The organism is Klebsiella africana, assembly GCF_020526085.1.
GTDB classification, from domain to species: Bacteria; Pseudomonadota; Gammaproteobacteria; order Enterobacterales; family Enterobacteriaceae; genus Klebsiella; species Klebsiella africana.
Genome location: NZ_CP084874.1, coordinates 343,655 through 568,048 on the forward strand (window position 1 = coordinate 343,655; position 224,394 = coordinate 568,048).

General features: G+C 55.7%; 228 protein-coding genes, 3 tRNA genes, 4 rRNA genes and 2 pseudogenes (1 of these 237 running past the window's edge). 160 read left to right on the top strand and 77 right to left on the bottom strand.

All coding sequences use genetic code 11. From position 1 onward, the window contains the following. Positions 1 to 103: 103 nt before the first annotated feature. From LGL98_RS01580 to gntU, 5 genes are all read left to right on the top strand, one after another. The gene (locus LGL98_RS01580) at positions 104 to 1,141 is read left to right on the top strand and encodes an oxidoreductase (RefSeq protein ID WP_136033737.1); all 1,038 of its coding nucleotides are present in this window, start codon (positions 104 to 106) and stop codon (positions 1,139 to 1,141) included. Between the two features lie 121 nt (positions 1,142 to 1,262). Next, complete coding sequence (locus tag LGL98_RS01585) at positions 1,263 to 1,958, top strand: pirin family protein (protein WP_002920779.1); 696 nt, start codon at positions 1,263 to 1,265, stop codon at positions 1,956 to 1,958. A 114-nt stretch (positions 1,959 to 2,072) separates the two neighbouring features. Then, positions 2,073 to 3,068, top strand: a complete 996-nt coding sequence (gntR, locus tag LGL98_RS01590) for a gluconate operon transcriptional repressor GntR (RefSeq protein ID WP_002920777.1) — start codon at positions 2,073 to 2,075, stop codon at positions 3,066 to 3,068. A 180-nt stretch (positions 3,069 to 3,248) separates the two neighbouring features. After that, positions 3,249 to 3,779: a gluconokinase gene (gntK, locus tag LGL98_RS01595; RefSeq protein WP_012540395.1), complete on the top strand. Its 531-nt coding sequence runs from the start codon at positions 3,249 to 3,251 to the stop codon at positions 3,777 to 3,779. Further along, positions 3,779 to 5,119 carry a gluconate transporter gene (gene gntU / locus LGL98_RS01600; protein ID WP_136033735.1) on the top strand — a complete coding sequence of 447 codons (1,341 nt, stop codon included), beginning with the start codon at positions 3,779 to 3,781 and terminating at the stop codon, positions 5,117 to 5,119. Before gntK ends, gntU begins: the two co-directional genes overlap by 1 nt. Positions 5,120 to 5,127: 8 nt before the next feature. On the opposite strand, the pseudogene LGL98_RS01605 reads toward gntU, so the two are convergent. Further along, positions 5,128 to 5,478 (bottom strand): annotated as a pseudogene (locus tag LGL98_RS01605) (hypothetical protein). A 103-nt stretch (positions 5,479 to 5,581) separates the two neighbouring features. Between LGL98_RS01605 and asd the strand changes: the two are divergent. The 8 genes from asd to LGL98_RS01645 all read left to right on the top strand — a co-directional run bounded on the left by asd (position 5,582) and on the right by LGL98_RS01645 (position 17,221). Then, the gene (gene asd / locus LGL98_RS01610; RefSeq protein ID WP_012967126.1) at positions 5,582 to 6,688 is read left to right on the top strand and encodes an aspartate-semialdehyde dehydrogenase; all 1,107 of its coding nucleotides are present in this window, start codon (positions 5,582 to 5,584) and stop codon (positions 6,686 to 6,688) included. A gap of 238 nt (positions 6,689 to 6,926) precedes the next feature. Further along, complete coding sequence (glgB, locus tag LGL98_RS01615; RefSeq protein ID WP_136033733.1) at positions 6,927 to 9,113, top strand: 1,4-alpha-glucan branching enzyme; 2,187 nt, start codon at positions 6,927 to 6,929, stop codon at positions 9,111 to 9,113. Next, positions 9,110 to 11,086 carry a glycogen debranching protein GlgX gene (gene glgX, locus LGL98_RS01620; protein WP_136033732.1) on the top strand — a complete coding sequence of 659 codons (1,977 nt, stop codon included), beginning with the start codon at positions 9,110 to 9,112 and terminating at the stop codon, positions 11,084 to 11,086. The genes glgB and glgX overlap by 4 nt, the downstream gene beginning before the upstream one ends. 80 nt (positions 11,087 to 11,166) lie before the next feature. Further along, the gene (gene glgC, locus LGL98_RS01625) at positions 11,167 to 12,462 is read left to right on the top strand and encodes a glucose-1-phosphate adenylyltransferase (RefSeq protein ID WP_002920566.1); all 1,296 of its coding nucleotides are present in this window, start codon (positions 11,167 to 11,169) and stop codon (positions 12,460 to 12,462) included. Continuing rightward, positions 12,462 to 13,895, top strand: coding sequence for a glycogen synthase GlgA (gene glgA, locus LGL98_RS01630; protein ID WP_004202133.1), 1,434 nt, complete (start codon positions 12,462 to 12,464; stop codon positions 13,893 to 13,895). The genes glgC and glgA overlap by 1 nt, the downstream gene beginning before the upstream one ends. A 17-nt stretch (positions 13,896 to 13,912) precedes the next feature. Beyond that, positions 13,913 to 16,360 (top strand): glycogen phosphorylase, encoded by a 2,448-nt coding sequence (glgP, locus tag LGL98_RS01635; RefSeq protein WP_025710771.1) that lies wholly within the window; start codon positions 13,913 to 13,915, stop codon positions 16,358 to 16,360. Positions 16,361 to 16,574: 214 nt separating this feature from the next. Continuing rightward, positions 16,575 to 16,922, top strand: coding sequence for a type II toxin-antitoxin system RelE/ParE family toxin (locus LGL98_RS01640; protein WP_136033730.1), 348 nt, complete (start codon positions 16,575 to 16,577; stop codon positions 16,920 to 16,922). Next, complete coding sequence (locus tag LGL98_RS01645; protein WP_136033728.1) at positions 16,922 to 17,221, top strand: helix-turn-helix domain-containing protein; 300 nt, start codon at positions 16,922 to 16,924, stop codon at positions 17,219 to 17,221. Before LGL98_RS01640 ends, LGL98_RS01645 begins: the two co-directional genes overlap by 1 nt. A 62-nt stretch (positions 17,222 to 17,283) precedes the next feature. Here the strand turns inward: LGL98_RS01645 and glpD are convergent, their stop codons facing one another. Then, positions 17,284 to 18,792, bottom strand: a complete 1,509-nt coding sequence (glpD, locus tag LGL98_RS01650; RefSeq protein ID WP_008806993.1) for a glycerol-3-phosphate dehydrogenase — start codon at positions 18,790 to 18,792, stop codon at positions 17,284 to 17,286. Between the two features lie 204 nt (positions 18,793 to 18,996). Here glpD and glpE point away from each other — a divergent pair, with 204 nt between their 5' ends. The 3 genes from glpE to LGL98_RS01665 are packed head-to-tail and all read left to right on the top strand — an operon-like array spanning position 18,997 to position 21,015. Then, on the top strand, positions 18,997 to 19,326 hold the full coding sequence (glpE, locus tag LGL98_RS01655) for a thiosulfate sulfurtransferase GlpE (protein WP_136033726.1): 330 nt from the start codon (positions 18,997 to 18,999) through the stop codon (positions 19,324 to 19,326). Positions 19,327 to 19,376: 50 nt separating this feature from the next. Next, positions 19,377 to 20,207, top strand: coding sequence for a rhomboid family intramembrane serine protease GlpG (glpG, locus tag LGL98_RS01660; protein WP_004151408.1), 831 nt, complete (start codon positions 19,377 to 19,379; stop codon positions 20,205 to 20,207). Between the two features lie 49 nt (positions 20,208 to 20,256). Further along, positions 20,257 to 21,015, top strand: a complete 759-nt coding sequence (locus LGL98_RS01665) for a DeoR/GlpR family transcriptional regulator (RefSeq protein WP_136033724.1) — start codon at positions 20,257 to 20,259, stop codon at positions 21,013 to 21,015. 15 nt (positions 21,016 to 21,030) lie between these two features. On the opposite strand, the gene malT is transcribed toward LGL98_RS01665, so the two are convergent. Then, the gene (malT, locus tag LGL98_RS01670; RefSeq protein WP_136033722.1) at positions 21,031 to 23,736 is read right to left on the bottom strand and encodes an HTH-type transcriptional regulator MalT; all 2,706 of its coding nucleotides are present in this window, start codon (positions 23,734 to 23,736) and stop codon (positions 21,031 to 21,033) included. A gap of 624 nt (positions 23,737 to 24,360) precedes the next feature. On the opposite strand from malT, the gene malP reads away from it, so the two are divergent. Then, positions 24,361 to 26,751, top strand: coding sequence for a maltodextrin phosphorylase (gene malP, locus LGL98_RS01675; protein WP_136033720.1), 2,391 nt, complete (start codon positions 24,361 to 24,363; stop codon positions 26,749 to 26,751). Positions 26,752 to 26,761: 10 nt separating this feature from the next. Continuing rightward, complete coding sequence (malQ, locus tag LGL98_RS01680; protein ID WP_136033718.1) at positions 26,762 to 28,855, top strand: 4-alpha-glucanotransferase; 2,094 nt, start codon at positions 26,762 to 26,764, stop codon at positions 28,853 to 28,855. 102 nt (positions 28,856 to 28,957) lie between these two features. Here the strand turns inward: malQ and gntT are convergent, their stop codons facing one another. From gntT to gntX, 3 genes are all read right to left on the bottom strand, one after another. Continuing rightward, a complete protein-coding gene (gene gntT / locus LGL98_RS01685; RefSeq protein WP_117244333.1) occupies positions 28,958 to 30,274 on the bottom strand; it encodes a gluconate transporter in 1,317 nt (438 codons plus the stop codon). Positions 30,275 to 30,609: 335 nt separating this feature from the next. Continuing rightward, on the bottom strand, positions 30,610 to 31,185 hold the full coding sequence (nfuA, locus tag LGL98_RS01690; RefSeq protein ID WP_002920540.1) for a Fe-S biogenesis protein NfuA: 576 nt from the start codon (positions 31,183 to 31,185) through the stop codon (positions 30,610 to 30,612). A gap of 58 nt (positions 31,186 to 31,243) precedes the next feature. Further along, positions 31,244 to 31,918: a DNA utilization protein GntX gene (gene gntX, locus LGL98_RS01695; RefSeq protein ID WP_136033716.1), complete on the bottom strand. Its 675-nt coding sequence runs from the start codon at positions 31,916 to 31,918 to the stop codon at positions 31,244 to 31,246. A gap of 38 nt (positions 31,919 to 31,956) precedes the next feature. On the opposite strand from gntX, the gene bioH reads away from it, so the two are divergent. Next, positions 31,957 to 32,730: a pimeloyl-ACP methyl ester esterase BioH gene (gene bioH, locus LGL98_RS01700; RefSeq protein ID WP_136033715.1), complete on the top strand. Its 774-nt coding sequence runs from the start codon at positions 31,957 to 31,959 to the stop codon at positions 32,728 to 32,730. Positions 32,731 to 32,850: 120 nt separating this feature from the next. Then, entirely contained in the window at positions 32,851 to 33,120 is a 270-nt protein-coding gene (locus LGL98_RS01705; RefSeq protein ID WP_002920510.1) for a YdgH/BhsA/McbA-like domain containing protein, read from the top strand. An 88-nt stretch (positions 33,121 to 33,208) separates the two neighbouring features. Here the strand turns inward: LGL98_RS01705 and feoC are convergent, their stop codons facing one another. Genes feoC through feoA form a run of 3 tightly spaced genes read right to left on the bottom strand, consistent with a single transcriptional unit; the run spans position 33,209 to position 36,032 of the window. Further along, the gene (gene feoC / locus LGL98_RS01710) at positions 33,209 to 33,448 is read right to left on the bottom strand and encodes a [Fe-S]-dependent transcriptional repressor FeoC (RefSeq protein WP_136033713.1); all 240 of its coding nucleotides are present in this window, start codon (positions 33,446 to 33,448) and stop codon (positions 33,209 to 33,211) included. Positions 33,449 to 33,457: 9 nt separating this feature from the next. Beyond that, a complete protein-coding gene (gene feoB, locus LGL98_RS01715) occupies positions 33,458 to 35,776 on the bottom strand; it encodes a Fe(2+) transporter permease subunit FeoB (protein WP_136033711.1) in 2,319 nt (772 codons plus the stop codon). Between the two features lie 28 nt (positions 35,777 to 35,804). Beyond that, the gene (feoA, locus tag LGL98_RS01720; protein ID WP_025711878.1) at positions 35,805 to 36,032 is read right to left on the bottom strand and encodes a ferrous iron transporter A; all 228 of its coding nucleotides are present in this window, start codon (positions 36,030 to 36,032) and stop codon (positions 35,805 to 35,807) included. Here feoA and LGL98_RS01725 point away from each other — a divergent pair. After that, positions 35,998 to 36,243: a hypothetical protein gene (locus tag LGL98_RS01725; protein ID WP_226651877.1), complete on the top strand. Its 246-nt coding sequence runs from the start codon at positions 35,998 to 36,000 to the stop codon at positions 36,241 to 36,243. The two genes, feoA and LGL98_RS01725, sit on opposite strands and share 35 nt — an antisense overlap. 202 nt (positions 36,244 to 36,445) lie before the next feature. Here the strand turns inward: LGL98_RS01725 and LGL98_RS01730 are convergent, their stop codons facing one another. Together LGL98_RS01730 and greB are read right to left on the bottom strand one after the other, a co-directional pair. Next, a complete protein-coding gene (locus LGL98_RS01730) occupies positions 36,446 to 38,776 on the bottom strand; it encodes a Tex family protein (RefSeq protein WP_136033709.1) in 2,331 nt (776 codons plus the stop codon). Between the two features lie 100 nt (positions 38,777 to 38,876). Further along, complete coding sequence (greB, locus tag LGL98_RS01735; protein ID WP_002920503.1) at positions 38,877 to 39,350, bottom strand: transcription elongation factor GreB; 474 nt, start codon at positions 39,348 to 39,350, stop codon at positions 38,877 to 38,879. Between the two features lie 227 nt (positions 39,351 to 39,577). On the opposite strand from greB, the gene ompR reads away from it, so the two are divergent. Together ompR and envZ are read left to right on the top strand one after the other, a co-directional pair. After that, positions 39,578 to 40,297, top strand: coding sequence for an osmolarity response regulator transcription factor OmpR (gene ompR, locus LGL98_RS01740; RefSeq protein WP_001157751.1), 720 nt, complete (start codon positions 39,578 to 39,580; stop codon positions 40,295 to 40,297). Then, positions 40,294 to 41,649: a two-component system sensor histidine kinase EnvZ gene (gene envZ, locus LGL98_RS01745; protein ID WP_136033707.1), complete on the top strand. Its 1,356-nt coding sequence runs from the start codon at positions 40,294 to 40,296 to the stop codon at positions 41,647 to 41,649. Before ompR ends, envZ begins: the two co-directional genes overlap by 4 nt. Before the next feature lie 77 nt (positions 41,650 to 41,726). Here envZ and pckA read toward each other — a convergent pair whose 3' ends face one another. From pckA to LGL98_RS01770, 5 genes are all read right to left on the bottom strand, one after another. Next, a complete protein-coding gene (gene pckA, locus LGL98_RS01750; protein ID WP_136033705.1) occupies positions 41,727 to 43,349 on the bottom strand; it encodes a phosphoenolpyruvate carboxykinase (ATP) in 1,623 nt (540 codons plus the stop codon). Positions 43,350 to 43,711: 362 nt separating this feature from the next. After that, positions 43,712 to 44,596 carry an Hsp33 family molecular chaperone HslO gene (gene hslO, locus LGL98_RS01755; protein ID WP_168435384.1) on the bottom strand — a complete coding sequence of 295 codons (885 nt, stop codon included), beginning with the start codon at positions 44,594 to 44,596 and terminating at the stop codon, positions 43,712 to 43,714. Between the two features lie 18 nt (positions 44,597 to 44,614). After that, complete coding sequence (gene hslR, locus LGL98_RS01760) at positions 44,615 to 45,016, bottom strand: ribosome-associated heat shock protein Hsp15 (protein WP_136033702.1); 402 nt, start codon at positions 45,014 to 45,016, stop codon at positions 44,615 to 44,617. Then, entirely contained in the window at positions 45,013 to 45,696 is a 684-nt protein-coding gene (yrfG, locus tag LGL98_RS01765) for a GMP/IMP nucleotidase (RefSeq protein WP_136033700.1), read from the bottom strand. Before yrfG ends, hslR begins: the two co-directional genes overlap by 4 nt. Before the next feature lie 60 nt (positions 45,697 to 45,756). After that, positions 45,757 to 47,886: an intracellular growth attenuator family protein gene (locus tag LGL98_RS01770; RefSeq protein ID WP_136033698.1), complete on the bottom strand. Its 2,130-nt coding sequence runs from the start codon at positions 47,884 to 47,886 to the stop codon at positions 45,757 to 45,759. A 320-nt stretch (positions 47,887 to 48,206) separates the two neighbouring features. On the opposite strand from LGL98_RS01770, the gene nudE reads away from it, so the two are divergent. After that, a complete protein-coding gene (nudE, locus tag LGL98_RS01775) occupies positions 48,207 to 48,767 on the top strand; it encodes an ADP compounds hydrolase NudE (protein ID WP_025711887.1) in 561 nt (186 codons plus the stop codon). Positions 48,768 to 48,819: 52 nt separating this feature from the next. Here nudE and mrcA read toward each other — a convergent pair whose 3' ends face one another. Then, positions 48,820 to 51,378, bottom strand: a complete 2,559-nt coding sequence (mrcA, locus tag LGL98_RS01780; RefSeq protein WP_136033695.1) for a peptidoglycan glycosyltransferase/peptidoglycan DD-transpeptidase MrcA — start codon at positions 51,376 to 51,378, stop codon at positions 48,820 to 48,822. Between the two features lie 118 nt (positions 51,379 to 51,496). Between mrcA and LGL98_RS01785 the strand changes: the two genes are divergently transcribed. From LGL98_RS01785 to trpS, 12 genes are all read left to right on the top strand, one after another. Next, a complete protein-coding gene (locus tag LGL98_RS01785) occupies positions 51,497 to 52,297 on the top strand; it encodes a type IV pilus biogenesis protein PilM (RefSeq protein ID WP_136033693.1) in 801 nt (266 codons plus the stop codon). Next, positions 52,281 to 52,814 (top strand): PilN domain-containing protein, encoded by a 534-nt coding sequence (locus LGL98_RS01790; protein WP_136033691.1) that lies wholly within the window; start codon positions 52,281 to 52,283, stop codon positions 52,812 to 52,814. Before LGL98_RS01785 ends, LGL98_RS01790 begins: the two co-directional genes overlap by 17 nt. Next, positions 52,804 to 53,232 carry a HofO family protein gene (locus LGL98_RS01795; RefSeq protein ID WP_136033689.1) on the top strand — a complete coding sequence of 143 codons (429 nt, stop codon included), beginning with the start codon at positions 52,804 to 52,806 and terminating at the stop codon, positions 53,230 to 53,232. Before LGL98_RS01790 ends, LGL98_RS01795 begins: the two co-directional genes overlap by 11 nt. Then, positions 53,222 to 53,602, top strand: coding sequence for a HofP DNA utilization family protein (locus tag LGL98_RS01800; protein ID WP_136033686.1), 381 nt, complete (start codon positions 53,222 to 53,224; stop codon positions 53,600 to 53,602). Before LGL98_RS01795 ends, LGL98_RS01800 begins: the two co-directional genes overlap by 11 nt. Beyond that, positions 53,538 to 54,779, top strand: coding sequence for a DNA uptake porin HofQ (hofQ, locus tag LGL98_RS01805; protein ID WP_168435392.1), 1,242 nt, complete (start codon positions 53,538 to 53,540; stop codon positions 54,777 to 54,779). The genes LGL98_RS01800 and hofQ overlap by 65 nt, the downstream gene beginning before the upstream one ends. 270 nt (positions 54,780 to 55,049) lie before the next feature. Beyond that, entirely contained in the window at positions 55,050 to 55,571 is a 522-nt protein-coding gene (gene aroK, locus LGL98_RS01810; RefSeq protein ID WP_002920267.1) for a shikimate kinase AroK, read from the top strand. A 54-nt stretch (positions 55,572 to 55,625) separates the two neighbouring features. Continuing rightward, positions 55,626 to 56,720 carry a 3-dehydroquinate synthase gene (aroB, locus tag LGL98_RS01815; RefSeq protein ID WP_136033682.1) on the top strand — a complete coding sequence of 365 codons (1,095 nt, stop codon included), beginning with the start codon at positions 55,626 to 55,628 and terminating at the stop codon, positions 56,718 to 56,720. 84 nt (positions 56,721 to 56,804) lie between these two features. Beyond that, positions 56,805 to 58,091 (top strand): cell division protein DamX, encoded by a 1,287-nt coding sequence (gene damX, locus LGL98_RS01820; RefSeq protein WP_136033680.1) that lies wholly within the window; start codon positions 56,805 to 56,807, stop codon positions 58,089 to 58,091. A gap of 78 nt (positions 58,092 to 58,169) precedes the next feature. Further along, the gene (gene dam, locus LGL98_RS01825; protein ID WP_136033678.1) at positions 58,170 to 58,997 is read left to right on the top strand and encodes an adenine-specific DNA-methyltransferase; all 828 of its coding nucleotides are present in this window, start codon (positions 58,170 to 58,172) and stop codon (positions 58,995 to 58,997) included. A 17-nt stretch (positions 58,998 to 59,014) separates the two neighbouring features. Continuing rightward, positions 59,015 to 59,692: a ribulose-phosphate 3-epimerase gene (gene rpe, locus LGL98_RS01830; protein WP_004202179.1), complete on the top strand. Its 678-nt coding sequence runs from the start codon at positions 59,015 to 59,017 to the stop codon at positions 59,690 to 59,692. Beyond that, positions 59,685 to 60,446 carry a phosphoglycolate phosphatase gene (gene gph, locus LGL98_RS01835; protein WP_136033677.1) on the top strand — a complete coding sequence of 254 codons (762 nt, stop codon included), beginning with the start codon at positions 59,685 to 59,687 and terminating at the stop codon, positions 60,444 to 60,446. Before rpe ends, gph begins: the two co-directional genes overlap by 8 nt. Continuing rightward, the gene (trpS, locus tag LGL98_RS01840; protein ID WP_136033674.1) at positions 60,439 to 61,443 is read left to right on the top strand and encodes a tryptophan--tRNA ligase; all 1,005 of its coding nucleotides are present in this window, start codon (positions 60,439 to 60,441) and stop codon (positions 61,441 to 61,443) included. The genes gph and trpS overlap by 8 nt, the downstream gene beginning before the upstream one ends. Positions 61,444 to 61,517: 74 nt before the next feature. Here trpS and cysG read toward each other — a convergent pair whose 3' ends face one another. From cysG to nirB, 3 genes are all read right to left on the bottom strand, one after another. Beyond that, entirely contained in the window at positions 61,518 to 62,891 is a 1,374-nt protein-coding gene (gene cysG / locus LGL98_RS01845) for a siroheme synthase CysG (protein WP_136033672.1), read from the bottom strand. Between the two features lie 153 nt (positions 62,892 to 63,044). After that, positions 63,045 to 63,371 (bottom strand): nitrite reductase small subunit NirD, encoded by a 327-nt coding sequence (gene nirD, locus LGL98_RS01850; protein ID WP_002920249.1) that lies wholly within the window; start codon positions 63,369 to 63,371, stop codon positions 63,045 to 63,047. Next, positions 63,368 to 65,911: a nitrite reductase large subunit NirB gene (gene nirB / locus LGL98_RS01855; protein WP_136033670.1), complete on the bottom strand. Its 2,544-nt coding sequence runs from the start codon at positions 65,909 to 65,911 to the stop codon at positions 63,368 to 63,370. The genes nirD and nirB overlap by 4 nt, the downstream gene beginning before the upstream one ends. A gap of 238 nt (positions 65,912 to 66,149) precedes the next feature. Here nirB and LGL98_RS01860 point away from each other — a divergent pair, with 238 nt between their 5' ends. Next, entirely contained in the window at positions 66,150 to 67,472 is a 1,323-nt protein-coding gene (locus tag LGL98_RS01860; protein ID WP_136033668.1) for a cytosine deaminase, read from the top strand. Here the strand turns inward: LGL98_RS01860 and tsgA are convergent. Beyond that, positions 67,469 to 68,656, bottom strand: a complete 1,188-nt coding sequence (gene tsgA, locus LGL98_RS01865) for an MFS transporter TsgA (protein ID WP_136033666.1) — start codon at positions 68,654 to 68,656, stop codon at positions 67,469 to 67,471. The two genes, LGL98_RS01860 and tsgA, sit on opposite strands and share 4 nt — an antisense overlap. A gap of 276 nt (positions 68,657 to 68,932) precedes the next feature. Here tsgA and ppiA point away from each other — a divergent pair, with 276 nt between their 5' ends. The 5 genes from ppiA to argD all read left to right on the top strand — a co-directional run bounded on the left by ppiA (position 68,933) and on the right by argD (position 72,275). Next, positions 68,933 to 69,502 (top strand): peptidylprolyl isomerase A, encoded by a 570-nt coding sequence (gene ppiA / locus LGL98_RS01870; protein WP_002920238.1) that lies wholly within the window; start codon positions 68,933 to 68,935, stop codon positions 69,500 to 69,502. Between the two features lie 106 nt (positions 69,503 to 69,608). Then, positions 69,609 to 69,776, top strand: coding sequence for a FicA/YhfG family antitoxin (locus LGL98_RS01875; protein WP_136033664.1), 168 nt, complete (start codon positions 69,609 to 69,611; stop codon positions 69,774 to 69,776). Beyond that, the gene (locus LGL98_RS01880; protein ID WP_136033662.1) at positions 69,766 to 70,368 is read left to right on the top strand and encodes a putative adenosine monophosphate-protein transferase Fic; all 603 of its coding nucleotides are present in this window, start codon (positions 69,766 to 69,768) and stop codon (positions 70,366 to 70,368) included. The genes LGL98_RS01875 and LGL98_RS01880 overlap by 11 nt, the downstream gene beginning before the upstream one ends. A 32-nt stretch (positions 70,369 to 70,400) precedes the next feature. Beyond that, positions 70,401 to 70,964, top strand: coding sequence for an aminodeoxychorismate synthase component 2 (pabA, locus tag LGL98_RS01885; protein ID WP_136033660.1), 564 nt, complete (start codon positions 70,401 to 70,403; stop codon positions 70,962 to 70,964). A 90-nt stretch (positions 70,965 to 71,054) separates the two neighbouring features. Continuing rightward, positions 71,055 to 72,275, top strand: a complete 1,221-nt coding sequence (argD, locus tag LGL98_RS01890; RefSeq protein ID WP_136033657.1) for a bifunctional acetylornithine/succinyldiaminopimelate transaminase — start codon at positions 71,055 to 71,057, stop codon at positions 72,273 to 72,275. Here the strand turns inward: argD and LGL98_RS01895 are convergent. After that, on the bottom strand, positions 72,265 to 74,343 hold the full coding sequence (locus tag LGL98_RS01895; protein WP_136033655.1) for a YccS/YhfK family putative transporter: 2,079 nt from the start codon (positions 74,341 to 74,343) through the stop codon (positions 72,265 to 72,267). The two genes, argD and LGL98_RS01895, sit on opposite strands and share 11 nt — an antisense overlap. A gap of 51 nt (positions 74,344 to 74,394) precedes the next feature. Continuing rightward, a complete protein-coding gene (gene crp, locus LGL98_RS01900) occupies positions 74,395 to 75,027 on the bottom strand; it encodes a cAMP-activated global transcriptional regulator CRP (protein ID WP_000242758.1) in 633 nt (210 codons plus the stop codon). A 306-nt stretch (positions 75,028 to 75,333) separates the two neighbouring features. Here crp and LGL98_RS01905 point away from each other — a divergent pair, with 306 nt between their 5' ends. Then, positions 75,334 to 75,738: an OsmC family protein gene (locus tag LGL98_RS01905; RefSeq protein ID WP_023291180.1), complete on the top strand. Its 405-nt coding sequence runs from the start codon at positions 75,334 to 75,336 to the stop codon at positions 75,736 to 75,738. Between the two features lie 58 nt (positions 75,739 to 75,796). Here the strand turns inward: LGL98_RS01905 and LGL98_RS01910 are convergent, their stop codons facing one another. From LGL98_RS01910 to LGL98_RS01925, 4 genes are all read right to left on the bottom strand, one after another. Beyond that, on the bottom strand, positions 75,797 to 76,666 hold the full coding sequence (locus LGL98_RS01910) for a phosphoribulokinase (RefSeq protein WP_002920153.1): 870 nt from the start codon (positions 76,664 to 76,666) through the stop codon (positions 75,797 to 75,799). Between the two features lie 36 nt (positions 76,667 to 76,702). After that, complete coding sequence (locus tag LGL98_RS01915; RefSeq protein WP_002920151.1) at positions 76,703 to 76,921, bottom strand: YheU family protein; 219 nt, start codon at positions 76,919 to 76,921, stop codon at positions 76,703 to 76,705. Continuing rightward, on the bottom strand, positions 76,918 to 77,877 hold the full coding sequence (locus LGL98_RS01920; protein ID WP_244609887.1) for a hydrolase: 960 nt from the start codon (positions 77,875 to 77,877) through the stop codon (positions 76,918 to 76,920). The genes LGL98_RS01915 and LGL98_RS01920 overlap by 4 nt, the downstream gene beginning before the upstream one ends. A gap of 256 nt (positions 77,878 to 78,133) precedes the next feature. Next, a complete protein-coding gene (locus tag LGL98_RS01925; protein ID WP_136033651.1) occupies positions 78,134 to 80,038 on the bottom strand; it encodes an ABC transporter ATP-binding protein in 1,905 nt (634 codons plus the stop codon). 173 nt (positions 80,039 to 80,211) lie between these two features. On the opposite strand from LGL98_RS01925, the gene kefG reads away from it, so the two are divergent. From kefG to slyD, 4 genes are all read left to right on the top strand, one after another. Next, positions 80,212 to 80,775, top strand: a complete 564-nt coding sequence (gene kefG, locus LGL98_RS01930) for a glutathione-regulated potassium-efflux system ancillary protein KefG (protein ID WP_025711911.1) — start codon at positions 80,212 to 80,214, stop codon at positions 80,773 to 80,775. Then, positions 80,762 to 82,567, top strand: coding sequence for a glutathione-regulated potassium-efflux system protein KefB (gene kefB, locus LGL98_RS01935; RefSeq protein ID WP_136033648.1), 1,806 nt, complete (start codon positions 80,762 to 80,764; stop codon positions 82,565 to 82,567). Before kefG ends, kefB begins: the two co-directional genes overlap by 14 nt. Positions 82,568 to 82,578: 11 nt before the next feature. Beyond that, positions 82,579 to 82,779, top strand: a complete 201-nt coding sequence (locus LGL98_RS01940; protein ID WP_136033646.1) for a YheV family putative zinc ribbon protein — start codon at positions 82,579 to 82,581, stop codon at positions 82,777 to 82,779. A gap of 93 nt (positions 82,780 to 82,872) precedes the next feature. Beyond that, a complete protein-coding gene (gene slyD / locus LGL98_RS01945) occupies positions 82,873 to 83,460 on the top strand; it encodes a peptidylprolyl isomerase (RefSeq protein WP_002920140.1) in 588 nt (195 codons plus the stop codon). Between the two features lie 58 nt (positions 83,461 to 83,518). On the opposite strand, the gene LGL98_RS01950 is transcribed toward slyD, so the two are convergent. Next, complete coding sequence (locus tag LGL98_RS01950) at positions 83,519 to 83,737, bottom strand: protein SlyX (protein ID WP_002920136.1); 219 nt, start codon at positions 83,735 to 83,737, stop codon at positions 83,519 to 83,521. A gap of 222 nt (positions 83,738 to 83,959) precedes the next feature. On the opposite strand from LGL98_RS01950, the gene fkpA reads away from it, so the two are divergent. The 11 genes from fkpA (at position 83,960) to bfr (ending at position 92,177) form a co-directional block, all read left to right on the top strand. Further along, positions 83,960 to 84,790 carry an FKBP-type peptidyl-prolyl cis-trans isomerase gene (gene fkpA, locus LGL98_RS01955; protein ID WP_136033644.1) on the top strand — a complete coding sequence of 277 codons (831 nt, stop codon included), beginning with the start codon at positions 83,960 to 83,962 and terminating at the stop codon, positions 84,788 to 84,790. A gap of 168 nt (positions 84,791 to 84,958) precedes the next feature. Further along, positions 84,959 to 85,681 carry a helix-turn-helix transcriptional regulator gene (locus LGL98_RS01960; protein ID WP_002920130.1) on the top strand — a complete coding sequence of 241 codons (723 nt, stop codon included), beginning with the start codon at positions 84,959 to 84,961 and terminating at the stop codon, positions 85,679 to 85,681. Further along, the gene (gene tusD / locus LGL98_RS01965) at positions 85,681 to 86,067 is read left to right on the top strand and encodes a sulfurtransferase complex subunit TusD (protein WP_136033640.1); all 387 of its coding nucleotides are present in this window, start codon (positions 85,681 to 85,683) and stop codon (positions 86,065 to 86,067) included. Before LGL98_RS01960 ends, tusD begins: the two co-directional genes overlap by 1 nt. Beyond that, the gene (gene tusC / locus LGL98_RS01970; protein ID WP_136033638.1) at positions 86,067 to 86,426 is read left to right on the top strand and encodes a sulfurtransferase complex subunit TusC; all 360 of its coding nucleotides are present in this window, start codon (positions 86,067 to 86,069) and stop codon (positions 86,424 to 86,426) included. Before tusD ends, tusC begins: the two co-directional genes overlap by 1 nt. A gap of 7 nt (positions 86,427 to 86,433) precedes the next feature. Continuing rightward, complete coding sequence (tusB, locus tag LGL98_RS01975) at positions 86,434 to 86,721, top strand: sulfurtransferase complex subunit TusB (RefSeq protein WP_136033637.1); 288 nt, start codon at positions 86,434 to 86,436, stop codon at positions 86,719 to 86,721. 124 nt (positions 86,722 to 86,845) lie between these two features. Further along, entirely contained in the window at positions 86,846 to 87,220 is a 375-nt protein-coding gene (gene rpsL, locus LGL98_RS01980; protein ID WP_002920115.1) for a 30S ribosomal protein S12, read from the top strand. A 96-nt stretch (positions 87,221 to 87,316) separates the two neighbouring features. After that, positions 87,317 to 87,787, top strand: coding sequence for a 30S ribosomal protein S7 (gene rpsG, locus LGL98_RS01985; RefSeq protein ID WP_002920113.1), 471 nt, complete (start codon positions 87,317 to 87,319; stop codon positions 87,785 to 87,787). 96 nt (positions 87,788 to 87,883) lie between these two features. After that, on the top strand, positions 87,884 to 89,998 hold the full coding sequence (fusA, locus tag LGL98_RS01990; RefSeq protein WP_136033635.1) for an elongation factor G: 2,115 nt from the start codon (positions 87,884 to 87,886) through the stop codon (positions 89,996 to 89,998). 69 nt (positions 89,999 to 90,067) lie between these two features. Further along, complete coding sequence (tuf, locus tag LGL98_RS01995; protein ID WP_004174069.1) at positions 90,068 to 91,252, top strand: elongation factor Tu; 1,185 nt, start codon at positions 90,068 to 90,070, stop codon at positions 91,250 to 91,252. A 180-nt stretch (positions 91,253 to 91,432) separates the two neighbouring features. Beyond that, positions 91,433 to 91,627, top strand: a complete 195-nt coding sequence (gene bfd / locus LGL98_RS02000) for a bacterioferritin-associated ferredoxin (protein WP_025713648.1) — start codon at positions 91,433 to 91,435, stop codon at positions 91,625 to 91,627. A gap of 73 nt (positions 91,628 to 91,700) precedes the next feature. Further along, entirely contained in the window at positions 91,701 to 92,177 is a 477-nt protein-coding gene (gene bfr, locus LGL98_RS02005) for a bacterioferritin (protein ID WP_004206792.1), read from the top strand. Here bfr and LGL98_RS02010 read toward each other — a convergent pair. Further along, on the bottom strand, positions 92,161 to 92,646 hold the full coding sequence (locus LGL98_RS02010; protein WP_136033074.1) for a prepilin peptidase: 486 nt from the start codon (positions 92,644 to 92,646) through the stop codon (positions 92,161 to 92,163). The genes bfr and LGL98_RS02010 overlap by 17 nt on opposite strands. 383 nt (positions 92,647 to 93,029) lie before the next feature. Here LGL98_RS02010 and rpsJ point away from each other — a divergent pair, with 383 nt between their 5' ends. The 31 genes from rpsJ (at position 93,030) to LGL98_RS02165 (ending at position 107,928) form a co-directional block, all read left to right on the top strand. Next, complete coding sequence (gene rpsJ, locus LGL98_RS02015; protein WP_001181005.1) at positions 93,030 to 93,341, top strand: 30S ribosomal protein S10; 312 nt, start codon at positions 93,030 to 93,032, stop codon at positions 93,339 to 93,341. 32 nt (positions 93,342 to 93,373) lie between these two features. Further along, positions 93,374 to 94,003: a 50S ribosomal protein L3 gene (gene rplC / locus LGL98_RS02020; protein WP_002919796.1), complete on the top strand. Its 630-nt coding sequence runs from the start codon at positions 93,374 to 93,376 to the stop codon at positions 94,001 to 94,003. A gap of 10 nt (positions 94,004 to 94,013) precedes the next feature. Further along, the gene (rplD, locus tag LGL98_RS02025) at positions 94,014 to 94,619 is read left to right on the top strand and encodes a 50S ribosomal protein L4 (protein ID WP_002919794.1); all 606 of its coding nucleotides are present in this window, start codon (positions 94,014 to 94,016) and stop codon (positions 94,617 to 94,619) included. Continuing rightward, positions 94,616 to 94,918, top strand: coding sequence for a 50S ribosomal protein L23 (gene rplW, locus LGL98_RS02030; RefSeq protein WP_000617546.1), 303 nt, complete (start codon positions 94,616 to 94,618; stop codon positions 94,916 to 94,918). Before rplD ends, rplW begins: the two co-directional genes overlap by 4 nt. Positions 94,919 to 94,935: 17 nt before the next feature. Continuing rightward, positions 94,936 to 95,757: a 50S ribosomal protein L2 gene (rplB, locus tag LGL98_RS02035; RefSeq protein WP_002919786.1), complete on the top strand. Its 822-nt coding sequence runs from the start codon at positions 94,936 to 94,938 to the stop codon at positions 95,755 to 95,757. A gap of 16 nt (positions 95,758 to 95,773) precedes the next feature. Further along, entirely contained in the window at positions 95,774 to 96,052 is a 279-nt protein-coding gene (rpsS, locus tag LGL98_RS02040; protein ID WP_001138115.1) for a 30S ribosomal protein S19, read from the top strand. A 14-nt stretch (positions 96,053 to 96,066) separates the two neighbouring features. Continuing rightward, the gene (rplV, locus tag LGL98_RS02045; protein WP_002919773.1) at positions 96,067 to 96,399 is read left to right on the top strand and encodes a 50S ribosomal protein L22; all 333 of its coding nucleotides are present in this window, start codon (positions 96,067 to 96,069) and stop codon (positions 96,397 to 96,399) included. 17 nt (positions 96,400 to 96,416) lie between these two features. Further along, the gene (rpsC, locus tag LGL98_RS02050; protein WP_002919766.1) at positions 96,417 to 97,115 is read left to right on the top strand and encodes a 30S ribosomal protein S3; all 699 of its coding nucleotides are present in this window, start codon (positions 96,417 to 96,419) and stop codon (positions 97,113 to 97,115) included. A 12-nt stretch (positions 97,116 to 97,127) separates the two neighbouring features. Further along, on the top strand, positions 97,128 to 97,538 hold the full coding sequence (gene rplP / locus LGL98_RS02055; protein ID WP_002919759.1) for a 50S ribosomal protein L16: 411 nt from the start codon (positions 97,128 to 97,130) through the stop codon (positions 97,536 to 97,538). Further along, on the top strand, positions 97,538 to 97,729 hold the full coding sequence (gene rpmC, locus LGL98_RS02060; protein WP_002919754.1) for a 50S ribosomal protein L29: 192 nt from the start codon (positions 97,538 to 97,540) through the stop codon (positions 97,727 to 97,729). The genes rplP and rpmC overlap by 1 nt, the downstream gene beginning before the upstream one ends. Continuing rightward, positions 97,729 to 97,983, top strand: coding sequence for a 30S ribosomal protein S17 (rpsQ, locus tag LGL98_RS02065; RefSeq protein WP_002919751.1), 255 nt, complete (start codon positions 97,729 to 97,731; stop codon positions 97,981 to 97,983). The genes rpmC and rpsQ overlap by 1 nt, the downstream gene beginning before the upstream one ends. Before the next feature lie 165 nt (positions 97,984 to 98,148). After that, a complete protein-coding gene (rplN, locus tag LGL98_RS02070; RefSeq protein ID WP_002919748.1) occupies positions 98,149 to 98,520 on the top strand; it encodes a 50S ribosomal protein L14 in 372 nt (123 codons plus the stop codon). A gap of 10 nt (positions 98,521 to 98,530) precedes the next feature. Beyond that, positions 98,531 to 98,845 (top strand): 50S ribosomal protein L24, encoded by a 315-nt coding sequence (rplX, locus tag LGL98_RS02075; RefSeq protein WP_000729185.1) that lies wholly within the window; start codon positions 98,531 to 98,533, stop codon positions 98,843 to 98,845. A gap of 14 nt (positions 98,846 to 98,859) precedes the next feature. Further along, a complete protein-coding gene (rplE, locus tag LGL98_RS02080; RefSeq protein WP_001096200.1) occupies positions 98,860 to 99,399 on the top strand; it encodes a 50S ribosomal protein L5 in 540 nt (179 codons plus the stop codon). Positions 99,400 to 99,413: 14 nt separating this feature from the next. Continuing rightward, the gene (gene rpsN, locus LGL98_RS02085; protein ID WP_002919667.1) at positions 99,414 to 99,719 is read left to right on the top strand and encodes a 30S ribosomal protein S14; all 306 of its coding nucleotides are present in this window, start codon (positions 99,414 to 99,416) and stop codon (positions 99,717 to 99,719) included. A 33-nt stretch (positions 99,720 to 99,752) separates the two neighbouring features. After that, complete coding sequence (rpsH, locus tag LGL98_RS02090; protein ID WP_002919665.1) at positions 99,753 to 100,145, top strand: 30S ribosomal protein S8; 393 nt, start codon at positions 99,753 to 99,755, stop codon at positions 100,143 to 100,145. 12 nt (positions 100,146 to 100,157) lie between these two features. After that, positions 100,158 to 100,691, top strand: a complete 534-nt coding sequence (rplF, locus tag LGL98_RS02095; RefSeq protein ID WP_002919662.1) for a 50S ribosomal protein L6 — start codon at positions 100,158 to 100,160, stop codon at positions 100,689 to 100,691. A gap of 9 nt (positions 100,692 to 100,700) precedes the next feature. After that, complete coding sequence (rplR, locus tag LGL98_RS02100; protein WP_000358960.1) at positions 100,701 to 101,054, top strand: 50S ribosomal protein L18; 354 nt, start codon at positions 100,701 to 100,703, stop codon at positions 101,052 to 101,054. Between the two features lie 14 nt (positions 101,055 to 101,068). Next, positions 101,069 to 101,572 carry a 30S ribosomal protein S5 gene (rpsE, locus tag LGL98_RS02105; protein ID WP_002919545.1) on the top strand — a complete coding sequence of 168 codons (504 nt, stop codon included), beginning with the start codon at positions 101,069 to 101,071 and terminating at the stop codon, positions 101,570 to 101,572. Positions 101,573 to 101,575: 3 nt separating this feature from the next. Then, complete coding sequence (gene rpmD, locus LGL98_RS02110; RefSeq protein ID WP_001140434.1) at positions 101,576 to 101,755, top strand: 50S ribosomal protein L30; 180 nt, start codon at positions 101,576 to 101,578, stop codon at positions 101,753 to 101,755. 3 nt (positions 101,756 to 101,758) lie between these two features. Beyond that, entirely contained in the window at positions 101,759 to 102,193 is a 435-nt protein-coding gene (gene rplO, locus LGL98_RS02115) for a 50S ribosomal protein L15 (RefSeq protein ID WP_002919516.1), read from the top strand. 7 nt (positions 102,194 to 102,200) lie between these two features. After that, a complete protein-coding gene (gene secY, locus LGL98_RS02120; protein ID WP_002919515.1) occupies positions 102,201 to 103,532 on the top strand; it encodes a preprotein translocase subunit SecY in 1,332 nt (443 codons plus the stop codon). Between the two features lie 33 nt (positions 103,533 to 103,565). After that, the gene (gene rpmJ / locus LGL98_RS02125) at positions 103,566 to 103,682 is read left to right on the top strand and encodes a 50S ribosomal protein L36 (protein WP_000868187.1); all 117 of its coding nucleotides are present in this window, start codon (positions 103,566 to 103,568) and stop codon (positions 103,680 to 103,682) included. Positions 103,683 to 103,828: 146 nt separating this feature from the next. Beyond that, complete coding sequence (gene rpsM / locus LGL98_RS02130) at positions 103,829 to 104,185, top strand: 30S ribosomal protein S13 (RefSeq protein ID WP_002919259.1); 357 nt, start codon at positions 103,829 to 103,831, stop codon at positions 104,183 to 104,185. A 16-nt stretch (positions 104,186 to 104,201) separates the two neighbouring features. After that, positions 104,202 to 104,591, top strand: coding sequence for a 30S ribosomal protein S11 (rpsK, locus tag LGL98_RS02135; protein ID WP_002919257.1), 390 nt, complete (start codon positions 104,202 to 104,204; stop codon positions 104,589 to 104,591). Positions 104,592 to 104,624: 33 nt separating this feature from the next. Continuing rightward, the gene (rpsD, locus tag LGL98_RS02140) at positions 104,625 to 105,245 is read left to right on the top strand and encodes a 30S ribosomal protein S4 (RefSeq protein WP_002919224.1); all 621 of its coding nucleotides are present in this window, start codon (positions 104,625 to 104,627) and stop codon (positions 105,243 to 105,245) included. 25 nt (positions 105,246 to 105,270) lie between these two features. Further along, a complete protein-coding gene (locus LGL98_RS02145) occupies positions 105,271 to 106,260 on the top strand; it encodes a DNA-directed RNA polymerase subunit alpha (protein ID WP_002919219.1) in 990 nt (329 codons plus the stop codon). A 40-nt stretch (positions 106,261 to 106,300) separates the two neighbouring features. Next, a complete protein-coding gene (gene rplQ, locus LGL98_RS02150) occupies positions 106,301 to 106,687 on the top strand; it encodes a 50S ribosomal protein L17 (RefSeq protein ID WP_002919206.1) in 387 nt (128 codons plus the stop codon). A 108-nt stretch (positions 106,688 to 106,795) separates the two neighbouring features. Continuing rightward, positions 106,796 to 107,164: a DnaJ family domain-containing protein gene (locus LGL98_RS02155; protein ID WP_136033076.1), complete on the top strand. Its 369-nt coding sequence runs from the start codon at positions 106,796 to 106,798 to the stop codon at positions 107,162 to 107,164. Between the two features lie 2 nt (positions 107,165 to 107,166). Next, positions 107,167 to 107,592, top strand: a complete 426-nt coding sequence (zntR, locus tag LGL98_RS02160; RefSeq protein ID WP_008807053.1) for a Zn(2+)-responsive transcriptional regulator — start codon at positions 107,167 to 107,169, stop codon at positions 107,590 to 107,592. 57 nt (positions 107,593 to 107,649) lie between these two features. Next, a complete protein-coding gene (locus LGL98_RS02165) occupies positions 107,650 to 107,928 on the top strand; it encodes an alternative ribosome-rescue factor A (protein ID WP_071993293.1) in 279 nt (92 codons plus the stop codon). Here LGL98_RS02165 and mscL read toward each other — a convergent pair. The 5 genes from mscL to def form a co-directional block, all read right to left on the bottom strand. Continuing rightward, positions 107,864 to 108,277 (bottom strand): large-conductance mechanosensitive channel protein MscL, encoded by a 414-nt coding sequence (gene mscL / locus LGL98_RS02170; protein WP_004145325.1) that lies wholly within the window; start codon positions 108,275 to 108,277, stop codon positions 107,864 to 107,866. The genes LGL98_RS02165 and mscL overlap by 65 nt on opposite strands. 140 nt (positions 108,278 to 108,417) lie before the next feature. After that, positions 108,418 to 109,794: a Trk system potassium transporter TrkA gene (gene trkA / locus LGL98_RS02175; protein ID WP_002919153.1), complete on the bottom strand. Its 1,377-nt coding sequence runs from the start codon at positions 109,792 to 109,794 to the stop codon at positions 108,418 to 108,420. 13 nt (positions 109,795 to 109,807) lie between these two features. Beyond that, on the bottom strand, positions 109,808 to 111,103 hold the full coding sequence (rsmB, locus tag LGL98_RS02180; protein ID WP_136033079.1) for a 16S rRNA (cytosine(967)-C(5))-methyltransferase RsmB: 1,296 nt from the start codon (positions 111,101 to 111,103) through the stop codon (positions 109,808 to 109,810). 52 nt (positions 111,104 to 111,155) lie between these two features. Further along, positions 111,156 to 112,103, bottom strand: coding sequence for a methionyl-tRNA formyltransferase (fmt, locus tag LGL98_RS02185; protein ID WP_136033081.1), 948 nt, complete (start codon positions 112,101 to 112,103; stop codon positions 111,156 to 111,158). Between the two features lie 14 nt (positions 112,104 to 112,117). Continuing rightward, a complete protein-coding gene (gene def, locus LGL98_RS02190) occupies positions 112,118 to 112,627 on the bottom strand; it encodes a peptide deformylase (protein ID WP_136033083.1) in 510 nt (169 codons plus the stop codon). 128 nt (positions 112,628 to 112,755) lie between these two features. On the opposite strand from def, the gene dprA reads away from it, so the two are divergent. From dprA to LGL98_RS02220, 6 genes are read left to right on the top strand one after another with little or no spacing between them, the layout of a single operon-like run. Further along, positions 112,756 to 113,880, top strand: coding sequence for a DNA-protecting protein DprA (dprA, locus tag LGL98_RS02195; protein ID WP_136033085.1), 1,125 nt, complete (start codon positions 112,756 to 112,758; stop codon positions 113,878 to 113,880). After that, positions 113,852 to 114,325 carry a DUF494 family protein Smg gene (gene smg / locus LGL98_RS02200; RefSeq protein WP_002919137.1) on the top strand — a complete coding sequence of 158 codons (474 nt, stop codon included), beginning with the start codon at positions 113,852 to 113,854 and terminating at the stop codon, positions 114,323 to 114,325. Before dprA ends, smg begins: the two co-directional genes overlap by 29 nt. 26 nt (positions 114,326 to 114,351) lie before the next feature. Then, positions 114,352 to 114,894 (top strand): DNA topoisomerase family protein, encoded by a 543-nt coding sequence (locus LGL98_RS02205; RefSeq protein WP_136033087.1) that lies wholly within the window; start codon positions 114,352 to 114,354, stop codon positions 114,892 to 114,894. Positions 114,895 to 114,898: 4 nt separating this feature from the next. Then, entirely contained in the window at positions 114,899 to 115,471 is a 573-nt protein-coding gene (gene tsaC, locus LGL98_RS02210; protein ID WP_136033088.1) for an L-threonylcarbamoyladenylate synthase type 1 TsaC, read from the top strand. Between the two features lie 3 nt (positions 115,472 to 115,474). Further along, positions 115,475 to 116,293 carry a shikimate dehydrogenase gene (gene aroE, locus LGL98_RS02215; protein ID WP_136033090.1) on the top strand — a complete coding sequence of 273 codons (819 nt, stop codon included), beginning with the start codon at positions 115,475 to 115,477 and terminating at the stop codon, positions 116,291 to 116,293. Next, positions 116,290 to 116,547 carry a DUF1488 family protein gene (locus LGL98_RS02220; protein WP_136033093.1) on the top strand — a complete coding sequence of 86 codons (258 nt, stop codon included), beginning with the start codon at positions 116,290 to 116,292 and terminating at the stop codon, positions 116,545 to 116,547. Before aroE ends, LGL98_RS02220 begins: the two co-directional genes overlap by 4 nt. On the opposite strand, the gene LGL98_RS02225 is transcribed toward LGL98_RS02220, so the two are convergent. After that, positions 116,523 to 117,077: a gamma carbonic anhydrase family protein gene (locus LGL98_RS02225; RefSeq protein ID WP_025713637.1), complete on the bottom strand. Its 555-nt coding sequence runs from the start codon at positions 117,075 to 117,077 to the stop codon at positions 116,523 to 116,525. The two genes, LGL98_RS02220 and LGL98_RS02225, sit on opposite strands and share 25 nt — an antisense overlap. Before the next feature lie 471 nt (positions 117,078 to 117,548). On the opposite strand from LGL98_RS02225, the gene LGL98_RS02230 reads away from it, so the two are divergent. The 5 genes from LGL98_RS02230 to rrf (LGL98_RS02250) all read left to right on the top strand — a co-directional run bounded on the left by LGL98_RS02230 (position 117,549) and on the right by rrf (LGL98_RS02250) (position 122,652). Then, positions 117,549 to 119,088 (top strand): 16S ribosomal RNA (locus tag LGL98_RS02230). A gap of 206 nt (positions 119,089 to 119,294) precedes the next feature. Further along, positions 119,295 to 122,196 (top strand): 23S ribosomal RNA (locus LGL98_RS02235). A gap of 96 nt (positions 122,197 to 122,292) precedes the next feature. Next, a 5S ribosomal RNA gene (rrf, locus tag LGL98_RS02240) occupies positions 122,293 to 122,408 on the top strand. Between the two features lie 14 nt (positions 122,409 to 122,422). Further along, positions 122,423 to 122,498: transfer RNA gene (locus tag LGL98_RS02245), tRNA-Thr, on the top strand. Between the two features lie 38 nt (positions 122,499 to 122,536). Then, a 5S ribosomal RNA gene (gene rrf / locus LGL98_RS02250) occupies positions 122,537 to 122,652 on the top strand. The 16S, 23S and 5S rRNA genes sit together here with 1 tRNA gene alongside, the layout of an rRNA operon. A 413-nt stretch (positions 122,653 to 123,065) precedes the next feature. On the opposite strand, the gene LGL98_RS02255 is transcribed toward rrf (LGL98_RS02250), so the two are convergent. The 3 genes from LGL98_RS02255 to LGL98_RS02265 form a co-directional block, all read right to left on the bottom strand. Continuing rightward, the gene (locus tag LGL98_RS02255) at positions 123,066 to 123,287 is read right to left on the bottom strand and encodes a putative periplasmic lipoprotein (protein ID WP_002919103.1); all 222 of its coding nucleotides are present in this window, start codon (positions 123,285 to 123,287) and stop codon (positions 123,066 to 123,068) included. Positions 123,288 to 123,579: 292 nt separating this feature from the next. Beyond that, on the bottom strand, positions 123,580 to 126,690 hold the full coding sequence (locus LGL98_RS02260; protein ID WP_080897320.1) for an efflux RND transporter permease subunit: 3,111 nt from the start codon (positions 126,688 to 126,690) through the stop codon (positions 123,580 to 123,582). Positions 126,691 to 126,702: 12 nt separating this feature from the next. Then, the gene (locus LGL98_RS02265) at positions 126,703 to 127,842 is read right to left on the bottom strand and encodes an efflux RND transporter periplasmic adaptor subunit (RefSeq protein ID WP_002919101.1); all 1,140 of its coding nucleotides are present in this window, start codon (positions 127,840 to 127,842) and stop codon (positions 126,703 to 126,705) included. Positions 127,843 to 128,220: 378 nt separating this feature from the next. Here LGL98_RS02265 and envR point away from each other — a divergent pair, with 378 nt between their 5' ends. Then, on the top strand, positions 128,221 to 128,874 hold the full coding sequence (gene envR, locus LGL98_RS02270; RefSeq protein ID WP_136030998.1) for an acrEF/envCD operon transcriptional regulator: 654 nt from the start codon (positions 128,221 to 128,223) through the stop codon (positions 128,872 to 128,874). A gap of 84 nt (positions 128,875 to 128,958) precedes the next feature. Here the strand turns inward: envR and fis are convergent, their stop codons facing one another. The 10 genes from fis to msrP all read right to left on the bottom strand — a co-directional run bounded on the left by fis (position 128,959) and on the right by msrP (position 137,425). After that, on the bottom strand, positions 128,959 to 129,255 hold the full coding sequence (fis, locus tag LGL98_RS02275; protein WP_000462905.1) for a DNA-binding transcriptional regulator Fis: 297 nt from the start codon (positions 129,253 to 129,255) through the stop codon (positions 128,959 to 128,961). A gap of 24 nt (positions 129,256 to 129,279) precedes the next feature. Then, entirely contained in the window at positions 129,280 to 130,245 is a 966-nt protein-coding gene (gene dusB / locus LGL98_RS02280; protein ID WP_004144972.1) for a tRNA dihydrouridine synthase DusB, read from the bottom strand. Between the two features lie 357 nt (positions 130,246 to 130,602). Further along, entirely contained in the window at positions 130,603 to 131,484 is an 882-nt protein-coding gene (gene prmA / locus LGL98_RS02285) for a 50S ribosomal protein L11 methyltransferase (protein WP_136031002.1), read from the bottom strand. An 11-nt stretch (positions 131,485 to 131,495) separates the two neighbouring features. Further along, on the bottom strand, positions 131,496 to 132,947 hold the full coding sequence (gene panF / locus LGL98_RS02290) for a sodium/pantothenate symporter (protein WP_136031226.1): 1,452 nt from the start codon (positions 132,945 to 132,947) through the stop codon (positions 131,496 to 131,498). Then, complete coding sequence (locus LGL98_RS02295; RefSeq protein WP_136031004.1) at positions 132,937 to 133,179, bottom strand: DUF997 family protein; 243 nt, start codon at positions 133,177 to 133,179, stop codon at positions 132,937 to 132,939. Before LGL98_RS02295 ends, panF begins: the two co-directional genes overlap by 11 nt. 110 nt (positions 133,180 to 133,289) lie before the next feature. Beyond that, entirely contained in the window at positions 133,290 to 134,639 is a 1,350-nt protein-coding gene (gene accC / locus LGL98_RS02300; RefSeq protein ID WP_004174096.1) for an acetyl-CoA carboxylase biotin carboxylase subunit, read from the bottom strand. 10 nt (positions 134,640 to 134,649) lie between these two features. Then, positions 134,650 to 135,117, bottom strand: a complete 468-nt coding sequence (gene accB / locus LGL98_RS02305) for an acetyl-CoA carboxylase biotin carboxyl carrier protein (protein ID WP_136031007.1) — start codon at positions 135,115 to 135,117, stop codon at positions 134,650 to 134,652. A 22-nt stretch (positions 135,118 to 135,139) separates the two neighbouring features. Then, positions 135,140 to 135,592, bottom strand: coding sequence for a type II 3-dehydroquinate dehydratase (gene aroQ, locus LGL98_RS02310; protein ID WP_136031009.1), 453 nt, complete (start codon positions 135,590 to 135,592; stop codon positions 135,140 to 135,142). Between the two features lie 232 nt (positions 135,593 to 135,824). Further along, positions 135,825 to 136,424, bottom strand: a complete 600-nt coding sequence (gene msrQ, locus LGL98_RS02315; protein ID WP_136031011.1) for a protein-methionine-sulfoxide reductase heme-binding subunit MsrQ — start codon at positions 136,422 to 136,424, stop codon at positions 135,825 to 135,827. Further along, positions 136,424 to 137,425 carry a protein-methionine-sulfoxide reductase catalytic subunit MsrP gene (gene msrP / locus LGL98_RS02320; RefSeq protein ID WP_136031013.1) on the bottom strand — a complete coding sequence of 334 codons (1,002 nt, stop codon included), beginning with the start codon at positions 137,423 to 137,425 and terminating at the stop codon, positions 136,424 to 136,426. The genes msrQ and msrP overlap by 1 nt, the downstream gene beginning before the upstream one ends. A 216-nt stretch (positions 137,426 to 137,641) precedes the next feature. Here msrP and LGL98_RS02325 point away from each other — a divergent pair. From LGL98_RS02325 to tldD, 9 genes and pseudogenes are all read left to right on the top strand, one after another. Beyond that, positions 137,642 to 137,833 (top strand): annotated as a pseudogene (locus tag LGL98_RS02325) (hypothetical protein). A gap of 78 nt (positions 137,834 to 137,911) precedes the next feature. After that, a complete protein-coding gene (gene csrD, locus LGL98_RS02330) occupies positions 137,912 to 139,852 on the top strand; it encodes an RNase E specificity factor CsrD (protein ID WP_136031015.1) in 1,941 nt (646 codons plus the stop codon). A gap of 305 nt (positions 139,853 to 140,157) precedes the next feature. Further along, positions 140,158 to 141,201, top strand: coding sequence for a rod shape-determining protein MreB (mreB, locus tag LGL98_RS02335; protein ID WP_002918653.1), 1,044 nt, complete (start codon positions 140,158 to 140,160; stop codon positions 141,199 to 141,201). Between the two features lie 70 nt (positions 141,202 to 141,271). Further along, positions 141,272 to 142,264 carry a rod shape-determining protein MreC gene (mreC, locus tag LGL98_RS02340; protein ID WP_004206242.1) on the top strand — a complete coding sequence of 331 codons (993 nt, stop codon included), beginning with the start codon at positions 141,272 to 141,274 and terminating at the stop codon, positions 142,262 to 142,264. After that, positions 142,264 to 142,752, top strand: a complete 489-nt coding sequence (mreD, locus tag LGL98_RS02345; protein ID WP_025713010.1) for a rod shape-determining protein MreD — start codon at positions 142,264 to 142,266, stop codon at positions 142,750 to 142,752. The genes mreC and mreD overlap by 1 nt, the downstream gene beginning before the upstream one ends. A 7-nt stretch (positions 142,753 to 142,759) precedes the next feature. Next, positions 142,760 to 143,341 (top strand): Maf family protein, encoded by a 582-nt coding sequence (locus LGL98_RS02350; protein WP_136031017.1) that lies wholly within the window; start codon positions 142,760 to 142,762, stop codon positions 143,339 to 143,341. A 2-nt stretch (positions 143,342 to 143,343) separates the two neighbouring features. After that, positions 143,344 to 144,813 carry a ribonuclease G gene (gene rng / locus LGL98_RS02355; RefSeq protein ID WP_004206239.1) on the top strand — a complete coding sequence of 490 codons (1,470 nt, stop codon included), beginning with the start codon at positions 143,344 to 143,346 and terminating at the stop codon, positions 144,811 to 144,813. A 37-nt stretch (positions 144,814 to 144,850) separates the two neighbouring features. Further along, complete coding sequence (gene yhdP / locus LGL98_RS02360; RefSeq protein WP_136031018.1) at positions 144,851 to 148,648, top strand: AsmA2 domain-containing protein YhdP; 3,798 nt, start codon at positions 144,851 to 144,853, stop codon at positions 148,646 to 148,648. Positions 148,649 to 148,736: 88 nt separating this feature from the next. After that, on the top strand, positions 148,737 to 150,182 hold the full coding sequence (gene tldD, locus LGL98_RS02365) for a metalloprotease TldD (RefSeq protein ID WP_136031020.1): 1,446 nt from the start codon (positions 148,737 to 148,739) through the stop codon (positions 150,180 to 150,182). A 35-nt stretch (positions 150,183 to 150,217) separates the two neighbouring features. Here the strand turns inward: tldD and aaeR are convergent, their stop codons facing one another. Next, complete coding sequence (gene aaeR / locus LGL98_RS02370; RefSeq protein WP_136031022.1) at positions 150,218 to 151,147, bottom strand: HTH-type transcriptional activator AaeR; 930 nt, start codon at positions 151,145 to 151,147, stop codon at positions 150,218 to 150,220. Positions 151,148 to 151,279: 132 nt separating this feature from the next. Between aaeR and aaeX the strand changes: the two genes are divergently transcribed. From aaeX to LGL98_RS02395, 5 genes are all read left to right on the top strand, one after another. Further along, positions 151,280 to 151,483 (top strand): p-hydroxybenzoic acid efflux pump operon protein AaeX, encoded by a 204-nt coding sequence (gene aaeX / locus LGL98_RS02375; protein ID WP_002918640.1) that lies wholly within the window; start codon positions 151,280 to 151,282, stop codon positions 151,481 to 151,483. Between the two features lie 7 nt (positions 151,484 to 151,490). Continuing rightward, entirely contained in the window at positions 151,491 to 152,423 is a 933-nt protein-coding gene (gene aaeA, locus LGL98_RS02380) for a p-hydroxybenzoic acid efflux pump subunit AaeA (RefSeq protein WP_025713014.1), read from the top strand. A gap of 5 nt (positions 152,424 to 152,428) precedes the next feature. Beyond that, positions 152,429 to 154,396, top strand: a complete 1,968-nt coding sequence (gene aaeB, locus LGL98_RS02385; protein ID WP_136031024.1) for a p-hydroxybenzoic acid efflux pump subunit AaeB — start codon at positions 152,429 to 152,431, stop codon at positions 154,394 to 154,396. Positions 154,397 to 154,475: 79 nt separating this feature from the next. Continuing rightward, positions 154,476 to 154,751 (top strand): barstar family protein, encoded by a 276-nt coding sequence (locus tag LGL98_RS02390; RefSeq protein WP_136031026.1) that lies wholly within the window; start codon positions 154,476 to 154,478, stop codon positions 154,749 to 154,751. Positions 154,752 to 155,066: 315 nt separating this feature from the next. Beyond that, a complete protein-coding gene (locus LGL98_RS02395; protein ID WP_136031028.1) occupies positions 155,067 to 156,089 on the top strand; it encodes an alpha/beta hydrolase in 1,023 nt (340 codons plus the stop codon). Between the two features lie 110 nt (positions 156,090 to 156,199). Here LGL98_RS02395 and yhcN-B read toward each other — a convergent pair whose 3' ends face one another. The 3 genes from yhcN-B to argR form a co-directional block, all read right to left on the bottom strand. Beyond that, a complete protein-coding gene (gene yhcN-B / locus LGL98_RS02400; RefSeq protein ID WP_002918627.1) occupies positions 156,200 to 156,466 on the bottom strand; it encodes a DUF1471 family stress response protein YhcN-B in 267 nt (88 codons plus the stop codon). Positions 156,467 to 156,564: 98 nt separating this feature from the next. Next, positions 156,565 to 156,828, bottom strand: a complete 264-nt coding sequence (gene yhcN, locus LGL98_RS02405) for a peroxide/acid stress response protein YhcN (protein WP_136031030.1) — start codon at positions 156,826 to 156,828, stop codon at positions 156,565 to 156,567. Positions 156,829 to 157,206: 378 nt separating this feature from the next. Further along, positions 157,207 to 157,677 (bottom strand): transcriptional regulator ArgR, encoded by a 471-nt coding sequence (gene argR, locus LGL98_RS02410; protein ID WP_002918625.1) that lies wholly within the window; start codon positions 157,675 to 157,677, stop codon positions 157,207 to 157,209. Positions 157,678 to 158,091: 414 nt separating this feature from the next. Here argR and mdh point away from each other — a divergent pair, with 414 nt between their 5' ends. From mdh to LGL98_RS02460, 10 genes are all read left to right on the top strand, one after another. Beyond that, positions 158,092 to 159,030 (top strand): malate dehydrogenase, encoded by a 939-nt coding sequence (gene mdh / locus LGL98_RS02415; RefSeq protein WP_136031032.1) that lies wholly within the window; start codon positions 158,092 to 158,094, stop codon positions 159,028 to 159,030. Between the two features lie 131 nt (positions 159,031 to 159,161). After that, a complete protein-coding gene (locus tag LGL98_RS02420) occupies positions 159,162 to 159,791 on the top strand; it encodes a GntR family transcriptional regulator (protein WP_136031034.1) in 630 nt (209 codons plus the stop codon). Beyond that, entirely contained in the window at positions 159,778 to 160,443 is a 666-nt protein-coding gene (locus LGL98_RS02425) for a GntR family transcriptional regulator (RefSeq protein WP_136031036.1), read from the top strand. Before LGL98_RS02420 ends, LGL98_RS02425 begins: the two co-directional genes overlap by 14 nt. A gap of 211 nt (positions 160,444 to 160,654) precedes the next feature. Further along, positions 160,655 to 161,923: an SLC13 family permease gene (locus LGL98_RS02430; protein WP_136031038.1), complete on the top strand. Its 1,269-nt coding sequence runs from the start codon at positions 160,655 to 160,657 to the stop codon at positions 161,921 to 161,923. Between the two features lie 32 nt (positions 161,924 to 161,955). Beyond that, the gene (gene ttdA, locus LGL98_RS02435; protein ID WP_136031040.1) at positions 161,956 to 162,855 is read left to right on the top strand and encodes a L(+)-tartrate dehydratase subunit alpha; all 900 of its coding nucleotides are present in this window, start codon (positions 161,956 to 161,958) and stop codon (positions 162,853 to 162,855) included. Beyond that, positions 162,855 to 163,472 carry a L(+)-tartrate dehydratase subunit beta gene (gene ttdB, locus LGL98_RS02440; protein ID WP_004188410.1) on the top strand — a complete coding sequence of 206 codons (618 nt, stop codon included), beginning with the start codon at positions 162,855 to 162,857 and terminating at the stop codon, positions 163,470 to 163,472. Before ttdA ends, ttdB begins: the two co-directional genes overlap by 1 nt. A 141-nt stretch (positions 163,473 to 163,613) precedes the next feature. Then, positions 163,614 to 163,865 (top strand): oxaloacetate decarboxylase subunit gamma, encoded by a 252-nt coding sequence (locus tag LGL98_RS02445; protein ID WP_058331016.1) that lies wholly within the window; start codon positions 163,614 to 163,616, stop codon positions 163,863 to 163,865. A 15-nt stretch (positions 163,866 to 163,880) separates the two neighbouring features. Beyond that, entirely contained in the window at positions 163,881 to 165,647 is a 1,767-nt protein-coding gene (oadA, locus tag LGL98_RS02450; RefSeq protein WP_136031042.1) for a sodium-extruding oxaloacetate decarboxylase subunit alpha, read from the top strand. 15 nt (positions 165,648 to 165,662) lie between these two features. Further along, complete coding sequence (locus tag LGL98_RS02455; protein WP_101988644.1) at positions 165,663 to 166,964, top strand: oxalacetate decarboxylase subunit beta; 1,302 nt, start codon at positions 165,663 to 165,665, stop codon at positions 166,962 to 166,964. A 59-nt stretch (positions 166,965 to 167,023) separates the two neighbouring features. Then, the gene (locus LGL98_RS02460) at positions 167,024 to 167,734 is read left to right on the top strand and encodes a hypothetical protein (RefSeq protein ID WP_101988643.1); all 711 of its coding nucleotides are present in this window, start codon (positions 167,024 to 167,026) and stop codon (positions 167,732 to 167,734) included. 25 nt (positions 167,735 to 167,759) lie between these two features. On the opposite strand, the gene degS is transcribed toward LGL98_RS02460, so the two are convergent. From degS to zapG, 3 genes are all read right to left on the bottom strand, one after another. Next, a complete protein-coding gene (degS, locus tag LGL98_RS02465) occupies positions 167,760 to 168,818 on the bottom strand; it encodes an outer membrane-stress sensor serine endopeptidase DegS (RefSeq protein ID WP_136031044.1) in 1,059 nt (352 codons plus the stop codon). A gap of 86 nt (positions 168,819 to 168,904) precedes the next feature. Continuing rightward, positions 168,905 to 170,272: a serine endoprotease DegQ gene (gene degQ, locus LGL98_RS02470; protein WP_136031045.1), complete on the bottom strand. Its 1,368-nt coding sequence runs from the start codon at positions 170,270 to 170,272 to the stop codon at positions 168,905 to 168,907. A 173-nt stretch (positions 170,273 to 170,445) separates the two neighbouring features. Continuing rightward, on the bottom strand, positions 170,446 to 170,844 hold the full coding sequence (gene zapG, locus LGL98_RS02475; protein WP_002918565.1) for a Z-ring associated protein ZapG: 399 nt from the start codon (positions 170,842 to 170,844) through the stop codon (positions 170,446 to 170,448). Between the two features lie 190 nt (positions 170,845 to 171,034). Here zapG and zapE point away from each other — a divergent pair, with 190 nt between their 5' ends. From zapE to LGL98_RS02510, 7 genes are all read left to right on the top strand, one after another. Continuing rightward, positions 171,035 to 172,165, top strand: coding sequence for a cell division protein ZapE (gene zapE, locus LGL98_RS02480; RefSeq protein ID WP_136031047.1), 1,131 nt, complete (start codon positions 171,035 to 171,037; stop codon positions 172,163 to 172,165). Between the two features lie 266 nt (positions 172,166 to 172,431). Then, positions 172,432 to 172,860 carry a 50S ribosomal protein L13 gene (rplM, locus tag LGL98_RS02485; protein WP_002918559.1) on the top strand — a complete coding sequence of 143 codons (429 nt, stop codon included), beginning with the start codon at positions 172,432 to 172,434 and terminating at the stop codon, positions 172,858 to 172,860. 15 nt (positions 172,861 to 172,875) lie between these two features. Further along, entirely contained in the window at positions 172,876 to 173,268 is a 393-nt protein-coding gene (gene rpsI, locus LGL98_RS02490) for a 30S ribosomal protein S9 (protein ID WP_000829818.1), read from the top strand. A 57-nt stretch (positions 173,269 to 173,325) separates the two neighbouring features. Further along, the gene (locus LGL98_RS02495; RefSeq protein ID WP_136031049.1) at positions 173,326 to 173,610 is read left to right on the top strand and encodes a hypothetical protein; all 285 of its coding nucleotides are present in this window, start codon (positions 173,326 to 173,328) and stop codon (positions 173,608 to 173,610) included. Beyond that, positions 173,580 to 174,218, top strand: a complete 639-nt coding sequence (gene sspA / locus LGL98_RS02500) for a stringent starvation protein SspA (RefSeq protein WP_002918467.1) — start codon at positions 173,580 to 173,582, stop codon at positions 174,216 to 174,218. The genes LGL98_RS02495 and sspA overlap by 31 nt, the downstream gene beginning before the upstream one ends. Positions 174,219 to 174,221: 3 nt before the next feature. Then, the gene (gene sspB, locus LGL98_RS02505; RefSeq protein ID WP_025713344.1) at positions 174,222 to 174,716 is read left to right on the top strand and encodes a ClpXP protease specificity-enhancing factor; all 495 of its coding nucleotides are present in this window, start codon (positions 174,222 to 174,224) and stop codon (positions 174,714 to 174,716) included. Between the two features lie 123 nt (positions 174,717 to 174,839). Continuing rightward, entirely contained in the window at positions 174,840 to 175,544 is a 705-nt protein-coding gene (locus LGL98_RS02510; RefSeq protein ID WP_136031051.1) for an N-acetylmannosamine-6-phosphate 2-epimerase, read from the top strand. A 55-nt stretch (positions 175,545 to 175,599) separates the two neighbouring features. Here the strand turns inward: LGL98_RS02510 and gltD are convergent, their stop codons facing one another. Both gltD and gltB read right to left on the bottom strand, forming a co-directional pair. Continuing rightward, complete coding sequence (gltD, locus tag LGL98_RS02515; RefSeq protein ID WP_136031053.1) at positions 175,600 to 177,018, bottom strand: glutamate synthase subunit GltD; 1,419 nt, start codon at positions 177,016 to 177,018, stop codon at positions 175,600 to 175,602. A 9-nt stretch (positions 177,019 to 177,027) separates the two neighbouring features. Next, positions 177,028 to 181,488, bottom strand: coding sequence for a glutamate synthase large subunit (gene gltB, locus LGL98_RS02520; RefSeq protein WP_136031055.1), 4,461 nt, complete (start codon positions 181,486 to 181,488; stop codon positions 177,028 to 177,030). Positions 181,489 to 182,161: 673 nt separating this feature from the next. On the opposite strand from gltB, the gene mnmL reads away from it, so the two are divergent. Next, a complete protein-coding gene (gene mnmL, locus LGL98_RS02525; protein WP_136031056.1) occupies positions 182,162 to 183,097 on the top strand; it encodes a tRNA modification radical SAM protein MnmL/YtqA in 936 nt (311 codons plus the stop codon). Between the two features lie 46 nt (positions 183,098 to 183,143). On the opposite strand, the gene LGL98_RS02530 is transcribed toward mnmL, so the two are convergent. Both LGL98_RS02530 and LGL98_RS02535 read right to left on the bottom strand, forming a co-directional pair. Then, positions 183,144 to 184,427 (bottom strand): MFS transporter, encoded by a 1,284-nt coding sequence (locus LGL98_RS02530; RefSeq protein ID WP_136031058.1) that lies wholly within the window; start codon positions 184,425 to 184,427, stop codon positions 183,144 to 183,146. 86 nt (positions 184,428 to 184,513) lie between these two features. After that, positions 184,514 to 185,530, bottom strand: a complete 1,017-nt coding sequence (locus tag LGL98_RS02535) for a Zn-dependent oxidoreductase (RefSeq protein ID WP_136031060.1) — start codon at positions 185,528 to 185,530, stop codon at positions 184,514 to 184,516. 297 nt (positions 185,531 to 185,827) lie between these two features. Between LGL98_RS02535 and uxuA the strand changes: the two genes are divergently transcribed. From uxuA to mtgA, 4 genes are all read left to right on the top strand, one after another. Further along, a complete protein-coding gene (gene uxuA, locus LGL98_RS02540; RefSeq protein WP_136031063.1) occupies positions 185,828 to 186,892 on the top strand; it encodes a mannonate dehydratase in 1,065 nt (354 codons plus the stop codon). Between the two features lie 148 nt (positions 186,893 to 187,040). Continuing rightward, a complete protein-coding gene (gene arcB, locus LGL98_RS02545; RefSeq protein WP_136031065.1) occupies positions 187,041 to 189,380 on the top strand; it encodes an aerobic respiration two-component sensor histidine kinase ArcB in 2,340 nt (779 codons plus the stop codon). Positions 189,381 to 189,613: 233 nt separating this feature from the next. Continuing rightward, positions 189,614 to 190,267, top strand: coding sequence for an isoprenoid biosynthesis glyoxalase ElbB (elbB, locus tag LGL98_RS02550; RefSeq protein ID WP_136031067.1), 654 nt, complete (start codon positions 189,614 to 189,616; stop codon positions 190,265 to 190,267). Next, positions 190,264 to 190,989, top strand: coding sequence for a monofunctional biosynthetic peptidoglycan transglycosylase (gene mtgA, locus LGL98_RS02555; RefSeq protein ID WP_136031069.1), 726 nt, complete (start codon positions 190,264 to 190,266; stop codon positions 190,987 to 190,989). The genes elbB and mtgA overlap by 4 nt, the downstream gene beginning before the upstream one ends. A gap of 63 nt (positions 190,990 to 191,052) precedes the next feature. Here mtgA and npr read toward each other — a convergent pair whose 3' ends face one another. From npr to LGL98_RS02610, 11 genes are all read right to left on the bottom strand, one after another. Continuing rightward, positions 191,053 to 191,325: a PTS phosphocarrier protein NPr gene (npr, locus tag LGL98_RS02560; RefSeq protein WP_002918431.1), complete on the bottom strand. Its 273-nt coding sequence runs from the start codon at positions 191,323 to 191,325 to the stop codon at positions 191,053 to 191,055. Then, positions 191,322 to 192,176 carry an RNase adapter RapZ gene (gene rapZ / locus LGL98_RS02565; RefSeq protein ID WP_002918428.1) on the bottom strand — a complete coding sequence of 285 codons (855 nt, stop codon included), beginning with the start codon at positions 192,174 to 192,176 and terminating at the stop codon, positions 191,322 to 191,324. Before rapZ ends, npr begins: the two co-directional genes overlap by 4 nt. 45 nt (positions 192,177 to 192,221) lie before the next feature. Further along, on the bottom strand, positions 192,222 to 192,710 hold the full coding sequence (gene ptsN / locus LGL98_RS02570; RefSeq protein WP_004144926.1) for a PTS IIA-like nitrogen regulatory protein PtsN: 489 nt from the start codon (positions 192,708 to 192,710) through the stop codon (positions 192,222 to 192,224). Positions 192,711 to 192,780: 70 nt separating this feature from the next. Continuing rightward, positions 192,781 to 193,068 carry a ribosome hibernation promoting factor gene (hpf, locus tag LGL98_RS02575; RefSeq protein WP_004206206.1) on the bottom strand — a complete coding sequence of 96 codons (288 nt, stop codon included), beginning with the start codon at positions 193,066 to 193,068 and terminating at the stop codon, positions 192,781 to 192,783. A 22-nt stretch (positions 193,069 to 193,090) separates the two neighbouring features. Further along, positions 193,091 to 194,524, bottom strand: coding sequence for an RNA polymerase factor sigma-54 (rpoN, locus tag LGL98_RS02580; protein WP_136031072.1), 1,434 nt, complete (start codon positions 194,522 to 194,524; stop codon positions 193,091 to 193,093). Between the two features lie 47 nt (positions 194,525 to 194,571). Next, complete coding sequence (gene lptB / locus LGL98_RS02585) at positions 194,572 to 195,297, bottom strand: LPS export ABC transporter ATP-binding protein (protein WP_004206203.1); 726 nt, start codon at positions 195,295 to 195,297, stop codon at positions 194,572 to 194,574. A gap of 6 nt (positions 195,298 to 195,303) precedes the next feature. Next, on the bottom strand, positions 195,304 to 195,849 hold the full coding sequence (gene lptA, locus LGL98_RS02590) for a lipopolysaccharide ABC transporter substrate-binding protein LptA (protein ID WP_136031074.1): 546 nt from the start codon (positions 195,847 to 195,849) through the stop codon (positions 195,304 to 195,306). Further along, positions 195,818 to 196,393, bottom strand: coding sequence for an LPS export ABC transporter periplasmic protein LptC (gene lptC / locus LGL98_RS02595; protein WP_008806651.1), 576 nt, complete (start codon positions 196,391 to 196,393; stop codon positions 195,818 to 195,820). Before lptC ends, lptA begins: the two co-directional genes overlap by 32 nt. Next, the gene (gene kdsC / locus LGL98_RS02600; protein WP_136031076.1) at positions 196,390 to 196,956 is read right to left on the bottom strand and encodes a 3-deoxy-manno-octulosonate-8-phosphatase KdsC; all 567 of its coding nucleotides are present in this window, start codon (positions 196,954 to 196,956) and stop codon (positions 196,390 to 196,392) included. Before kdsC ends, lptC begins: the two co-directional genes overlap by 4 nt. Before the next feature lie 14 nt (positions 196,957 to 196,970). Next, positions 196,971 to 197,975: an arabinose-5-phosphate isomerase KdsD gene (gene kdsD, locus LGL98_RS02605; protein WP_369762456.1), complete on the bottom strand. Its 1,005-nt coding sequence runs from the start codon at positions 197,973 to 197,975 to the stop codon at positions 196,971 to 196,973. After that, on the bottom strand, positions 197,972 to 198,949 hold the full coding sequence (locus tag LGL98_RS02610) for a calcium/sodium antiporter (protein WP_136031080.1): 978 nt from the start codon (positions 198,947 to 198,949) through the stop codon (positions 197,972 to 197,974). The genes kdsD and LGL98_RS02610 overlap by 4 nt, the downstream gene beginning before the upstream one ends. Before the next feature lie 209 nt (positions 198,950 to 199,158). Between LGL98_RS02610 and mlaF the strand changes: the two genes are divergently transcribed. The 7 genes from mlaF (at position 199,159) to murA (ending at position 203,965) form a co-directional block, all read left to right on the top strand. Then, a complete protein-coding gene (gene mlaF / locus LGL98_RS02615) occupies positions 199,159 to 199,971 on the top strand; it encodes a phospholipid ABC transporter ATP-binding protein MlaF (RefSeq protein ID WP_004206196.1) in 813 nt (270 codons plus the stop codon). A 7-nt stretch (positions 199,972 to 199,978) separates the two neighbouring features. Further along, positions 199,979 to 200,761 (top strand): lipid asymmetry maintenance ABC transporter permease subunit MlaE, encoded by a 783-nt coding sequence (mlaE, locus tag LGL98_RS02620; RefSeq protein ID WP_004150949.1) that lies wholly within the window; start codon positions 199,979 to 199,981, stop codon positions 200,759 to 200,761. Between the two features lie 4 nt (positions 200,762 to 200,765). Further along, a complete protein-coding gene (mlaD, locus tag LGL98_RS02625) occupies positions 200,766 to 201,317 on the top strand; it encodes an outer membrane lipid asymmetry maintenance protein MlaD (RefSeq protein ID WP_136031081.1) in 552 nt (183 codons plus the stop codon). 18 nt (positions 201,318 to 201,335) lie between these two features. Then, positions 201,336 to 201,971 (top strand): phospholipid-binding protein MlaC, encoded by a 636-nt coding sequence (mlaC, locus tag LGL98_RS02630; protein ID WP_025712540.1) that lies wholly within the window; start codon positions 201,336 to 201,338, stop codon positions 201,969 to 201,971. Continuing rightward, positions 201,971 to 202,261 (top strand): lipid asymmetry maintenance protein MlaB, encoded by a 291-nt coding sequence (mlaB, locus tag LGL98_RS02635; RefSeq protein ID WP_136031083.1) that lies wholly within the window; start codon positions 201,971 to 201,973, stop codon positions 202,259 to 202,261. Before mlaC ends, mlaB begins: the two co-directional genes overlap by 1 nt. 136 nt (positions 202,262 to 202,397) lie before the next feature. Beyond that, positions 202,398 to 202,652, top strand: coding sequence for a BolA family iron metabolism protein IbaG (gene ibaG, locus LGL98_RS02640; protein WP_004144910.1), 255 nt, complete (start codon positions 202,398 to 202,400; stop codon positions 202,650 to 202,652). A gap of 53 nt (positions 202,653 to 202,705) precedes the next feature. Further along, positions 202,706 to 203,965 (top strand): UDP-N-acetylglucosamine 1-carboxyvinyltransferase, encoded by a 1,260-nt coding sequence (gene murA / locus LGL98_RS02645; RefSeq protein WP_136031086.1) that lies wholly within the window; start codon positions 202,706 to 202,708, stop codon positions 203,963 to 203,965. Positions 203,966 to 204,020: 55 nt separating this feature from the next. On the opposite strand, the gene sfsB is transcribed toward murA, so the two are convergent. Together sfsB and ispB are read right to left on the bottom strand one after the other, a co-directional pair. Next, a complete protein-coding gene (gene sfsB, locus LGL98_RS02650) occupies positions 204,021 to 204,293 on the bottom strand; it encodes a DNA-binding transcriptional regulator SfsB (RefSeq protein WP_025712537.1) in 273 nt (90 codons plus the stop codon). Between the two features lie 197 nt (positions 204,294 to 204,490). Continuing rightward, on the bottom strand, positions 204,491 to 205,462 hold the full coding sequence (ispB, locus tag LGL98_RS02655; RefSeq protein WP_004144907.1) for an octaprenyl diphosphate synthase: 972 nt from the start codon (positions 205,460 to 205,462) through the stop codon (positions 204,491 to 204,493). Between the two features lie 260 nt (positions 205,463 to 205,722). On the opposite strand from ispB, the gene rplU reads away from it, so the two are divergent. From rplU to cgtA, 4 genes are all read left to right on the top strand, one after another. Beyond that, positions 205,723 to 206,034 (top strand): 50S ribosomal protein L21, encoded by a 312-nt coding sequence (rplU, locus tag LGL98_RS02660; RefSeq protein ID WP_002918379.1) that lies wholly within the window; start codon positions 205,723 to 205,725, stop codon positions 206,032 to 206,034. Between the two features lie 20 nt (positions 206,035 to 206,054). Further along, a complete protein-coding gene (gene rpmA / locus LGL98_RS02665) occupies positions 206,055 to 206,312 on the top strand; it encodes a 50S ribosomal protein L27 (protein ID WP_002434222.1) in 258 nt (85 codons plus the stop codon). Between the two features lie 93 nt (positions 206,313 to 206,405). Further along, a complete protein-coding gene (locus LGL98_RS02670; protein ID WP_004206187.1) occupies positions 206,406 to 207,371 on the top strand; it encodes a DMT family transporter in 966 nt (321 codons plus the stop codon). Between the two features lie 15 nt (positions 207,372 to 207,386). After that, positions 207,387 to 208,565, top strand: coding sequence for an Obg family GTPase CgtA (cgtA, locus tag LGL98_RS02675; RefSeq protein ID WP_002918377.1), 1,179 nt, complete (start codon positions 207,387 to 207,389; stop codon positions 208,563 to 208,565). A gap of 51 nt (positions 208,566 to 208,616) precedes the next feature. On the opposite strand, the gene dacB is transcribed toward cgtA, so the two are convergent. Then, the gene (gene dacB, locus LGL98_RS02680; protein WP_136031088.1) at positions 208,617 to 210,050 is read right to left on the bottom strand and encodes a serine-type D-Ala-D-Ala carboxypeptidase; all 1,434 of its coding nucleotides are present in this window, start codon (positions 210,048 to 210,050) and stop codon (positions 208,617 to 208,619) included. Between the two features lie 235 nt (positions 210,051 to 210,285). On the opposite strand from dacB, the gene greA reads away from it, so the two are divergent. After that, positions 210,286 to 210,762: a transcription elongation factor GreA gene (greA, locus tag LGL98_RS02685; protein ID WP_025712533.1), complete on the top strand. Its 477-nt coding sequence runs from the start codon at positions 210,286 to 210,288 to the stop codon at positions 210,760 to 210,762. Positions 210,763 to 210,914: 152 nt separating this feature from the next. Here the strand turns inward: greA and yhbY are convergent, their stop codons facing one another. Beyond that, positions 210,915 to 211,208 carry a ribosome assembly RNA-binding protein YhbY gene (gene yhbY / locus LGL98_RS02690; RefSeq protein WP_025712532.1) on the bottom strand — a complete coding sequence of 98 codons (294 nt, stop codon included), beginning with the start codon at positions 211,206 to 211,208 and terminating at the stop codon, positions 210,915 to 210,917. 123 nt (positions 211,209 to 211,331) lie between these two features. Between yhbY and rlmE the strand changes: the two genes are divergently transcribed. The 7 genes from rlmE to LGL98_RS02725 all read left to right on the top strand — a co-directional run bounded on the left by rlmE (position 211,332) and on the right by LGL98_RS02725 (position 217,471). Continuing rightward, positions 211,332 to 211,961, top strand: a complete 630-nt coding sequence (rlmE, locus tag LGL98_RS02695; RefSeq protein ID WP_008806638.1) for a 23S rRNA (uridine(2552)-2'-O)-methyltransferase RlmE — start codon at positions 211,332 to 211,334, stop codon at positions 211,959 to 211,961. A 99-nt stretch (positions 211,962 to 212,060) separates the two neighbouring features. Then, complete coding sequence (gene ftsH / locus LGL98_RS02700; RefSeq protein ID WP_004206183.1) at positions 212,061 to 213,995, top strand: ATP-dependent zinc metalloprotease FtsH; 1,935 nt, start codon at positions 212,061 to 212,063, stop codon at positions 213,993 to 213,995. A 96-nt stretch (positions 213,996 to 214,091) separates the two neighbouring features. Then, positions 214,092 to 214,940, top strand: a complete 849-nt coding sequence (gene folP / locus LGL98_RS02705; RefSeq protein WP_136031090.1) for a dihydropteroate synthase — start codon at positions 214,092 to 214,094, stop codon at positions 214,938 to 214,940. Continuing rightward, positions 214,933 to 216,270, top strand: a complete 1,338-nt coding sequence (gene glmM / locus LGL98_RS02710) for a phosphoglucosamine mutase (protein ID WP_136031091.1) — start codon at positions 214,933 to 214,935, stop codon at positions 216,268 to 216,270. The genes folP and glmM overlap by 8 nt, the downstream gene beginning before the upstream one ends. A 229-nt stretch (positions 216,271 to 216,499) precedes the next feature. Further along, the gene (secG, locus tag LGL98_RS02715) at positions 216,500 to 216,829 is read left to right on the top strand and encodes a preprotein translocase subunit SecG (RefSeq protein WP_025712530.1); all 330 of its coding nucleotides are present in this window, start codon (positions 216,500 to 216,502) and stop codon (positions 216,827 to 216,829) included. A gap of 9 nt (positions 216,830 to 216,838) precedes the next feature. Further along, a tRNA-Leu gene (locus LGL98_RS02720) sits at positions 216,839 to 216,925 on the top strand. A 297-nt stretch (positions 216,926 to 217,222) separates the two neighbouring features. Next, positions 217,223 to 217,471 carry a KPN_03583 family lipoprotein gene (locus LGL98_RS02725; RefSeq protein WP_136031227.1) on the top strand — a complete coding sequence of 83 codons (249 nt, stop codon included), beginning with the start codon at positions 217,223 to 217,225 and terminating at the stop codon, positions 217,469 to 217,471. Between the two features lie 41 nt (positions 217,472 to 217,512). On the opposite strand, the gene LGL98_RS02730 is transcribed toward LGL98_RS02725, so the two are convergent. The 3 genes from LGL98_RS02730 to argG all read right to left on the bottom strand — a co-directional run bounded on the left by LGL98_RS02730 (position 217,513) and on the right by argG (position 220,560). After that, a complete protein-coding gene (locus LGL98_RS02730) occupies positions 217,513 to 218,064 on the bottom strand; it encodes a YfaZ family outer membrane protein (protein WP_136031093.1) in 552 nt (183 codons plus the stop codon). A 351-nt stretch (positions 218,065 to 218,415) separates the two neighbouring features. Beyond that, positions 218,416 to 219,045, bottom strand: a complete 630-nt coding sequence (locus LGL98_RS02735; RefSeq protein ID WP_136031095.1) for a winged helix-turn-helix transcriptional regulator — start codon at positions 219,043 to 219,045, stop codon at positions 218,416 to 218,418. A 171-nt stretch (positions 219,046 to 219,216) separates the two neighbouring features. Next, positions 219,217 to 220,560 carry an argininosuccinate synthase gene (gene argG, locus LGL98_RS02740; protein ID WP_136031097.1) on the bottom strand — a complete coding sequence of 448 codons (1,344 nt, stop codon included), beginning with the start codon at positions 220,558 to 220,560 and terminating at the stop codon, positions 219,217 to 219,219. Between the two features lie 307 nt (positions 220,561 to 220,867). Between argG and LGL98_RS02745 the strand changes: the two genes are divergently transcribed. The 4 genes from LGL98_RS02745 to infB all read left to right on the top strand — a co-directional run. Beyond that, positions 220,868 to 220,944 (top strand) — tRNA-Met (locus LGL98_RS02745). A 208-nt stretch (positions 220,945 to 221,152) separates the two neighbouring features. Continuing rightward, positions 221,153 to 221,605, top strand: coding sequence for a ribosome maturation factor RimP (gene rimP / locus LGL98_RS02750; protein WP_002918364.1), 453 nt, complete (start codon positions 221,153 to 221,155; stop codon positions 221,603 to 221,605). 27 nt (positions 221,606 to 221,632) lie between these two features. Then, on the top strand, positions 221,633 to 223,120 hold the full coding sequence (gene nusA / locus LGL98_RS02755; RefSeq protein ID WP_002918252.1) for a transcription termination factor NusA: 1,488 nt from the start codon (positions 221,633 to 221,635) through the stop codon (positions 223,118 to 223,120). Positions 223,121 to 223,144: 24 nt separating this feature from the next. Then, positions 223,145 to 224,394, top strand: the 5' end (the start) of a protein-coding gene (gene infB / locus LGL98_RS02760; protein WP_008806629.1) for a translation initiation factor IF-2. The gene runs 1,441 nt beyond the window's last position; only the first 1,250 of its 2,691 coding nucleotides appear in the window; its start codon is at positions 223,145 to 223,147; the stop codon falls past the right edge of the window.

The window sequence follows — 224,394 nt, forward strand, 5'->3', positions numbered from 1 at the left end:
ACTATTTTGCTAACGAATCTTCACTGCAAGCGAACAGAGAGGATGAAGTGATGGACCGGCTTGCGCTATGGTTGAAGGTAGCTCATCAACTAAGGACAGCGTTATGACTCTGCACTGTGCATTTATTGGCTTTGGTAAAAGCACCACCCGCTATCACCTTCCTTACGTTTTGCACCGCAAAGACCGCTGGCAGGTGGCGCACATTTACCGTCGCCGGGCGAAGCCCGAGGAGCAGGCGCCGCAATATTCCCATATTCATTTCACCAGCGACCTTGATGACGTGTTAAACGATCCACAGGTCAAGCTGGTGGTGGTCTGCACCCACGCCGACAGCCATTTTGAATATGCGAAAAAGGCGCTGGAGGCGGGGAAAAACGTGCTGGTGGAAAAGCCATTCACCCCGACGCTTGAGGAAGCAAAAACCCTGTTTGCCCTGGCAAACAGCAAAGGTCTGACGGTGACGCCCTACCAGAACCGCCGCTTCGACTCCTGCTTCCTGACTACCAAAAAGGTGATTGAGAGTGGGAAACTCGGCGAACTGGTGGAGATCGAAAGCCATTTCGATAATTATCGCCCGCTGGCGGAGACCAACCCCGGCGGTCCGCAAAACGGCGAGTTCTATGGCCTTGGCGTACATACCCTGGATCAGATCATTTCGCTGTTTGGCCGTCCGGACCATGTCTCTTACGATCTGCGCTCGCTGCGCAATAAAGCCAACCCGGATGACACCTTTGAGGCCCAGCTGTTCTACGGCGATCTGAAGGCCATCGTCAAAACCAGCCATCTGGTGCAGATCGACTACCCGAAATTTATCGTTCACGGCCATAAAGGTTCGTTTGTGAAATACGGCATTGACCAGCAGGAGACCAGCCTGAAGGCCAATATCATGCCGGGCGAGCCGGGTTTTGGCGCGGACGACAGCGTCGGCGAGCTGGTGTACGTCAATGAGGCGGGGGAGACGGTGCGTGAAGCGGTGCCGCTGGAGAGCGGCGACTACGGTCGGGTGTACGACGCGCTGTACGACACCCTCGTCAACGGCCAGCCGAATTACGTCAAGGAATCTGACGTTCTCACCAATATGGAGATCCTGCAGCGCGGCTTTGAGCAGCCTTCACCGGCCACCATTACCCTTACCCGATAAGTCAAATTGGCTCCTCTGCGCTTGTTCATATTTTTTGAACAGAGGAGTCAATTTTCACCCTCTATGATCGCCGGCGAAATGGGTCCACACTGATTCCATCGAAAACATACGGGGGTGCAACATGATTTACTTACGCAAAGCGAACGAACGTGGCCACGCTAACCATGGCTGGCTGGATTCCTGGCATACTTTCTCTTTCGCCAACTATTATGACCCGAACTTTATGGGCTTCTCCGCCCTGCGGGTGATTAACGACGACGTCATCGACGCCGGTCAGGGCTTCGGTACCCACCCGCACAAAGACATGGAGATCCTGACTTATGTGCTGGAAGGGGCGGTGGAGCACCAGGACAGCATGGGTAACAAAGAGCAGGTGCCGGCGGGCGAGTTCCAGATCATGAGCGCGGGTACCGGGGTGCGCCACTCTGAGTACAACCCGAGCAAAACCGATCGTCTGCGTCTGTATCAGATCTGGATTATTCCGGAAGAAACCGGTATTACCCCGCGCTACGAGCAGCGCCGCTTCGACGCCGCCCAGGGCAAACAGCTGGTGCTGTCGCCGGATGCCCGAGATGGCTCGCTGAAGGTCTACCAGGATATGGAACTCTATCGCTGGGCGCTGCTGAAAGATGAGCAGTCGGTTCACCAGATTGCCGCGGAACGCCGTGTGTGGATCCAGGTGGTCAAAGGCGAAGTGACCATCAACGGTACCAAAGCCACCACCAGCGACGGTTTGGCCATCTGGGACGAGCAGGCGATTTCGGTTCATGCCGACAGCGATAGCGAGATCCTGCTGTTCGATCTGCCGCCGGTTTGATAGTTATCTGAGTCAGGTTAAATAAATTGCGCAGCCTTCCCTCATGTTAGGGAAGGTTGCGCTTTGTCCGTGATAAACTGAGAAAATGTTTCCCCGTTGATCACAGTCAGGACGATGAAAAAGAAAAGACCCGTACTTCAGGATGTAGCCGATCTTGTCGGCGTGACCAAAATGACGGTCAGTCGCTATTTACGCAACCCGGAGCAGGTCTCCGAAGCGCTGCGTGGCAAGATTGCCGTTGCCCTCGATGAACTGGGTTATATTCCCAATCGCGCCCCTGACATTCTCTCCAACGCCACCAGCCGCGCCATCGGCGTGCTGCTGCCGTCGTTAACTAACCAGGTCTTCTCGGAAGTGCTGCGTGGTATCGAAAGCGTCACCGACGCCTTCGGCTATCAAACCATGCTGGCGCACTACGGCTATAAGCCGGAAATGGAAGAGAAACGCCTTGAATCGATGCTCTCGTGGAACATTGATGGCCTGATCCTCACCGAACGCACCCATACGCCGCGCACCCTGAAGATGATCGAAGTCGCCGGCATTCCGGTGGTGGAGCTGATGGACAGCCGGTCACCGTGCCTCGATATCGCCGTCGGGTTCGATAACTTTGAAGCCGCCCGGCAGATGACGGCGGCGATCATTGCCCGCGGCCACCGCCACGTTGCTTATCTCGGCGCGCGTCTTGATGAACGTACTATCATCAAACAGAAGGGGTACGAGCAGGCGATGCTTGACGCCGGGATGACGCCCTACAGCGTGATGGTGGAGCAATCCTCTTCCTATTCTTCGGGGATTGAGCTGATGCGCCAGGCGCGCCGCGAATATCCGCAGCTCGACGGTATCTTCTGCACCAACGATGACCTCGCGGTCGGCGCGGCGTTCGAATGCCAGCGTCTGGGGCTGAAGATCCCCGATGATATGGCGATTGCCGGGTTCCACGGCCACGATATCGGCCAGGTGATGGAGCCGCGGCTGGCCAGCGTTCTGACCCCGCGCGAGCGGATGGGACGCATCGGCGCCGAACGGCTGCTGGCGCGCATTCGTGGTGAAGCGATTACCCCTAAGATGTTAGATTTAGGTTTCACATTGTCACCGGGCGGATCAATTTAAACTGACAAGTTTGAAGTAGATCACACATATTCACATCTGGCACGAATGGATATTGCTTCTCCACAGGTCCGGCATGACAATGTTACCGATAACAGTTACCCGTAACAATCAATCGATACGCCGCCTTCGCGCTGGATGAGTCAGCCCCGGCGCGGCGTACCAGTCCAGTGGGAGGACGCTTTGAGCACGACTAACCATGATCACCACGTCTATGTCCTGATGGGCGTTTCCGGCAGCGGAAAATCTGCTGTCGCCAGCGAAGTGGCGCATCAACTGCATGCCGCGTTTCTTGACGGCGACTTTCTCCATCCGCGCAGCAACATCACCAAGATGGCCTCCGGCGAGCCGCTCAACGACGATGATCGCACCCCGTGGCTGCAGGCGCTGAATGACGCCGCGTTCGCCATGCAGCGTACCAACAAGGTGTCGCTGATCGTCTGCTCGGCTCTGAAGAAGAGCTATCGCGACATTCTGCGCAAGGGCAACCCGAACCTCTCCTTCATCTATCTGAAAGGCGACTTCGACGTGATCGAAAACCGTCTGAAGGCACGCAAAGGGCACTTCTTCAAAACCCAAATGTTGGTGACGCAGTTTGAAACGCTGCAGGAACCAGGCGCCGACGAGAGCGATGTGCTTATCGTCGATATCGACCAGCCGCTGGAAGGCGTGGTGGCCAGCACCATCGAGGTGATCAACAAAGGCAGTCACTAGTGAGTACTTTAACGCTTGTTTTAACAGCAGTCGGCTCGGTATTGCTGCTGCTGTTTTTAGTCATGAAGGCGCGGATGCATGCCTTCGTGGCTTTGATGGTGGTTTCTATTGGTGCAGGACTTTTCTCCGGCATGCCGCTGGATAAAATCGCGGCGACGATGGAGAAAGGGATGGGCGGTACGCTGGGTTTCCTGGCGATCGTCGTCGCGCTCGGCGCGATGTTCGGTAAGATCCTGCATGAAACGGGGGCGGTCGATCAGATTGCCGTCAAGATGCTCAAATCCTTCGGCCACAGCCGGGCGCACTATGCGATTGGCCTCGCCGGCCTTATCTGCGCGCTACCGCTGTTCTTCGAAGTCGCCATTGTCCTGCTGATCAGCGTTGCCTTCTCGATGGCGCGCCATACCGGCACAAACCTCGTGAAGCTGGTGATCCCGCTGTTTGCCGGGGTAGCCGCCGCCGCGGCCTTCCTGCTGCCGGGGCCGGCGCCGATGCTGCTGGCGTCGCAAATGCACGCCGACTTTGGCTGGATGATCCTGATTGGCCTGTGCGCCGCCATTCCGGGGATGATTATCGCCGGTCCGCTGTGGGGTAACTTTATCAGCCGCTACGTTGAACTGCATATTCCTGACGATATCAGCGAACCGCATCTCGGCGAAGGCAAAATGCCCTCCTTCGGCTTTAGCCTGGCGCTGATCCTGCTGCCGCTGGTGCTGGTGGGTCTGAAAACCATCGCCGCGCGCTTTGTGCCGGTGGGTTCCACTGCCTACGAATGGTTCGAGTTTATCGGCCACCCGTTCACCGCGATCCTGGTGGCTTGCCTGGTGGCAATCTACGGCCTGGCCATGCGCCAGGGGATGGCGAAAGACCGCGTGATGGAGATCTGTGGCCACGCGCTGCAGCCGGCGGGGATTATCCTGCTGGTGATCGGGGCAGGCGGCGTCTTCAAACAGGTGCTGGTAGACTCTGGTGTGGGCCCGGCGCTTGGTGAAGCGCTGACCGGTATGGGCCTGCCGATCGCCATTACCTGTTTCGTGCTGGCAGCGGCGGTGCGTATCATTCAGGGCTCTGCCACCGTAGCGTGCCTGACGGCGGTTGGCCTGGTGATGCCGGTGATTGAGCAGCTGAACTACAGCGGCGCACAGATGGCGGCTCTGTCTATCTGTATCGCCGGCGGCTCGATTGTCGTGAGCCATGTGAACGACGCCGGCTTCTGGCTGTTCGGTAAATTTACCGGCGCCAGCGAAGCCCAGACGCTGAAAACCTGGACCATGATGGAAACCATCCTGGGTACCACCGGGGCGATTGTCGGCATGATCGCCTTCCAGCTGCTGAGCTAAGCGAATTTTCACCCCACTCGCGGGAAATAAAAAGCCAGGGTAACGCTGCTTACCCTGGCTTCTTTGCAATAAGCCGCCCTTTTTCCCTCTTTTCCTTACCAGCTATTGGCCCTTATTAGCGCTACGACGATGCTCGTATCCCTCGTCAGCCCTTGCTGTGACTGGGTTTGGCGCTTTTTTTTGGCAAGCGGAAAAGCGCCTGATTTCGCGCTTAATCCATAATCAGGATCAATAAAATAGCGACGGAAAATATTCCATTCCCCCGGGGATTTCCCCGATAATCGTTGCGCTTTTGACGACGACCAGCGACGGTGGGCACTGTGCAGGATAAGTTGCATTTCTGATTGTTCAGCAATCATTGATTAATTTCACTTGCGACTTTAGCTGCATTTTGTAAGGTGAGGGATAATCCAGTTGGAAACTGGCCAGGCACAAACAGCACACACCTCGCAGGAATACGTTATGAAAAATGTTGGTTTTATCGGCTGGCGCGGAATGGTCGGCTCTGTTCTCATGCAACGCATGGTTGAAGAGCGCGATTTCGACGCCATTCGCCCGGTGTTCTTCTCTACCTCCCAGCTGGGACAGCCAGCGCCGTCATTCGGCGGTAGCACCGGTGGTACGCTTCAGGATGCGTTCGATCTGGACGCGCTGAAGGCGCTGGACATTATTGTCACGTGCCAGGGCGGCGATTACACCAACGAGATTTACCCGAAGCTGCGCGAAAGCGGCTGGCAGGGTTACTGGATTGACGCCGCCTCTTCGCTGCGCATGAAGGACGATGCGATCATTATCCTCGACCCGGTTAACCAGGACGTGATCACCGCCGGCCTGAATAACGGCGTGAAAACCTTTGTCGGCGGCAACTGCACCGTCAGCCTGATGCTGATGTCCCTTGGCGGCCTGTTTGCTCAGGATCTGGTGGAGTGGGTCAGCGTGGCGACGTACCAGGCGGCTTCCGGCGGTGGTGCGCGTCATATGCGCGAGCTACTGAGCCAGATGGGGCAGCTGCATAACCATGTGGCCGCGGAGCTGGCGGACCCAGCTTCCGCCATTCTGGATATTGAGCGCAAAGTCACCTCGCTGACCCGTAGCGGCGAGCTGCCGGTGGACAACTTCGGCGTACCGCTGGCAGGCAGCCTGATCCCGTGGATCGACAAACAGCTGGATAACGGCCAGAGCCGCGAAGAGTGGAAAGGCCAGGCGGAGACCAACAAGATCCTCGCCACCTCGTCCGTTATCCCGGTAGACGGCCTGTGCGTTCGCGTTGGTGCGCTGCGCTGCCACAGCCAGGCGTTTACCATCAAGCTCAAGAAAGATGTTTCTATCCCGACCGTTGAGGAACTTCTGGCCGCGCACAACCCGTGGGCCAAAGTGGTGCCAAACGATCGTGAGATTACCATGCGCGAGCTGACCCCAGCCGCGGTGACGGGCACCCTGACTACCCCGGTAGGGCGCCTGCGTAAACTGAATATGGGGCCGGAATACCTTTCGGCCTTTACCGTTGGCGACCAGCTGCTGTGGGGCGCCGCGGAGCCGCTGCGTCGGATGCTTCGCCAGCTGGCATAAGCCCAGGATGAACAGAAAGGGGGTCTTCGAGCCCCCTTTTTTTTTGCGTAATACAAGGAGTAAACGCGGATGTTAGATTTTTCCCCACGGAGGTAACTCAGCCTTGGCTATGCTTTAAGTAAGGAATTCCTTACCTGAAGGTGGGACGGAGCAGAAGGATGCAGAAATTGCTGCGCCGTTCAGGTCAAAAAAAGTCGCCAGTTACAGGAATGAGCGACACTTACAACAGGATGAAAGCATGTCTAATCATATTGATAGAGACGTGATTAATGCGCTAATCGCCGGTCATTTCGCGGATCCCTTTTCCGTGCTCGGCATGCACCGTACTGACGCCGGGCTGGAAGTGCGCGCATTATTACCCGATGCCACCGATGTGTGGGTTATTGAACCGAAGACCGGACGCAAAGTCGGCAAGCTCGAATGCCTCGATTCGCGCGGTTTCTTCAGCGGCGTCCTGCCGCGGCGTAAAAACGCTTTTCGCTATCAGCTGGCCGTCACCTGGCACGGACAGCAAAATCTGATCGATGACCCTTATCGCTTTGGTCCGCTGTTGCAGGACCTTGACGTCTGGCTGCTGTCGGAAGGGACCCACCTGCGTCCTTACGAAACGTTGGGCGCGCACGCTGCCACCATGGACGGCGTCACCGGTACCCGTTTCTCGGTGTGGGCGCCGAACGCCCGCCGCGTGTCGGTGGTGGGGCAGTTTAACTACTGGGATGGCCGTCGCCACCCGATGCGATTCCGCAAAGAGTCCGGGATCTGGGAACTGTTCGTTCCCGGCGCGCACAATGGTCAGCTGTATAAATTCGAGCTGATTGACGCTCACGGCAATCTGCGGGTCAAAGCTGACCCTTACGCCTTTGAGTCGCAAATGCGTCCGGAAAGCGCCTCGCTTATCTGCGACCTGCCGCCCAAAGTGGAACAGCCGGCGGACCGCAAAGCGGCGAACCAGTTTGATGCCCCGATCTCTATCTATGAAGTGCATCTTGGTTCCTGGCGCCGTCATACCGACAATAATTTCTGGCTGAGCTACCGCGAGCTGGCCGATCAGCTGGTGCCCTACGCCAAATGGATGGGATTCACTCATCTCGAACTGCTGCCGGTTAACGAGCACCCGTTCGACGGCAGCTGGGGCTATCAACCCACCGGGCTCTATGCGCCGACCCGCCGTTTCGGCACCCGCGATGATTTCCGTTACTTTATCAACGCCGCGCATGCCGCCGGGCTGAACGTCATCCTCGACTGGGTGCCGGGCCACTTCCCGGCGGATGATTTTGCCCTTGCCTCGTTTGACGGCACTTCGCTGTATGAGCACAGCGATCCGCGCGAGGGGTATCACCAGGACTGGAATACCCTGATCTACAACTACGGACGCCGGGAAGTCAGCAACTACCTGGTGGGTAATGCGCTGTACTGGATCGAACGTTTCGGCATCGATGCGCTGCGGGTCGACGCGGTGGCCTCGATGATCTATCGCGATTACAGCCGCAAGGCGGGAGAGTGGATCCCCAACGAATACGGCGGTCGGGAGAATCTGGAGGCTATTGAGTTTCTGCGCAACACTAACCGCATCCTCGGCGAACAGACGCCGGGCGCGGTGACCATGGCGGAAGAGTCCACCGATTTTGCCGGGGTCACCCGTCCGCCAGCCGGCGGCGGGCTGGGTTTCTGGTTCAAATGGAACCTTGGCTGGATGCACGACACCCTGGACTACATGAAGCTCGATCCGGTGCATCGCCGCTATCATCACGACAAAATGACCTTCGGCATGCTCTACAACTACACCGAGAACTTTGTGCTGCCGCTCTCCCATGATGAAGTGGTGCACGGCAAAAAATCGATTCTCGACCGCATGCCGGGCGATGCCTGGCAGAAGTTTGCCAACCTGCGCGCCTATTACGGCTGGCTGTTCGCCTTCCCGGGGAAAAAGCTGCTGTTTATGGGCAATGAGTTCGCTCAGGGCCGCGAGTGGAACCATGACGTTAGCCTCGACTGGCATCTGCTGGAGGGCGGCGACAACTGGCACCACGGCGTCCAGCGGCTGGTGCGCGACCTCAACCATACCTACCGCCACCATAAAGCGCTGCACGAGCTGGATTTCGACCCCTACGGCTTCGAATGGCTGGTGGTCGACGACCATGAGCGCTCGGTGTTTGTCTTCGTGCGCCGTGACCGGGCGGGCAACGAGATTATCGTTGCCAGCAACTTCACACCGGTGCCGCGCCACGACTACCGCTTCGGCATTAATCAGCCAGGCCGCTGGCGCGAGGCGCTAAATACCGACTCCATGCACTATCACGGCAGCAACCAGGGCAATGGCGGCGTGGTGGAAAGCGATGCCATCCCCAGCCATGGCCGCGAACATTCGCTGTCGCTGACCCTGCCTCCGTTGGCGACGATCTGGCTGGTCCGGGAGGCGCAATGACCTCACTCGCGGCAGGCAAACCTACGCCGTTGGGCGCCAGCTATGACGGCAAGGGCGTGAACTTCGCGCTCTTCTCCGCCCATGCGGAGCGGGTGGAGCTGTGCTTGTTCGACGCGCAGGGCAACGAGCAACGCGTCGATCTCCCGGCGCGCAGCGGCGATATCTGGCACGGCTGGCTACCCGCCGCCGGGCCTGGCCTGCGCTACGGCTATCGGGTACACGGTCCCTGGGATCCCGCGCAGGGACACCGCTTTAACCCGGCCAAACTGTTGATCGATCCCTGTGCCCTCCGGGTCGAGGGCGATCTGCCTGACGATGAGCGCCTGCACGGCGGCATGTGGCAGCCCGACCACCGCGACAGCGCCGCGGTTGCGCCAAAATCGCAGGTGGTGGATCTGCGCTATGACTGGCGTGGCGATAAACCGCCGCGTACCCCGTGGGGAGAAACGGTGATTTATGAAGCGCACGTGAAAGGGCTCACCTTGCTTAATCCGCAGCTACCGGAAGCCATTCGCGGAACCTATAAAGCGCTGGGCCACCCGGCGATGATCGCTTACTTCAAATCGCTGGGCATCAGCGCCCTTGAGCTGCTGCCGGTGGCGCAGTTCGCCAGCGAGCCGCGACTGCAGCGGATGGGGTTAAGCAACTACTGGGGCTACAACCCGCTGGCATGGTTCGCGCTGGATCCGCGCTACGCCAGCGATCCGGATCGCGCCCTGGATGAGTTTCGCGATGCGGTTAAAGCGCTGCATGCCGCTGGTATCGAGGTAATTCTGGATATCGTGCTCAACCACAGCGCGGAAATCGATCTTGAAGGGCCTACCGTCTCCCTGCGCGGAATCGACAACCGTAGCTATTATTGGATAAGGGACGATGGCGATTACCACAACTGGACCGGGTGCGGTAATACGCTCAATCTCAGCCACCTGGGCGTGGTGGAGCTGGCGCGCCAGTGTTTACGCTTCTGGGTAGATGAGTGCCATGTCGACGGTTTTCGCTTCGACCTCGCCTCCGTGATGGGCCGAACCCCGGAATTCCACCAGAATGCGCCGCTGTTCGAGGCTATCCGTGACGACAGCGTGCTGTCGCAGGTGAAACTGATCGCTGAACCCTGGGATATCGGCCCGGGCGGCTATCAGGTGGGTAATTTCCCGCCGCTGTTTGCCGAATGGAATGACCATTTTCGCGATAGCGCCCGACGGTTCTGGCTGCAGCAAAACGTCTCTCTGGGTGACTTTGCCCAACGCTTCGCGGCTTCCAGCGATCTCTTTGCCCGGGATGGTAAGCCGCCATCGGCGACGGTGAATCTGGTGACAGCTCACGATGGCTTCACGCTCCGCGACTGTGTCTGTTTCAATCAGAAACACAATCAGGCAAACGGGGAGGAGAATCGCGATGGGACTAACAACAACTACAGCAACAATCATGGTATAGAAGGATTAGAGGCTAATCTTGCGGTGATTGAACGGCGACGCGCCAGCGTGCATGCGCTGCTGACGACGCTGCTGTTGGCGCAGGGGACGCCGATGCTGCTGGCGGGAGATGAGCAGGGCCACAGTCAGCACGGCAACAATAATGCCTACTGTCAGGATAACGCGTTGACCTGGCTGGACTGGCGTCAGGCGAACCCGGGTTTAATCGCATTTACCGCGGCGCTAATCCATCTACGGCGGCGCATTCCGGCGCTTACCCGCAACCGCTGGTGGCAGGAGGGCGATGGCAACGTCCGCTGGTTGAATCAATACGCCCAGCCGCTGACTGCCGGGGAGTGGCAGCAGGGCGCAGCGTGTATGCAGATCCAGTTGTCGGATCGCTGGCTGCTCACGCTGAACGCCACCGCACAGGTGGTCGATATGGTTTTACCCGAGGGGGAATGGCGCGCCGTTCCTCCATTCGCCGGAGAGGATAATCCGGTCATCATGGCTGTCTGGCATGGGCCCGCGCACGGAGTGTGCGTATTTCAAAGGTCGTAAGCCCTGGAGCTTTCGGTTGGACCCGTGGCGGCGGCGCGGCGGGATGAGCTGGAAAGCGGGGGTGTAAAAAGGAGTTAATCATGGTTAGGCTTGAAAAAAACGATCCGCTGATGCTGGCGCGTCAATTACCCATCAAATCCGTGGCGTTGATCCTCGCGGGCGGGCGTGGCACCCGGCTGAAGGATCTCACCATTAAGCGTGCGAAACCTGCTGTTCACTTTGGCGGCAAGTTCCGTATTATCGATTTCGCATTATCTAACTGCATTAACTCAGGGATCCGCCGTATCGGCGTTATTACCCAGTATCAGTCGCACACGCTGGTGCAGCACATCCAGCGCGGCTGGTCGTTCTTCAGCGAAGAGATGAACGAGTTTGTCGATCTGCTGCCGGCTCAGCAGCGCGTGCACGGCGAAAACTGGTATCGCGGCACGGCAGATGCGGTGACGCAGAACCTGGATATCATCAGCCGCTACAAGGCCGAGTATGTGGTGATCCTCGCGGGCGACCATATTTATAAGCAGGATTACTCGCGCATGCTGATCGACCATGTCGAAAAAGGGGCGCGTTGCACCGTAGCCTGCATGCCGGTGCCCATTGAAGAGGCATCCGCCTTCGGCGTTATGGCGGTCGACGAAAACGAAAAAATCATTGAGTTTGTCGAGAAGCCTGCCAATCCGCCGGCGATGCCGACCGATCCGACCAAATCGCTGGCCAGCATGGGCATTTATGTCTTTGACGCCGCCTACCTTTATGAGCTGCTGGAAGAAGACGATCGCAACGAGAACTCCAGCCACGATTTCGGCAAAGATATCATTCCGAAGATCACCGAAGCTGGCATGGCTTATGCACATCCTTTCCCGCTCTCCTGCGTGCAGTCCGACCCGAACGCCGAACCTTACTGGCGCGATGTGGGGACGCTGGAGGCCTACTGGAAGGCTAACCTCGATCTGGCGTCAGTCACGCCGGAGCTGGATATGTACGACCAGAACTGGCCGATCCGCACCCATATGGAATCGCTGCCGCCGGCGAAGTTTGTGCAGGACCGCTCCGGTAGCCACGGCATGACCCTGAACTCGCTGGTTTCCGGGGGGTGCATTATCTCCGGGTCGGTGGTGGTACAGTCGGTGCTGTTCCCGCGCGTGCGGGTGAATTCGTTCTGTAATATTGATTCGGCAGTCTTGTTGCCAGATGTCTGGGTGGGGCGCTCATGCCGCCTGCGTCGCTGCGTGATTGACCGCGCCTGCGTCATCCCGGAAGGTATGGTAATTGGTGAGAACGCGGAAGAGGATGCACGCCGCTTCTATCGCTCAGAGGAAGGTATCGTGCTGGTGACCCGCGACATGCTGCGGAAATTAGGGCACAAACAGGAGCGCTAATGCAGGTCTTACATGTATGTTCTGAGATGTTCCCGCTGTTAAAGACGGGCGGTCTGGCGGACGTCATCGGCGCACTGCCGGCGGCGCAAATCGCGGAGGGTATCGATACGCGCGTGCTGTTGCCGGCGTTTCCCGATATCCGTCGCGGCGTGGTGGATGCCCAGGTGGTGACCCGCCGGGATACGTTCGCCGGGCGGATCACGCTACTGTACGGCCACTTTAACGGCGTGGGGATCTACCTGATAGACGCCCCACATCTCTATGACCGGCCGGGGAGCCCTTACCACGATACCAACCAGCACGCTTATACCGACAACGTCCTGCGCTTTGCGCTGCTGGGATGGGTGGGAAGTGAAATGGCCAGCGGGCTGGATCCGTTCTGGCGCCCGGATGTGGTTCATGCCCATGACTGGCATGCCGGCCTGACGCCGGCTTACCTGGCGGCGCGCGGACGCCCGGCTAAATCGGTCTTTACCGTGCACAACCTGGCGTACCAGGGGATGTTTTACTCCTGGCATATGAATGACATTGAGCTGCCGTGGTCGTTTTATAACATGCATGGCCTCGAGTTTAACGGCCAGATCTCGTTTCTGAAGGCCGGCCTTTACTACGCCGACCATATTACGGCAGTGAGCCCGACCTACGCGCGCGAGATCACCGAGCCGCAATACGCCTACGGCATGGAGGGGCTGCTGCGCCAGCGCCATCATGAAGGTCGACTGTCGGGAATTCTCAACGGCGTTGACGACGGTATCTGGAGCCCGCAAAACGATCTCCTGCTGCCGATGCGCTACGATCGCGACACGCTGGAGGAGAAGGCGGAGAACAAGCGTCAGCTGCAGATTGCCATGGGCCTGAAGGTCGATGATAAAGCGCCGCTGTTTGCTGTGGTCAGCCGTCTTACCAGCCAGAAAGGGCTGGACCTGGTGCTTGAAGCGCTACCGGGTCTGCTTGAGCAGGGCGGCCAGCTGGCGCTGCTGGGCGCCGGCGATCCGGTGCTGCAGGAAGGTTTCCTCGCCGCCGCCGCCGAACATCCGGGCAAAGTAGGGGTGCAGATTGGCTACCATGAGGCCTTCTCCCACCGCATTATGGGCGGCGCCGACGTCATTCTGGTCCCGAGCCGCTTTGAACCCTGCGGCCTGACCCAGCTGTATGGTCTGAAGTACGGCACGCTGCCGCTGGTGCGCCGCACCGGCGGTCTGGCGGACACCGTTTCTGACAGTTCGCTGGAGAACCTGGCCGATGGTCTGGCGACAGGGTTTGTCTTTGAGGACAGCAATGCGCTGTCGTTGCTGCGCGCTATCCGTCGCGCCTTTGTCCTCTGGTCGCGCCCGTCGCTCTGGCGCTATGTGCAGCGTCAGGCGATGAATATGGATTTTAGCTGGCAGGTTGCCGCGAACTCCTATCGCGAACTTTATCAACGCTTGATGTAACCACTGGAGTCATTGTTATGAATGTACCCTTTAGCTATGCATCACCGACGCTGAGCGTTGAGGCGTTAAAGCACTCTATTGCCTATAAGCTGATGTTTATCATCGGTAAAGATCCGGCCATCGCCAACAAGCATGAATGGCTTAACGCCACGTTGTTTGCCGTTCGCGATCGTATGGTGGAGCGCTGGCTGCGCTCCAACCGCGCGCAGCTCTCCCAGGAAGTGCGCCAGGTGTACTATCTGTCGATGGAGTTTCTGATCGGCCGCACCCTCTCGAATGCGCTGCTGTCGCTGGGTATTTATGACGATGTGAGCAGCGCGCTGGCGGAGATGGGGCTCGATCTCGAAGAGCTGATCGATGAAGAGAATGACCCCGGGCTTGGCAACGGCGGTCTGGGCCGCCTGGCAGCTTGCTTCCTGGATTCCCTGGCGGCGCTGGGCCTGCCGGGACGCGGTTACGGCATCCGCTATGACTACGGGATGTTTAAACAGAATATTGTTGATGGCCGACAAAAAGAGTCGCCTGACTACTGGCTGGAGTACGGTAACCCGTGGGAGTTTGAGCGCCACAACACCCGCTATAAAGTGCGCTTCGGCGGCCGTATTCAGCAGGAAGGAAAGAAAACCCGCTGGATTGAAACAGAAGAGATCATTGCAGAAGCTTACGACCAGATCATCCCCGGCTTCGACACCGACGCCACCAACACGCTGCGTCTGTGGAGCGCGCAGGCCAGTAGCGAAATTAACCTTGGTAAATTCAACCAGGGCGACTACTTCGCTGCGGTAGAGGATAAAAACCACTCCGAAAACGTCTCCCGCGTGCTCTATCCGGACGACTCGACCTACTCCGGCCGCGAGCTGCGCCTGCGCCAGGAGTATTTCCTCGTGTCGGCCACGGTGCAAGATATCCTAAGCCGCCATTACATGTTGCATAAGACCTATGACAACCTGGCGGACAAGATTGCCATTCACCTCAATGACACCCACCCGGTGCTGTCGATACCGGAGCTGATGCGTCTGCTTATCGACGAACATAAGTTCAGCTGGGACGAGGCGTTCGAGGTGACCTGCCAGGTCTTCTCCTATACCAACCACACTCTGATGAGCGAAGCGCTTGAGACCTGGCCGGTGGATATGCTGGGTAAAATTCTGCCGCGCCATTTGCAGATTATCTTTGAGATTAACGACTACTTCCTTAAAACCCTGCAGGAGCAGTATCCGAACGATACCGACCTGCTCAGTCGCACCTCGATTATCGATGAGTCTAATGGCCGTCTCGTGCGCATGGCCTGGCTGGCGGTGGTGGTCAGCCACAAGGTCAACGGGGTGTCCGAGCTGCATTCCCGGCTGATGGTGGAATCACTGTTTGCCGAATTCGCCAAAATTTTTCCGATGCGCTTTATCAACGTGACCAACGGTGTGACACCGCGCCGCTGGCTGGCGCTGGCCAACCCGCCGCTGTCGAAAGTGCTGGATGAGCATATCGGCCGCACCTGGCGGACCGATCTGAGCCAGCTTGATGAGCTGAAACAGCATATCGACTATCCGACGGTCAATCAGGCGGTGCGTCAGGCCAAGCTTGAGAACAAACAGCGGCTGGCCAGCTATATTGCTCAACAGCTCAATGTGGTGGTCAATCCGAAGGCGCTGTTTGATGTGCAGATCAAACGTATCCATGAATATAAACGCCAGCTAATGAATGTGCTGCACGTCATTACCCGCTACAACCGCATCAAGGCCGATCCGCAGGCGGAGTGGGTGCCGCGAGTGAATATTTTCGCCGGTAAAGCGGCCTCGGCCTACTATATGGCCAAGCATATTATTCACCTGATCAACGATGTAGCAGCGGTGATCAATAACGATCCGCAGATTGGCGACAAGCTGAAGGTCGTCTTTATCCCCAACTACAGCGTGAGCCTGGCGCAGTTGATCATTCCGGCGGCAGACCTGTCGGAACAGATCTCCCTTGCAGGTACTGAAGCTTCCGGCACCAGTAATATGAAGTTTGCCCTTAACGGCGCGCTGACCATCGGCACTCTCGACGGGGCAAACGTGGAGATGCAGGAGCACGTGGGCGAAGAGAATATCTTTATCTTCGGCAACACCGCGGAAGAGGTAGAAGAGCTGCGTCGCAGCGGCTATAAACCGCGCGAATACTACGAGCAGGATGAAGAGCTTCACCAGGCGCTGACGCAGATCGGTACTGGCGTGTTCAGCCCGGCGGAACCGGGGCGCTACCGCGACCTGCTGGATTCGCTGATTAACTTCGGCGACCACTACCAGGTGCTGGCGGACTATCGCAGCTATGTGGACTGCCAGGATCGCGTCGACGAGCTGTATCAACATCCGGAAGAGTGGGCCTATAAGGCGATGCTGAATATTGCCAATATGGGTTACTTCTCTTCTGACCGGACGATCCAGGAGTACGCGAAATATATCTGGCATATCGACCCGGTAAGGCTGTAATCCAGTCAACGCAACACAACGGGGCCATTTGGCCCCGTTTCTGTCTGTGTGGCGAACGTTTTATTCGGAAAAGTGCCGGGGAGGATTCAGGCTATTGCGGGAATATACTATTGACGTGAATTCGCCAGCAGTACGATAAACGCTCAATAAGTTTACGTTCATAGCCTAATGGCTATAATATGGATGATAGCCTTTAGGCTATGAGGGATCGCCAATGTGGGATGTAGAAACGACGGATACGTTTGATGCCTGGTTCGAATTACAAAGTAGAGCTTTAAAAGAGGATATGTTGGCCACGATGCTCATCCTGTCTGAATTTGGTCCGCAGCTTGGGCGCCCGTATGTTGATACGGTGAAAGATTCAACGTTTCAGAATATGAAAGAACTTCGGGTTCAGCATCATGGGCTCCCCATCCGCGCCTTTTTTGCATTTGATCCTCTGCGGAAAGCTATCGTTTTATGTGCGGGCAATAAGGATGGCATGAATGAGAAACGTTTTTACAAAGAGATGATTACTCTGGCTGATAGAGAATTCAGCAAGCACCTGACTAAGGAGCGATAATGGCCACGCTAAAAGAACTCATGGCGAAACAGAATCCTGAAAGCCAGCAGCGGATTGCAGCGAAAGCGGCAGAGATACGCCAGTCTGTCGCATTAAACTTGCTTCGAGAAGAGTTGCACATGTCACAAACGGAGATGGCTGCGGCTATGGGTGTAAAGCAGCCAACGATCGCTAAAATGGAACAGACTGATAACGACCCGCGGCTTTCGACCCTAAAACGCTACATTGCGGCATTGGGGGGAGAACTCAGTATAAATGTCACATTGCCGACTGGAAAAAAAGTCTCGTTTAATTTGTGAATATATATCCGGGCCAAGCGCAAGCCATAGCCCGGGTATTTCTCTCCTGGCGCCACGCGATGTCAGGACGCTAACGACAGTTCAGACTTTCCCGCATGCTGCGCCAGCCATTCGCTGATGCGCGCCTGCTGCTCGGCATTCAGCCACATACCCTGTTTGGTTCGACGCCAGATGGCGTCATCCAGGCTGCGCACCCACTCGTGCTCAACCAGATATTTCAGCTCGGCTTCATAAAACTCGTGGCCGAAATCTTCCCCGAGATCGCTCAGGGCACTGGCTTCCTTGAGGATCCACTCGCTGTTGCTCCCGTAAGTGCGGGCGTAATGGCGGGCCAGTGATTCGCTGATGAACGGGAAGCGACGGCGCAGTTTTGCCGCGTAATCGTCGCGATCGCCGCCGATATCGCCGCCGGGCAGCACCGCGGTTTTGGTCCATGCCGGGCCGATCCCTTTGTAATAGGGGGTCAGTTTTTCCAGCGCGTGCTCGGCCAGTTTGCGATAGGTGGTCAGCTTGCCGCCGAAGACGGAGAGCAGCGGCGCCTGACCGTTCTCATCGTGAATATCCAGGGTATAGTCGCGGGTAATGGCCTGCGGCGAATCCGACTCGTCGTCGCACAGCGGACGGACGCCGGAGTAGGTCCAGACGATATCGTCCCGGCTGAGGGTCTTTTTAAAATGCGCGTTATAGACGTTCAGCAAATAGTTGATCTCTTTATCATCAATGGCTACCGCTTTCGGATCGCCCTTATACTCGACGTCCGTCGTGCCGATGATGGAGAACTCGTCCATCCACGGGATAACAAATACAATACGTTTATCTTCGTTTTGCAGGATGTAGGCCTGCTTCTGGGTATGCACCCGCGGCACCACGATGTGGCTGCCCTTGATCAGACGGATGCCGTAAGGCGAGCGCAGATGCATCCCTTCGTCGAAGAACTGTTTTACCCACGGGCCGGTAGCATTGACCAGACCGCGCGCTTTCCAGGTAAACTTCTCGCCGCTATCAATATCTTCCGCTTCCACCACCCACAGACCATTCTCACGTTTCGCCGAGATAGCCCGGGTGCGAGTACGCACTTCGCCGCCTTTACGGACGACCATCTGCGCGTTGGCCAGCACCAGACGGGCATCGTCAACCCAGCAGTCGGAATATTCGAAACCGCGCACAATTTCCGGCTTAAGTACCGACTCTGCGCCAAAACGCAACCCGGTGGACCCCGGTAAGCTGGTGCGTTTGCCCAGATGATCGTACATAAACAAGCCGATACGGATCATCCATGCCGGACGCAGATGTGGGCGATGCGGTAGGCGAAAGCGCATCGGGAAGGCGATATGCGGAGCCATTTTCAACAGCACTTCACGCTCGGCCAGCGCTTCGCTAACCAGGCGGAACTCATAGTGTTCGAGGTAGCGAAGGCCGCCGTGGATCAGTTTGGAACTGGCGCTGGAGGTGGCGCAGGCGAGATCGCGCGCTTCCAGCATCAGTACGGATAAACCACGCCCGGCGGCATCTGCCGCGATACCGGCACCGTTAATGCCTCCGCCTATCACAATCAGATCTTTGGTTTCCACGTTCTTACCCTCTCACACTTTCGTTTAAGCTCATAAATGCTCGATATCGCTCACTATAGCAAACAAACGCGCTTTTGGTAACATCAAAAAAACATTTTGAAGTGATGGGTGTAACATATTGGCGTTTCTTTACCGCCTGACGGTACACTAGAGGGTAAAATTAGGCCGTCCAGTGCCCGTCATGACGAGAAAGAGAAGAGAACCATGGAACAGTTTGAATGTATCAATGTTGAAGAAGCGCACCAGAAACTGCATCAGCAGAAGGCAGTGCTGGTCGATATCCGCGATCCGCAAAGCTTTGCGATGGGCCATACGCCGGGCGCGTTTCATCTGACCAACGATACGCTGGGCGCGTTTATGCGTGATAACGACTTTGATACGGCGGTGATGGTGATGTGCTATCACGGCAACAGCAGCAAGGGCGCCGCGCAATATCTGCTGCAGCAGGGGTTTGATAAGGTCTACAGCGTTGACGGTGGGTTTGACGCCTGGCATCGCCATTTCCCGGCGGAAGTGGCGCACGGGACGTTTTAACCGCTGGCAGGTATACTATCCCCCTTTGTGTGGAATAAGCGATTCGCTGCATGTTAATGATTACCTCTTTTGCCAACCCGCGGGTGGCCCAGGCGTTTGTCGATTATATGGCGACGCAGGGGATTATCCTGACCATCCAGCAGCATACGCAGAGCGACGTCTGGCTGGCTGATGAGAGTCAGGCCGGACGCGTCAGGGCAGAGCTGGCGCGTTTTCTCGAAAACCCGGCGGACCCGCGCTATCTGGCGGCGAGCTGGCAGTCCGGACAGACCAATAGCGGGTTGCGCTATCAGCGCTTTCCTTTCTTTGCCACGCTGCGGCATAACGCCGGCCCGTTCACCTGGGCGATTCTGCTTATCTGTATTGCGGTGTTTATCCTGCAAAACCTGCTGGGCGATCAGCCGGTGATGATTTGGCTGGCCTGGCCCTACGATCCTTCGCTGCAGTTCGAAGCCTGGCGCTATTTCAGCCATGCTTTCATGCATTTCTCGCTGATGCATATTCTCTTCAACCTGCTATGGTGGTGGTATCTCGGCGGCGCGGTAGAAAAGCGCATCGGCAGCGGCAAGCTGGTGGTGATCACCGTCATTAGCGCCCTGTTGAGCGGCTTCGTGCAGCATCAGTTTAGCGGCCCGTGGTTTGGCGGCTTATCGGGCGTGGTCTATGCGCTGATGGGCTACGTTTGGCTACGGGGCGAGCGCGATCCGCAGAGCGGTATTTATCTGCAGCGTGGGTTGATACTCTTCTCTTTAGTATGGTTAATTGCTGGCTGGTTTGACGTTTTCGGCATGGCGATCGCCAACGGCGCGCACGTGGCGGGTCTGGCGACCGGCCTGGCAATGGCGTTTGTTGATACCTTACATGGGCGAAAACGCGCATAAAGACTTACCGACAGGGGTCGGGTAGGCGACATTTTTCCAGGGATATTTCATGAAACAAACACAACGTCATGACGCCATTATCGAGCTGGTAAAAAAACAGGGTTACGTCAGCACGGAAGAGCTGGTTGAGCAGTTCGCGGTCAGCCCGCAGACCATCCGCCGCGACTTGAACGATTTAGCCGAACAAAAAATGATCCTCCGCCATCACGGCGGCGCGGCGCTGCCCTCCAGCTCGGTGAACACCTCCTGGCACGATCGCAAAGCGACCCAGACGGCGGAAAAAGAGCGTATCGCCCGGCGGGTAGCCAGCGAGATCCCCGATGGAGCGACGCTGTTTATTGATATCGGTACCACGCCGGAAGCGGTGGCGCATGCTCTGCTCGATCACAACGATCTGCGCATTGTGACTAATAACCTGAACGTGGCCAACACGCTAATGGTGAAAGACGATTTTCGCATTATCCTCGCCGGCGGCGAACTGCGCAGCCGCGATGGCGGGATCATCGGGGAAGCCACTCTGGACTTTATCTCGCAGTTCCGCCTCGACTTCGGCATTCTTGGCATCAGCGGCGTCGACAGCGATGGCTCGCTGCTGGAGTTTGATTATCATGAAGTGCGCACCAAACGGGCGATCATTGAGAATTCACGCCACGTGATGCTGGTGGTGGATCATACCAAGTTTGGCCGTAATGCGATGGTCAACATGGGCAGCATCAGTATGGTCGATGCGGTCTATACCGACGTGCTGCCGCCGGCGGGCGTACTGAAGGTGATCACCGATAACAACCTCCAGCTGGAGCTGTGCTAAACGGCATCGGCGTCGTCAGACGCCGTATCCCATCATCTTGAGTAACTGCTGGGCATGCTGCACCGCGTCTTGCCGGTGGGCGACGCCCAGTTTCTGATACAGGTTGCGAATGTGCGTCTTGATGGTGGTGGCCGCCACGTCAAGCTCGCCGGCAATCTGCTCGTTGCTGTAACCGGAATAGATTAAGCCAAGCACCTGCCACTCGCGCTGGGTCAGCGGGCTGGTGCGGATAAGCTCCGGCACCTCCGGATGATTCAGCAACCGCTCGACGAACCCTTCGTCAAAGTGAGCGAATTTATGGCGATGATGCTGGTTAATGTCGCGCAGAATGCGCTGGGCGCGATGCTGCTCCAGCTCCGGCAACGTGTTCAACTGGATCAACTGGCGCAGCTGCTGGGCCATCGCCTCGCCTTCAATCACAAAGTGGTTGATAAAGCCGGTGCGGTTGGCGAGCGTCAGGGCTTCCAGCAGGGCTTTCTGCGCTTCGCTCTTGCGTCCCGCCTGCCAGTACAGCTGGTTGAGCAACAGCAGGTTGCGGTTGAGATCGCTCATCAAACGCAGCGAACGCGCATTTTCGTTCAGCTCTTCCAGCACCATTTCCGCCGGTTCGAAATCGCCCAGCAGGATCTGCGCACGGGCTATGTTGCGCCACTGGCTCTGCAGGAAGTGGTTGTTGGCGAATTCCGGCTTCGGCGTCTGGCGCAGCCAGTTGGCCGCCGCGGTTTTGTCGCCGGTCATTTGCCAGTAAATTACCCGTACCTTATCGGCGTTGGAGACCCAGTCGCTGTGATAGTGGCCGTTACCGAGTAGGTTTTCCAGCCGGTTCAGGTGGCTGCGGGCATTGTCCAGATCGCCGCGCGCCAGCGAGCACTGGACCATCAGCGCCAGGCACTGCAGCTGCTGCTGCGGCTGGTAAGTGGAGAGCACGTCCATCCCCTGACGGGCGCAAGCTTCAGCCTCGTCGAGGCGCGCCCATGCCCACAGCAGCTGAGCGCGGATGCGCAACAGAAACTCATGCATCGGCAGCTGCTCAAGATGCTGTTCGCGTACCAGCTGGAAGGCTTTCTCCTGACTCTCCCAGGCGGCTTGCAGGAAGCCCTGGGCGAAGAGAATTTCGCTTTGCTGAATGATGCTCCACAGCGCGTAATGCCATACGTCGTGACGGCGGGCCATCTGTTCGGTCTGCTGCATCACGGCGAGGGATTTGGTCAGTTTCCCCTTACAGTGGAGGACTTCGCCATGCACCGAGGTGGCGACGATGCGGCTGTAATAGTTGGCCAGCGGCAGCTCTTCGAGGGCCACCATTGACAGACGTTCCGCCTCGTCCTGGTCGCCGTCGTTAATCGCTACCTGTGCGCGTAGCGCGTTGAAATCGCCATGCATTGCGGTGTCCATTTCCACACTCATCTCTTGCTCGGCGCGCGCCAGCAGAGTGTTGACTTCGCTGTAACGATGCTGGCTCTGCATCAGCCAGGCCTGGAGCAGGATCAGGCGCGGATTTTCCAGCAGGTTTGACCACGGCAGCGCCGCCAGCGACTGCTCCAGCAGACCCAGCTCACTATGGTTAAACATACCCCAGGCATGATTGAGTAAGATATCGCGCAGCATTTTAGCATCGCCGGCCGCCAGTGCATGGTGGATGGCTTCGCTGGGGAACCCTTGCGCCATCCAGCTTTCTGCCGCAGCGTGGTGGATCTCCGGCAGTTCAACCGCCAGCTCCCACTGACAGCGCTGGCGCAGGAAGCTGCCAAATAGCGGGTGATAGCGGAACCATTCGCCGGAATCATCCATCCGCTGCAGGAACAGCCCCTGGCGTTCGATCTCTTCCAGCTGCATCTGGCCATTCTCTTCGCCGGTGACGCGCACGATTAACGCGTCGTTCATCGAGCGCAGCAGAGAACTCTTCAGCAAAAAGTTACGCGTGCGGGCGTCAACGTTATCCAACACTTCATCCACCAGATAATCCGACAGATGGCTGGCGTTAATCCCGGCGAGGCGGCGGGCTGAGTGTTGGGCGGAGGAGTTGTTTTGGCGGGCGGAGAGGGCGATGAGCTGCAGCGCGGTGGCCCACCCGGCGACATCGTCGCACAGCCGGCTGCTGTCGTCGGCTTCGATAGGCGACGTCAGTCGACAGTCGAAAAATTGTTTCGCCTCCTGGTGGGTAAACGCCAACTGCTGGCTGCCAATCTCCAGCAGCTGATCGCGAACGCGCAGGTTGGCAATGCCCAGCTGCGGCAGATTACGCGACAGGACCACCAGGGTCATATTCTCTGGCTGATGGCGCAGGAAAAAGCGCATCGCGTCATGGATCACCGGATTATTGATCAGATGGTAATCGTCAATGACGAGGTACAGCGGGCGCTGCCAGTCGGCGAGTTCAATAAACAGCTGCGCAAAAAGAGAGGAGAGGCTTGCGTACTGGCGCTTTTGCACCATCGCTTCACTGGCCGCGCAGTGGTTGCCGGTGGCCTGCTGAATGGCCGCGATCAAATAGCTGGCAAAACGCTCCTGCTGGTTGTCGCCTTCGTCCAGCGAGAACCACCCGAGATCGTTTTTACCTGCGGCCCACTGAGAAATGAGCGTTGTTTTACCGTACCCGGCAGGACTGGTGATCAGCACGAGACGATAATTGTTCGCGCCGGAAAGTTTCGCCAGTAAACGCTCACGAACCACAGTGTGTTCAAGGCGGACCGGACGACTTAATTTGGACGGAATCAACATAGTTCTACATTTCGCTGTGCAAGAGAGAGGTTGCGATTTTTTTTGCGCTTCGTAATTAATATCTAATAAGGTCGGCGATTATGAAATTTATTGCAAGTTATGTCCGAAGTTTATGCTCTTGAATTTGCTCTATGTCACAAATTTCGACATTGGTTGAGAATGGGAAAAAATCGCACGCAGGACGTGCCGGCAGAGGTTTTCAGACCCCTACCGCAGGTGTGGGGACAGAAGTGTTTTATACGAAGAGTAGTCGTTTGTTTTTATTAAATTATTGTCAGTGATTTCTGAGAAGTAATCTTTTTTACGTGACTGAGTGATGAAACGTACTTATTTCTCAAGAGAGCTATATTTATTTTTTTAATAACGTGGCGAGGAGCGAGAACCTTTTTATCACGAATTGGGCTGTAACAAATTTTTACCCCGCTGATATGGCATCGTGATTGTCATATTTTGCTTATTTTTACAGCATATTTTTGCCTTCTCACCCACACTATAGTGTCCAGGATCACACTTTTCGCTCATCCCCGCCACTCCTCCCTGTCTAATCCCCGTCAGGATGAGGACGATGAATCGGGAGGTCGGCACACTAGCGCCATCGTTTTAGTAAAGGACCCGGATCTCATTATGTCACAGACTTCATTTAACAAAGCTCAGTTTCAGGCTGCACTGACGCGTCAGTGGCAGCATTTTGGTTTACAGTCCGCTTCCGAGATGACACAGCGTCAATGGTGGCGCGCCGTCAGCGGAGCGCTGGCGGAACTTCTGGCGGCCCAGCCGGTGGCGAAACCGGCGCAAGGGCAGCGTCACGTTAACTACATCTCGATGGAGTTTCTGATTGGTCGCCTGACCGGCAACAACCTGCTCAATCTGGGCTGGTACGAGGGCGTCAGCGACGCGCTGAAAGGCTACGACGTCAACCTCACCGATCTGCTGGAAGAGGAGACCGATCCAGCGCTGGGTAACGGCGGCCTGGGACGTCTGGCAGCCTGCTTCCTCGACTCTATGGCGACCGTAGGCCAGTCGGCGACCGGCTATGGCCTCAACTACCAGTATGGTCTGTTCCGCCAGTCCTTTGACGACGGCCAGCAGATGGAAGCCCCGGACGACTGGGGTCGCAACAGCTACCCGTGGTTCCGTCATAACGACGCGCTGGATGTCCAGGTCGGTATCGGTGGGAAAGTCAGCAAAAACGGCGAATGGCAGCCGGCGTTTGTCATTACCGGCGAAGCCTGGGATCTGCCGGTGCTCGGTTATCGCAACAACGTCGCCCAGCCGCTGCGTCTGTGGCAGGCCAAACACGCTCATCCGTTTAACCTGACCAAATTCAACGATGGCGATTTCCTGCGCGCTGAGCAGCAGGGTATCGACGCGGAAAAACTGACCAAGGTGCTGTACCCGAACGACAACCATCAGGCGGGTAAAAAACTGCGCCTGATGCAGCAGTACTTCCAGTGCGCCTGCTCGGTGGCTGATATCCTGCGCCGCCACCATCTGGCCGGGCGCAAGCTGGCCGAGCTGGCGGATTACGAAGTGATCCAGCTGAACGATACGCACCCGACTATCGCTATCCCGGAACTGCTGCGCGTGCTGATCGACGAGCACCAGCTGAGCTGGGACGACGCTTGGGCGATCACCAGCAAAACCTTCGCTTACACCAACCATACCCTGATGCCAGAAGCGCTCGAGTGCTGGGATGAGAAGCTGGTGAAAGCGCTGCTGCCGCGCCATATGCAGATTATTAAAGAGATCAACGACCGCTTTAAACAGCTGGTGGACAAAACCTGGCCGGGCGATAAGCAGGTCTGGGCGAAGCTGGCGGTAGTGCATGACAAACAGGTTCGGATGGCCAACATGTGCGTGGTGGGCGGCTTTGCCGTCAACGGCGTGGCGGCGCTGCACTCGGACCTGGTAGTAAAAGATCTATTCCCGGAATATAACCAGCTGTGGCCGAACAAATTCCATAACGTGACCAACGGCATCACGCCGCGCCGCTGGATCAAGCAGTGCAACCCGGCGCTGGCCTCGCTTCTGGATGAGACGCTGAAAAAAGAGTGGGCCAATGATCTCGACCAGCTGATCAATCTGGAAAAATACGCTGACGATGCAGCGTTCCGTCAGACCTACCGCGACATCAAACAGGCTAACAAAGTGCGTCTGGCCGAGTTTGTTAAGCAGCGCACCGGGATCGAGATTAACCCGCAGGCGATTTTTGACATCCAGATCAAACGTCTGCACGAGTACAAGCGTCAGCACCTGAACCTGCTGCATATCCTCGCGCTGTACAAAGAGATCCGTGAAAATCCGCAGGCCGATCGCGTACCGCGCGTCTTCCTGTTCGGTGCGAAAGCGGCGCCGGGATACTATCTGGCGAAGAACATTATTTTTGCCATCAACAAGGTAGCGGAAACGATCAACAACGACCCGAAAGTCGGCGATAAGCTGAAAGTGGTCTTCCTGCCGGACTATTGTGTATCGGCGGCGGAAAAACTGATCCCGGCAGCGGACATCTCCGAGCAGATCTCCACCGCGGGCAAAGAAGCCTCTGGCACCGGCAACATGAAGCTGGCGCTGAACGGGGCGCTGACCGTCGGCACGCTGGATGGCGCTAACGTGGAAATCGCTGAGCAGGTGGGCGAGGAGAATATCTTTATCTTCGGCCACACGGTCGAAGAAGTGAAAGCCCTGAAAGCGAAAGGCTACGATCCGCTGAAATGGCGTAAGAAGGACAAACTGCTCGATGCGGTACTTAAGGAGCTGGAGAACGGCACCTATAGCAACGGCGACAAGCATGCCTTCGACCAGATGCTGCATAGCCTGCTGCAGGGCGGCGACCCGTACCTGGTGCTGGCCGATTTCGAAGCCTATGTGGCGGCGCAAAAACGGGTAGATGAGCTGTATCGCGACCAGGAAGCCTGGACCCGCGCGACAATTCTCAACACCGCGCGCTGCGGCATGTTCAGCTCCGACCGCTCGATCCGTGATTATCAGCAACGTATCTGGCAGGCGAAACGCTAAAGGAAGGCCTATGGAGAGTAAACGCCTCGATAATGCCGCGCTGGCGGCGGGCATCAGCCCCAGCTATATCAACGCGCACGGCAAGCCGCAGTCTATCGCGGCTGTCACCAAACAGCGCCTGTTGGATGCGATGCATCGCTCTACTGCCGCCACGAAAGTGGCGGTTAACCCGCTGCCGAACGTGAAAATTTTCACCCACGGCAAAAAAATGTCGCTGCCGGTGGCAGGACGCGGTGAGTATCAGTGGATCCTGACCACTGAGGACGGTAAGCAGTATCAAGGGAAAACTCGCGGCGGCGAGACGCTGCCGCTGCCGGCTAAACTGCCGGAGGGGTACCACTCCCTGACCCTTACCCAGGAGGGGGAGCGCTGGCACTGCCGGACGATCGTCGCGCCGGCGCGCTGCTACGAGCCACAGCCGCTGAAAGAGGGGAAAAAGCTGTGGGGCACTTGCGTGCAGCTGTATACCCTGCGTTCGGAGAAAAACTGGGGGATCGGCGATTTTGGCGATCTGCGGGCTATGCTGCCGGAAATCGCCCGCCGCGGTGGGTCGTTTATTGGCCTTAACCCGATTCATGCCCTCTATCCGGCGAACCCGGAGAGCGCCAGCCCGTATAGTCCGTCTTCACGTCGCTGGTTGAACGTCATCTACATCGACGTCAATGCGGTTGACGATTTCCAGCATAGCGAAGAGGCACAGGCGTGGTGGCAGTCTCCGGCAACGCAGCAGGCACTGCAGGCGGCGCGGGAAACGGACGATGTGGATTATACCGCCGTGACCACGCTGAAAATGACTGCGCTGCGTATGGCGTGGAAACGATTCTCTCGTCGTGAAGATGAGCAGATGACGGCGTTCCGCGAGTTTGTTCTACGCGAAGGGGAAAGCCTCTATTGGCAGGCCGCTTTCGATGCGCTGCACGCCTGGCAGGTTCAACAGGACCCGTTGCGCTGGGGCTGGCCGGCCTGGCCGAAGGCCTTTCAGGATATCGACAGCCCTGAGGTGAAAGCCTTCTGCATCGAGCATGAAGACGATGTCAGTTTCTATCTCTGGCTGCAGTGGCTGGCCTGGAGCCAGTTTGCCGCCTGCTGGGAAACCAGCCAGCGTGACGGCATGCCGATCGGCCTCTACCGCGACCTGGCAGTGGGCGTCGCCGAGGGCGGCTCGGAGACCTGGTGCGATCGTGAACTGTACTGCCTGAAAGCATCCGTAGGCGCGCCGCCGGATATTCTGGGCCCGCTGGGCCAGAACTGGGGCCTGCCGCCGATGGATCCGCATATCATTGCCGCCCGCGCCTATGAGCCGTTTATCGACCTGCTGCGCGCTAATATGCAGAACTGCGGCGCGTTGCGCATCGATCACGTGATGTCTGTGCTGCGTCTGTGGTGGATCCCGTATGGTGAAACCGCCGACCATGGCGCTTACGTTCAGTATCCGGTCGACGATCTGCTGTCGCTGCTGGCGCTGGAAAGCCAGCGTCATCGCTGCATGGTGATCGGCGAAGATCTGGGCACGGTACCGGTAGAGATCGTCAGCAAGCTCCGCAACAGCGGCGTCTATTCTTATAAGGTGCTCTATTTTGAGAGTGATGCAGAGAAAACGTTCCGCGCGCCGGCGCTGTACCCGGAGCAATCAATGGCTGTGGCGACGACGCACGACCTGCCCACCCTCCGCGGCTACTGGGAAAGCGGCGATCTGACGTTAGGTAAAGCGCTGGGCCTCTATCCTGATGAGGTGGTGCTGCGCGGACTGTACCAGGACCGCGAACTGGCGAAGCAAGGGCTGCTGGACGCGCTGCATAAGTACGGCTGTCTGCCCAAGCGCGCCGGACATAAGGCCTCGCTGATGAGCATGACGGGGATCCTCAACCGGGGGATGCAGCGTTACATTGCCGACAGTAACAGTGCGCTGCTGGGCCTGCAGCCGGAAGACTGGCTGGAGATGGCATCGCCGGTTAACATTCCGGGCACCAGCACGGAGTACCCGAACTGGCGCCGGAAGCTGTCCGTCACCCTTGAGCAGATGTTTGCCGATGAACGGGTCAATAAGCTAATTAAGGATCTGGATAAACGGCGCAAGGCGGCGAGCAAGAAAGCCGCCTCCTGATAACTTCCTGCCGCGCGCTCCTCTGCGCGGCGAAGGGTATGTCCAATAAAAAAGGCCGGCCCGCTTCACGCGGACCGGCCTTTTTCTGTGCTGAGAGTGACCTTACACTACCATCCCCAGCAGCAGACAGCCCACCAGGCCGCAGACTGAGATAATGGTTTCCAGCACCGACCAGGACTTGATGGTCTCGCCGATGGTCAGGTTAAAGTACTCTTTGAACAGCCAGAAGCCCGGATCGTTGACATGGGAGAAGATAACGCTGCCGGAGCCAACGGCGATAACCATCAGCTCCGGGCTGACGCCGGTGGTGGCGATCAGCGGCGCGGCAATCCCGCCCGCGGTGATGGCGGCCACGGTTGCTGAACCCAGCGCGATACGCAGCACTGCGGCGATAGACCACGCCATAAACAGCGGAGACATGTTTGATTCGTGCATGATAGAGGCGATGTATTTATCCATGCCGCTATCTACCAGCACCTGCTTGAAGGCGCCGCCGCCGCCGATGATCAACAGCATCATGGCGATGATTTTGATCGAAGAGGTCAGGGTATCGTTGATCTGCTCCATGGAGCGGCCGCGGTTCAAACCGAAGGTGAACAGGGCAATCAGTACCGCAATCAGGGTAGCCATCACCGGGTCGCCGAAGAACTCGGCAATTGGCAGGAAGGCGTGGCCTTTCGGCAGGATCATCTCGGCCACGGCGCGCATCGCCATCAGGATCACCGGAACCAGCGAGGTCCAGACGCTGACGCCAAAGCCTGGCATCTCTTCTTCAGTGAACACTTTCGGGTTATGCAGGCCTTCCGGGATCGGCTTATCAATGCCTTTCAGGAAGTGCGCAAACACCGGCCCTGCCAGGATAACCGTCGGGATAGCCAGAATGGTGCCGTAGAGCAGCGTTTTGCCCATATCGGCATGGAAGATGGTGGCAATCGCTGTCGGACCCGGATGCGGCGGCAGGAAGCCGTGGGTGACGGAGAGCGCGGCGGCCATCGGTACGCCGACGTACAGCAGCGGAATACGGGCCGAAGCGGCGATGGTGAACACCAGCGGCAGCATCAGCACGAAGCCCACCTCGTAGAACAAGGCGAAGCCAACGGTGAAGCCGGTCAGGACCACCGCCCACTGAATATGCTTTTTACCGAACTTATTGATAAGGGTAGTGGCGATACGCTGGGCGCCGCCGCAGTCTGCCAGCAGTTTACCGAGCATGGCGCCGAAGCCCATGATCAGCGCGAGGCTGCCAAGGGTACCGCCAACGCCGTTCTTGATGGAGACGATCACTTTATCCAGTGGCATACCCTGCATTAATCCGACGGCGAGCGCCACCAGAACCAGCGCAATGAAACCGTTCATTTTGAAACGGATCATTAACAGCAATAACAGGGCAACCCCGATAGCAACGATGACTAATGGCATGATTTACCTGGCCTTAATTTGTTATGGGTAACGTCAAAGTTAGAACCTGTAGAGCATCCGCTCCGTCAGGGAGCTAAATAGTCCGGCACCGTAAATGCTTGCATTATCCTTACCCAGAGAAAGGATAGCTGGCTATTTTTTTGCCGGTGGTGCCTGAAGTGGATGATACGGGTAACATGTGAGGGTTGAGAATCACCTGACGGGGGAAAATGTTAAATATGAGACTTAAGTCATACTCTTTCCCCGGTTTTTGCCGGTCGTTTAGCGAGAGATGTTGCGCGGTAACACAGAATGGATAATACGATCCGGCGGCAGGCTGCCGCCGGAGGAAGGACTTAGTAGTAGGAGTGCTCGCCGCGCTGGTGCTCGGTCAGATCGCGAACCCCTTTCAGCTCCGGAAACTCGTTCAGCAGCTGTTTTTCAATACCTTCTTTCAGGGTCACGTCGACCATCGAGCAGCCGTTGCATCCGCCGCCGAACTGCAGGATAGCCAGACCGTCGTCGGTTATCTCCATCAGCGACACGCGGCCGCCGTGGCCTGCCAGCTGCGGGTTAATTTGCGACTGCAGCAGGTACTCGACGCGCTCCATCAGCGGGGCATCGTCAGAGACTTTGCGCATTTTGGCGTTCGGCGCTTTCAGCGTTAGCTGCGAGCCGAGCTGGTCAGTGACGAAATCAATTTCAGCGTCTTCCAGATAGGGCGCGCTGAGCTCATCGACATAGGCGGTCAGCTGTTCAAATTTCAGCGCCGTGTCGGTGTCTTCCACCGCATCCGGTGGGCAGTAGGATACGCCGCACTCAGCGTTTGGGGTGCCGGGATTAATCACAAATACGCGAATTTGCGTCCCTTCTTCCTGATTTGCCAGCAGTTTGGCAAAGTGCGCTTGTGCAGCATCGGAAATACGGATCATAGCGTTGGCCTAATAGTTGACTATTTTACTGGGTTATAATACGCCCATCAGCGGGGGTCTACAAGGTACGGCACAAACACCATACCTGAACCGTCGCGGCGCCGTTTCGCAAAAGCAGGCGGGATATCTCGGCGACGGTGCTGCCGGTCGTGACGACATCATCCACCAGAGCGATATGGAGTCCTCGCACGGCAAATTCAAGCTGAAAGGCATTTTTCAGGTTTTGCCTGCGCTGGCGGGCATTGAGCGAATGCTGGACGGCGCCGGCTCGCAGGCGCGTCAGGCCTTCGCGATGCCAGAAACATCCTCGCCAGCGGGCTAACGGCCGGCATAGCTCGTCGCACTGATTATAACCCCGGCGCCATCGGCGGCGATGCCACAGCGGCACCCCGACCAGAGCGTCTACTGGCGGTAAATCGTCACGCTGCAGAAGGCGCAGCTGCAGCAGGCGTGCCAGGGCGGGCCCCAGCTCCGGACGATGATGAAACTTCAGCTGCTGCAGCAGACCGCTCAGCGGCGGGCGATAGTCATTGACCGCTACCAGCCAATGCCAGGGAGGGGGCTTTTGCAGGCAGCGACCGCAGGGGAGATGAGGTGTCGCCGCCGGCAGGCCACACTGCGGGCAGAGCGGGGGGCTGGCGAGCAGGGCGCGGCTGCAGCGGGAGCAGATCCCCCAGCGGGCGACCGCCAGCGGCATTTGGCATAGCCAGCATAAGCTGTGTGCTGTTAGCATAATTGGCCTTCTGTCCAGAAAAAAGAGAACGGTAACGGATGAACGACATCTGGTGGCAAACAATCGGCGAAGGGGATTGTCATCTTGTGCTGCTGCACGGCTGGGGGCTGAACGCTCAGGTATGGGATTGCATTACGCCGCAGCTGGCTTCGCATTTTACCCTCCACCTGGTGGATCTGCCGGGCTATGGCCGCAGCGGCGGGTTTGCGGCGATGTCGCTGGAGGCGATGGCGCAGCGGGTGCTGGAGCAGGCCCCTCCACGGGCGGTGTGGTTAGGCTGGAGCCTGGGCGGGCTGGTGGCCAGCCAGGTCGCGATTATGCACCCGGAACGCGTGCAGGCGCTGGTGACGGTTGCTTCTTCTCCCTGTTTCGCGGCCCGCGACGACTGGCCCGGCATTAAGCCTGAAGTGCTGGCCGGGTTTCAGCAGCAACTGAGCGACGATTTCCAGCGTACCGTCGAGCGGTTTCTCGCCTTGCAAACCATGGGAACGGAGAGCGCGCGTCAGGATGCGCGGGCGTTAAAGCAGGCGGTGCTCTCGCTGCCGATGCCTTCCGCTGAGGCGCTGAACAGCGGACTCGAAATCCTCAGAACTGTCGATCTGCGCCAGGCGCTGGTCGGGCTGCCGATGCCGTTTCTGCGGCTGTATGGCCGGCTGGATGGACTGGTGCCGCGTAAGATCGTCCCGTTGCTGGATGATCTGTGGCCGGAAAGCACGTCAATTATCTTTGATAAGGCCGCGCATGCGCCGTTCGTTTCCCATCCCGAGGCCTTCTGCGAGCCGCTGCTGGCGTTGAAAACGCGGCTGGGGTAATTTTTTTCGCCACGCCATGGTAAAAGGGCCATTCCTAGCAATACTTAGGTTGTTACGGTGGTTGATTATTTCAATCCGCCACCGTGACCTACAATAACAACCTTATGGAGAGTAGAGGCTATGAAACTTGTTACAGGAATGGTTGCATCTCTGGTGATAGGCACCCTGTCTTTTGGCGCATTCGCCGCGAAAGAGATCCAAAAAGAAGACGTGGCGAAGATGAATCTGACCAAGGTCGGCAGCATTACGACCTCCAGGACGACGTCGCCGATGGACGCTCGACGCGATCTGTCGAAAAAAGCCGATGAGCTGGGTGGGAAATACTTTGTGGTGATTGCCGGGCAGAAAAACGAAAAAACCGTACACGCTAACGCTGACGTTTATAAATAATCCAGTCATAAAAAAACGGGCCTGCTGGCCCGTTTTTCACGGATGTTTCACTCGTATGACCGCGTTGCGCGACCAGGACTTACACCTTTCATCGCAGCGTCCACCACTCCTGCTGGCACGCGACTTTTCCTTCAGGACAGCTCTTACAACTGCCGGATAGGCAACCTTCGCTCGTTTCGCTGATCCGTACCACCTTACCCATGGCTTCCATCCGTTCCAGCATCGCGTCAATCATTGGCTGAGGCGTCTGCAGGCGAGCACTGAGCTGTTTTGCCTCCATGCGGCCCTGTAGGGCCAGCATATCGCGGACTTCTATTAACGACGCCACAGGCCCTCCTTAGTGGCAATCGCCAGCCGGGCTGGCACAGCAGGAGGTCGGTGTTTTTCGCGTGGCCAGTAGTGAGACGTCCACCCGGCTGCGCGCCCGGCGCAGCAGGCCGAAGAGCACCACGTTGAACAACACCACCGCCAGGATACATACCAGGCTGTAGCGCGGGTGGTCGCTAAAGCTGACGGTCTGGTAATAGAGCGTCGAGAGCGAATAGGCGATATTCAGCCCCCACAGGACGGAGAAGGTCATCCAGCCGCGGCTCGATTCGCGGGCGATGGCGCCCATCACCGAGATGCAGGGAATATAGAGCAGGACGAAGATCAGGTAGCTGTATGCCGCCGCCGCGCTGCCAAATTTACTGCCCATCACCCCCATGGCGCCGGTGGCCATTTCGCCATCGCCTTTGCTGGCTTCGATGGGGTTGGCCAGGACGCTGAGGCTGAAGGTGTCCTTCAGTCCCTGCCAGGTTTCGTCGACGGCGGCCAGCAGTTCCTCGCCGAGGCTGAAGGTTTGCGGATTGAAGTCCTCGTTCTGGATATCTTCGGCGGTATAGAGGGTGTTCAGCGTACCCACTACCACCTCTTTCGCCATCGCGCCAGTAAACAGGCCGACGGTGGCCTGCCAGTTATCTTCATGCACGCCGATCGGCTTAAACACCGGCGTAATGACCCGGCTCACCGAGGCCAGCGCGGAGTCGTTGATGTTGTCGACGACCTTACCGCTCAGTGAGAAGCTGTTCAGCGCACTGAGGAAGATACTGACGATGACGATCACCTTCCCGGCGCGCAGCACAAAGCCTTTCAGGCGCTGCCAGGTCTGGATAATCAGGCTCTTGATATGCGGGACGTGGTACACCGGCAGCTCCATCACGAACGGCGAGGCTTCGCCGCGCATAATGGTGTGCTTCAACATCAGGCCGGTGAGAATCGCCATCACAATGCCCAGCACATAGAGCGAGAAAACCGCCAGCGCGCCGTTCTGCCCAAAGAAGGCGGCCGCGAAGACGGCGAAGATCGCCAGCCGCGCGCCGCAGGACATAAACGGCGCCATCATAATAGTCATCAGACGCTCACGCGGCGCGTCAAGGGTACGGGCACCCATCACCGACGGCACGTTGCAGCCGAAACCGACAATCAACGGAACGAAGGATTTCCCCGGCAGGCCGAGGGCTTGCATCAGGCGGTCCATGACAAAGGCGGCGCGCGCCATGTAGCCGGAGTCCTCAAGGAAGGAGAGGAACAGATACATCATGCCGATCTGCGGCACCAATGGCAGCACGGTGTTGATACCGCCGCCGATCCCCTGGGCGAGGAAGACGGTCAGCCAGTCCGGGAAGTGCAGGGTGTAACCCAGCCATTGAATGCCATGCACAAAGATCGCGACTGAGCCGGCATCGAAAATCGGCTGCAGCGCGCCGCCGATGTTGATCGCCAGCAGGAACATCAGATACATGACAAAGAGAAAAATCGGCAACCCAAGAAAGCGGTTGAGGATCACTTTGTCCATCGCAGCGGTGAAGCGGCTTGGCTCGGCGGTCAGAGTGTTGCTGACGGCGTCGCAAATGGCGGCGATGGTCTGATAGCGCGCATCTGCGATATACAGCGCCGGGTCGTCTATCTCGTCGCTGAGATTCGCCAGAGCGATATCCAGTTTATCGGCGGCGTCGCCGGCATAGGCCCGGCTGTAGATATCACCCTCCAGCATCTGCAGGCCCAGCCAGCGCCGCTGCCGGGTCGGGATCTGCGCCGACATCTGCTGCGCCAGCAGATCAGCTTCGCGCAGCAGCGGCTGCGGATAGTGGACCAGCTCAATATCGCTATTCGCCTGATGACGGTCGAGGGCAATCTTCAGCGCTTCGATCCCGCGCCCGCGGGTCGAGACCAGCGGAATGACCGGGCAGCCGAGGCGGGCGGCGAGGGCATCGATATCGATACGCACCTGCTGCTTTTCGGCAATATCCAGCATGTTCAGCGCAACGACGCAGGGGATCCCCAGCTCGAGCAGTTGCAGCGTCAGATAGAGGTTGCGCTCGAGATTAGAGGCGTCGACCACATTAATCAGCATGTCGGCATCGCCGCTCAGGATGTAGTGGCAGGCAATCTGCTCGTCCAGCGAGGTCTGCGAGGAGATGGTGGTCAGGGAGTAGGTTCCCGGAAGGTCGACCAGTGTGACCTGGTGGTCAGTAGTCGCGAAAATCCCCTCTTTACGCTCAACCGTCACCCCAGCCCAGTTGCCCACTCGCTGGCGGGCGCCGGTCAGCTGATTAAATAAGGTGGTCTTGCCGGAATTAGGATTACCAATTAAACCAACGGTTAATTTTTTCATATTTCAGACTCTTGTGCCGGGCCAGCCGTTATTGTGCAACCGCTTCCAGTTCGATTAAGGCGAGATCTTTTTTGCGTAATACCAGACTAACGCGTCGGGTTTCGATATGAATAGGGTCGCCGAGCGGCGCCACGCGAACTACATGAAAAGAGGATCCGGGCAGCATGCCGAGGGAGAGCAATTTCTGACGGTATGCTGGGCTAATATCGCGGGAGAATCCAATGATTTTCCACGCACTATCAGGTGTGAATTGCATAGGGCCTACTTGTCTATCGCTAACCGAAGATGAATTGACCGGGCGTCGGGATGTCACCGCGCCGGATACCATAGCCAACGAAAAAAGAAAAAACATTCTGAAAGTGATGATAATGAGAATGGTTTTTATCATCAATACATATGATGCTATCAACGCTATTTTTAAAGCGGAAATCACTTTTTTATTGATGTGCCGCAAAATCCGTCTGTGATCGAAAATGCGCGAAATATTATTTCGGCGATCTAATGTTTAATTAAGGTTTCTTAAGTTAACGAAATGAAAATATTAATTTCGCTGTCTTTCAGACGTGGAATAAAAGCAGGTTATCAGAAACAACTGAACCTGTTTTGCGCGTGATGGCGATGGCCTGGTCATGAAAAGAAAACTGCCCCTGGAACAGGGGCAGAGAGGGATTAGCGTTTTTTACCCATCGCCGCGGCGAGGGCATCCATCATTGCGCTGTTGCCGGCAAGCTGTGTCTCGCGGCCGCGAGGTTTGGCGGCTTTCGCGGCCGGGCGGTTGCCCTGCGGGCGATCCTGACCACCGCCGCGGCGGGCGTTGCTGTCACCCGGCTGCTCGTCGAGACGCATGGTCAGGGCGATGCGCTTACGTGGCAGATCGACTTCCATGACCTTGACCTTGACGATGTCGCCCGCTTTCACCACGGTGTGCGGATCCTCTACAAACCGGTCAGAAAGCGACGAAATGTGTACCAGTCCATCCTGATGAACGCCGATATCAACAAACGCGCCGAAGTTGGTGACGTTGGTGACGGCACCTTCCAGAATCATTCCCGGCAGCAGGTCATTCATGGTCTCCACACCATCGGCGAACTTCGCGGTCTTAAACTCCGGACGCGGATCGCGGCCCGGTTTTTCCAGCTCTTTGATAATGTCGGTGACCGTCGGGACGCCAAACTTCTCATCGGTGAAATCCACAGCCTTCAGGTGGCGCAGCGCACTGCTATTGCCCATCAGATCTTTCAGCGCCTGCTGGGTGGCGGCCAGAATACGTTCGACCACCGGGTAAGCTTCCGGGTGAACGGTGGAGGCATCCAGTGGGTTGTCGCCGTGGTTGATACGCAGGAAGCCCGCGCACTGTTCAAAGGCTTTCGGCCCCAGACGGCTGACTTTCAGCAACTGCTGGCGGTTCTGGAACTGACCATTCTCGTCGCGCCAGGCGACGATGTTCTGCGCCATCATGCGGGTCAGGCCGGCGACGCGGGTCAGCAGCGGAACGGAGGCGGTGTTCAGGTCAACGCCGACGGCGTTCACGCAGTCTTCCACCACCGCGTCCAGCTTACGCGCCAGCTGGGTCTGGCTGACATCGTGCTGATACTGGCCGACGCCAATGGATTTCGGGTCGATTTTCACCAGCTCGGCCAGGGGATCCTGCAGACGGCGGGCGATGGAGACCGCGCCGCGCAGCGACACGTCAAGATCCGGAAACTCCTGCGCCGCCAGCTCGGAGGCGGAGTAAACGGAAGCCCCGGCTTCGCTGACGATCACCTTCTGGGCGGTGACCTTCGGGAACTGCTTCTGCACGTCGAGGAAGAAACGCTCAGTTTCACGCGAGGCGGTACCGTTGCCGATGGCCACCAGCTCAACGTTGTACTTCTCACACAGCGCGGCGACGGCGACGGCCGCTTTGGCGGCCTGGCCGGTGTGTGGATAGATGGTATCGGTAGCGACCAGTTTGCCGGTACCGTCAACCACGGCGACTTTCACCCCGGTGCGCAGGCCCGGGTCGAGTCCCATGGTGGCCCGCAGTCCGGCGGGCGCGGCCATCAGCAGGTCGTGCAGGTTGCGGGCGAAGACGTTGATGGCTTCGTCCTCCGCGCGTTCGCGCACGGTGCCCATCAGCTCGGTTTCGAGATGCATCAGGACTTTGATCCGCCAGGTCCAGCTGACGACGCCTTTACGCCAGCTGTCCGCTGGGGCGTTATTCAGGCGCAGGCCCAGGTGGTCGATAATAATTTGTTCGCCGTGGCTCTCTTTCGGCGGCTCGTCAAACTGTGGGTCGGCGTTTAAAGAGAGCTGCAGGACGCCTTCGTTGCGACCGCGGAACATCGCCAGCGCGCGATGCGACGGCACGGTGGAGATGGGTTCATGGTGATCGAAGTAGTCGCGGAATTTGGCGCCTTCCTCTTCTTTGCCGCTGACGACAGTGGAGACCAGGTGGGCGTTTTTCCACAGATAGTCACGGACCTTCGCCAGCAGCGCGGCGTCTTCGGCAAACCGCTCCATCAGAATATAGCGCGCACCGTCCAGCGCCGCTTTGCTGTCGGCTACGCCCTTATCGGCATCAATATATTTTGCGGCCTCCGCTTCCGGATCGTGGGACGGTTCGTTCCACAGCAGGTCAGCCAGCGGTTCCAGTCCGGCTTCGATGGCGATCTGCCCGCGGGTACGGCGCTTCGGCTTGTACGGCAGGTAGAGATCTTCCAGTTCGGTTTTGCTGAGCGTGGTGTTAATGGCTTTTTCCAGCGCGTCGGTCAGTTTGCCCTGTTCAGCGATGGATTTGAGGATCGCCTGACGACGGTCTTCCAGTTCGCGCAGATAGCCGAGGCGAGTTTCCAGATTACGCAGCTGCGTGTCATCCAGACCGCCGGTGACTTCTTTACGATAACGTGCAATAAACGGCACGGTGTTCCCTTCATCAAGCAGGCGAACGGCAGCTTCTACCTGTTCGGCTCTGGCCTGAAGTTCACCCGCAATAATGCGGCAGAGCGAATCATTCATCATGGCTTTTAATTCATCTTTAGGGTCAAAAATCAGGGACTAGTTATACGGACTGACGGCTGAAAATGCCAGCCGCGCCGGGCGTCTCTCGGAAAGTTCTTGTCTATTTTACGTATTCGATCTCGTTGACATACCAGCTGGCTTCGCCCGCCGGGGTGTTCACAATGGCCAGATCGCCGACCTCTTTTTTTAGCAGCGCACGTGCCATCGGCGAGTCGATGGAGATATAGTCTTTGCGGCCAAAAATTTCATCGTAACCGACGATGCGAAAGCGTTTGATATCGCCTTCATCGTTCTCTATTTCCACCCAGGCGCCGAAGAAGACCTTGCCTTCCTGCTGCGGTGAATAATCAACGATCTTTAACTGTTCCAGACATTTGGTCAGATAGCGGACCCGGCGATCGATCTCCCGCAGGCGCTTTTTGTTGTACTGATAGTCCGCGTTCTCGCTGCGGTCCCCGAGGCTGGCGGCCCAGGTCACCTTTTTGGTCACTTCCGGGCGCTCCTGGCGCCACAGGTAGTCCATTTCCTGCTTCAGTTTTTCATATCCCTCGCGGGTGATCAGCGGCGTTTTCATCGTGAGTTCAACCTTCTGACAGTCTGTCGTTGCGCACAATTTGTAGCGCGTAATAATACCGACAGGATAAATACTGTGTCTTATGATTAAATGTATACTTAACCTGCTGTTAAATATGCTTTGTAACAATTTAGCCTGGAATATATACCAGATTTAGCTGGTGAGCGCGCCGGGCTTTTTTGAGAATACGCACTGACTATTGCAGTGAACCTTTGGGAGTACAAACAATGCAAGAGAATTATAAGATTCTGGTTGTGGATGACGACATGCGCCTGCGTGCGCTGCTCGAGCGTTATCTGACCGAGCAGGGCTTCCAGGTTCGTAGTGTGGCGAACGCCGAACAGATGGATCGCCTGTTAACCCGTGAATCCTTCCACCTGATGGTGCTGGACCTGATGCTGCCGGGCGAAGATGGTCTCTCTATCTGCCGCCGTTTGCGCAGCCAGAGTAACCCGATGCCGATCATTATGGTGACGGCGAAAGGCGAAGAGGTCGACCGGATCGTGGGCCTGGAGATCGGTGCTGACGACTACATTCCGAAGCCGTTTAACCCGCGCGAACTGTTGGCCCGTATCCGGGCGGTGCTGCGCCGCCAGGCGAATGAACTGCCGGGCGCGCCGTCGCAGGAAGAGGCGGTTATTGCCTTTGGTAAATTCAAACTGAATTTAGGCACCCGCGAGATGTTCCGTGAAGACGAGCCAATGCCGTTGACCAGCGGCGAATTTGCGGTCCTGAAGGCGCTGGTGAGCCATCCTCGAGAGCCGCTGTCCCGCGATAAGCTGATGAACCTTGCCCGCGGCCGAGAATACTCTGCGATGGAGCGCTCCATCGACGTACAGATCTCCCGCCTGCGCCGCATGGTGGAAGAGGATCCGGCGCACCCGCGCTATATCCAGACCGTCTGGGGTCTTGGCTACGTCTTCGTCCCGGACGGTTCTAAGGCATGAAACGCGTGCGCTTTTCGCCGCGCAGCTCCTTTGCTCGCACACTGCTCTTGATCGTCACCTTGCTGTTCGTCAGCCTGGTGACGACCTATCTGGTGGTACTGAATTTCGCGATCCTGCCGAGTCTCCAGCAGTTTAATAAAGTGTTAGCCTACGAAGTGCGTATGCTGATGACCGATAAACTGCAGCTGGAGGATGGCACCCAGCTGGTGGTGCCCCCGGCGTTCCGTCGAGAAATTTATCGTGAGCTGGGCATTTCGCTCTATTCCAATGAAGCGGCGGAAGACGCAGGGCTGCGCTGGGCGCAGCATTATGAATTCTTAAGTCAGCAGATGGCCCATCAGCTTGGTGGCCCCACTGAGGTGCGAGTAGAGGTCAATAAAAGCTCCCCTGTGGTGTGGCTGAAGACCTGGCTGTCGCCCAATATCTGGGTGCGAGTGCCGCTGACTGAGATCCATCAGGGCGACTTCTCGCCGCTGTTCCGCTATACCCTGGCGATTATGCTGCTGGCGATAGGCGGCGCCTGGCTGTTTATTCGTATTCAGAACCGCCCGCTGGTGGATCTGGAGCACGCGGCGCTGCAGGTCGGGCGCGGCATTATTCCGCCGCCGCTGCGCGAATACGGCGCCTCCGAAGTGCGTTCGGTGACGCGCGCCTTTAACCATATGGCGGCGGGCGTGAAGCAGTTGGCTGATGACCGTACGCTGCTGATGGCCGGGGTCAGTCATGATTTACGAACCCCGCTGACCCGCATTCGTCTGGCCACCGAGATGATGGGCGAGCAGGACGGCTATCTTGCGGAGTCGATCAACAAAGATATCGAAGAGTGCAACGCCATCATCGAGCAGTTTATCGACTATCTGCGCACCGGGCAGGAGATGCCGATGGAGCTGGCGGACCTCAATGCCGTGCTGGGCGAAGTGATCGCCGCAGAGAGCGGCTATGAGCGTGAGATCGCCACTGCTCTGCAGGCGGGCGAAATCCCGGTACGTATGCACCCGCTGTCTATCAAGCGCGCGCTGGCGAATATGGTGGTCAACGCGGCCCGCTATGGCAATGGCTGGATCAAGGTCAGCAGCGGCAGCGAAGCGAGTCGGGCCTGGTTCCAGGTGGAAGATGACGGACCGGGGATCAAACCAGAGCAGCGTGAACATCTGTTCCAGCCGTTTGTGCGCGGCGACAGCGCCCGCAGCACCAGCGGCACTGGGCTGGGGCTGGCGATTGTTCAGCGTATTATCGACAATCACAACGGCCGGCTGGAGATTGGCTCCAGCGAACGCGGCGGATTACTGATCCGTGCCTGGCTGCCAGTACACCGGGTGCTGGCGCCGATGAAACCCGTAAGAGAGAGCTGATCGCATCCGCGGTTGGCGGCTCAGGACGTTGCACAACAAAAAGCCGGGCAAGCCCGGCTTTTTCACCTTTGCGCCCGTTAGCGCTGCGGCCCTGCCGCCACCAGCGCGGCGCCTGCTGGCGTATCGGTATACTTCTCAAAGTTCTCAATAAACAGCTTCGCCAGCTGGTCTGCTTTCTCCTGCCACTGCTCCGGGGAACCATAGGTGCTGCGCGGATCGAGGATGTGGGTATCCACGCCCGGGAGCGCCGTCGGGATCTGCAGGTTAAACATCGGCAGGGTAAAGGTCTCCGCGTTGTCCAGCGAGCCATTGAGAATGGCGTCGATGATGGCGCGGGTATCTTTGATCGAGATGCGCTTGCCGGTGCCGTTCCAGCCGGTATTCACCAGGTAAGCCTGCGCGCCGGCTGCCTGCATGCGTTTGACCAGCACTTCGGCGTACTGCGTTGGGTGCAGCGACAGGAAGGCAGCGCCAAAGCAGGCGGAGAAGGTTGGCGTGGGTTCGGTCACGCCGCGCTCGGTGCCGGCCAGTTTGGCGGTAAACCCGGACAGGAAATGGTACTGCGTCTGGTCGGCGGTCAGGCGGGAGACCGGTGGCAGTACGCCGAACGCATCGGCCGTCAGGAAGATCACTTTGGTAGCGTGACCCGCTTTAGACACTGGCTTAACAATGTTGTCGATGTGGTCGATGGGGTAGGAGACGCGGGTATTTTCGGTCTTTGAACCGTCATCGAAATCGACCGTGCCGTCGGCGCGTACCACCACGTTTTCCAGCAAGGCGTTGCGGCGGATGGCGTGATAGATATCCGGCTCGGCCGCTTCAGAGAGCTTGATGGTCTTGGCGTAGCAACCCCCTTCGAAGTTAAACACGCCGTCGTCATCCCAGCCATGTTCATCATCGCCAATCAGGCGGCGTTTCGGATCGGTGGAGAGGGTGGTTTTGCCGGTGCCTGAGAGGCCGAAGAAAATGGCGACATCGCCTTTCTCGCCGACGTTGGCAGAGCAGTGCATGGAGGCGATGCCCTTCAGCGGCAGCAGGTAGTTCATGATCGAGAACATCCCTTTCTTCATTTCGCCGCCGTACCAGGTGCCGCCGATCAGCTGAATGCGCTCGGTGAGGTTGAAGGCGACAAAGTTTTCCGAGTTCAGGCCCTGCTCTTTCCACTGCGGGTTGGTGCACTTTGCGCCGTTCATCACGATGAAATCGGGCGCGAATTCCGCCAGCTCTTCGTCGCTCGGGCGGATGAACATGTTTTTAACGAAGTGTGCCTGCCAGGCCACTTCGGTAATGAAACGTACGCTGAGACGGGTATCGGCGTTGGCGCCGCAGAAGGCGTCGACGATAAACAGGCGTTTGCCGGACAGCTGCTGGGTTACCAGCCCTTTCAGATGCTGCCAGGTTTCCTGCGAAAGCGGCTTGTTGTCGTTTTTACCTTTGCCTTTATCGGACCACCAGACGGTGTCGCGGGTGGTGTCGTCGCGCACGAGATACTTATCTTTCGGAGAACGGCCGGTAAAAATGCCCGTGTCGACGGCGATAGCACCCAGACTGGTGAGTACGCCACGTTCATAGCCTTCCAGGTTCGGGTCAAGCTCTTCCTGAAATAACATGTCGTAGCTGGGGTTGTGGACGATATCCTGGACGTCATTGATACCATAAGCCTTGAGATCCTGCGGGGTTAAACCATGATTAACGCGCATGTCACTGCTCCTTAGCCAAGATGTACTGATGTAAATTGTAGGGTTAATTACCGGATATTGACCGCGACCAGGCTCATAGATTTACGTATCTCGACATTTCGCAGAATGACGAAAAAAACGGTGACTCCTGTCACGAAGTGAAGTGGATTATCTCAGGAAATAGCCGCATAGTGGGGTTAGATGTTTCTCAATGGTTAAAAAGTAATTAAAAAAACTGCTGAAATGTGAATGTAATCGCTTTCCTGAAATAAAATTACGTAACTCTTTCAGGGAAAATTGATTCAACTCGTGAATAAATAAAAGTCAGACACTGGGGCGCGAGGGTGAAAATCGCGGCCCGGTGTCTGAGGAAGGCGAGGGGATTAATGAACCTGCGGGTCAGCCGGAGAGGCGTTGTTACGGATCTCAGCGATATCCATGGCATTGAAGATATAGTGATTACCGCAATAGTCGCAATGCATATCAATTTCGCCTTCATCGGCGAGGATGCTATCTATCTCTTCATCCGGCAGGGTCTTCAGCGCGCCAGCGCAGCGCTCGCGAGAGCAGGTGCACTTGAACTCCACGCTCTGCGGGTCGTAGACCGTGACTTCTTCTTCATGGTACAGACGCCACAGCACATCATTTGCCGGCAGGGTGAACAGCTCCTCGGCCTTAATGGTCTCGGTAAGCGTCGCCAGGTGCTCGAAGTCGGCAGTCTGGGCATCCTGCGCCGGCATCACCTGCAGCAGCATCCCGCCCGCCATCGGCTGGCCTTCGTGCTCGCCGGTGCGGATGATAAGGCGCGTCGGCAGCTGCTCTGAACGCTGGAAATAATCTTCCAGGCAGGCAGCCAGCGTATCGCCTTCCAGCCCCACCACGCCCTGATAGCGCTCACCCTCTTCCGGAGAGATGGTAATGACCAAGTAGCCGTTGCCGACCATCGTTTTCAGATCCGCATCGTCCGCAATCTCGCCCTGCACGCGCGCGACGCCGCGCAGCTGCTGCTGGTTATTGCCGTTGATCACGGCCAGCTGTAAAGGGCCATCACCCTGCAGCTGCACGGTAATGTCGCCGGCAAATTTTAGCGTCGCGGTCAGCAGACTGGTGGCGACCAGCAGCTCCGCCAGTACCGTTTTCACCGGCTGGGGATAAGTGTGATTCGCCAGAATCTGTTCCAGGGTTTCCGACACCGTCACCAGCTCGCCGCGCACGGCATAGTTTTCAAACAGATAACGATGTAATTGATCGTGTTGAGTCATAATCATCTCTCTTTCTGGCGCGAGTTACTCACTCTCGCCGTGTTTAAATCTCATCAAGTCGCGGCGCTCTTTCTTGTCCAGACGTCTGTCAGGGTGCGGCATGGTCAGGGCGTTCATTTTGCGTGCCAGGGCCATTTTTTCACGCTTCTCGATACTTTCCGCCGTCTCTTCATACAGGGTGACGGCTTCGCTTGCCGGGCGGCGCTGTTCGGTAATGCCAATAATGCGTACCGTCCGTTCGTCGTTGCCCTGGCGCAGCGTCAGCATGGCGTCGAGTTCGACGATTTTTCCGGGTTTGCTACGTTGTCCGTTGTAATGCACCTTACCGCCTTCAATCATTTCCCGCGCCAGCGCGCGGGTTTTGTAAAAGCGGGCGGCCCAAAGCCATTTGTCCAGTCTGACGGTTTCGGTAGGCTTCTCTTTCATCGCCTCTCCTTCGGGGTAAGCGAAGGGATCAGTCGTCGGTAATCATTCAGCCCCGGATGGCGCAGATACTGCTTTTCCGCCAGCCCGGAGTCGGGATTGGTAATGCCCAGGCAGTAACGAATGCCAAACTCCCTTGCGGCATCCAGAATCGCCTCGCTGTCGTCGACAAACAGCGTTTTATGCGCCTCAAGGCCAGTTTCCTCCGCCACGGCGCGCCACAGACGCTGATCCTCTTTCGGATAACCAAATGTGTGGGTGGAAAGTAATAAATCAAGGTGCGCATCCAGGCCGGTGTGTTTGAGCTTCACCGCCAGATTATGGGGATGGGCATTAGTTAATAAAATGCGTCGCTTACCGCTAGCCTTGAGCGCATCAAGGAACGGCACTGTATCCTCGCGCAGCGTGGCGCGCGGACCTTGTTCGCTGGTCATCGCACAAATATCCAAACCCAGGCGCTCGCTCCAGTAATCCAGACAGTACCAGTTTAGCGTATGCTGCACGGCGTGATACTCCTGGCGCATGGCGTCTTTCGCCTGCTGCAAATTGAGGCCGCGGGCGGCCCCCCAGGTTTCAGGCACCAGCGTTTGCCAGAAGTAGTTGTCAAAGGCGAGGTCCAGGAGCGTGCCGTCCATATCCAGCAGAACGGTATCGACCTCCTGCCAGGCGATATCAAAGTGCATGATGACTCTCCAGCGTGCGGAAAATGGGCGACAGGGTATCATACCCCGTCGCCGGGAAAATTAATCTTGCGGGTCAGACGAGGGGAGCAGTATCGGATTCAGGCAGCTTTCGTAATATTTCTGAATCTCTTCCATCCGCTGACGATGGCGTTGATAACGACGCAGGGCCTGCACGCCGTGGTAAGCCATGCATCCCAGCATCGACAGCAGCAGCAAGGTGATGCCGAGATAGCGCCACAGGCCGCTGCGGTCAGGGATACGATGCAGGTTGATATGCTGCGTGCCATTGGCGTCAGTAAACAGGTTGGTGACAATCCCTTCAGCCTGGAAGGGGGTATGCATGAGCATACCGGCCAGCCGCCGCAGTTCGCCCCACTGCTCATGTGCCGGATAATCATACAGACTCACCGCCGGCCACGGCTGATTGACCAGCACGCTGCCCTCATCGCTGGCGATGAGGAAACCGCCGGGCGCTGGGCTGTTCAGCGCCTGCGCGGCCCGCGAGGTTTCGCGTATCACAAAGGGCGCAGTTGAGGTGGTCACCAGATTCTCCAGCGACTCGGCGCTGACCGGCCGCAGCAGCACGTTCACGCCATCCAGCTTTCCGGCGGTGGCGCGCTTGGTTAACGCCTCCCAGTTACGGGTATTACCAAGGTTGACCAGCGCGTTCTTCAACCGCAGGCAGTCATCCTTCGCCGAGCAAAGATCGTTGGTTTTCTGCACGATGTCGCCAAAATCATCCAGCAACACCATGCCCGATTTCTGGATGGCAGAGCGCAGCGCCGGGCTGACGCGGGAATCGTCGTCGGTTTCCGGGTGTAGCTGGCGCTGAACGGACTGGATCAGGGCGGTCGCTTTGCCGACAATATCAGACTCCGGCAGTGGCAGCGGCGGGGCATCGTTCCACACAATCTGCGAGCAATCGAAAGGCAGGAACGGTGAATCCTCTTTGGCCGACCAACTGCCCGGCGTGCGGATGTTACACATTCCGGTACCGCTCAGGCGCAGCGTATCGCCGATGCGCACATGGGCCTTTTCCAGCTGGTTGACGGTGGTCGCTTCAATTGTCTGCGCGCCCTTCAGCCACGACAGAGTGAACTTAAACGGCATATTCAACGGTACGCTGGCCCACAGCATAATCACCACCACCAGGGCGCCGGCGGCGATAATCGCGCTGCGCAGCCAGTACTGCAGCGGGAAGTTTTTCACTTCATCATGCAGCGAAAGATAGCGTCCCTGACGAGCCACGTGGCGGTTGAGATAGATATCAATATCGGTCTGCTGCCCGAGGTCCTGGGCAATCCAGGGCTGCCAGTGGCGCGGATAGATGAGATCGATAATGCCCAGCGAGATGTTATTGATTTGCTCCTGATCGTTTTCGCCAAACAGTCCCCAGCGCTTGGGAACGCCCCGCAGGCAGTGGATTTCGCGCAGCGCGGCGCGGCGCGGTGGGGCATAGATCCCCCACAAGCCGGCGGCGAGCAGCAGTAAACCAGCGGCGACCAGCCAGGGGGTAAAGACAGCAGGCCCAATCAGGCTGAAATAAAAGAACAGGAAAGAGGTGACGATCAGGATAGCTTCACGCAGACCGTCCGGGCGGTTGAGAGCATGTTCTTCCGGGCTTTCCCGACGGATCTGCCGCAGCTCTACCTGCTCGCTCTCTTCGCCGCGAATGGATGCCTGGGTGGCCGATGCGCGTTCCAGGGCGTAGCTTTGCGCCTCCTGGCGATAGTCGCTCAGGCTATGACCGTTAAGGGTGATGACCAGCGGCAGGCTATCGGTGGGGATCAGCTCAACGCTGTTTTCGTCATTAATATGCTGTTCCCAGAACGGCGGCAGGTGGACCTCCACCGAATCGAGAAAATAGCGCCATTTATTCGGCGCGTCGGTGGTGATCCCGTAGCGGGTAATGGCCCGCGTCACCGCGTAGACGGTGTCGCTTTGTTGATTCAGCGCCAGCGCGACGGGCGCGCTGGTTGCGCCTGACGCCGGGACCTGCTGGGCGTGGCTTAATTCCGCCAGATACTTTTCGATTGCCTGCCGCTCGTCTGCAGGCAGCGGCCGCGTGGTGGCGTCGCTAAAAGCGTGCAGTAGGGGGAGGCGGCGACGTCTGGCGTGCGAGCGATACCACCATCCGATGAGCAATACGCAGATTAGCAGAGCTGTAAGGAAAATCAGAAAGGTGCCCATGCCCATCCCATCATAGTTATTTTTATCTTACGAAAACGTTGGCGAACGTGAAGACTAACATCAAGCTGCAGTATTAGCGGCGCAACTGCTTACAGGGTAGTGAATATGTCATGCAGCAGCGCATAAGCTTACCAAAAACGTTAAAGCGCAGAAATCGGTAAATTCCCAAACAGAATTCAAGCTATTGACTTTTTTATCTTTATTGCTTTTCTCTTTGCTGGGGAAAGGTTACAAGCCTGTAAATAAGTAGCGATTTGGATTGCCGAAAGCGTGTTGCGTATCGCACAATGACTGCTTAATCACAGCATAGACCGATGACAATGAGCAAATCATTACAAAAACCCACCATTCTCAATGTTGAAACTGTCGCCCGTTCGCGCCTCTTTAATGTCGAAAGCGTCGATCTGGAATTCAGCAACGGTGTGCGTCGCGTTTATGAACGTATGCGGCCTTCCACCCGCGAAGCGGTGATGATTGTGCCGATTGTTGATGATCACATTATTTTGATTCGCGAGTATGCGGTCGGTACGGAATCCTACGAGCTGGGCTTCTCTAAGGGGCTGATTGATCCGGGTGAAACGGTAGAGGAAGCGGCCAATCGCGAGCTAAAAGAAGAGGTTGGCTTTGGCGCCAATAAGCTGACGTTTCTGAAGAAGCTCAGTATGGCCCCTTCCTATTTTTCCAGCAAAATGAATATCCTGGTGGCGGAAGATCTCTATCCGGAATCGCTGCCGGGCGATGAGCCTGAACCGCTGCCGCAGGTGCGCTGGCCGCTGGCGCAGCTGATGTCGCTGCTGGATGAAGAAGATTTTAACGAGGCCCGTAACGTCAGCGCGTTGTTTTTAGTGCGCGAGTGGCTGCAGGCCCAGGGCCGACTCTGAGCGAAAGCGCGTCGTCACAACAATAAAAAAGCGCCCGCAGGCGCTTTTTTTGTCAGAACAGTTCGTGGGTTTCGCCACCGCCGTCAGTCAGGGTGGTACCCACCTCATGGACCGCCTGCTGCGTGGGTTGGGTGCCTTCAATGAAGTACTCCGCACGACTGTTGCCCCCGTTCGCCAGTTGACCGGTGCTGCGGTCAATATTCACCGTGACGATACCCGGCGGCGGCGTTAACGGTTCTTCCGGAACGCCTTCCAGCACGCTCTTCATAAAGCTGTCCCAGGCCGGCTGGGCGCTTTTGGCACCACCTTCATAGCCAGAGATCTGATCTTTAATCGCTCCGGAGGCGGTGGTCCGGCCAAGATCGCGACGATGATCGTCAAAGCCGATCCAAACCGACGTCACCACGCCCGGTCCGTAGCCTGAGAACCAGGCGTCCTTCGAGCTGTTGGTGGTCCCGGTTTTCCCGCCGATGTCATGCCGCTGCAGATCGCGTCCGGCGCGCCAGCCGGTGCCCATCCAGCCCGGTTCGCCAAAGATGTTACTGTTCAGCGCGCTCTTGATCAGGAAGGCCAGCGGCGTATTAATCACATGCGGCGCGTATTCCTGGGCGCCGCTCTGCGCGACCAGCGACTGGTTGGCTTGCTCCAGCTGCGGCTGCGGCGGCACGTTGCCATTTTGTGGTTCCGTCGAGGTGGCGACATCTTCCACATCTTTGTTCTCCAGCACGTTGGATTTTGGCGTATCGCCGTAAATCACCGGTAAGTCACACTGCGGGCAGGCTATCTTCGGACGTTCTTCGAAGAGAACGCCGCCCTGATCGTTCTCAATCTTACTGATAAAGAAGGGATTGACCAGGAAGCCGCCGTTGGCCATCACCGAATATCCGCGAGCGACCTGCAGGGGAGTAAAGGAGGCTGAGCCCAGCGCCAACGATTCAGTATGGACAATGTTTTGTGCCGGGAAGCCAAAGCGCTGCAGATACTCAGCGGCATAGTCAACGCCCATGGCGCGCATAGCGCGCACCATCACCACGTTTTTCGACTGCCCCAGGCCCTGACGTAAACGAATCGGACCGGCATACTGCGGCGGCGAGTTCTTCGGCCGCCAGTCGGAGCCTGCACCCGCATCCCAGCGTGAGATCGGCACATCGTTGAGCATACTTGCCAGGGTTAAGCCTTTATCCATCGCGGCGGTATAGAGGAACGGCTTAATGTTGGAGCCGACCTGACGCAGCGCCTGGGTGGCGCGGTTGAATTTACTCTGGTTAAAGTCAAACCCGCCGACAAGGGCAATAATCGCGCCGTTTTGCGGGTTAATGGAGACCAGCGCCGAGTTGACGTCCGGGACCTGCGACAACCACCAGCTGTCACCCACCTTGCGAACCCAGATCTGCTGCCCGGCCTGCACGACGTCGTTGACTTTACGTGGGGTGGCCCCTTGCTGCGTATCAGAGATAAAGCGACGGGCCCAGCGCACGCCGTCCATCGTCAGCGAAACGGAGTCGCCGTTAGCCAACAGCGCGACAGCCTCCTGGGCATTCGCCGAGGTGACCACCGCCGGGAAAAGCGGGCCGTAGCCAGACTGACGCTTCAGTGAAGCGACGATCTTCTTCGTCTCCCACGGCGTTTCGCCGACTTTCCATAGCACGCTGGCCGGGCCGCGGTAGCCATGACGCATATCGTAATCCAGCACGTTATTGCGTACCGCCTGCTGGGCCGCCTGCTGGTTTTTGCGGGTAATGGTGGTGTAGACCCGGTAACCATCTTCGTAGGCCTGCTCGCCGTAGCGATTCACCATCTCCTGACGCACCATTTCACTCAGGTAAGGCGCAGAGAAGGCGATTTTCGGCGCGTGATAGCTGGCGTCGATCGCTTCGCTGCGCGCCTCATCGTATTGCGCCTGGGTGATGTACCCTTCACTCAGCATACGCGACAGCACCACGTTGCGACGGGCGGTGGCGCGATCCAGGGAATAGAGCGGGTTGAAGGTAGAAGGCGCTTTCGGCAGACCGGCAATCACCGCCATCTCACTCAGGGTCAACTGGTCGATAGGTTTGCCAAAATAGACCTGCGCTGCGGCACCAACGCCATAGGCGCGGTAGCCGAGGTAGATCTTGTTCAGATACAGCTCAAGGATTTCATCTTTGTTCAGCAACTGCTCGATGCGGATAGCCAGAAAGGCCTCTTTAATCTTACGCATCAACGTCTTCTCGGGACTGAGGAAGAAGTTACGTGCTAACTGCTGGGTGATGGTGCTGGCGCCCTGGGAGGCGTGGCCTGAAAACATCGCTACGCTGGCGGCGCGGAAAATACCTACCGGATCGACGCCGTGGTGTTCATAGAAGCGGCTGTCTTCGGTGGCGATAAACGCTTTCACCAGCTCGGGGGGAATTTGCTGCAACGTCACAGGGATACGGCGCTTTTCACCGTACTGCGCAATAAGCTCACCGTCGGCGCTATAGACCTGCATCGGGATCTGCAAACGCACATCCTTCAGGGTTGCGACGTCGGGGAGTTGCGGCTCTATATATTTGTAGAGGCCAAAAATCGAGCCTGCTCCCAGCAGTACGCAACAGACTGCAAGGATCAATAGATACTTTACGAACTTCACCGGTGTTTTCCCATTTAGTTTTATTTGGGCAGTTTATAAACAAACGCGCGGTAGTATAAAGGCAAGCCAGGTGCATTGATATAGCCGGACAGTTTTGCCGGATAAGGAGATCGTAAGCATGGCTTTCAGAAACTGGCGGATCGGAATGCATATCCAACAGGATAGCATTGCCATTGTCGCGCTACTGCATGAGCGCTCACGTTGGGCGCTGCGCCGCTGGTGGCGTATTCCTCTGCCGCCAGGCCTGGTACGCCAGGGAATGGTGGCGGACGTCAGCGCTCTCGGTACACGATTGGCCGCCTGGCGCCGGGAACTACCGGCGCAGCATCAGGTCAGTATCGCTTTTCCCGCGGTGCGCACATTGCAAAAGCGCCTGCCGTATCCCCAGTTCGCCCTGCGGGATCGAGAACAGGCGACGTGGATAGCCAGCGCCATGACCCAGCAGCTGGCGATGCCCGCCGCCTCCTTATGTATTGATTATGCGCCCACCCCGCGGGATGACGGCTGGCAGGTCACAGCGGCGCAGCGGCTGGACATCAATGTCCTGCGGGAGCTGGCAGGGCGGCTGCGACTGCGGGTGGCGGCCATCGTGCCGGATGCCAGCGCGCTGGGCGCCTTTTTCCCGTGGATGACGGCGACAGAGCAGGCCCTTGCCTGGCGGGATGAAAAGCACTGGCTATGGGCGACCCAGGAGGCCTGGGGCTGTGAGGCCTGCGATGAAGTGGGCTCCTTAAGCCAGCTGGCGAAGCAGCTGCAAATGCCGTTGCGTTTGTGCACGGATGCTGGTGATGAGGCCAACAGTTTTGATGCCTGGCAGGTGATTCACCGCCGGCAGCCTCCGTTGCCGGCCGATGGCGATCGCTATGCTATTGCCCTTGGGCTGGCGCTGGGGGGCGGGCGCCATGACGCATGTCGTTAATCTTCTTCCCTGGCGTGACCTTCGCCGCCGCCAGCGCTTGCGCTACGCCCTGTTGTTTGCCATCGGCATTGTGCTGCTGGGCGGGGGGAGCCTGCTGGTGAGCCGAATGGCGCGTATGCAGCACGACTTCCTGGCGACGCTTCACGCGACGGCAGATGCGCAGCTGCTCGCCTCGCTTAAGCAGCGCGAACAGGCGATGCGTGAGGCGTGGCAGCAGCATCAACGGCAGCGCCAGCAGTACCAGCGCAGATCGGCGATCGCCGCCTGGCAACCCAGGCTGCAGGCGCTCGCGGCAGATCTGCCCGCGCAGGCGTGGCTGACGCGACTGGATTATCAGGAGGCGGTCCTGACGCTCAACGGCCTCGCTTTGAACCTGCAGGCCCTGGCCAGCGTGGAGAACGTACTGGCGAGCGTCCCAGGATTCGCGCCGGCAAAAGCTGGCGGAACCCAGCGCGACGCCGAGGGACGCTGGCAGTTCAGCTTTACCCTGGCGGGAGAGCGTTCCAATGCAGATTAATATCCATCGCAGCCAGAAGCTGCTGCTGATCCTGTTTATGCTGGGGATGCTGGGAGGCGGTGCGGCACTCTGGCACGCTACCCGGCAGCCGCTGACCTCGGCGTCTCGCGACGTGGCTATGCAAACGCAGTGGCGCCGGGCGATGGCTCTGCGCATACCTGCGGATGAAACACCTGGGGCAAGTATCGACAAGCAGCCGTTTTCGCCCATCGCCATTCCGCTTGCCGGCACCAGGCTTATCGCCTGGCGCCCACAGGGGAGCGGCGGTGAGATGGAATTGTCCCTGCCCTGGCAGACGGTACCCGCGTTTTTTGCCTGGCTGGCGCGCTGCGGGATGAGTCCGCGCTCGTTCTCGTTGTATCGCGAGGCGCCGGCGCTCCGTCTGCGTTTGCAACTGGAGGCGGAAGATGATCGGTAAATGCTGGGCTTTACTGTGGCTACCGCTGTCGCTGCTGGCCGCCGGGCGAGATCCTTTCCTGCCGGTTGAGGATCCCTGCCGTACGGCGCAGTTAGCGCAATGGCGTTATGGCGGGGCGACCGGCGATGACGCAGGCTGGAGGGGATTTCTGCAGGACGGGAGCGGCAAGTGGCAGCGGGTACAAATAAATGAGCAATTATCTACAGGATGGCGAGTGAACCGGATGACAGCCGGTGAGCTGGAGATCGCCACACCTGCGGGGTGTGAACCGCCAGCGTGGCGCTGGCAACGTGAAGGGAAACAACATAATGCGATGGATAAGCCTCCTGTTTCTGCTGCTGCCTCTGGCGGTGGTCGCCGCGCGAAATGACAAACTGGTTTCGCTGGTCGTTGACGACGCGCCGGTGGCCCAAGTGCTGCAAGCCCTGGCCGAAATGAACCATAAGAATCTGGTCGTGGCGCCGGATGTCAGCGGCACGCTCTCCCTGCACCTGCAGAAGGTCCCCTGGACTCAGGCGTTGCGGGCGGTGGCAGACAGCGCGGGCCTCTCTTTGCAACAGCAGGGGACGGTTATTTACGCGCACACTCAGGCCTGGCAAAAGGCACATCAGGCACAGCGTGAAGCCGAACAGGCGAAACGCCTGCAGAACCTGCCGCTGCAGGCGGAGAGCGTGACCCTGCACTTTGCCGATGCTGAGGAGCTGGCAAAAACGGGCGGCAAGTTGCTCAGCGCCCGGGGGAACTTAATGGCGGATAAGCGAACCAATCGCCTGCTGATCCGCGACGATGCCTTTCATCTTCCGGCGCTTAAAGCCTGGGCTCAGGAGATGGATCTACCGGTCGGTCAGGTAGAGCTGGCCGCCCATATCGTGTCGATGAGCGAAACCAGCCTTCGTGAGCTGGGGGTGAAGTGGCGGCTGGCGGAAGCCGGAAGCTCTCCTGGCTCCGGGCAAATCACCACCCTGAGCAGCGATGTGTCGGTAAACGATGCCAGCACCCGCGCAGGGTTTAATATCGGCAAAATTAACGGCCGTTTGCTTGAGCTGGAACTTTCCGCGCTGGAGCGCAAGCAGCAGGTCGAGATTATCGCCAGCCCGCGTTTACTGGCTTCCCATATGCAACCCGCCAGCATCAAACAGGGAAGTGAGATCCCCTATCAGGTCTCCAGCGGCGAAAGCGGCGCCACGTCGGTGGAGTTTAAAGAGGCGGTATTGGGGATGGAGGTGACGCCGACAGTGCTGCAGCAAGGGAGAGTGCGGCTGAAACTGCGGATCAGTGAAAATACGCCAGGTCAGGTATTAAAGCAGGAGAATGGCGAGACAATGGCCATCGATAAACAGGAGATAGAGACCCTGGTGGAAGTTCGCAGCGGCGAGACTTTAGCGTTGGGCGGCATCTTTTCGCAGAAAAACAAAACCGCCCGCGACAGCGTTCCGCTGCTTGGCGATATCCCGGTGCTGGGGCGTCTGTTTCGTCGTGACGGGAAGGATAATGAACGTCGTGAACTGGTTGTCTTTATTACGCCACGGATTCTGGCAGTACGTTAAGCAGGTTTTTCATGCTAAACACGTTTCAGGTGTTTGACGTGAGGACGGATTTAGCATACAAGGGGTACCGATTTGAGAGTCGGGTACGACATCAATCCTCCCTTTATTGTCCGGCGATTTTATTCAGTTGCCAAACCAGCCGGAGTATTGAGATAATTTTTAGTCTGACTCTCGCTCTATTGCATATGAGGTTTCAGTTCATGCCCTGCGGCGCTGGGTGTCTGCGAAGCGGGTTTATCATTAACGAATAGTCTTAGTAGTACCGAAAAAATGGCAGAGAAACGCAATATCTTTCTGGTTGGGCCTATGGGTGCCGGCAAAAGCACTATTGGGCGCCAGTTAGCCCAACAGCTCAACATGGAATTTTACGATTCTGATCAAGAGATTGAGAAACGCACTGGCGCTGATGTGGGCTGGGTCTTCGATGTTGAAGGCGAAGAAGGCTTCCGCGACCGTGAAGAAAAAATTATCAATGAGTTGACGGAAAAACAGGGGATTGTGCTGGCGACTGGCGGCGGCTCTGTAAAATCCCGTGAAACGCGTAACCGTCTCTCCGCCCGCGGCGTGGTGGTCTACCTGGAAACAACAATCGAGAAGCAGTTGGCCCGTACGCAGCGCGATAAAAAGCGTCCTTTGCTACAAGTCGATGCGCCGCCTCGTGAAGTGCTGGAAGCGCTGGCTGACGAGCGTAACCCGCTATATGAAGAGATCGCCGATGTGACTATTCGCACAGACGATCAGAGTGCGAAAGTCGTCGCGAACCAGATTATTCATATGCTGGAAAGCAACTGATTCTGGCTTAATAAAGTGCGTCAGAGTAAAAGTTACTGAGGTGGATGTCGCGTTATGGAGAGGCTTACTGTTACCCTCGGGGAACGTAGTTACCCGATTACCATCGCGGCTGGTTTGTTTAACGATCCAGCTTCCTTCCTGCCACTCAAGTCGGGCGACCAGGCTATGCTGGTCACCAACGAAACGCTGGCGCCGCTTTATCTGGATACCGTCCGCTCCGCGCTGGAGCAGGCTGGGGTCAACGTTGACAGCGTCATTCTGCCAGACGGCGAGCAGTACAAAAGCCTGGCGGTAATGGATACCGTGTTTACCGCGCTGTTGCAGAAACCACATGGCCGCGATACTACACTGGTGGCGCTTGGCGGGGGGGTGATCGGTGATTTAACCGGTTTCGCCGCGGCAAGCTATCAGCGCGGCGTGCGTTTTATCCAGGTCCCTACCACCTTGCTGTCGCAGGTCGATTCGTCGGTCGGCGGCAAAACCGCAGTTAACCACCCTCTCGGCAAAAACATGATTGGTGCCTTCTGGCAGCCGGTTTCCGTGGTGGTTGACCTTAACTGCTTGAAAACACTCCCGAAGCGCGAGCTCGCTTCCGGGCTGGCTGAAGTCATCAAGTACGGCGTGATCCTCGACGGCGAATTCTTCTGCTGGCTGGAAAACAACATTGATGCGCTGCTGGCCCTGGATGAAAAAGCGATGGCGTACTGTATTCGCCGTTGCTGTGAGCTGAAAGCGGAAGTTGTGGCTGCCGACGAGCGTGAAACCGGGTTACGTGCTTTACTCAATCTTGGACATACCTTCGGCCATGCTATCGAGGCAGAAATGGGTTACGGTAACTGGCTGCACGGTGAAGCGGTGGCGGCAGGTATGGTCATGGCGGCGCATACCGCCCAACGGCTGGGGCAGTTCCGCGCGCAGGATACTCAGCGCATTATCGATCTGCTCAGGCGTGCAGGCTTGCCGGTACGCGGCCCGCAGGAAATGAGTGCGCAGGCGTATTTGCCCCATATGATGCGCGATAAAAAAGTTCTGGCTGGCGAAATGCGGCTAGTGCTCCCGCTGGCAATAGGAAGCAGCGAGTTACGCGGCGGAGTGCCGCACGATGTGGTTCTTGGCGCGATTGCTGATACTCAGCAGGCGCAACAATAAGAAGGTCTGGCCGCGTTCGCGCGGCGTTATCATTTCGGGTGATGTGCAATAATCGTGAGCATAAGCCTTTTAGTGGGGTGTTAAATGGATGATTTCAAACCAGAAGACGATATGAAAGCCGATCGCAACGATCGTCGTGCTGGTCGTTCCCGTCAGTCTTCCGAGCGTGATGCCGATCCGCAGATCAATTTCGACGATGTCGATCTTGATGCCGATGAAGATCGTCCGACGCGTGCCGGTAAGGCCCGCCGCGAGCGTGATGAGGAAGAATTCGAAGAAGAACTGGATGCGGAAGACGAAGAGATGCTCGAAGAGCAGCCTGTAGAGCGTCGTCCGCGCAAGCGTAAAAAAGCGCCGGCTAAACCTGCCTCCCGTCAGTACATCATGATGGGTGTGGGAATTCTGGTGCTGCTGTTGTTAATCGTGGGTATCGGTTCCGCGCTGAAATCGCCTTCATCGTCCAGCCAGCAGACCGCTTCCGGCGAGAAGAGCATTAATCTGTCTGACGATCAGTCCACCAGCACGCCTGCTGCCGGCCAGGATCAGACCGCCGCCAATACCACCTCACAGCAGGACGTCACGGTCCCGCCTATTGCCACAAATCCGACGCAGAGCCAGTCATCGGCAGAGCCGCAGGGCCAGCAGCGTGTTGAAGTTCAGGGCGATCTGAACAATGCGCTGACCCAGCAGCAGGGCCAGCTGGACGGCGCCGTAGCCAACTCGACGCTGCCCACTGAACCGGCAACCGTCGCGCCAATTCGTAATGGCGCTAATGGCACCGCGGCACCGCGCCAGGCGACCGAACGTCAGACGGCGGCAACGCCGCGTCCGGCTGAGCGTAAGCACACCGTTATCGAAGCAAAGCCGCAGCCGAAGCCTCAGGCCGTGGCGAAAGCGCCGGTAGAAACGAAGCCGGTTCAGCCGAAGCATGTTGAAAGCGCGGCGACCACCACCCCGGCGAAAACGACCGTCGCGGAAAGCAAACCGGTGGCAACAGCGCAGAATAAACCTGCAGCAACAGCGACCACCTCCACTGCTGCGCCAGCCGCAGCGGCAGCACCGGCCGCGAAGAGCGGTAAAACGGCAGGTGACGTCAGCTCAATGAAATCTGCGCCGTCGGGTAACTACACCCTGCAGCTCAGCAGCTCCTCTAACTACGACAACCTGAACAACTGGGCGAAGAAAGAGAAGCTGGAAAAATATGTTGTCTATGAAACATCGCGTAACGGCCAACCATGGTACGTGCTGGTGAGCGGGATTTATGCTTCAAAAGAAGAAGCGAAACGCGCTGTTACCTCGCTGCCGGCGGACGTGCAGGCGAAAAATCCATGGGCAAAACCGCTGCATCAGGTTCAGGCTGACCTGAAATAATGCCGTGGGGTAGTCTTAAGCGCAGGATGCTGTCGGAGCTTTCTCCACAGCCGGAGAACGTGTAATTAGTTAGGCAGCATGAAAAAGAATCGCGCTTTTCTAAAGTGGGCAGGGGGGAAGTACCCCCTGCTTGACGATATTAAAAAGCATTTGCCGGAAGGCGAGTGTTTAATCGAGCCCTTTGTGGGCGCCGGGTCGGTATTTCTCAATACCGACTTTTCTCGTTATATCCTCGCGGATATCAACAGTGACTTGATCGGTCTGTACAACATCGTCAAATTGCGCACCGACGAATATGTCGCTGCCGCCCGCGAGATGTTTATCCCGGAAAATAACGTCGCTGAGCGCTACTACCAGTATCGTGATGAATTTAATCAAAGCCAGGATCCGCTGCGTCGTGCGGTGCTGTTCCTGTATTTGAACCGTCACGGCTACAACGGCCTGTGCCGCTACAATCTGCGCGGCGAGTTCAATGTGCCATTTGGCCGTTATAAAAAGCCCTATTTCCCCGAAGCTGAGCTCTATCATTTCGCCGAGAAGGCGCAAAACGCCGAGTTTTACTGCGAATCTTACGAACAGTGCATGCAACGTGCCGATAGCCGCACAGTGGTGTATTGCGATCCGCCCTATGCGCCGCTAACGGCGACGGCGAACTTTACCGCCTACCACACCAACAGCTTCAATCTGGAACAACAGGTACTGCTGGCGCAAAAGGCGGAATCGCTGATGAAAAAGCGGATCCCGGTGCTGATTTCCAACCACCGTACACCGTTGACGCAGGAATGGTATAAAAACGCGGCAGAAACGCATATTGTGAAAGTTCGGCGCAGCATCAGCAGCAACGGTGGTACGCGTAAAAAGGTGGATGAGCTCTTAGCGCTCTACCGTCCGCCTAAGACCAAATAAATTTCAAGGAGATGCGGATGAAGCAGTATTTGATTGCCCCTTCGATTCTGTCAGCTGATTTTGCCCGTCTGGGTGAGGATACCGCGAAGGCGCTGGCGGCGGGTGCGGATGTCGTGCACTTCGACGTCATGGACAACCACTACGTGCCGAATCTGACGATTGGCCCGATGGTGCTGAAGTCGCTGCGTAACTACGGTATTACCGCGCCAATCGACGTCCACCTGATGGTGAAGCCGGTCGACCGCATCATTCCTGATTTTGCCGAAGCCGGCGCCAGCATTATCACCTTCCATCCGGAAGCCTCCGAACACGTCGATCGCAGCCTGCAGCTGATTAAAGAGCACGGCTGTAAAGCGGGTCTGGTGTTTAACCCGGCGACGCCGCTGAGCTATCTCGATTACGTGATGGATAAGCTGGACGTGATCCTGCTGATGTCGGTTAACCCGGGCTTTGGCGGCCAGTCCTTTATTCCCCAGACGCTGGATAAACTGCGTGAAGTGCGCCAGCGCATCGATGCTTCCGGCTACGACATCCGCCTGGAAGTGGATGGTGGGGTAAAAGCCAGCAATATCGGCGAAATCGCTGCGGCGGGCGCGGATATGTTTGTTGCCGGTTCGGCGATCTTCGGCCAACCGGACTACAAGAAAGTGATTGATCAAATGCGTAGTGAATTAGCGAAGGTGAGTCATGGATAAATTACAGGCGATCCGCGGCATCGCGTTTGATCTCGACGGCACGTTGGTGGACAGTGCGCCGGGTTTAACCTCGGCGGTTGATAACGCCCTTTACGCCCTGGAGCTGCCGGTGGCGGGAGAAGAGCGGGTCGTGACCTGGATCGGCAACGGCGCCGATGTCCTGATGGAGCGGGCGCTGACCTGGGCTCGTCAGGAGCGTGCCACGTTACGTGCGGCGATGGGCAAGCCTTCCGTCGACGATCATGATATTCCGCAAGACGAACAGCTACGCATTTTGCGTAAACTGTTTGACCGCTATTACGCCGAAGCGGCGGAAGAGGGCAGCTTCCTGTTTCCGGCGGTGGCCGATACGCTCGGCGCGCTGCATGCCAAAGACTTGCCGCTGGCGCTGGTCACCAATAAGCCAACACCGTTTGTCGCCCCGCTGCTTGAGGCGCTCGATATTGCAAAATATTTTAGCGTGGTGATTGGCGGTGATGACGTGCAGAATAAAAAGCCGCATCCGGAACCGCTACTGCTGGTGGCGGAAAAGCTCTCTCTGGCTCCAGCCGAGCTGCTGTTCGTCGGCGATTCGCGCAATGATATTCAGGCGGCCAAAGCGGCAGGTTGCTGCTCTGTTGGCCTGACCTACGGTTATAACTATGGCGAACCGCTTGCGCTGAGCGAGCCGGACTATCTCTTCGACCAGTTTAATGAACTCTTACCCGCTCTCGGGTTACCGCACAGTGAAACTCAGGAATTGAAACATGACTAAGCCCATCGTTTTTAGTGGCGCACAGCCCTCAGGTGAACTGACCATTGGCAACTACATGGGTGCGCTGCGTCAGTGGGTCAACATGCAGGACGAATACCACTGCATCTACTGCATCGTGGACCAGCACGCCATCACCGTGCGCCAGGATCCGCAGCAGCTGCGCAAGGCAACCCTGGATACCCTGGCACTGTATCTGGCCTGCGGCATCGACCCGCAAAAAAGCACCATCTTCGTTCAGTCGCACGTGCCGGAGCACGCCCAGTTAGGCTGGGCGCTGAACTGCTACACCTATTTCGGCGAGCTGAGCCGCATGACGCAGTTTAAAGACAAGTCCGCGCGCTATGCGGAGAACATCAACGCCGGTCTGTTTGATTATCCGGTACTGATGGCCGCTGACATTCTGCTGTACCAGACCAACCAGGTTCCGGTCGGCGAAGATCAGAAGCAGCACCTTGAGCTGAGCCGCGACATTGCCCAGCGTTTTAACGCTATCTACGGCGATATTTTTAAAGTGCCTGAGCCGTTTATCCCGAAATCCGGCGCGCGCGTGATGTCGCTGCTGGAGCCGACCAAGAAGATGTCCAAGTCCGACGACAACCGCAACAACGTCATCGGCCTGCTGGAAGATCCGAAATCGGTGGTCAAGAAGATCAAACGCGCGGTCACTGACTCCGACGAGCCGCCGGTAGTGCGCTACGACCTGAAGGAGAAAGCGGGCGTCTCCAACCTGCTGGATATTCTCTCCGCGGTCACCGGGAAAACCATTCCTGAGCTGGAGCAGCATTTTGAAGGCAAAATGTATGGCCACCTGAAAGGCGAAGTCGCCGAAGCGGTATCGGGTATGCTGACTGAGCTGCAGGAGCGCTATTATCGTTTCCGTAACGACGAAGCGTTTCTCAATCAGGTGATGAAAGATGGCGCAGAAAAGGCCAGCGCGCGCGCCTCCCAGACCCTGAAAGCGGTATACGAAGCGATTGGCTTTGTCGCCAGACCGTAAGCGATGCAACAGCTAAAAAGGGCGGGAATATCCCGCCCTTTTTTATGCCTGTCGTCCATGCCGCAAGGCGAAGGTTAGTGGTTCGAGAACCAGTTCAGTTTATCCCGTAGGCCGACCACGCGACCAACGATGATCAGCGCCGGGCTGGCCATCTGCTGCGCCAGAATATCCAGCTGTCCTAAAGTGCCGCTGACCACTTTTTGCGTCACAGCGGTGCCGTTCTCGACGATGGCGGCGGGCATATCTTCCGCCATGCCGTGAGCGATAAGCTTCTCGCGGATCGCCGGCGCCTGGTTCAGACCCATGTAGAACACCAGGGTTTGCTTCTCCACCGCCAGGTTCGCCCAGTCCAGCTCGCCGCCGGTTTTCAGGTGGCCGGTGACCAGGCGGACGCCCTGCGCGAAATCGCGGTGTGTTAACGGGATCCCTGAGTAGGCGGAGCAGCCGGAGGCGGCAGTAATGCCAGGCACAACGGAGAAGGGAATGCCAGCCTCACAAAGCGTCTCCAACTCTTCTCCGCCGCGGCCAAAGATAAAGGGATCGCCGCCTTTCAGCCGGACCACGCGTTTTCCTTTTTGCGCTTCGCGCAGCAGGATCTGGTTAATTTCTTCCTGCGGGACGCAGTGGTAGCCTGAACGTTTACCGACGAACACCCGGTCGGCATCGCGGCGCACCAGATTCATGATGTCGTCGGAGACCAGCCGGTCATAGACCACCACATCTGCCTGCTGGATCTGCTGTAGCCCTTTGAGCGTGAGCAGCCCGGCGTCGCCGGGGCCGGCGCCAACCAGCACCACCTCGCCGCGATGCTCTAACGGTTCCGTCAGCAACTGCTCAGTGGTATCCGCCACCGCCTGCCGATCGTCATTAGCCAGCGACTGCGCCAGACGGTCGTTAACAAACAGCTTCTCCCAGAAACGGCGACGCTCGCCTACGGTGGCAAACTGCTGTTTTACGCGCGCGCGCAGATGGCCGGCATAGCGGGCCAGCTGGCCGAGATGTAAGGGCAGGATTGACTCCAGTTTCTCGCGCAGCAGGCGCGCCAGCACCGGTGATGTCCCGCCCGAGGAGACGGCGACCATTAACGGCGAGCGATCGATGATCGACGGCATAATAAAGCTGGCCTGGCGTGGGGCATCCACCACGTTACAGAAGATACGCCGCGCTTCAGCCGCCTCGCTGACCTGCTGGTTCACCGTCTCATTATCGGTAGCGGCAATGGCCAGCCAGCAGTTATCCAGCAGCGAGGGGATAAACTCCCCCTGCACCAGGGTTAGCATCTGTGAATCGGCCCACACCTGAAACTGGGGGGTGAAATCGAGCGCATTGACCGTGACGTTAGCGCCAGCATCCAGCAGCAGACGGGCTTTGCGTTCGGCGACATCCCCGCCGCCAACCAGTAAACAATCGCGCTGGCGCAACTGGCAGAATATGGGTAAGTGATCCACAGAATAACCTCATAAAAATAAGGGGTAGAAAACGAGTGGTCGTAGAATAGCAGCAAAGGTAATACAAAACATGCGACATATCCCGCACTCATGCGCTGTCGGTCAGAAGTGTTACATATATCTCCCCCCGTGGCCGGGGGGAGGGAGAAGGACTTACGCTTTAAGCTGAACGTGTCCGTCTTTCACGCGGGCGTCGAAGCGGGCGATAGAGTGGCTGGCATCTTCCATGCACAGGCCATCGCTCAGGCGGAAGCGCTGCTTTTTCAGCGGGCTGGCAACCCACAGCGCGCCGTCATGTTCGGCGATGATCCCGCGGGACAGCACGCTGGCGTTGAAGAATGGATCAATGTTGCTGATGGCGAACACTCTGTCGTCATGGTAGGGACGGAAGATCGCCACCTGCTGCTGACCGAGCAGGGCGCAGACGCCGGTAGCCGGCAGGATGTCGTCGATGCTGCAGATATTTACCCACTGGCTCATGCTTTTTCCTCCACCAGAGTAACCGGGATACGCTCATACGGCGTGGCCGGGCGATGCTGGTCACGTTCCGGCACCACCTGAACGTTCGGGTCGCGCTGGTCGCTGTTGATAAAGTGTTTGAAGCGCGTCTGCGCCGCCGGGTTGTTTACGGTCTCGGTCCATTCGCAGGCGAAAGCGGCGCGCAGGCGAGCCAGCTCTTCTTCAAGGTGATCGTTCAGGCCCAGTTTATCGTCGATGATAACGCTGCGCAGATAGTCGATCCCACCTTCCATGTTGTCCAGCCACGGCGCGGTGCGGGTCAGCTTATCGGCGGTGCGGATGTAGAACATCATAAAGCGGTCGAGATACTTAATCAGCGTCTCGCGATCGAGGTCTGCGGCCAGCAGATCGGCGTGGCGTGGCTTCATCCCGCCGTTACCGCACACGTACAGGTTCCAGCCTTTCTCGGTGGCGATGATCCCCACGTCTTTGCCCTGGGCCTCCGCACATTCGCGGGTACAGCCGGAAACGCCGAACTTCATTTTGTGCGGCGTGCGGATGCCTTTGTAGCGGTTCTCCAGTTCCACGCCGAAGCCCACGCTGTCGCCGACGCCGTAGCGGCACCAGGTGCTGCCGACGCAGGTTTTCGCCATTCTCAGCGCTTTGGCGTAGGCGTGGCCGGTTTCGAAGCCCGCTTCAATCAGCTGCCGCCAGATCTCCGGCAGGTCGTCTTTCTGCGCGCCGAACAGGCCGATGCGCTGGGAGCCGGTGATTTTGGTGTACAGATTGAATTCACGCGCGATACGGCCCACGGCGAGCAGCCCTTCCGGCGTGATTTCGCCGCCAGCGGAGCGTGGGATCACTGAGTAGGTACCATCTTTCTGAATATTGGCGAGGAAGTTGTCGTTGGTGTCCTGCAGCGGCGTGTGCTGCGGCTTGAGGATGTACTCATTCCAGCAGGAGGCCAGCAGGGAGCCGACGGTCGGTTTACAGACCTCGCAGCCGTAGCCCTGACCGTGTTTGGCCAGCAGTTCGTCGAAGGTTTTGATGCCTTCCACGCGGATCAGGTGGAACAGCTCCTGGCGGGAGTAAGCGAAGTGTTCGCACAGGTTGTTGTTAACCTCGATGCCCTGTTTCGCCAGCTCGGCGTTGAGCACCTGGGTGACCAGCGGAATACAGCCCCCGCAGCCTGTTCCGGCCTTGGTTTCCGCTTTCAGCGCCGCCACGGTGTGGCAGCCTTTGTTGATGGCGGCGATCAGGTCGCCTTTGCTGACGTCAAAGCAGGAGCAGATTTGCGCGCTGTCCGGCAGTTTATCGACGCCGATCGACGGCTTGCCGCTGCCGGCGTGGGCCGGGAGGATCAGCGAATCTGGATTCTCCGGCAGCTCGATGGCGTTGAGCACCAGCTGCAGCAGGTTGCCGTAGTCGCTGGTATCGCCGACCAGTACCGCGCCGAGCAGCGTTTTGTTGTCGGCGCTAACGATCAGGCGTTTATAAACTTCTTTGCTTTCGTCGAGATAGACGTAGCTGCGGGCGCCCGGCGTGCGGCCGTGAGCATCGCCGATCCCGCCCACGTCCACGCCCAACAGCTTCAGCTTGGCGCTGAGGTCGGCGCCGGTGAAACAGTTATCAGTGCCGAGGAGGTGGTCGACAGCCACCTGGGCCATTTTATAACCGGGGGCGACCAGACCGAAGACGCGGTTGTTCCAGCTGGCGCATTCCCCGATGGCATAGATGTCCGGGTCGGAGGTCTGACAGCTATCGTTGACCATGATGCCGCCGCGCTGGGCGATCGCCAGCCCGCACTGGGTGGCCAGCTTGTCACGCGGGCGGATCCCGGTTGAGAAGACGATAAAATCGACCTGCAGCTCGCTACCGTCGGCGAAGTGCATAGTTTTGCGCGCCTCGGTGCCCTGCTGGACGATCTCTTTGGTATTTTTGCTGGTGTGAACTTTCACGCCTATGCTTTCAATTTTGCGCCGCAGCTGCTCGCCGCCCATCTGGTCGAGCTGTTCAGCCATCAGCATCGGCGCGAACTCGATAACATGGGTTTCCACGCCGAGGTTTTTCAATGCGCCGGCCGCTTCCAGGCCAAGCAGGCCGCCGCCGACGACCGCGCCGCGTTTGCTGCGACGGGCGCAGGATTCAATCGCGTTAAGATCTTCAATGGTGCGATAGACGAAGCAATCCTGAGTTTCCGCGCCTTTAATCGGCGGGATCCAGGGATATGAGCCAGTCGCCATAATCAGCTTATCGTAGAACACGGTGCGCCCGGCGCTGGAGTGGATTACCTTCTCCTGGCGGTTGATGGTGATCGCCCGTTCGCCGACCAGCACTTTGACGCCGTGTTTCTCATAGAAACCTTCGCGCACCAGCGACAGCTCTTCTGCGGTATGGTGGGAGAAATAAGACGACAGGTGGACACGGTCGTAGGCGATACGCGGTTCTTCACAGAACACGGTAATGTCGAACTGCCCGGCAGGCGCCTTATCGAGAAGCTCTTCGATAAAGCGATGGCCAACCATGCCGTTACCGATAATAGCGATTCTGACTTTGCTCATTTTTGCCTCGATTTCTTTTCTATTACCGCCTACCTTAACGATTCAGCCATCAGGCTTATTGATGCAAATCAATGACAACTTCACCTACCACTTAATGGGTATATGATTGATTTGTCTGTATTTTTCTAAGTTGTGGAAAACACTGGCTTTTCCTTTTTGCTGATTTTGTGTACAAGAATTGGATGGGCCGCGAATAGAATTGGCTGGAAAACAAGCCGTATTGAATGGAGAAGGTGATATGACAGCAGCGCCGCTTTGGTTGATTCAAAACGTACGCCTGGCAGACCGCGACGGCCTGTGGCAGATAGCAATAGACAAGGGGCGCTTTGGCGCGATTACGCCGATGGGCGAGGCGCACGACGAAAGCTACGAGATATTGAACGCTCGCGGCGGGCTGGCGATCCCGCCTTTTATCGAGCCGCATATCCACCTGGATACCACTCAGACGGCTGGCGAGCCGCACTGGAACCAGTCCGGCACCCTGTTCGAGGGGATTGAGCGCTGGGCGGAGCGAAAAGCGCTGCTCAGCCATGAGGACGTCAAAGCCCGGGCATGGAAAACCCTGAAGTGGCAGATCGCCAATGGCGTGCAGTTTGTCCGCACCCATGTTGATGTTTCCGATCCCACGTTGACGGCGCTGAAGGCGATGCTGGAGGTCAAACAGGAGGTGGCGCCATGGGTCGACTTGCAGATTGTCGCTTTTCCACAGGAGGGGATCCTCTCTTACCCCAACGGCGAGGCGCTGCTGGAGGAGGCCCTGAAGCTGGGGGCAGACGTCGTCGGGGCGATCCCGCATTTTGAGTTCACCCGTGAATATGGTGTGGAATCGTTGCATATCGCCTTTCGGCTGGCGCAGAAATATGACCGCCCGCTGGATATCCACTGCGATGAAATTGACGATGAGCAGTCGCGCTTTGTTGAAACCGTTGCCGCGCTGGCGCTGGAGGCGGGGATAGGGCCGCGGGTGACGGCCAGCCATACCACCGCCATGCACTCCTATAATGGCGCTTATACCTCGCGCCTGTTCCGCTTGCTTAAGCTCTCCGGCATCAACTTTGTCGCCAATCCGCTGGTGAATATTCATCTGCAGGGGCGGTTTGACGACTACCCGAAACGGCGGGGCATTACCCGGGTGAAAGAGCTGATGGCGGCGGGGATCAACGTGTGCTTTGGTCATGATGACGTCTTTGACCCGTGGTACCCGCTGGGGACCGGCAATATGTTGCAGGTCCTGCATATGGGGCTGCACGTCTGCCAGTTGATGGGTTATCAGCAGATCAACGACGGCTTGAAACTTATCACCGACCACAGCGCTCGCACGTTTGGTCTGACGGATTACGGCATTGTCAGCGGCAACCCGGCTAACCTGATTATCCTTCCGGCGGAGAATGGCTTTGAGGCAGTCCGCTGCCAGGTGCCTGTGCGCTGGTCAATTCGCCAGGGAAGGGTGATCGCGACCACCCAGCTGGCGCAAACCTGGATCCAGACCGACCGCGGTGGGGAGGAGCTTTCCTTTATGAGGAACAGCCCCCTTGCGGACGCAAAGGGGCCGAAGGCTTAGTGAGACGCCGCCTGAGCGTTGTTCTGGCGGTGACGGGAGACGAAGCCTAGGATGAAGCACATCACGAACACCACGGCGTAGAGGCCGTTAGCGGTGTGCAGCGCGGCCAGTGGACCGCTGGCCGCCACAATCGGGCCGGTGACCACGAAAGTAAGCATGGTGCCGATGGTGCCGCAGGTGAGGATAAAGTTCACCAGCTTCGGCGAAGCGACCCGCGTCTGCTGCGAACCGAGCGTAATGATCGAGGTGTAAATGGCGCTGGAGAAGAAGCCGAGGGTGAGAATAAACCACGGCATATGCTCCGGCGACCCATTGATAAACAGGTACATCAGCACCGTCGCGAGCCCGGCGAGGACGGTTAAGATACGCTGCAGGTCGAAGAAGCGCAGAATGAAGCTGAATGACCACATGCCGATCATGTAGGACATCCAGAAATCGCTCACCAGTTTACCGGCGTCGCCGAGGCTCATGCCCAGGCTTTTCGCATATTCCGGTACCCAGGAGATAAAGCCCAGCTGACCGAGGATGTAGCACAGCGCCGCGACGGAGAGGAACAGCACACCGATGCCCCACTTCTCTTTCGCCACCGGCTGGCTGTTCTCGCTCTGCGCTTTTTTGCCCAGCACCGGAAAATCACAGCCGAAAGTCAGGACGAAAATAGCGACATACACCAGTCCGATACAGGCGTAGACCCAGTACCACTCGATGCTGCGCGCCAGCAGGACGGCGGCGACCATCGGGAAAATCATGCCCGCCATGCTAAAGAAGGAGTCGGTAAACAGCAGACGCGCCCCGCGCTGACGGCCTTCATACATATGGGTGATCAGGAAGGTCCCGATCGACATGGTGATCCCGCTCACCAGGCCGAGAACGAACATTGATGCGGAGAACAGCGCCAGGCTGTGGCTGAGCATCAGGCCGGCCACCGCCAGCACCATCAAAATAAAGCCAAAACGCAGCTGCGTTTTCAGCGGCACGATCTCCATCAGCCAGGCATTGAGGAAGATGGAGATCAGAATACCGGCGTTCAGAAAGGTAAAGGTGTTGCTCATACTGGAAACGGGCAGATGGAAATAATCCGCAATGTTCCCCATCACCATCCCGGTGACGATCACCAACGCGCCGGTCAGGGCGTAGGAGAAGAAGCTGATCCATGTGAGCTTAATACGGTTGCTGTTAGTCATGACTGGCCTGTGAATAGAAAGGTAAAGCGCGTTGACGCTGCGCCGGGCGGACAGATTTTATTCGTTCAGGTGATGTAATTAAATGTTTATTGTGAAATGGATTATCTTTTGCATGTTTTAATGTGACTTATGTCACGCTTTAGCGCTGGGAAGGAGAACGTTTGCGCGGTTACAATTATTACAGCTAAGTAAAATTTGGTAAAAGGCTGGCCCAGGATGCAAAGGCTCTTTAGAATCAAGGCACTCGCTTTTATTCTGCTCCGTTAAGGAATTTCCATGCTCAAATCAACACTGGCGGCGATGGCTGCCGTTTTCGCCATTTCAGCGTTCTCCCCGGCCATGGCGGCAAAGGGCGACCCGCATGTGCTGCTGACCACCTCGGCAGGGAACATTGAGCTTGAGTTAAACAGCCAGAAAGCCCCGATTTCCGTGGATAACTTCCTGAAGTACGTTAACAGCGGCTTCTACAACAACACCACCTTCCACCGCGTGATCCCGGGATTCATGGTGCAGGGCGGCGGCTTTAACGAGCAGATGCAGCAGAAACAGCCTAACCCACCGATTAAGAATGAAGCAGATAACGGCCTGCGCAATACCCGCGGCACCATCGCGATGGCGCGTACCGCCGATCAGGATAGCGCCACCAGCCAGTTCTTCATCAACGTGGCGGATAACGCCTTCCTTGACCATGGCCAGCGCGACTTTGGCTATGCGGTGTTTGGTAAAGTCGTGAAGGGCATGGACGTCGCGGACAAGATCTCCCAGGTCCAGACCCATAACGTCGGTCCATACCAGAATGTGCCGACCAAACCGGTTGTTATCCTCTCTGCGAAAGTGCTGCCTTAATCTTCCCTCAGCGCGGTGGGTAGCCGCCGCGCCCGGACGCCTCCCGGCATAACCTGAAATTGCTGCTTATACTTGTGGCACACAGGGGACGATAAGGGGGGCGACGATGCGTCCACTCACCGAAAAGCAAAAATCCCGACTCTGGGAACAGACACGCAATACCAATTTTCAGGCCAGCCGTCGCCTTGAAGGCGTGACGGTGCCGCTGGTTACGCTGACTGCCGAAGAGGCACAGGCGCGTCTGGCGACGCTGCGGAGGGAGTATGAGCGATAAATTCGGCGATGAACGCGATCCTTACCTCTATCCGGCGCTGAACGTTCTGCGCAACCGTCTCGGCATCCGCCAGGCTAAAAATCTGCAGCAGGCCGCCTTTGAGATGACAGCGCTGCGGGCGGCCACACTACCGCTGGGCCCGCGGGTGCGCGGCTTACCCTATCTGCGCGCTATTCATCACCAACTGTATCAGGATCTGTTTGACTGGGCGGGCCGCTTGCGTGAAGTGAACCTCTACCTGGGCGATACGCCGTTCTGCCACTTTGCCCGGATCGAGGAGGAGGGCAACGCCCTGATGCAGGCCCTTGAGCAGGAGGATTATCTCAACGGCCTGCCGCGCGATAACTTTGTCGAGCGCCTGAGCTGGTTCTATGGCGAAATTAATGTGCTACACCCTTTTCGTCTTGGCAATGGCCTGACCCAGCGCATTTTCTTTGAACAGCTGGCGATACATGCCGGCTACCTGCTTGACTGGCGTGATGTCGACCCCGCTGCCTGGAGCGCGGCCTGCCAGCAGAGCGCGATGGGCGATCTGGCCCCGCTGGTGGCGATCTTTCGCAAAGTGGTAAGCGAAGCGCGGGAATCTGAGTAGAATAGCCCGGTTTTGATTGTTCCGGAGCCGCTATGATCCTGCTTATCGATAACTATGACTCTTTCACCTGGAATCTGTATCAGTACTTCTGCGAACTGGGGGCGGAGGTGCTGGTCAGGCGCAACGATGCGTTGACGCTGGAGGAGATAGCGGCGCTGGCGCCGGAGAAGATCGTGATTTCGCCAGGCCCTTGCACGCCGGATGAGGCGGGGATTTCCCTCGCGGTTATCCGCCACTATGCCGGAAAAACGCCGCTGCTGGGAGTCTGTCTCGGGCATCAGGCGATCGCCCAGGCGTTTGGCGCGACTATCGTGCGGGCAGCACAGGTGATGCATGGTAAAACCTCGCTTATCGAGCATAACGGCGAAGGGGTGTTTAAGGGGCTGAATAATCCTCTGACGGTGACCCGTTATCACTCGCTGGTGATTGACCCGCCGACGCTCCCGTCCGAGTTTATCGTCACTGCCCGCAGCGCCAGCGGTGAGATTATGGGGATCCGTCACCGCGAATGGGATCTTGAGGGCGTGCAGTTTCATCCGGAAAGCATTCTCAGCGAACAGGGCCATCCCTTGCTGGCTAACTTTTTGAAACGGTGATTTTCAGTTGCCATTGACTGATTTTTTATGCATATTTTGTGATTATATTATCATAATCGCATCTGCGTAACGAAGAGGGATGGGCAAGACATGGCAACTGAACAACCGGCAATCACCCGCGCCACATTCGATGAAGTTATTTTGCCAATTTATGCACCGGCAGAATTCATCCCGGTGAAGGGAAAAGGCAGCCGCGTCTGGGATCAGCAGGGCAAAGAGTATGTCGATTTCGCTGGCGGTATCGCGGTGACGGCGCTCGGCCATTGCCATCCGGCGCTGGTGGCAGCGCTGCACCAGCAGGGCGAAACGCTGTGGCACACCAGCAACGTCTTTACCAATGAGCCAGCGCTGCGTCTGGGGCGTAAACTTGTCGAGGCCACCTTCGCCGAGCGCGTGGTGTTTATGAACTCTGGTACCGAAGCCAATGAAACAGCTTTCAAGCTGGCGCGTCACTATGCGGTAACCCGCCATAGCCCGTATAAAACCAAAATTATTGCCTTCCATAATGCCTTCCATGGCCGCTCCCTGTTTACCGTTTCCGTCGGCGGGCAGCCGAAGTACTCCGATGGTTTTGGCCCGAAACCGGCGGATATTGTCCATGTTCCCTTCAACGATCTGCAGGCGGTAAAAGCGGTGATGGATGACCACACCTGCGCGGTGGTGGTGGAGCCGATTCAGGGCGAGGGTGGGGTGACCGCGGCCACGCCGGCCTTCCTGCAGGGACTGCGTGAGCTGTGCGATCAGCACCAGGCGCTGCTCGTCTTTGATGAAGTGCAGTGCGGTATGGGGCGTACCGGATCGCTGTTCGCCTATATGCACTATGGCGTGACCCCGGATATTCTCACCAGCGCCAAAGCGCTCGGCGGCGGCTTCCCGGTCAGCGCCATGCTGACCACCCACGAGATCGCCAGCGCCTTCCATGCGGGCTCCCATGGTTCAACCTACGGCGGCAACCCGCTGGCCTGCGCGGTCGCCAACGCCGCCTTCGATCTGATCAATACCCCGGCGGTGCTGGATGGCGTGAACGCGAAACGCGAACTGTTCGTCAAACACCTGCAGCAGCTGGATGCCGAGTTTGATCTGTTCAGTGATATTCGCGGAATGGGCCTGCTGATCGGCGCGGAACTGAAGCCGCAGCACAAAGGTCGCGCGCGTGATTTCCTCTATGCCGCGGCCGACGCCGGCGTTATGGTGCTTAACGCCGGGCCGGACGTAATGCGTTTTGTTCCCTCGCTGATCATCGACGAGCAGGATATTGCCGAGGGGATGGCGCGCTTTGCTCAGGCCGTGGCAAAGGTGATTAACGGCTGATCTTCCGCAGCCAGATGCCATGATGCGGCCGCTGACGCCATGCCACTGATGAAATGGTGTGCATGGTGTTCAGATGGCCCAGAATGCGTTGCAGATGCTGCTCCAGGGTACTTAACGGACCGACTGGCACCTCGCTTTCCGGCGACTCCATAATATTGGCATCCCCTGCGCTGCCGGGACCATCGCTGTCCAGCCGCTGCTGGCAACGCTGCAGCGCAATCTCGCAGGATTCGAGATAGCGCTGGGCAAGATCCGGGGTGAGCATCGTATGCTCCCGGGCCAGGGTGGTCATGGCGTTGATGTGTTCGACGATAAACTGGCTGTGCGTTACCCACAGCTTCATATCTTCCAGATAGTGGGTATTAAACCCCGGCTCCTGCATCGCCTGATTCAGGGAGTTGTAGAGCGCGTTGTGCGCCTGGTTGACGCGCATGCGTTGATAGGCCAGCGCGGGTGCTTTCGGGTCGGGGCTGAGGATCAGGCGAATCGCCTGCTGGTCGGCCTCCAGCGCATCGTGGGCATTTTTTTTCAGCAGGCCGCTCTGCCACTGTGGCCACAGCCAAACCATCCCGCCGAAGGCGATCAGGCAGCCGATAAGCGTGTCGATCAGCCGGGCGATAATAAACTGTTCCCCGTTGAGCGTCAGCAGCTGCAGGGTATACACCGCCGTCACCGTAAAGCCTACCATCGCCCAGCCATAGTGTTTGCGGATGATCAGATAGCTAAGCAGGGTGATCAGCAGCATCCCGCTCAGGGTATAGCTCTCCGGAACGTGAAAGTGCAACGTCAGGCCGGCGATGATCAGGCCGGCGAGCGTTCCCGCCGCCCGGTGGACAATTCGCACCCGCGTGGCGCCATAGCCGTTCTGGGTGACGAAGAGCACGGTCATCAGGATCCAATAGGGCTTAGGCAAGTGCAGGGCGTTGCCCATCAGGCTGGCGATGCTCAGCATCACGCTGATGCGGGCGGCATTGCGCAGCGCGGGCGATTTTAGCGACAGGTAGTTCTTTAGTGCGGGAAACAGCGGTAAACGACGCTCTTTGTCGGCCATCAGATCTCGGGCATACAGCGGACGCTGGGTATGCAGCACCCGGGCGATGCGGCTGAAGTGCCAGGCGCAGAAGTGGCCGACCGGGTTATCCGGATGTTGCCTGGCGATCTTTTCCAGAGCCTCGATCTGTTTATCCATTTGAAAGCGCTGCGGGAAGCGATGATAGAGCATGTCATCCGCCAGCACGCGAAGGCGGGCGGCGACGGTCTGCGCGTTCCAGCGGATCACCGCTTCGGCATGGCTGCGTTCTACCAGCTTTTGCACCTCTTCCGGCTGATGCAGGCTGACCGAAATATGCTCCTGCAGATCCAGCCCCATCTGGAACGCCCGCAGCAGGCGCTTGTGGTCGTTGCGTTGGTTAGCGGCCAACATATGCATCTGCTGATAGCACTGGGTAATCAGGTCGACCACCTTCTGCTGGCGGGTGAGCAGCGGCGGCAGGGCGGTCGACGGATCGGTATGCTGGGTCAACAGACTGTATTTAGCTTCACAATAGTCGGCCAGTTCCCGGTAAAGCAGGCTTAACGACTCCCGCAGCGGCTGTTCGCGCCACAGCCAGAACCAGAACCAGTTAAACACGCCGTACCACAGCGTGCCGAAGGCGTAGATCAGCAGCGGCTCCCAGATGGGCATATTGCCCGCCAGGCTCAGGGTAAAGATGGCGGCGATCAGCGATGCGGGCAGCAGACGCGCGTGCAGCGAACTGATCTCCGCGGTGACGCCGAGCAGCAGCGCCAGGCCGCTGAGGATAAGCGGTAGGGGGATCGCCTGGGCGAGAAGTAACTGCACCACCAGGCTGCATCCGGCAAACAGGCAGCCGCCGATAATCAGGCGTTTGAAAAAACGCTTATGCGGGGTATCAAGACCGGCAATATTGCAGCAGGCGGGGACTAAGGAAAACAGCAGTCCCTGCTGGAGATGCCCGAGCAGAAGACCGATGGCCACAGGCAGACACAGCACCAGCGTTTGCCGCAGTGCATAGTTGACTTCCGGGTGGTAAATCAGCCTGCGCCACATGAGGGAAAAACAAAAACGGCGTACTGCAGGAGCAATACGCCGCTTAGCAACTTAACGGGTGCCGTAGACGACGATGGTTTTACCGTGCGCGGAAATCAGGTTCTGATCTTCCAGCATTTTCAAAATACGGCCAACCGTTTCACGAGAGCAGCCGACGATCTGACCAATTTCCTGGCGGGTAATTTTAATTTGCATACCGTCCGGGTGGGTCATGGCATCCGGTTGCTTCGCCAGGTTCAGCAGCGTCTGGGCGATACGGCCCGTCACGTCGAGGAAGGCAAGGTTGCCCACTTTCTCAGACGTGACCTGCAGACGGCGAGCCATTTGCGAAGAGAGACGCATCAGAATGTCCGGGTTCACCTGGATCAGCTGACGGAATTTCTTATAAGAGATTTCGGCCACTTCACATGCGGTTTTCGCCCGTACCCAGGCGCTACGCTCCTGACCCTCTTCAAACAGGCCTAATTCACCGATGAAATCGCCCTGGTTGAGGTAGGAGAGGATCATCTCTTTACCTTCTTCATCCTTGATGAGTACAGCCACGGAGCCTTTAACGATGTAGTACAGCGTTTCTGCTTTCTCACCCTGGTGGATCAGCGTGCTCTTTGATGGGTACTTATGAATGTGGCAATGAGACAAGAACCATTCAAGGGTAGGGTCTGTTTGCGGTTTGCCAAGCACCATGCGCGGTTATCCTCTGTTATAAGCTATCTCCGGGCGCCGACACTACACGGCGTCCGGGCATGCAATCGTATTGTTTCCCTATACCTGGGAAGCTGGCTGATGATTTTTCGACAGCCCGTAATGTGAACTCCTCTGCATACATGCAGTACATCAATGTATTACTGTAGCATCCAGACTGTTTTAGCATAGCTTTCGCCGCATGTCTCCTGGTGTCTCGCTTCAGCATGACGCAGGTCGCCTTCCGTTGCGAGAATTGTTATGTGCGCGTAATCTGACAGGAATATTGCGATACTGGAGTTAAATTTTATGCAAGCGCGTGTGAAATGGGTAGAAGGGTTAACCTTTATCGGGGAGTCCGCATCGGGACACCAGATTCTGATGGACGGCAACTCCGGGGATAAGGCTCCCAGCCCGATGGAGATGGTGCTGATGGCGGCGGGCGGTTGCAGCGCGATCGATGTGGTCTCCATTCTGCAAAAAGGTCGTCACGACGTGACCAATTGCGAAGTGAAGCTGACCTCCGAGCGTCGCGAAGAGGCTCCGCGTCTGTTTACGCATATTAATCTGCACTTTATCGTCACCGGTAAAGCGCTGAAAGATGCCGCGGTCTCCCGGGCGGTGGATCTGTCGGCAGAGAAATACTGTTCAGTGGCGCTGATGCTGGAAAAAGCGGTGAAGATCACCCACTCCTATGAAGTGATCGAGGCGTAGTCTTCGCCTGGTGTTGTATCGAATCTCAATCCCGGCCTCCTGGCCGGGGTTTTTTCTTTTAGCCTATCTTACGGCCTTCCATCAGGCGCTCGACCAGCGGCGTCATGATAAGCTCCATCGCCAGCCCCATTTTACCGCCCGGCACCACCAGGGTGTTCATGTGCGAGATAAACGACCCCTGCAGCATCGCCAACAGCCAGGGGAAGTCGATATTTTGCAGATTGCGGAAATGGATCACCACAAAGCTCTCGTCCAGCGAGGGGATCGCTTTGGCGGCAAACGGGTTGGAGGTGTCCACCGTCGGCACGCGCTGAAAGTTGATGTGGGTGCGGGAAAATTGCGGCGTAATGAAGTTGATGTAATCTTCCATCGAGCGGACGACCGAGTCCATCACCGCCTCCCGGGAGTGGCCGCGTTCGCTGGTGTCGCGAATAAGCTTTTGGATCCACTCGAGGTTAACGATAGGCACCACCCCGACAAGCAGGTCGACATGGCTGGCGACATCATGCTGCGGCGTGACAACCCCGCCGTGCAGCCCCTCATAGAACAGCACGTCTGTCGGCTCCGGCAGTGGCTGCCAGGGAGTGAAGGTCCCCGGCACCTGATTCCACGGCACGGCTTCGTCATAGGTGTGCAGGTATTTCCGCGACTGGCCTTTTCCGTGGCGGCCATAGTCGACAAAGGTCTGCTCCAGCAGGCCGAAGTCGTTCGCCTCCGGGCCAAAGTAGCTGATATGTTTGCCCTGATCCCGCGCCTTACGGATCGCCATGTCCATTTCCGGGCGGGTGTAGCGATGAAAGCTGTCGCCTTCCACTTCCGCGGCATGCAGGTTTAGCTGCGCGAAGATTTTGCGAAAGGCAAGGCTGGTGGTGGTAGTGCCCGCGCCGCTGGAGCCCGTGACGGCGATCACCGGATGTTTGGCAGACATAACAACTCCCTGGTTAAACGATGTAGTGGCGTCGCCTTAGCCGTTAAACAGCGCACGCGGCATAATATTGACCGTCTCATGCAGTTCCGACCACACAAGGACCGCTTCTCCGCGTTTCAGCTGCTGTTTTACATCGGCGACTTTATCGGCAAGTGAACGTTCATGTTCACCATAATCGGTGCCTTCACGTAACACAAAGCTTTCAATCAGGTTATCCAGCGTTTCGGGATCCAGATCCTGCCAGGGAATAATCATGCGGGAACCTCCAGCCAGCGGTTTAACCAGTCGGGAATGCGTCTTTCCAGCCACATTTCCGGTTTACGCAGAGTGCCGCTGACGAAGCCAACGTGGCCGCCTTGTTCGGTCAATTGATACTCTACGTTCGCCGGCAGTTGCTCCTGCGGCGGAATAGAGTGGTGATCCATAAACGGATCGTCTTTCGCGTGAATAATTAGCGTCGGCTTAGTGATATCGCTCAGCCGCGGCATGGCGCTGCATTGCCGGTAATAATCCAGCGCATCGGCAAAGCCATGGATCTTGGCGGTGATCATATCGTCAAATTCCCGGATGCGGCGCATCCCTTTGAGCTGGCGTAAATCGACGGGCAGCGAGCCAGGATACGCTTTCAGCTTGCGTGAGGCGTTGGCTTTTAACAGATTGAGCAGATAGCGCTGATAAACCCGCGAGAAGCCCTTATCCATATGATAGCTGCAGGCTTCCAGCATGAAAGGCGCGGAAACGATCACCGCGGCATCCAGCGGGCAGCGGTCGCCTTCTTCTGCCAGCAGGCAGCCCAGCATATTGCCGCCCAGCGAATAGCCGACGGCCGCGGTCGGCGCGGGGCCAAACTCACGCTGCAGCCAGTGCAGAAACCAGGTGCCATCTTCCGTTTCGCCGGAGTGATAAATGCGGTTATTGCGGTTAGGTTCGCCGCTGCAGCCGCGAAAATGCATGACTACGCCCAGCCAGCCGCGCTGCATCGCCGCGTGCATCAGGCCATGGGCGTACGGGCTGTGCAGACTGCCTTCCAGGCCGTGAAAGACGACCAGGCGCGGCTTATGGCGCGCCTGGTACGGATCTTCGCTCCAGGCGAGATCGACAAAATCGCCGTCTGGCAGCTCAAGGCGCTGCCAGTGCGGAGTGAAGCGCAATTTACGGCGGATCAGCCGCGGCAGCATGGTTTGCAGATGACGATTGCCCACGCCGCGCATCGGATGGAACTCACGCGAATCGTTTTCGGGGGGCGTCATGTCTGTGGGGATGATTTCAACCATAGCACCAGAACAATTAATAAACGTGATGATGACTATACCGCGCAGGGCGCGCAGGAGTTAGCCAATATGTGGTCAGTGGGTTCAGGTTACACCAAAAACAAACCATTGATGTCACTGATGACCAGACCACGGGCGGGCAGAAACCCATCCTGCCAGCGGCATCGCAGACGCAGGCAGGATGAGGAAGAAGTGATTAGCCTTCCTGAAGCATGCGCTCCAGCTGCTCCTGTGCCTCCAGCCAGGCCATTTCGCACTCCTCCAGCCCGGATTTCGCGCTGGCCTGCTGCTGCAGGCATTCAGTCAGTTCCGCTTTACGCGAGGCGTCGTAGAGTTCGCTGTCGCCAAGTTTCTCTTCTGCACTGGCCAGCTGCGCGTTGAGCTTATCCATCTCTTTTTCCAGACGGGCGATCTCTTTGCGCAGCGGTTGGGTCTGGCTGCGTAGCTCCGCTTCCCGACGCTTCTGGTCTTTGCGCGCCTGGGCGCTATTGCCGCTCTCTTTTGGCGCCTCGCCGCTCTGGGACTCCTGTTTTTGCGAGTCGCTGAGCCATTGCTGATAATCTTCCAGATCGCCGTCGAACGGTTCGACTTTACCATCGTGAACAAGGTACAGATCGTCGGTGGTGGAGCGGATCAGGTGGCGATCGTGCGATACGACCACCAGCGCCCCTTCAAAGTCGATCAGCGCTTCGGTTAAGGCCTGACGCATATCGAGGTCAAGGTGGTTGGTCGGTTCATCGAGCAGCAGCAGGTTAGGGCGCTGCCAGACAATCAGGGCCAGCACCAGGCGCGCTTTTTCTCCACCGGAGAAGCGGCGGGTTTCTTCGCTGACCTTATCCCCCTGGAAGCCAAAGCCGCCCAGATAATCGCGCAGCTTCTGCTCCAGCTCCTGCGGCGCCAGGCGCGCCAGGTGCTGCAGCGGCGACTCATCGGCGCGCAGGAACTCCAGCTGATGCTGGGCGAAGTAGCCGAGCTTGATGCCTTTGGCGAGGCCGATCTCGCCGCTCATGGGCTGGAGTTCGCCAGCCAGCAGCTTAATCAGCGTCGATTTCCCGGCGCCGTTGCGGCCCAGCAGGCCGATACGCGACCCCGGCACCAGGTTAAGCTTGATGGAGTCGAGGATAATACGCTCGCCGTAGCCAGCGCTGACTTTCTCCATCTTCAGCAGTGGGTTAGGCAGGCTCTCCGGCTGGCGGAAGCTGAAGTGGAACGGGTTATCCACATGCGCCGGGGCGATGAGCTCCATCCGCTCCAGCATTTTAATACGGCTCTGCGCCTGCTTGGCTTTGGTAGCTTTGGCGCGGAAGCGATCGATATAGCTTTGCAGATGCGCAACGCGCTGTTGCTGGCTTTCGTACATCGCCTGCTGCTGAGCGAGGCGGGTGGCGCGCTGCACTTCAAACGAACTGTAGTTGCCGGTGTACTCAAACATCGTCTGCTGTTCGATATGGATAATTTTATCGACGATAGGATCGAGGAAATCGCGATCGTGGGAAATCAGGATCAGCGTCCCCGTGTAGCCCTTCAGCCACTTCTCCAGCCAGATCACTGCATCAAGGTCGAGGTGGTTAGTCGGTTCATCGAGCAGCAGCAGGTCGGAGCGGCAGATCAGCGCCTGGGCGAGGTTAAGGCGCATACGCCAGCCGCCGGAAAAATCGCTGACCGGCCGCTCAAGCTGTTCATTGCTGAAACCCAGACCGTGCAGCAGGCTGGCGGCGCGGGAACGGATGGTCCAGGCATCGATGGCGTCCAGCTTACCGTGGACGGTGGCGATAGCATGGCCATCGTTGCGTTCGTTAGCCAGCTGGAGCGCGGCCTCCAGTTGGCGGTATTCCCGATCGCCGTCAATGACATAATCGATGGCCGGCTGCGGTAGCGCCGGGGTTTCCTGATTCACCCAGGCCAGCTGCCAGTTACCGGGAAAGGTCATACTGCCGCCGTCAGCGCTTATCTCGTTTTTCAAAAGCGATAGCAGCGTCGATTTCCCGCAGCCGTTTTTACCCACCAGACCGACCTTTTGGCCAGGATTGATGGTAGCGGTGGCGTTGTCCAGCAGGACGCGTACGCCGCGACGAATTTGTAACGAGGAGAAAACAATCATAAGGCGCCGTATGTTCAGACTATGTTAATTTGTCATTATGATAATGTAGTGTGGAAGCGAATCGCTTCACCGGGCCGCCATGGTAGCCCAAAACGAAGACGATACACAAAGTCATTCTGGCTGTGTCAAAACGCCGGGGCTGTGCAGGCCGCCAGAAGACCTACGGGAGGGGAATGATGTCTCAGACAGCGAAAGTGTTGCTGCTGTATGCCCACCCAGAATCTCAGGATTCCGTGGCCAACCGGGTCTTATTAGAGCCGGCCTTACAGTTGCCGAACGTCACCGTGCACGATCTCTACGCGCACTATCCGGATTTTTTTATCGATATCGCTCATGAACAGGACCTGTTGCGCCAGCATGAGGTGATTGTGTTCCAGCATCCTTTATACACCTGGAGCTGCCCGGCGCTGCTCAAGGAGTGGCTGGATCGTGTCTTAAGCCGCGGCTTCGCCAGCGGCGCTGGGGGGAACCAACTGGCGGGAAAGTACTGGCGTAGTGTGATCACCACCGGCGAGCCTGAGAGCGCCTACCGTCGCGATGCCAATCGTTATCCAATGAACGATATTTTACGTCCTTTTGAACTGACTGCCGGTATGTGCCGTATGCACTGGATGAGCCCCATTATCGTCTACTGGGCCCGGCGACAACAGCCAGAGGAGTTGCGCAGCCGCGCCCGGGCCTACCGGGACTGGCTGGCCAATCCTGTTGCCGCCGGAGGTGTCCATGGCGGGATCTGATTTGCTGCTGGCTGGGGTGCTGTTTTTGTTCGCGGCTGTCATCGCCGTTCCTCTGGCGTCAAGACTGGGGATTGGCGCAGTGCTGGGCTATCTGCTGGCCGGGATCGCCATTGGCCCATGGGGGCTCGGGTTTATCAGCGATGTGGATGAAATTCTCCATTTCTCTGAGCTTGGCGTGGTGTTTCTAATGTTTATCATCGGCCTGGAGCTGAATCCGGCCAAGCTATGGCGACTGCGAAGCTCTATCTTCGGCGTTGGTGCGGCGCAGGTGATGCTCAGCGCCGCGATCCTCGGTGGCCTGCTGATGACGACCGGGTTTTCATGGCAGGCGGCCGTGGTCGGCGGGATCGGCCTGGCGATGTCTTCCACCGCGATGGCGCTGCAGCTGATGCGCGAGAAGGGAATGAGCCGCAGCGAAGCGGGGCAGTTAGGTTTTTCGGTGCTGCTGTTTCAGGATCTGGCGGTGATCCCGGCGCTGGCGCTGGTGCCCCTGCTGGCCGGTTCAGCGGACGAGCATGTGAACTGGCTGACGGTCGGCATGAAGGTTCTGGCGTTTGCCGGGATGCTGATTGGCGGACGTTATCTGCTGCGGCCGGTGTTCCGCTTTATCGCCAGCTCGGGGGTCAGGGAAGTATTCACTGCCGCCACGCTGCTGTTAGTCCTCGGATCTGCCCTGTTTATGGAGGCGCTGGGGCTGTCGATGGCGCTGGGCACCTTTATCGCCGGCGTGCTGCTGGCGGAAAGCGAGTATCGCCACGAACTGGAAATCGCTATCGATCCGTTCAAGGGGTTGCTGCTCGGGCTGTTCTTTATCTCCGTCGGCATGGCGCTGAACCTCGGCGTGCTGTACACCCATCTGCTGTGGGTGGGGGTGAGCGTGGCGGTGCTGGTGGCGGTAAAAATGCTGGTGCTTTATCTGCTGGCCCGTCTCTATGGCTTGCGAAGTTCCGAGCGGATGCAGTTTGCGGGCGTATTAAGCCAGGGCGGCGAGTTCGCGTTTGTCCTCTTTTCGCTGCCCGCCTCTCAGCGGTTGTTTCAGCACGACCAGATGGCGCTGCTGCTGGTAACCGTCACCTTGTCGATGATGACCACGCCGCTGCTGATGAAAGGAATTGATAAGATACTGTCGCGACGCCTGAATCCGGTGGACGATACCGATGAGGCCCCGTGGGTGGAGGATGACAAGCCGCAGGTGATTATTGTCGGGTTTGGTCGGTTTGGCCAGGTCATTGGTCGCCTGCTGATGGCCAATAAGATGCGTATTACGGTACTGGAGCGGGACATCAGCGCGGTGAATCTGATGCGCAACTATGGCTATAAAGTCTATTTTGGCGACGCCACCCAGCTGGAGCTGCTGCGCTCGGCGGGAGCGGAAGAGGCGCAGTCGATCGTCATCACCTGTAATGAGCCAGAAGACACCATGCGGCTGGTGGAAATGTGTCAACAACACTTTCCACATCTGCATATTCTGGCCCGCGCTCGCGGGCGCGTTGAGGCGCATGAGCTGCTGCAGGCCGGCGTGACGCAGTTTTCTCGTGAAACCTTCTCCAGTGCGCTGGAGCTGGGGCGCAAAGCGCTCATCACTCTGGGGATGCATCCTCACCAGGCGCAGCGCGCGCAGTTGCACTTCCGACGGCTTGATATGCGAATGCTGCGTGAGTTAATGCCGGTGCATACTGATACGGTACAGATATCACGCGTGCGGGAAGCCCGGCGCGAACTGGAAGAAATTTTTCAGCGTGAAATGCAGAAAGAAAGCCGGCAGCTGGACGGCTGGGACGAGTTTGAATAAAGGTAAATCATATGGCAGTGCGTAAACGTTTTATTGCCGGGGCGAAATGTCCGGCGTGCCAGGCGCAGGATTCGCTGGCGATGTGGCGTGAGAATAATGTCGATGTCGTTGAATGCGTTAATTGCGGTCACCAAATGCGTGAGGCGGATAAAGAAGCCCGTGAGCATGTACGCAAAGAGGAGCAGGTGATTGGCATTTTTCATCCCGACTAGCGTTATCCGTCGGCTTTTTTTAAGCTAAAGGGTACACGGCAGCAGAATTCCGCTACAATCTGCGCCACTATTCTTCCCATCTCAGGAGATATCATGAAAGTAGCAAAAGACCTGGTGGTCAGCCTGGCCTATCAGGTACGTACAGAAGACGGTGTGTTGGTTGATGAGTCTCCGGTAAGCGCGCCGCTGGATTACCTGCACGGTCACGGCTCCCTGATTTCCGGCCTGGAAAACGCGCTGGATGGCCACGAAGTGGGCGACAAATTTGACGTAGCTGTCGGCGCTAACGACGCTTACGGCCAGTATGACGAAAATCTGGTGCAGCGTGTACCGAAAGACGTCTTTATGGGCGTTGATGAACTGCAGGTTGGCATGCGCTTCCTGGCGGAAACCGATCAGGGTCCGGTACCAGTAGAAATCACTGAAGTTGAAGATGACCACGTTGTGGTTGATGGCAACCACATGCTGGCTGGCCAGAACCTGAAGTTCAATGTGGAAGTCGTCGCCATCCGCGAAGCAACCGCTGAAGAACTGGAGCACGGTCACGTGCACGGCGCGCATGGCCATGACCACGACCACGATCATGGTCACGATGGCTGCTGCGGCGGTCATGGTCACGACCATGGCCACGACCATGGTAAAGGCGGCTGCGGCGGCCACGGTGGCTGCGGCTGCCACTAATCTTTGCGCTTCGGCACGAAGACCACAAAAAAGCGGGGAAACCCGCTTTTTTTACGCCTCAATAGTGTGGCGGTGGCGTCTCTTCCGCCTGGGAGGCGATATGGGAAGGTTGAGTTGCCTTCAGCTTCTCGATCATCAGACGCATATGTTCGCGCATTTTCGCCATCTCGATCTCGTGGGCGGTCACGGTTTTATTGAGGTCTTCGATGGTGATTTCCTGAAACGCCAGCCGGCTTTCCAGCTCCGCAAGGCGCGTTTCTAATGTGCTATCGTGCATGGGTAACCTCTTTAGTCTGATCCTGCGGGCGGATTCTACTTAAGTTTCTCTGTGCGCGCAGCATCGCTGCGCCGTACAGGAAACTTATTCATACAAAAATAGTCCTAAAAGAGGCGATATTCAGGAACGTCCGTATGTAGATTTTTACGGCAACGTTCTATAGTACGTTTTTTGCTTTTTACGATAACCCTGGGGTGAGAGGCCCCGGCCCTGGAGAAATGGATGAAATCACTGTTTAAAGTAACGCTGCTGGCGACCACAATGGCCGTCGCCCTGAATGCACCGCTGACCTTTGCTGCAGATACGGCGGCGAAGGCAGCCCCGGCGGCTGAGAGTAAATCGGCATTTAAAAATGACGATCAGAAATCGGCCTATGCGCTGGGCGCGTCCCTGGGGCGTTACATGGAAAACTCTCTGAAAGAACAAGAAAAGCTGGGCATTAAGCTGGATAAAGCCCAGCTGATCGCCGGCGTACAGGACGCCTTTGCCGATAAGAGCAAGCTGTCCGACCAGGAGATCGAACAGACTCTGCAGGCCTTTGAAACGCGCGTAAAGACCGCCGCTCAGCAGAAAATGGAAAAAGACGCGACTGAGAACGAAACCAAAGGTAAAGCGTTCCGTGACAGCTTTGCCAAAGAGAAGGGCGTGAAAACGTCGAAAACGGGTCTACTGTATAAAGTCGAGAAAGAAGGTACTGGCGATGCGCCGAAAGACAGCGACACCGTCGTGGTTAACTACAAAGGTACGCTGATCGACGGTAAAGAGTTTGATAACTCTTATACTCGCGGCGAGCCGCTCTCTTTCCGTCTCGACGGTGTGATCCCGGGCTGGACTGAAGGCCTGAAGAACATCAAGAAAGGCGGCAAAATCAAGCTGGTCATTCCGCCAGATCTGGCCTACGGCAAAACTGGCGTCCCGGGTATTCCGGCCAACTCTACGCTGGTCTTTGATGTAGAACTGCTGGATATCAAACCGGCACCGAAGGCAGATGCTCAGCCGGAAGCAGCTGGTGAAACGAAAGCCGCAGACGCGAAAGCTGACGCTAAGAAGTAATCGGCTTCAGGCCGCCGTCTCGTCAGAGGCGGCGGCTTTTTTATTGAGCGCAGATATAATTAAAACTGGAAAGATCCTCAGGCGCTGTATTACTTTAGATAGCTTAATAATGATGATGAGCCTGCCCTGACAATAACGACAGGCTCCTGAAAAGGAGTGCTTTTTTTCATGTCCAGGTCGCTTTTAACCAATGAAACCAGCGAGCTTGACCTGCTGGATCAACGTCCCTTTGACCAGACCGATTTCGATATTCTCAAATCTTATGAAGCGGTGGTGGACGGGTTGGCGATGCTCATCGGTTCGCACTGTGAAATCGTGCTGCATTCTTTGCAGGATCTGAAATGCTCTGCCATCCGTATCGCCAATGGTGAACATACCGGCCGCCAAATCGGTTCACCGATTACCGATCTTGCGCTGCGCATGCTGCACGATATGACGGGCGCCGATAGCAGCGTTTCCAAATGCTACTTTACCCGCGCCAAAAGCGGTGTACTGATGAAATCGGTGACGATTGCCATCCGCAACCGCGATCACCGGGTGATTGGTTTGTTGTGTATCAACATGAATCTGGATGTGCCGTTTTCGCAGATCATGAGCACCTTCATTCCACCAGAAACACCTGAGGTTAACTCGCCGGTGAACTTTGCTTCCTCGGTTGACGATCTGGTCGCCCAGACCCTGGAATTTACCATTGAAGAGGTGAATGCCGATCGTAGCGTGTCCAACAATGCTAAAAACCGTCAAATCGTGCTGAATCTCTATGAGAAAGGGATCTTCGACATTAAAGACGCCATTAACCAGGTGGCCGATCGTCTGAACATCTCCAAGCACACCGTCTACCTCTATATTCGCCAGTTCAAAAGCGGCGATTTCCAGGGGCTGGATAAGTAATGCGTTTTGCCCTTACGGTGACCGGCCCTGCCTATGGGACCCAGCAGGCGAGCAGCGCCTGGCAGTTTGCCCAGGCCGTGCTGCAGGAAGGTCATGAGCTGGCGTGCGTTTTTTTCTATCGCGAAGGCGTGCTTAACGCTAACCAACTGACGGCGCCTGCCAGCGATGAGTTCGATCTGGTGCGCGGGTGGCAATCACTCCACAATGAACATGGCGTCGAGCTGCATATTTGCGTGGCGGCGGCCCTGCGTCGCGGCGTAACAGACGAGCGTGAAGCGCAACAGCTCGCTCTGCCTGGCCACAACCTGCAGCCGGGCTTTACGCTTAGCGGACTCGGCGCGCTGGCGGAAGCCGCGCTCACTTGCGATCGGATGGTACAGTTCTGATGAAACGTGTGGCTTTTGTATTTACCTCCGCACCGCACGGCAGCGCCGCCGGCAGGGAAGGCCTTGATGCCTTATTAGCCACCTCAGCCCTCACTGACGAGATTGGCGTTTTTTTTGTTGGCGACGGCGTGTTTCAGCTATTGCCCGAACAACGGCCTGGCGCTGTACTGGCCCGCGATTACATCGCCACCTTTAAATTACTGTCGCTATATGATATCGACCAGTGCTGGCTGTGCGCCGACTCAGCGCGCGAGCGCGGCCTGGACCCCGCGACCCCGTGGGTGGTGGATGTCGAATGCCTGGCGCCGGATGCCCTGCGCGCCCGCCTGCATGAATTTGATGTGATTTTGCGTTTCTGAGGCCACCATGCTCCATACGCTCAGTGTTTCTCCCTGGCATGCCGATATCGCAGCGATGCTTCGTTTGATGGAGCATGGCGACGATTTGGTACTGCTGTCTGACGGCGTCACGGCGGCCATCGCCGGTGGGCGCTTCCTTGAGATCCTGCAATCCGCCCCCATAACCCTATACGTGCTGCAAGACGACGTTGACGCCCGCGGGCTCGCTGGTCAAATTGCGGACAGTGTCGGCAGGGTTAGCTATACTGATTTCGTCAGACTCACGGTCAAACATGCCGGTCAGTTGGCCTGGTGATGGCGGGATCGTTGTATATTTCTTGACACCTTTTCGGCACCGCCCTAAAATTCTGCGTCCTCATAATATATGAGGCGATTTATTACGTGTTTACGAAGCAAAAGCTAAAACCAGGAGCTATTTAATGGCAACAATTAACCAGCTGGTACGCAAACCACGCGCGCGCAAAGTTGCAAAGAGCAACGTGCCAGCGCTGGAAGCCTGCCCGCAGAAACGTGGCGTATGTACTCGCGTATATACCACCACTCCTAAGAAACCGAACTCCGCACTGCGTAAAGTTTGCCGTGTGCGTCTGACTAACGGTTTCGAAGTCACCTCCTACATCGGTGGTGAAGGTCACAACCTGCAGGAGCACTCCGTGATCCTGATCCGTGGCGGTCGTGTTAAAGACCTTCCGGGTGTTCGTTACCACACCGTTCGTGGTGCGCTTGACTGCTCCGGCGTTAAAGACCGTAAGCAGGCTCGCTCCAAGTACGGCGTGAAGCGTCCTAAGGCTTAATGGTTCTCCGTTAAGTAAGGCCAAACTGATTTATCTTAATGTCATACTAAACTCTTAGAGTTTTGGACAATCCTGAATTAACAACGGAGTATTTCCATGCCACGTCGTCGCGTCATTGGTCAGCGTAAAATTCTGCCGGATCCGAAGTTCGGATCAGAACTGCTGGCTAAATTTGTCAACATCCTGATGGTAGATGGTAAAAAATCTACTGCAGAAACTATCGTATACAGCGCGCTGGAGACCCTGGCTCAGCGCTCTGGTAAATCTGAACTGGAAGCCTTCGAAGTTGCGCTCGAAAACGTGCGCCCGACTGTCGAAGTTAAGTCCCGCCGCGTAGGTGGTTCTACTTATCAGGTTCCAGTTGAAGTTCGTCCGGTTCGTCGTAATGCCCTGGCAATGCGTTGGATCGTTGAAGCTGCTCGTAAACGCGGTGATAAATCCATGGCTCTGCGCCTGGCGAACGAACTCACTGATGCTGCAGACAACAAAGGTACTGCAGTTAAGAAACGTGAAGACGTTCACCGTATGGCCGAAGCCAACAAGGCGTTCGCACACTACCGTTGGTAATCCCTTCGGAGTCATAGTCACCAGGCGGGCGCTTCAGATGAGTCGCCCGCTCTGGATAACTTAACTGAACGCCTAAAGAAATAAACGAGGAATCAAATGGCTCGTACAACACCCATCGCACGCTACCGTAATATCGGTATCAGTGCGCACATCGACGCCGGTAAAACCACTACTACCGAACGTATTCTGTTCTACACCGGTGTAAACCACAAAATCGGTGAAGTTCATGACGGCGCCGCTACCATGGACTGGATGGAGCAGGAGCAGGAACGTGGTATCACCATCACTTCCGCTGCGACTACTGCATTCTGGTCTGGTATGGCCAAACAGTATGAACCGCACCGTGTAAACATCATCGACACCCCGGGGCACGTTGACTTCACTATCGAAGTAGAACGTTCCATGCGTGTTCTTGATGGTGCGGTAATGGTTTACTGCGCAGTTGGTGGTGTTCAGCCGCAGTCTGAAACCGTATGGCGTCAGGCAAACAAATATAAAGTTCCGCGCATCGCGTTCGTTAACAAAATGGACCGCATGGGCGCTAACTTCCTGAAAGTTGTTGGTCAGATCAAAACCCGTCTGGGCGCGAACCCGGTTCCGCTGCAGCTGGCAATTGGTGCTGAAGAAGGTTTCACCGGCGTTGTTGACCTGGTGAAAATGAAAGCCATCAACTGGAACGATGCAGACCAGGGCGTAACCTTCGAATACGAAGATATCCCGGCTGACATGCAGGATCTGGCTGACGAATGGCACCAGAACCTGATCGAATCCGCAGCTGAAGCTTCTGAAGAGCTGATGGAAAAATACCTGGGTGGTGAAGAACTGACTGAAGAAGAGATCAAAAAAGCTCTGCGTCAGCGCGTTCTGAACAACGAAATCATCCTGGTAACCTGTGGTTCTGCGTTCAAGAACAAAGGTGTTCAGGCGATGCTGGATGCGGTAATTGATTACCTGCCATCCCCGATCGATGTTCCGGCGATCAACGGTATCCTGGACGACGGTAAAGATACTCCGGCTGAGCGTCACGCAAGCGACGAAGAGCCGTTCTCTGCACTGGCGTTCAAAATCGCTACCGACCCGTTTGTTGGTAACCTGACCTTCTTCCGCGTGTACTCCGGTGTGGTTAACTCTGGTGATACCGTCCTGAACTCCGTGAAAGCTGCACGTGAGCGTTTCGGTCGTATCGTACAGATGCATGCTAACAAACGTGAAGAGATCAAAGAAGTTCGCGCGGGCGACATCGCTGCTGCTATCGGTCTGAAAGACGTAACCACTGGTGACACCCTGTGTGACCCGGATGCGCCGATCATTCTGGAGCGTATGGAATTCCCTGAGCCGGTAATCTCCATCGCCGTTGAGCCGAAAACCAAAGCTGACCAGGAAAAAATGGGTCTGGCTCTGGGTCGTCTGGCTAAAGAAGACCCGTCTTTCCGTGTATGGACTGACGAAGAGTCTAACCAGACTATTATCGCCGGTATGGGTGAGCTGCACCTCGACATCATCGTTGACCGTATGAAGCGTGAATTCAACGTTGAAGCGAACGTCGGTAAACCTCAGGTTGCTTACCGCGAAGCGATTCGCCAGAAAGTTACCGATATCGAAGGTAAACACGCCAAGCAGTCTGGTGGTCGTGGTCAGTACGGTCACGTTGTGATCGACATGTACCCGCTGGAGCCGGGCTCTAACCCGAAAGGTTACGAGTTCATCAACGACATCAAAGGTGGTGTAATTCCTGGCGAATACATCCCGGCCGTTGATAAAGGTATCCAGGAACAGCTGAAAGCGGGTCCGCTGGCAGGTTACCCGGTAGTGGATATGGGTATCCGTCTGCACTTCGGTTCTTACCACGACGTTGACTCCTCTGAGCTGGCGTTTAAACTGGCTGCGTCTATTGCCTTTAAAGAAGGCTTTAAGAAAGCAAAACCAGTTCTGCTTGAGCCGATCATGAAGGTTGAAGTAGAAACTCCGGAAGAGAACACTGGTGACGTTATCGGTGACTTGAGCCGTCGTCGCGGTATGCTGCGCGGTCAGGAATCCGAAGTAACCGGCGTTAAGATCCACGCTGAAGTACCGCTGTCCGAAATGTTCGGTTATGCAACTCAGCTGCGTTCTCTGACCAAAGGTCGTGCATCATACACCATGGAATTCCTGAAGTATGATGATGCGCCGAACAACGTTGCTCAGGCCGTTATTGAAGCCCGTGGTAAATAATCCACAGGATTAAAACCTAAGTCCCGTGCTCTCTCCGAAGGGGAGAGCACTATAGTAAGGAATATAGCCGTGTCTAAAGAAAAATTTGAACGTACAAAACCGCACGTCAACGTTGGTACTATCGGCCACGTTGACCATGGTAAAACTACCCTGACTGCTGCCATCACTACCGTTCTGGCTAAAACCTACGGTGGTTCCGCTCGCGCATTCGACCAGATCGATAACGCGCCGGAAGAAAAAGCTCGTGGTATCACCATCAACACCTCTCACGTTGAATATGACACCCCGACTCGCCACTACGCGCACGTAGACTGCCCGGGCCACGCCGACTATGTTAAAAACATGATCACCGGTGCTGCGCAGATGGACGGCGCGATCCTGGTTGTTGCTGCGACTGACGGCCCGATGCCGCAGACTCGTGAGCACATCCTGCTGGGTCGTCAGGTAGGCGTTCCGTACATCATCGTGTTCCTGAACAAATGCGACATGGTTGATGACGAAGAGCTGCTGGAACTGGTTGAGATGGAAGTTCGTGAACTGCTGTCTCAGTACGATTTCCCGGGCGACGACACTCCGATCGTTCGTGGTTCTGCTCTGAAAGCGCTGGAAGGCGACGCAGAGTGGGAAGCGAAAATCATCGAACTGGCTGGCCACCTGGATACCTATATCCCGGAACCAGAGCGTGCGATTGACAAGCCGTTCCTGCTGCCGATCGAAGACGTATTCTCCATCTCCGGTCGTGGTACCGTTGTTACCGGTCGTGTAGAGCGCGGTATCATCAAAGTAGGTGAAGAAGTTGAAATCGTTGGTATCAAAGAAACCGCGAAAACCACCTGTACTGGCGTTGAAATGTTCCGCAAACTGCTGGACGAAGGCCGTGCTGGTGAGAACGTAGGTGTTCTGCTGCGTGGTATCAAACGTGAAGAAATCGAACGTGGTCAGGTACTGGCTAAGCCGGGCACCATCAACCCGCACACCAAGTTCGAATCTGAAGTGTACATCCTGTCCAAAGACGAAGGCGGCCGTCATACTCCGTTCTTCAAAGGCTACCGTCCGCAGTTCTACTTCCGTACTACTGACGTGACTGGTACCATCGAACTGCCGGAAGGCGTAGAGATGGTAATGCCGGGCGACAACATCAAAATGGTTGTTACCCTGATCCACCCGATCGCGATGGACGATGGTCTGCGTTTCGCAATCCGTGAAGGCGGTCGTACCGTTGGCGCGGGCGTTGTAGCTAAAGTTCTGGGCTAATTCGTTAGCTTTGAATTAAAAAGGGCGCTTCGGCGCCCTTTTTGCTGTCTGTCGTTCAGAGGGTATGGGTATTTAACAGCCTATTCATAACGTGCGCTGCGGCGGAGAATGCGTAAATGGTCTATTGTAATCATAACCATTCTCATTTAATATTTGTGCATAAATTGAACGGGAGTTTCTATGTACGTTTGTTTGTGCAATGGCGTCAGTGATAAAAAAATTCGCCAGGTTGTTCGTCAGTTTCAACCGCAGTCTTTTCAGCAATTACGTAAGTTTATTCCCGTTGGAAATCAATGCGGTAAATGTGTTCGTGCGGCGCGCGAAGTGATGGAAGATGAATTAACCACCATGCCGGAATTCAAAGAAATCGCCTGAAGTCCACGCTTCTCTTTTGACATCGCTATAGGCCGGACTACGCTTCAATGAGTGGAAGCGGAGGGACTATATAATGAAAGGTGATGTCAAAATCATAAGTTATCTCAATAAATTATTGGGAAATGAGCTGGTCGCAATTAATCAGTATTTTCTCCATGCGAGAATGTTCAAAAACTGGGGCCTGATGCGCCTCAACGATATCGAATACCACGAATCCATCGACGAAATGAAGCACGCCGATAAGTATATCGAACGTATTCTTTTTCTCGAAGGTATCCCTAATCTGCAGGATCTCGGCAAGCTTGGCATCGGTGAAGATGTGGAAGAGATGCTGCAGTCGGATCTAAGACTGGAGCTGGAAGGAGCGCAAAATTTGCGCGAGGCGATCGCCTATGCCGACAGCGTTCATGACTACGTTAGCCGCGACATGATGATTGAGATCTTGGCGGATGAAGAAGGCCATATCGACTGGCTGGAAACCGAACTCGATCTGATCGGCAAAATCGGTCTGCAAAATTACCTGCAGTCGCAGATCAAAGTGTCAGATTAGCCAGCGTCTGACACCCGCACCAGAAACCCGCGGCCGCCAGAAATGGCCCAAACGGCAGCGGGTTGCTTCTTCTCCATTTACTGCCCCTGCCGCATCTCGCGTACAAACCTGATACTGCCCACACTGCGCAGGCGAGAAGCGATGCTACCAGTAGCAGCTGCGGCAGCATTCGCCAGCCATGCCAGGCGCCGAGGGCGGCAAGATATTTTATATCTCCATACCCCAACCCTTCATAACCGCGGATCCCGCGGTATAGCCAGTAAAGCGCAGCCAAAGAGAGATAGCCGGCTATTGCTCCCCAGACGGCATCATGCAGCTGGCGCGGCGCCAGACAGAGATAAAAAAGTAAACCACTCCATAGCAGGGGGCAGGTGAAACGATCGGGCAACAGACCGTGGCGTAGGTCCTGGTGGCATAAGGCCACGGTCAGTCCGCTATAGCACAGCAAGAAGGGGAGGGCGGCGAGCATAAGTGACCCCGCAGTGATCGATGAACATTGCGTCACTATGCGCATCATCTCCCGTTCAATACAGAGGGCATTTTCCGGGAATGGATGACACAATCCGCACTCTTTCTCCGCATTACAGCCCTGTACAGCGCGCTATCGCAAAGGCGCGCAAATCCTGGTGATGATTTTCTAAACAGCACTTGCGTCGCGCCAGAATTTGCGTATAATGCGCGGGCCTGTCAAAGTTGACGGCCGGTTCAATATGAACCCTGGTAATCGCAGTTGGGTTATCAAACAATGTCCCCAATCGGGGGACTATGTAAGAACGGTTACACTCTCCCATCAATCGTAATGGGTATGAGGAGTAATCATTTCGTCTATAAAATAATTGGAGCTCTGGTCTCATGCAGAACCAAAGAATCCGTATCCGCCTGAAAGCGTTTGATCATCGTCTGATCGATCAATCAACCGCGGAAATCGTCGAGACTGCTAAGCGCACTGGTGCGCAAGTCCGTGGTCCGATCCCGCTGCCGACCCGCAAAGAGCGCTTTACCGTTCTGATCTCCCCGCACGTCAACAAAGACGCGCGTGACCAGTACGAAATTCGCACTCACAAGCGTCTGGTTGACATCGTTGAGCCAACTGAAAAAACCGTTGATGCTCTGATGCGTCTGGATCTGGCTGCCGGTGTAGACGTGCAGATCAGCCTGGGTTAATCAGGTCATCGAGCGATTGAGAGGTTGAAACAATGATTGGTTTAGTCGGTAAAAAAGTGGGCATGACCCGCATCTTCACTGAAGATGGCGTTTCTATCCCAGTAACCGTAATCGAAGTTGAAGCAAACCGTGTTACTCAGGTTAAAGACCTGGCTAACGATGGCTACCGCGCAATCCAGGTTACCACCGGTGCTAAAAAAGCTAACCGTGTAACCAAGCCGGAAGCGGGTCACTTCGCTAAAGCTGGCGTTGAAGCTGGCCGTGGTCTGTGGGAATTCCGTCTGGCTGACGGCGAAGAATTCACCGTAGGTCAGAACATTAGCGTTGAACTGTTTGCTGACGTTAAAAAAGTTGACGTAACCGGTACCTCTAAAGGTAAAGGTTTTGCTGGTACCGTTAAGCGCTGGAACTTCCGTACCCAGGACGCTACTCACGGTAACTCCTTGTCTCACCGCGTTCCGGGTTCTATCGGTCAGAACCAGACTCCGGGCAAAGTGTTCAAAGGCAAGAAAATGGCAGGTCAGCTGGGTAATGAGCGTGTAACCGTTCAGAGCCTGGACGTAGTACGTGTTGACGCTGAGCGCAACCTGCTGCTGGTTAAAGGTGCTGTCCCGGGTGCGACCGGTAGCGACCTGATCGTTAAACCAGCTGTGAAGGCGTGAGGAGATAGCAATGGAATTAGTATTGAAAGACGCGCAGAGCGCGCTGACTGTTTCCGAAACTACCTTCGGTCGTGATTTCAACGAAGCGCTGGTTCACCAGGTTGTTGTTGCTTATGCAGCTGGTGCGCGTCAGGGCACTCGTGCTCAGAAGACTCGTGCTGAAATCACTGGCTCCGGTAAAAAACCGTGGCGCCAGAAAGGTACCGGCCGTGCGCGTTCTGGTTCTATCAAGAGCCCGATCTGGCGTTCCGGTGGCGTGACCTTCGCTGCTCGTCCGCAGGACCACAGTCAAAAAGTTAACAAGAAGATGTACCGCGGCGCGCTGAAAAGCATTCTGTCCGAGCTGGTACGTCAGGATCGTCTGATCGTTGTCGAGAAGTTCTCTGTTGAAGCGCCGAAAACTAAGCTGCTGGCACAGAAACTGAAAGACATGGCTCTGGAAGATGTGCTGATCATCACCGGTGAGCTGGACGAGAACCTGTTCCTGGCCGCACGTAACCTGCACAAGGTTGACGTACGTGATGCGAACGGTATCGACCCGGTTAGCCTGATCGCCTTCGACAAAGTCGTAATGACTGCTGATGCTGTTAAGCAAGTTGAGGAGATGCTGGCATGATTCGTGAAGAACGTCTGCTGAAGGTGCTGCGCGCACCGCACGTTTCTGAAAAAGCGTCTACTGCGATGGAAAAAACAAACACCATCGTTCTCAAAGTTGCTAAAGACGCGACCAAAGCAGAAATCAAAGCTGCTGTGCAGAAACTGTTTGAAGTCGAAGTCGAAGTCGTTAACACCCTGGTTGTTAAAGGGAAAGTTAAACGTCACGGACAGCGTATCGGTCGTCGTAGCGACTGGAAAAAAGCTTACGTCACCCTGAAAGAAGGCCAGAACCTGGACTTCGTTGGCGGCGCTGAGTAAGTCGGAGGAGTAATACAATGGCAGTTGTTAAATGTAAACCGACATCTCCGGGTCGTCGCCACGTCGTTAAAGTGGTTAACCCAGAGCTGCACAAGGGCAAACCTTTTGCTCCGTTGCTGGAAAAAAACAGCAAATCCGGTGGTCGTAACAACAATGGCCGTATCACCACCCGTCATATCGGTGGTGGCCACAAGCAGGCTTACCGTATTGTTGACTTCAAACGCAACAAAGATGGTATCCCGGCAGTTGTTGAACGTCTTGAGTACGATCCGAACCGCTCCGCGAACATCGCGCTGGTTCTGTACAAAGACGGCGAGCGCCGTTACATCCTGGCCCCGAAAGGCCTGAAAGCTGGCGACCAGATTCAGTCTGGCGTTGATGCTGCAATCAAAGCAGGCAACACCCTGCCGATGCGCAATATCCCGGTTGGTTCTACCGTTCATAACGTAGAAATGAAACCAGGTAAAGGCGGTCAGCTGGCTCGTTCCGCTGGTACTTACGTTCAGATCGTTGCTCGTGACGGTGCTTATGTCACCCTGCGTCTGCGTTCTGGTGAAATGCGTAAAGTCGAAGCAGACTGCCGCGCGACTCTGGGCGAAGTTGGCAATGCTGAGCATATGCTGCGCGTTCTGGGTAAAGCAGGTGCTGCACGCTGGCGTGGTGTTCGTCCTACCGTTCGCGGTACTGCGATGAACCCAGTAGACCACCCACATGGTGGTGGTGAAGGTCGTAACTTTGGTAAGCACCCGGTATCCCCGTGGGGCCTGCAGACCAAAGGTAAGAAGACCCGCAGCAACAAGCGTACTGATAAATTCATCGTACGTCGCCGTAGCAAATAATTTTAGAGGATAAGCCATGCCACGTTCTCTCAAGAAAGGTCCTTTTATTGACCTGCACTTGCTGAAGAAGGTAGAGAAAGCGGTGGAAAGCGGAGACAAGAAGCCCCTGCGCACTTGGTCCCGTCGTTCAACGATCTTTCCTAACATGATCGGTTTGACCATCGCTGTCCATAATGGTCGTCAGCACGTTCCAGTATTTGTTTCCGACGAAATGGTCGGTCACAAACTGGGTGAATTCGCACCGACTCGTACTTATCGCGGCCACGCTGCTGATAAAAAAGCGAAGAAGAAATAAGGTAGGAGGAAGAGATGGAAACTTTAGCTCAACATCGCCATGCTCGTTCTTCTGCTCAGAAGGTTCGCCTTGTTGCTGACCTGATTCGCGGTAAGAAAGTGTCGCAGGCCCTGGATATTCTGACCTACACCAACAAAAAAGCTGCTGTACTGGTCAAGAAGGTACTGGAATCTGCCATTGCTAACGCTGAACACAACGATGGCGCTGACATTGATGATCTGAAAGTTGCGAAAATTTTCGTAGACGAAGGCCCGAGCATGAAGCGCATTATGCCGCGTGCTAAAGGTCGTGCAGATCGCATCCTGAAGCGCACCAGCCACATCACTGTGGTTGTGTCCGATCGCTGAGACTCTGGAGACTAGCAATGGGTCAGAAAGTACATCCTAATGGTATTCGCCTGGGTATTGTCAAACCATGGAACTCTACCTGGTTCGCGAACACCAAAGAATTCGCTGACAACCTGGACAGCGATTTTAAAGTACGTCAGTTCCTGACTAAAGAACTGGCTAAAGCGTCTGTATCTCGCATCGTTATCGAGCGTCCGGCTAAGAGCATCCGTGTGACCATTCACACCGCTCGCCCGGGTATCGTTATCGGTAAGAAAGGCGAAGACGTAGAAAAACTGCGCAAGGTCGTAGCGGATATCGCTGGCGTACCTGCACAGATCAATATCGCCGAAGTTCGTAAACCTGAACTGGACGCAAAACTGGTTGCTGACAGCATCACTTCTCAGCTGGAACGTCGCGTTATGTTCCGTCGTGCGATGAAGCGTGCTGTACAGAACGCAATGCGTCTGGGCGCTAAAGGTATCAAAGTTGAAGTTAGCGGCCGTCTGGGCGGCGCGGAAATCGCACGTACCGAATGGTACCGTGAAGGTCGCGTACCGCTGCACACTCTGCGTGCTGACATCGACTACAACACCTCTGAAGCGCACACCACTTACGGTGTAATCGGCGTTAAGGTATGGATCTTCAAAGGTGAGATCCTGGGTGGTATGGCTGCTGTTGAACAACCGGAACCGGCTGCTCAACCTAAAAAGCAGCAGCGTAAAGGCCGTAAATAAGGAGCGTCGCTGATGTTACAACCAAAGCGTACAAAATTCCGTAAAGTGCACAAAGGCCGCAACCGTGGTCTGGCGCAGGGTACGGATGTTAGCTTCGGCACTTTCGGTCTGAAAGCTGTTGGCCGTGGTCGTCTGACTGCACGTCAGATCGAAGCAGCACGTCGTGCTATGACCCGTGCAGTTAAGCGTCAAGGTAAGATCTGGATCCGTGTATTCCCGGACAAACCGATCACCGAGAAGCCGCTGGAAGTTCGTATGGGTAAAGGTAAAGGTAACGTGGAGTACTGGGTTGCCTTGATTCAGCCGGGTAAAGTCCTGTATGAAATGGACGGTGTACCGGAAGAGCTGGCCCGTGAAGCATTCGGCCTGGCAGCAGCGAAACTGCCGATCAAAACCACCTTTGTAACTAAGACGGTGATGTAATGAAAGCAAAAGAGCTGCGTGAAAAAAGCGTTGAAGAGCTGAACGCTGAGCTGCTGAACCTGCTGCGTGAGCAGTTCAACCTGCGCATGCAGGCTGCAAGTGGCCAGCTGCAACAGACTCATCTGCTGAAGCAAGTGCGTCGTGATGTTGCACGCGTTAAGACTTTACTGACTCAGAAGGCGGGTGCGTAATGACCGATAAAATCCGTACTCTGCAAGGTCGCGTAGTTAGCGACAAAATGGAGAAATCCATTGTTGTTGCTATCGAACGTATGGTGAAACACCCGGTTTACGGTAAATTCATCAAACGTACGACCAAACTGCACGTACATGACGAGAACAACGAATGCGGTATCGGCGACAAGGTTGAAATCCGCGAATGCCGTCCGCTGTCCAAGACTAAGTCCTGGACGCTGGTTCGCGTTGTAGAGAAAGCGGTTCTGTAATAGAGTACGCATTCTCGATACGGATAAACGGCTCAGCGATGAGCCGTTTATTTTTTCTACCCATATCTGGTTTGTGGTGTTATAATGCCGCGCCCTCGATATGGGGCTTTTTAACGACCCTAATTTTCGGGTCTCAGTAGTAGTTGACATTAGCGGAGCACTAAAATGATCCAAGAACAGACTATGCTGAACGTCGCCGACAACTCCGGTGCACGTCGCGTAATGTGTATCAAGGTTCTGGGTGGCTCGCACCGTCGCTACGCAGGCGTAGGCGACATCATCAAGATCACCATCAAAGAAGCAATTCCGCGTGGTAAGGTCAAAAAAGGTGATGTGCTGAAGGCGGTAGTGGTGCGCACCAAGAAGGGTGTTCGTCGCCCGGACGGTTCTGTCATTCGCTTCGATGGTAATGCATGCGTTATTCTGAACAATAACAGCGAGCAGCCTATCGGTACGCGTATTTTTGGGCCGGTAACTCGTGAACTTCGTACCGAGAAGTTCATGAAAATTATCTCTCTGGCACCAGAAGTACTCTAAGGAGCGAATCATGGCAGCGAAAATCCGTCGTGATGACGAAGTTATCGTGTTAACCGGTAAAGATAAAGGTAAGCGCGGTAAAGTTAAGAATGTCCTGTCTTCCGGCAAGGTCATTGTTGAAGGTATCAACCTGGTTAAGAAACACCAGAAGCCGGTTCCGGCTCTGAACCAACCAGGCGGCATCGTTGAAAAAGAAGCTGCAATTCAGGTTTCTAACGTTGCAATCTTCAATGCGGCAACCGGCAAGGCTGACCGTGTAGGCTTTAGATTCGAAGACGGTAAAAAAGTCCGTTTCTTCAAGTCTAACAGCGAAACTATCAAGTAATTTGGAGTAGTACGATGGCGAAACTGCATGATTACTACAAAGACGAAGTAGTTAAGAAACTCATGACTGAGTTTAACTACAATTCTGTCATGCAAGTCCCTCGGGTCGAGAAGATCACCCTGAACATGGGTGTTGGTGAAGCGATCGCTGACAAGAAACTGCTGGATAACGCAGCAGCTGACCTGGCAGCAATCTCCGGTCAAAAACCGCTGATCACCAAAGCACGCAAATCAGTTGCAGGCTTCAAAATCCGTCAGGGCTATCCGATCGGCTGTAAAGTAACTCTGCGTGGCGAACGCATGTGGGAGTTCTTTGAGCGCCTGATCACTATTGCTGTACCGCGTATTCGTGACTTCCGCGGCCTGTCCGCTAAGTCTTTCGACGGTCGTGGCAACTACAGCATGGGTGTCCGTGAGCAGATCATCTTCCCAGAAATCGACTACGATAAAGTCGACCGCGTTCGTGGTTTGGATATTACCATTACCACTACTGCGAAATCTGACGAAGAAGGCCGTGCTCTGCTGGCTGCCTTTGACTTCCCGTTCCGCAAGTAAGGTAGGGTTACTTAATGGCTAAGCAATCAATGAAAGCACGCGAAGTAAAGCGCGTGGCTTTAGCTGATAAATTCTTCGCTAAACGCGCTGAACTGAAAGCTATCATCTCTGATGTGAACGCAACCGACGAAGATCGTTGGAATGCCGTTCTCAAGCTGCAGACTCTGCCGCGTGATTCCAGCCCGTCTCGTCAGCGTAACCGCTGCCGTCAAACAGGTCGTCCGCATGGTTTCCTGCGGAAGTTCGGGTTGAGCCGTATTAAGGTCCGTGAAGCCGCTATGCGCGGTGAAATCCCGGGTCTGAAAAAGGCTAGCTGGTAATTGTCACCAATTGAATCACGGGAGTAAAGACAGATGAGCATGCAAGATCCGATCGCGGATATGCTGACCCGTATCCGTAACGGTCAGGCCGCGAACAAAGCTGCGGTCACCATGCCTTCCTCCAAGCTGAAAGTGGCAATCGCCAACGTGCTGAAGGAAGAAGGTTTTATCGAAGATTTTAAAGTTGAAGGCGACACCAAGCCTGAACTGGAACTTACTCTCAAGTATTTCCAGGGCAAAGCTGTTGTAGAAAGCATTCAGCGTGTCAGCCGCCCAGGTCTGCGCATCTATAAGAAAAAAGATGAGCTGCCGAAAGTTATGGCCGGTCTGGGTATCGCAGTTGTTTCTACCTCTAAAGGTGTTATGACTGATCGTGCAGCGCGCCAGGCTGGTCTTGGTGGCGAAATTATCTGCTACGTAGCCTAATCGGAGGAAAAAATGTCTCGTGTTGCTAAAGCACCGGTCGTTGTTCCTGCCGGCGTTGATGTAAAAATCAACGGTCAGGTTATTACGATCAAAGGTAAAAACGGCGAGCTGACTCGTACTCTCAACGATGCTGTTGAAGTTAAACATGCAGATAATGCACTGACCTTCGGTCCGCGTGATGGTTACGCAGACGGTTGGGCTCAGGCTGGTACCGCGCGTGCCCTGCTGAACTCAATGGTTATCGGTGTTACCGAAGGCTTCACTAAGAAGCTGCAGCTGGTTGGTGTAGGTTATCGTGCAGCGGTCAAAGGGAATGTAGTAAACCTGGCTTTAGGTTTCTCTCACCCGGTTGATCATCAGCTGCCTGCGGGTATCACTGCAGAATGTCCGACTCAGACTGAAATCGTGCTGAAAGGCGCTGATAAGCAGGTGATCGGCCAGGTTGCAGCAGATCTGCGCGCCTACCGTCGTCCTGAGCCTTACAAAGGCAAGGGTGTTCGTTACGCCGACGAAGTCGTGCGTACCAAAGAGGCTAAGAAGAAGTAAGGTAACACTATGGATAAGAAATCTGCTCGTATCCGTCGTGCGACCCGCGCACGCCGCAAGCTCCAGGAGCTGGGCGCAACTCGCCTGGTGGTACATCGTACCCCGCGTCACATTTACGCACAGGTAATTGCACCGAATGGTTCTGAAGTTCTGGTAGCTGCTTCTACTGTAGAAAAAGCTATCGCTGAACAACTGAAGTACACCGGTAACAAAGACGCTGCAGCAGCTGTGGGTAAAGCTGTCGCTGAACGCGCTCTGGAAAAAGGCATCAAAGATGTTTCCTTTGACCGTTCCGGGTTCCAATATCATGGTCGTGTCCAGGCACTGGCAGATGCTGCCCGTGAAGCTGGCCTTCAGTTCTAAGGTAGAGGTGTAAGATGGCTCACATCGAAAAACAAGCTGGCGAACTGCAGGAAAAGCTGATCGCGGTAAACCGCGTATCTAAAACCGTTAAAGGTGGTCGTATTTTCTCCTTCACAGCTCTGACTGTAGTAGGCGATGGTAACGGTCGCGTTGGTTTTGGTTACGGTAAAGCGCGTGAAGTTCCAGCAGCGATCCAGAAAGCGATGGAAAAAGCCCGTCGCAATATGATTAACGTCGCGCTGAACCACGGCACCCTGCAGCACCCGGTTAAGGGTACTCACACGGGTTCTCGTGTATTCATGCAGCCGGCTTCCGAAGGTACCGGTATCATCGCCGGTGGTGCAATGCGCGCCGTTCTGGAAGTCGCTGGGGTTCGTAACGTTCTGGCTAAAGCGTATGGTTCCACTAACCCGATTAACGTGGTTCGTGCAACTATCGACGGTCTGGAAAACATGAAGTCCCCGGATATGGTCGCTGCCAAGCGTGGTAAATCCGTTGAAGAAATTCTGGGGAAATAAACCATGGCAAAGACTATTAAAATTACTCAAACCCGCAGTGCAATCGGTCGTCTGCCGAAACACAAGGCAACGCTGCTTGGCCTGGGTCTGCGTCGTATTGGTCACACCGTAGAGCGCGAGGATACTCCTGCTGTTCGTGGTATGGTCAACGCGGTTTCCTTCATGGTTAAAGTTGAGGAGTAAGAGATGCGTTTAAATACTCTGTCTCCGGCCGAAGGCTCCAAAAAGGCGGGTAAACGCCTGGGTCGTGGTATCGGTTCTGGCCTCGGTAAAACCGGTGGTCGTGGTCACAAAGGTCAGAAATCTCGTTCTGGCGGTGGCGTACGTCGCGGTTTCGAGGGTGGTCAGATGCCTCTGTACCGTCGTCTGCCGAAATTCGGCTTCACTTCTCGTAAAGCGATGATCACTGCAGAGATCCGTCTCTCCGATCTGGCTCACGTAGAAGGCGATGTAGTAGACCTGAACGCGCTGAAAGCGGCTAACATTATCGGTGTCCAGATCGAGTTCGCGAAAGTGATCCTGTCTGGTGAGGTAACTCGCCCGGTAACTGTTCGTGGCCTGCGTGTGACTAAAGGTGCTCGTGCTGCTATCGAAGCTGCTGGCGGTAAAATTGAGGAATAAGTAGCAGATGGCTAAACAACCGGGATTAGATTTTCAAAGTGCCAAAGGTGGCCTTGGCGAACTGAAACGCAGACTTCTGTTTGTGGTAGGTGCGCTGATAGTGTTCCGTATTGGCTCTTTTATTCCGATCCCTGGTATTGATGCCGCTGTACTTGCCAAACTGCTTGAGCAACAGCGAGGCACCATCATTGAAATGTTCAACATGTTCTCTGGTGGTGCTCTCAGCCGTGCTTCTATCTTTGCACTGGGGATTATGCCGTACATTTCGGCATCGATCATCGTGCAGCTGCTGACGGTGGTTTACCAACCGCTGGCGGAACTGAAGAAAGAAGGGGAGTCTGGTCGTCGTAAGATCAGCCAGTACACCCGCTACGGTACTCTGGTGCTGGCGATATTCCAGTCGATCGGTATTGCTACCGGTCTGCCGAATATGCCTGGTATGCAAGGCCTGGTAATTAATCCAGGCTTTGCATTCTATTTCACCGCTGTTGTCAGTCTGGTCACAGGGACTATGTTCCTGATGTGGCTCGGCGAACAGATCACTGAGCGTGGTATCGGTAACGGTATCTCGATCATTATCTTCGCCGGTATCGTTGCGGGACTCCCGCCAGCCATCGCCCATACTATCGAGCAAGCGCGTCAAGGCGACCTGCACTTCCTCCTGTTGCTGTTGGTTGCAGTATTAGTATTTGCAGTGACCTTCTTTGTTGTATTCGTTGAACGTGGTCAACGCCGCATTGTGGTAAACTACGCTAAACGTCAACAGGGTCGTCGTGTCTATGCTGCACAGAGCACACATTTACCGCTGAAAGTGAATATGGCGGGGGTAATCCCGGCAATCTTCGCTTCCAGTATTATACTGTTCCCGGCAACCATCACGTCATGGTTCGGGGGTGGTACTGGTTGGAACTGGCTGACAACAATTTCGCTGTATTTGCAGCCTGGGCAACCGCTTTATGTGTTACTCTATGCGTCTGCAATCATCTTCTTCTGTTTCTTCTACACGGCGTTGGTTTTCAACCCGCGTGAAACAGCAGATAACCTGAAGAAGTCCGGTGCATTTGTACCAGGAATTCGTCCGGGAGAGCAAACGGCGAAGTATATCGATAAAGTGATGACTCGCCTGACTCTAGTTGGTGCGTTGTACATTACTTTTATCTGCCTGATCCCGGAGTTCATGCGTGACGCGATGAAAGTGCCGTTCTACTTCGGTGGGACCTCGCTGCTTATCGTTGTTGTCGTGATTATGGACTTTATGGCTCAAGTGCAAACTCTGATGATGTCCAGTCAGTATGAGTCTGCATTGAAGAAGGCGAACCTGAAAGGCTACGGCCGTTAAAACTGGTCGCCCGAGAAGTTACGGAGAGTAAAAATGAAAGTTCGTGCTTCCGTCAAGAAATTATGCCGTAACTGCAAAATCGTTAAGCGTGATGGTGTCATCCGTGTGATTTGCAGTGCCGAGCCGAAGCATAAACAGCGCCAAGGCTGATTTTTTCGCATATTTTTCTTGCAAAGTTGGATTGAGCTGGCTAGATTAGCCAGCCAATCTTTTGTATGTCTGTACGTTTCCATTTGAGTATCCTGAAAACGGGCTTTTCAGCATGGTGCGTACATATTAAATAGTAGGAGTGCATAGTGGCCCGTATAGCAGGCATTAACATTCCTGATCACAAACATACCGTTATCGCTTTAACCGCTATTTTCGGTATCGGCAAAACCCGTTCTAAAGCCATCTGCGCTGAAACGGGCATCGCTGAAAATGTTAAGATCAGTGAGCTGTCTGAAGAACAAATTGATATTCTGCGTGAAGCAGTAGGTAAATTTGTCGTTGAAGGTGATCTGCGCCGTGAAATCACCCTGAGCATCAAGCGTCTGATGGACCTTGGTTGCTACCGTGGTTTGCGTCATCGTCGTGGTCTCCCGGTTCGCGGTCAGCGTACCAAGACCAACGCACGTACCCGTAAGGGTCCGCGTAAACCGATCAAGAAATAATCGGGGTGATTGAATAATGGCAAAGGCACCAATTCGTGCACGTAAGCGTGTAAGAAAACAAGTCTCTGACGGCGTGGCTCATATCCATGCTTCTTTTAACAACACCATCGTTACCATTACTGATCGTCAGGGTAACGCACTGGGTTGGGCAACAGCCGGTGGTTCCGGTTTCCGTGGTTCTCGCAAATCCACTCCGTTTGCAGCTCAGGTTGCAGCAGAGCGTTGCGCAGAAGCCGTAAAAGAATACGGCATCAAGAATCTGGAAGTTATGGTCAAAGGTCCGGGTCCGGGTCGCGAATCTACCATTCGTGCACTGAACGCCGCTGGTTTCCGCATCACTAATATTACTGATGTGACTCCGATCCCTCATAACGGTTGTCGTCCGCCGAAAAAACGTCGCGTATAACGCTGCGTTTTCCAGGTTAGTTGGAGAAAGAAAATGGCAAGATATTTGGGTCCTAAGCTCAAGCTGAGCCGTCGTGAGGGCACCGACTTATTCCTTAAGTCTGGCGTTCGCGCGATCGATACCAAGTGTAAAATTGAACAAGCTCCTGGCCAGCACGGTGCGCGTAAGCCGCGTCTGTCTGACTATGGTGTGCAGTTGCGTGAAAAGCAAAAAGTTCGCCGTATGTACGGTGTGCTGGAGCGTCAGTTCCGTAACTACTATAAAGAAGCAGCACGTCTGAAAGGCAACACCGGTGAAAACCTGTTGGCTCTGCTGGAAGGTCGTCTGGACAACGTTGTATACCGTATGGGCTTCGGCGCCACTCGTGCTGAAGCACGCCAGCTGGTTAGCCACAAAGCGATTATGGTAAACGGTCGTGTTGTTAACATCGCTTCTTATCAGGTTAAAGCGAATGACGTTGTCAGCATTCGTGAGAAAGCGAAAAAGCAATCTCGCGTGAAAGCCGCTCTGGAGCTGGCTGAGCAGCGTGAAAAGCCAACCTGGCTGGAAGTTGATGCTGGCAAGATGGAAGGTACGTTCAAGCGTCAGCCGGAGCGTTCTGATCTGTCTGCGGACATTAACGAACACCTGATCGTCGAGCTTTACTCCAAGTAAAGCTTAGTACCAAAGAGAGGACACAATGCAGGGTTCTGTGACAGAGTTTCTAAAACCGCGCCTGGTCGATATCGAGCAAGTGAGTTCGACGCACGCCAAGGTGACCCTTGAGCCTTTAGAGCGTGGCTTCGGCCATACTCTGGGTAACGCACTGCGCCGTATTCTGCTCTCATCGATGCCGGGTTGCGCGGTGACCGAGGTTGAGATTGATGGTGTACTGCACGAGTACAGCACCAAAGAAGGCGTTCAGGAAGACATCCTTGAAATCCTGCTCAACCTGAAAGGGCTGGCGGTGAGAGTTCAGGGTAAAGATGAAGTCATCCTTACTTTGAATAAATCTGGCATTGGCCCTGTGACCGCAGCCGACATTACCCACGACGGTGATGTCGAAATCGTCAAGCCGCAGCACGTGATTTGCCACCTGACTGATGAGAACGCTGCTATTAGCATGCGTATCAAAGTTCAGCGCGGTCGCGGTTATGTGCCGGCTTCTGCCCGAATTCATTCGGAAGAAGATGAGCGCCCAATCGGCCGTCTGCTGGTCGACGCCTGCTACAGCCCTGTAGAGCGTATTGCCTACAATGTTGAAGCTGCGCGTGTAGAACAGCGTACCGACCTGGACAAGCTGGTCATCGAAATGGAAACCAACGGCACAATCGATCCTGAAGAGGCGATTCGTCGTGCGGCAACCATCCTGGCTGAACAACTGGAAGCTTTTGTTGACCTACGTGATGTACGTCAGCCAGAAGTGAAAGAAGAGAAACCAGAATTCGATCCGATCCTGCTGCGCCCTGTTGACGATCTGGAATTGACTGTCCGCTCTGCTAACTGCCTCAAGGCAGAAGCTATCCACTATATCGGTGATCTGGTACAGCGTACCGAGGTTGAGTTGCTGAAAACGCCGAACCTGGGTAAAAAATCTCTTACTGAGATTAAAGACGTGCTGGCTTCCCGTGGACTGTCTCTGGGCATGCGCCTGGAAAACTGGCCACCAGCAAGCATTGCTGACGAGTAACCGGATCACAGGTTAAGGTTTTACTGAGAAGGATAAGGTCATGCGCCATCGTAAGAGTGGTCGTCAACTGAACCGCAACAGCAGCCATCGCCAGGCTATGTTCCGTAACATGGCAGGTTCGCTGGTTCGTCATGAAATCATCAAGACGACCCTGCCGAAAGCGAAAGAACTGCGTCGCGTAGTTGAGCCGCTGATTACTCTTGCCAAGACTGATAGCGTTGCTAATCGTCGTCTGGCATTCGCCCGCACTCGTGATAACGAGATCGTGGCAAAACTGTTTAACGAGCTGGGCCCGCGTTTCGCGAGCCGCGCCGGTGGTTACACTCGCATTCTGAAGTGTGGCTTCCGTGCAGGCGACAACGCGCCGATGGCATACATCGAGCTGGTTGATCGTGCTGAGCCGAAAGCAGAAGCTGCTGCAGAGTAATCTGTAGTAACGTAAAAAAACCCGCCCTGGCGGGTTTTTTTATATCTACCACATCCCCACTTCACTACAATATCTGTACTCTTTTTGTTCATTTCCCGGAGCCGTAGTATGTGGTTGCTGGATCAGTGGGCGGAACGCCATATCCTTGATGCCCAAACCAAAGGTGAGTTCGATAATTTACCCGGCAGCGGGGAGCCGCTGATTCTCGATGATGATTCACATGTGCCGGCGGAGTTGCGTGCAGGTTATCGCCTTCTGAAAAATGCAGGATGCCTTCCCCCGGAACTGGAGCAGCGCAAAGAAGCGGTGGTACTGGCAGACTTGCTGAAGGGCATCCGTCAGGACGATCCGCGTCATGCTGAACTCAGCAAACGCCTTGCCTTGCTCGAACTGAAGCTACGTCAGGCAGGTCTGAATACCGACTTTTTACGCGGTGAGTACGCTGATGCGTTGCTGCAAAAAATAAATCAGGAGTAAAAATGTATCGTATTGGTGAACTGGCTAAACTGGCTGACGTGACGCCTGATACCATCCGCTACTATGAAAAGCAGCAGATGATGGATCACGACGTACGCACTGAGGGTGGATTTCGTCTGTACTCTGATAACGATCTTCAACGACTGCGCTTTATTCGCTATGCCCGACAGCTGGGATTCACCCTTGAAGCGATCCGCGAATTATTGTCGATCCGCATCGATCCGGAACACCATACCTGCCAGGAATCGAAAGGGATAGTTCAGGCGCGATTAAGCGAGGTTGAGGCGCGGATCAAAGAGTTACAGACGATGCGTCGTTCTCTGCAGCGGCTTAATGATGCCTGCTGTGGGACTGCGCACAGTAGTGTTTATTGTTCGATCCTTGAGGCCCTTGAACAAGGCGCCAGCAATGGCGGTACGGGACGTTGATTTTTTCATCGTGCGGATCTAGACTCCCGCGGAATTCACACATGCACCGGAGTTAATATGAGTCGCTATCAGCATACTAAAGGGCAAATTAAAGATAACGCCATTGAGGCACTTCTCCACGATCCGTTATTCAGGCAGCGCGTAGAGAAAAACAAGAAAGGGAAAGGAAGCTACCAACGTAAAGATAAACATGCAGGAAGGATTGACCGGGAGGCCAGTGGCAAGCAAGCGAATCGCTTTTTTACCACTGGCCTTCTGCTTTCTGTGCTGATTAAGAACGGTTGTTTTGTTCTTTCAGCAGATCGCGAATTTCGCTCAGCAGGACTTCTTCTTTAGAGGGAGCTGGCGGTGCCGCCGGAGCCTCTTCTTTCTTACGATTTAACTTATTCATCAGTTTAATCGCCATGAAGATGGCAAACGCGACGATGATGAAATCGAAAACGTTCTGAATGAATACCCCATAATGCATCACCACAGCCGGGACATCGCCCTGGGCATCACGTAGCGTGACGGCAAACTGTTTAAAATCGATCCCGCCAATCAACAAGCCGAGTGGCGGCATAATAATATCCGCGACCAATGATGAAACAATTTTACCGAATGCTGCACCGATGATCACACCCACTGCCAAATCGACAACGTTCCCGCGCATCGCGAATTCGCGAAACTCTTTTAAAAAACTCATTTTATTCTCCTTGTGCCAGCTGACGTTGTAAGTTTAACAAATGTATTTTCATTTGCCATTCCCAGTAGATAGTTACCGCAAAATATTAACCTTTGAATAATAAGGGATAATAAAAAGGCGCCTGTTCGGCGCCCTAAGAATTACAGGAAGAAAGGACTTGGCTGGAACAGCCTTTCGACATCGGAAATAAACTTCTTATCGGTCAAAAACATGATCACATGATCGCCCTGCTCGATCCGCAGATTATTATTGGCGATCATCACGTCGTTGCCCCGCACGACGGCGCCGATGATCGTGCCAGGTGGAAGTTTGATCTCATCGATCGAACGTCCGACGACCCGGGAGGTGCTCTCATCGCCGTGCGCGACTGCCTCAATCGCTTCTGCAACGCCGCGGCGTAGGGAGGAGACGCCGACAATATCGGCTTTACGGACATGGCTGAGGAGTGCGGAAATTGTGGCCTGCTGAGGTGATATCGCGATATCGATGACGCTACCCTGGACCAGATCCACGTAGGCTCTGCGCTGGATCAGCACCATCACTTTTTTCGCGCCCATTCGCTTGGCCAGCATCGCCGACATAATATTGGCTTCGTCGTCGTTAGTGACGGCAATAAACAGGTCCACCTGGTCAATATGCTCTTCAGCCAGTAGCTCCTGGTCTGATGCATCACCGTAGAAGACGATTGTATGCTGCAGCTTTTCCGCCAGCTCGGCGGCTCGCTGCTGATTACGTTCGATAAGCTTAACGCTGTAATCTTTCTCCAGCTTATGGGCCAGACCCGCGCCAATATTGCCCCCGCCGACCAGCATAATACGTTTATACGGCTTTTCCAGTCGCTGCAGTTCGCTCATGACCGCGCGAATATGCTGCGAGGCGGCAATAAAGAATACTTCATCGCCGGCTTCCACGATCGTCGAACCCTGCGGGCGAATAGGACGATCGTGGCGGAAAATAGCGGCCACACGCGTATCGATATGTGGCATATGCTCCCGCATGGTGGACAACGCATTTCCCACCAGCGGACCACCATAATAGGCTTTTACCACCGCGAGGCTGACTTTCCCTTCGGCGAAGTTCACGACCTGCAGCGCGCCGGGATATTCGATCAGACGGTGGATATTGTCGATGACCAGCTGTTCCGGAGCGATTAAGTGATCGATGGGCACAGCTTCAGAATTAAAGAGTTTTTCCGCATCACGAACGTAATCCGGCGCACGAATACGCGCAATACGGTTTGGCGTATTGAATAATGAGTAGGCGACCTGGCAGGCCACCATATTCGTTTCATCCGAACTGGTGACCGCTACCAGCATATCGGCATCATCGGCCCCCGCCTCGCGCAGTACGCGAGGGTGTGAGCCATGCCCTTGGACGACACGCAGATCGAACTTATCCTGCAGGCTGCGCAGACGGTCGCCATTGGTATCAACCAGCGTAATATCATTGTTCTCGCCGACGAGGTTTTCCGCCAGCGTGCCGCCGACCTGGCCGGCGCCCAGAATAATAATCTTCATCTGCAGTGATCCATTAGTTCTGACGTTTGATTAGCTTAGCGTAAAAGAAGCCATCACCTTCTTCCGCACCCGGCAGATTTTGCTGCCCCGGGATCGCCGGCGTGCCGGTGGCGTGAAGTTCTGCATCCGGGGTTCGCGCGAGGAAGGCGGCAATTTGCTGGCTATTTTCTTCCGGCAGTATTGAACAGGTAGCATACACCAGCGTGCCGCCAGGCTTCAGGTGCGTCCAGGTGGCATTCAGGATCTCTGCCTGCAGCTGGGCTAACTCGGCGATATCCCGATCCCGGCGCAGCCATTTGATATCCGGATGGCGGCGAATAACACCGGTGGCAGAGCAGGGAGCATCCAGCAGAATACGATCGAACTGCTCATTACCACACCACTGCTCAGGGAAGCGACCATCGCCCTGTTTTACTTCCGCTTTTACACCCAGACGCTTCAGGTTGTCATAGACGCGGGACAGACGCTGTTCATCAATATCCACTGCCATAACCTGAGCCTGGGGGGCGACTTCCAGAATATGCGTCGTCTTGCCGCCCGGTGCTGCGCAGAGATCGAGGATGCGTTCGCCATTTTCCGGTTGCAGGTAGCGCATACAACCCTGAGCCGAGGCATCCTGGACGGTCACCCAGCCTTCGGCAAAGCCTGGTAACGCATGGACTGGGGCTGGGGTGGCCAGGCGTACGGCGTCCGGATAATCAGGGTGGGTGAAGCCCTCTAAACCGGCCTCGTTAAGCAGGGCAAGCCACTCATCCCGGGAATGATAGTTGCGGTTAACGCGCAGCCACATCGGCGGGCGCTGGTTGTTCGCATCGACGATCTCCTGCCACTGCTCCGGCCAGGCCTGCTGCAGGCGTTTCAGCAGCCATTTGGGATGAAGATAGCGGTTTTCATGCTCAGCAAATTCGGCTAACAACGCTTCCTGCTGGCGCTGGAACTGGCGTAGCACGCCGTTGATCAGCCCTTTAAGCTGCGGGCGTTTAATGGCCACCGCGCCTTCTACCGTTTCCGCCAGTGCGGCATGCGGGGGAATACGGGTATAGAGCAACTGATAAAGTCCAACCATGATCAGAAAATGCACGGTGCGCTGTTTGCCGGTCATCGGACGCGCCATCAGCTTGTTGATAAGCCACTCAAGCTGGCTGAGTGTACGCAGTACGCCAAAGCACAGTTCCTGTAACAGCGCTTTGTCTTTATCGCTGACTTTCTGCTGCAGAGGGGGCAAAACGTTGCTCAAAGACTGACCTTGTTCAACAACTTGCTCGATAGCCTGGGCGGCCAGACTGCGTAAATTTATTTTGTTTTTCATAAGCGCAAAAATAAAAATGCCCGGCTAATCCGGGCTTTTAAAGAGATAGCCGTCAGGCGAGACGGGTACCAGGGATGAACCACTCCCGGCGGGAATTGAGTAAGTCCTGCGAGCTCATCGCTTTTTTACCCGCTGGCTGTAATGATTCCAGACTGAGGATCCCATCACCCGTAGCGACCTGAATACCCTGTTTGGTTGCTGCCACTATTGTTCCCGGTTCGGCGTGCGTGGCTTCGGCAATGACCGATGCCCGCCAGACTTTGACTGGTTGCCCGTCAATCTCCAGCCAGCTCATTGGCCACGGATTAAATGCCCGGATGCAACGTTCGAGCTGTGCAGCAGAAAGCGACCAGTCGATGCGGGCTTCTTCTTTACTCAGCTTCTCGGCATAACTGACGAGTGACCCGTCCTGGACTTCAGGTTGTGCCGTCCCGTTTGCCAGTTGCGCTAAGGTTGTCAGCAGTCCCTGTGGGCCGAGATCGGCCAGCTTATCGTACAGGCTGCCGCTGGTATCTTCAGCGGTAATGGGGCAGGAAAGCTTATACAGCATGTCGCCCGTATCAAGACCGACGTCCATCTGCATAATGGTCACGCCAGTTTCACTATCGCCCGCCCACAGCGAACGCTGGATCGGTGCGGCGCCACGCCAGCGCGGCAGTAAGGAACCATGAACGTTGATACAGCCCAGACGCGGCATCTCAAGCACCGCTTTTGGCAGAATCAGACCATACGCCACCACTACCATGATATCGGCGCCCAGATCGGCGACGAGCTGTTGGTTTTCCTGCGGCCGAAGAGACGAGGGCTGAAATACGGGAACGTCATGGGCTTCAGCCAGCACTTTTACTGGGCTCGGCATCAATTTCTTGCCGCGACCTGCGGGACGATCTGGCTGAGTAAATACGCCAACGATCTGATGTTCAGACGACAACAGCGCGTCAAGATGACGCGCTGCAAAATCAGGGGTGCCGGCGAAAATGATGCGTAGTGATTGTGACACGGTATTCCTTGTTATCAGGCACGGGAACGTAAACGATCCAGTTTCTCAACTTTCTGACGAATGCGCTGTTGTTTAAGCGGTGACAGATAATCAATAAACAGTTTGCCGACCAGATGATCCATCTCATGCTGGATACAGATAGCCAGCAGGCCATCGGCCTCCAGTTCAAATGGCTTACCGTCGCGATCCAGCGCACGGATTTTCACTTTTTCCGCACGCGGTACCAGGGCGCGCTGTTCCGGAATAGACAGGCAGCCTTCTTCGATGCCGGTTTCGCCATCTTTTTCCAGTAGCTCCGGGTTGATTAACACCAGCTGCTCATCACGATTTTCCGACACATCAATAACGATTATGCGCTGATGGATATCGACCTGGGTCGCGGCCAGACCAATGCCCTCCTCAGCGTACATGGTGTCGAACATATCATCGACGATACGCTGAATTTCCGCATTCACTTCTTTGACCGGCTCGGCGACTTTGCGAAGGCGCTCGTCCGGAATATGTAACACTTGCAAAACTGCCATAAAGTTCCAGAGTCGTATTCAGGAGTTGATAAGATTATTAGCTCTATTCTAGACAAAACACCCTGCAATTGACAGTCTCCCTGTCCAATCACAAAGATTGTCGATACCGCTTATGGCAGGGGGTAAGGATGACGCCCGACGAGATTTGGCTGCGGCTGATGAAGGTTAGTAGCTTGTATGGCGACAGGATGCTGAAGATCGCGCAGCGCTTATGCGCAGCCGCCAGCGTTGATCGTGAAGCGCTGCATGCCGTCGGGATGACCGCGGCGCAGGCAACGTTATTTTTTCGGCTTGACGGGCGTGAGCTTGACGAGACGCGACGCTGGCTGGAGCACCCTGAACATCATCTGTTACGGGCCGACGACCCGCACTATCCGTTGCGGTTAAGAGTTATCGCGGATTACCCTGGTGCGCTATTGGTCAGTGGCGATCCCGCTTTGCTTCACAGCGCGCAGCTTGCCGTCATTGGCAGTCGTTTGCATTCCTGGTATGGCGCTCGTTGGGGGAAGCTGTTCAGCGAAACGTTGGCGCGAAAAGGGATCACTATCACCAGTGGGCTGGCGTTAGGCATTGACGGGGTTGCGCACCGCGGCGCGCTGACGGCAGAGGGCAAAACCATCGCGGTACTGGGCAACGGGCTGAGTCAGGTTTATCCCCGGCGCCATGCAACCCTCGCCCGGCAGATCATCGACAATGGCGGTACGCTGGTGTCTGAATTTCCACTTGTTACGCCGCCGCTTCCCGCGCATTTCCCCAGACGCAACCGGATTATCAGCGGCTTAAGCCTGGGCGTGTTGGTGATTGAGGCGGCATTGCGAAGCGGATCGCTGGTCACCGTCCGTTGTGCTCTGGAGCAGGGAAGGGACGTGTTTGCCCTGCCTGGGCCGATAGGCAATCCGGGATCGGAAGGGCCACATTGGTTAATTAAGCAAGGCGCTGTGCCGGTGACCTCGCCAGAAGATATCGTGGAATACTGGCATAACGAGCTGGCCGGGCTAACTGATACGTCTGATTCGATAAATAATTGCGCCGATCAGCCGTCTGTAGCATTGCCATTTCCAGAGCTCCTGGCTAACGTAGGAGATGAGGTAACACCTGTTGACGTTGTCGCTGAACGTGCCGGCCAATCTGTGCCAGTAACCGTAGCTCAGCTACTTGAACTGGAGTTAGCAGGCTGGATCGCAGCTGTACCCGGCGGCTATGTCCGATTAAGGAGGGCAAGCCATGTTCGACGTACTCATGTATTTGTTTGAAACTTACATCCATAGCGAAGCAGAAATGCGCGTGGATCAGGACAAACTGACGCGGGATCTTACCGACGCAGGTTTTGAGCGGGAAGATATCTATAACGCGTTAATGTGGCTCGAGAAACTGGCTGATTATCAGGAAGGTCTCGTTGAACCCATGCAGCTCGCTTCCGACCCGCTGTCGCTTCGGGTATATACCGAAGAGGAGTGCCAGCGTCTGGATGCCAGTTGCCGGGGATTTTTACTCTTCCTCGAGCAGATTCAGGTGTTGAACCTCGAAACGCGAGAAATGGTGATAGAGCGCGTACTGGCGCTGGATACGGCAGAATTTGAGCTGGAAGACCTGAAATGGGTCATCCTGATGGTACTGTTCAATATTCCGGGCTGTGAAAACGCCTATCAGCAAATGGAAGAATTACTCTTCGAAGTAAATGAAGGTATGCTGCATTAATCTTTTTGCAGCAACATCGAGTTGTTATGACCAAATCAGCACTGTTTTCGGTGCGTAAAAATGAGCCCTGCCCGCAGTGCGGGGCTGAACTGGTGATCCGTTCCGGGAAACATGGCCCGTTTCTCGGCTGTTCGCATTATCCGGACTGTGATTATATCCGTCCCCTGAAAAGTCAGGCTGATGGGCATATCGTTAAGGTGCTGGAGGGGCAAGAGTGCCCATCGTGTGGTGCGGTTATGGTGTTACGCCAGGGGCGCTTTGGGATGTTCATTGGCTGTAGCCGCTATCCCGAATGTGAACATACCGAGCTGATTGATAAACCCGATGAGACCGCTATCGCCTGCCCGCAGTGCGGACAGGGTCATCTGGTCCAGCGTCGCTCTCGTTTCGGTAAAACCTTTCATTCCTGCGATCGCTATCCTGATTGCCAGTTCGTTATCAATTTTAAACCAGTGGCGGGCGAATGCCCCGAATGCCATTACCCGCTGTTAATTGAAAAGAAGACGGCGCAGGGGCTCAGACGCTTCTGTGCCAGTAAACAATGTGGAAAGCCGGTCCCGGCGGAATAAATCAGTGAACAATAACCTGCCCTCAGAAACCATCGCCCATGCCGTGGCGGTCCTGAAAAATGAACATGTCATCGCCTATCCAACAGAAGCCGTTTTTGGCGTCGGCTGCGACCCAGACAGCGAAACGGCCGTCATGCGCCTGCTGGAACTCAAGCAGCGCCCTGTTGATAAGGGATTGATCCTTATCGCCGCCAGCTTTGAGCAGTTGAAGCCTTATATTGATGATTCGCAATTAAGTGCTGCGCAGCGGGACGCTATCTTCTCCTGCTGGCCAGGACCGGTGACGTTTGTATTCCCTGCCCGTCCTGAAACGCCGCGCTGGCTGACCGGTCGTTTTGATTCGCTGGCTGTACGCGTGACCAACCATCCTTTGGTGATTGAATTGTGCGAAGCCTACGGGAAACCGCTGGTTTCAACGAGCGCGAATCTTACAGGGCAACCACCGTGCCGTACCACCTCAGAGGTCCATGCTCAGTTTGGTGACAGCTTTCCGGTCGTGGATGGCGCTACGGGGGGACGGCAAAATCCATCTGAAATCCGTGATGCCCTGACGGGTGAATTGTTCCGCCAGGGGTAAACCATGGAAACCTACGCTGTTTTTGGTAATCCGATCGCGCACAGTAAGTCGCCTTCTATTCATCAGCTTTTTGCCCGCCAGTTAGGGATTACTCATCCTTATGGACGTGTGCTGGCGCCGCTGGACGATTTTGTCTCTTCTCTGAATCAGTTCTTTGCAGAAGGAGGAAAGGGGGCCAACGTCACCGTTCCTTTTAAAGAGGAAGCTTTTGCGCGCGCGGACGAGCTGACAGAACGCGCTGCGCTGGCGGGAGCAGTAAACACCCTGAAACGCCTGGAAGATGGCCGTTTACTGGGGGACAACACCGACGGTATTGGTCTCCTGAGCGATCTGGAACGTCTGGGGTTCATTAAGCCACGCCAGCGGATCCTGCTGGTCGGTGCTGGTGGCGCATCACGCGGGGTTCTTTTGCCGCTTCTGTCGCTGGGATGTGCCGTTACGATCGTCAATCGAACCTATTCTCGTGCCCATGAATTAGCCACTCTCTTCGCCCATACCGGGAGCGTCAGTGCAAGGGAGATGGATACCTTATCCGGGGAAACATTCGATCTGATCGTCAATGCGACGTCCAGTGGAATAGACGGTGATGTACCGGCTATCCCGGCATCTGTTGTCAACGCTGACGTGTATTGCTATGACATGTTTTACCAGAAAGGGCCGACACCGTTTCTTCACTGGTGCCAGCAGTATGGCGCAGTCCACTGTGCCGATGGGCTGGGAATGCTGGTGGCGCAAGCCGCCCATGCTGTTCTGCTATGGCACGGCGTCCTGCCGGCTATCGCTCCGGTCATCGAAACGCTGCAGCAGGAACTGAATGCATGAATCAGGCAATTCAGTTTCCTGACAGGGAATCATGGGATGTCGAACGGCAGGGCGTGGTTTTTCCCGCGCTGGTCAATGGGATGCAATTAACCTGCGCAATTTCAGGGCTGATCCTGCAGCAGCGTTTCGGCGCAGAGGGGCCAGCGCAGTGGCTGGCCGCCTTCCAGGAACATCGTTGGGATCTAGAGGAAGAGGCGGAAGCATTGATCCGCGATGGTCAGGAAGATGCTCAGGGCTGGATCTGGTTATCCTGATCCAGGTACTCATTTTTCCATTTCACATAGTTATTTGCTGAATACTTGAGCCCTTCCCGTTCCGCCTCTGTCAGGGGGCGGATCTGTTTGACCGGATTGCCAAAGTAAAGGTAGCCGCTTTCCAACTGTTTGTTCTGCGGTACCAGGCTTCCCGCACCAATCATGACGTCATCGCCAACGACGACACCATCTAATAAGATCGAACCCATGCCAACCAGTACGCGGTTACCGATAGTGCAGCCGTGTAGCATCACTTTATGACCAACAGTCACATCCTCACCGATGATCAGCGGATTTCCCTCCGGCTTATAAGAGGACTTATGGGTCACATGTAGAACGCTACCGTCCTGAATATTGCTGCGTTGACCTATCGATACATAGTTGACGTCGCCGCGAATGGCCACCAGAGGCCAGACGCTGACATCATCGGCAATTCTGACATCGCCGATGATGACGCTGGATGCATCAATCATGACGCGAAGACCGATTTGTGGGAAAAATGCTTTATACGGGCGCAGCTGAGCAGACATACAGACCTCAAAATACGGGAACATAAGAAGACTTTGGTGGCTTTTATCGCCGTGTGCAACCCCTGAAAACGGTGAAAATTGAGCAAATCGCGCAATTACGCGACGAAAAGGGTGAAAAATCACCACTCAGAAAAAAAGATCGAAAAAAGGCTTGTGCAAAAAACTGGGATCCCTATAATGCGCACCCACTGACACGGCAGATGTGAATCACTTCACACAAACAGCCGGTTCGGTTGAAGAGAAAAATCCTGAAATTCAGGGTTGACTCTGAAAGAGGAAAGCGTAATATACGCCACCTCGCGACAGAGCGCTAAAGCGCGTCGCAACTGCTCTTTAACAATTTATCAGACAATCTGTGTGGGCACTCAAAGTGACATGGATTCTTAACGTCCTCGGACGAAAAATGAATACCAAGTCTCTGAGTGAACATACGTAATTCATTACGAAGTTTAATTCACGAGCATCAAACTTAAATTGAAGAGTTTGATCATGGCTCAGATTGAACGCTGGCGGCAGGCCTAACACATGCAAGTCGAGCGGTAGCACAGAGAGCTTGCTCTCGGGTGACGAGCGGCGGACGGGTGAGTAATGTCTGGGAAACTGCCTGATGGAGGGGGATAACTACTGGAAACGGTAGCTAATACCGCATAACGTCGCAAGACCAAAGTGGGGGACCTTCGGGCCTCATGCCATCAGATGTGCCCAGATGGGATTAGCTAGTAGGTGGGGTAACGGCTCACCTAGGCGACGATCCCTAGCTGGTCTGAGAGGATGACCAGCCACACTGGAACTGAGACACGGTCCAGACTCCTACGGGAGGCAGCAGTGGGGAATATTGCACAATGGGCGCAAGCCTGATGCAGCCATGCCGCGTGTGTGAAGAAGGCCTTCGGGTTGTAAAGCACTTTCAGCGGGGAGGAAGGCAATAAGGTTAATAACCTTGTTGATTGACGTTACCCGCAGAAGAAGCACCGGCTAACTCCGTGCCAGCAGCCGCGGTAATACGGAGGGTGCAAGCGTTAATCGGAATTACTGGGCGTAAAGCGCACGCAGGCGGTCTGTCAAGTCGGATGTGAAATCCCCGGGCTCAACCTGGGAACTGCATTCGAAACTGGCAGGCTAGAGTCTTGTAGAGGGGGGTAGAATTCCAGGTGTAGCGGTGAAATGCGTAGAGATCTGGAGGAATACCGGTGGCGAAGGCGGCCCCCTGGACAAAGACTGACGCTCAGGTGCGAAAGCGTGGGGAGCAAACAGGATTAGATACCCTGGTAGTCCACGCCGTAAACGATGTCGATTTGGAGGTTGTGCCCTTGAGGCGTGGCTTCCGGAGCTAACGCGTTAAATCGACCGCCTGGGGAGTACGGCCGCAAGGTTAAAACTCAAATGAATTGACGGGGGCCCGCACAAGCGGTGGAGCATGTGGTTTAATTCGATGCAACGCGAAGAACCTTACCTGGTCTTGACATCCACAGAACTTAGCAGAGATGCTTTGGTGCCTTCGGGAACTGTGAGACAGGTGCTGCATGGCTGTCGTCAGCTCGTGTTGTGAAATGTTGGGTTAAGTCCCGCAACGAGCGCAACCCTTATCCTTTGTTGCCAGCGGTCCGGCCGGGAACTCAAAGGAGACTGCCAGTGATAAACTGGAGGAAGGTGGGGATGACGTCAAGTCATCATGGCCCTTACGACCAGGGCTACACACGTGCTACAATGGCATATACAAAGAGAAGCGACCTCGCGAGAGCAAGCGGACCTCATAAAGTATGTCGTAGTCCGGATTGGAGTCTGCAACTCGACTCCATGAAGTCGGAATCGCTAGTAATCGTAGATCAGAATGCTACGGTGAATACGTTCCCGGGCCTTGTACACACCGCCCGTCACACCATGGGAGTGGGTTGCAAAAGAAGTAGGTAGCTTAACCTTCGGGAGGGCGCTTACCACTTTGTGATTCATGACTGGGGTGAAGTCGTAACAAGGTAACCGTAGGGGAACCTGCGGTTGGATCACCTCCTTACCTTAAAGAACCTGCCTTTGTAGTGTCCACACAGATTGTTTGATAAATAATAAATTTCAAAATGTACTGCGAAGTGCATTGTGAAATTTTGCTCTTTAAAAATCTGGATCAAGCTGAAAATTGAAACGACACACTGTTTAAGTGTGTTCGAGTCTCTCAAATTTTCGCGACACGATGATGTTTTACGAAACATCTTCGGGTTGTGAGGTTAAGCGACTAAGCGTACACGGTGGATGCCCTGGCAGTCAGAGGCGATGAAGGACGTGCTAATCTGCGAAAAGCGTCGGTAAGGTGATATGAACCGTTACAGCCGGCGATGTCCGAATGGGGAAACCCAGTGCAATTCGTTGCACTATCGTTAACTGAATACATAGGTTAACGAGGCGAACCGGGGGAACTGAAACATCTAAGTACCCCGAGGAAAAGAAATCAACCGAGATTCCCCCAGTAGCGGCGAGCGAACGGGGAGCAGCCCAGAGTCTGAATCAGCTTGTGTGTTAGTGGAACGGTCTGGAAAGTCCGACGGTACAGGGTGATAGTCCCGTACACCAAAATGCACAGGTTGTGAACTCGAAGAGTAGGGCGGGACACGTGGTATCCTGTCTGAATATGGGGGGACCATCCTCCAAGGCTAAATACTCCTGACTGACCGATAGTGAACCAGTACCGTGAGGGAAAGGCGAAAAGAACCCCGGCGAGGGGAGTGAAAAAGAACCTGAAACCGTGTACGTACAAGCAGTGGGAGCACCTTCGGGTGTGACTGCGTACCTTTTGTATAATGGGTCAGCGACTTATATTCTGTAGCAAGGTTAACCGTATAGGGGAGCCGCAGGGAAACCGAGTCTTAACTGGGCGTTAAGTTGCAGGGTATAGACCCGAAACCCGGTGATCTAGCCATGGGCAGGTTGAAGGTTGGGTAACACTAACTGGAGGACCGAACCGACTAATGTTGAAAAATTAGCGGATGACTTGTGGCTGGGGGTGAAAGGCCAATCAAACCGGGAGATAGCTGGTTCTCCCCGAAAGCTATTTAGGTAGCGCCTCGTGAATTCATCTTCGGGGGTAGAGCACTGTTTCGGCTAGGGGGTCATCCCGACTTACCAACCCGATGCAAACTACGAATACCGAAGAATGTTATCACGGGAGACACACGGCGGGTGCTAACGTCCGTCGTGAAGAGGGAAACAACCCAGACCGCCAGCTAAGGTCCCAAAGTCATGGTTAAGTGGGAAACGATGTGGGAAGGCCCAGACAGCCAGGATGTTGGCTTAGAAGCAGCCATCATTTAAAGAAAGCGTAATAGCTCACTGGTCGAGTCGGCCTGCGCGGAAGATGTAACGGGGCTAAACCATGCACCGAAGCTGCGGCAGCGACACTATGTGTTGTTGGGTAGGGGAGCGTTCTGTAAGCCTGCGAAGGTGACCTGTGAGGGTTGCTGGAGGTATCAGAAGTGCGAATGCTGACATAAGTAACGATAAAGCGGGTGAAAAGCCCGCTCGCCGGAAGACCAAGGGTTCCTGTCCAACGTTAATCGGGGCAGGGTGAGTCGACCCCTAAGGCGAGGCCGAAAGGCGTAGTCGATGGGAAACAGGTTAATATTCCTGTACTTGGTGTTACTGCGAAGGGGGGACGGAGAAGGCTATGTCATCCGGGCGACGGTTGTCCCGGTTTAAGCATGTAGGCTGGTTATCCAGGCAAATCCGGATAATCAAGGCTGAGGTGTGATGACGAGGTACCACGGTACTGAAGTGACAGATGCCCTGCTTCCAGGAAAAGCCTCTAAGCATCAGGTAACATTAAATCGTACCCCAAACCGACACAGGTGGTCAGGTAGAGAATACCAAGGCGCTTGAGAGAACTCGGGTGAAGGAACTAGGCAAAATGGTGCCGTAACTTCGGGAGAAGGCACGCTGGTGTGTAGGTGAAGTCCCTGCGGACGGAGCTGAGACCAGTCGAAGATACCAGCTGGCTGCAACTGTTTATTAAAAACACAGCACTGTGCAAACACGAAAGTGGACGTATACGGTGTGACGCCTGCCCGGTGCCGGAAGGTTAATTGATGGGGTTATCCGTAAGGAGAAGCTCTTGATCGAAGCCCCGGTAAACGGCGGCCGTAACTATAACGGTCCTAAGGTAGCGAAATTCCTTGTCGGGTAAGTTCCGACCTGCACGAATGGCGTAATGATGGCCAGGCTGTCTCCACCCGAGACTCAGTGAAATTGAACTCGCTGTGAAGATGCAGTGTACCCGCGGCAAGACGGAAAGACCCCGTGAACCTTTACTATAGCTTGACACTGAACATTGAGCCTTGATGTGTAGGATAGGTGGGAGGCTTTGAAGCGTGGACGCCAGTCTGCGTGGAGCCAACCTTGAAATACCACCCTTTAATGTTTGATGTTCTAACGTCGACCCGTAATCCGGGTTGCGGACAGTGTCTGGTGGGTAGTTTGACTGGGGCGGTCTCCTCCCAAAGCGTAACGGAGGAGCACGAAGGTTAGCTAATCCTGGTCGGACATCAGGAGGTTAGTGCAATGGCATAAGCTAGCTTGACTGCGAGCGTGACGGCGCGAGCAGGTGCGAAAGCAGGTCATAGTGATCCGGTGGTTCTGAATGGAAGGGCCATCGCTCAACGGATAAAAGGTACTCCGGGGATAACAGGCTGATACCGCCCAAGAGTTCATATCGACGGCGGTGTTTGGCACCTCGATGTCGGCTCATCACATCCTGGGGCTGAAGTAGGTCCCAAGGGTATGGCTGTTCGCCATTTAAAGTGGTACGCGAGCTGGGTTTAGAACGTCGTGAGACAGTTCGGTCCCTATCTGCCGTGGGCGCTGGAGAATTGAGGGGGGCTGCTCCTAGTACGAGAGGACCGGAGTGGACGCATCACTGGTGTTCGGGTTGTCATGCCAATGGCACTGCCCGGTAGCTAAATGCGGAAGAGATAAGTGCTGAAAGCATCTAAGCACGAAACTTGCCCCGAGATGAGTTCTCCCTGAGACTATAAGTCTCCTGAAGGAACGTTGAAGACGACGACGTTGATAGGCCGGGTGTGTAAGCGCAGCGATGCGTTGAGCTAACCGGTACTAATGAACCGTGAGGCTTAACCTTACAACGCCGAAGATGTTTTGGCGGATTGAGAGAATTTTCAGCTCTGATACAGATTAATCAGTACGTCTTAAAGACGGGCTGATAAAACAGAATTTGCCTGGCGGCACTAGCGCGGTGGTCCCACCTGACCCCATGCCGAACTCAGAAGTGAAACGCCGTAGCGCCGATGGTAGTGTGGGGTCTCCCCATGTGAGAGTAGGGAACTGCCAGGCATCAAATTTAGCGTGCTGATATGGCTCAGTTGGTAGAGCGCACCCTTGGTAAGGGTGAGGTCCCCAGTTCGACTCTGGGTATCAGCACCACTTTTTAGGTTAAAGTTCGGCACGTTGTAAAGAATTTGCCTGGCGACAATAGCGCGGCGGTCCCACCTGACCCCATGCCGAACTCAGAAGTGAAACGTCGTAGCGCCGATGGTAGTGTGGGGTCTCCCCATGTGAGAGTAGGGAATCGCCAGGCATCAAATAAAGCAAAAGGCCCAGTCGAAAGACTGGGCCTTTTGCTTTTGTGTTGTCTGTTGTTTGCCGATGAGCTGCTTTGCTGCCCAGGGAAAATCTAACTGGCATCGATATGAACGTTGCGCAGCAACGGGCCGGAGAGGGGGACAGGACGTTCGCCACCATTGAACGCCATGCAGAATTAAGTCCCACTCTTTCGACCAGACCTTTGGTGTCTATCGGTCCTGTACCCTGCACCTGAAAAATTTCCCGATAGCGATGGATGGCTTATTGCCAGCGGTCTCTGGCAGCCGCAAGGGCTAATAAAGTTGGCAATTATCAGTAAGAAGAAACTGATCACCAGATTAGAGCGGGGGAAGGTGTGGAGCAGATACAGGTGGTACGCCAGCCCTGTATCTGCTACCGGGAAGACCCCTAACGGGTCAGCGCAACGATCCCTAATGTGAGACCGGCTACCGCGGCCGCGCCCCCGGCGATTGCGCCTGCGGTTTCCCAGTTGTCTTCTGTTGTGCCTTTCATACAGGTATTGGTATGGACTAAGCGGCCTTGCGAGTCATAAACCGGTACGCAGGGAGAGTCATGGGCACAGCCTGCCAGCAGAGAGGCCAGCAGCGCCACGATTAAATACTTTTTCATGATATTACCTCTGGATAATCCGCGGGATTGCACTGAAAGCCAGTGCAGAACGGAATGGCTTATTTTATCACCACCCTTTGTCCGGCCCGGATGCCGAAATCATCTCAATATATGAGCCACGTAAATATCGTGAAGATAAGCAGGGGAATATGTAGAAAAGATGGAGAGAAAGGTCGTGACTCAGCGATACAGCATGCGAGGGAGGTTACCTGAGTGCGGGGCGTTTTACTGGTTGCCATTATTTCATGCAAAAAAAAGCGCCCTCAGGGGGCGCCTTTAAGACATAGCCGTATTATTCAACGTGCCGGGTAAAGCGTCGTCTTACGACCACAAAGAAGACCGGAACAAAGAAGATCGCCAGCAGTGTCGCGGTGAGCATCCCGCCCATCACGCCGGTGCCAACCGCATTCTGCGCTCCGCTGCCGGCACCATGGCTGATTACAAGCGGCATGACCCCGAGAATAAAGGCCAGAGAGGTCATCAGAATAGGTCGCAGGCGCATCCGCGATGCCTCCAGGGTGGCCTCAATGATCCCTTTCCCTTCTTTCTCCATCAGATCCTTGGCGAACTCAACGATCAGAATCGCGTTCTTCGCCGACAAACCGATCGTGGTCAGCAGGCCAACCTGGAAATACACGTCATTATTCAGCCCACGCAGCGTGGCGGCTAACAGCGCGCCAATGACCCCCAGCGGAACCACTAACATCACTGAGAAGGGGATCGACCAGCTCTCATACAGCGCTGCCAGACACAGAAAGACGACAATCAGCGAGATGGCATAGAGCGCAGGCGCCTGGTTGCCGGAGAGCCGTTCCTGGTAAGACATCCCGGTCCAGTCATAACCGATACCGCTCGGCAGTTTACTGGCCAGCGTTTCCATCAGCGCCATGGCTTCCCCGGTACTTTTGCCTGGCGAAGCTTCACCAAGGATCTCCATGGATGGCAACCCGTTGTAGCGCTCCAGGCGCGGCGAGCCATATATCCAGCGCGAAGTGACAAAGGCGGAGAACGGGACCATTTCGCCGTTAGCGCTACGAACATACATATTGTTAATATCGCTCGGTAGCATACGGAAGTGGGCATCAGCCTGAACGTACACTTTCTTAACGCGGCCGCGGTCAATAAAGTCATTGACGTAGTACCCGCCCAGCGCGGCTGATATCGTTTCATTGATATCGGAGAGTGATACGCCCAGCGCTTGTGCTTTCTCCTGATCGACATCCAGTTTGAACTGTGGTGTATCCTCCAGACCATTAGGCCGTACCCGGACCAGCTGATCCGGATGCTGTTTCACCATGCCCAACAGTTGGTTTCGCGCCTGCGTCAGGGCGGTATGGCCGAGTCCGCCCTGGTCGATCAGTTCAAAGTCGAAGCCGGTGGCGGTACCCAGCTCAATAATGGCTGGCATGTTGAACGGGAAAACCATGGCGTCTTTAATCTGGCTAAAGGCCACGGTGGCCCGCTTGATGATGGACTCCACGCTGTTTTTATCACCGCTGCGTGCTTCCCAGGGCTTCAGGCTGACAAACGCCATACCGGAGTTTTGTCCCTGGCCGCTGAAGCTGAAGCCGTTAACGGTAAAGACGCTTTCAACGTTGGCCTTCTCGTTATGCAGATAGTAGTCGGTTACGGTATCCAGCACCTTCTGCGTCCGCTCCTGAGTAGCGCCGGAAGGCAGCTGGATCATGGTCAGGAAGACGCCCTGATCCTCGTCGGGTAGAAAGGATGTAGGCAAACGCATGAACAACACGGCCATTCCCACGACGATCACCAGGTAGATCACCAGATAACGGCCTGTTCCACGCAGAATGCCGCTAACGCTGTTGGTATAGTGGTTAACGCTCTGGTCGAAGCGGGCATTAAACCAGCCAAAAAATCCTTTTTTCTCATGGTGTTCGGCCGATGCTGGCTTTAACAGTGTGGCGCAAAGTGCCGGCGTCAGCACCAGGGCAACCAGCACGGAGAGCGCCATGGCGGAGACGATGGTAATCGAAAACTGGCGATAAATCGCACCGGTGGATCCGCCGAAAAAGGCCATCGGGACAAATACCGCAGAAAGCACCATGGCGATACCCACCAGCGCTCCCTGGATCTGCGACATCGATTTTTCCGTCGCCTCTTTTGGCGAGAGTTTCTCCTCAACCATCACGCGCTCGACGTTTTCCACCACCACAATGGCGTCATCGACCAGCAGACCTATCGCCAGCACCATGCCAAACATCGTCAGCGTGTTAATGGAGTAACCAAACATCGACAGTACCGCGAAGGTGCCCAACAGCACCACAGGTACGGCAATGGTTGGAATGAGCGTTGCTCGCATGTTCTGCAGGAACAGATACATGACAAGAAAGACGAGAATAATTGCTTCAAAAAGCGTTTTGACCACTTCGTGAATGGAGATTTTGACGAAAGGGGTCGTATCATACGGATAAACCACCTTCATCCCCTGAGGGAAGTAGGGCTGCAGCTCGGCGAGTTTCGCTTTAATCGCAGTGGCGGTATCCAGCGCGTTGGCGCCCGTTGCGAGTTTTATCCCCAGACCAGAAGCGGGCTTGCCGTTAATTCTGGCGACAACGTTATAGTTTTCTCCTCCCAGCTCGATGCGGGCAACGTCTTTCAGATGAACGACAGACCCATCGGCGTTGACCCGCAGCGTGACCTTGCCAAACTCCTGCGGATCTTTAAGCCGCGTCTGAGCGATGATCGACGCGTTCAACTGCTGGCCCTTGAGCGCCGGCGTACCGCCGAGCTGGCCCGCAGCGATCTGATCGTTCTGGACCTGCAGCGCATTGATGACGTCAACCGGCGTCAGGTTGTATTTGTTCAGCAGGTTGCCATCCAGCCAGACGCGCATGGCGTATTGCGCACCAAACAGCTGCACATCGCCCACGCCGTTGAGGCGGCTAATAGGATCTTTGACGTTGGAGGCAACATAGTCAGAAATATCATCCTGGGTAGTGGTCGGGTTATCAGAGATAAAACCGGCGACCAGCAGGAAGCTGCTACTGGATTTCTCGACGCTAATCCCTTGCTGCTGTACTTCCTGGGGCAGTAGTGGCGTGGCCAGCTGCAGTTTGTTTTGCACCTGCACCTGGGCAATATCGGGATCGGTACCCGATTTAAAGGTGAGCGTAATGGTTACCGAACCTGCAGAGTCGCTGGTCGACGACATATACATCAGGTTATCGATGCCGTTCATATTCTGCTCGATAACCTGGGTAACGGTATCCTGTACGGTCTGAGCATCCGCGCCGGGGTAGGTGGCGGAGATCGCTACCGCTGGGGGGGCGATTGTCGGATACTGAGCTATCGGCAGCTGCAGGATGGCCAGGCCGCCGGCAATCATCATAATGATGGCCAGCACCCAGGCGAAGACCGGTCGATGAATAAAAAACTTAGACATGGCTGGGTATCCTTATTGCACGGCCGGCGCCGCACGCTCCGCTTCGGCTTTGACAGTGACGCCTGGACGGACTTTCTGTAAGCCGCTGACAATCACTTTATCGCCCGGCTTCAGCCCGCTGGTGATGAGCCACTTATCGCCAACGGCCTGAGTCGCGACTACTTCCCGGGTTTCAACCTGGTTTTTGTCATTCACCAGCATCACGGAGGCATCACCACGCGGCGTGCGGGTCACCCCTTGCTGTGGCACCAGGATAGCCTGCGGATCGACGCCTTCGTCTATGCGGGCGCGGACGAACATCCCCGGCAGCAGGACATGCTGCGGGTTAGGGAAGATAGCGCGCAGAGTAATTGAGCCCGTACTTTCATCAACAGTGACGTCAGAAAACTGCAGTGAACCTTTGAGCGGATAGGCCTGGCCGTTCTCCATGACCAGCTCAACGCTTTTGGTATCACCGCCGCGCTGCAGGCTTTCCTGCTTAAGGCGCATGAAGTCATTGCTGGACTCCGTCACGTCAACATAGATGGGATCGAGCTGCTGGACGGTAGCCAGGGCATCCGACTGGCCGTTGGTGACCAGCGCCCCTTCGGTGACGCTTGATTTGCCGATGCGCCCGCTAATGGGGGAGGTCACTTTGGTGTAGGCCAGGTTGATACGGGCCGTTTCCACGGCAGCTTTGGTGGCGATGACATCGGCATCGGCCTGGCGTGCGGTGGCCACTGCCTGATCGTATTCCTGCTGGCTGATATATTTAGTACCCAGCAGTGGAACATAACGTTTCACCGTCAAATGGGCGATAGCGGCTGCGGCTTCGGCTTTGGCCTCATCGCCTTTGGCGCTGTTCCAGGCTGCCTGATAGGTCGCCGGATCGATCTGATAGAGGGACTGGCCTGCTTCGACATCACTTCCTTCAACAAAATTACGCTTCAGGATGATACCGCTCACCTGGGGGCGGACCTCCGCTACGCGAAATGCAGAGGTTCGGCCCGGCAGTTCGGTGGTGACTGATAGCGGTGCGCTGTTCACGACATGGACCGTCACCTGCGGCGCCTGCGCATGGGGTTGCTGGTTGTCAGAATTATCGCAACCGGTTAGCAATAAGGCCGAGATAATTAAACCGGATAAAAGTGTCACTCTGGCGTGAGTCGTCATTGCGGTTCCTTATAGATTACGTACCAAATTCGGCGGCGAATCTGTGAAAGAAAGAGGGAATCAAAAAGCAGTTTGCCATCCTACAAATAAACGCCGTTGGATGTAAGGGATACTTATTTTTAAGCAATCAGCAAGGCACGCAAAAACAAAAAAATGGGCACCGTAGTATTGCGATTTATCGCAATTGTAAAACTTAATAAATAGACATTATTTCAGTGAATATGTTGGCTAATAATATTCACTTGAATAATTGATACTCTTTTCGGATCAGAATTAACTTGTCTGCATTTTTGCTAAATAATACCTCATGACAAATGCTAGATTAATTGTAATTAAGAAAATCCTATATTAGCTGTTTGTCGGGAAGTGGGGCCTTGTATGGCAAGAAAAACGAAAGAAGAGGCGCTGCGCACGCGTCAGCTCCTGATTGAATCTGCTATCCAGCAATTTGCCCTGCGGGGGGTGAGCAACACGACCCTGTCGGATATCGCTGATGCGGCGGGAGTGACTCGCGGCGCGGTGTACTGGCATTTTGCCAGTAAGACAGAGCTGTTTAATGAAATGTGGCAGCAGCAGCCACCGCTCAGGGATTTGATTCAGGCAAACTCAGCAAAAGCGAATGACCAGGAACCGTTAAGTTTTTTGCGGGAGCGGTTTATTGCCGGGCTACGCTATATTGCTGAGAATCCTCGCCAGCGTGCCCTGATGCAAATTCTCTATCAGCGCTGTGAGTTTTCCAAAGATATGCTATCCGAAAGTGAAATCCGTCAACGTATTGGCTTTAACTATTGTGTTATTGGTGAGATCCTGCAACGCTGTGTACGTAACAATATATTGCCAGCCGAAACAAATATCGAAGTCATCTTAATCGTCTTACATAGTGCTTTTTCCGGACTGATTAAAAACTGGCTACTCGACCCGCAACGTTTCAATCTTTATCAGCAGGCACCTGCGCTGGTGGATAATATAATGGCGGTAATATCAGCTTCTCGTATTGCGGTGGGACCTGCGCTACGGGTGGTGAACCAGTAGGCTATTCTATTGCTGTAAATAATAAAAAAGGCGCTTCCCCATGCCGAAGAGCGCCTTTTATATCAAGCAAGCAACTGACTAGTATCAGTTCATGCCGTATTTTTTCAGTTTTTTACGCAGTGTACCGCGGTTGATGCCCATCATCAGGGCAGCGCGGGTCTGGTTACCACGGGTGTATTGCATCACCATGTCCAACAGGGGCTGTTCAACTTCAGCCAGTACCAGCTCATACAGGTCATTCACATCCTGACCGTTCAGTTGAGCAAAATAGTTCTTCAGTGCCTGTTTAACCGAGTCACGCAGGGGCTTTTGAGTTACCTGATCCTGAGAGTTAACGGTAGAAACGGTCAGTACGTCAGAATTTACGCGTTGTTCGAACATAGTTCTGTCAGCTCTTTATTTCTATTACGCAAAATTTTCGAAGTATGCCTCCAACGCCTCCAGCTGTTCGCTGGCATCCTCAATGGCGTTGAATGTGCGCCGAAACTGGTCATCTGGAGCATGCTCCTGGAGATACCAGGAGACGTGTTTACGCGCGATTCGGTACCCTTTTGCTTGACCATAAAAGTCATGCAATTCCCGAACGTGCGCACAAAGCAAGCGCTTAACCTCTGCCAGCGGCAGCGGGGGCAGCAGCTCTCCAGTGTCCAGATAATGCTGGATTTCCCGAAAGATCCAGGGTCTTCCCTGAGCTGCACGGCCTATCATCAGGGCATCAGCCCCTGTATAGTCGAGCACAGCTCTGGCTTTAAGCGGGTCAGTAATGTCGCCATTCGCGATAATCGGAATGGAAACTTTCTGCTTAACTGCCCGAATACTGTCGTATTCAGCATCTCCGTTAAACAAGCAGGCGCGGGTGCGTCCGTGAATAGTCAGAGCCTGAATGCCACACTCTTCGGCCAGTTGGGCAATCTCTACGCAGTTACGGTGCTCCGGTTCCCAACCGGTGCGAATCTTGAGTGTCACAGGAACGTCCACTGCGTTAACGACCGCCGTCAGGATCGACTTCACCTGGTCGGGGTACTGCAAGAGGGCTGAACCTGCAAGCTTGCGATTCACCTTTTTCGCCGGGCATCCCATATTGATATCTATAATCTGGGCGCCACTTTCCACGTTAATCCGCGCGGCGGCAGCCATCTCTTCCGGTACGCTACCGGCGATTTGCACGGTACGAATACCGGGCTCATCAATATGCACCATCCGTAAGCGGGACTTGTCGCTTTCCCACACCTGTGGGTTAGAGGACATCATCTCGGAAACGGTTAAACCCGCTCCCATCTCGTAGCACAGCGTCCGGAATGGTCTGTCAGTGATGCCAGCCATGGGCGCTGCGATCAGGCGATTTCTGAGCTGGTGGTGTCCGATGCGCATGAGTTAAGAAATGACCATACTGTGACTGCAAGGCGGCGTATATTACGCATTTTTTGCACGAGATGAAAGGCCAAACTTTGAGCAATCCTCTGTTGCAGATCAATGAATCCGGGACTAGCGTAAAAGGGATGAATAAATACTTATATTAATCATTGATTTAATGGATGACGGATAATTTGTGTCCATTTATAAAATCATAAAACTTCTCGATTTTTCTTAGATTAACTCGCTGCTTTACGACATAAAACGCTGTTTTTGTAGTCAAAAAAGTACTCTGTAGTGCGATCTGTCTCTCATTTTCAGGCATTAATTGGTGGCTACTGGAAACAAAAATGCGGCCCGTAGGCCGCATCGCGCTTAGTTTTTCCGGCCGGTGATCCGGCACCACTCTTCTTTCTCAACTACCGGGTCGAGAGTGAAGAGGCCGGCGTAGGCTTCACAGACGCTCTCTGCCTGACTGGCAAGAATGCCGGAAAGCCCCAGCAAACCACCTGAAACGGGCAGGACGCTGATTAATGGTGCCAGCTCACGCAATGGGCCGGCGAGGATATTCGCGACCACCACATCGGCTTTCATGGCTTCTGGCTGATCCTGCGGCAGATACAGCTCAAGGCGTTCGGAAACGCCATTACGCTGAGCATTATCGCGGCTGGCCTGGATGGCCTGCGGGTCGATATCAATACCGATCGCTTTTGCCGCGCCCAGTTTCAGGGCGGCGATCGCCAGGATGCCCGAGCCGCAACCGAAATCAATGACCGTTTTGCCGGTGAGGTCGAGTCCATCCAGCCACTGCAGGCACAGGGATGTCGTCGGATGCGTACCGGTGCCAAAGGCCAGACCCGGATCGAGCATCACGTTGACGGCATTTTCATCCGGAACGTCGCGCCAGCTCGGGCAGATCCACAGACGCTCCCCGAAGCGCATCGGATGGAAATTATCCATCCATTCCCGCTCCCAGTCTTTATCTTCGAGCTGCTCGATCTTATGCGCGAATCCGGCGCCCAGCAGTGGGTGCTGCTCCAGTTGGGCAACGACCGCTTTCATGTCGGTTTCGGCATCGAACAGGCCGATTACGTCGGTATCGCCCCACAACCGGGTTTCTCCAGGCAGTGGCTCAAAGACCGGCGTATCGTGCGTATCCTGAAAGGTGATAGAGACCGATCCGGCCTCCATCAGCGCATCGCTAAGATCTTCAGCGTTCGCGCCGGTGGTATTTAATTTCAATTGGATCCATGGCATAGCAAAACTCTTTATTTATCAGTAGTCAAAATGGGGGCCTGTGGGGCGGAACGACCGAAACGGTTCCCCGCCACAAACGCCAGCAAACTCAGCAGCAGCGCGGGAACTATCGGGTGAAAGCCCAGAAGCTGCACTTTCAACGTCGCCAGTACGGCATACAGGACGCCGCCCACAATCATCGCGCTTAGCGCGCCAGCCGCGTTGGCGCGTTCCCAGTAAAGGCCCAGCACCAGCGGCCACAGGAAGACGGCTTCCAGGCCGCCGAAGGCCAGCAGGTTCAGCCAGATTATCATCTCCGGCGGCCGCCAGGCCGCGAGCAGCAGCAAGACTCCCAGCAGGAGCGTGATGCCGGCGGACATGCGTTTAAGCCGCTTTTCGTTAGTCGCCTGATCCGGCCGCCAGTTCAGGTACAGATCTTTGATGATCGTAGCGGAACTTTGCAGAAGTTGGGCATTGATCGTCGACATAATTGCCGCCATCGGCGCGGCAAGGAAGATCCCGGCGGCAAAGGGCGGAAGCACTTTAACCATCAGCGTCGGGATCACCAGATCCGGCACGGTTAAATCGGGGATCACCGCCCGGCCTAATGCGCCAGCCAGATGCATACCAAACATCAGGATCGCCACCACGATGGTGCCGATAATGATGCCGCGATGTACGGCTTTGCTGTCTTTGTAGGAGATACAGCGCACTGCGGTATGTGGCAGACCAATAACGCCGAAGCAGACCAGCACCCAAAACGAGGCCATAAATGTTGGCGAGAGGATATCCTCCGCGCCCTGCGGAGAGACCAGCTTGACGTCGATCGACTGCAGCGTCTCTACCGCGTGACCGATGCCGCCAGCCGCGTGGATCACGCCCGCCAGTAGCACGATCGTGCCGATCAGCATCACCATACCCTGCATCGTATCGTTGAGCACGCTGGCGCGAAAGCCGCCATAGGCGGTATACAGCGCAATGCTTATCCCAAAGATCAACAGTCCGGTGTCGTAGGGAATACCCGCAGCCGTCTCCAGCAGCCGGGCGCCGCCTATAAACTGAACGGTCATGGCGCCGACAAAGGCCACCAGCAGACTCAGGCTGGCGAGCCAGACCAGCAGGCGGCTCTGGTAGCGCGCAAACAGCATGTCATTGAGAGTGACGGCATTATAGCGACGCGCAAGGATAGCGAATTTTTTTCCCAGTACGCCCAGCGACAGCCAGATGGCGGGGAGCTGGATCATCGCCAGTAGCACCCAACCCAGGCCGTATTTATAGGCGGCGCCCGGCCCGCCGATAAACGAGCTGGCGCTGATATAGGTGGCGGTTAGCGTCATGGCCAGCACGAAGCCGCCCATCGAGCGGCTGCCAAGAAAGTACTCATTGAGAAAGCTACCTGAGGCGCGTTTTCTCATGGCATAGAGGGATAAACCGAACACCACCACCAGGTAGGCGATCAGGGGAATAATGACCTCAAACTGCATCATCGTCCTCCAGAGAAATATCGCGAAAAACCAGCTTGACCATCGCCCAGCACAGCAAAATAAACAGCAGCGGTACCAGCAGGCAGGCCATTTCAAACCAGTGGGGCAGGCCGGTAAAACCGATAGCGACCCCCGGCAGATACGCCGCCGCCAGCCAGGCAGCAAGATAGAGAAGGGTCAGCCACAGCGCCCAGCGCGCTTCTTTGTGGGCCTGAACAAAGCGTTTGTCCATTTTTTGTCCCTTGAGGATGAAGAAAGCGGGGATTGTACCGCATGGCATAGATGAGGAGAGAGAAAAAGAAAAAAGGCCGGATTAACCGGCCTTTTGCAGCGAGTACAGGATTATTTTTCCTGCAAACCGAGTTTTTTCTCCAGATAGTGGATGTTAGTGCCACCATGCTGGAAGTTCTCGTCGCTCATAATGCGCATCTGCAGATCGACGTTGGTTTTGATGCCATCGATGATCAGCTCCTGCAGCGCATTCTTCATGCGGGCAATCGCCACGTCACGGCTTTCGCCGTAGCAGATCAGTTTGCCGATCATGGAGTCATAGTACGGCGGTACGGTGTAACCGGCGTAAATATGAGATTCCCAGCGCACGCCAAAGCCACCCGGCGCGTGGAAACGGGTGATTTTGCCCGGGCTCGGCAGGAAGGTGTTCGGGTCTTCGGCGTTGATACGGCATTCCACCGCATGGCCGCGAACCACCACTTCATCCTGCTTGATGGACAGCGGCTGGCCAGCTGCGATACGCAGCTGCTCTTTGATCAGATCAACGCCGGTGATCATCTCAGTTACCGGATGCTCTACCTGAATACGGGTGTTCATTTCAATGAAGTAGAACTCGCCGTTTTCGAACAGAAACTCGAAGGTACCCGCCCCGCGGTAGCCGATATCGACACAGGCTTTCGCGCAACGCTCGCCAATGTAGCGACGCAGTTCCGGGGTGATGCCCGGCGCCGGCGCTTCTTCGACCACTTTCTGGTGACGGCGCTGCATGGAGCAGTCGCGCTCAGCCAGATAGATAGCATTACCCTGACCGTCTGCCAGCACCTGAATTTCGATGTGGCGTGGGTTTTCCAGGTATTTCTCCATGTAGACCATGTCGTTGTTGAACGCCGCTTTGGCTTCCGCTTTGGTCATGGAGATGGACTGAGCCAGTTCAGCGTCGCTACGCACAACGCGCATACCGCGACCGCCGCCGCCGCCGGAGGCCTTGATGATCACCGGATAGCCGATACGTTTGGCATGGGCGCGGTTAGCGTCCATGTCGTCGGTCAGCGGGCCGTCAGACCCCGGCACGGTTGGAACGCCGGCTTTCTTCATCGCGGTGATCGCGGACACTTTGTCGCCCATCAGGCGGATGGTGTCGGCTTTCGGGCCGATGAAGATAAAGCCGGAGCGCTCAACCTGTTCAGCAAAGTTGGCGTTCTCAGAAAGGAAGCCATAGCCCGGGTGAATAGCTACCGCGCCAGTGATCTCAGCGGCACTGATAATAGCCGGGATGTTGAGATAGCTTTTTACGGACGGAGCCGGACCGATGCAGACCGTCTCATCCGCTAACAATACGTGTTTTAGATCGCGGTCCGCAGTGGAGTGCACAGCAACAGTCTTGATGCCCAGTTCTTTACAGGCACGCAGGATGCGCAGTGCAATCTCACCACGGTTAGCGATGACAATTTTATCCAGCATGTTCGCCTCGTTACTCGATAACTACCAGCGGCTCGTCGAATTCTACTGGTTGGCCGCTTTCGATCAGAATGGCTTTCACCACGCCGGCTTTGTCGGCTTCGATCTGGTTCATCATTTTCATCGCTTCGACGATGCACAGGGTGTCGCCCACGTTAACTTTCTGGCCAACTTCCACAAACGCTTTTGCGTCCGGGCTCGGCGTGCGGTAGAAAGTACCAACCATCGGGGAACGTACGATGTGACCACTGATTTCCGCTTTCGCCGGCGCTTCAGCGGCGGCAGCTGGAGCGGCAGCCACCGCGGCAGGTGCCTGAGGCTGCATCATCGGCGCAGCATACGCCTGCTGCATAACCGGATAGCTTGCGGCCGGTGCAGAGCGGCTGATGCGAACAGACTCTTCGCCTTCAGAAATTTCCAGTTCGGAGATACCTGATTCTTCAACCAGCTCGATCAGTTTTTTAATCTTACGAATATCCATGAGTGGGTTCCGTACTCTTTGTTTAGTGTGATTGTGACAGGCGTTTTACCGCCGTCTGTAAAGCGTATGAATAGCCGTCCGCCCCCAGTCCGCAAATGACGCCAGCGGCGACATCTGACAGATACGAGTGCTGGCGGAAGGGTTCGCGTGCATGCACATTGCTCAGGTGAATCTCGATAAACGGGATGTTCACGGCAAGCAACGCATCACGGATTGCTACGCTGGTGTGCGTGAACGCGGCCGGATTAATCAGGATATAGTCCACGTTGTCTTTAGCCTGATGAATTCGGTCGATTAACGCATACTCCGCGTTGGACTGCAGGTGATCCAGGCTCACATTCAGCGCCGCCGCTTCAGATGTTAAACGGTTAACAATTTCAGCCAGCGTGAGGGTGCCATACTTCTCAGGCTCGCGCGTTCCGAGCATGTTAATGTTTGGCCCATTCAAAAGCAAAATGTGAAACTTGTCTACCATCGTGTGGCGATCTCCTGCCATTTTCGGGTAAAAAACAACATATACCTTCAATGCGCCCTTGTCACCTTTTCCGGGTCAGAAAACCCCGTCAGGAAAACCAAAGTCGCACATTATAACGATTTCGTAGCAATTGGCAGCTAAATACTGGTCTTATCAGGGAAGATTATCAACCGCTATCTGAAAAAGAGTCACGGTTGATAAAGGATCTGCGGGAAACTGCACATTACCGGATTCAGCGCCACCACTGGCGGAACTTCTTATAACGCCATACCAAAAGCACCACCGCCAACAGGGCATAAATGAGGGGCTGGGGTGAGACGATCTTTACTGACCACAGGTAGTGAATCGGCGCGAGGATCGCCACCAGATAGACGAAGTTGTGTAAAAGTTGCCAGCGACGACCCAGTTTTCGCTGCATCGCCTGCGTCGAGGTTACCGCCAGCGCCAGGAGAATCGCCCAGCAGACCATGCCTAACGTCAGGTAGGGGCGAGTGATAATCTCCGAGCCCAGCAGCGCCAGATTGTTAATGCCCAGCTCCAGTAAGGTATAGCTGGTCAGGTGCAGCGTCGCCCAGGCAAAACACCATAAACCTAACAGGCGGCGAACGCGAATCAATAATGGCTGCTTCGCATAGCGCGCTAGCGGAGATACCAACAGCGTCGCCAGCAGAAACTTAAGCGCCATTCTGCCGGTAAAGTGCTGGATATCCTTGGCCGGATCGGCGCTAAAGTAGCCCTGGTGCCCGGCCCAAAATAACCAGATCAGCGGCAAAAAACCCGCCAGGTGAAGTAAGACTTTTAACCAGGCGATCTGTTTGACGGTGAAACGCACTAGAAGTTCTCCCGCAGGTTCATGCCGCGATACAGTGAGGCCACTTCGTCGGCATAGCCGTTGAATAGCAGTGTCGGCTGACGCTTCACGTCGAGTACGCCGCCGGCCCCGATAAACCGTTCGCTGGCCTGCGACCAGCGGGGGTGATCGACATGGGGATTGACGTTGGCAAAGAAACCGTATTCGTCGGGTGCCGCCATATTCCAGGTAGTTGGCGGCCTGTCGCGAGTCAGTTCGATGCTGACGATGGATTTTATGCCTTTAAAACCATACTTCCACGGTACAGTCAGGCGGACCGGCGCGCCGTTTTGCGGCGGCAGCGCTTTGCCATATACACCGACGGTAAGCAGTGTCAACGGATGCATTGCTTCATCCAGGCGCAGCCCTTCCACATAAGGATAAGCGAGTCCCCCGCCGATAAAACGATCTTTCTGCCCTGGCATTTGCTCCGGGGCGTAGAGGGTTTTGAAGGCTACATAGCGTGCGTTGCTGGTGGGCTCCACCAGCGCTAACAGTTTATGCAGCGGGAAACCGACCCAGGGAACTACCATCGACCAGGCCTCCACGCAGCGCATACGGTAAATGCGCTCTTCCAGCGGAAAGCGTTTGGTCAGATCGTCATGGTCAAGGGTCAGCGGCTTCGCCACTTCACCGCCGATGGCCAGTGTCCAGGGATCGGTGCGCAGGCTACCTGCGTTCGCCGCCGGATCGGCTTTATCGAGGCCGAATTCATAAAAGTTATTGTAACCGGCAACCTTATCTTCCGGGGTAAGCGTCAGCTTTGACTGCCACTCGGCGGGCCTGGCAAAGTCGAGTGCTTTGCCGGCCGGAGCCGGCGGGCGATCGTGACCTTTAAACCAGTCCAGCAGATCGGCCTGTGCGGTAGCGGGTAGTGAAAGCGCGGTCGCGCTGATGCCCAGTATTTTCAGCACCTGGCGCCGCTTCAGCATAAAAACGGATTCGGCCGTGACGTCGGCTTCCGTCAGTATTTTTCTTTTCATGGTGTTCTCCGTCATGCGTTTCCCTAAGCATGACGGAGACGGCGATTTATCGCGAATATGTCACGAAAAATTGCACATTAAGGATATCAAACGCCGCCCTGCCAGGTGCGCAGAAGACCAGGAATCATCGGAAAGTGGCACAAGACGTTTCCTTTACCGCGCATGACCCGGCATCTTTATCAGGCAAAAGGGGTCACAAGGTAAATCCTCAATACTGTGCGCCGCTGGCGCGGGGTTGCCATCCAGCGTCTAAAATTAAAGCGCCTGTGGTGCAGGCCGTAGGTGGGCGACGATTGGCAAATTTTTTCTGCCGACTATACTCGCTATCGGCATACTTTCGCCGATAATACGCATTCCATTGCCAGACTCGCCATCTTTGATAGTATGCGTCGCGCTTTAAAAGGTTAATGCTAGCGGCAAGGCGCGCGCCGGCAGGGGGCCTGATGGTTCATCGGGCAGTTATTCACTCGCGGAGTTAACACAGGGATGCGATTAACGACGAAGTTCTCAGCCTTTATCACGCTGCTAACTAGCCTGACCATCTTCGTCACGCTGATTGGTGCTTCGCTGAGTTTTTATAACGGTATTGAGAACAAGGTCGCAAACCGTGTGCAGGCGGTGGCAACGATGCTGGATAACCGGCTCATCACTACCTCGTTTGACCGGCTTGAGCCGCAACTGGATGAGCTGATGACGCCGATCGAGATCGTGCATATCGATTTCATGCTGAACGGCAAGCCGCTCTACAGCCATTCCCGACCCGATAGCTATCGCCCGCTCGGCAGCCATGAGCAATTCCGTGAGATCACGGTTCCGTCGCTTAAACATCCTGGTATTACGCTGCATCTGGTCTACGTTGACCCGATGGTGAACTATTTCCGTTCACTGTCGATCACGGCTCCGTTGTCGATCTCCATTGGCTTCATGGTGGTGATTATTTTCTTCGCTGTTCGCTGGATCCGCCGCCAGTTAGCTGGCCAGGAGCTGCTTGAGCTTCGTTCCACGCGCATCCTGAGCGGCGAGCGCGGACCACAGGTGCGCGGGTCGGTCTATGAGTGGCCGGCCAGCACCAGTAGCGCGCTGGATATGTTGCTGTCGGAGCTGCAGTTTGCCAGCGATCAGCGCAGCAGGATGGATACCCTGATTCGCTCCTATGCGGCACAGGATTCCAAAACCGGCCTGAATAACCGCCTGTTTTTTGATAATCAGCTGGCCACGTTACTGGAAGATCAGGAGAAGGTGGGCGCCTACGGCATTGTCATGATGATCCGTCTTCCGGAGTTTGATTTGCTGCGGGACAACTGGGGACGGGCGGCAGCCGAAGAGCATTACTTTACGCTTATCAACCTGCTCTCTACCTTTATTATGCGTTATCCCGGCGCACTACTGGCGCGCTATCATCGTAGCGACTTTGCCGTGCTGCTGCCGCATCGTACGTTAAAAGAGGCGGATAGCATCGCTGGACTGTTGCTGAAGGCCATGGACGCGCTGCCACCGACGCGCATTCTTGATCGTGACGATATGATGCATATCGGCATTTGTTCTTTCCGCAGTGGGCAATCGACAGCGCAGGTCATGGAACATGCAGAAGCGGCGACGCGTAATGCGGTGTTGCAGGGTAGCAACAGCTGGTCGGTCTATGATGACACCCTTCCGGAGAAAGGCCGCGGTAACGTCCGCTGGCGGACGCTGATCGAACAGATGCTCAGTCGCGGCGGGCCGCGGTTATATCAAAAACCTGCTGTCACCCGTGACGGGCGGGTGCATCACCGCGAACTGATGTCGCGGATGTACGACGGTAAAGAAGAGGTGATTGCAGCGGAATACATGCCGATGGTGCTGCAGTTTGGTTTGGCGGAGGAGTATGACCGCCTGCAGGTGACGCGCCTGCTGCCATTTTTAGGCTTCTGGCCCGAGGAAAACCTGGCTCTGCAACTGTCGGTAGAGTCGCTGATCCGTCCGCGTTTCCAGCGCTGGCTGCGCGATGCCCTCATGCAATGTGAAAAATCGCAGCGTCAGCGGATTATTTTTGAACTTGCTGAGGCAGATGTTTGTCAATATATCGGCCGCCTGCAGCCCGTTATGCGATTGGTTAACGCCCTGGGCGTTCGGGTGGCAGTGGTTCAGGCGGGATTAACCCTGGTGGGAACCAGCTGGATCAAACAGCTGGATGCGGAAGTGATCAAACTGCATCCAGGGTTGGCGCGCAACATCGAAAAGCGCAGCGAGAACCAGCTGCTGGTGCAAAGCCTGGTAGAAGCTTGTAAAGGCATGCCTATGCAAGTTTTTGCCACGGGCGTACGCAGCCGTAGCGAGTGGTTGGTACTGTCTCAATGCGGTGTCACGGGCGGGCAGGGGGAATTTTTTGCCGCCTCACAGCCACTTGACACAAATGTGAAAAAATATTCGCAAAGATACTCGGTTTGATCTGCCGTTTAGCGTGATTTCACGTAGAATAACGCGCGCCATCGTGAAGGGGGTGTGCTTGTCTACCTGCCGGATCATCGCAATGTAAATGCCAGTGAACCTCCTTTGACAGGTTACAAATTCAGGCGTGGAGCGCTGCTGAAGATTTCAGCAATGAACGAAGCCGGAAAAATTTGTAACAAAGGAAATGAACTGCACTAATTTTCACCGCAGCAGGTGATTTTTGCGCCTTGTCGCTGCTGCGTGTGGTTGGTAAAGTAAGCGGATTTTGTTTTCCGCCCCAGCTTTCAGGATTATCCCTTAGTATGTTAAAAAAATTTCGTGGCATGTTTTCCAATGACCTGTCCATTGACCTGGGTACCGCGAATACCCTTATTTACGTAAAAGGACAAGGCATCGTATTGAATGAGCCTTCCGTGGTGGCCATTCGTCAGGATCGTGCCGGATCGCCGAAAAGCGTCGCTGCCGTGGGTCATGAAGCGAAGCAGATGCTCGGCCGTACCCCGGGTAATATCGCGGCGATCCGCCCGATGAAGGATGGCGTTATCGCTGACTTCTTCGTGACGGAAAAAATGCTGCAGCACTTTATTAAGCAAGTGCACAGCAACAGCTTTATGCGCCCGAGCCCGCGTGTGCTGGTCTGCGTGCCGGTTGGCGCCACCCAGGTAGAACGCCGTGCCATTCGCGAATCCGCGCAAGGCGCAGGCGCTCGCGAAGTGTTCCTGATTGAAGAGCCGATGGCGGCAGCGATTGGCGCAGGCTTACCGGTTTCTGAAGCAACCGGCTCTATGGTGGTGGATATCGGTGGTGGTACTACCGAGGTGGCGGTCATCTCCCTGAACGGTGTGGTCTACTCCTCTTCGGTACGTATCGGTGGTGACCGCTTCGACGAAGCTGTCATCAATTACGTGCGTCGTAATTATGGCTCCCTGATCGGTGAAGCGACCGCCGAGCGTATCAAGCACGAAATCGGTTCGGCTTACCCGGGCGATGAAGTACGCGAGATCGAAGTTCGTGGCCGTAACCTGGCGGAAGGCGTGCCACGCGGCTTTACCCTGAACTCAAACGAAATTCTTGAAGCGCTGCAGGAACCGCTGACCGGCATCGTGAGTGCGGTTATGGTTGCCCTTGAGCAGTGCCCGCCGGAACTGGCTTCTGATATCTCTGAACGTGGGATGGTTCTCACCGGCGGTGGTGCGCTGCTGCGCAACCTGGACCGTCTGTTAATGGAAGAAACCGGTATTCCAGTCGTGGTTGCAGAAGATCCGCTGACCTGCGTAGCGCGTGGCGGCGGCAAGGCGCTGGAAATGATCGACATGCACGGCGGCGACCTGTTTAGCGAAGAGTAGTCAGCCTGAAGGTCCGGGGTGGCATACGAGCTGCCCCTGGTCTTTACTGACACGAGAATACGCATAGCCTATGAAGCCAATTTTTAGCCGTGGCCCCTCGCTACAGATTCGCCTTATTCTGGCGGTGCTGGTGGCGCTTGGCGTGATTATCGCCGACAGCCGCCTGGGTACGTTTAGTCAAATCAGAACGTACATGGATACAGCCGTCAGCCCTTTCTACTTTGTCTCAAATGGTCCCCGGGAATTGCTCGACAGCGTATCGCAGACGCTGGCTACCCGCGACCAGCTCGAACTGGAAAATCGCGCGCTGCGTCAGGAGCTGTTATTGAAAAACAGCGATCTGCTGATGCTTGGCCAGTACAAGCAGGAGAACGCGCGCCTGCGTGAGCTGCTTGGCTCGCCGTTGCGCCAGGACGAGCAAAAAATGGTGACGCAGGTCATCTCAACGGTCAACGACCCCTACAGCGATCAGGTGGTTATTGACAAGGGCAGCGTGAACGGCGTCTACGAAGGCCAACCGGTTATCAGCGATAAAGGCGTGGTGGGGCAGGTCGTGGCCGTGGCGAAAATGACCAGCCGGGTGCTGCTGATCTGCGATGCCACTCATGCGCTGCCGATCCAGGTTCTGCGTAACGACATTCGTGTGATTGCCGCCGGTAACGGCTGTACCGATGATCTCCAGCTTGAGCATCTGCCGGCGAATACCGATATTCGCGTCGGCGACGTGCTGGTGACCTCCGGTCTTGGCGGCCGTTTCCCGGAAGGGTATCCGGTCGGGGTAGTCTCCTCGGTGAAACTGGACACCCAGCGCGCCTATACCGTGATTCAGGCGCGTCCGACGGCCGGGCTGCAGCGCTTGCGCTATCTGCTGCTGCTGTGGGGCGCCGATCGCAATGGCGCTAACCCGATGACCCCGGAAGAGGTTCATCGGGTGGCTAACGAACGTCTGATGCAGATGATGCCGCAGGTACTGCCTGCGCCGGATGCGATGGGGCCGCAGATGCCGGCGCCTGCCACCGGGCTGACGCCCTCTCAGCCGTCGCAGCCTGCAGGGGGGCAATAGTGGCAAGTTACCGTAGCCAGGGACGCTGGGTTATCTGGCTCTCGTTTCTTATCGCGCTATTGCTGCAAATTATGCCCTGGCCGGCAGACATCAGCGTTTTCCGGCCCAACTGGGTATTATTGATCCTGCTTTACTGGATCCTCGCGTTGCCGCACCGGGTGAACGTGGGGACGGGCTTCGTGATGGGGGCTATTCTTGATCTCATCAGCGGTTCAACGCTCGGCGTTCGCGCGTTGTCTTTAAGCATCGTCGCCTATCTGGTGGCGCTGAAGTATCAGCTGTTCCGTAATCTGGCGCTGTGGCAACAGGCGCTGGTGGTCATGCTGTTATCCCTGGCCGTGGATATCATTGTTTTCTGGGCAGAGTTTTTAGTGATCAACGTCTCTTTCCGTCCGGAAGTATTCTGGAGTAGTGTAGTAAACGGTGTCCTCTGGCCATGGCTCTTCCTGCTGATGCGCAAAGTGCGTCAGCAATTTGCCGTGCAATAAGGTTGATATGACAACTCTGTATCTCGCTTCTGGTTCCCCGCGTCGGCAGGAACTGCTGACTCAGCTTGGTATCGCTTTCGAGCGTCTGGTTCCTGGCATTGAAGAGCAGCGCCAGCCGCAGGAGAGCGCCCAGCACTATGTCACTCGCCTGGCGCGCGAAAAAGCGCAGGCCGGAGTGGCGATGGCGCCGCGTGATTTGCCCGTGCTGGGGGCGGATACGATTGTTATTCTTAACGGCGAAGTGCTGGAAAAACCGCGCGATGTTGAACACGCTGCAGCGATGCTGCGTCTGCTTTCCGGCCACACCCATCAGGTCATGACCGCGGTGGCGCTGGCGGACAAGCAGCAGACGCTGGACTGTCTGGTGGTCACGGAAGTGACCTTTCGGCAGCTTAGCGAGCAGGATATCGCCAATTATGTGGCCAGCGGCGAGCCTTTAGATAAAGCAGGTGCATACGGTATTCAAGGGTTGGGTGGTTGCTTCGTCAGGAAGATTAATGGCAGCTATCACGCCGTAGTCGGCTTACCGCTGGTGGAAACGTATGAGTTGCTCAGTAACTTTAACTCACTGCGTAAAGAAAAGGGATAAAGATGACGGCTGAATTATTAGTTAACGTAACGCCATCCGAAACGCGCGTTGCGTATATTGATGGCGGTATTCTGCAGGAAATCCATATTGAGCGTGAAGCGCGACGCGGAATAGTAGGCAATATCTACAAAGGTCGTGTTAGCCGAGTGCTGCCCGGAATGCAGGCGGCTTTTGTAGATATTGGTCTGGATAAGGCGGCGTTCCTCCACGCCTCCGATATCATGCCGCATACCGAGTGCGTCGCCGGTGAGGAGCAAAAGCAATTTACCGTGCGCGATATTTCGGAGCTGGTGCGCCAGGGGCAGGACCTGATGGTCCAGGTGGTTAAAGATCCGCTGGGGACCAAAGGTGCGCGTCTGACCACTGACATAACCCTGCCTTCCCGTTATCTGGTCTTTATGCCAGGCGCCTCTCACGTGGGCGTCTCTCAGCGTATTGAAAGCGAAGCCGAGCGCGAGCGGTTGAAAAAGGTTGTCGCAGAATACTGTGATGAACAGGGCGGGTTTATCATTCGCACCGCTGCGGAAGGCGTTCACGAGCAAGAGATGGCCGCGGATGCCGCCTATCTTAAGCGTGTATGGACCAAGGTGATGGAGCGTAAAAAACGCAACCAGACCCGCTATCAGCTGTATGGCGAACTGGCGCTGGCCCAGCGCGTGCTGCGTGATTTTGCCGATGCGCATCTTGACCGTATTCGCGTTGACTCGCGACTGACCTACGAAGCGCTGCTCGAATTCACCGCCGAATATATCCCGGAAATGACCAGCAAGCTGGAACACTACAGCGGCCGTCAGCCGATATTCGATCTCTTTGACGTTGAGAACGAAATTCAGCGCGCGCTGGAGCGTAAGGTCGAGCTCAAGTCCGGGGGCTATCTGATCATCGATCAGACCGAGGCGATGACCACCATCGATATCAACACCGGGGCGTTTGTCGGGCACCGCAATCTTGACGATACTATCTTCAATACCAACATTGAAGCCACCCAGGCGATAGCCCGCCAGCTGCGTTTGCGTAACCTCGGCGGTATTATCATCATTGATTTCATCGACATGAACAATGAAGATCATCGTCGACGGGTGCTGCATTCTTTAGAGCAAGCGCTGAGTAAAGATCGGGTGAAGACCAGCATCAACGGCTTCTCCCAGCTGGGGCTGGTGGAGATGACCCGTAAACGCACTCGCGAAAGTGTGGAGCATGTGCTGTGCAACGAGTGCCCGACCTGCCACGGACGCGGAACGGTAAAGTCGGTCGAAACGGTATGCTATGAGATTATGCGGGAGATCGTTCGCGTACATCATGCTTATGATTCCGATCGCTTCCTGGTCTATGCTTCCCCTGCGGTGGCGGAAACCCTGAAAGGGGAAGAGTCGCACGCGCTGGCGGAAGTGGAAATCTTTGTCGGCAAGCAGGTGAAGGTACAAATTGAGCCGCTCTATAATCAAGAGCAGTTCGATGTGGTTATGATGTAAGACACCGCGTCATTGTGCGGCTGACAAGGAGAGAGGCGTGAGGCGACTGCCCGGGATTTTATTGCTCACCGTGGCAACATTGATTGTTATCGTCGCGCTGCTGGTGAGTGGCTTGCGTCTCGTGTTGCCTCAGCTCGACGCCTGGCGTCCACAGCTGCTGGAGAAGATCTCCACGCTTACCGGTGCGCCGGTGGACGCCTCGCAGATCAGCGCCAGCTGGCAAAATTTTGGTCCAACGTTAGATGTCCGTGATATTCATGTCGGTCTGAAAGATGGCGGCACAATGGCGGTAAAGCGCGTGACCCTGGCGCTGGACGTTTGGCAGAGCCTGCTGCATATGCGCTGGCAGTTCCGCGACCTCACTTTCTGGCAGTTGCAGGTCCATACTAACACTCCTATTCAGACTAACGACGGTGGTGACAGCCTGAAAGGCGACCGCATCAGCGATCTCTTTTTACGTCAGTTCGATCACTTTACTCTGCGCGACAGCCATCTGAGCTTCCTGACCCTTTCCGGCCAGCGGGCGGAGCTAGCGGTTCCACAGCTGACCTGGCTTAACGGCAGGAACCGTCACCGCGCCGAGGGGCAGCTCAGTCTTTCCAGTCTCACCGGCCAGCATGGCGTCATGCAGGTGCGGATGGATCTCCGTGATGAGGATGGCCTGCTGAATAAAGGCCGGGTGTGGCTGCAGGCTGACGATATTGACGTCAAACCGTGGCTGGGTCGCTGGATGCAGGACAATATTGCCCTGAAAAGCGCCCGCTTCAGCCTCGAAGGTTGGATGACCATTGAAAAAGGCGATGTGGCCAGCGGCGATGTATGGCTGAAAAAAGGCGGCGCCAGCTGGCAGGGCGATAACGAAGTCCATCATTTGTCGGTGGATAACCTGACGGCGCATCTCTCCCACGATAAGCAAAGCTGGGGCTTCTATATTCCTGATACCCGGATCGCTATCGACGATAAACCGTGGCCAAGCGGCGCGCTGGCGATGGCCTGGATCCCGGCGCAGGACGTCGGTGGCAATGATGGTCAGCGAAGCGATGAATTACGCATTCGCGCCAGTAACTTAGCCCTCACTGGCCTCAGCGGGTTACAGCCGTTTGCCGATAAACTGGCACCTTCCCTGGGCGAACTCTGGCGTACCACGCAGCCCAGCGGCAAAATCAATTTGCTGGCTCTCGATATTCCCCTGCAGGCGACCGAGAAAACACGCTTTCAGGTGCAGTGGAGCGATCTGGCGTGGAAGCAGTGGAAACTTCTGCCGGGGGCGGAGCACTTTTCTGGCAGTCTCGCTGGCAGCGTTGAGCACGGGGAACTTCGCGCCCGGATGGCGAAGGCGCTGATGCCGTATGCTGGCGTTTTCCGCGCGCCGCTGGAGATCGCCGCTGGCGAAGCCACGCTCAGTTGGGTGAAAAACGACAAAGGGTTTATGCTCGATGGCCACGATATTGACGTGCAGGCGACGGGCGTACGCGCCCGCGGCGGCTTCCGTTATCTGCAACCGCAGGGGGACGACCCGTGGCTGGGTATTCTGGCGGGCATCAGCACCAATGACGGTGGCCAGGCGTGGCGTTACTTTCCGGAAAACCTGATGGGTAAAGCGCTGGTGGATTACCTCAGCGGCGCGATTAAAGCGGGGCAAGCCAGCGATGCGACGCTGGTGTATGGCGGCAATCCGCATCTATTCCCGTATCCGCATAATGAAGGCCAGTTCCAGGTTTATGTCCCGCTGAAGAACGCCACTTTTGCCTTTCAACCGGACTGGCCGGCGCTAACCGGGCTGAACATCGACCTCAATTTTATCAACAACGGCCTGTGGATGCGGGCGGATAAAGCGATGCTCGGCAACGTGACTGCCAGCAATCTTGATGCCGCGATCCCGGACTATGCGCAGGAAAAATTGCTGATTGATGCCGATATTAAAGGCCCGGGTAAAGAGGTTGGACCTTACTTCAACACCACGCCGCTGAAAGAGTCGCTCGGGGCGGCGCTGGATTCCCTGCAGCTGGATGGGGATGTGAGCGCTCGCTTACATCTTAATATTCCCCTTGACGGCGAAATGACTACCGCAAAAGGCGATGTGCACTTAAAAAATAACAGCCTGTTTATCAAGCCGTTAGATACTACACTGCATAACCTGAGCGGTGATTTCAGCTTTGTGAATGGCGATCTCAATAGTCAGACGTTGAGCGCGACCTGGTTTAATCAGCCGCTGAACCTCAATTTTTCCACCCGCGAAGGTGAAAAAGCCTTTCAGGTGGATGTCGGGATGAATGCCAACTGGCAGCCGTCGCGCACCGGGCTGCTGCCGAAAGCTGTGAATGAGGCGCTGAGCGGCAGCGTCCCGTGGGATGGCAAGGTCGCTATCGAACTGCCGTACCATGGCAATGCCAGCTATAAGGTCGATATCAACGGCGATTTGAAGAATGTGAGCAGTCGCTTACCTTCGCCGGTCAGCAAGCCCGCCGGCGAACCCCTACCAGTCAAAATTAACGTCGTCGGCGGCCTGAACAGCTTCGACCTGACCGGCTCCGTCGGGGCGAAGAATCATATTAACAGCCGCTGGTTGCTCAATCATAAGCTGACGCTGGATAGAGCGATCCTTACCACGGACAGCAAAGGTCTCTCTCCGCTGCCGGACCAGTCTGGCGTTGAGCTTAATTTGCCGCCGATGGATGGTGCGCAGTGGTTGGCGCTCTTCCAGAATGGAGCGGCAAATGAAGTCAGCAGCAGTGTGCTCTTTCCATCACGCATTGTGCTGCAGACGCCGTCGCTGGCGCTTGCCGGTCAGCAATGGAATAACGTCAGTCTGATGTCGCAGCCGGTCGCCGGCGGCTCCCAGGTTGAGGCGCATGGACGTGAGATCAACGCCACCCTGACGATGCGTGATAACGCTCCGTGGCTGGCAAATGTGCGTTATCTCTATTTCAACCCGACCAGCGCCAGCGGCCAGGCCGGGACGGGGAATGCGGTTCCGCAGGCAGAAACGCGGCTGGATTTCCACGGCTGGCCCGACCTACAGCTGCGCTGCGCCGAATGCTGGCTGTGGGGACAAAAATATGGCCGTATCGACGGCGATGTGACGATCAAGGGCGATACCTTAACGCTTACCAACGGCCTGGTGGATACCGGGTTTGGCCGGCTGACAACCGACGGCGTGTGGGTGAACGCGCCTTCCGGGGTACGCACATCGCTAAAAGGCAGACTGCATGGCAATAAAACGGATGAGTTTGCGGATTTCTTCGGCGTTTCCACGCCGGTGAAGGATTCGTCGTTTGATATCGACTACGATCTGCACTGGCGCGCGCCGCCCTGGTCGCCAGATGTGGCGTCGCTCAATGGCATCATTAAAAGCCACCTGGGCAAGGGGCAGTTCACCGATCTGAGTACCGGACACGCAGGACAACTGCTGCGTTTGCTGAGCGTCGATGCCCTGCTGCGCAAGCTACGTTTTGACTTTAGCGATACCTTCAGCGAAGGCTTTTACTTCGACTCGATTAACAGTACGGCATGGATTAAGGATGGCGTACTGCATACCGATGATACCCTGGTAGATGGCCTTGAAGCGGATATTGCTATGAAAGGATCGGTCGATCTGGTGCGTCGCCAGCTGGATCTGCAGGCGGTAGTCGCGCCGGAGATCTCCGCGACCGTCGGCGTGGCAGCGGCCTTTGCCGTCAACCCCATCGTCGGCGCGGCGGTGTTTGCCGCCAGCAAGGTGCTGGGGCCGCTGTGGAACAAAGTCTCGATACTGCGCTATCGCATCACCGGCCCGATTGACCAGCCGCAGATCAATGAAGTGCTGCGCCAGGCGCGCAGCAACAAAAAGCAATGATTTGACGATTGCCGGGAATTGCCGCAATCTCAATAGATAGCCTTCTGTATTTCCGCCTGTCAGGCGGCAACAAACGAGTAGCATAACAATGAGTCTGAACCTGGTAAGTGAACAATTACTATCGGCAAATGGCCTGAATCATCAGGATCTGTTTGCCATTCTTGGTCAACTGACCGAGCGCCGCCTCGATTACGGCGATCTCTATTTTCAGTCGAGCTATCACGAATCCTGGGTTCTGGAAGACAGCATCATTAAAGATGGGTCGTACAACATTGACCAGGGCGTAGGCGTGCGCGCCGTCAGCGGCGAAAAAACAGGTTTTGCTTATGCGGACCAGATCAGCAAGCTGGCGCTGGAGCAGAGCGCCCAGGCGGCGCGGACCATTGTACGCGAGACCGGCAATGGCAAAGTACAGACCCTCGGCGCCGTAGAGCATACTGCCCTTTACACCAGCATCGATCCGCTGCAGAGCATGAGTCGGGAAGAGAAGCTGGATATTCTGCGTCGGGTGGACAAAGTCGCCCGGGCAGCGGACAAGCGAGTGCAGGAGGTTTCAGCCAGCCTGAGCGGTGTTTATGAGCTGATTTTGGTGGCCGCCACCGACGGCACCCTGGCGGCCGACGTCCGTCCGCTGGTTCGTCTTTCCGTCAGCGTGCTGGTGGAAGAGGACGGCAAGCGCGAGCGCGGCAGCAGCGGTGGCGGTGGACGTTTTGGCTATGATTATTTCCTCGCCTCCCAGGATGGCGACGTGCGAGCCGATGCCTGGGCAAAAGAAGCGGTGCGCATGGCGCTGGTTAACCTCTCGGCGGTCGCTGCGCCGGCGGGTATGCTGCCGGTGGTGCTTGGCGCCGGCTGGCCTGGCGTCCTGCTGCATGAAGCGGTTGGCCATGGGCTGGAAGGTGATTTCAACCGTCGCGGCACCTCGGTCTTTAGCGGCCATATGGGAGAACTAGTGGCCTCTGAGCTGTGCACCGTGGTGGATGACGGTACCATCGTCGATCGTCGTGGTTCGGTGGCCATCGATGACGAAGGCACGCCGGGGCAATACAACGTGCTGATTGAAAACGGTATCCTGAAAGGCTATATGCAGGATAAGCTCAATGCGCGCCTGATGGGCGTCGCACCGACCGGCAATGGTCGTCGCGAGTCGTATGCGCATCTGCCGATGCCGCGTATGACCAATACCTATATGCTGGCGGGCCAGTCGACGCCGCAGGAGATTATTGAGTCGGTCGACTATGGGATCTTTGCGCCTAACTTTGGCGGCGGGCAGGTGGATATCACCTCCGGTAAATTCGTCTTCTCCACTTCCGAGGCCTATCTTATCGAAAAAGGGAAGGTCACGAAGGCCGTGAAAGGGGCCACGCTGATTGGCTCCGGCATTGAGACCATGCAGCAGATTTCGATGGTGGGCAACGACCTGCGCCTGGATAACGGCGTCGGCGTCTGCGGGAAAGAGGGCCAGAGCGTACCGGTGGGCGTCGGCCAGCCGACCCTGAAGGTCGATAACCTTACCGTCGGCGGCACCGCCTGATCCTTACCAGGTTCCCGGCACCGCCGGGAACCGCTTCATCGGGCGATTCCGCGCCCGTGCATCCCCTGATAAATTTTTGCCACGTCGACAAAATACTCCGTCAGATAGTTGATGCAGACCTGCACTTTCAGCGGCAGTTTATCCTTTTCCGTATACAGGGCATAGACCGGTCGCGGATCGGATTGATAGCTGGGCAGCAGGATCTCCAGCTCACCGTGGTTGATCTCCTCGATCGCCCACATCAGCGGTACGTAAGCGATGCCCACCCCAGCCGTCAGCCAGCGCACCAGGGTCATGGGATCGTTGGTTACAAAGCGACCCTGCGGGGTTACCCGGGTTGAGATCCCTTCCGGGGCAATAATTTCAAATTCGTTGTCCGGCCGCACGCTATATTCCAGCCATGCATGGCTGGTCAGGTCGGCCGGTTTTTCCGGATAGCCCGCTTGTGTCAGGTAGCTTTTGGCGGCGCATAACACCATCGGCATTGAGCCCAGGCGGCGGGAAAAGAGGCTGGAATCCTGCAGCGCGCCAACGCGGATAACCACGTCAAGGCCATCGGCGATCAGGTCTGGCGCAGGTATGCCGGTGACCAGATTTACGGAGAGTCCAGGGTATTCTTTCAGCATCTCCGCGGTTATGCGAGCCAGGACATTTTGTGCCATAGTTGAAGAGCAGCCGATGCGCAGCGTCCCGATTGGCGTGTTGTTAAATGCGTATAATTGCTCATGGACATCCTGCGCTTCAAAGAGCATCCTACGGCAGCCCTGGTAATAGATTTTACCGGCTTCTGTTAAGCCAAGGCTGCGGGTGCTGCGGTTAAGCAGCTTCACCTGCAGTTCATCCTCCAGTTTAGCAACGGTCTGGCTGATCGAGGAAACGCTCATCTGAAGCTGGCGGGCCGCCGCGGTGAATGAACCTAATTCGACCACTTTGGCGAAGACGGACATGCGTTTTAATCGTTCCATTATTCACTCTGGCTTAAAAGTGATTTAGATCACACATTATAGATAATGCTGCAATTGTTACGTTAATATATTGTTAGCTACATAATAAACGCATCTCGCTCACTACCTGTACGCTTCTTATTCAAGGTCATCATGAGTCTGTTTCCTGTCATCGTGATTTTCGGCTTATCGTTTCCGCCGATCTTCTTCGAGTTACTGTTGTCGCTGGCCATCTTCTGGCTGGTGCACCGGTTGCTGGTTCCGACCGGCATCTACGATTTTGTCTGGCACCCTGCACTGTTTAATACGGCGCTTTATTGCTGCCTTTTTTATTTGATATCGCGCTTGTTCGTTTGAGGTTGATGTGAAAACACTAACAAGAAATATCCTCCGTACCGCTATTACCGTGATACTGGTCATTCTGGCCTTTGTGGCGATTTTCCGCGCCTGGGTCTATTACACCGCCTCGCCGTGGACGCGGGATGCGCGCTTTAGCGCTGATATTGTGGCCATTGCACCGGATGTCTCGGGGCTGATTTCCCAGGTAAACGTCAAGGATAACCAACTGGTTAAGAAAGACCAGGTATTGTTCGTTATTGACCAACCTCGTTACCAAAAAGCGTTGGATCAGGCAGAGGCCGATGTCGCCTACTACCAGACGTTAGCCCAGGAGAAACGCGTTGAAGCCGGTCGACGCAATAAGCTCGGCGTACAGGCGATGTCGCGGGAAGAGATAGACCAGGCGAATAACGTGCTGCAAACCGTTGAGCATCAGCTGGCGAAAGCCGTGGCCAGCCGCGATCTGGCCAGGCTGGATCTGGAACGCACGGTGATCCGCGCCCCTGCGGATGGCTGGGTGACCAACCTGAATGTCTATAACGGAGAATTTATCACCCGCGGTTCTACTGCAGTGGCGCTGGTGAAAGAGAATACCTTTTACGTCATGGCCTATCTGGAAGAAACCAAGCTGGAAGGCGTCCGCCCCGGTTACCGTGCAGAGATTACCCCGCTTGGCAGCAGCAAAACCATGAAAGGCACCGTGGACAGTATCGCCGCGGGGGTGACCAACGCCAGCAGCAGCAGCGACTCGAAAGGCATGGCCTCGGTCGACTCTAACCTTGAATGGGTGCGTCTGGCGCAGCGTGTGCCGGTGCGTATTCGCCTCGACCACCAGCAGGGAAACCTGTGGCCGTCAGGCACTACCGCGACGGTCGTCATCACCGGTAAAGAAGACCGTGACACCAGCCAGGCTAACTTCTTCCAGAAACTGGCTATGCGCCTGCGCGAATTCGGTTAATCGCTATGGGGACATATACCATTGCTCCCCGGCACCTCCGCTTTGCTATTAAGCTTGCATGCGCGGTGGTGTTGGCGCTGTTCGTCGGTTTCCATTTTCAGCTCGAAACGCCGCGCTGGGCGGTGCTGACGGCGGCGATCGTCGCTGCCGGGCCAGCGTTTGCCGCCGGGGGAGAGCCGTACTCTGGCGCGATTCGCTATCGCGGGATGTTACGTATTGCCGGGACCTTTATTGGCTGTATTGCCGCGCTGGTCATTATCATCCTGATGATCCGCGCTCCTCTGCTAATGATGCTGGTTTGCTGCCTGTGGGCTGGGTTTTGTACCTGGATCTCCTCGCTGGTCAAGGTCGAGAACTCCTATGCCTGGGGGCTGGCCGGGTACACCGCGCTGATTATCATTATCACTATCCATACTGATCCGATGCTGGCGCCGCAGTTTGCCGTTGAGCGCTGCAGCGAAATTGTTATCGGTATTGTTAGCGCCATCGTCGCTGACCTACTGTTCTCTCCGCGTTCGATTAAAAAAGAGATCGACCTTGAGCTGGATAACCTGCTGATTGCGCAATATAAGCTGATGCAGCTATGCGTTGCGCATGGCGACAAAGAGGAAGTGGATCAGGCCTGGGGAGCACTGGTGCGTCGCACTGCGGCCCTGGAAGGCATGCGTAGTAACCTGATTATGGAATCTTCACGCTGGGCGAAGGCGAATCAGCGTCTGAAAGCCATCAATACCCTTTCGTTAACGCTTATTACCCAGGCTTGTGAAACCTACCTGATCCAGAACTCGCGCCCGGAAATGGTGACGGATGATTACCGCGAACTGTTCGCCGAGCCGGTTGAGACGGTTCAGGATGTCCACCAGCAGCTGAAGCGTATGCGCCGGTTCCTGACCTGGAAAGGCGAGCATAATACGCCAGTCACGATCTATAGCTGGGTGGGTGCCGCTACGCGCTATTTATTACTTAAGCGTGGCGTGGTCGGCAACACCAAGATCAGCCGCATCGAAGAGGGCGTATTGCGTGGCGAAACGGTGGTCAAAGTAGAGTCCGCCGAACGTCATCACGCGATGGTAAACTTCTGGCGCACCTCCGTCTCCTGTATTCTCGGGACGCTGTTCTGGCTGTGGACGGGCTGGACTTCAGGCAGCGGCGCGATGGTAATGATTGCCGTGGTTACCGCGCTGGCCATGCGTCTGCCGAATCCCCGAATGGTGGCGATAGATTTCCTCTACGGCACCCTGGCGGCGTTACCGCTGGGCACCTTGTACTTCCTGGTGATCATGCCGGCGACGCAGCAGAGCATGCTGCTGCTCTGCATTAGCCTGGCGGCGATGGCGTTCTTTATCGGGATAGAAGTGCAGAAAAGGCGTCTCGGATCGTTGGGGGCGCTGGCGAGCACCATTAACATTCTGGTGCTGGATAATCCGATGCAGTTCCAGTTCAGTCAGTTCCTCGACAGCGCGCTGGGGCAGATTGTCGGTTGTTTTCTTGCCCTGATGGTCATTCTCATTGTCAGGGATAACTCACGGGCCAGAACCGGTCGGGTGCTGTTGAACCAGTTTGTCTCGGCGGCGGTTTCTTCGCTGACCACCAACTCGGCGCGTCGCAAAGAGAATCATCTGCCCGCACTCTATCAGCAGCTGTTTTTATTGCTCAATAAATTTCCTGGCGATGTCGCTCGCTTCCGTTTGGCACTGACGTTGATTATCGCCCATCAGCGCCTGCGTGATGCGCCCGTTCCGGTAAATGACGATCTGTCGGCGTTCCATCGACAGTTACGCCGTACTGCGGATCATGTGATTTCCGCCGGCAGCGATGATAAGCGTCGGCGCTATTTCACTCAGCTGCTGGCTGAGCTTGACGTCTACCAGGAGAAGCTACGGGTTTGGGAGGCCTCGCCGCAGGTGACCGAACCGGTGCGGCGACTGGTGGAGATGCTGCACAAATACCAGCATGCGCTGACCAGCAGTTAACCCGTAAACCGACGCTCAGGCGTCGGTTTTTTTATCGCTATACTTAACGGCGACAGGAATAGAATACGGGAGGGCTGCCATGACCACCTATACGTTTGATTTTGACGAAATTGCCGAACAGCAGGATTTCTATCGCGAGTTTTCACGAACCTTCGCACTGGCTCACGATAAGGTGAATAATCTCGATGCGCTGTGGGATGCGGTGACCGGTGGGATGTTGCCGTTACCGTTGGACATTGAATTTATTCATTTAAATGACAAGCAGCGTCGGCGTTTTGGCGCACTGATTTTATTATTTGATGAAGCAGAGGAAGAGCTGGAGGGGGAGTTGCGCTTTAACGCCAGACAGCGATAAAAAGTCGAACCGTTTTGCCGGTAAACATCGTATTGACGTTCTGGGGGAAGGCGCCATTATCCCCATATTTATAGACCCAGGGCAGCGAACGTGGTGGTGAGGCGCTGTCGTTCGTGGTCAGCGTTTAACGAAAAGGTATTGGCCCCTTAATTCTGCGCAATACGTTAAAGGGAACTGCATTTTTATCTAAAAAGCTGATGGATTTGATGCAAAAAGCGCATTATTCACCGTTATTTTTCGGTAATACACTGCCTGAACCATGAATGCATATTTTATTTGATCTGCGTTTTGCAGGTCTTATCCAGGACGCCAACCATGAAAACCCTTCCTTTTATACTGACCAGTGGCCTGATGCTGGGCTCCATTGCGGCGACGACTTACGCCGCGGAACTCCCCGGTTACGCTGATGGCGCGCAGATTATGCGCGTAGATCATACCCGTGGCCGTATTGATACCTTCAATGGCGTGGTTTACAGCCAGATTAAAAATGCGGTTTCCGTTCGTCAGATGCATATGTCTTTGCTGGTGCCGCGAAACCACGATCTGAAGCCCGCCATTGTTTACTTCCCTGGCGGTGGATTCACCAGCGCGGCATGGGATAAATTTATCGAAATGCGCATGGCGCTGGCGCAAGCCGGGTTTGTCGTCGCAGCAGCAGAATACCGCACTGTGCCAGACACGTTTCCGGCACCGGTTGTCGATGGCAAAGCGGCTATCCGCTATCTGCGCGCGCACGCAGCGGAATATGGCATTGATCCTAAACGTATCGGCGTGCTGGGCGATTCTGCAGGCGGCTATATGGCGCAGATGATGGCGTTAACTCAGAGTGAGAAAAGCTGGGAACAGGGCGATTTTCTCGACCAGTCCTCTGCGGTTCAGGCGGCAGTGACGCTATACGGCATCTCTAACCTGTTGAATATAGGTGAAGGCTTCCCACCTGAGATTCAGAAAGTGCACGCCTCGCCTGCCGTGACGGAAGCGCTCCTGGTGCATGGCAGTGCATTTCGCAACTGGCCTGGCGCTACGATTGGCAGCGACAGACAAAAAGCACTCAATGCCAGCCCGATGGGGCATATTGCCCGTAACGAACCGCCGATTTTGATTATGCATGGCAGCGCTGACTCTCTGGTGTCACCCGTACAAAGCGCCCAGCTTTATAAGGCATTAATAGCGAAAGATAATAAGGCAGAGTATGTGCTGATCGAAGGCGCTGAACATGGTGATGATAGCTGGTATCAGAAGCCGGTTATCGACCGGGTCGTTAACTGGTTTAAAGCGACACTCGGCGCACCGCTACATACTGCCGATAGGTCGAAAGATAAAGATGCCAACCTGTAACTCGTTGTTCCGTTGTGGAAACGGAACGCGTTATCTGACCAGGTTTTGCGATAAGCAAAAAAAAGCCCCCGACAGGCGGGGGCAAGTCGTCGAAATAAGACGACGAGGGTTTATTTGTACAGCTCAGCGGTGGCGTGCCAGCTATCGCCGGTACGTGCTTCAATAATACGGTAGCTGCTGGCGCCTTCTTTCTCGGCTTTAGCCGCCAGTTCCTGACGCATGTCCATTGGCGCACTGCCTACCTGGGAAACGGAGATGGTACCCATGGATTGCAGATTTTGGGCTTGCTCTGCGTTCACTTGCTGAACAGCCGCGCTGGCACCGAAAGAGAGAAGGGAAGCCAGGCCAAGGGATGCGATGATCATTGCGCGTTTCATAATCTTTACTCCAGTCTTTGTTTTGCCGCGGCAGGGCGATGTATGAGGCCGGGCCGCGGTAGAGAATTTTTGTCAGGTTAACCGTTGACGTCTAAAACTTATTTATACAGCTCAGCAGTGGCATGCCAGTGGTCGCCAGTGCGGGCTTCGATAATCCGGTAAGAAGAAGCCCCTTCTTCCTGCGCTTTTTTGTTCAGCATTTCATGCATATCCATCGGGGAGGATGCTACCGCGCCGACGGAAACCGTGCCGATAGCCTCGCGGCCCTGGGCCTGCTCGCTGTTGATAATATCAGCGGCGAAAGCGCCAAATGACACGACAGAAAGGATACTGAGAGCAGCTACAGCGGTTTTGATTTTCATGATGTTCACCTCGTCGAATCTTTTTGTTGGGGGTCTTTGTTTCGTGACCCTCATCACAAAACCAAGTATACACTAATCACCAAAAATATTAATACCATGCTAATTGTTTTGTGCGTTAATAGTTACAATGGATTGCGCTTTTTATAACGGATAAGAATTAAAAATGACATGTTAGCGACAGCGATAAGATTTATTTCTAATAAAATCATATAGGTATTCGAATTTGATCTTTTGTGCGTTTTACGCTTTTCCCGTTAGTAAAAGAACGTATAGGCATCGTAAATGACACTAATTGTTAAATAGTTGTTGTCGTAGGAGAGGGGGAGAGAGGCAAAAAGGAGGGGAAGTCGCCCTCTGACGATAGCCAGAGGGGAATACTCAGAGTTCCTGCTCGAACAGAACCAGAATGGCGTCGTGCAGATCTTTCACCGTAAAACCGCGCGCCGGGGTGGTAAAGATGGTGTCATCCCCGGCGATGCTGCCGAGAATACCTTCCGCCTTGCCCAGCGAGTCGAGTAGACGCGCGATCAGCTGTGCGGCACCGGGGCTGGTATGAATCACCACTACGGCATCGTTATAGTCGATATCCAGCACTAAATTCTTCAGCGGGCTGGAGGTGGTCGGTACACCAAGCTCGGCAGGCAGGCAATAGACCATTTCCATTTTGGCGTTACGGGTACGCACCGCGCCAAATTTGGTGAGCATGCGGGAGACCTTCGATTGGTTGATATTCTCGAAGCCCTCTTCCTGCAGCGCCTGGACGATCTCTCCCTGCGAGCTGAATTTCTCTTCTTTAAGTAGCGCTTTGAACGCTTTAACCAGTTCTTCTTGTTTTGCCGAACTTCGCATAAGTCACCCAGATTATGGTGGTAAAATCAACATCATTATGCATAACCATGAATTTTTATGCAAATAATCCGCGAAAGGATAGGTCAATAATGTTATGAAGGGGGCATATTTTAGCAAAAAAAACGTATAAGGAACATGTTCTCATCACAACGCTTAAAGCCATGTAAAAGTAAATGAAATGTTATTGAGTTGGTGTTGTTTTGCGCAACTGGCTGGGTGTATTGTAACCAATAGTCGATCCGGTACTTCGCTTTGCTGGATGGTCAGTCAGGAAGCATAAAGTGCGCCGCTGTTCTATTGCTACGCACAATAATGCATTCTTCAGCCATAATCATTGTAATTGTTCATCTTGTGAATTAAGGTCCAGGCGACGGAATAACGAAAGACTAAATTAACCATAATAAGGAGTTTAGGATGAAAGTTGCAGTCCTTGGCGCCGCCGGTGGTATCGGCCAGGCGCTTGCCCTACTACTTAAGACCCAACTGCCTTCAGGTTCAGAGCTCTCGTTGTACGACATCGCTCCGGTTACGCCGGGCGTGGCGGTAGATCTAAGTCATATCCCCACAGATGTAAAAATTAAAGGATTTTCCGGTGAAGATGCTACCCCGGCGCTGGAAGGCGCGGATGTGGTGCTGATCTCCGCGGGCGTGGCGCGTAAGCCCGGCATGGATCGTTCCGACCTGTTTAATGTGAACGCGGGTATCGTTAAGAACCTCGTGCAGCAGATTGCCAAAACCTGCCCGCAGGCCTGCATCGGCATTATCACCAACCCGGTGAATACCACCGTGGCCATCGCCGCTGAAGTACTGAAAAAAGCCGGCGTGTACGATAAAAACAAGCTGTTCGGCGTCACCACGCTGGACATTATCCGCTCCAATACCTTTGTGGCGGAGCTGAAAGGTAAATCGGCAACCGAGGTGGAAGTCCCGGTCATTGGTGGTCACTCCGGGGTGACTATTCTGCCATTACTGTCGCAGATCCCCGGCGTTAGTTTTAGCGATCAGGAAGTGGCCGACCTCACTAAACGTATTCAGAACGCCGGTACCGAAGTCGTGGAAGCGAAAGCAGGTGGCGGATCGGCAACGTTGTCGATGGGGCAGGCGGCTGCCCGTTTTGGTCTCTCTCTGGTACGTGCGATGAAGGGAGAAAAGGGCGTGGTGGAGTGCGCCTACGTGGAAGGCGACGGCCACTATGCGCGTTTCTTCTCCCAGCCGCTGCTGCTGGGAAAAAATGGTGTAGAAGAGCGTCAGTCTATCGGCAAACTTAGCGCCTTTGAACAGCAGGCGCTGGAAGGTATGCTGGACACCCTGAAGAAAGATATCGCCCTCGGCGAAGACTTCGTTAACAAGTAACCTCGCACGTTCAAAAAAGCCGGAACCGTTGTTCCGGCTTTTTATTACCTCACTTTTCGCCTCAATGCGCCAGCCGTCGGGCAAATCTGCTAAAATCCCCGGCGTTTTAAGCCACCAGCCATGAGGACAGCGTGAAAAAGATCGAAAGAAAACAGACCCGGGACCAAATCGCGCAGATGATTCGCTACCAGATCCTTTCCGGTGCGATGAAGGCTGGGGATGAGCTGACGCAAGAGAGCATCGCGGAACAGCTGGGACTTTCACGTATGCCGGTTAGGGAAGCGCTGCAATCTCTTGAGCAGGAAGGGTTTCTGGTGCGCTTGCCTAACCGGCATATGCAGGTCTCCACATTGGCCGTTGAGGATGTGAGCCATATTTTTCGCGTTATCGCGGTGATGGCCGCCGAACTGTTTGCCCTCGTGCCGGCGAATCAGGGGGAAGTGCTGCGTGCGCGAGCCCAGGAGCTGGCGCGTCCGGGAGAGAATACGCGCGAACTGGCGTTCCATCAGCTGCTGATTTCCTATCTTGATAATCGCTATCTGGCGAAGGCGTATCAGCAATTTTTGGATGGTTATATTTCTTATGTCATTCTGTATCTGAAAGAGAATGGCCAGGAATCGGCTCTGATACTGAGCGAACTGGCCAGCGCCATCGGCAATGGCGAAGGCGGAAAAATTGCCCAGACAACGCAGCGTTATTTCCTTATGCTTGCGGAAATTATGCGTCAACATATGAAGGATTGGGAAAGTGCAGAAGCCTAAATTAGGGAAAATTAAGCTTCTTTCCGCGAAGGAGCAGGTGGCGGCAGTTTTGCGTAAAGCGATCCTGTCGCGGGATTTAGTGGAAGGGCAGGAGATTACCCTTGAAGGGATTGCCCGACTGGTAGGCGTTTCCAGCATGCCGGTACGCGAAGCGTTTCAGATTTTAGCCGCCGATGGTCTGATTCAAGTGCGGCCGAATAAAGGCGCGGTGGTGCTGGGGATTAATGAGCAGACCATCCGCGAACATTATGAAATTCGCGCCGTACTGGAAAGTGAAGCCGTGGCGAAAGCTTCTCGTCCAGGAACTGATATTTCACGTATCGCTCAGGTTCACTATGCCGCAGAGAAGGCGCTGGCAGAAAATAATTCTGCTGAATATTCCGACCTGAACCAGGCTTTCCATATGGAGATCTGGAGCGCAGCGGGAAATGAAAAAATGAAGATGCTGCTCTGCAACATGTGGAACGGCCTGTCGATGGGACATAAGGTCACCGAAGAAGAGTATGCCGTTATCTCTATTCGCGAACATAAAGCGATTTTACAAGCGCTTGAGCAGCATAACGAAGCGCTGGCCCGCCAGCGAATGCATGAACACATTATCCGCTCGATGGAAAATATGCTCACTCGATATCTGCCCGATCCCAGCACCTGACGGGTTCCTCCGCCAGCGATAGGCTGGCCTTTCTTACATTTATCTGCACTATTAGTTACTTTTCGTGACGATCAGCACAGGATCTTGATGCAGATCTCATTGCGCGATCATTCCGCAAAAACGCATTGACTTACTTTTTGCATGGGAATAATTTCTCCTTCGTCAATATTGGATACAATATCATATATCATTGATAGGAAGAATTATAAGTATGGAACCGATTACCATCACCCTATGTTTGCTGGTGTTCGCTATCGTCATGTTTGTCTGGGAGAAGGTGCCACTGGCAGTGACTTCCATGGTGGTTTGTGTGGCGTTAGTGCTCACCGGTGTATTGAATCTCAAGCAGGCGTTTGCCGGTTTTATCGACAGCAACGTCATTCTTTTTGTCGCCATGTTCATCGTTGGCGGGGCGTTATTTGAAACCGGGATGGCAAACAAAGTCGGTGGCGTGATCACCCACTTCGCCAAAACGGAGAAGCAGCTGATCTTCATCATTATGGTGGTGGTTGGCGTGATGTCTGGTTTTCTCTCCAATACCGGTACGGCAGCCGTTTTGATCCCGGTCGTTATCGGTGTGGCCGCCAAATCGGGATTCACCCGTTCGCGTCTGCTGATGCCGCTGGTGTTTGCCGCTGCACTGGGCGGTAACTTGTCGCTGATTGGCGCCCCGGGTAACTTGATCGCGCAATCGGCCTTGCAGAATATCGGCAGCGGCTTCGGTTTCTTTGAGTATGCGAAAGTGGGCCTGCCGATGCTGGTCTGCGGCATCCTCTATTTCCTGACTATCGGCTATAAGTTCCTGCCTAATAACTCGAACAGTAGTGAGGTGGGCAGCGTTGGCGAGCAGCGGGATTACAGTCACGTTCCGCGCTGGAAGCAGATCCTGTCCCTGGTGGTGCTGATCGCCACGATCCTCGGCATGATTTTCGAAAAACAGACCGGTATTAGTCTGACGGTCGCCGGCTGCATTGGTGCCCTGGTGCTGGTCATCACCGGCGTGTTGACGGAAAAACAGGCTTATAAAGCCATTGATTCACAAACTATTTTTATCTTCGGCGGCACCCTGGCGCTGGCTAAAGCGCTGGAAATGACCGGTGCGGGTAAGCTGGTTGCCGATCAGGTTATCGGCCTGCTGGGTAATAACTCCTCACCGTTTATGCTGCTGGTAGTGGTCTTTGCCCTCTCCGTGGTGATGACCAACTTTATGTCTAATACCGCCACCGTCGCGTTACTGGTGCCGGTGAGTCTGTCGATTGCCGCCGGTATGGGCGCCGATCCGCGTGCGGTGCTGATGGCGACGGTAATCGGTAGCTCCTGCGCCTATGCGACGCCGATCGGTATGCCTGCCAACATGATGGTGCTGTCGGCCGGGGGCTATAAGTTCGTCGATTACGCCAAATCCGGCATTCCTCTGATTATCGTTTCCACCATTGTCAGCCTGATCCTGCTGCCAATCCTTTTCCCTTTTCATCCGTAATTTACGGACGCTGTTCTGACTAAGGAGCCTTTATGAGCAAAAGTGAACAGATATCCCGCATGACCGACATTATGGCCAGGTTCGTGGGATATACCGGCAAAGTATTGCCTGATGACGTCACGGCAAAGCTGAAAGATCTGCATAAGAAAGAGACCAGTCAACTGGCCGACGTGATCTTCACCACCATGATTGAAAACCAACGTCTGGCGAAAGAACTGGATCGTCCTTCCTGCCAGGACACCGGCGTGATCCAGTTTCTGGTGGAGTGCGGCGCCAACTTCCCGCTGATTGGTGAACTGGAAGCGCTGCTGCGCGAGTCGGTAATCAAAGCTACCGTCGACTCCCCGCTGCGTCATAACAGCGTCGAGACCTTTGATGAATACAACACCGGCAAAAATGTCGGCAAAGGGACGCCCACCGTCTTCTGGGAGATCGTTCCGAATTCCGACCAGTGCAGCATCTACACCTATATGGCCGGCGGCGGCTGCTCGCTGCCGGGTAAAGCGATGGTACTGATGCCGGGCGCGGGCTATGAAGGGGTGACTCGCTTCGTGCTGGATGTGATGACCAGCTATGGCCTGAATGCCTGTCCGCCGCTGCTGGTTGGCGTTGGGGTGGCGACGTCTGTAGAAACCGCGGCGCTGCTGTCGAAGAAAGCGTTGATGCGTCCGATTGGTTCGCACAATGACAACGAACGCGCGGCATTGCTGGAAAAAATGCTCGAAGACGGCATCAACAAAATTGGCCTTGGCCCGCAGGGAATGTCCGGCAATACCTCCGTGATGGGTGTCAATATCGAAAATACCGCACGCCACCCTTCCACCATTGGCGTGGCGGTTAACGTTGGCTGCTGGTCGCACCGTAAAGGACATATCGTTTTCGATAAAGACCTGAATTACACCATTACGTCTCACACAGGAGTGGCATTCTGATGACTAAAAAAATACTCACTACGCCCATTAAAGATGAAGATTTAGCGGATATTAAAGCGGGCGATATTATTTATCTCAATGGTCACATTGTTACCTGCCGGGATGTTGCTCATCGTCGTTTAATTGAAGGTGGCCGTGAATTACCGGTAAACGTTGCTGGTGGCGCGATATTACATGCCGGGCCCATTGTGCGCCCGATTAAAGGTACGGAAGATAAATTCGAAATGGTCTCCGTTGGGCCAACCACCAGTATGCGCATGGAAAAATTTGAAAAAGAATTTATTGCTAAGACCGGTGTGAAATTAATCGTCGGCAAAGGCGGTATGGGCAAAGGGACCGAAGAGGGCTGTATGGAACATAAAGCCTTGCACTGTGTGTTCCCTGCCGGTTGCGCGGTGGTCGCCGCGGTCTGTGTGGAAGAGATTGAAGATGCGCAATGGCGTGATTTAGGCATGCCGGAAACGTTATGGGTTTGCCGGGTGAAAGAGTTCGGGCCGTTAATTGTATCGATCGATACTCACGGCAATAACCTGTTTGAGCAGAATAAAGTGATCTTTAATCAGCGCAAAGAAATTGTCGCCGATGAAATCTGCAAACATGTGAGCTTCATTAAATAACCCCGATTGAATATATCGCGCAGTAATGGCAGCGGCAGCTGACTGCTAAATAGAGGCTTCTGACCAGGCGGTCCGGGGAAATCCACTCTGCTAACGCGGTCCGCTGTTAGCCATTATTGCGCCCCTCCCAAAGGCTATTTTATGACTGACAATGCCGTTCTGTTAGGCGAAGGCTTCACCCTGATGTGTCTCGGCATGGGCTTTGTGCTGGTTTTCCTGCTGCTGCTCATCTTTGCCATCCGGGGAATGTCCCTCGCCGTCAACCGCCTGTTCCCTGAGCCGCCCGCCGCCCCCGCAGCGGCGCCGGCCGCCGTCGCGCCCGCGGACGACTTCGCCCGCCTGAAGCCGGCGATTGTCGCCGCCATTCACCACCATCGCCGTCTTCACCCTTAATTCACGGAGGAATTCATGACCGTTGCCATTACCGATGTCGTCCTGCGCGACGCCCACCAGTCCCTGTTCGCCACCCGCCTGCGTCTCGACGATATGCTCCCCGTTGCCGCTGCGCTCGACGACGTTGGCTACCGCTCGCTGGAGTGCTGGGGCGGCGCCACCTTTGACGCCTGCATCCGCTTTCTCGGCGAGGACCCGTGGGTCCGCCTGCGCGAGTTGAAAAAGGCGATGCCGAAGACCCCGCTGCAGATGCTGCTCCGCGGCCAGAACCTGCTCGGCTACCGCCACTACGCCGACGACGTGGTGGAGCGCTTTGTCGAGCGCGCCGTCAAAAACGGCATGGACGTCTTCCGCGTCTTCGATGCCATGAACGACCCGCGCAATATGAAAGCCGCCCTGCAGGCGGTCCGCCGCCACGGCGCCCACGCCCAGGGTACGCTCTCCTACACCACCAGCCCGGCCCACACCCTGCAGACCTGGCTGGATTTAACCGAACAGCTGCTGGAGACCGGCGTCGACTCCGTCACCATCAAGGACATGTCCGGTATCCTGACGCCGCATGCCGCCTTTGAGCTGGTCAGCGAAATCAAAAAACGCTACGACGTCACCCTGCACCTGCACTGCCACGCCACCACCGGCATGGCGGAGATGGCCCTGCTGAAGGCCATTGAAGCCGGGGTCGACGGCGTCGACACCGCCATCTCCTCGATGAGCGCCACCTACGGCCACCCGGCCACCGAGGCGCTGGTGGCCACCCTCGCCGGCACGCAATATGACACCGGGCTGGATATCCACAAACTGGAGAGCATCGCCGCGTACTTCCGCGAGGTGCGCAAAAAATACCACGCCTTCGAAGGCCAGCTGAAGGGCACCGACAGCCGTATCCTCGTCGCCCAGGTCCCGGGCGGGATGCTCACCAACCTCGAAAGCCAGCTGAAGCAGCAGAACGCCGCCCACCGTCTGGATGAGGTGCTGGCGGAAATCCCCCGCGTGCGCGGGGACCTCGGCTTCATCCCGCTGGTGACCCCGACCTCGCAGATTGTCGGCACCCAGGCGGTGCTCAACGTCCTGACCGGCGAGCGCTATAAAACCATCGCGAAGGAGACCGCCGGTATCCTGAAAGGCGAGTACGGCCGCACCCCGGCCCCGGTGAACGCCGCCCTGCAGGCGCGGGTGCTCGACGGCGCAGAGGCCATCACCTGCCGCCCGGCGGACCTGCTGAAGCCGGAGCTGGCGCAGCTGGAAGCCGACGTCAGACGCCAGGCGCAGGAGAAGGGCATCACGCTTGCCGAAAACGCCATCGACGACGTGCTCACCGTGGCGCTGTTCCCGCAACCCGGCCTGAAGTTCCTTGAGAACCGCCACAACCCGGCAGCCTTTGAGCCGGTGCCGCAGGCGGAAGACGCCAGGCCTGTCGCGAAGGCAGAAAAGCCAGCCGCCTCCGGTATCTACACCGTGGAAGTGGAAGGCAAAGCCTTCGTGGTCAAAGTCAGCGACGGCGGTGATATCAGCCAGGTCAGCACGGCTGCGCCGGTAGCCGCCACGCCCGCTGCCGCCCCGGCCGGCGCCGGCACCCCGGTCACCGCCCCGCTGGCGGGCACCATCTGGAAAGTCATTGTCAGCGAAGGCCAGACGGTGGCCGCAGGCGACGTGCTGCTGATTCTGGAAGCCATGAAGATGGAGACCGAAATCCGCGCCGCACAGGCCGGCACCGTGCGCGGTATCGCGGTGAAAGCCGGCGATGCGGTGGCGGTCGGCGACACCCTGATGACCCTGGCGTAAGGAAAAGGAACGGAAATGGAAAGTCTGAACGCCCTGATTCAGGGCATGGGGCTGATGCACCTCGGCGCCGGCCAGGCCATCATGCTGCTGGTCAGCCTGCTGCTGCTCTGGCTGGCGATTGCGAAGAAGTTCGAGCCGTTACTGCTGCTGCCGATTGGCTTCGGCGGCCTGCTCTCCAATATCCCGGAGGCCGGGCTGGCGCTCACCGCCCTGGAGAGCCTGCTGGCCCACCATGACCCGGCGCAGCTGGCGGTGATTGCCGCGAAGCTCCACTGCGCGCCGGACGTCCACGCCATTAAGGACGCGCTGGCCCTGGCCCTGCCGTCGGTGCAGGGGCAGATGGAGAGCCTCGCGGTGGACATGGGCTACTCCGCCGGGGTGCTGGCCATCTTCTATAAGGTGGCCATCGGCTCGGGCATCGCCCCGCTGGTGATTTTCATGGGCGTCGGGGCGATGACCGACTTCGGCCCGCTGCTGGCCAACCCGCGCACCCTGCTGCTGGGGGCGGCGGCGCAGTTCGGTATCTTCGCCACCGTGCTCGGGGCGCTGACGCTGAACTATTTCGGCATCATCAGCTTCACCCTGCCGCAGGCGGCGGCCATCGGGATCATCGGCGGCGCCGACGGCCCGACGGCGATTTACCTGTCGGGCAAACTGGCGCCGGAGCTGCTGGGGGCCATCGCGGTGGCGGCCTACTCCTACATGGCGCTGGTGCCGCTGATCCAGCCGCCGATCATGAAGGCGCTGACCACGGATAAGGAGCGGAAGATCCGCATGGTGCAGCTGCGCACGGTGAGTAAGCGGGAGAAGATCCTCTTCCCGGCGGTGCTGTTGCTGCTGGTGGCGCTCCTGCTGCCGGACGCCGCGCCGCTGCTGGGGATGTTCTGCTTCGGCAACCTGATGCGCGAGAGCGGGGTGGTGGAGCGGCTGAGCGACACGGTGCAGAACGCACTGATCAACATCGTGACCATCTTCCTCGGGCTGTCGGTGGGGGCCAAGCTGGTGGCGGACAAGTTCCTGCAGCCGCAGACGCTGGGGATCCTGGTGCTGGGGGTGATCGCCTTCTGCGTGGGGACCGCCGCCGGGGTGCTGATGGCGAAGCTGATGAACGTGTTCAGCCGGCACAAAATCAACCCGCTGATTGGTTCGGCGGGGGTGTCGGCGGTGCCGATGGCGGCCAGGGTGTCGAACAAAGTGGGTCTGGAAGCGGACGGGCAGAACTTCCTGCTGATGCACGCGATGGGCCCGAACGTGGCGGGGGTGATCGGCTCGGCGATCGCCGCCGGGGTGATGCTCAAGTACGTGCTGGCGATGTAGGCCAGCCTGTTCCCGCGGCTGGCATGTCGGCCGCGGAGATTTCTCATAAGGAGACGGTGATGAATGAAGCCATAGCATGCTGTCCGGAAAACCGGACATCAACACGGGAGGCGGTGGTTGACGCCATGCTGGCGTCAGGCGATGAACTTGCACAACTGCAGCCGGCGCTGAACCTGCTTTCGCCCCCGCTGAACGCCACGCCTGGTGAAGCGCTGCTGGCCAGCTGTTATGAGGCCGGCGCTAACCACAATGCTGACGAGGCGACACGGGCGGTGAGCGCCTTACCGGCGGCGGTCGTGCGCCCTGCGACGCCCTCGCTGCAGCGCAGCGGTCTGCTGTGCATGGCGGCCGGAGCGCTCAGCGCCCGGCAGCTTCCGCTGACGCACAACCGGCTGTGTGACGTGGCGGGGCAGTTCGCCCGCGAGCTTCCCGACGGTGATGAAGAGGCGGGCAGTGGATTTTATACCGTGCGCAGCGTGTCCCTGCCCGTCTACCGGCGGCTGCGGCGGGATAACCATTCTCACAGCGTCTGCCTGCAGCAGGCGCTGCTGCATCTACTGGCCTGGAAGAGCGAGTCGCCCTGGGCGCGACAGCAGGCGCAGCGCCTGCTCTGGCAGGGAGGCGTACTGGGTGAGAAGGGGGAATTTGCGCTACTGACGCTGGATGATGAGCTTCGCGAGCGACAGATAGTCTGGCCCGCGCTGAGATCGCTGCTGGCGGTGACCGGGTTTCTGGTCCGATTCCCGGCCGGTCCGGTATTTAGTGATTAACGTAGCTCCCCAAACGGGGAGCCGTTTAGTTGGTGGCTGGGTATTCCTGGACGGCGATATGGAGCGTGATTTTCTTATCATCACGCATGATGACCACCGGAATTTCCGAACCCGGGCGGATCTCGGCCACCTGATCCATCGTCTCCAGCGCCGAGACGGCGGGTTTGTCATTCACGGAGATGATCACGTCATTGGCGCGGATCCCCGCTTGCGCAGCGGGCCCATCAGGCGCCACATCGTTAACTACGATCCCCTGGATCTGATCGATCCCACCGCCCTGCGCGTGCAGCGGGGCGATCTCCCGACCGCTAATGCCGATATAGCCACGGATCACCCGGCCATCACGGATCAGCTTATCCATAATTTTGGTTGCTAACTGGAACGGGATCGCAAAGCCAATGCCTTCCGGCGTTTCGCCGTCATTGCTCTTATCAAAGGAGAGGGTGTTAATCCCCATCAGCTCGCCGAGGGAGTTCACCAGCGCCCCGCCGGAGTTACCGTGGTTGATCGAGGCGTCAGTCTGCAGGAAGTTCTGGCGACCGGTTGGGTTGAGGCCAATACGCCCTGTGGCGCTGATGATCCCCTGAGTGATGGTCTGCCCCAGGTTATAAGGGTTGCCTATCGCTAGCACCACATCGCCAATATGCGGCGTGCGTTTCGGGTTAATCGGGATCACCGGCAGCCCGCCGGTAGCATTGATCTTGAGCACGGCGAGATCGGTGAGGGAATCGGATCCGACCAGCAGCGCTTCGAAGACGCGGCCGTCCTGCAGGGCGACGATAATCTGATCGGCATCGTTGATAACATGCTTGTTGGTCAGGATATAGCCGCGCTGATCCATGATCACCCCGGAGCCCAGTGTCAGCTGATTATGACTGGTGCTGTTCAGGGCGCGGTTATAGACGTTCACCACGGCGGGCGCCGCGCGGCGTACGGCAGCGTTATAGCTTGCCGGGGTATCGTCTGCCGTATCGTTCTGGGTGGGCGGCGCTAGCTGCCACTGGCGCAGCGAGGGCATCAGGGCCAGCAGCAAACCCCCAACAATCAAACCGATGAGTACTGAACGTAATAACTTTCCAGGCATGATGCAGATATCGTTAATGAATGGTCAGGCGCAGCATAGCATGAGTTGTCCGGACATCGCACATGGCGGCGATGTCCGGGGCGAAATCAGCGCAGCAGCAGGTAAATGCTTTCGTTACCACGGATCACGTTCAGGGCGATAACCGGCGGTTTGCCTTCGAGCACTTTGCGCAGTTCGGCAATCGAGTGAATACGCTCCCGGTTAAGACCAATAATAATGTCATCCTTATGCAAGCCGACCTGGGCCGCGGCGCTGCCTTTATCGACATTATCGATCACCACCCCTTTGGTGCCATCCTTCATCTGACCGTCGCTGAACGAGGCGCCCTGCAGAGCCGGGATAATCAGTTCCGCGCTGGCGGTGGAGGAGGTGCTCTTATCCAGGGTCACTTCGACATCGACCGGCTTTCCGTCGCGCAGCAATCCCAGTTTGACCTTGGTACCCGGCTCGGTGGTGGCGATGCGCGAACGCAGTTCGGCGAAACTATTCAGCGGTTTGCCGTTCAGACTCACGATGACGTCGCCGGATTTAATCCCCGCTTTGGCGGAACCGGAGTTTGGCAGGACTTCACTGACGAAGGCGCCGCGCTGAACGTCAAGGTTCATCGCCTTGGCGATATCGGCGCTCATTTCCATGCCTTTAATGCCCAGCAGGCCGCGCTTGATTTCGCCAAACTGAATGAGCTGGTCGGCGAGGGTTTTCGCCATGTTGCTTGGAATGGCGAAGCCGATGCCGATGCTACCGCCGCCCGGCGCCAGGATCGCGGTGTTGATCCCGATAAGCTCGCCGTTGAGGTTCAACAGCGCGCCGCCGGAGTTACCGCGGTTAATCGAGGCATCGGTCTGGATGAAATTCTCCAGCCCTTCCAGGTTCAGGCCGCTGCGGCCAAGGGCAGAGATAATGCCGGAGGTGGCGGTCTGGCCAAGGCCGAACGGGTTGCCGACGGCGACGGCGAAGTCGCCGACGCGGAGTTTATCGGAGTCAGCAATGGCGATTTGCGTCAGGTTCGCTGGCTTAATCAGCTGCAGCAGAGCGATATCGCTCTGTTCATCGCTGCCGACCAGTTTGGCATCAAATTCACGGCCATCGTTCAGCTGGACGCTGATCTTCTGCGCCTGATTAATGACGTGGTTATTGGTCAGCACGTAGCCTTTCGCCGCGTCGATAATGACGCCGGAGCCGAGCCCTTCAAACGGCTGCGCCTGCTCCTGCGGGGCGTTATCACCAAAATATTTCTTCAGCTCTTCCGGCATATTGAGCGTCGGCGAGGCAGTGCCTTCCACCTGCACGCTGACCACCGCCGGCAGGACCTTTTCCAGCATCGGCGCCAGGCTCGGTAACGCGCCCTGGCCGGGCACCTGAGTCGGTAAGGATGCTGCTGCCGGAGGCAGGACCGACAACGATAACCCAATGCTTAACGCTAACGCACTCAACAGCAAAGTCTGTTTCTTCATTAGATGCTGGCTCTCGTAACCTGAGGTGTATGGAAAAACGTCCTGAATAACCTGATGTTATTGAATTTTTGCACAGGTAACAACGTGGGGACTGGTTTAAATTGTAGCCGGGAAGTGGGGGAAGGAGCGGGCGCGACGGGCGCGCCCGGAGAATATTTTAATCGCAGCGAGGCTTAATCGCGTTTTGCGCCTCCGCGCAGTAAACCGGATGCGCCCTCGGAGTAGTCGCGCGGCATCTGGACCGGCGCCTGATCGTTGCTGGCTTCAGACTCTTCCAGACGGTTGCGGAACGGGTTGGCGTCTGCCATCGAGTCCGGCAGCAGGTTGTTAGAGCTTTTCGCCATATGCTGATATAGCTGACGATAGTCGTGCGCCATGTTATCCAGCAGTTCGGCGCTACGCGCAAAGTGGCTCACCAGCTCTTCACGGTACTCTTCAAGCTCGGCTTTATTCTTTTCCAGTTCGTACTGCAGCGCCTGCTGTTGGCGCAGTTTGCGGTTGCCGAAACGCATGGCGACGGCACCAATGATGATACCGACGACTAACCCAATTAGCGCGTATTCCCAGGTCATGAACATCTCCCGTTGTATTGTGGTTCCGTAGGGTGGCTCTTAGGCTCTCCGCCTGCGCCCGATAGTGCCACTATAACCGCTAATTCCACAGAAGTGGAATCCTGGCGTATCATCGCGTAGTGTAGAACGGCCTTTTTTTCGTCAATCGTGAGCTTCGGCATTACGGTTTTCAAGGAATAACAATTAGATCATGCAAAGCCTGTCTCCAACATCGCGTTACCTTTTAGCCCTGAAAGAGGGCAGCCATCAACCCGACGACGTCCAGCAAGAAGCGGTGAGCCGCCTTGATACCATTTACCAGGAACTGCAGACTCAGCCCGCGCCCGGCGCGTCAGGCGGCGGTTTGCGCGCGAAATTCGGCAAACTGCTGGGTAAGCGCGAGCCGGCTGCCGGGACGGCACCTGTCCGCGGCCTGTATATGTGGGGCGGCGTGGGGCGGGGCAAAACCTGGCTGATGGACCTGTTTTACCAGAGCCTGCCGGGCGAGCGTAAACAGCGCCTGCATTTCCATCGTTTCATGCTGCGCGTACACGAAGAGCTGACCACCCTGCAGGGACATAGCGACCCGCTGGAGATCGTCGCCGACCGCTTTAAAGCGGAAACCGACGTGCTCTGTTTTGATGAGTTTTTCGTCTCCGATATTACCGACGCCATGCTGTTGGGCGGGCTGATGAAAGCCCTGTTCGCCCGCGGCATCACCCTGGTGGCGACCTCCAATATTCCGCCGGATGAACTCTATCGCAATGGCCTGCAGCGGGCCCGTTTTCTGCCGGCGATCGACGCCATCAAGCAGCATTGCGATATTATGAACGTTGATGCCGGCATCGATTATCGTCTGCGTACGCTGACGCAGGCGCACCTGTGGCTGTCGCCGCTGAACAGCGAAACCTGCGAACAGATGGATAAACTGTGGCTGGCGCTGGCCGGCGCGCCGCGCGCCGCTGCCGGGCCGACGCTGGAGATCAATCACCGCGAGCTGCCCACCCTCGGCGTAGAAAACCAGACGCTGGCGGCGTCATTCGCCACGCTATGCGTGGATGCGCGCAGCCAGCATGACTATATCGCGCTCTCCCGCCTGTTCCATACGGTGATGCTGTTCGACGTGCCGGTGATGACCGCGCAGCTGGAAAGCGAAGCCCGGCGCTTTATCGCCCTGGTGGATGAGTTCTATGAGCGGCATGTCAAACTGGTGGTCAGCGCGGCGGTACCGCTGTACGACATTTACCAGGGCGAGCGGCTGAAGTTTGAGTTTCAGCGCTGTCTGTCGCGTCTGCAGGAGATGCAGAGCGAAGAGTACCTCAAACGCCCGCATATGCCCTGACAGGGCACTTTTTCCCGGCGGATTCAGGGCCGCAACGCCGCCCCGGGCGCGGCCTGAAAAATCTCATAAAGGGGTCGATCTTTGACCCCGACTTCTCTATAATCTTGCGACCCCACGTTACGAGAAGGTTTTTTTCCCGAAACTTTCTATGCGCCGGCATAGGCTATTCGAAGGGGTAGGTTTGCTGGACAATGTCGTGTGAACCTCAACTGACTAAACGTTTGGGTGTTCACCAACGTGTAACTTATTATTTGGGTAAGCTTTTAATGAAAACTTTTACAGCTAAACCAGAAACCGTAAAACGCGACTGGTATGTTGTTGACGCGACCGGTAAAACTCTGGGCCGTCTGGCTACTGAACTGGCTCGTCGCCTGCGCGGTAAGCACAAAGCGGAATACACTCCGCACGTTGATACCGGTGATTACATCATCGTTCTGAACGCAGAAAAAGTTGCTGTAACCGGCAACAAGCGCGAAGACAAAATGTACTACCACCACACCGGCCACATCGGTGGTATCAAAGAAGCGACCTTTGAAGAGATGATTGCCCGCCGTCCTGAGCGTGTGATTGAAATCGCGGTTAAAGGCATGCTGCCAAAAGGCCCGCTGGGTCGTGCTATGTACCGTAAACTGAAAGTTTACGCGGGTAACGAGCACAACCACGCGGCACAGCAACCGCAAGTTCTTGACATCTAATCGGGATTATAGGCAATGGCTGAAAATCAATACTACGGCACTGGTCGCCGCAAAAGTTCCGCAGCTCGCGTTTTCATCAAACCGGGCAACGGCAAAATCGTTATCAACCAGCGTTCTCTGGAACAGTACTTCGGTCGTGAAACTGCCCGCATGGTAGTTCGTCAGCCGCTGGAACTGGTCGACATGGTTGAGAAACTGGATCTGTACATCACTGTTAAAGGTGGTGGTATCTCTGGTCAGGCTGGTGCGATCCGTCACGGTATCACCCGCGCTCTGATGGAGTACGACGAGTCCCTGCGTTCCGAACTGCGTAAAGCTGGCTTCGTTACTCGTGACGCTCGTCAGGTTGAACGTAAGAAAGTCGGTCTGCGTAAAGCACGTCGTCGTCCGCAGTTCTCCAAGCGTTAATTGTCTTCTGCTCACGCAGAACAATTTGCGAAAAAACCCGCTTCGGCGGGTTTTTTTATGGATAAAACGGCTGTTATCCACAAGCATAGCGCCGGTTCTTGCCACTTTTTCAGCATTTCCAGAATCCCCTCACCACAACGTCTTCAAAATCTGGTAAACTATCATCCAATTTTCTGCCCAAATGCTGGTGATTGTTCATTTTTTGTTTTTTTCGTGAACGAAGGTGACATCGCGCTAATGGGGTTTTTACATCTGGCTGGCCATGAGTGGCTGGCAGCAGTACAAAATTCTGAATATACCTGGAGGTTTTCATGGCTGTCGCTGCCAACAAACGTTCGGTAATGACGCTGTTTTCTGGTCCTACTGACATCTATAGCCATCAGGTCCGCATTGTGCTGGCCGAGAAGGGTGTCAGTTTTGAGATAGAGCACGTGGAGAAGGACAACCCGCCTCAGGATCTGATTGACCTCAACCCGAATCAAAGCGTACCGACGCTGGTGGATCGTGAGCTCACTCTGTGGGAATCCCGCATCATTATGGAGTATCTGGATGAGCGTTTCCCGCACCCGCCGTTAATGCCGGTTTATCCGGTGGCGCGTGGTGAAAGCCGCCTGTATATGCAACGTATCGAGAAGGACTGGTATTCGCTGATGAACACCATCCAGAGCGGTACTGCAGCGCAAGCTGATGCTGCGCGTAAGCAGCTGCGTGAAGAACTGCTGGCCATCGCGCCGGTCTTCACCCAGAAACCTTACTTCCTGAGCGATGAGTTCAGCCTGGTAGACTGCTACCTGGCGCCGCTGCTGTGGCGTCTGCCGGTTCTCGGTGTGGAACTGGTTGGCGCAGGTGCGAAAGAGCTCAAAGGCTATATGACTCGCGTATTTGAGCGTGATTCCTTCCTCGCTTCTTTAACTGAAGCCGAGCGTGAAATGCGCCTCGGTCGGGGCTAACTAATGGATGTATCACAGCTGACGCCGCGTCGCCCGTATCTGTTACGGGCGTTTTATGACTGGCTGCTGGATAACCAGCTGACGCCGCACCTGGTGGTGGATGTCACGCTGCCGGGCGTGCTCGTGCCAATGGAGTACGCGCGCGACGGGCAAATCGTTCTCAACATTGCCCCGCGTGCGGTCGGTAATCTCGAGTTGGCGAACGACGAAGTGCGCTTCAACGCGCGTTTTGGCGGCGTGCCGCGCAATGTGTCTGTCCCGCTGGCTGCGGTACTCGCCATCTATGCTCGTGAGAACGGCGCCGGTACGATGTTTGAACCGGAAGCGGCCTATGACGAAGATGTCAGCAGCCTCAACGATGATGATGTCGCGCCTGAGAGCGAAAACGAAACGGTGATGTCGGTGATTGATGGCGATAAGCCGGATAATCACGACGACGATCCTGACGACACGCCGCCGCCGCGCGGTGGTCGCCCGGCGCTGCGTGTGGTGAAGTAAATCCTTTCTCTGACAGGCCCTGCGGGGCCTGTTTTTTTACCTGTCAGCTTTGTTAACCCCGCCACACATCGCACGTCCTGCGGCTGATACTGTTACGCTAAACGTATCGTTCAGGGAGCAGGAATGTCTTTATTGGCACAACTAAATTCGCGTATACACCTTCATGGTGGGTTAATCGTTTCCTGCCAGCCGGTACCGGGCAGTCCGCTGGATAACCCCGCTATCGTCGCGGCAATGGCGCTGGCGGCCGAACAGGCGGGAGCGGTAGCGCTGCGCATCGAAGGCCAGGCCAACCTGCAGGCCGTTCGCCCGTTAGTGACGGTACCCGTTATTGGGTTGATCAAACGCGATCTGCCCGATAGCCCGGTGCGTATTACTCCATGGCTGGAAGATATCGACGCGCTGGCGCAGGGCGGTGCGGATATTATTGCTATTGACGGCACCCAGCGTCAGCGTCCGGCGTCAGTGTCGGCGCTATTAGCAGAAATTCATCAGCAGGGAAAAGTGGCGATGGCCGATTGCTCATCTCTCGACGACGCTCTCGGGTGCTGGCAGTTGGGGGCTGAGATTGTCGGCACGACTCTCTCAGGCTATACCGCAGAGGAGACACCGGTTGAGCCGGACCTGGCGCTGGTGCAAAGCCTGAGCGCCGTGGGCTGCAGAGTGATCGCCGAGGGGCGCTATAATACGCCTGCCCAGGCGGCGGAGGCGATGCGCTGCGGCGCCTGGGCGGTGACCGTCGGCTCGGCGATCACCCGCTTAGAGCATATCTGCGGCTGGTATAATTCGGCGCTGAAAGCAGCAGTTTGCCCGGCGAATGAGCAATAAAAAAGCCCGATGGCGTTAACCATCGGGCTTTTATGCGCAGAGGCTCCGGGCCTAATTACACTTCAAGGTAGTTAAGGATCCCGTCTGCCGCTTTCCGGCCTTCGGCAATCGCTGTCACCACAAGATCGGAACCGCGAACGATGTCGCCACCGGCGAAGATTTTCGGGTTGCTGGTCTGGAAGGCATTATCGCTGCCTTCCGGCGCGATAATACGGCCCTGAGAATCCAGCTCGACGCTATGCTTCGCCAGCCACTCCATGCTGTGCGGACGGAAGCCAAACGCCATGACTACGGCGTCTGCCGGCACCACGTGCTCAGAGCCGGGGACGATCTCCGCGCGACGGCGGCCTTTCGCATCCGGCTGGCCCATCTCGGTGCGCGCCATCTTCACGCCGCACACTTTGCCGTTGGCATTCACTTCCACACCCAGCGGTTGGACGTTGAACTGGAACTCAACGCCTTCTTCGCGCGCGTTTTTCACTTCGCGTTTTGAGCCTGGCATGTTCTCTTCGTCACGACGATAGGCGCAGATCACGTGCGCCGCATTCTGACGGACGGAAGTGCGTACACAGTCCATCGCGGTGTCGCCACCGCCGAGTACGACCACGCGTTTGCCTTCCATGCTGACATAGGGCTCATCGGCGGTTTCACCAAAGCCCATGATCTGCTTAGTGTTGGCGATCAGGAACGGCAGCGCGTCGTAGACGCCCGGGGCGTCTTCGTTGTCCAGACCACCGCGCATCGACTGATAGGTCCCGACGCCGAGGAACACGGCATCGTACTCTTTCAGCAGGTCGTCGAGCTGCACGTCGCGGCCCACTTCGGTATTGAGTTTGAACTCAATGCCCATGCCGGTGAAGATCTCCCGGCGGCGGGTCATCACCTCTTTTTCCAGCTTGAACGCCGGAATACCGAAGGTCAGCAGGCCGCCGATTTCCGGATGGCGGTCAAACACCACCGCCTTGACGCCGTTGCGGGTCAGCACGTCGGCACAGGCGAGGCCCGCCGGGCCTGCACCGATGATCGCGACGGTTTTACCGGTCGGTTTCACGCCGGAGAGATCCGGACGCCAGCCCATCTCGAATGCCTTATCGTTGATATAGCGTTCGATGTTGCCGATGGTCACCGCGCCGAACTCATCGTTCAGCGTACAGGAGCCTTCACACAGGCGGTCCTGTGGGCAGACGCGCCCGCAGACTTCCGGCAGGGTGTTGGTCTGGTGCGACAGCTCAGCTGCCTCAAAAATACGTCCCTCGTTGGCCAGCTTCAGCCAGTTCGGGATGTAGTTATGCACCGGGCACTTCCATTCGCAGTACGGGTTGCCGCAGGAGAGGCAGCGATCTGCCTGCGCCTTGGCCTGGCCTTCTGAAAACGGCTCGTAAATTTCCACAAATTCAATTTTACGGATCTTCAGCGGTTTCTTTGGCGGATCAACGCGCTGCAGGTCGATAAATTGATAAACGTTCTGACTCATCTTAACCCCTTACTGCGCCTGCACCCGCAGCTCAGCTGCGGAACGACTACGGTGACCCAACAGTGCCTTAACATCGCTGGACTTCGGTTTAACCAGCGCAAACTTCGCGGAGAAGGCCGGCCAGTTGGCGAGGATCTCTTCGCCACGTTGCGAACCGGTAAGCTGCACGTGCTCGGTGATTAAACCGCGCAGGTGCTCTTCATGGATGGCCAGAGAGTCAACGTCCAGCACTTCCACCAGCTCCGGGTTCACGCGTTTGCGGAAGTCGCCATCTTCATCCAGGACATAGGCAAAGCCGCCAGTCATCCCTGCGCCAAAGTTGACGCCGGTTTTTCCGAGCACGCAGACGATGCCGCCGGTCATATATTCACAGCCGTTGTCACCGATGCCTTCCACCACGGTGATGGCGCCGGAGTTACGTACGGCGAAACGCTCACCCGCGCGGCCTGCGGCGTACAGACGACCACCGGTCGCGCCGTACAGGCAGGTGTTGCCGATAATGCTGGCTTCGTGGCTGCGGAACGCAGAGCCCACCGGCGGACGAATGGCCAGCAGACCACCCGCCATGCCTTTCCCGACGTAGTCGTTGGCGTCGCCCGTCAGATGCAGTTCCACCCCGCCGGCGTTCCACACGCCGAAGCTCTGCCCCGCGGTACCGCTAAAGTGAGCGACGATCGGGTCGCCCGCCAGTCCCTGGTCGCCATGAGTCTGGGCGATATACCCGGACAGCGAGGCCCCCACGGAGCGATCGGTGTTGCGGATATCAAACCAGAACGTCTTGCTCTGCTTTTCATCCACATACGGTTTCGCCTGCTGCAGCAGCTGGGCGTTGAGCACGCCGTTATCGAACGGCGGGTTATTTTCGGTGCAGTACAGCGCTTTGCCCGGATGCGGCTCTGCGGTTTCCAGCAGTTTACCCAGATCCAGTTTCTGCTGTTTGGCAGTAAACCCATCCAGCTCTTTGAGCAGATCGGTGCGGCCAATGAGATCCACCAGACGCTTGACGCCCAGCTGCGCCATCAGCTCACGGGTTTCACGGGCGATAAATTCAAAGTAGTTGGTCACTTTGAAAGGCAGACCGTGATAGTGGTTTTTACGCAGTTTGTCATCCTGGGTCGCCACGCCGGTAGCGCAGTTGTTCAGGTGGCAAATACGCAGGTATTTACAGCCCAGCGCGACCATCGGGCCGGTTCCGAAACCGAAGCTCTCCGCGCCGAGGATCGCCGCTTTGATGATATCAAGACCGGTTTTCAGGCCGCCATCCACCTGCAGACGGATCTTATGACGCAGACCGTTAGCGACCAGCGCCTGCTGGGTTTCCACCAGGCCAAGCTCCCACGGACAGCCGGCATATTTCACCGACGAGAGCGGGCTCGCCCCGGTGCCGCCGTCGTAGCCGGCGATGGTGATCAGATCGGCATAGGCTTTGGCCACGCCGGTGGCGATGGTGCCAACGCCCGGTTCAGAAACCAGTTTGACCGAAATCATCGCTTTCGGGTTGACCTGCTTGAGGTCGAAAATCAGCTGCGCCAAATCCTCGATAGAGTAGATATCGTGGTGCGGCGGCGGGGAGATCAGCGTGACGCCCGGTACCGAATAGCGCAGTTTGGCGATGTACGGGGTGACTTTATCGCCCGGCAGCTGGCCACCTTCACCCGGTTTCGCCCCCTGGGCGACTTTGATCTGGATGACGTCGGCATTGACCAGGTAGGCTGGCGTGACGCCGAAGCGGCCGGATGCCACCTGCTTGATGCGCGACACTTTATTGGTGCCGTAGCGCGCCGGGTCTTCACCGCCTTCACCGGAGTTGGAGAAACCGCCGATGCTGTTCATCGCTTCCGCCAGCGACTCGTGCGCTTCCGGGCTCAGGGCGCCGATCGACATCGCCGCGGTATCGAAGCGTTTGAACAGCTCTTTCGCCGGCTCTACGTCGTCGATGCTGATGGCGTCTTCGCCTGGGTTGAGCGCCAGCAGGTCGCGCAGCGTGGCCGCTGGACGTTCGTTAACCAGTTTCGCGTATTGTTGATAATCGCTGTATTCGCCGCTCTGCACAGCCTGCTGCAGGGTGCGCACCACGTCCGGGTTGTAGGCGTGATATTCCCCGCCGTGCACGTACTTCAGCAGACCGCCCTGGGCCAGTGGCTTACGCGCCAGCCAGGCACGTTTCGACAGATTCAGCAGATCCTGCTGGAAATCGTCGAAGCCGGCGCCGCCGATGCGGCTGACCACGCCCTGGAAGCAGAGATCGGAAACCTCGCGATGCAGGCCGACCGCTTCGAACAGCTTCGAGCAGCGGTAGGAGGCGATGGTCGAGATCCCCATCTTGGACATGATCTTATACAAGCCTTTGTTGATACCGTTGCGATAGTTCAGCATCACCGCACGGTAGGCTTTATCGATAGCTTTGCTGTCGACCAGCTTCGCCAGTGTTTCGTAGGCGAGGTATGGATAGATAGCCGTTGCACCGAAGCCCAGCAGCACGGCAAAGTGGTGCGGATCGCGGGCGCTGGCGGTTTCAACGATGATGTTGGCATCGCAGCGCAGACTTTTATCGACCAGACGGGTCTGGATCGCGCCAACGGCCATCGGCGCCGGTACCGGCAGACGGTCTTTGGCGATGTTGCGGTCAGAGAGCACCAGCAGCACGGTGCCGTCGCGCACCATTTGCTCCGCTTTATCGCACAGCGCTTTCACCGTCTCGCTGAGGGAGGCCTCTGCCGGGTTGAAAGTGATGTCGAGGACGTCGGCGCGGTAGTGCTCTTCTTCCATCGTCGTCAGCTGTTTGAAATCGGAGTACAGCAGGATCGGCGATTTGAAGCTCAGGCGATGGGCCTGGCCTTCCGCTTCGCAGAAGACATTCATTTCGCGACCGATGCTGGTGGCCAGCGACATGACGTGCGCTTCACGCAGCGGATCGATAGGCGGGTTCGTCACCTGGGCGAACTGCTGACGGAAGTAATCGTAGATAATGCGCGGCTGGCTGGAGAGCACGGCGAAAGGCGTGTCATCGCCCATCGAACCGACCGCTTCCTGGCCATTTTCGCCGAGCACGCGCAGGACGGAGTCCAGCTCTTCCGCGCTGTAGTTAAACTGTTTCTGGTAGCTGGCGAGCGTGTCGTCATCCAGCTGGCGGCTGCCAACCTCTTCGTCCGGCAGATCTTCGAACGGCACCAGGCGACGAACGTTTTTCTCCATCCACTCTTTATACGGGTGGCGGCTCTTCAGATCGTCATCGGTTTCCGCCGAGTGCAGAATGCGTCCGGCACGGGTATCGATAACCATCAGCTCGCCTGGGCCCACGCGGCCTTTCTCGACCACTTCGTCCGGCTGGTAGTCCCAGATACCGACTTCAGAGGCGCAGGTGATGAGCTTATCTTTGGTAATGACGTAGCGCGCCGGGCGCAGGCCATTACGGTCGAGGTTACAGGCCGCGTAGCGGCCATCGGACATGACGATGCCCGCCGGGCCGTCCCACGGCTCCATATGCATGGAGTTAAAGTCGAAGAACGAACGCAGCTCCGGATCCATATCCGGGTTGTTCTGCCAGGCTGGCGGCACCAGCAGACGCATGGCGCGCACGATGTCCATCCCGCCGGCCAGCAGCAGCTCCAGCATGTTGTCCATTGAACTGGAGTCGGAGCCGGTTTCGTTAACGAACGGCGCGGCGTCGTGCAGGTCCGGGATCAGCGGGGTCTGGAACTTATAGGTACGGGCGCGAGCCCACTGGCGGTTGCCGGTAATGGTGTTAATTTCACCGTTGTGCGCCAGGTAGCGGAACGGCTGCGCCAGCGGCCAGCGCGGCACGGTGTTAGTGGAGAAGCGCTGGTGGAACAGACAGATAGCCGATTCCAGGCGCAGGTCCGCGAGGTCCAGGTAGAAGCGCGGCAAATCCGCCGGCATACACAGACCTTTATAGATGTTGACCAGGTTGGACAGGCTACAAACGTAGAAATCTTTGTCGTCCTGCAGGCGTTTTTCAATGCGGCGACGCGCAATAAACAGACGGCGTTCCATATCGCGCGGGCGCCAGCCAGCCGGGGCGTTAACAAAGATTTGCTCAATACGGGGCAGCGAGGAGAGGGCGATTTCACCGAGCACGCCTTCGTTGGTCGGCACATCGCGCCAGCCAACAATCGACAGGGTCTCAAGCTGAAGTTCTTCTTCAACGATGCGGCGCGCCGCTTTCGCCAGCTCAGGATCTTTATTCAGGAACAGCATCCCAACGGCGTAGTTTTTGGCTAAACGCCAGCCGCGCTCTTCAGCAACGATACGGAAGAAACGATCGGGTTTTTGCAGCAGCAGACCGCAACCGTCGCCGGTTTTACCATCGGCAAGGATTGCGCCACGGTGCTGCATGCGGGCCAGTGCGTGTATCGCGGTTCGCACTACCTTGTGGCTAGGTTCGCCTTCTATGTGGGCGATCAGGCCGAAACCACAGTTATCCCTCTCAAGGGATTTGTCGTACAACATATCAGTGAACCTCCCCAGGCTCTACGGACACCCTCCGATACCGATTGCGCACAGGCACAGAAAGAGCATGGCGACGGGGTTTGCACCTCGCATTCGCCCTCTTTAAATCCTTTTCGCATCGGTACACAAGTTTGAGGACTTGCTGTTAAGAGGGAATCTCAATTACTGCATAAATATGATGAGCAGAGTGCTCATCCAGAAAGCTTCCAGCGGATTCCCAACTTATCGGGAATCCACACTTACGTCAAATGGCAATCTTATTAATACAAAAATGTGCTATACAAGCATTAACTTTTTGTTTTTAAAATAAATAATGCCAATTTTTATGCTCTGAATACGCCTGCTGGGGGGAAGGCTAGTGTGATCTGTCTCACTGTGCACGCGGCTTTGTATTACCAATATGCACTGAAATACATTTTATTATTAGCATAATTGACTGCCATATTTTTAACTGGTGGATATTAATACCGTTTTTTACCAGAAAGTAGATTGGGGCTATGCGAAGATGAAATATAAGGAAAACTCATTACCTGGTGGTTGAATGAAATTGCAGTAATCATGATTGTTTATGCAATAGGGCTGGCCGCCGCGCTGACGATTGATCCAGGTCATCGCCGTCGGTGACGAAAAGTGGCAGGCTTGGCCCCCTTTGTTGAGGCCGGTCTATCAGATTATGCAGTTACAGAAATTAGTCAATATGTTTGGTGGGGATCTTATGCGTCGCTATGGCGAAAAGGTCCATAAGCTAACGCTGCACGGCGGTTTTAGCTGCCCAAACCGCGACGGCACGCTGGGCCGCGGCGGCTGCACTTTCTGTAATGTGGCTTCCTTTGCCGATGAGGCGCAGCAGCATCGCACCATCGCCGAACAGCTCGCTCATCAGGCGCAGCTCGTCAACCGGGCGAAGCGCTATCTGGCCTATTTTCAGGCCTACACCAGCACCTTCGCTGAAGTGCAGGTGCTCCGTTCAATGTATCGTCAGGCCGTCAGTGCCGCAAATATCGTTGGCCTGTGCGTCGGCACCCGCCCGGACTGCGTGCCGGAAGCCGTCCTTGACCTGCTGAGTGAATACCATCGGCAGGGATATGAGGTGTGGCTGGAGCTGGGGCTGCAAACTGCCCATGATAAAACCCTGCATCGCATTAACCGTGGACATGATTTCGCCTGTTATCAGCGAACCGCGCGCCTGGCGCGAGAGCGGGGGCTGAAAGTCTGTGCGCATCTTATCGTCGGCCTGCCCGGAGAAACCCAGGGGCATTGCCTGGAGACGCTGGAGCGGGTGGTGGCAACCGGCGTGGATGGCATCAAGCTGCATCCACTGCACATTGTAAAAGGCAGTATTATGGCAAAGGCGTGGCAGGCCGGGCGTCTCGATGGCATTGAGCTGGAGGCGTATACCGTTACCGCCGGGGAGATGATCCGCCATACGCCGCCGGAGGTGATCTACCACCGTATTTCAGCCAGCGCCCGTCGACCTACGCTGCTGGCGCCGCTGTGGTGTGAAAATCGCTGGACCGGAATGGTTGAACTGGATCGTTATCTGAATGAGCAGGGCGCTCAGGGCTCGGCGCTTGGCCGCAGCTGGGTCGCTCCCCTGGTTGAGAAGTAGGAGTATGCGATGTCCGGGATAATGCCGGACATCGCTCTCCTGCCATTTATGCCTGGCTGGCTTTCATCGTCATACGCGGGGTTTTGATTACGAACAGTACCAGCAGAGCGCCGAGCGCGGCGATAGTGCCGGCGAGGACAAAGGCGCTGTCGAATTTACCGGTAGACTGCACGATATAGCCGGTAACAATCGGCCCCACGATGCCGGAGACGCTACCGATAAGATGGATAAAGCCGCTGGCACCGCCCACGCGGGATTTATGCACCACGTCCTGGATAATCGCCCAGTAGATCGCCCCGGTCACATAGAGGAAAAAGATGGAGACCGACATCAGCAGTACAGCAGGCACGACGCTGCTGACGGTACCCGCGAGCCCCACGCAGATAGCGGCCATAAACAGACATACCACCAGTACAATTTTGCGCGACAGCAGCAAGCGGCCGGTAATTTTAAAAATTTTATCGGAGATATAGCCCCCAAGCGCCAGACCGACAAAGCCGACTATCCATGGGATCATGGTGGTAAGGCTCATTTGTTTAATATCCAGATGGTGCTGCTGTACCAGATAGGACGGGAACCAGCTGAGAAAGAAAAATAGAATATAGTTGTAGCAGAAGAACGCAAATGCCGTCACCAGAATAATAGGCTGTTTCAGATAATAACCCAGCGAGTGAGCCGTTTGATTTTCTGTTGTTTCCAGCGCGACCTCTTCTTCCTTCATTTTATTAATCAGCTTGAGTTCTTCCTGGCTGACTTTTTTGTGCTTTTCGGGCGAATTAGCGGCAATAAAAAACCACGCTATCATCCAGACAATACCGATAGCGAAAATAATCATAAACGCTGGACGCCAGCCGAATGCCAGAGCCAGGTAACCCACGATAGGGCCGGCGACTGCGCCGCCCAGCGGAGAGCCAGCGCTGAGGAAGCCGACGGCGGTAGCCGCTTGCTTTTTAGGAAACCAGCCGTTGATCATTTTGTTCGCCGACGCGCAAATCGGGCCTTCCGCCATACCGAAAAGCACCCGCAGCACTAGCATGGAATAAAAACCGGTGGCAACCGCAGTTAAGCCGCAAAATAGCGACCACAGACCGACCGCCAGGCCCATCACCAGCGTTGCGCCAAACTTATCCACGGCCAGACCGCCAATAAAATTAAAGACCGCGTAGCCGAAGAAAAAGCTACCGAAAATCATGCCAAATTGTTCAGCGTTGAGGGCAAGGTCCTTTTCAATCATCGGGACCGTAATGGATAATGCCACCCTGTCCAGATAATTAATCATATATACTAAAAATAATAACAGGACGATAATCCAGCGAATATTTTTTCCCATGATAACACCATGCTCAGTATATTATTTATTTCAGGCACAACGGACAAAAGTATATCCGTTGGCCGTTATTTAAAAATGATGGCGGTTTAACCTAACTGCAGCAGCACCTTGCAGCAGGTTTTCCGATCGTTGGCAAATATCTCCATGGCCTCTTTCACCTGTTCCAGCGGCATACAGTGGGTGATTAACGCATCAGGGTGGATAAGACCTCTCTCCATCCAGTCAATCACCAGTGGAAAACGCCCGCTGTTCAGCCGTGAGGAGAAAATGGAAATTTCTTTACTGGTGATACTTTGCTGGGTGAGGGTCGAGGCCTCGCCGGAGAAGCCGAGTATACCGATGCGTGCGGCGGGGGAGGCGAGCAGGATAGCTTCCTGCAGGATCGCCGGATGGCAGGCGGCATCAATGACCAGCGTCGGGGCTAGCTGCCGCTGCGCCAGCTGTTCCGCGAGCGGCAGGTCAGTGTTATCGAGCGTCAGATCGGCGCCGTTTTCCCGGGCCATCTGCAGACGTTCGGCAATGCGATCCACGACGATCACTTGCTTAACGCCATATACCCCCTTCAGCGCCTGAATGATCGTCAGCCCCATCGGGCCAGCGCCGTACACCAGGGCAATATCCTGCGCCGTGGGCTGCAGCTGGGCGGTAATATTTGCCGCGATGGTAAAAGGCTCAACCATCGTTGCCTGACGATCGGTGATTGCCTCGGGGATGCGCCAGGCGTTTTTCGCTGGCACGCAGGCGTAGTCGCTAAATCCCCCGTCGCGGTGAACCCCGATGACCTGGAGCTGCGTACAGACATTCGGCCTTCCTACCGAGCAAGGATAACAATGGCCGCAACTGACAACGGGGTCCACCGCGACACGCTCGCCGATGCGTGCCGAAGAGACCTGCTCACCTACGGCGTCGATGATGCCATAGAATTCATGGCCGATGACGCGGGGATATTTCGCGAAAGGGTTATGGCCGTGATAGATGTGTACATCGGAACCACAGATCCCGGCAAAAGCAATTTTCACCCGTACTTCATGGGCACCCGGAACCGGAACTGGACGAGATTCAATGTTCAGTTGGCCTGGCTCTTTGACGACGACGCTTCTCATTTTGATTCCTTCCATTGTCTTTTTTCTGAACAAATTACGCTATTTTTATTACCATACAAGTATGCAAAAAATCATAATCAGGCCTGGATCACATTTGAGAAAGCTCGGCAGAAAAAGCCATGGCATGATTAATCTATTGAAATGAATTGAAAAAAATTATGAATATGTCCTGAAGAGCCCGCGCGGTAAATCGGGCAGCAGGAATGTGATCGCTATCACGACAGTTAAAACGCATTTGATTATGATTACTGGTATGGTAGTAGGGTATAAATACAAATTTTAAAGCAGGTGATAACGATGCAGATGACAATGCGCTGGTTTGGGCCAGAAGAAGATAAGGTTTCATTAGAACATATTCGCCAGGTGCCTGGTGTTGAGGGGGTGGTCGGCGCACTCTACGACGTCGCGGTGGGTGAGGTATGGCCGGTGGATAAAATTGAGCGTCTGGTCGGCCAGGCGCATGCCGCAGGCCTGAAAATGGAAGTCATTGAGAGCGTCAACATCCATGATGACATCAAAATCGGCCTACCCACCCGTGAGCGCTATATTGCCAACTACCAGCAGACCATCCGCAACCTTGCCCGCTTTGGCGTTAAAGTCATCTGCTATAACTTCATGCCGGTTTTCGACTGGATGAAGACGGATATGAACTACGTCCTGCCGGATGGTTCGTTGACGATGGCTTTTGAGAAGAAAGATATCGATAAGCGGCTGGAAGACGTGGTGAAGGAGGTGCTGGAAAACTCAAACGGCTTCGCCTTGCCGGGCTGGGAGCCGGAACGGCTGGCGGAGGTGCAGACCCTGTTTGCCAAATATAGCGCGGTAGATGACGAAAAGCTGCGGGAGAACCTGGTCTATTTTCTGCAGGCGGTTATCCCGGTTTGCGAAGAGGTCGGGGTGAAAATGGCGATCCACCCGGACGATCCGCCGTACTCCATTTTTGGCCTGCCGCGGGTGGTAAAAAACCGCGACGATCTGGACTGGCTCTGCCGGGCCGTCGATTCGCCCGCCAATGGCATCACGCTCTGCACCGGCTCGATTGCCGAAGATCCAGATAATGACGTATACGCTATCCTGGCCGAATTTACCCGGCGTAAGCGCATTCATTTTGCCCACGTCCGCAATATTAAGCTGATACAGGATAAAGATTTTTACGAGTGCGCCCATCCGTCAGAATACGGTTCTCTGGATATGTACAAAGTGATGCAAGCGCTGTATGACAACGGGTTCGACGGCTATATTCGCCCGGATCATGGCCGCTTCATTTGGGGCGAGACCGGACGGCCGGGCTATGGCTTATACGACCGCGCCCTCGGCGTGACCTACCTGAAAGGACTCTGGGAGGCATTAAGCAAGCGTTAATCCCTTTCCTGATCCCCCTCTTTTTTGCGGCTGGTTCGCCTCGGCAACCAGCCGTCGCACCGTGTCCTTCCCGCATTTTTTGCACAACTTACAGCGCATTGCTCAGAATTGAGTATTATTGTGCGGAGTTGTCGTGAAGGAATCCCTTATGAAGCAAATTCGTATGCTGGCGCAGTATTATGTCGACCTGATGATGAAGCTGGGTCTGGTCCGCTTTTCGATGCTGTTGGCTCTTGCGCTGGTGGTGTTGGCCATCGTGGTACAGATGGCGGTTACCATGGTGCTGCATGGCCAGGTGGAAAGCATCGACGTTATCCGCTCTATCTTCTTTGGCCTGCTGATCACGCCTTGGGCGGTCTATTTTCTCTCAGTAGTGGTGGAACAGCTTGAAGAGTCCCGCCAGCGTCTTTCGCGGCTGGTGGATAAGCTGGAGGAGATGCGCGAACGCGATCTGAAGCTGAACGTACAGCTGAAAGATAACATCGCGCAGTTGAATCAGGAGATTAGTGAACGTGAAAAGGCGGAAGCCGAGCGTGAGACCACCCTTGAGCAGTTGAAGATCGAGATGAAAGAGCGTGAAGAGACGCAGATCCAGCTCGAACAGCAATCCTCCTTTCTGCGCTCCTTCCTTGATGCCTCCCCGGACCTGGTGTTCTACCGCAATGAGGATAAGGAGTTTTCAGGCTGTAACCGGGCGATGGAGCTGTTGACCGGCAAAAGTGAGAAACAGCTGATCCACCTCAAACCGCAGGACGTCTATAACGAAGAGGCGGCGGAAAAGGTGCTGGAGACCGACGAGAAGGTATTCCGCCACAATGTATCGCTGACCTATGAGCAGTGGCTGGACTATCCCGATGGCCGCAAAGCGTGCTTTGAAATCCGCAAGGTCCCCTACTACGATCGCGTCGGTAAGCGTCGCGGCCTGATGGGCTTCGGCCGCGATATCACCGAACGTAAACGCTATCAGGACGCTCTTGAGCGCGCCAGCCGGGATAAAACCACCTTTATTTCCACCATCAGTCATGAGCTGCGTACCCCGCTAAACGGGATCGTCGGGCTGAGCCGTATTTTGCTGGATACCGAACTGACCAGTGAGCAGGAAAAATACCTGAAAACTATCCATGTCTCGGCGGTGACGCTGGGGAATATCTTCAATGATATTATTGATATGGACAAAATGGAGCGCCGCAAGGTTCAGCTCGATAACCAGCCGGTGGACTTCACCAGCTTCCTTGCCGACCTTGAAAACCTATCTGGCCTGCAGGCCCAACAGAAGGGACTACGTTTCGTACTGGAGCCCTCGTTACCGCTACCGCATAAAGTGATCACCGACGGTACGCGTCTGCGGCAGATCCTGTGGAATCTTATCAGCAACGCCGTGAAGTTTACCCCTCAGGGCGGCGGGGTGAACGTCCGCGTGCGCTATGACGAAGGCGATATCCTGCACTTCGAAGTGGAAGACTCCGGAATTGGTATTCCTGAAGCGGAACAGGACAAAATTTTCGCCATGTATTACCAGGTCAAAGACAGCCACGGCGGCAAACCGGCCACCGGCACCGGGATTGGTCTCGCCGTCTCGCGTCGTCTGGCGCGTAATATGGGCGGCGATATCAGCGTTACCAGCCAGCCGGGCAAAGGGGCGACCTTTACGCTTACCGTCCATGCGCCTGCCATTGCGGAAGAAGTGGAAGATACGCTGGCGGAAGACGACATGCCATTACCGGCGCTCAACGTGCTGCTGGTGGAAGACATTGAGCTCAACGTTATTGTGGCCCGTTCAGTGCTGGAAAAACTGGGTAACAGCGTTGATGTGGCGATGACCGGGAAAGCCGCGCTGGAGATGTTCGAGCCAGGCGAATATGACCTTGTGCTGTTGGATATTCAGCTACCGGACATGACCGGCCTGGATATTTCCCGTGAACTGAAACAGCGCTTTGCCGCTGACGAGCTACCGCCACTGGTGGCCCTGACCGCCAACGTGCTGAAGAATAAGAAAGAGTACCTCGACGCCGGGATGGACGATGTGCTGAGCAAGCCGCTATCGGTGCCTGCGCTGACGGCCATGATCAAAAAATTCTGGGATGCGCCGGATGAGGAGACGCAGGACGCGCCGGCGACCGATCGGCATAAAGCCGATGCGGTGCTGGATACCGATATGCTGGAGCAATACATCGAGCTGGTCGGGCCGAAGCTTATCAACGATGGTCTCGCGGTGTTTGAGAAGATGATGCCGGGTTATATGTCGGTTCTGGAGTCTAATTTAACCGCCCGCGACCAAAAAGGAATCGTCGAAGAGGGCCATAAAATCAAGGGCGCGGCAGGTTCTATCGGACTGCGCCACATCCAGCAGCTGGGCCAGCAGATCCAGACTCCGGATCTGCCTGCCTGGTCTGATAATGTCGCTGAATGGGTTGAAGAGATGAAATCCGAGTGGCAAAACGATGTAGCGGTGCTGAAGGCGTGGGTGGCGAAAGCCAGCAAAAAATGACCCCGGACAGACCGGGGTGCGCGAATACTGCGCCAACACCAGGGAACTGGTGGTTGAGCCAGTGTTGTTTGAGTGATGTTGTTACGTGGCGCAACCGAAGAAGTGGATTGCTCGCTCATTAAGATAGCAAAGCTTAACTAATTTGTTACATGAATCAGTAAAATATGTGAAGCATAGCGAGTTAATCGACATTTTTGACTGGTTTCAGCGAGTTGCATGGAGGAGCGAAAGCGATGAAAAAAATTGGTGTGGTACTGAGCGGCTGCGGCGTGTACGACGGCAGTGAAATCCATGAGGCAGTTATTACCCTGCTGGCGATCGCGCGTAACGGCGCGCAGGCAGTATGCTTTGCGCCCGATAAACCGCAGCGCGACGTCATCAACCATCTGACGGGTGAGCCGCTGATGGAACAGCGCAACGTGCTGATTGAAGCGGCGCGTATCGCCCGCGGTGACATCCTGCCGCTGGCGCAGGCGCGTGCGGAGACGCTGGACGCGCTGATCGTCCCTGGCGGCTTCGGCGCGGCGAAAAATTTAAGTAGCTTCGCCGCCGAAGGCAGCGAATGCCTGGTGGATCCCGAGCTGCGGGACCTGGCGCTGGCGATGCATCAGGCCGGCAAGCCGCTGGGCTTTATGTGCATTGCCCCAGCGATGCTGCCGAAAATCTTTGCGTTTCCGCTGCGGATAACCATTGGGACCGATCTTGATACCGCCGATGTGGTGGAAGAAATGGGGGCAGAGCACGTGCCTTGCCCGGTCGATGACATCGTGGTGGATGAAGACAACAAAGTGGTCACCACGCCGGCGTATATGCTGGCGGAGGACATTGCGCAAGCCGCCAGCGGAATTGAGAAGCTGGTGGCCCGCGTGCTGGCGCTGAGCGCATGAGGCTCCGCGTTGCGCCCCTTGCGCTGTTAAAACGTTTGGTGCTGCGCCTGCTACTGATCGCCGCTGTCTTCTGGGGCGGGGGTATTGCGTTGTTTAGCGTGCTGCCGGTACCGTTTTCGGCGGTGATGCTTGAGCGGCAGGTGAGCGCCTGGCTGTCCGGCGATTTCCATTATCTGGCGCATTCCGACTGGGTCGCCATGGATAAGATCTCTCCGTGGATGGGGCTGGCGGTGATGGCGGCCGAAGATCAGAAGTTCCCGGAACACTGGGGATTTGACGTATCGGCGATAGAGAAAGCGCTGGCGCACAATGAACGTCACGAGACGCGGATTCGCGGCGCGTCAACGCTGTCGCAGCAGACGGCAAAGAACCTGTTTTTATGGGATGGCCGTAGCTGGCTGCGCAAGGGGCTGGAGGCCGGGCTGACCATCGGCATAGAAACCGTGTGGAGTAAAAAGCGGATCCTGACCGTCTACCTGAATATTGCCGAGTTCGGCGATGGAATATTTGGTGTGGAAGCGGCCGCCCAGCGCTATTTTCATAAACCTGCCAGCCAGTTGACGCCGGGTGAAGCGGCGCTGCTGGCCGCGGTGCTGCCAAACCCGATCCGCTATCGCGCCGATGCGCCCTCGGGCTATGTGCGCAGCCGCCAGGCCTGGATCCTGCGCCAGATGCGACAGCTGGGAGGGGAAGGGTTCATGCGCGAGCATAAGCTCTATTAACGGGTTAATCCGGCGCCGGGGCTGGTACAGTCTCCAGTCGTCCGTCGCCGGGAAGCGTCACGTTTAGTCTTCGTCAAAGCCAGCGTTAAACAGGGCAATCACCGCGGCGAGGGCTTCCACTTCCTGCGGACCGCTGGCCTCCACCTCTATCTGTCGCCCTTTCGCCGAGTCCAGCATCAGCAGGGCAATCACGCTGTTTGCCTCCGCCTCGGTTCCTTCATCGTTGCGCAGCAGTACTTCGGCATCGAAATTCTGCATCAGCTCAAACAGCTTCATCGCCGGGCGGGCGTGCATGCCCAGCTTATTGGTGATCTCAACGGTCTGCTTTACGGTCATGATTTACGTTTTTCCAGCGTCCGATGACGAGACTGCACGTTCTTGCCGCGCGAGCGGAAGTAGTCAGCCAGTTGTTCAGCAATATAAACCGAACGATGTTTACCGCCGGTGCAGCCAATGGCCACCGTCAGATAGCTGCGATTGTTGGTCTCCAGCATCGGTAACCATAGCTCAAGATAGCTCCGGGTCTGGTAGATAAAGTTGTGCACTTCGGTATGCCGGTCGAGGAAGGCGGCTACAGGTTTATCCAGACCGGTCATCGGGCGCAGTTTCGGATCCCAGTGCGGGTTGGGCAGGAAGCGCACGTCAAAGACGTAATCGGCATCGATCGGGATACCGTGCTTAAAGCCGAAGGATTCGAAGACCATCGTCAATTCACGCTCGCGTTTGCCTAACAGGCGAGTACGCAGCATCTCGGCCAGTTCATGCACCGACATTTCGGACGTATCGACGATCAGATCGGCGCGGGAGCGCAGGGGCTCCAGCAGATCGCTCTCTTCGTCGATGGCGCTTTCCAGCGACAGATTCTTGCTCGACAGCGGATGCAGACGACGGGTGTCGCTGTATCGGCGAATCAGGGTATTGCGGTCGGCATCGAGAAACAGCAGCTGCGGCGAAAAGCATTCCGGCAGATTCTGCATCGCCTGCTCGAAGATCTCCGGTGATTCCGGCATGTTACGCACGTCGATGCTGACGGCCGCGGAGATATTGCGGTCAGCCAGCGACCGCGCCAGGTCTGGCAACAGCACGACCGGCAGGTTATCCACGCAGTAAAAGCCCATATCTTCCAGCGCTCGCAGAGCGACGGATTTCCCCGAGCCCGAGCGGCCGCTGACGATCATCAGTACCATGTACCGTTTCTCCTCAGTACGATAAAGGATAAGGTGCGACTGCCGTTATGCGTCATCGCTGCTTCCTGCTTCGGTGATGATCTCATACAACTCTTCATCGCTCTGCGCCGCGCGCAGGCGACGGCAAATCGCTTTGTCCGCCAGCCGTTTGGCCACCAGGGAGAGCGTATGCAGATGAGTCTTTGTCTGGTCGGCCGGCACCAGCAGCGCGAACAGCAGATCAACAGGCTGATTGTCGATCGCGTCGAAGGCGATGGGGGTTTCCAACTGGACAAAAACACCGACAGCACGCAGCGTATCCTCTTCCAGTTTACCGTGAGGAATGGCGATACCATTGCCGATCCCGGTACTGCCCATTTTTTCACGGGTGAGGATCGCTTCGAACACCACCTGCGGCGGCAAACTTAACTGTTTGGCGGCCAGTTCGCTAATGATTTCCAGAGCACGCTTCTTGCTCTGGCAGTGAACCTGGCTACGGGTACATTCCTGGTTCAGGACGTTGCTCAGTTGTAGAGCCGAATCGTTGTTCATCATAATTTCACCTGAGCGCCCCCGCGCCCGCCGCCGATGGTACCTAGCAGCGGACGCAGAGGGGCCCGGACAATTAGTGTTGTTTTAGTTTATCTTTGTGCTTCGTTAACTGTCTTGCCAGCTTATCAATAAGACCATCGACAGCTGCATACATATCCTGCCCTTCCGCACTGGCATGGATTTCGCCACCGTTGACATGCAGATTCGCGTCCGCAATTTGCGTCACTTTCTCTACTTTTAACACAATATAGACCTGATTGATCCGGTCGAAAAATTGCTCCAGCTTGCTGAACTTCGCTGTAACGAAGTCGCGCATGGCGGGAGTGATCTCGACGTTGTGTCCTGTAATGTTGAGCTGCATAGTGTCTTCCTTATCGGTTGTGTCAGACCAGTTGTTTACGCTGGTTTGACGGCGGGATGGATAAAGACTCTCTGTACTTTGCGACAGTGCGGCGCGCCACCATGATACCCTGCTCGGACAGCATGGAAGTGAGCTTGCTGTCGCTCAACGGCTTCGCGGGGTTTTCCGCGGCGATTAACTTCTTCACCAGCGCACGAATGGCCGTCGACGAGGCTTCGCCGCCGCCTTCGGTATTCACATGGCTGGAAAAGAAATACTTCAGTTCAAAAATACCGCGCGGACTGTGCAGATATTTTTGCGTGGTCACACGGGAAATCGTCGATTCATGCATCTCGACGGCCTGGGCGATATCGGCCAGCACCATCGGCTTCATATACTCTTCACCCTGCTCGAAAAAAGCCTGCTGTTGTTCAACGATGCAGCGGCTGACGCGCAGCAGGGTATCGTTGCGGCTTTCCAGACTTTTAATCAGCCAGCGGGCTTCCTGCAGATTGCTACGAATGAACTGGCCGTCGGCGTCATTGCGGGCGTTGTTGCCCATGGCTGCATACTGTTGATTAATTTTCAGCCGGGGAATGCTGTCGGCGTTGAGCTCCACGGTCCAGCGGCCGCTGACCTTGCGCACCAGCACATCCGGGATGACATATTCCGGTTCGCTGGTCTGAATGGACTGGCCAGGACGCGGATCCAGGGACTGGATCAGGTTCACCGCCTCTTTCAGCACCTCTTCTTTCAGGCGCGTCACCCGCATCAGGGTGCGGAAATCATGGTTTGCCAGCAGATCGAGATGATCGCTGATAATCAGCCGAGCCTCTTCCAGCCACGGCGTCTCTTTGGCGAATTGCGACAGCTGGATCAGCAGGCAGTCGCGCAGATCTTTTGCCGCGACGCCAACCGGATCAAAACGCTGGATGCGCTTCAGGACCGCTTCCACCTCTTCCAGGCCGATCTCGTCATCGCCGATGCTGTCGACGATATCTTCAATCTGAACGGTGAGGTAGCCCGTATCGTCGACGGCGTCGACGATGGAGGTGGCAATTGCGCGGTCGGTGTCGGTGAAAGGCGTCAGCTCAACCTGCCACATCAGGTAATCCTGAAGCGTCTGGGTGGTTTCACCTTGATAGACAGGTAGTTCGTCGTCCTGATAGTCGACGCCGTTACCCGACGGCGTGCCGGCGGTATAGATCTCATCCCAACTGGCATCGAGGGGCAGCTCGTCGGGCATCTCTTTTTGCTCAAGCGCATCGACGGTATCGAGGGACTCGCGGTCCTCCACCTCTTTTGCCTCTACCTCGTCGTGAAGATCGGTTTGCTCAAGCAACGGGTTACTTTCCAGCGCTTGCTGGAGCTCTTGCTGGAGTTCTAACGTGGACAACTGCAGCAAACGAATCGCCTGCTGCAGCTGCGGCGTCATGGCAAGCTGTTGGCTAAGCCTTAATTGCAAACCTTGCTTCATGTTCAGGGTAAATATCTCCGGCTAAAACGTCTGTAACCTCTACCCTATCAGAGTCTGAAGTCTTCCCCAAGATACACGCGCTTAACCTGCTCATCTTCGAGGATCTGCTGCGGTGTACCATGAGCGATAAGGTGTCCCTGACTGACAATATACGCGCGTTCGCAGACCGCGAGGGTCTCACGGACGTTATGGTCGGTAATCAGAACGCCGAGACCGCTGTCGCGCAGGTGCTCAATGATGCGTTTGATATCGATAACGGAGATCGGGTCAACGCCGGCAAACGGTTCATCCAGAAGAATAAATTTTGGGTTTGCCGCCAGCGCGCGGGCGATTTCAACGCGGCGGCGTTCACCACCGGAGAGCGCCTGACCGAGGCTGTCGCGCAGGTGCTCAATATGAAACTCTTCCATCAGCTCTTTGGCACGATCTTCCCGCTGTTCGCTGCTCAAATCGTCACGGATCTGCAGAACCGCCATCAGGTTGTCATAGACGCTCAGGCGACGGAAAATGGAGGCTTCCTGCGGCAGATAGCCGATGCCCCGGCGCGCGCGCGCGTGCAGCGGCAGCAGACTGATGTCTTCGTCATCGATAATAATATTGCCCGCGTCGCGCGGCACAATGCCGACCACCATGTAGAAGGTAGTGGTTTTACCGGCGCCGTTCGGGCCGAGCAAGCCGACAATCTCCCCGGAGTTAACGGTGAGACTGACATCTTCCACCACGCGGCGGCCTTTATAAGCTTTGGCGAGATTCTTCGCAGTTAAGGTTGCCATAACGAATTAGTTACTCTTCTTTTGCTGGTTGCCGCTTTTGTCCTGCAGCTCAGACGGCACCAGAACGGTGGTGACGCGTCGACCTTTGTCGCTGAAGGCCTGCATTTTTTGCTCTTTCACCAGATAGGTGATCTTATCGCCCTTGATATTGCTGTCGAGCTGCTCAAGGTAAGCGTTGCCGGTTAGCACGACGTAATCGTTCTGCAGCTCGTAGCGCATTTTCGACGCCCGGCCTTTTACCGGTTTGCCATTATCCTGCATCTGATAGAACGTGGCCGGGTTACCAAAACCTTCGATCACCTCTTTGCCTTTCTCATTGCCCGGACGGGTGACCACCACTTTATCCGCGTTAATCTTGATCGTCCCCTGGGTCACGACCACGTTACCGGTGAAGGTGACGACATTGCCCTGCATGTCCAGCGACTGCTGATCGGACTCGATGTGGATCGGCTGATCGGTATCGCCCGTCTTGGCCAGAGACGGCAGGCTGGCGGCCAGTAACGCGCCGGCGAGCGCAATCTTAAGGCTGAGTTTGTTTGTTCTGAATTTCATAAGAGGTTCTCACCTTTTCAATCAGCTCGGCATTTTTACTGCGAAGGTTTCCACGCATTTTCAGGCCGCTGGAATTAAATGTGGTGCCGTATAACGTCACCATGTCATCGGAGGTAACGTCCTGCGTTACCAGATTTATTTGGGCGTTATCCGTCGTAATTTTGCGCAGTTGAGAATCCGGCGCGAGCGCATTCACCTCAACGTGCCCGTAAAGATAGAGCATCCGGTCATTCGTCAGCTTCGCTTTGTCTGCCCTGATCGACCAGGTCGGCACCTTATTGGTATCAAAGGTGGTCATGACCGGTTTGGTAAACCAGGAGACCTCCTGATCGGAAAAATACTCCACGTGTTCGGCAATCAGCCGATAGCTCAGGGCACCTTCCGGACTGTACACCACGGTGTCGGTATGTTCGCTTTTATACGTCGGGTCGTTGGGATTGACCTCCGGCTGGGCCGTGTCGTCCGTATTCGCCAGATTCAGGCCGATGAGGATCAGCGCAAGCAGCGACAGTAAAATGATAACCCAACGTCTGGTTTTACTCATATTGATTGCCCTTTGGCCTCATCCAACTTGCCCTGCGCCAATAGTAACAAATCGCAGACTTCACGTACCGCGCCACGGCCGCCATTAATCCGGGTGATGTAATCGGCGCGCGGCAGCAGCAGCGGATGCGCATCCGCAACGGCGACGCTAAGGCCTACTTCGGCCATCACCGGCCAGTCAATCAGATCGTCACCGATGTAGGCGACTTCGTCTGCGCACACACCCAGTCTGTCCATAAGATCGCGGAACGCCAGCAGTTTATCCGACTGCCCCTGATACAAATGCGTGATGCCCAGCGTCTGACAGCGATCTTCTACCAGTTTAGCTTTTCGCCCGGTAATAATCGCCACTTCAATACCCGAGGTCAGCGCACAGCGGATACCATAGCCATCACGGACGTTGAACGCCTTCAGCTCCTCGCCCTGATTACCCATATAGATAAGCCCGTCGGATAATACACCGTCGACATCGAGGATCAGCAAACGGATCTTCGCCGCGCGATCGAGAAACGTCTGGCTTACCGGCCCGTAGCAGGTTGCTAACTGAGCATCAGCATTATTCATTATTTTTTCCTTACTTACACTACGCCCGCGCGCAGCAGATCGTGCATATGTACCACACCCAGCAGATGGTCGCCATCGGCAACCAGCACGCAGGTAATATGACGGGATTGCATCAGGTTAAGCGCATCCACCGCCAGGGTGCCGGGACGGATGCGGATCCCTCCCCGGGTCATGACGTCGGCAATGCTGGCATCGCGCATATCGACGCCGGTATCGAAGACCCGGCGCAGGTCGCCATCGGTGAAAATGCCGATGATATTCATATTGTCATCGCAGATGGCAGTCATGCCTAAATTTTTACGCGTGATTTCCAGTAGCGCATCACGCAGGGTGGCCTGTAAGCCGACGTGCGGGATTTCATCACCGGTATGCATAATATCATTGACGCGTAGCAACAGCTTACGACCAAGTGCGCCACCCGGATGAGACAGGGCGAAATCTTCGGCGGTAAAGCCGCGGGCTTCCAGCAGAGCGACGGCGAGGGCATCGCCCATTACCAGCGCCGCGGTGGTGCTGGAGGTGGGCGCCAGCCCTAACGGGCAGGCCTCTTTGGGCACTTTCACGCACAGGTGAATATCCGCCGCGCGCGCCATGCTGCTCTCCGGTCGACTGGTGATGCAGATAAGTTTCACCTGCTGGCGTTTCAGAACCGGGATCAGCGCCAGTATCTCATTCGATTCGCCAGAGTTTGACAGCGCAATCACCACATCCTGCGGCGTTACCATACCTAAATCACCGTGCGCGGCTTCACCGGGATGGACAAAAAATGCTGAGGTACCGGTACTGGCGAAAGTGGCGGCCATTTTGCGGCCAATGTGGCCAGATTTGCCCATCCCCATCACCACGACTTTTCCGCCGCAGCGGAAAATGGTTTCGCAGGCATGGGTAAAATCTTCATTTATATATTGATCGAGCTGGGCCAGACCTTCACGTTCAATTTCCAGCACCTGACGGCCTGCCTGTTGAAAGTCAAAATCCGTGGGCAAATCTATTTGCGACATGATGTTATCCCGAGTCATTCAACGAAGAGCGGCGCTGTCCAGAACAGCATCGCCAACCAAACTACAAAGCCGCCGACCAGCAGTGCGCCAACCAGTCGTCCCGGCTGCTGCTGGCGGCGCCAGCACAGTACCGCGAAGATCAGACTGACCAGCAGCATCACGCCATAATCGCGGGTAAAGGCTTCAGCGGCAAAAGTCCCCGGCGCAATCAGCGCGGGTAGCCCCAGCACCAGCGCAATATTGAGGATGTTTGCGCCGATAATATTGCCGATGGCAATATCATCTTCTCCTTTCCGCGCGCCAGCGATGGCGGTAGCCAGCTCTGGCAGGCTGGTGCCGATAGCGATAACCGTTAAGCCGACGGTCAGTTCGCTGATGGCAAAAAAGTTCGCCAGTACCGTCGCGTTATCCACCACCATACGGGTGGCCATCGGCATGACAATCATCGCCACCCCTAACCAGAGCAGAGCGACCGGCAGCGACCCTTCGCGTGGCAGTTCCGCCAGCTGTTCCCGGGTCAGACTATCGCTTCCCTGGCGCTCCGCCAGACGAGCGATTTTGATGGTGAACAGCAGCCAAAGAAACGCTAGCGTCAGCAAAAATAGCCCATCGAGACGGGAAAGTTGTCCATCGTAGAGCACCAGTCCCGCCAGCACGCTCACCAGCAACATTAGCGGTAATTCGCGGCGCAGAATATCAGAATGCACGGTAAATGGCCTGAGTAAGGCGGCGAGACCGAGGATCAGTAAGATATTGGTGATGTTGGAGCCGAGCGCAGTGCCGACCGCCAGATCGGTCTGCCCGTGCAGCGAGGCCGCGGTGGAAACCATGATCTCTGGCAGGCAGGTGCCAATACTCACCACCGTCATACCGATGATCAGCGGCGGGATCCCCAACATGCGACACAGAATAGAAGCGGCATAGACCAGACGATCGGCGCTGTAGACAACCAGCAATAAACCAATAATTAACAGAGCCGTCGCTAAGAGCATCTAAAGTCCTTTCTTCAGGTATAATCGTCGCCTCGCTGGGTTATCCCTACGCAGCGTAACGAATTCTTAATTTTGACTTTATGTGTGCCAAAAGTAAAACAAATGCCAGCTTTCGCTAACCTGTGCAGGTAAGATTCTGTAAAAATGTTGTGATTGTGGCGTAAGAAAGGGCCATGCTTGCCCGTCAGGTGTTTAGTAAGGATGATTTTATGAGCCAAACTCAGGCGAATTTAGTTGAAGTGCGCGGTATCCGCTTTTCTCGCGGCGATCGTGTGATCTTCGACGACATCTCGCTGTCGGTGCCGCGCGGTAAAATTACTGCGATTATGGGACCTTCGGGGATCGGCAAGACTACCCTGTTACGCCTGATCGGCGGGCAGATCCCGCCGGACAGGGGAGAGATCCTGTTTGATGGCGAGAACGTGCCGCAGATGACACGTTCGCGTCTTTATACGGTGCGTAAGCGGATGAGCATGCTGTTCCAGTCCGGTGCGCTGTTCACCGATCTCAATGTCTTTGATAACGTTGCCTATCCGCTGCGCGAACATACGCATCTCCCTCCTGCGCTGCTGCATACGACGGTAATGATGAAGCTGGAAGCGGTGGGGCTACGCGGTGCGGCGAAGTTAATGCCTTCCGAGCTTTCCGGCGGGATGGCGCGCCGTGCCGCGCTGGCGAGAGCCATTGCCCTGGAGCCGGATCTGATTATGTTCGACGAACCGTTCGTCGGGCAGGATCCTATCACCATGGGCGTGCTGGTGAAGCTAATTTCTGAACTCAACAGTACGCTGGGTGTCACTTGCATCGTGGTTTCGCATGATGTGCCTGAGGTGCTTAGCATCGCGGACTACGCGTATATCGTGGCGGATAAAAAGATTGTCGCCCACGGTAGTGCCCAGTCGCTGCGGGAGAATGCCGATCCTCGGGTTCGTCAGTTCATTGATGGTATTGCCGACGGTCCGGTACCGTTCCGTTATCCGGCTGGCGACTATCACCATGATTTATTAGGCATAGGGAGTTGAGCGACTCATGCTGTTTAATGCGCTGGCCGCGCTAGGGCATCGCGGGATTAAAACTACCGCGACGTTTGGACGCGCCGGATTAATGCTTTTCAACGCCGTTGTCGGCAAACCAGAGTTTCGCAAGCACGCGCCGCTGCTGGTTCGTCAGCTCTACAACGTTGGCGTTTTGTCGATGCTGATTATTATTGTCTCGGGCCTGTTCATCGGTATGGTGCTCGGGCTGCAGGGGTATCTGGTTTTAACTACTTACAGTGCAGAGACCAGTCTTGGCATGCTGGTGGCGCTGTCGCTGCTGCGCGAGCTGGGGCCGGTGGTTGCCGCGCTGCTGTTTGCCGGGCGCGCCGGGTCGGCGCTGACCGCCGAGATTGGCCTGATGCGGGCCACGGAACAGCTCTCCAGTATGGAGATGATGGCGGTGGATCCGCTGCGTCGCGTCATTTCTCCACGTTTCTGGGCCGGTGTCATTTCGCTGCCGCTGCTGACGATTATCTTCGTCGCGGTGGGGATCTGGGGCGGTGCGCTGGTGGGCGTGAGCTGGAAGGGCATTGACGGTGGTTTTTTCTGGACCGCGATGCAAAACGCCGTCGACTGGCGAATGGATCTGGTCAACTGCCTGATTAAGAGCCTGGTATTTGCCATTACGGTAACCTGGATTGCGTTATTCAATGGTTATGACGCTATCCCCACTTCCGCCGGGATTAGCCGGGCGACAACGCGCACCGTGGTGCATGCGTCGCTGGCGGTTCTGGGGCTGGATTTTGTGCTGACTGCGCTGATGTTTGGGAATTGAGTTCATGCAAACGAAAAAAAATGAAATCTGGGTAGGGGTATTCTTACTGGTAGCGCTGCTGGCGGCGCTGTTTGTCTGCCTGAAAGCGGCGAACGTCACCTCGCTACGTACCGAGCCGACTTATCGTCTTTATGCGACCTTCGATAACATCGGCGGCCTGAAGGCGCGTTCGCCGGTACGCATCGGCGGTGTAGTTGTGGGGCGGGTAGCGGACATCACCCTCGACCCGAAAACTTATCTACCACGCGTAGAGCTCGATATCGATCAGCGCTACAACCATATCCCGGATACCAGTTCTTTGGCGATCCGCACCTCGGGCCTGCTTGGCGAGCAGTATCTGGCGCTGAACGTCGGTTTTGAAGACCCGGACCTCGGGACGACTATCCTTAAAGACGGCGGCACTATCCAGGACACCAAGTCCGCCATGGTGCTAGAAGATCTGATTGGTCAGTTCCTTTATAACAGTAAGGGCGGCGACAATCAGAATTCTGGCAATGATAAGGCCGAGGCAGAAGGTCATACTGACGCGACGCCGGCAGCCGGCACGACGCATTAATTTCAGGAGAAACACGATATGTTTAAACGCTTACTCATGGTCGCCATGCTGGTGATTGCCCCGCTGACCGCCGCCCAGGCGGCAGACCAGTCCAACCCGTATAAGCTGATGAATGAAGCGGCGCAGAAAACCTTCGATCGCCTGAAGAATGAACAGCCGAAGATTAAAGCCAACCCTAACTATCTGCGCGACATCGTTGATCAGGAACTGTTGCCATATGTGCAGGTGAAATATGCCGGCGCGCTGGTGCTGGGCCGCTACTACAAAGAAGCGACTCCGGCGCAGCGTGAAGCCTACTTTGCCGCTTTCCGTGAGTACCTGAAGCAAGCCTACGGCCAGGCGCTGGCGATGTATCATGGCCAGACTTATCAGATTGCCCCGGAGCAGCCGCTGGGCGATGCCACCATTGTGCCTATCCGCGTGACCATCGTCGATCCGAACGGCCGTCCGCCGGTGCGTCTGGACTTCCAGTGGCGTAAAAACACCCAGACCGGCAACTGGCAGGCCTACGATATGATCGCCGAAGGCGTCAGCATGATCACCACCAAACAGAATGAGTGGAGCGATCTGCTGCGCACCAAGGGCGTTGACGGTCTGACTGCGCAGCTGAAAGCGATCTCTGCGCAGCCGATCACCCTGGAACAGAAAAAATAATGACCGGGCAGCTGAGCTGGACTCGCGAGGGCGAGACGCTGGCGCTGCACGGAGAGCTGGACCAGGATCTGCTGGTCCCACTCTGGGAGGCGCGGGCTCAGGCGACAGAGGGGGCGGGGATCATCGATCTTAGCCACATCACACGTGTGGACACCGCTGGCCTGGCGCTGTTAGTGCACTTTGTGGCGCTGATACGCCGTCATGGCCGGGAAGCGCAGCTGATCGGTAAGAGCGAGAATCTGCAAACGCTGATCGGTCTTTACAACCTGCCTGTCGATATGATCCCATAATCTTTTCAGTGCGTTAGCACTGAAGCTATTCCGAAAGCCCCGGCAATCTTTTCGCCGGGGCTTTTTGCTTGTTTAAGACCGCGTCACTTTCCTCTAAGATGTTGGGCTGTTTTCACTATCAGATAAATTTGAGCCCATGGAAAATCATGAAATTCAGACCGTGCTGATGAACGCACTCCCCCTCCAGGAAGTCCACGTCTCTGGCGATGGCAGCCACTTTCAGGTTATTGCTGTGGGTGAGATGTTCGATGGCATGAGTCGGGTTAAAAAGCAGCAGAGCGTCTATGCGCCGCTGATGGAATATATTGCTGACAACCGCATCCATGCGCTGTCGATCAAGGCCTTTACTCCTCAGGAGTGGGCGCGAGACCGCAAACTAAATGGCTTCTAAGCTGTGGGGGATCCCCTGCAGCGTATGTGAATTTTTAATAGAGAACAGAATCAATGGATAAATTCCGTGTTCAGGGGCCGACTCGCCTACAGGGCGAAGTCACCATCTCCGGTGCAAAAAACGCCGCCCTGCCAATCCTCTTTTCCGCGCTGCTTGCTGAAGAGCCGGTAGAGATCCAGAACGTACCTAAGCTGAAAGACATCGACACCACCATGAAGCTGCTGAGCCAGCTGGGCGCGAAGGTTGAGCGCAATGGCTCGGTATGGATTGATGCTGGCCCGGTAGACGTATTCTGTGCTCCATACGAATTGGTTAAAACCATGCGCGCTTCTATCTGGGCGCTGGGCCCGCTGGTGGCGCGTTTTGGTCAGGGGCAAGTGTCTTTACCAGGCGGCTGCGCTATTGGTGCGCGTCCGGTCGATCTGCACATTAGTGGGCTGGAGCAACTGGGTGCCGAGATCAAACTGGAAGAAGGTTATGTTAAAGCCTCGGTCAATGGTCGTCTGAAAGGCGCGCATATCGTGATGGATAAAGTGAGCGTCGGCGCCACCGTCACCATCATGAGCGCAGCGACCCTCGCCGAGGGGACGACGATTATCGAAAACGCCGCTCGCGAGCCAGAGATCGTCGATACCGCGAATTTCCTTAACGCGCTGGGCGCAAAAATTACCGGTCAGGGCACCGACCGCATCACTATCGAAGGCGTGCAGCGTCTGGGTGGCGGCGTATACCGTGTACTGCCGGACCGTATCGAAACCGGTACTTTCCTGGTCGCCGCGGCGATTTCTGGCGGTAAGATCCTTTGCCGTAACGCGCAGCCGGATACCCTGGATGCCGTACTGGCGAAGCTGCGCGACGCCGGGGCTGACATCGAAACGGGCGAAGACTGGATCAGCCTTGATATGCACGGCAACCGTCCGAAAGCGGTTAACGTGCGTACCGCGCCGCACCCGGGCTTCCCGACCGATATGCAGGCCCAGTTCACGCTGCTTAACCTGGTGGCGGAAGGGACCGGTGTGATCACCGAAACGATCTTTGAAAACCGCTTCATGCACATTCCGGAGCTGATCCGTATGGGGGCGCACGCGGAGATTGAGAGCAATACCGCTATTTGTCACGGCGTGAAGCAGCTTTCTGGCGCGCAGGTGATGGCAACCGATTTGCGCGCGTCGGCGAGTCTGGTGCTGGCTGGCTGTATCGCTGAAGGAACCACCATCGTCGATCGCATCTATCATATCGACCGCGGCTATGAGCGTATCGAAGATAAACTGCAGGCGCTGGGTGCCAATATTCAGCGCGTGAAGGGCGAGTAACCGCCTCATGGCAGTGACCCCGTGACGATATGGTCCGGGGTCACAGTCATTCACATCACTTGTTCATCTTCTTCTGACGCATCATCTGCGTTCTGTCGATAAACTCATGAGTCACCGGGTCGTGGTAGCGCGATGGCCAGATGACCCATGGCTGCGTTTCCAGCGCCGTGGCGATAATCAATTCGCCTTTCGGCCAGGGGCGGGTCAGGGCGTTAGCCAGTGTTGAAGAACTCAGGCCGTGCCGTCGCGACTCTGCCGCCAGCGATGTTCCCCGTTTACGTAATCCGGCAACAATATCTGCGGGATGCCAGTCGATGAACTTATCCATAAATTCTCCTGGTGTTAAAGGTCCAGATCGTCCCACATGGGCGACAGTGACACTATACCCGCGTAATATGTAAGGTTCTAACAAGTTCTGTTAAAGCGCCGAAATATTCAGAATGTATCAAGGTATTCGGAAGCTTAGGGTGGAAAATGGAATTTTACTGGAACTTTCCCGCGCATTGCGCGGGAAGGAGAGGAGAATTAATGATCGCGCTGAACCGCGATATGCGCCAGCCCGATCAAGGCTTCACGCCAGGGGGTGTCCGGGAGGATTTGCAGCGCGGCAATGGCTTTGTCCGCTTCTTCTTCGGCACGCTTCTGCGTCCACTCCAGCGAACCGCAGGTGGCCATCGTTTCCAGCACGGCATCCAGCAGATGACGGCCATTACCCTGTTCGATCGCCCCGCGGATCATCGCCGATTGATCGGGCGTACCGTGGTGCATGGCGTGCAGCAGCGGCAGCGTCGGTTTACCCTCGTTCAGGTCATCACCGACGTTTTTACCGAGCCGCTCGCCGTCCGAACTGTAGTCGAGTAAATCGTCGATCAGCTGAAAAGCGGTGCCGAGATAGCGGCCATAATCCTGCAACGCGCGCTCTTCTTCCGCAGTGCAGTCTGCCAGCAGGCCGGCACACTGGGAGGCTGCCTCAAACAGACGCGCCGTCTTGCTGTAGATGACGCGCATGTAGTTCTCTTCCGTGATATCCGGGTCGTTGACGTTCATCAGCTGCAGCACTTCGCCTTCGGCGATGACGTTCACTGCTTCCGACATAACTTCGAGGATCTTCAGTGAGCCCAGCTGGGTCATCATCTGGAAGGCGCGCGTATAGATAAAATCGCCGACCAGCACGCTGGCGGCATTGCCGAACGCCGCATTGGCCGTGGCTTTGCCGCGACGCATATCTGACTCATCGACGACGTCGTCATGGAGCAGGGTGGCGGTATGAATAAATTCAATCAGCGCAGCAATAGTGACATGCGCGCTCCCCTGATAGCCCACCGCGCGTGCGGCGAGCACAGCAATCATCGGGCGAATGCGTTTGCCGCCGCCGCTGACGATGTAATAGCCTAACTGATTGATAAGCTGAACATCGGAGTTGAGTTGCTCAAGAATCGTCGCATTGACACCCGCCATATCTTGCGCGGTTAACTCATTGATTTTTTCTAAATTCATCGCAAAAGCCGGGCCAAATGTCCTGTTACCATGAATCCAGGTGGGATCACAGAAGGATTAAGACAGAATTAAAAGAAGATATGATTGTACTTAAAAATTGCCGTAGATAAACGTTGTCGTGAAAGTTGTGTTTTTTTTCTGCATTGATCGCTGATCGCTCTTGTCAAAGGCTCGCGATTTGCGTAATATTCGCGCCCTATTGTGAATATTTATAGCGCACTCTGAATCACATAAAGAGGTGCGCGGAAGCGGAGTTTTATATGTACGCGGTTTTCCAAAGTGGTGGTAAACAACACCGAGTAAGCGAAGGTCAGACCGTTCGCCTGGAAAAGCTGGACATCGCAACTGGCGAAGCTGTTGAATTCGCTGAAGTGCTGATGATCGCAAACGGTGAAGAAATCAAGATCGGCGTTCCTTTCGTTGAGGGCGGCGTAATCAAAGCTGAAGTTGTTGCTCACGGTCGTGGCGAGAAAGTTAAAATCGTTAAGTTTCGTCGTCGTAAACACTATCGTAAGCAGCAGGGCCATCGTCAGTGGTTCACTGATGTGAAAATCACTGGCATCAGCGCCTAAGACCTGAGGAGTAGATTTAAATGGCACATAAAAAGGCTGGCGGCTCGACTCGTAACGGTCGCGATTCAGAAGCTAAACGTCTGGGCGTAAAACGTTTCGGCGGTGAAGCAGTTCTGGCAGGTAGCATCATCGTTCGTCAACGTGGTACCAAATTCCACGCTGGCACCAACGTTGGTTGCGGCCGTGACCACACTCTGTTCGCTTTGACTGACGGTAAAGTCAAGTTCGAAGTTAAAGGCCCGAAAAACCGTAAATTCATCAGCATCGTTGCTGAATAAGTTTTTCGCGTCCCGGTAACGGATGAAAGCCCCGCAACACGTTGCGGGGCTTTTTACATTCGTCTACTGGAAAATTGTTGCAGGGAAACAGGCATGAAGCAGCAGGCTGGGATTGGCATTATTCTGGCGCTCACTACCGCCATGTGTTGGGGAGCGCTGCCGATTGCGATGAAGCAGGTTCTTGAGGTGATGGCGCCGCCTACGGTGGTGTTTTATCGCTTCCTGATGGCCAGTATTGGGCTTGGTGCTATCCTCGCGATTAAAGGCAAGCTGCCGCCGCTGCGGATTTTCCGCAAGCCGCGCTGGCTGGTGCTATTAGCGATTGCCACCGGCGGCCTGTTCGGTAACTTCATTCTGTTCAGTTCTTCCCTGCAATACCTCAGCCCCACGGCATCTCAGGTCATCGGCCAGCTATCGCCGGTGGGGATGATGGTGGCTAGCGTCGTAATCCTGAAAGAGCGCATGCGCGGCACCCAGGTGGTAGGCGCATTGATGTTGCTCAGCGGGCTGGTGATGTTCTTCAACACCAGCCTGATTGAAATCTTTACCCGTCTCACGGATTACACGTGGGGGGTAATTTTCGGCGTTGCTGCCGCGACAGTGTGGGTAAGCTACGGCGTCGCGCAAAAGGTGTTATTGCGCCGTCTGGCATCTCAGCAGATACTGTTTTTGCTGTACACTTTATGTACGATTGCATTACTGCCGCTTGCTGAGCCCGGAGTGATTTCCCGGTTAAGCAGCTGGCAACTGGCATGCCTGATTTTTTGCGGGCTCAATACCCTGGTCGGCTACGGGGCGCTGGCGGAAGCCATGGCGCGCTGGCAGGCGGCGCAGGTCAGCGCGTTAATCACCTTGACGCCACTGTTTACGCTACTGTTTTCTGATTTATTATCAATGGCCTGGCCCGATGTTTTCGCCAGACCGATGTTAAACCTGATTGGTTATCTCGGTGCGTTTGTCGTGGTTGCGGGCGCGATGTATTCCGCCATCGGCCATCGCCTTTGGGGGCGTTGGCGTAAGCGAGAGGCGGTAGTACCGCTGCCCCGCTCAGGCGAATGATTTACGGAGAGTAAAATGAAGTTTGTAGATGAAGCAACGATCCTGGTCGTAGCAGGTGACGGCGGTAATGGTTGCGTGAGCTTCCGCCGCGAAAAATATATTCCGAAAGGCGGTCCGGACGGCGGCGATGGCGGTGACGGCGGCGATGTCTGGCTGGAAGCGGACGAGAACCTGAACACCCTGATCGACTACCGTTTTGAAAAATCTTTCCGCGCCGAACGTGGGCAGAATGGTCAAAGCCGCGATTGTACCGGTAAGCGCGGTAAAGACGTGACGGTAAAAGTGCCGGTCGGGACCCGAGTTATCGACCAGGGCACCGGCGAGACCATGGGCGATATGACCAAACACGGTCAGCGTCTGATGGTAGCGAAAGGCGGCTGGCACGGTCTGGGCAACACCCGTTTCAAATCATCCGTTAACCGTACGCCGCGTCAGAAGACCATGGGTACCCCGGGTGATAAACGCGACCTGCAGCTGGAGCTGATGCTGCTGGCCGACGTCGGAATGCTGGGGATGCCGAACGCCGGCAAATCCACCTTCATCCGTGCGGTCTCCGCCGCCAAGCCGAAAGTGGCTGACTATCCGTTTACCACCCTGGTGCCAAGCCTGGGCGTGGTGCGTATGGACAATGAAAAGAGCTTCGTAGTTGCCGATATCCCGGGGCTGATTGAAGGCGCTGCGGAAGGCGCAGGCCTCGGTATCCGCTTCCTCAAGCACCTCGAGCGCTGCCGGGTACTGCTGCACCTCATTGATATCGATCCGATCGACGGTTCCGATCCGGTTGAGAATGCGCGCATTATCATCGGCGAACTGGAGAAATACAGCGAGAAGCTGGCTTCTAAACCGCGCTGGTTGGTTTTCAACAAGATTGACCTGATGGACAAAGCGGAGGCTGAAGCCAAAGCCAAGGCCATTGCCGAAGCGTTAGGTTGGGAAGAGAAATTCTACCTGATCTCCGCGGCCAGCCAGCAGGGCGTGAAAGAGCTGTGCTGGGACGTGATGACCTTCATCATCGAAAACCCGATCGTGCAGGCGGAAGAAGAGCAGAAGCCGGAGAAAGTCGAGTTTATGTGGGACGACTATCACCGTCAGCAGCTTGAAGAGGCCGAAGCCGAAGCGGAAGATGACGAAGACTGGGATGACGACTGGGACGAAGACGACGAAGAAGGCGTCGAATTCATCTACAAACGCTAATCCTGACTTCTCGGGATCAAAAAGGGCCGCATCTGATGCGGCCCTTTTGTTTTAATTGTTCTGGTACAAATCTTTATACAAGCGACTTTCAAAGCGGACCAGTGGGATGCGGCGATTGCGCTGATCAGCGGGCTCCACGGCGTAGCCGGAGAGATATTGCACGAAGGCCACCTTTTGTCCGCTGGCGGTAGTGATGAAGCCTGCAAGGTTGTAAACCCCCTGCAGCGATCCGGTTTTCGCCGAGACTTTGCCATCGACGCCCGCCTGATGAAGACCGGCGCGATACTGCAGCGATCCGTCGTGGCCTGCCAGCGGCAGCATCGAGATGAAGTTGAGCTCGGTATCGTGCTGGGCGATATACTGTAGCACCTGCATCATGGTTGCCGGAGCGATCAGATTGTGGCGCGAGAGGCCAGAGCCGTCGGCGATGATCGTATTGCCAAGATCGACCCCAGCCTGTTGACGCAGGATCTGCCGTACAGCATCGGATCCCGCCCGCCAGGTGCCAGGTACGCCGAACCGGGCATGGCCGATGGTGCGAAAGACGGTATCCGCAATCATGTTGTCTGATTTCTTCAGCATAATCCGCAGCAGATCGTGCAGAGGAGCCGACTGAGTGGTAGCCAGCACGGTGCCAGGCTCATTGGCCAGCGTCTGGCGCAGCAGCGTACCGCTGTAGGTGATCCCCGCCTGGGCCAGCTCCGCTTTGAGGATCGCTCCGGCGTAGCTGGCGCCATCCTGAATGGCGAAGGCCAGCGGCAGCGGCTCGCTACGCTGCGGCAGGCAGCCGGTGAGGGTATAGCGATTGAGATCGCCCGGCACCACGTCGAGCTCGCAATACTGCGCTTCCGATGAGCCACGCGCCAGCGTTCGCACCTGGCTGAACATGGTGACCGGATAGTAGGACGCAACGCGAATGAAGGCGACATCGCCCGGTTTCTGCGCGCTATACAGCGAAATGGAGAAGCAGTTGCGGTCGACAATCGCTGCCGCCGGCGGGGCGCTGAAGCACTGTGTCAGGTCGTTCCACGGCCAACCAGGCGCTTTATCATGGCTGGCGAAGACCGAGGTATCGATGAGCACATTGCCTTCGATACGTTGCACGCCAGCTTTTTTCAGCGTCGCCACCATATTGCGAATATCCTGCCGTTTGAGCGTCGGATCGCCGCCGAAGCGTGCAATCAGGTCGCCTTTCAGCACGCCGCCGTCCAGTGAGCCTTTGGTTTCCAGCGTGGTGGTAAAGCGAAAATCGGGCCCCAGTTGCAGCAGAGCCGCCAGCGCGGTGATGACCTTTTGCGTACTGGCTGGAAGCGCCATTTGCTGGCTGTGATAGTCGATTTCCGGCGTCGATGCACCGACCTTCTGCGCCATAAAGGCAAGGTTCGCACCGGCGGGAAGCTGGGTGATGTACTCGTCAATATTCGCTGCCTGCGCGCTAAGCGCTATACCGGCAGTCAATCCGATGATAAATCTGGGAAATCGCATAATCTCGCGCTAACAACCTGAAGCCAGGCCGTCATACTACGGTGCAACGCCCGGTAAAGTAAACGATGACCCATAAGGAACTTCGGGGTAAAATACCTATCAAATGAAAAATTGCTGCTGACCTGGGGAGTGTTTCCCGGGTCGGTTTCTTTTTGCTCGTGTCCTGCCTGTGGGCAGGGCAGGTGGCGGAGCGGAACCGTCCGTTCCCTGAAGGAATGATAAAGAGGTATAACTAATGCAAGCGATTCCGATGACCTTACGTGGCGCTGAGAAACTGCGCGAAGAACTGGATTATCTGAAGTCTGTACGTCGTCCTGAAATCATTGCCGCTATTGCTGAGGCCCGTGAACACGGCGATTTGAAAGAGAATGCTGAGTACCACGCTGCGCGCGAGCAGCAGGGTTTCTGCGAGGGGCGTATCAAGGATATCGAAGCGAAACTGTCCAATGCGCAGGTCATCGATATCACCAAAATGCCGAACAATGGTCGGGTGATTTTTGGCTCTACCGTCAGTGTGCTGAACCTCGATACCGACGAGGAACAGACCTACCGCATCGTGGGTGACGATGAGGCCGATTTTAAGCAGAATCTGATCTCCGTGAACTCGCCAATTGCCCGCGGTCTGATTGGTAAAGAGCAGGACGATGTTGTGACCATCCGCACGCCAGGCGGTGAAGTGGAATACGAAATTATTAAGGTTGAGTACCTTTAAGGCGTATTTCCCGCTACGATGTTGATAGATTGTAAAGAAAGGAAAAAGGCCGCATAGCGGCCTTTTATCAACATCCGGAGCATGGCATTTTGCTCGCCTGACCGCAGAAAACCCTCGTTTTACACAAAGTTGTGTCTTGAACCAGGATATTCTTAGCGTGGCAGCGAGATTTTACGCTCGTTAGTCGGGCGATACAGAACCAGCGTTTTACCGATGACCTGTACGTTGCAGGCGCCGGTTTCGCGTACGATAGCTTCCACGATCAGGGCTTTAGTTTCGCGATCTTCCGAGGCGATCTTCACCTTGATGAGCTCATGGTGCTCTAACGCTTGTTCAATCTCGGCCAGTACCCCTTCGGTCAAACCATTGTTGCCAAGCATAACTACCGGCTTGAGCGGATGTGCCAGACCTTTCAGGTGCTGTTTTTGTTTAGTACTCAGATTCATCGTATTTTTTTGCTTACGTTGGGATTGAAAACGGGTCATTCTACCGCCATCTCCCATATATCGCCAAACTACCGCGTCGATTTTTACGCAGTGAAGTACGATGAACCCGAACGGGAATGTTAAATGACAGGTAAAAAGCGTTCTGCCAGCTCAAGCCGCTGGCTTCAGGAACACTTTAGCGATAAATATGTTCAACAGGCACAGAAAAAGGGGTTACGTTCCCGTGCCTGGTTTAAACTTGATGAAATACAGCAAAGTGACAAAATTTTTAAACCGGGGATGACTATCGTTGACCTCGGCGCTGCTCCCGGTGGCTGGTCGCAGTATGCGGTCACGCAGATCGGCAACAGCGGCCGCATCATCGCTTGCGATCTTTTACCAATGGATCCAATCGTTGGTGTGGACTTTCTTCAGGGCGATTTTCGTGATGAATTAGTCTTGAAAGCGTTACTTGAGCGCGTAGGTGACAGTAAAGTACAAGTTGTCATGTCTGATATGGCACCAAATATGTGCGGAACACCGGCGGTGGATATTCCCCGGGCCATGTATCTGGTTGAGCTGGCGCTTGAAATGTCTCGTGATGTATTAGCGCCAGGTGGTAGTTTTGTAGTGAAGGTGTTCCAGGGCGAAGGCTTCGATGAGTATCTTAGAGAAATTCGCTCCCTGTTTACGAAGGTCAAAGTTCGTAAGCCGGACTCTTCCCGCGCTCGTTCGCGTGAAGTGTATATTGTAGCGACCGGGCGTAAACCATAACCGGCAGATTTCAAACGAAAGTTTGAAAGAAACTGGATATAGAGTATCCTGACGCTGTTTTTAACACAGTTGTAATAAGAGGTTAATCCCTTGAGTGACATGGCGAAAAACCTAATACTCTGGCTGGTCATTGCCGTTGTGCTGATGTCAGTATTCCAGAGCTTTGGGCCCAGCGAGTCGAATGGCCGCAAGGTGGATTATTCTACCTTCCTGCAAGAGGTCAATCAGGACCAGGTTCGCGAAGCGCGTATCAACGGACGTGAGATCAACGTTACCAAGAAAGATAGTAACCGTTACACGACTTACATTCCGGTTAACGATCCGAAGCTGCTCGATAACCTGTTGACTAAAAACGTCAAAGTTGTTGGTGAACCACCAGAAGAGCCGAGCCTGCTGGCTTCTATCTTCATCTCCTGGTTCCCAATGCTGCTGTTGATCGGCGTCTGGATCTTCTTTATGCGGCAAATGCAGGGCGGCGGCGGGAAGGGCGCGATGTCCTTCGGCAAAAGCAAAGCCCGTATGTTGACGGAAGACCAGATCAAAACCACTTTTGCAGACGTTGCCGGGTGTGACGAAGCGAAAGAGGAAGTCGGCGAACTGGTAGAATACCTGCGTGAGCCGAGCCGCTTCCAGAAACTGGGCGGTAAGATCCCGAAAGGCGTTCTGATGGTCGGCCCTCCGGGTACCGGTAAAACGCTGCTGGCGAAAGCGATCGCTGGTGAAGCTAAGGTCCCGTTCTTTACCATTTCCGGTTCTGACTTCGTAGAAATGTTCGTCGGTGTGGGCGCATCTCGTGTGCGTGACATGTTTGAACAGGCCAAGAAAGCAGCGCCTTGCATCATCTTCATCGATGAAATCGACGCCGTCGGCCGCCAGCGTGGCGCAGGCCTGGGCGGTGGTCACGATGAACGTGAGCAAACCCTGAACCAGATGCTGGTTGAGATGGACGGCTTCGAAGGTAACGAAGGTATCATCGTTATCGCGGCGACTAACCGTCCGGACGTTCTTGACCCCGCGCTGCTGCGTCCTGGCCGCTTTGACCGCCAGGTGGTGGTTGGCCTGCCGGATGTTCGCGGTCGCGAGCAGATCCTGAAAGTGCATATGCGTCGCGTACCGCTGGCGCCGGATATCGATGCGGCAATCATTGCGCGCGGTACCCCGGGCTTCTCCGGTGCGGATCTGGCCAACCTGGTCAACGAAGCGGCGCTGTTTGCTGCCCGCGGCAACAAACGCGTTGTATCGATGGTTGAGTTCGAGAAAGCGAAAGACAAAATCATGATGGGTGCGGAACGTCGCTCCATGGTGATGACGGAAGCGCAGAAAGAATCGACCGCTTACCATGAAGCGGGCCACGCGATTATCGGTCGCCTGGTGCCGGAGCACGATCCGGTGCACAAAGTGACGATTATCCCGCGCGGCCGTGCGCTGGGTGTGACCTTCTTCCTGCCGGAAGGCGATGCGATCAGCGCCAGCCGTCAGAAACTGGAAAGCCAGATCTCCACCCTGTACGGCGGTCGTCTGGCGGAAGAGATTATCTACGGTCCGGAACATGTTTCTACCGGTGCGTCCAACGACATTAAAGTGGCAACGAACCTGGCGCGTAACATGGTGACCCAGTGGGGCTTCTCCGACAAACTCGGTCCGCTGCTGTATGCGGAAGAAGAGGGTGAAGTCTTCCTCGGTCGTAGCGTCGCGAAAGCGAAGCATATGTCCGATGAAACTGCACGTATCATCGACCAGGAAGTGAAATCGCTGATTGAGCGTAACTATGGTCGTGCTCGTCAGCTGCTGAACGACAACATGGACATTCTGCACGCAATGAAAGATGCGCTCATGAAGTATGAGACTATCGATGCGCCGCAGATTGACGACCTGATGGCTCGTCGCGATGTTCGTCCGCCAGCGGGTTGGGAAGAACCAGGTTCTTCTAATAACTCTGACAACAATGGCACGCCTCGTGCGCCGCGTCCGGTTGATGAACCGCGTACGCCGAACCCGGGCAACACCATGTCAGAGCAGCTGGGCGACAAGTAAGCTACCGCTGTTGATGTCTTGTTTTAACCTTAAAACCCCGGGGCGCCCGCTCCGGGGTTTTTCTTTTTTAACCTCTTCAGTCTCAGGGATTTTGTGATGAAACTTGTAGCCCAGGGCTCAACCCTCGATCTCTCTCACCCCCACGTGATGGGTATTTTAAATGTGACGCCGGACTCATTCTCCGATGGCGGCGCCCACAATTCACTAATTGAGGCGGTGAAGCATGCCAATCTGATGATCAATGCCGGCGCGACCATCATTGATATCGGCGGTGAATCGACGCGGCCAGGGGCGGCTGAGGTTAGCGTGGAAGAGGAGCTTGCGCGGGTGATCCCGGTCGTTGAAGCGATCGCTCAGCGCTTTGAGGTATGGATCTCAGTGGACACCTCCAAGGCGGAAGTTATTCGCGAATCATCCCGGGCTGGGGCGCATATCATTAACGATATTCGTTCGCTCACCGAACCAGGCGCGCTGCAGGCCGCCGCGGATAGCGGGTTGCCGGTGTGTCTGATGCACATGCAAGGACAGCCGAAAACCATGCAGGAGGCGCCGAAGTATGAAAACGTCTTCGCTGATGTTGAGCGCTTTTTTACCGAACACATTGTGCGCTGCGAGCAGGCGGGGATCGCAAAAGAAAAATTGCTACTCGACCCGGGATTCGGTTTCGGTAAAAATCTCTCCCATAATTACCAACTGCTGGCGAGACTGGGGGAGTTTCATCACTTTGGTCTGCCGCTGCTGGTCGGTATGTCGCGGAAGTCGATGGTAGGTCAGTTGCTGAACGTCGGGCCGTCGGAGCGGCTGAACGGCAGCCTGGCGTGTGCCGTCATTGCAGCAATGCAGGGCGCGCAGATTATTCGCGTCCATGATGTCAAAGAAACGGTAGAAGCGCTGCGCGTGGTGGAAGCCACTCTCGCCGCTAAGGGAAAAAAACGTTATGAGTAACCGCAAGTATTTTGGCACCGATGGTATTCGTGGCCGCGTCGGCGATGCGCCGATCACGCCGGAATTTGTACTTAAGCTGGGCTGGGCGGCAGGCAAAGTATTAGCGCGCCACGGCTCGCGTAAAATTATTATCGGCAAGGATACCCGTATTTCGGGTTATATGCTGGAGTCAGCGCTGGAAGCCGGACTGGCGGCCGCGGGGCTCTCTGCGTCGTTCACCGGACCCATGCCGACACCGGCCATCGCCTACCTGACGCGCGCCTTCCGCGCTGAGGCGGGGATTGTTATCTCTGCTTCACATAACCCTTTCTACGACAACGGCATTAAATTCTTCTCCATTGAGGGCACCAAGCTGCCGGATGATGTCGAAGAGGCGATTGAAGCCGAAATGGAGAAAGAACTCACCTGCGTGGATTCGGCTGAGCTGGGCAAAGCCAGCCGTATCGTCGATGCGGCGGGGCGCTACATTGAATTTTGTAAGGGTACCTTTCCCAACGAACTGAGCCTGGGTACGCTGAAAGTGGTAGTGGACTGCGCGCACGGCGCGACCTATCACATCGCCCCTAATGTCTTCCGCGAGCTGGGAGCCCAGGTTATCGCGATGGGCTGTGAGCCTGATGGCCTTAACATCAACGAAGAGGTCGGCGCCACCGACGTGCGGGCGCTTCAGGCGCGGGTGCTGGCGGAAAAAGCCGATTTGGGCATTGCCTATGACGGCGATGGCGATCGCGTGATCATGGTTGACCATGAAGGCAATAAAGTCGATGGCGACCAGATCCTCTACATCATTGCCCGGGAAGGATTGCGTCAGGGGCAGCTGCGCGGCGGCGCCGTCGGCACCCTGATGAGTAATATGGGGCTGGAGCTGGCGCTCAAGCAGTTAGGCATCCCGTTTGCCCGCGCGAAGGTCGGTGACCGCTATGTACTGGAGATGCTCCAGGAAAAAGGCTGGCGCATCGGGGCGGAAAACTCCGGCCATGTGATCCTGCTGGATAAAACCACCACCGGTGACGGCATCGTTGCCAGCCTGCAGGTGGTTGCGGCGATGGTGCGCAATCATATGAGTCTGCATGACCTGTGCAGTGGCATGAAAATGTTCCCTCAGCTGCTGGTGAATGTCCGCTTTACCGAGGGCAGTGGTAACCCTCTGGAGAACGAACATGTGAAAGCGGTGACCGCGGACGTGGAGGCGGCGTTAGGTAAACGCGGCCGTGTCCTGCTGCGTAAATCGGGTACGGAGCCGCTGATCCGCGTGATGGTGGAAGGCGAGCATGAAGATCAGGTACACGAATTCGCACACCGTATCGCTGAGGCGGTAAAAAGCGTCTAATGTTTCCGGTTAAGTGGTTAAAAAGGCGGCGCTTGCCGCCTTTTTTATGATCGAAAACTGGCTTTTTGCTGTTTTTTTCTGCAGTTGATACAATGTGTCGAAATTGCCCTTGCGAAGGTCATTCGCTTTGGTTAGTATTCACACCCGCTTCAGTGGGAAACGTTAAAACGTCCCGCTTTATTGGTCGAAGCACTTGGTATGCGGCGAATCCGCAAGGAACAGGTTGATTATGTACGAAGCTCTTTTGGTAGTTTTCCTTATTGTAGCGATTGGCCTTGTCGGTCTGGTTATGCTGCAACAAGGTAAAGGCGCTGATATGGGAGCCTCCTTCGGTGCAGGCGCTTCCGGCACACTGTTTGGGTCCAGCGGTTCTGGTAACTTCATGACCCGTATGACCGGCATCCTGGCTGCGCTGTTCTTCATCATCAGTCTGGCGCTGGGTAACATCAACAGCAACAAGACCAATAAAGGAAGTGAGTGGGATAATCTGAGCGCACCGAAAACGGAGCAAACTCAGCCAACTGCGCCGGCTCAGCCGAGCAGCGATATCCCGCACTAAGTATTCTGTACCGAGGTGGTGGAATTGGTAGACACGCTACCTTGAGGTGGTAGTGCCCTAACGGGCTTGTGGGTTCGAGTCCCATCCTCGGTACCAATATTCCAGAAAAAAGACGCTGAAAAGCGTCTTTTTTCGTTTTTATCCTCGCTGGCCGTTTATTTATAAACATCTCTTCGCTGGTTACCTCCTTTTACTGTCGTTAAAGTCGCCTCGTCAAATTAACAGAGGTGAAGTGACACAATGAACAAGATCGGGTTGCTTATCGTCGCCGGCGTGCTCGGTTTAACGGGGTGTAGTTCAACATCACCATCCAAAACGGTAGAGACCATTAATGCGCTTACCGTACCGGTATCGTACAGTGAGCCAGGGGTTGCGGCGAACAATGCCCAGGTGGTGACGCGCTATTTCCAGGACAATACGGCACTGATTGGTCGTCTTAATCATTCGTTGAAAAGTCATTATTTGCAGAATGTGGAGCGTCGCGATGTGTTCGACAGACATAGTGAGGCGTATCAGGTATATGGCGCCCTGACTCGCCTGGAGCAGATGGCGTCCATGAATGAGGTTTACCGCAAAGAGAATAATGTTGCGGGCCTACAGGAGATCAACCGCGTGTTAAAAAGCGTGCCGTTGGCCAGCTGAGAATGAAGCAGGGACTGCCGACCGGCAATCCCTGCGAAGCGTTAAAAGCGGAAGTTAACCCCGGCGTAAGCGCCGTCGGCCAGCGTGTTATCGCGATGGCCATCTTTCCCCGCCATATCAATATAGCGATAGCCAGCTTCGATATTCAGCGATGGGAGCACGTTAAGGCGTACCCCGGCATTGGCCTCCACATAATCCTCAACGCCGCTGGACATTGAGTCCGGTGAGTAATAGCCCTCGCCGAAGAGCGTGAAATACTGACCAAGGGGGAGTTCAGCGCCACCACCGGCGGCGATGGCGTAACCTTCATCACCATCTTTTGGGTTCAGATAGACCCCCTTACCGCCCAGGGTCATCAGAAAAGGGCCAAGGTTAAAGTTATAACCCATTCCCAGCCCTACGCTATCTCCGTCGTTGTCGCTATGGGCCCACTGAGAATTGAACGTCATCCCCGGTTCCCCGGCGCCAAAGCTGGCGGACAAATTGGTAAACTCGGCGCCAGCTTCCCCATGCAGGTTAACAGATGCGCAGGCGACGCTGCTGGTTCCCAAAGCGACCATCACGGCCACCATTTTTGCAGCAATAGACTTCATTGTTGAATTCCTTCAGATAAAAAAAAGCCCGATACGGGCGTTCGGGCAAAATTAACGGGTTCTTGGATCTCATCGTTGTGGTCGAGGCAGGCGGCAGGTGAGGGGATCAACTCATGCTACCGCTGCTCACGCCTGGCCGATTTCCGGTGGCATATCCTGAGCCTGTACAGACCCGACGGTTTACACCGTGTATGGTGGCCCACTGGTCTTGCTCAGAGACATGTTGTCCTCCGGTAAATTCAGGCGCTCAGCATAAAATTTTTCTTTTTTTACCGTTAGCGTTAATTGATTTAAATTTAAACATTTTTGCTGTTGTCGCGAATAACAATAAATGGCAGGGCGCAGCGCGAGTCAGAATTTTTCAGGAAGTGAGACGATATTTTGTAAATAGCCGCCGCGGGCAAAGGTAATATAACCGCCTTTCTTTAATGCTGACAAGACATTGAGAATACTGCTACGCGACATATGGGTTCGGTCCTGAATATATTCAAGGATAGACACGCGCTGTCGAGTCTCTGCGGTTAATAGCATCATTTCCAGCAGATGGTTACGGATCACTGAATAGGTTCGCTGTTGTAGGACCAGATCGTCACGATACACCATATAAGAGGTATGATAGGCCAGCAGGCTGGTGACTTCCTCCCACAGGTTATGCTGGCGAAATAGCGCTGAAGCCCGATCATAGTCGATACGTAGCAGCTCGGAAGAGACCTCTGCCCGCAGGCTATGGCTACGGCTAGGCTGCAGCATTTCCGCCACGCCGAAAAGATGTGGCTCATAGACGGTTACCATCAGTAGCCTGTCGGAATTACGAATAATCGACAGCTCACCTTTTTTAAAAATAAAGAGCTGGGTTTTGCCTTTATATTCCCAGGTGAGTCTTTTTCTGGCGATCGCGTTAACGGGCGTCGCGTGTGGCTCAAGCACATCGATCAGTCGGTCAATGGCCTTTTGCGGCCTGATCGGCGGTTTAATATTCATGATGTATATCACCAGATATGAATTAATCAATTGAGGTTATTATAGTCAACAATTTTGCTGATCGAGCGATAAGGAAAAAATGCCTCTTTTCGATTTTTCTGGCGCAGACAGGTAACAAAAAATAAAAAGCCGGCGGAGGGCCGCCGGCTGAGGGAAAACATCGTCAGATGATTATTTGCTTTTGTTTTCCAGATTCTCAACCTGCGGTAAACCTGTTGCTGAGGAGGCGCTCAGCAGGCCAGACTGCGCATAGCCGAACAGTTTCTCGCGGGTATCGGTGATATCCAGATTACGCATTGTCAGCTGGCCGATACGGTCTTCAGCGGTAAACATGGAATCACCTTTTTCCATAGTCAGACGCTCTGCTTTATAGGTGAGGTTGTCGGATACCGTATTGAGGATCGAGTAGTCGTTACCGCGACGCAGCTCAAGGGTGACTTCGCCGGTAATCTGGCTGGCGACCCAACGCTGCAGCGAATCACGCAGCATCAGCGCCTGGGAATCGAACCAGCGGCCCTGATAGAGCAGACGGCCCAGCTGGCGACCGTGGGCGTGATATTGCTCAATGGTATCTTCGTTATGGATACCGGTCAGCAAACGCTCGTAAGCGATATGCAGTAGCGCCATTCCGGGAGCTTCATAAATGCCGCGGCTTTTCGCTTCGATAATCCGGTTCTCGATCTGGTCGCTCATACCCAGGCCGTGACGACCGCCGATGCGGTTGGCTTCCAGCATCATCTCGACGTCGTCGGCAAAAGTTTTGCCGTTCAGCGCCACCGGATGGCCCTGCTCAAAGCGCACGGTCACCTCTTCTGCGGGGATTTTCACGTTTTCGTCCCAGAACTTCACACCCATAATCGGGTTAACGATCTTGACGCTGGAGTTCAGGAATTCGAGATCTTTCGCTTCATGGGTCGCGCCGAGCATGTTGGAGTCGGTGGAATAGGCTTTCTCGACCGACATTTTGTAGTCAAAGCCGCAGGCGATCATAAATTCGGACATTTCGTGGCGGCCACCGAGTTCATCGATGAAATCACTGTCCAGCCAGGGTTTGTAAATCTGCAGTTCAGCGTTGGTCAGCAGGCCATAACGATAGAAACGTTCGATATCGTTGCCTTTATAGGTGCTGCCATCGCCCCAGATGTTGACGCCGTCTTCTTTCATTGCGGCTACCAGCATGGTGCCGGTGACTGCGCGGCCCAGCGGTGTGGTGTTGAAATAGGTCAGCCCACCGGTAGTGTTATGGAAAGCGCCACACTGAATCGCCGCGATCCCTTCTGCGACCAGCTGTTTGCGGCAGTCGATCAGACGGGCGCCTTCAGCACCGTACTCTTTCGCGCGGCGCGGAATAGCATCGTAGTCGTCTTCGTCCGGTTGACCCAGGTTAGCGGTATATGCATAAGGCACGGCGCCTTTTTTGCGCATCCATAACAGCGCGGCGCTGGTATCCAGTCCACCAGAGAAAGCGATACCAATACGTTGACCAACCGGGAGATGCTTGAGAATCGTCGTCATAAAATAAAACCCTGCTCGATAGACTGTGGTGAGTTCGACTCAACAACCTTAACTGCATTTTTATGCATTAATTGTGAGTATTCATTTAACCATCTTTTACTGGCGACAGGAAGGGCTTCATCATCTTTTTGCTAAAAAAGCCTGAAATACCAGCACAAACGGCAATTGGGGAAGCTAAAAAGCATGTTGACAAAATATACTAATTGCCGTTACAATTCATCCCGATTTTATGTCCCGTCTTCGGTACCAAATCCCAGCAGTATTTGCGTCTTTTACTCAAAAAGAGTAAAATATGCCACGTTTCAGGCGCGGGGTGGAGCAGCCTGGTAGCTCGTCGGGCTCATAACCCGAAGGTCGTCGGTTCAAATCCGGCCCCCGCAACCACTTTCCCATTAAGTACTTTTTCAAATATACTGTGAGGACTAGGTGTCCTTCGTAGCCGGATTTGAAAGAATTCTTGCGGAAGGTGTTCCAGATCGCCATGGCGATCTCAGGGTTCAGTTATCTAAAGCCCCGATTTATCGGGGTTTTTTGTTATCTGACTTCAGAATAACTGGGCTATACGCCCTTTTTTTATGTCTTGGGGGTGGGTTTGTCCACATTAGAGCAAAAATTGACAGAGATGCTCACAGCGCCGGTTGAAGCGCTTGGCTTTGAGCTGGTCGGCATCGAATTTATTCGCGGTCGCACATCCACACTGCGCATCTATATTGATAGTGAAGATGGCATCAACGTTGATGATTGTGCTGATGTGAGCCACCAGGTAAGCGCCGTCATGGATGTCGAAGACCCGATCACTGTCGCTTACAACCTGGAAGTCTCTTCGCCTGGTCTTGACCGTCCGATGTTCACCGCCGAACACTATCAACGTTTCACCGGCGAAGAAGTTGCGCTGGTGCTGCGCATGGCGGTTCAGAACCGCCGCAAATGGCAGGGCATTATCAAAGCGGTAGACGGTGAGATGATCACGGTAACCGTCGAAGGCAAAGATGAAGTGTTCGCGCTGAGTAACATCCAGAAGGCGAACCTGGTTCCCCACTTTTAACAGTCTGGATTGAGGTGAAAGGCCCCGATGAACAAAGAAATTTTGGCTGTTGTTGAAGCCGTTTCCAACGAAAAAGCGCTGCCGCGTGAGAAAATTTTCGAAGCGCTGGAAAGCGCGCTGGCAACGGCCACCAAGAAAAAATACGAACAAGAGATCGACGTTCGCGTAGAAATCGACCGCAAGAGCGGCGATTTCGATACTTTCCGTCGCTGGCTGGTTGTAGAAGAAGTCACCCAGCCGACGCGCGAGATCACTCTCGAAGCCGCGCGTTTCGAAGATGAAAGCATGAACGTCGGCGACTATGTCGAAGATCAGATTGAATCTGTTACCTTCGACCGTATCACCACGCAGACCGCTAAACAGGTTATCGTGCAGAAAGTCCGCGAAGCTGAGCGCGCGATGGTGGTCGATCAGTTCCGCGAGCACGAAGGTGAGATCATCACCGGCGTGGTGAAAAAAGTGAACCGCGACAACATCACTCTGGATCTGGGTAACAACGCTGAAGCCGTGATCCTGCGTGAAGATATGCTGCCGCGTGAAAACTTCCGTCCGGGCGACCGCATTCGCGGCGTACTGTACGCTGTCCGTCCGGAAGCGCGTGGCGCCCAGCTGTTCGTCACCCGTTCCAAACCTGAGATGCTGATCGAACTGTTCCGCATTGAAGTGCCGGAAATCGGTGAAGAAGTGCTGGAGATCAAAGCGGCGGCTCGCGATCCGGGCTCTCGTGCCAAAATTGCGGTGAAAACCAACGACAAGCGCATCGACCCGGTTGGCGCTTGCGTCGGTATGCGCGGTGCGCGTGTGCAGGCCGTGTCGACTGAGCTGGGCGGTGAACGCATCGATATCGTCCTGTGGGATGATAACCCGGCGCAGTTCGTGATTAACGCCATGGCGCCGGCAGATGTCGCGTCCATCGTGGTGGATGAAGATAAACACACCATGGATATCGCGGTAGAAGCGGGCAACCTGGCGCAGGCGATTGGCCGTAACGGTCAGAACGTGCGCCTGGCTTCGCAGCTCAGCGGCTGGGAACTCAACGTGATGACCGTTGACGATCTGCAGGCTAAGCACCAGGCGGAAGCGCATGCCGCTATCGATACCTTCACCAAATATCTCGATATTGATGAAGATTTCGCGACAGTGCTGGTTGAAGAAGGCTTCTCCTCGCTGGAAGAGCTGGCCTATGTGCCGATGAAAGAACTGCTGGAAATCGACGGTCTGGATGAAGCCACCGTTGAAGCACTTCGTGAGCGTGCGAAAAACGCACTGACTACGCTGGCGCTGGCTCAGGAAGAGAGCCTGGGCGATAACAAACCTGCCGATGATCTGTTGAATCTGGAAGGTTTGGATCGTGCCCTGGCATTCAAACTGGCTGCCCGTGGTGTTTGTACGCTGGAAGATCTCGCCGAGCAGGGCGTTGATGACCTGGCTGATATCGAAGGGATGACCGACGAGAAAGCTGGCGAGCTCATCATGGCCGCTCGCAACATTTGTTGGTTCGGCGACGAAGCGTAATAAACTGTAGCAGGAAGGAACAGCATGACAGATGTGACTATTAAAGCGCTGGCCTCAGAAATTCAGACCTCTGTGGATCGCCTGATACAGCAATTTGCTGACGCAGGCATTCGCAAATCGGCTGATGATTCTGTGACCGCGCAAGAGAAACAAACTTTGTTGACGCACCTGAACCGTGAACACGGCTCGGCGCCAGACAAGCTGACGTTACAGCGTAAGACGCGCAGTACGTTGAATATTCCAGGTACCGGTGGGAAGAGTAAATCGGTACAAATCGAAGTCCGCAAGAAACGCACCTTTGTGAAACGCGATCCGCAAGAGGCTGAACGCCTGGCAGCGGAAGAGCAGGCGCAGCGTGAAGCGGAAGAGCAGGCCCGTCGTGAAGCTGAAGAAGCAGCAAAACGCGAGGCGCAATTAAAAGCTGAACGTGAGGCCGCAGAACAAGCTAAACGTGAAGTCGCTGATAAAGCGAAACGTGAAGCTGCGGAAAAAGACAAAGTGAGCAATCAACATACCGACGAAATGACCAAAACCGCCCAGGCTGAAAAGATCCGCCGTGAGAACGAAGCCGCGGAACTGAAGCGCAAATCGGAAGAAGAAGCACGCCGCAAACTTGAAGAAGAAGCGCGCCGTGTAGCGGAAGAAGCACGCCGTATGGCAGAAGAAAACGAAAAAAATTGGTCTGAAACCTCAGACAGCCCGGAAGATAGCAGCGACTATCACGTCACCACGTCACAGCATGCTCGTCAGGCTGAAGATGATAACGATCGTGAAGTCGAAGGCGGCCGCGGCCGTAGCCGTAGCAGCAAAGCGGCGCGTCCGGCGAAGAAAGGTAACAAACACGCTGAGTCGAAAGCTGACCGTGAAGAAGCCCGTGCGGCCGTTCGCGGTGGTAAAGGCGGTAAACACCGTAAAGGTTCCGCTCTGCAGCAGGGCTTCCAGAAGCCGGCGCAGGCCGTTAACCGTGACGTTATCATCGGCGAAACCATCACCGTTGGCGAACTGGCTAACAAGATGGCGGTGAAAGGTTCTCAGGTCATCAAAGCGATGATGAAGCTGGGCGCCATGGCGACCATTAACCAGGTTATCGACCAGGAAACCGCACAGCTGGTAGCCGAAGAGATGGGCCACAAAGTTATCCTGCGTCGTGAAAACGAACTGGAAGAAGCAGTAATGAGCGACCGTGACACCGGCGCTGCGGCTGAACCGCGCGCACCGGTAGTGACCATCATGGGTCACGTTGACCATGGTAAAACCTCGCTGCTGGACTACAT

Excerpts from the sequence above, each read along its gene's own strand:
- LGL98_RS01580 (WP_136033737.1), top strand. The coding sequence starts at position 104 with ATGACTCTGCACTGTGCATTTATTGGCTTTGGTAAAAGCACCACCCGC.
- LGL98_RS01585 (WP_002920779.1), top strand. The coding sequence starts at position 1,263 with ATGATTTACTTACGCAAAGCGAACGAACGTGGCCACGCTAACCATGGC.
- gntR (WP_002920777.1), top strand. The coding sequence starts at position 2,073 with ATGAAAAAGAAAAGACCCGTACTTCAGGATGTAGCCGATCTTGTCGGC.
- asd (WP_012967126.1), top strand. The coding sequence starts at position 5,582 with ATGAAAAATGTTGGTTTTATCGGCTGGCGCGGAATGGTCGGCTCTGTT.
- glgB (WP_136033733.1), top strand. The coding sequence starts at position 6,927 with ATGTCTAATCATATTGATAGAGACGTGATTAATGCGCTAATCGCCGGT.
- glgX (WP_136033732.1), top strand. The coding sequence starts at position 9,110 with ATGACCTCACTCGCGGCAGGCAAACCTACGCCGTTGGGCGCCAGCTAT.
- glgC (WP_002920566.1), top strand. The coding sequence starts at position 11,167 with ATGGTTAGGCTTGAAAAAAACGATCCGCTGATGCTGGCGCGTCAATTA.
- glgA (WP_004202133.1), top strand. The coding sequence starts at position 12,462 with ATGCAGGTCTTACATGTATGTTCTGAGATGTTCCCGCTGTTAAAGACG.
- glgP (WP_025710771.1), top strand. The coding sequence starts at position 13,913 with ATGAATGTACCCTTTAGCTATGCATCACCGACGCTGAGCGTTGAGGCG.
- LGL98_RS01640 (WP_136033730.1), top strand. The coding sequence starts at position 16,575 with ATGTGGGATGTAGAAACGACGGATACGTTTGATGCCTGGTTCGAATTA.
- LGL98_RS01645 (WP_136033728.1), top strand. The coding sequence starts at position 16,922 with ATGGCCACGCTAAAAGAACTCATGGCGAAACAGAATCCTGAAAGCCAG.
- glpE (WP_136033726.1), top strand. The coding sequence starts at position 18,997 with ATGGAACAGTTTGAATGTATCAATGTTGAAGAAGCGCACCAGAAACTG.
- glpG (WP_004151408.1), top strand. The coding sequence starts at position 19,377 with ATGTTAATGATTACCTCTTTTGCCAACCCGCGGGTGGCCCAGGCGTTT.
- LGL98_RS01665 (WP_136033724.1), top strand. The coding sequence starts at position 20,257 with ATGAAACAAACACAACGTCATGACGCCATTATCGAGCTGGTAAAAAAA.
- malT (WP_136033722.1), bottom strand. The coding sequence starts at position 23,736 with ATGTTGATTCCGTCCAAATTAAGTCGTCCGGTCCGCCTTGAACACACT.
- malP (WP_136033720.1), top strand. The coding sequence starts at position 24,361 with ATGTCACAGACTTCATTTAACAAAGCTCAGTTTCAGGCTGCACTGACG.
- malQ (WP_136033718.1), top strand. The coding sequence starts at position 26,762 with ATGGAGAGTAAACGCCTCGATAATGCCGCGCTGGCGGCGGGCATCAGC.
- gntT (WP_117244333.1), bottom strand. The coding sequence starts at position 30,274 with ATGCCATTAGTCATCGTTGCTATCGGGGTTGCCCTGTTATTGCTGTTA.
- nfuA (WP_002920540.1), bottom strand. The coding sequence starts at position 31,185 with ATGATCCGTATTTCCGATGCTGCACAAGCGCACTTTGCCAAACTGCTG.
- gntX (WP_136033716.1), bottom strand. The coding sequence starts at position 31,918 with ATGCTAACAGCACACAGCTTATGCTGGCTATGCCAAATGCCGCTGGCG.
- bioH (WP_136033715.1), top strand. The coding sequence starts at position 31,957 with ATGAACGACATCTGGTGGCAAACAATCGGCGAAGGGGATTGTCATCTT.
- LGL98_RS01705 (WP_002920510.1), top strand. The coding sequence starts at position 32,851 with ATGAAACTTGTTACAGGAATGGTTGCATCTCTGGTGATAGGCACCCTG.
- feoB (WP_136033711.1), bottom strand. The coding sequence starts at position 35,776 with ATGAAAAAATTAACCGTTGGTTTAATTGGTAATCCTAATTCCGGCAAG.
- LGL98_RS01725 (WP_226651877.1), top strand. The coding sequence starts at position 35,998 with ATGATTTTCCACGCACTATCAGGTGTGAATTGCATAGGGCCTACTTGT.
- feoA (WP_025711878.1), bottom strand. The coding sequence starts at position 36,032 with ATGCAATTCACACCTGATAGTGCGTGGAAAATCATTGGATTCTCCCGC.
- LGL98_RS01730 (WP_136033709.1), bottom strand. The coding sequence starts at position 38,776 with ATGATGAATGATTCGCTCTGCCGCATTATTGCGGGTGAACTTCAGGCC.
- greB (WP_002920503.1), bottom strand. The coding sequence starts at position 39,350 with ATGAAAACGCCGCTGATCACCCGCGAGGGATATGAAAAACTGAAGCAG.
- ompR (WP_001157751.1), top strand. The coding sequence starts at position 39,578 with ATGCAAGAGAATTATAAGATTCTGGTTGTGGATGACGACATGCGCCTG.
- envZ (WP_136033707.1), top strand. The coding sequence starts at position 40,294 with ATGAAACGCGTGCGCTTTTCGCCGCGCAGCTCCTTTGCTCGCACACTG.
- pckA (WP_136033705.1), bottom strand. The coding sequence starts at position 43,349 with ATGCGCGTTAATCATGGTTTAACCCCGCAGGATCTCAAGGCTTATGGT.
- hslO (WP_168435384.1), bottom strand. The coding sequence starts at position 44,596 with ATGATTATGACTCAACACGATCAATTACATCGTTATCTGTTTGAAAAC.
- hslR (WP_136033702.1), bottom strand. The coding sequence starts at position 45,016 with ATGAAAGAGAAGCCTACCGAAACCGTCAGACTGGACAAATGGCTTTGG.
- yrfG (WP_136033700.1), bottom strand. The coding sequence starts at position 45,696 with ATGCACTTTGATATCGCCTGGCAGGAGGTCGATACCGTTCTGCTGGAT.
- LGL98_RS01770 (WP_136033698.1), bottom strand. The coding sequence starts at position 47,886 with ATGGGCACCTTTCTGATTTTCCTTACAGCTCTGCTAATCTGCGTATTG.
- nudE (WP_025711887.1), top strand. The coding sequence starts at position 48,207 with ATGAGCAAATCATTACAAAAACCCACCATTCTCAATGTTGAAACTGTC.
- LGL98_RS01785 (WP_136033693.1), top strand. The coding sequence starts at position 51,497 with ATGGCTTTCAGAAACTGGCGGATCGGAATGCATATCCAACAGGATAGC.
- LGL98_RS01790 (WP_136033691.1), top strand. The coding sequence starts at position 52,281 with ATGACGCATGTCGTTAATCTTCTTCCCTGGCGTGACCTTCGCCGCCGC.
- LGL98_RS01795 (WP_136033689.1), top strand. The coding sequence starts at position 52,804 with ATGCAGATTAATATCCATCGCAGCCAGAAGCTGCTGCTGATCCTGTTT.
- LGL98_RS01800 (WP_136033686.1), top strand. The coding sequence starts at position 53,222 with ATGATCGGTAAATGCTGGGCTTTACTGTGGCTACCGCTGTCGCTGCTG.
- aroK (WP_002920267.1), top strand. The coding sequence starts at position 55,050 with ATGGCAGAGAAACGCAATATCTTTCTGGTTGGGCCTATGGGTGCCGGC.
- aroB (WP_136033682.1), top strand. The coding sequence starts at position 55,626 with ATGGAGAGGCTTACTGTTACCCTCGGGGAACGTAGTTACCCGATTACC.
- damX (WP_136033680.1), top strand. The coding sequence starts at position 56,805 with ATGGATGATTTCAAACCAGAAGACGATATGAAAGCCGATCGCAACGAT.
- dam (WP_136033678.1), top strand. The coding sequence starts at position 58,170 with ATGAAAAAGAATCGCGCTTTTCTAAAGTGGGCAGGGGGGAAGTACCCC.
- rpe (WP_004202179.1), top strand. The coding sequence starts at position 59,015 with ATGAAGCAGTATTTGATTGCCCCTTCGATTCTGTCAGCTGATTTTGCC.
- gph (WP_136033677.1), top strand. The coding sequence starts at position 59,685 with ATGGATAAATTACAGGCGATCCGCGGCATCGCGTTTGATCTCGACGGC.
- trpS (WP_136033674.1), top strand. The coding sequence starts at position 60,439 with ATGACTAAGCCCATCGTTTTTAGTGGCGCACAGCCCTCAGGTGAACTG.
- nirD (WP_002920249.1), bottom strand. The coding sequence starts at position 63,371 with ATGAGCCAGTGGGTAAATATCTGCAGCATCGACGACATCCTGCCGGCT.
- nirB (WP_136033670.1), bottom strand. The coding sequence starts at position 65,911 with ATGAGCAAAGTCAGAATCGCTATTATCGGTAACGGCATGGTTGGCCAT.
- LGL98_RS01860 (WP_136033668.1), top strand. The coding sequence starts at position 66,150 with ATGACAGCAGCGCCGCTTTGGTTGATTCAAAACGTACGCCTGGCAGAC.
- tsgA (WP_136033666.1), bottom strand. The coding sequence starts at position 68,656 with ATGACTAACAGCAACCGTATTAAGCTCACATGGATCAGCTTCTTCTCC.
- ppiA (WP_002920238.1), top strand. The coding sequence starts at position 68,933 with ATGCTCAAATCAACACTGGCGGCGATGGCTGCCGTTTTCGCCATTTCA.
- LGL98_RS01875 (WP_136033664.1), top strand. The coding sequence starts at position 69,609 with ATGCGTCCACTCACCGAAAAGCAAAAATCCCGACTCTGGGAACAGACA.
- LGL98_RS01880 (WP_136033662.1), top strand. The coding sequence starts at position 69,766 with ATGAGCGATAAATTCGGCGATGAACGCGATCCTTACCTCTATCCGGCG.
- pabA (WP_136033660.1), top strand. The coding sequence starts at position 70,401 with ATGATCCTGCTTATCGATAACTATGACTCTTTCACCTGGAATCTGTAT.
- argD (WP_136033657.1), top strand. The coding sequence starts at position 71,055 with ATGGCAACTGAACAACCGGCAATCACCCGCGCCACATTCGATGAAGTT.
- LGL98_RS01895 (WP_136033655.1), bottom strand. The coding sequence starts at position 74,343 with ATGTGGCGCAGGCTGATTTACCACCCGGAAGTCAACTATGCACTGCGG.
- crp (WP_000242758.1), bottom strand. The coding sequence starts at position 75,027 with ATGGTGCTTGGCAAACCGCAAACAGACCCTACCCTTGAATGGTTCTTG.
- LGL98_RS01905 (WP_023291180.1), top strand. The coding sequence starts at position 75,334 with ATGCAAGCGCGTGTGAAATGGGTAGAAGGGTTAACCTTTATCGGGGAG.
- LGL98_RS01910 (WP_002920153.1), bottom strand. The coding sequence starts at position 76,666 with ATGTCTGCCAAACATCCGGTGATCGCCGTCACGGGCTCCAGCGGCGCG.
- LGL98_RS01915 (WP_002920151.1), bottom strand. The coding sequence starts at position 76,921 with ATGATTATTCCCTGGCAGGATCTGGATCCCGAAACGCTGGATAACCTG.
- LGL98_RS01920 (WP_244609887.1), bottom strand. The coding sequence starts at position 77,877 with ATGCGCGGCGTGGGCAATCGTCATCTGCAAACCATGCTGCCGCGGCTG.
- LGL98_RS01925 (WP_136033651.1), bottom strand. The coding sequence starts at position 80,038 with ATGATTGTTTTCTCCTCGTTACAAATTCGTCGCGGCGTACGCGTCCTG.
- kefG (WP_025711911.1), top strand. The coding sequence starts at position 80,212 with ATGATGTCTCAGACAGCGAAAGTGTTGCTGCTGTATGCCCACCCAGAA.
- kefB (WP_136033648.1), top strand. The coding sequence starts at position 80,762 with ATGGCGGGATCTGATTTGCTGCTGGCTGGGGTGCTGTTTTTGTTCGCG.
- LGL98_RS01940 (WP_136033646.1), top strand. The coding sequence starts at position 82,579 with ATGGCAGTGCGTAAACGTTTTATTGCCGGGGCGAAATGTCCGGCGTGC.
- slyD (WP_002920140.1), top strand. The coding sequence starts at position 82,873 with ATGAAAGTAGCAAAAGACCTGGTGGTCAGCCTGGCCTATCAGGTACGT.
- LGL98_RS01950 (WP_002920136.1), bottom strand. The coding sequence starts at position 83,737 with ATGCACGATAGCACATTAGAAACGCGCCTTGCGGAGCTGGAAAGCCGG.
- fkpA (WP_136033644.1), top strand. The coding sequence starts at position 83,960 with ATGAAATCACTGTTTAAAGTAACGCTGCTGGCGACCACAATGGCCGTC.
- LGL98_RS01960 (WP_002920130.1), top strand. The coding sequence starts at position 84,959 with ATGTCCAGGTCGCTTTTAACCAATGAAACCAGCGAGCTTGACCTGCTG.
- tusD (WP_136033640.1), top strand. The coding sequence starts at position 85,681 with ATGCGTTTTGCCCTTACGGTGACCGGCCCTGCCTATGGGACCCAGCAG.
- tusC (WP_136033638.1), top strand. The coding sequence starts at position 86,067 with ATGAAACGTGTGGCTTTTGTATTTACCTCCGCACCGCACGGCAGCGCC.
- tusB (WP_136033637.1), top strand. The coding sequence starts at position 86,434 with ATGCTCCATACGCTCAGTGTTTCTCCCTGGCATGCCGATATCGCAGCG.
- rpsL (WP_002920115.1), top strand. The coding sequence starts at position 86,846 with ATGGCAACAATTAACCAGCTGGTACGCAAACCACGCGCGCGCAAAGTT.
- rpsG (WP_002920113.1), top strand. The coding sequence starts at position 87,317 with ATGCCACGTCGTCGCGTCATTGGTCAGCGTAAAATTCTGCCGGATCCG.
- fusA (WP_136033635.1), top strand. The coding sequence starts at position 87,884 with ATGGCTCGTACAACACCCATCGCACGCTACCGTAATATCGGTATCAGT.
- bfd (WP_025713648.1), top strand. The coding sequence starts at position 91,433 with ATGTACGTTTGTTTGTGCAATGGCGTCAGTGATAAAAAAATTCGCCAG.
- bfr (WP_004206792.1), top strand. The coding sequence starts at position 91,701 with ATGAAAGGTGATGTCAAAATCATAAGTTATCTCAATAAATTATTGGGA.
- LGL98_RS02010 (WP_136033074.1), bottom strand. The coding sequence starts at position 92,646 with ATGCTCGCCGCCCTCCCCTTCTTGCTGTGCTATAGCGGACTGACCGTG.
- rpsJ (WP_001181005.1), top strand. The coding sequence starts at position 93,030 with ATGCAGAACCAAAGAATCCGTATCCGCCTGAAAGCGTTTGATCATCGT.
- rplC (WP_002919796.1), top strand. The coding sequence starts at position 93,374 with ATGATTGGTTTAGTCGGTAAAAAAGTGGGCATGACCCGCATCTTCACT.
- rplD (WP_002919794.1), top strand. The coding sequence starts at position 94,014 with ATGGAATTAGTATTGAAAGACGCGCAGAGCGCGCTGACTGTTTCCGAA.
- rplW (WP_000617546.1), top strand. The coding sequence starts at position 94,616 with ATGATTCGTGAAGAACGTCTGCTGAAGGTGCTGCGCGCACCGCACGTT.
- rplB (WP_002919786.1), top strand. The coding sequence starts at position 94,936 with ATGGCAGTTGTTAAATGTAAACCGACATCTCCGGGTCGTCGCCACGTC.
- rpsS (WP_001138115.1), top strand. The coding sequence starts at position 95,774 with ATGCCACGTTCTCTCAAGAAAGGTCCTTTTATTGACCTGCACTTGCTG.
- rplV (WP_002919773.1), top strand. The coding sequence starts at position 96,067 with ATGGAAACTTTAGCTCAACATCGCCATGCTCGTTCTTCTGCTCAGAAG.
- rpsC (WP_002919766.1), top strand. The coding sequence starts at position 96,417 with ATGGGTCAGAAAGTACATCCTAATGGTATTCGCCTGGGTATTGTCAAA.
- rplP (WP_002919759.1), top strand. The coding sequence starts at position 97,128 with ATGTTACAACCAAAGCGTACAAAATTCCGTAAAGTGCACAAAGGCCGC.
- rpmC (WP_002919754.1), top strand. The coding sequence starts at position 97,538 with ATGAAAGCAAAAGAGCTGCGTGAAAAAAGCGTTGAAGAGCTGAACGCT.
- rpsQ (WP_002919751.1), top strand. The coding sequence starts at position 97,729 with ATGACCGATAAAATCCGTACTCTGCAAGGTCGCGTAGTTAGCGACAAA.
- rplN (WP_002919748.1), top strand. The coding sequence starts at position 98,149 with ATGATCCAAGAACAGACTATGCTGAACGTCGCCGACAACTCCGGTGCA.
- rplX (WP_000729185.1), top strand. The coding sequence starts at position 98,531 with ATGGCAGCGAAAATCCGTCGTGATGACGAAGTTATCGTGTTAACCGGT.
- rplE (WP_001096200.1), top strand. The coding sequence starts at position 98,860 with ATGGCGAAACTGCATGATTACTACAAAGACGAAGTAGTTAAGAAACTC.
- rpsN (WP_002919667.1), top strand. The coding sequence starts at position 99,414 with ATGGCTAAGCAATCAATGAAAGCACGCGAAGTAAAGCGCGTGGCTTTA.
- rpsH (WP_002919665.1), top strand. The coding sequence starts at position 99,753 with ATGAGCATGCAAGATCCGATCGCGGATATGCTGACCCGTATCCGTAAC.
- rplF (WP_002919662.1), top strand. The coding sequence starts at position 100,158 with ATGTCTCGTGTTGCTAAAGCACCGGTCGTTGTTCCTGCCGGCGTTGAT.
- rplR (WP_000358960.1), top strand. The coding sequence starts at position 100,701 with ATGGATAAGAAATCTGCTCGTATCCGTCGTGCGACCCGCGCACGCCGC.
- rpsE (WP_002919545.1), top strand. The coding sequence starts at position 101,069 with ATGGCTCACATCGAAAAACAAGCTGGCGAACTGCAGGAAAAGCTGATC.
- rpmD (WP_001140434.1), top strand. The coding sequence starts at position 101,576 with ATGGCAAAGACTATTAAAATTACTCAAACCCGCAGTGCAATCGGTCGT.
- rplO (WP_002919516.1), top strand. The coding sequence starts at position 101,759 with ATGCGTTTAAATACTCTGTCTCCGGCCGAAGGCTCCAAAAAGGCGGGT.
- secY (WP_002919515.1), top strand. The coding sequence starts at position 102,201 with ATGGCTAAACAACCGGGATTAGATTTTCAAAGTGCCAAAGGTGGCCTT.
- rpmJ (WP_000868187.1), top strand. The coding sequence starts at position 103,566 with ATGAAAGTTCGTGCTTCCGTCAAGAAATTATGCCGTAACTGCAAAATC.
- rpsK (WP_002919257.1), top strand. The coding sequence starts at position 104,202 with ATGGCAAAGGCACCAATTCGTGCACGTAAGCGTGTAAGAAAACAAGTC.
- rpsD (WP_002919224.1), top strand. The coding sequence starts at position 104,625 with ATGGCAAGATATTTGGGTCCTAAGCTCAAGCTGAGCCGTCGTGAGGGC.
- LGL98_RS02145 (WP_002919219.1), top strand. The coding sequence starts at position 105,271 with ATGCAGGGTTCTGTGACAGAGTTTCTAAAACCGCGCCTGGTCGATATC.
- rplQ (WP_002919206.1), top strand. The coding sequence starts at position 106,301 with ATGCGCCATCGTAAGAGTGGTCGTCAACTGAACCGCAACAGCAGCCAT.
- LGL98_RS02155 (WP_136033076.1), top strand. The coding sequence starts at position 106,796 with ATGTGGTTGCTGGATCAGTGGGCGGAACGCCATATCCTTGATGCCCAA.
- zntR (WP_008807053.1), top strand. The coding sequence starts at position 107,167 with ATGTATCGTATTGGTGAACTGGCTAAACTGGCTGACGTGACGCCTGAT.
- LGL98_RS02165 (WP_071993293.1), top strand. The coding sequence starts at position 107,650 with ATGAGTCGCTATCAGCATACTAAAGGGCAAATTAAAGATAACGCCATT.
- mscL (WP_004145325.1), bottom strand. The coding sequence starts at position 108,277 with ATGAGTTTTTTAAAAGAGTTTCGCGAATTCGCGATGCGCGGGAACGTT.
- trkA (WP_002919153.1), bottom strand. The coding sequence starts at position 109,794 with ATGAAGATTATTATTCTGGGCGCCGGCCAGGTCGGCGGCACGCTGGCG.
- rsmB (WP_136033079.1), bottom strand. The coding sequence starts at position 111,103 with ATGAAAAACAAAATAAATTTACGCAGTCTGGCCGCCCAGGCTATCGAG.
- def (WP_136033083.1), bottom strand. The coding sequence starts at position 112,627 with ATGGCAGTTTTGCAAGTGTTACATATTCCGGACGAGCGCCTTCGCAAA.
- dprA (WP_136033085.1), top strand. The coding sequence starts at position 112,756 with ATGACGCCCGACGAGATTTGGCTGCGGCTGATGAAGGTTAGTAGCTTG.
- smg (WP_002919137.1), top strand. The coding sequence starts at position 113,852 with ATGTTCGACGTACTCATGTATTTGTTTGAAACTTACATCCATAGCGAA.
- LGL98_RS02205 (WP_136033087.1), top strand. The coding sequence starts at position 114,352 with ATGACCAAATCAGCACTGTTTTCGGTGCGTAAAAATGAGCCCTGCCCG.
- aroE (WP_136033090.1), top strand. The coding sequence starts at position 115,475 with ATGGAAACCTACGCTGTTTTTGGTAATCCGATCGCGCACAGTAAGTCG.
- LGL98_RS02220 (WP_136033093.1), top strand. The coding sequence starts at position 116,290 with ATGAATCAGGCAATTCAGTTTCCTGACAGGGAATCATGGGATGTCGAA.
- LGL98_RS02225 (WP_025713637.1), bottom strand. The coding sequence starts at position 117,077 with ATGTCTGCTCAGCTGCGCCCGTATAAAGCATTTTTCCCACAAATCGGT.
- LGL98_RS02255 (WP_002919103.1), bottom strand. The coding sequence starts at position 123,287 with ATGAAAAAGTATTTAATCGTGGCGCTGCTGGCCTCTCTGCTGGCAGGC.
- LGL98_RS02260 (WP_080897320.1), bottom strand. The coding sequence starts at position 126,690 with ATGTCTAAGTTTTTTATTCATCGACCGGTCTTCGCCTGGGTGCTGGCC.
- LGL98_RS02265 (WP_002919101.1), bottom strand. The coding sequence starts at position 127,842 with ATGACGACTCACGCCAGAGTGACACTTTTATCCGGTTTAATTATCTCG.
- envR (WP_136030998.1), top strand. The coding sequence starts at position 128,221 with ATGGCAAGAAAAACGAAAGAAGAGGCGCTGCGCACGCGTCAGCTCCTG.
- fis (WP_000462905.1), bottom strand. The coding sequence starts at position 129,255 with ATGTTCGAACAACGCGTAAATTCTGACGTACTGACCGTTTCTACCGTT.
- dusB (WP_004144972.1), bottom strand. The coding sequence starts at position 130,245 with ATGCGCATCGGACACCACCAGCTCAGAAATCGCCTGATCGCAGCGCCC.
- prmA (WP_136031002.1), bottom strand. The coding sequence starts at position 131,484 with ATGCCATGGATCCAATTGAAATTAAATACCACCGGCGCGAACGCTGAA.
- panF (WP_136031226.1), bottom strand. The coding sequence starts at position 132,947 with ATGCAGTTTGAGGTCATTATTCCCCTGATCGCCTACCTGGTGGTGGTG.
- LGL98_RS02295 (WP_136031004.1), bottom strand. The coding sequence starts at position 133,179 with ATGGACAAACGCTTTGTTCAGGCCCACAAAGAAGCGCGCTGGGCGCTG.
- accC (WP_004174096.1), bottom strand. The coding sequence starts at position 134,639 with ATGCTGGATAAAATTGTCATCGCTAACCGTGGTGAGATTGCACTGCGC.
- accB (WP_136031007.1), bottom strand. The coding sequence starts at position 135,117 with ATGGATATTCGTAAGATTAAAAAACTGATCGAGCTGGTTGAAGAATCA.
- aroQ (WP_136031009.1), bottom strand. The coding sequence starts at position 135,592 with ATGGTAGACAAGTTTCACATTTTGCTTTTGAATGGGCCAAACATTAAC.
- msrP (WP_136031013.1), bottom strand. The coding sequence starts at position 137,425 with ATGAAAAGAAAAATACTGACGGAAGCCGACGTCACGGCCGAATCCGTT.
- csrD (WP_136031015.1), top strand. The coding sequence starts at position 137,912 with ATGCGATTAACGACGAAGTTCTCAGCCTTTATCACGCTGCTAACTAGC.
- mreB (WP_002918653.1), top strand. The coding sequence starts at position 140,158 with ATGTTAAAAAAATTTCGTGGCATGTTTTCCAATGACCTGTCCATTGAC.
- mreC (WP_004206242.1), top strand. The coding sequence starts at position 141,272 with ATGAAGCCAATTTTTAGCCGTGGCCCCTCGCTACAGATTCGCCTTATT.
- LGL98_RS02350 (WP_136031017.1), top strand. The coding sequence starts at position 142,760 with ATGACAACTCTGTATCTCGCTTCTGGTTCCCCGCGTCGGCAGGAACTG.
- rng (WP_004206239.1), top strand. The coding sequence starts at position 143,344 with ATGACGGCTGAATTATTAGTTAACGTAACGCCATCCGAAACGCGCGTT.
- tldD (WP_136031020.1), top strand. The coding sequence starts at position 148,737 with ATGAGTCTGAACCTGGTAAGTGAACAATTACTATCGGCAAATGGCCTG.
- aaeR (WP_136031022.1), bottom strand. The coding sequence starts at position 151,147 with ATGGAACGATTAAAACGCATGTCCGTCTTCGCCAAAGTGGTCGAATTA.
- aaeX (WP_002918640.1), top strand. The coding sequence starts at position 151,280 with ATGAGTCTGTTTCCTGTCATCGTGATTTTCGGCTTATCGTTTCCGCCG.
- aaeB (WP_136031024.1), top strand. The coding sequence starts at position 152,429 with ATGGGGACATATACCATTGCTCCCCGGCACCTCCGCTTTGCTATTAAG.
- LGL98_RS02390 (WP_136031026.1), top strand. The coding sequence starts at position 154,476 with ATGACCACCTATACGTTTGATTTTGACGAAATTGCCGAACAGCAGGAT.
- LGL98_RS02395 (WP_136031028.1), top strand. The coding sequence starts at position 155,067 with ATGAAAACCCTTCCTTTTATACTGACCAGTGGCCTGATGCTGGGCTCC.
- yhcN-B (WP_002918627.1), bottom strand. The coding sequence starts at position 156,466 with ATGAAACGCGCAATGATCATCGCATCCCTTGGCCTGGCTTCCCTTCTC.
- yhcN (WP_136031030.1), bottom strand. The coding sequence starts at position 156,828 with ATGAAAATCAAAACCGCTGTAGCTGCTCTCAGTATCCTTTCTGTCGTG.
- argR (WP_002918625.1), bottom strand. The coding sequence starts at position 157,677 with ATGCGAAGTTCGGCAAAACAAGAAGAACTGGTTAAAGCGTTCAAAGCG.
- mdh (WP_136031032.1), top strand. The coding sequence starts at position 158,092 with ATGAAAGTTGCAGTCCTTGGCGCCGCCGGTGGTATCGGCCAGGCGCTT.
- LGL98_RS02430 (WP_136031038.1), top strand. The coding sequence starts at position 160,655 with ATGGAACCGATTACCATCACCCTATGTTTGCTGGTGTTCGCTATCGTC.
- ttdA (WP_136031040.1), top strand. The coding sequence starts at position 161,956 with ATGAGCAAAAGTGAACAGATATCCCGCATGACCGACATTATGGCCAGG.
- ttdB (WP_004188410.1), top strand. The coding sequence starts at position 162,855 with ATGACTAAAAAAATACTCACTACGCCCATTAAAGATGAAGATTTAGCG.
- LGL98_RS02445 (WP_058331016.1), top strand. The coding sequence starts at position 163,614 with ATGACTGACAATGCCGTTCTGTTAGGCGAAGGCTTCACCCTGATGTGT.
- oadA (WP_136031042.1), top strand. The coding sequence starts at position 163,881 with ATGACCGTTGCCATTACCGATGTCGTCCTGCGCGACGCCCACCAGTCC.
- LGL98_RS02455 (WP_101988644.1), top strand. The coding sequence starts at position 165,663 with ATGGAAAGTCTGAACGCCCTGATTCAGGGCATGGGGCTGATGCACCTC.
- LGL98_RS02460 (WP_101988643.1), top strand. The coding sequence starts at position 167,024 with ATGAATGAAGCCATAGCATGCTGTCCGGAAAACCGGACATCAACACGG.
- degS (WP_136031044.1), bottom strand. The coding sequence starts at position 168,818 with ATGCCTGGAAAGTTATTACGTTCAGTACTCATCGGTTTGATTGTTGGG.
- degQ (WP_136031045.1), bottom strand. The coding sequence starts at position 170,272 with ATGAAGAAACAGACTTTGCTGTTGAGTGCGTTAGCGTTAAGCATTGGG.
- zapG (WP_002918565.1), bottom strand. The coding sequence starts at position 170,844 with ATGACCTGGGAATACGCGCTAATTGGGTTAGTCGTCGGTATCATCATT.
- zapE (WP_136031047.1), top strand. The coding sequence starts at position 171,035 with ATGCAAAGCCTGTCTCCAACATCGCGTTACCTTTTAGCCCTGAAAGAG.
- rplM (WP_002918559.1), top strand. The coding sequence starts at position 172,432 with ATGAAAACTTTTACAGCTAAACCAGAAACCGTAAAACGCGACTGGTAT.
- rpsI (WP_000829818.1), top strand. The coding sequence starts at position 172,876 with ATGGCTGAAAATCAATACTACGGCACTGGTCGCCGCAAAAGTTCCGCA.
- LGL98_RS02495 (WP_136031049.1), top strand. The coding sequence starts at position 173,326 with ATGGATAAAACGGCTGTTATCCACAAGCATAGCGCCGGTTCTTGCCAC.
- sspA (WP_002918467.1), top strand. The coding sequence starts at position 173,580 with ATGGCTGTCGCTGCCAACAAACGTTCGGTAATGACGCTGTTTTCTGGT.
- sspB (WP_025713344.1), top strand. The coding sequence starts at position 174,222 with ATGGATGTATCACAGCTGACGCCGCGTCGCCCGTATCTGTTACGGGCG.
- LGL98_RS02510 (WP_136031051.1), top strand. The coding sequence starts at position 174,840 with ATGTCTTTATTGGCACAACTAAATTCGCGTATACACCTTCATGGTGGG.
- gltD (WP_136031053.1), bottom strand. The coding sequence starts at position 177,018 with ATGAGTCAGAACGTTTATCAATTTATCGACCTGCAGCGCGTTGATCCG.
- gltB (WP_136031055.1), bottom strand. The coding sequence starts at position 181,488 with ATGTTGTACGACAAATCCCTTGAGAGGGATAACTGTGGTTTCGGCCTG.
- mnmL (WP_136031056.1), top strand. The coding sequence starts at position 182,162 with ATGCAGTTACAGAAATTAGTCAATATGTTTGGTGGGGATCTTATGCGT.
- LGL98_RS02530 (WP_136031058.1), bottom strand. The coding sequence starts at position 184,427 with ATGGGAAAAAATATTCGCTGGATTATCGTCCTGTTATTATTTTTAGTA.
- LGL98_RS02535 (WP_136031060.1), bottom strand. The coding sequence starts at position 185,530 with ATGAGAAGCGTCGTCGTCAAAGAGCCAGGCCAACTGAACATTGAATCT.
- uxuA (WP_136031063.1), top strand. The coding sequence starts at position 185,828 with ATGCAGATGACAATGCGCTGGTTTGGGCCAGAAGAAGATAAGGTTTCA.
- arcB (WP_136031065.1), top strand. The coding sequence starts at position 187,041 with ATGAAGCAAATTCGTATGCTGGCGCAGTATTATGTCGACCTGATGATG.
- elbB (WP_136031067.1), top strand. The coding sequence starts at position 189,614 with ATGAAAAAAATTGGTGTGGTACTGAGCGGCTGCGGCGTGTACGACGGC.
- mtgA (WP_136031069.1), top strand. The coding sequence starts at position 190,264 with ATGAGGCTCCGCGTTGCGCCCCTTGCGCTGTTAAAACGTTTGGTGCTG.
- npr (WP_002918431.1), bottom strand. The coding sequence starts at position 191,325 with ATGACCGTAAAGCAGACCGTTGAGATCACCAATAAGCTGGGCATGCAC.
- rapZ (WP_002918428.1), bottom strand. The coding sequence starts at position 192,176 with ATGGTACTGATGATCGTCAGCGGCCGCTCGGGCTCGGGGAAATCCGTC.
- ptsN (WP_004144926.1), bottom strand. The coding sequence starts at position 192,710 with ATGATGAACAACGATTCGGCTCTACAACTGAGCAACGTCCTGAACCAG.
- hpf (WP_004206206.1), bottom strand. The coding sequence starts at position 193,068 with ATGCAGCTCAACATTACAGGACACAACGTCGAGATCACTCCCGCCATG.
- rpoN (WP_136031072.1), bottom strand. The coding sequence starts at position 194,524 with ATGAAGCAAGGTTTGCAATTAAGGCTTAGCCAACAGCTTGCCATGACG.
- lptB (WP_004206203.1), bottom strand. The coding sequence starts at position 195,297 with ATGGCAACCTTAACTGCGAAGAATCTCGCCAAAGCTTATAAAGGCCGC.
- lptA (WP_136031074.1), bottom strand. The coding sequence starts at position 195,849 with ATGAAATTCAGAACAAACAAACTCAGCCTTAAGATTGCGCTCGCCGGC.
- lptC (WP_008806651.1), bottom strand. The coding sequence starts at position 196,393 with ATGAGTAAAACCAGACGTTGGGTTATCATTTTACTGTCGCTGCTTGCG.
- kdsC (WP_136031076.1), bottom strand. The coding sequence starts at position 196,956 with ATGAATAATGCTGATGCTCAGTTAGCAACCTGCTACGGGCCGGTAAGC.
- kdsD (WP_369762456.1), bottom strand. The coding sequence starts at position 197,975 with ATGACTCGGGATAACATCATGTCGCAAATAGATTTGCCCACGGATTTT.
- LGL98_RS02610 (WP_136031080.1), bottom strand. The coding sequence starts at position 198,949 with ATGCTCTTAGCGACGGCTCTGTTAATTATTGGTTTATTGCTGGTTGTC.
- mlaF (WP_004206196.1), top strand. The coding sequence starts at position 199,159 with ATGAGCCAAACTCAGGCGAATTTAGTTGAAGTGCGCGGTATCCGCTTT.
- mlaE (WP_004150949.1), top strand. The coding sequence starts at position 199,979 with ATGCTGTTTAATGCGCTGGCCGCGCTAGGGCATCGCGGGATTAAAACT.
- mlaD (WP_136031081.1), top strand. The coding sequence starts at position 200,766 with ATGCAAACGAAAAAAAATGAAATCTGGGTAGGGGTATTCTTACTGGTA.
- mlaC (WP_025712540.1), top strand. The coding sequence starts at position 201,336 with ATGTTTAAACGCTTACTCATGGTCGCCATGCTGGTGATTGCCCCGCTG.
- mlaB (WP_136031083.1), top strand. The coding sequence starts at position 201,971 with ATGACCGGGCAGCTGAGCTGGACTCGCGAGGGCGAGACGCTGGCGCTG.
- ibaG (WP_004144910.1), top strand. The coding sequence starts at position 202,398 with ATGGAAAATCATGAAATTCAGACCGTGCTGATGAACGCACTCCCCCTC.
- murA (WP_136031086.1), top strand. The coding sequence starts at position 202,706 with ATGGATAAATTCCGTGTTCAGGGGCCGACTCGCCTACAGGGCGAAGTC.
- sfsB (WP_025712537.1), bottom strand. The coding sequence starts at position 204,293 with ATGGATAAGTTCATCGACTGGCATCCCGCAGATATTGTTGCCGGATTA.
- ispB (WP_004144907.1), bottom strand. The coding sequence starts at position 205,462 with ATGAATTTAGAAAAAATCAATGAGTTAACCGCGCAAGATATGGCGGGT.
- rplU (WP_002918379.1), top strand. The coding sequence starts at position 205,723 with ATGTACGCGGTTTTCCAAAGTGGTGGTAAACAACACCGAGTAAGCGAA.
- rpmA (WP_002434222.1), top strand. The coding sequence starts at position 206,055 with ATGGCACATAAAAAGGCTGGCGGCTCGACTCGTAACGGTCGCGATTCA.
- LGL98_RS02670 (WP_004206187.1), top strand. The coding sequence starts at position 206,406 with ATGAAGCAGCAGGCTGGGATTGGCATTATTCTGGCGCTCACTACCGCC.
- cgtA (WP_002918377.1), top strand. The coding sequence starts at position 207,387 with ATGAAGTTTGTAGATGAAGCAACGATCCTGGTCGTAGCAGGTGACGGC.
- dacB (WP_136031088.1), bottom strand. The coding sequence starts at position 210,050 with ATGCGATTTCCCAGATTTATCATCGGATTGACTGCCGGTATAGCGCTT.
- greA (WP_025712533.1), top strand. The coding sequence starts at position 210,286 with ATGCAAGCGATTCCGATGACCTTACGTGGCGCTGAGAAACTGCGCGAA.
- yhbY (WP_025712532.1), bottom strand. The coding sequence starts at position 211,208 with ATGAATCTGAGTACTAAACAAAAACAGCACCTGAAAGGTCTGGCACAT.
- rlmE (WP_008806638.1), top strand. The coding sequence starts at position 211,332 with ATGACAGGTAAAAAGCGTTCTGCCAGCTCAAGCCGCTGGCTTCAGGAA.
- ftsH (WP_004206183.1), top strand. The coding sequence starts at position 212,061 with ATGGCGAAAAACCTAATACTCTGGCTGGTCATTGCCGTTGTGCTGATG.
- folP (WP_136031090.1), top strand. The coding sequence starts at position 214,092 with ATGAAACTTGTAGCCCAGGGCTCAACCCTCGATCTCTCTCACCCCCAC.
- glmM (WP_136031091.1), top strand. The coding sequence starts at position 214,933 with ATGAGTAACCGCAAGTATTTTGGCACCGATGGTATTCGTGGCCGCGTC.
- secG (WP_025712530.1), top strand. The coding sequence starts at position 216,500 with ATGTACGAAGCTCTTTTGGTAGTTTTCCTTATTGTAGCGATTGGCCTT.
- LGL98_RS02730 (WP_136031093.1), bottom strand. The coding sequence starts at position 218,064 with ATGAAGTCTATTGCTGCAAAAATGGTGGCCGTGATGGTCGCTTTGGGA.
- LGL98_RS02735 (WP_136031095.1), bottom strand. The coding sequence starts at position 219,045 with ATGAATATTAAACCGCCGATCAGGCCGCAAAAGGCCATTGACCGACTG.
- argG (WP_136031097.1), bottom strand. The coding sequence starts at position 220,560 with ATGACGACGATTCTCAAGCATCTCCCGGTTGGTCAACGTATTGGTATC.
- nusA (WP_002918252.1), top strand. The coding sequence starts at position 221,633 with ATGAACAAAGAAATTTTGGCTGTTGTTGAAGCCGTTTCCAACGAAAAA.